General features: G+C 33.6%; 162 protein-coding genes and 2 tRNA genes. 81 read left to right on the forward strand and 83 right to left on the reverse strand.

Annotation, left to right across the window (positions count from 1 at the left end):
• Window positions 1–106: 106 nt before the first annotated feature.
• Both pheS and EV145_RS15480 read left to right on the forward strand, forming a co-directional pair.
• Window positions 107–1,126 (forward strand): phenylalanine--tRNA ligase subunit alpha, encoded by a 1,020-nt coding sequence (gene pheS, locus EV145_RS15475; RefSeq protein ID WP_133526106.1) that lies wholly within the window; start codon window positions 107–109, stop codon window positions 1,124–1,126.
• A gap of 99 nt (window positions 1,127–1,225) precedes the next feature.
• Window positions 1,226–1,633 (forward strand): hypothetical protein, encoded by a 408-nt coding sequence (locus EV145_RS15480; protein WP_133526107.1) that lies wholly within the window; start codon window positions 1,226–1,228, stop codon window positions 1,631–1,633.
• A gap of 138 nt (window positions 1,634–1,771) precedes the next feature.
• Here the strand turns inward: EV145_RS15480 and EV145_RS15485 are convergent, their stop codons facing one another.
• The 3 genes from EV145_RS15485 to EV145_RS15495 all read right to left on the reverse strand — a co-directional run bounded on the left by EV145_RS15485 (window position 1,772) and on the right by EV145_RS15495 (window position 5,240).
• On the reverse strand, window positions 1,772–2,767 hold the full coding sequence (locus EV145_RS15485; protein WP_133526108.1) for an NAD(P)H-dependent glycerol-3-phosphate dehydrogenase: 996 nt from the start codon (window positions 2,765–2,767) through the stop codon (window positions 1,772–1,774).
• Between the two features lie 367 nt (window positions 2,768–3,134).
• Entirely contained in the window at window positions 3,135–4,292 is a 1,158-nt protein-coding gene (locus tag EV145_RS15490) for an iron-containing alcohol dehydrogenase (RefSeq protein WP_133526109.1), read from the reverse strand.
• A gap of 186 nt (window positions 4,293–4,478) precedes the next feature.
• Window positions 4,479–5,240 (reverse strand): type 1 glutamine amidotransferase domain-containing protein, encoded by a 762-nt coding sequence (locus tag EV145_RS15495; RefSeq protein WP_166638470.1) that lies wholly within the window; start codon window positions 5,238–5,240, stop codon window positions 4,479–4,481.
• A gap of 85 nt (window positions 5,241–5,325) precedes the next feature.
• Between EV145_RS15495 and EV145_RS15500 the strand changes: the two genes are divergently transcribed.
• A complete protein-coding gene (locus tag EV145_RS15500; RefSeq protein WP_133526110.1) occupies window positions 5,326–6,231 on the forward strand; it encodes a LysR family transcriptional regulator in 906 nt (301 codons plus the stop codon).
• A 122-nt stretch (window positions 6,232–6,353) separates the two neighbouring features.
• A complete protein-coding gene (locus EV145_RS15505; protein ID WP_133526111.1) occupies window positions 6,354–6,725 on the forward strand; it encodes a PKD domain-containing protein in 372 nt (123 codons plus the stop codon).
• Between the two features lie 46 nt (window positions 6,726–6,771).
• Here EV145_RS15505 and nadD read toward each other — a convergent pair whose 3' ends face one another.
• The 5 genes from nadD to EV145_RS15530 form a co-directional block, all read right to left on the reverse strand.
• On the reverse strand, window positions 6,772–7,353 hold the full coding sequence (gene nadD, locus EV145_RS15510; protein WP_133526112.1) for a nicotinate (nicotinamide) nucleotide adenylyltransferase: 582 nt from the start codon (window positions 7,351–7,353) through the stop codon (window positions 6,772–6,774).
• A 32-nt stretch (window positions 7,354–7,385) separates the two neighbouring features.
• The gene (locus EV145_RS15515) at window positions 7,386–7,751 is read right to left on the reverse strand and encodes a four helix bundle protein (protein WP_133526113.1); all 366 of its coding nucleotides are present in this window, start codon (window positions 7,749–7,751) and stop codon (window positions 7,386–7,388) included.
• A 59-nt stretch (window positions 7,752–7,810) separates the two neighbouring features.
• Entirely contained in the window at window positions 7,811–8,383 is a 573-nt protein-coding gene (gene gmk / locus EV145_RS15520) for a guanylate kinase (protein WP_133526114.1), read from the reverse strand.
• Between the two features lie 132 nt (window positions 8,384–8,515).
• On the reverse strand, window positions 8,516–9,376 hold the full coding sequence (locus tag EV145_RS15525; RefSeq protein WP_133526115.1) for a YicC/YloC family endoribonuclease: 861 nt from the start codon (window positions 9,374–9,376) through the stop codon (window positions 8,516–8,518).
• A 294-nt stretch (window positions 9,377–9,670) separates the two neighbouring features.
• The gene (locus EV145_RS15530; protein ID WP_133526116.1) at window positions 9,671–10,018 is read right to left on the reverse strand and encodes an arsenate reductase family protein; all 348 of its coding nucleotides are present in this window, start codon (window positions 10,016–10,018) and stop codon (window positions 9,671–9,673) included.
• 79 nt (window positions 10,019–10,097) lie between these two features.
• On the opposite strand from EV145_RS15530, the gene EV145_RS15535 reads away from it, so the two are divergent.
• A complete protein-coding gene (locus EV145_RS15535) occupies window positions 10,098–10,553 on the forward strand; it encodes a DinB family protein (protein ID WP_133526117.1) in 456 nt (151 codons plus the stop codon).
• A gap of 30 nt (window positions 10,554–10,583) precedes the next feature.
• Here the strand turns inward: EV145_RS15535 and EV145_RS15540 are convergent, their stop codons facing one another.
• The 14 genes from EV145_RS15540 to uvrC all read right to left on the reverse strand — a co-directional run bounded on the left by EV145_RS15540 (window position 10,584) and on the right by uvrC (window position 28,605).
• Entirely contained in the window at window positions 10,584–11,069 is a 486-nt protein-coding gene (locus EV145_RS15540) for a septal ring lytic transglycosylase RlpA family protein (protein ID WP_133526118.1), read from the reverse strand.
• An 83-nt stretch (window positions 11,070–11,152) separates the two neighbouring features.
• Window positions 11,153–11,575 (reverse strand): hypothetical protein, encoded by a 423-nt coding sequence (locus EV145_RS15545; RefSeq protein WP_133526119.1) that lies wholly within the window; start codon window positions 11,573–11,575, stop codon window positions 11,153–11,155.
• A gap of 105 nt (window positions 11,576–11,680) precedes the next feature.
• Window positions 11,681–14,512 (reverse strand): TonB-dependent receptor, encoded by a 2,832-nt coding sequence (locus EV145_RS15550; protein WP_133526120.1) that lies wholly within the window; start codon window positions 14,510–14,512, stop codon window positions 11,681–11,683.
• 312 nt (window positions 14,513–14,824) lie between these two features.
• Window positions 14,825–16,468: a glucose-6-phosphate isomerase gene (pgi, locus tag EV145_RS15555; RefSeq protein WP_133526121.1), complete on the reverse strand. Its 1,644-nt coding sequence runs from the start codon at window positions 16,466–16,468 to the stop codon at window positions 14,825–14,827.
• Window positions 16,469–16,604: 136 nt separating this feature from the next.
• Complete coding sequence (locus EV145_RS15560) at window positions 16,605–17,267, reverse strand: hypothetical protein (protein ID WP_133526122.1); 663 nt, start codon at window positions 17,265–17,267, stop codon at window positions 16,605–16,607.
• Between the two features lie 50 nt (window positions 17,268–17,317).
• Complete coding sequence (locus EV145_RS15565; RefSeq protein ID WP_133526123.1) at window positions 17,318–17,938, reverse strand: hypothetical protein; 621 nt, start codon at window positions 17,936–17,938, stop codon at window positions 17,318–17,320.
• A 38-nt stretch (window positions 17,939–17,976) separates the two neighbouring features.
• A complete protein-coding gene (locus tag EV145_RS15570) occupies window positions 17,977–19,197 on the reverse strand; it encodes a M23 family metallopeptidase (protein ID WP_133526124.1) in 1,221 nt (406 codons plus the stop codon).
• Window positions 19,198–19,227: 30 nt separating this feature from the next.
• Window positions 19,228–20,160 carry a tryptophan 2,3-dioxygenase family protein gene (locus EV145_RS15575; RefSeq protein ID WP_133526125.1) on the reverse strand — a complete coding sequence of 311 codons (933 nt, stop codon included), beginning with the start codon at window positions 20,158–20,160 and terminating at the stop codon, window positions 19,228–19,230.
• Window positions 20,160–20,930, reverse strand: a complete 771-nt coding sequence (locus EV145_RS15580) for a DUF3108 domain-containing protein (RefSeq protein WP_133526126.1) — start codon at window positions 20,928–20,930, stop codon at window positions 20,160–20,162. Before EV145_RS15580 ends, EV145_RS15575 begins: the two co-directional genes overlap by 1 nt.
• A gap of 294 nt (window positions 20,931–21,224) precedes the next feature.
• The gene (gene hppD, locus EV145_RS15585) at window positions 21,225–22,385 is read right to left on the reverse strand and encodes a 4-hydroxyphenylpyruvate dioxygenase (RefSeq protein WP_133526127.1); all 1,161 of its coding nucleotides are present in this window, start codon (window positions 22,383–22,385) and stop codon (window positions 21,225–21,227) included.
• A gap of 81 nt (window positions 22,386–22,466) precedes the next feature.
• The gene (locus EV145_RS15590) at window positions 22,467–22,826 is read right to left on the reverse strand and encodes a four helix bundle protein (protein ID WP_133526128.1); all 360 of its coding nucleotides are present in this window, start codon (window positions 22,824–22,826) and stop codon (window positions 22,467–22,469) included.
• 220 nt (window positions 22,827–23,046) lie between these two features.
• Window positions 23,047–24,204: a homogentisate 1,2-dioxygenase gene (locus tag EV145_RS15595; protein WP_133526129.1), complete on the reverse strand. Its 1,158-nt coding sequence runs from the start codon at window positions 24,202–24,204 to the stop codon at window positions 23,047–23,049.
• Window positions 24,205–24,522: 318 nt separating this feature from the next.
• Entirely contained in the window at window positions 24,523–26,802 is a 2,280-nt protein-coding gene (locus EV145_RS15600) for a patatin-like phospholipase family protein (protein WP_133526130.1), read from the reverse strand.
• A gap of 6 nt (window positions 26,803–26,808) precedes the next feature.
• Window positions 26,809–28,605, reverse strand: coding sequence for an excinuclease ABC subunit UvrC (gene uvrC / locus EV145_RS15605; protein ID WP_133526131.1), 1,797 nt, complete (start codon window positions 28,603–28,605; stop codon window positions 26,809–26,811).
• A 137-nt stretch (window positions 28,606–28,742) separates the two neighbouring features.
• On the opposite strand from uvrC, the gene EV145_RS15610 reads away from it, so the two are divergent.
• From EV145_RS15610 to EV145_RS15620, 3 genes are all read left to right on the forward strand, one after another.
• On the forward strand, window positions 28,743–29,723 hold the full coding sequence (locus EV145_RS15610; protein WP_133526132.1) for a succinylglutamate desuccinylase/aspartoacylase family protein: 981 nt from the start codon (window positions 28,743–28,745) through the stop codon (window positions 29,721–29,723).
• Window positions 29,716–30,282 carry a 5-formyltetrahydrofolate cyclo-ligase gene (locus tag EV145_RS15615; RefSeq protein WP_133526133.1) on the forward strand — a complete coding sequence of 189 codons (567 nt, stop codon included), beginning with the start codon at window positions 29,716–29,718 and terminating at the stop codon, window positions 30,280–30,282. The genes EV145_RS15610 and EV145_RS15615 overlap by 8 nt, the downstream gene beginning before the upstream one ends.
• A gap of 480 nt (window positions 30,283–30,762) precedes the next feature.
• On the forward strand, window positions 30,763–32,316 hold the full coding sequence (locus EV145_RS15620) for a vWA domain-containing protein (RefSeq protein WP_133526134.1): 1,554 nt from the start codon (window positions 30,763–30,765) through the stop codon (window positions 32,314–32,316).
• Window positions 32,317–32,401: 85 nt separating this feature from the next.
• Here EV145_RS15620 and EV145_RS15625 read toward each other — a convergent pair whose 3' ends face one another.
• The 8 genes from EV145_RS15625 to EV145_RS15660 form a co-directional block, all read right to left on the reverse strand.
• Window positions 32,402–33,148, reverse strand: a complete 747-nt coding sequence (locus tag EV145_RS15625) for a tetratricopeptide repeat protein (RefSeq protein ID WP_133526135.1) — start codon at window positions 33,146–33,148, stop codon at window positions 32,402–32,404.
• A gap of 91 nt (window positions 33,149–33,239) precedes the next feature.
• Window positions 33,240–34,988: a BatD family protein gene (locus EV145_RS15630; protein WP_133526136.1), complete on the reverse strand. Its 1,749-nt coding sequence runs from the start codon at window positions 34,986–34,988 to the stop codon at window positions 33,240–33,242.
• A 133-nt stretch (window positions 34,989–35,121) separates the two neighbouring features.
• Window positions 35,122–35,889, reverse strand: coding sequence for a tetratricopeptide repeat protein (locus EV145_RS15635; RefSeq protein ID WP_133526137.1), 768 nt, complete (start codon window positions 35,887–35,889; stop codon window positions 35,122–35,124).
• Between the two features lie 43 nt (window positions 35,890–35,932).
• On the reverse strand, window positions 35,933–36,967 hold the full coding sequence (locus tag EV145_RS15640; protein WP_133526138.1) for a vWA domain-containing protein: 1,035 nt from the start codon (window positions 36,965–36,967) through the stop codon (window positions 35,933–35,935).
• 74 nt (window positions 36,968–37,041) lie between these two features.
• Window positions 37,042–38,043, reverse strand: a complete 1,002-nt coding sequence (locus EV145_RS15645) for a vWA domain-containing protein (protein ID WP_133526139.1) — start codon at window positions 38,041–38,043, stop codon at window positions 37,042–37,044.
• The gene (locus EV145_RS15650; protein ID WP_133526140.1) at window positions 38,043–39,674 is read right to left on the reverse strand and encodes a hypothetical protein; all 1,632 of its coding nucleotides are present in this window, start codon (window positions 39,672–39,674) and stop codon (window positions 38,043–38,045) included. Before EV145_RS15650 ends, EV145_RS15645 begins: the two co-directional genes overlap by 1 nt.
• A 141-nt stretch (window positions 39,675–39,815) precedes the next feature.
• The gene (locus tag EV145_RS15655; protein WP_133526141.1) at window positions 39,816–40,679 is read right to left on the reverse strand and encodes a DUF58 domain-containing protein; all 864 of its coding nucleotides are present in this window, start codon (window positions 40,677–40,679) and stop codon (window positions 39,816–39,818) included.
• Window positions 40,680–40,758: 79 nt separating this feature from the next.
• Entirely contained in the window at window positions 40,759–41,763 is a 1,005-nt protein-coding gene (locus tag EV145_RS15660; RefSeq protein ID WP_017497457.1) for an AAA family ATPase, read from the reverse strand.
• 224 nt (window positions 41,764–41,987) lie between these two features.
• On the opposite strand from EV145_RS15660, the gene EV145_RS15665 reads away from it, so the two are divergent.
• The 3 genes from EV145_RS15665 to EV145_RS15675 all read left to right on the forward strand — a co-directional run bounded on the left by EV145_RS15665 (window position 41,988) and on the right by EV145_RS15675 (window position 45,024).
• On the forward strand, window positions 41,988–42,863 hold the full coding sequence (locus EV145_RS15665; protein ID WP_133526142.1) for an aldo/keto reductase family oxidoreductase: 876 nt from the start codon (window positions 41,988–41,990) through the stop codon (window positions 42,861–42,863).
• Window positions 42,864–43,000: 137 nt separating this feature from the next.
• Window positions 43,001–43,756 carry an SDR family NAD(P)-dependent oxidoreductase gene (locus EV145_RS15670; RefSeq protein ID WP_133526143.1) on the forward strand — a complete coding sequence of 252 codons (756 nt, stop codon included), beginning with the start codon at window positions 43,001–43,003 and terminating at the stop codon, window positions 43,754–43,756.
• A gap of 110 nt (window positions 43,757–43,866) precedes the next feature.
• Window positions 43,867–45,024, forward strand: a complete 1,158-nt coding sequence (locus EV145_RS15675; protein ID WP_133526144.1) for an ATP-binding protein — start codon at window positions 43,867–43,869, stop codon at window positions 45,022–45,024.
• 81 nt (window positions 45,025–45,105) lie between these two features.
• Here EV145_RS15675 and EV145_RS15680 read toward each other — a convergent pair whose 3' ends face one another.
• Entirely contained in the window at window positions 45,106–45,849 is a 744-nt protein-coding gene (locus EV145_RS15680; protein WP_133526145.1) for a DUF3298 and DUF4163 domain-containing protein, read from the reverse strand.
• 201 nt (window positions 45,850–46,050) lie between these two features.
• On the opposite strand from EV145_RS15680, the gene EV145_RS15685 reads away from it, so the two are divergent.
• The gene (locus EV145_RS15685) at window positions 46,051–47,193 is read left to right on the forward strand and encodes a cystathionine gamma-synthase (protein ID WP_133526146.1); all 1,143 of its coding nucleotides are present in this window, start codon (window positions 46,051–46,053) and stop codon (window positions 47,191–47,193) included.
• An 89-nt stretch (window positions 47,194–47,282) separates the two neighbouring features.
• Here the strand turns inward: EV145_RS15685 and EV145_RS15690 are convergent, their stop codons facing one another.
• The gene (locus tag EV145_RS15690) at window positions 47,283–48,074 is read right to left on the reverse strand and encodes a THC0290_0291 family protein (RefSeq protein ID WP_133526147.1); all 792 of its coding nucleotides are present in this window, start codon (window positions 48,072–48,074) and stop codon (window positions 47,283–47,285) included.
• A 325-nt stretch (window positions 48,075–48,399) separates the two neighbouring features.
• Between EV145_RS15690 and gdhA the strand changes: the two genes are divergently transcribed.
• From gdhA to EV145_RS15750, 12 genes are all read left to right on the forward strand, one after another.
• Window positions 48,400–49,743 carry an NADP-specific glutamate dehydrogenase gene (gene gdhA / locus EV145_RS15695; protein ID WP_133526148.1) on the forward strand — a complete coding sequence of 448 codons (1,344 nt, stop codon included), beginning with the start codon at window positions 48,400–48,402 and terminating at the stop codon, window positions 49,741–49,743.
• Window positions 49,744–49,873: 130 nt separating this feature from the next.
• Complete coding sequence (locus EV145_RS15700; RefSeq protein WP_133526149.1) at window positions 49,874–52,156, forward strand: T9SS type A sorting domain-containing protein; 2,283 nt, start codon at window positions 49,874–49,876, stop codon at window positions 52,154–52,156.
• A gap of 105 nt (window positions 52,157–52,261) precedes the next feature.
• Window positions 52,262–52,975, forward strand: a complete 714-nt coding sequence (recO, locus tag EV145_RS15705; RefSeq protein WP_133526150.1) for a DNA repair protein RecO — start codon at window positions 52,262–52,264, stop codon at window positions 52,973–52,975.
• Between the two features lie 130 nt (window positions 52,976–53,105).
• Window positions 53,106–56,507, forward strand: a complete 3,402-nt coding sequence (ileS, locus tag EV145_RS15710) for an isoleucine--tRNA ligase (RefSeq protein ID WP_133526151.1) — start codon at window positions 53,106–53,108, stop codon at window positions 56,505–56,507.
• A gap of 11 nt (window positions 56,508–56,518) precedes the next feature.
• Window positions 56,519–56,899, forward strand: coding sequence for a TraR/DksA family transcriptional regulator (locus tag EV145_RS15715; RefSeq protein WP_026983623.1), 381 nt, complete (start codon window positions 56,519–56,521; stop codon window positions 56,897–56,899).
• A gap of 87 nt (window positions 56,900–56,986) precedes the next feature.
• On the forward strand, window positions 56,987–57,586 hold the full coding sequence (locus EV145_RS15720) for a lipoprotein signal peptidase (RefSeq protein WP_133526152.1): 600 nt from the start codon (window positions 56,987–56,989) through the stop codon (window positions 57,584–57,586).
• A gap of 140 nt (window positions 57,587–57,726) precedes the next feature.
• Window positions 57,727–60,885 (forward strand): UvrD-helicase domain-containing protein, encoded by a 3,159-nt coding sequence (locus EV145_RS15725; protein WP_133526153.1) that lies wholly within the window; start codon window positions 57,727–57,729, stop codon window positions 60,883–60,885.
• Window positions 60,886–60,966: 81 nt separating this feature from the next.
• Window positions 60,967–62,160: a glycine C-acetyltransferase gene (gene kbl, locus EV145_RS15730; RefSeq protein ID WP_133526154.1), complete on the forward strand. Its 1,194-nt coding sequence runs from the start codon at window positions 60,967–60,969 to the stop codon at window positions 62,158–62,160.
• A gap of 113 nt (window positions 62,161–62,273) precedes the next feature.
• Entirely contained in the window at window positions 62,274–63,737 is a 1,464-nt protein-coding gene (locus EV145_RS15735; protein ID WP_133526155.1) for an OmpA family protein, read from the forward strand.
• A gap of 63 nt (window positions 63,738–63,800) precedes the next feature.
• Window positions 63,801–66,566, forward strand: a complete 2,766-nt coding sequence (locus EV145_RS15740) for a PD-(D/E)XK nuclease family protein (RefSeq protein WP_133526156.1) — start codon at window positions 63,801–63,803, stop codon at window positions 66,564–66,566.
• 2 nt (window positions 66,567–66,568) lie between these two features.
• Window positions 66,569–66,862 (forward strand): hypothetical protein, encoded by a 294-nt coding sequence (locus EV145_RS15745; protein ID WP_133526157.1) that lies wholly within the window; start codon window positions 66,569–66,571, stop codon window positions 66,860–66,862.
• Window positions 66,859–67,530, forward strand: coding sequence for an ATP-binding cassette domain-containing protein (locus tag EV145_RS15750; RefSeq protein ID WP_133526158.1), 672 nt, complete (start codon window positions 66,859–66,861; stop codon window positions 67,528–67,530). Before EV145_RS15745 ends, EV145_RS15750 begins: the two co-directional genes overlap by 4 nt.
• A gap of 684 nt (window positions 67,531–68,214) precedes the next feature.
• Here EV145_RS15750 and EV145_RS15755 read toward each other — a convergent pair.
• From EV145_RS15755 to EV145_RS15765, 3 genes are all read right to left on the reverse strand, one after another.
• Window positions 68,215–68,991 carry an alpha/beta fold hydrolase gene (locus EV145_RS15755; RefSeq protein WP_133526159.1) on the reverse strand — a complete coding sequence of 259 codons (777 nt, stop codon included), beginning with the start codon at window positions 68,989–68,991 and terminating at the stop codon, window positions 68,215–68,217.
• A gap of 173 nt (window positions 68,992–69,164) precedes the next feature.
• The gene (locus EV145_RS15760) at window positions 69,165–70,079 is read right to left on the reverse strand and encodes an alpha/beta fold hydrolase (protein ID WP_133526160.1); all 915 of its coding nucleotides are present in this window, start codon (window positions 70,077–70,079) and stop codon (window positions 69,165–69,167) included.
• Window positions 70,072–71,364 carry an aminopeptidase P family protein gene (locus EV145_RS15765; protein ID WP_133526161.1) on the reverse strand — a complete coding sequence of 431 codons (1,293 nt, stop codon included), beginning with the start codon at window positions 71,362–71,364 and terminating at the stop codon, window positions 70,072–70,074. Before EV145_RS15765 ends, EV145_RS15760 begins: the two co-directional genes overlap by 8 nt.
• A gap of 498 nt (window positions 71,365–71,862) precedes the next feature.
• Here EV145_RS15765 and EV145_RS15770 point away from each other — a divergent pair, with 498 nt between their 5' ends.
• The 6 genes from EV145_RS15770 to EV145_RS15795 all read left to right on the forward strand — a co-directional run bounded on the left by EV145_RS15770 (window position 71,863) and on the right by EV145_RS15795 (window position 75,636).
• Window positions 71,863–72,402: a hypothetical protein gene (locus tag EV145_RS15770; RefSeq protein WP_133526162.1), complete on the forward strand. Its 540-nt coding sequence runs from the start codon at window positions 71,863–71,865 to the stop codon at window positions 72,400–72,402.
• Window positions 72,399–73,583 (forward strand): hypothetical protein, encoded by a 1,185-nt coding sequence (locus tag EV145_RS15775; protein ID WP_133526163.1) that lies wholly within the window; start codon window positions 72,399–72,401, stop codon window positions 73,581–73,583. The genes EV145_RS15770 and EV145_RS15775 overlap by 4 nt, the downstream gene beginning before the upstream one ends.
• Window positions 73,584–73,721: 138 nt before the next feature.
• Window positions 73,722–74,171, forward strand: a complete 450-nt coding sequence (locus EV145_RS15780; RefSeq protein ID WP_133526164.1) for a GNAT family N-acetyltransferase — start codon at window positions 73,722–73,724, stop codon at window positions 74,169–74,171.
• Window positions 74,172–74,185: 14 nt separating this feature from the next.
• Entirely contained in the window at window positions 74,186–74,926 is a 741-nt protein-coding gene (locus tag EV145_RS15785; protein WP_133526165.1) for a LytTR family DNA-binding domain-containing protein, read from the forward strand.
• Between the two features lie 17 nt (window positions 74,927–74,943).
• The gene (locus tag EV145_RS15790) at window positions 74,944–75,384 is read left to right on the forward strand and encodes a hypothetical protein (protein ID WP_133526166.1); all 441 of its coding nucleotides are present in this window, start codon (window positions 74,944–74,946) and stop codon (window positions 75,382–75,384) included.
• Window positions 75,385–75,456: 72 nt separating this feature from the next.
• Window positions 75,457–75,636 carry a hypothetical protein gene (locus EV145_RS15795; protein ID WP_133526167.1) on the forward strand — a complete coding sequence of 60 codons (180 nt, stop codon included), beginning with the start codon at window positions 75,457–75,459 and terminating at the stop codon, window positions 75,634–75,636.
• Between the two features lie 161 nt (window positions 75,637–75,797).
• On the opposite strand, the gene EV145_RS15800 is transcribed toward EV145_RS15795, so the two are convergent.
• A complete protein-coding gene (locus tag EV145_RS15800) occupies window positions 75,798–77,159 on the reverse strand; it encodes a hydroxymethylglutaryl-CoA synthase family protein (protein ID WP_133526168.1) in 1,362 nt (453 codons plus the stop codon).
• Window positions 77,160–77,494: 335 nt separating this feature from the next.
• On the opposite strand from EV145_RS15800, the gene EV145_RS15805 reads away from it, so the two are divergent.
• The 3 genes from EV145_RS15805 (at window position 77,495) to EV145_RS15815 (ending at window position 81,014) form a co-directional block, all read left to right on the forward strand.
• On the forward strand, window positions 77,495–78,160 hold the full coding sequence (locus EV145_RS15805; RefSeq protein WP_133526169.1) for a succinate dehydrogenase cytochrome b subunit: 666 nt from the start codon (window positions 77,495–77,497) through the stop codon (window positions 78,158–78,160).
• An 11-nt stretch (window positions 78,161–78,171) separates the two neighbouring features.
• A complete protein-coding gene (locus tag EV145_RS15810) occupies window positions 78,172–80,172 on the forward strand; it encodes a fumarate reductase/succinate dehydrogenase flavoprotein subunit (RefSeq protein WP_133526170.1) in 2,001 nt (666 codons plus the stop codon).
• A gap of 95 nt (window positions 80,173–80,267) precedes the next feature.
• Window positions 80,268–81,014: a succinate dehydrogenase/fumarate reductase iron-sulfur subunit gene (locus tag EV145_RS15815; RefSeq protein ID WP_133526171.1), complete on the forward strand. Its 747-nt coding sequence runs from the start codon at window positions 80,268–80,270 to the stop codon at window positions 81,012–81,014.
• Window positions 81,015–81,077: 63 nt separating this feature from the next.
• Here EV145_RS15815 and EV145_RS15820 read toward each other — a convergent pair whose 3' ends face one another.
• Window positions 81,078–83,375 carry a family 20 glycosylhydrolase gene (locus tag EV145_RS15820; protein WP_133526172.1) on the reverse strand — a complete coding sequence of 766 codons (2,298 nt, stop codon included), beginning with the start codon at window positions 83,373–83,375 and terminating at the stop codon, window positions 81,078–81,080.
• A 197-nt stretch (window positions 83,376–83,572) separates the two neighbouring features.
• On the opposite strand from EV145_RS15820, the gene EV145_RS15825 reads away from it, so the two are divergent.
• Window positions 83,573–84,349: a DeoR/GlpR family DNA-binding transcription regulator gene (locus EV145_RS15825; protein WP_133526173.1), complete on the forward strand. Its 777-nt coding sequence runs from the start codon at window positions 83,573–83,575 to the stop codon at window positions 84,347–84,349.
• Here the strand turns inward: EV145_RS15825 and EV145_RS15830 are convergent.
• From EV145_RS15830 to EV145_RS15865, 8 genes are all read right to left on the reverse strand, one after another.
• Window positions 84,346–85,416 carry a dipeptidase gene (locus EV145_RS15830; protein WP_133526174.1) on the reverse strand — a complete coding sequence of 357 codons (1,071 nt, stop codon included), beginning with the start codon at window positions 85,414–85,416 and terminating at the stop codon, window positions 84,346–84,348. The two genes, EV145_RS15825 and EV145_RS15830, sit on opposite strands and share 4 nt — an antisense overlap.
• Before the next feature lie 18 nt (window positions 85,417–85,434).
• On the reverse strand, window positions 85,435–86,550 hold the full coding sequence (locus EV145_RS15835; protein WP_133526175.1) for a D-TA family PLP-dependent enzyme: 1,116 nt from the start codon (window positions 86,548–86,550) through the stop codon (window positions 85,435–85,437).
• 3 nt (window positions 86,551–86,553) lie between these two features.
• Window positions 86,554–87,201, reverse strand: a complete 648-nt coding sequence (locus tag EV145_RS15840; protein ID WP_133526176.1) for an aldolase — start codon at window positions 87,199–87,201, stop codon at window positions 86,554–86,556.
• Window positions 87,202–87,217: 16 nt separating this feature from the next.
• Window positions 87,218–88,249, reverse strand: coding sequence for a sugar kinase (locus EV145_RS15845; protein WP_133526177.1), 1,032 nt, complete (start codon window positions 88,247–88,249; stop codon window positions 87,218–87,220).
• A gap of 193 nt (window positions 88,250–88,442) precedes the next feature.
• A complete protein-coding gene (locus EV145_RS15850) occupies window positions 88,443–88,910 on the reverse strand; it encodes a RidA family protein (RefSeq protein WP_035653162.1) in 468 nt (155 codons plus the stop codon).
• 4 nt (window positions 88,911–88,914) lie between these two features.
• On the reverse strand, window positions 88,915–90,234 hold the full coding sequence (locus tag EV145_RS15855; protein WP_133526178.1) for a GntP family permease: 1,320 nt from the start codon (window positions 90,232–90,234) through the stop codon (window positions 88,915–88,917).
• 14 nt (window positions 90,235–90,248) lie between these two features.
• Entirely contained in the window at window positions 90,249–91,778 is a 1,530-nt protein-coding gene (locus EV145_RS15860) for a SusD/RagB family nutrient-binding outer membrane lipoprotein (RefSeq protein ID WP_133526179.1), read from the reverse strand.
• An 11-nt stretch (window positions 91,779–91,789) separates the two neighbouring features.
• Complete coding sequence (locus tag EV145_RS15865; RefSeq protein WP_133526180.1) at window positions 91,790–94,945, reverse strand: SusC/RagA family TonB-linked outer membrane protein; 3,156 nt, start codon at window positions 94,943–94,945, stop codon at window positions 91,790–91,792.
• 233 nt (window positions 94,946–95,178) lie between these two features.
• Here EV145_RS15865 and EV145_RS15870 point away from each other — a divergent pair, with 233 nt between their 5' ends.
• Window positions 95,179–95,946: a nitrilase family protein gene (locus EV145_RS15870; RefSeq protein ID WP_133526181.1), complete on the forward strand. Its 768-nt coding sequence runs from the start codon at window positions 95,179–95,181 to the stop codon at window positions 95,944–95,946.
• On the opposite strand, the gene EV145_RS15875 is transcribed toward EV145_RS15870, so the two are convergent.
• Entirely contained in the window at window positions 95,943–97,631 is a 1,689-nt protein-coding gene (locus EV145_RS15875) for an Ig-like domain-containing protein (protein ID WP_133526182.1), read from the reverse strand. The genes EV145_RS15870 and EV145_RS15875 overlap by 4 nt on opposite strands.
• Before the next feature lie 282 nt (window positions 97,632–97,913).
• On the opposite strand from EV145_RS15875, the gene EV145_RS15880 reads away from it, so the two are divergent.
• The 4 genes from EV145_RS15880 (at window position 97,914) to EV145_RS15895 (ending at window position 101,741) form a co-directional block, all read left to right on the forward strand.
• Window positions 97,914–98,789, forward strand: coding sequence for a hypothetical protein (locus EV145_RS15880; RefSeq protein ID WP_243739274.1), 876 nt, complete (start codon window positions 97,914–97,916; stop codon window positions 98,787–98,789).
• The gene (locus EV145_RS15885) at window positions 98,749–101,106 is read left to right on the forward strand and encodes a hypothetical protein (protein ID WP_133526184.1); all 2,358 of its coding nucleotides are present in this window, start codon (window positions 98,749–98,751) and stop codon (window positions 101,104–101,106) included. The genes EV145_RS15880 and EV145_RS15885 overlap by 41 nt, the downstream gene beginning before the upstream one ends.
• Window positions 101,107–101,116: 10 nt before the next feature.
• Window positions 101,117–101,521 (forward strand): methylmalonyl-CoA epimerase, encoded by a 405-nt coding sequence (gene mce / locus EV145_RS15890; protein WP_133526185.1) that lies wholly within the window; start codon window positions 101,117–101,119, stop codon window positions 101,519–101,521.
• Window positions 101,522–101,667: 146 nt separating this feature from the next.
• Window positions 101,668–101,741: transfer RNA gene (locus EV145_RS15895), tRNA-Ile, on the forward strand.
• Between the two features lie 142 nt (window positions 101,742–101,883).
• On the opposite strand, the gene EV145_RS15900 is transcribed toward EV145_RS15895, so the two are convergent.
• The 3 genes from EV145_RS15900 to EV145_RS15910 form a co-directional block, all read right to left on the reverse strand.
• Window positions 101,884–103,857: an AAA family ATPase gene (locus EV145_RS15900; RefSeq protein WP_133526186.1), complete on the reverse strand. Its 1,974-nt coding sequence runs from the start codon at window positions 103,855–103,857 to the stop codon at window positions 101,884–101,886.
• Window positions 103,858–104,118: 261 nt separating this feature from the next.
• The gene (locus tag EV145_RS15905; RefSeq protein WP_133526187.1) at window positions 104,119–104,349 is read right to left on the reverse strand and encodes a hypothetical protein; all 231 of its coding nucleotides are present in this window, start codon (window positions 104,347–104,349) and stop codon (window positions 104,119–104,121) included.
• A gap of 166 nt (window positions 104,350–104,515) precedes the next feature.
• Window positions 104,516–104,788, reverse strand: a complete 273-nt coding sequence (locus EV145_RS15910; protein WP_133526188.1) for a hypothetical protein — start codon at window positions 104,786–104,788, stop codon at window positions 104,516–104,518.
• A 314-nt stretch (window positions 104,789–105,102) separates the two neighbouring features.
• Here EV145_RS15910 and EV145_RS15915 point away from each other — a divergent pair, with 314 nt between their 5' ends.
• Window positions 105,103–105,351, forward strand: a complete 249-nt coding sequence (locus tag EV145_RS15915) for a hypothetical protein (protein ID WP_133526189.1) — start codon at window positions 105,103–105,105, stop codon at window positions 105,349–105,351.
• 31 nt (window positions 105,352–105,382) lie between these two features.
• Here the strand turns inward: EV145_RS15915 and EV145_RS15920 are convergent, their stop codons facing one another.
• Window positions 105,383–105,973 carry a riboflavin synthase gene (locus tag EV145_RS15920; RefSeq protein WP_133526190.1) on the reverse strand — a complete coding sequence of 197 codons (591 nt, stop codon included), beginning with the start codon at window positions 105,971–105,973 and terminating at the stop codon, window positions 105,383–105,385.
• 57 nt (window positions 105,974–106,030) lie between these two features.
• Here EV145_RS15920 and pdxA point away from each other — a divergent pair, with 57 nt between their 5' ends.
• From pdxA to EV145_RS15985, 13 genes are all read left to right on the forward strand, one after another.
• On the forward strand, window positions 106,031–107,080 hold the full coding sequence (gene pdxA, locus EV145_RS15925) for a 4-hydroxythreonine-4-phosphate dehydrogenase PdxA (RefSeq protein WP_133526191.1): 1,050 nt from the start codon (window positions 106,031–106,033) through the stop codon (window positions 107,078–107,080).
• 105 nt (window positions 107,081–107,185) lie between these two features.
• Window positions 107,186–107,737 (forward strand): YceD family protein, encoded by a 552-nt coding sequence (locus EV145_RS15930; protein WP_133526192.1) that lies wholly within the window; start codon window positions 107,186–107,188, stop codon window positions 107,735–107,737.
• Between the two features lie 9 nt (window positions 107,738–107,746).
• Window positions 107,747–107,941, forward strand: coding sequence for a 50S ribosomal protein L32 (rpmF, locus tag EV145_RS15935; RefSeq protein WP_031455170.1), 195 nt, complete (start codon window positions 107,747–107,749; stop codon window positions 107,939–107,941).
• A gap of 173 nt (window positions 107,942–108,114) precedes the next feature.
• Entirely contained in the window at window positions 108,115–109,113 is a 999-nt protein-coding gene (locus tag EV145_RS15940; protein WP_133526193.1) for a beta-ketoacyl-ACP synthase III, read from the forward strand.
• A gap of 23 nt (window positions 109,114–109,136) precedes the next feature.
• Window positions 109,137–109,625 carry an acetyl-CoA carboxylase biotin carboxyl carrier protein gene (accB, locus tag EV145_RS15945; RefSeq protein WP_133526194.1) on the forward strand — a complete coding sequence of 163 codons (489 nt, stop codon included), beginning with the start codon at window positions 109,137–109,139 and terminating at the stop codon, window positions 109,623–109,625.
• Window positions 109,626–109,728: 103 nt separating this feature from the next.
• Window positions 109,729–111,075, forward strand: coding sequence for an acetyl-CoA carboxylase biotin carboxylase subunit (accC, locus tag EV145_RS15950; protein WP_133526195.1), 1,347 nt, complete (start codon window positions 109,729–109,731; stop codon window positions 111,073–111,075).
• 292 nt (window positions 111,076–111,367) lie between these two features.
• The gene (locus EV145_RS15955; protein ID WP_133526196.1) at window positions 111,368–111,664 is read left to right on the forward strand and encodes a hypothetical protein; all 297 of its coding nucleotides are present in this window, start codon (window positions 111,368–111,370) and stop codon (window positions 111,662–111,664) included.
• 74 nt (window positions 111,665–111,738) lie between these two features.
• Window positions 111,739–112,035 carry a hypothetical protein gene (locus EV145_RS15960; RefSeq protein WP_133526197.1) on the forward strand — a complete coding sequence of 99 codons (297 nt, stop codon included), beginning with the start codon at window positions 111,739–111,741 and terminating at the stop codon, window positions 112,033–112,035.
• A 51-nt stretch (window positions 112,036–112,086) separates the two neighbouring features.
• Window positions 112,087–112,383: a hypothetical protein gene (locus EV145_RS15965; protein WP_133526198.1), complete on the forward strand. Its 297-nt coding sequence runs from the start codon at window positions 112,087–112,089 to the stop codon at window positions 112,381–112,383.
• A gap of 25 nt (window positions 112,384–112,408) precedes the next feature.
• Entirely contained in the window at window positions 112,409–112,699 is a 291-nt protein-coding gene (locus tag EV145_RS15970) for a hypothetical protein (protein ID WP_133526199.1), read from the forward strand.
• Between the two features lie 18 nt (window positions 112,700–112,717).
• A complete protein-coding gene (locus tag EV145_RS15975) occupies window positions 112,718–113,014 on the forward strand; it encodes a hypothetical protein (RefSeq protein ID WP_133526200.1) in 297 nt (98 codons plus the stop codon).
• Between the two features lie 19 nt (window positions 113,015–113,033).
• Complete coding sequence (locus tag EV145_RS15980) at window positions 113,034–113,330, forward strand: hypothetical protein (RefSeq protein ID WP_133526201.1); 297 nt, start codon at window positions 113,034–113,036, stop codon at window positions 113,328–113,330.
• A 148-nt stretch (window positions 113,331–113,478) separates the two neighbouring features.
• Window positions 113,479–114,828 (forward strand): sigma-54-dependent transcriptional regulator, encoded by a 1,350-nt coding sequence (locus EV145_RS15985; protein ID WP_133526202.1) that lies wholly within the window; start codon window positions 113,479–113,481, stop codon window positions 114,826–114,828.
• Here EV145_RS15985 and EV145_RS15990 read toward each other — a convergent pair.
• Together EV145_RS15990 and EV145_RS15995 are read right to left on the reverse strand one after the other, a co-directional pair.
• Window positions 114,825–117,260: an ATP-binding protein gene (locus EV145_RS15990; RefSeq protein WP_133526203.1), complete on the reverse strand. Its 2,436-nt coding sequence runs from the start codon at window positions 117,258–117,260 to the stop codon at window positions 114,825–114,827. The genes EV145_RS15985 and EV145_RS15990 overlap by 4 nt on opposite strands.
• A gap of 181 nt (window positions 117,261–117,441) precedes the next feature.
• A complete protein-coding gene (locus EV145_RS15995; RefSeq protein WP_133526204.1) occupies window positions 117,442–119,343 on the reverse strand; it encodes an alpha/beta hydrolase family protein in 1,902 nt (633 codons plus the stop codon).
• Between the two features lie 260 nt (window positions 119,344–119,603).
• Here EV145_RS15995 and EV145_RS16000 point away from each other — a divergent pair, with 260 nt between their 5' ends.
• From EV145_RS16000 to EV145_RS22440, 4 genes are all read left to right on the forward strand, one after another.
• A complete protein-coding gene (locus EV145_RS16000; RefSeq protein WP_133526205.1) occupies window positions 119,604–120,716 on the forward strand; it encodes an NAD(P)/FAD-dependent oxidoreductase in 1,113 nt (370 codons plus the stop codon).
• On the forward strand, window positions 120,716–121,492 hold the full coding sequence (gene mtgA, locus EV145_RS16005; protein ID WP_133526206.1) for a monofunctional biosynthetic peptidoglycan transglycosylase: 777 nt from the start codon (window positions 120,716–120,718) through the stop codon (window positions 121,490–121,492). The genes EV145_RS16000 and mtgA overlap by 1 nt, the downstream gene beginning before the upstream one ends.
• A complete protein-coding gene (locus EV145_RS16010) occupies window positions 121,479–122,438 on the forward strand; it encodes a lipid A deacylase LpxR family protein (RefSeq protein ID WP_243739275.1) in 960 nt (319 codons plus the stop codon). Before mtgA ends, EV145_RS16010 begins: the two co-directional genes overlap by 14 nt.
• Window positions 122,439–123,769: 1,331 nt before the next feature.
• Complete coding sequence (locus EV145_RS22440; protein WP_166638471.1) at window positions 123,770–123,946, forward strand: hypothetical protein; 177 nt, start codon at window positions 123,770–123,772, stop codon at window positions 123,944–123,946.
• A 171-nt stretch (window positions 123,947–124,117) separates the two neighbouring features.
• On the opposite strand, the gene EV145_RS16015 is transcribed toward EV145_RS22440, so the two are convergent.
• A tRNA-Ala gene (locus EV145_RS16015) sits at window positions 124,118–124,191 on the reverse strand.
• A 104-nt stretch (window positions 124,192–124,295) separates the two neighbouring features.
• On the opposite strand from EV145_RS16015, the gene EV145_RS16020 reads away from it, so the two are divergent.
• The 4 genes from EV145_RS16020 to EV145_RS16030 all read left to right on the forward strand — a co-directional run bounded on the left by EV145_RS16020 (window position 124,296) and on the right by EV145_RS16030 (window position 126,700).
• Window positions 124,296–125,060, forward strand: a complete 765-nt coding sequence (locus EV145_RS16020) for an enoyl-CoA hydratase/isomerase family protein (protein WP_133526207.1) — start codon at window positions 124,296–124,298, stop codon at window positions 125,058–125,060.
• 101 nt (window positions 125,061–125,161) lie between these two features.
• Window positions 125,162–125,338: a hypothetical protein gene (locus EV145_RS22445; protein ID WP_166638472.1), complete on the forward strand. Its 177-nt coding sequence runs from the start codon at window positions 125,162–125,164 to the stop codon at window positions 125,336–125,338.
• Between the two features lie 33 nt (window positions 125,339–125,371).
• Entirely contained in the window at window positions 125,372–125,821 is a 450-nt protein-coding gene (locus tag EV145_RS16025; RefSeq protein WP_133526208.1) for a 6-pyruvoyl trahydropterin synthase family protein, read from the forward strand.
• Between the two features lie 135 nt (window positions 125,822–125,956).
• Complete coding sequence (locus tag EV145_RS16030; protein ID WP_133526209.1) at window positions 125,957–126,700, forward strand: UDP-2,3-diacylglucosamine diphosphatase; 744 nt, start codon at window positions 125,957–125,959, stop codon at window positions 126,698–126,700.
• A 68-nt stretch (window positions 126,701–126,768) separates the two neighbouring features.
• Here EV145_RS16030 and EV145_RS16035 read toward each other — a convergent pair whose 3' ends face one another.
• From EV145_RS16035 to EV145_RS16075, 9 genes are all read right to left on the reverse strand, one after another.
• On the reverse strand, window positions 126,769–127,980 hold the full coding sequence (locus EV145_RS16035; RefSeq protein WP_133526210.1) for a cytochrome c3 family protein: 1,212 nt from the start codon (window positions 127,978–127,980) through the stop codon (window positions 126,769–126,771).
• 83 nt (window positions 127,981–128,063) lie between these two features.
• Window positions 128,064–128,420 carry a hypothetical protein gene (locus tag EV145_RS16040; protein WP_133526211.1) on the reverse strand — a complete coding sequence of 119 codons (357 nt, stop codon included), beginning with the start codon at window positions 128,418–128,420 and terminating at the stop codon, window positions 128,064–128,066.
• 152 nt (window positions 128,421–128,572) lie between these two features.
• Window positions 128,573–128,929 carry a hypothetical protein gene (locus EV145_RS16045; protein WP_133526212.1) on the reverse strand — a complete coding sequence of 119 codons (357 nt, stop codon included), beginning with the start codon at window positions 128,927–128,929 and terminating at the stop codon, window positions 128,573–128,575.
• Window positions 128,930–129,102: 173 nt separating this feature from the next.
• Window positions 129,103–130,017 (reverse strand): alpha/beta fold hydrolase, encoded by a 915-nt coding sequence (locus EV145_RS16050; protein ID WP_133526213.1) that lies wholly within the window; start codon window positions 130,015–130,017, stop codon window positions 129,103–129,105.
• Window positions 130,017–131,297, reverse strand: coding sequence for an MFS transporter (locus EV145_RS16055; protein ID WP_133526214.1), 1,281 nt, complete (start codon window positions 131,295–131,297; stop codon window positions 130,017–130,019). Before EV145_RS16055 ends, EV145_RS16050 begins: the two co-directional genes overlap by 1 nt.
• A complete protein-coding gene (gene recJ, locus EV145_RS16060) occupies window positions 131,287–132,987 on the reverse strand; it encodes a single-stranded-DNA-specific exonuclease RecJ (protein WP_133526215.1) in 1,701 nt (566 codons plus the stop codon). The genes EV145_RS16055 and recJ overlap by 11 nt, the downstream gene beginning before the upstream one ends.
• Before the next feature lie 144 nt (window positions 132,988–133,131).
• Window positions 133,132–133,476, reverse strand: coding sequence for a HopJ type III effector protein (locus EV145_RS16065; protein WP_133526216.1), 345 nt, complete (start codon window positions 133,474–133,476; stop codon window positions 133,132–133,134).
• Between the two features lie 121 nt (window positions 133,477–133,597).
• The gene (rsmI, locus tag EV145_RS16070; RefSeq protein WP_133526217.1) at window positions 133,598–134,320 is read right to left on the reverse strand and encodes a 16S rRNA (cytidine(1402)-2'-O)-methyltransferase; all 723 of its coding nucleotides are present in this window, start codon (window positions 134,318–134,320) and stop codon (window positions 133,598–133,600) included.
• 101 nt (window positions 134,321–134,421) lie between these two features.
• Window positions 134,422–135,468, reverse strand: coding sequence for a hypothetical protein (locus EV145_RS16075; protein ID WP_133526218.1), 1,047 nt, complete (start codon window positions 135,466–135,468; stop codon window positions 134,422–134,424).
• Between the two features lie 238 nt (window positions 135,469–135,706).
• Here EV145_RS16075 and EV145_RS16080 point away from each other — a divergent pair, with 238 nt between their 5' ends.
• On the forward strand, window positions 135,707–136,297 hold the full coding sequence (locus EV145_RS16080; RefSeq protein WP_133526283.1) for a thymidine kinase: 591 nt from the start codon (window positions 135,707–135,709) through the stop codon (window positions 136,295–136,297).
• A 28-nt stretch (window positions 136,298–136,325) separates the two neighbouring features.
• A complete protein-coding gene (locus EV145_RS16085; protein ID WP_133526219.1) occupies window positions 136,326–136,772 on the forward strand; it encodes a hypothetical protein in 447 nt (148 codons plus the stop codon).
• A gap of 687 nt (window positions 136,773–137,459) precedes the next feature.
• On the opposite strand, the gene rpoN is transcribed toward EV145_RS16085, so the two are convergent.
• From rpoN to EV145_RS16100, 3 genes are all read right to left on the reverse strand, one after another.
• Entirely contained in the window at window positions 137,460–138,920 is a 1,461-nt protein-coding gene (gene rpoN, locus EV145_RS16090; protein WP_133526220.1) for an RNA polymerase factor sigma-54, read from the reverse strand.
• Between the two features lie 152 nt (window positions 138,921–139,072).
• Complete coding sequence (gene asnS, locus EV145_RS16095; RefSeq protein WP_133526221.1) at window positions 139,073–140,518, reverse strand: asparagine--tRNA ligase; 1,446 nt, start codon at window positions 140,516–140,518, stop codon at window positions 139,073–139,075.
• Window positions 140,519–140,912: 394 nt separating this feature from the next.
• Window positions 140,913–143,279 carry an efflux RND transporter permease subunit gene (locus tag EV145_RS16100; RefSeq protein WP_133526222.1) on the reverse strand — a complete coding sequence of 789 codons (2,367 nt, stop codon included), beginning with the start codon at window positions 143,277–143,279 and terminating at the stop codon, window positions 140,913–140,915.
• Window positions 143,280–143,460: 181 nt separating this feature from the next.
• On the opposite strand from EV145_RS16100, the gene EV145_RS16105 reads away from it, so the two are divergent.
• From EV145_RS16105 to EV145_RS16120, 4 genes are all read left to right on the forward strand, one after another.
• Window positions 143,461–143,790, forward strand: coding sequence for a DMT family transporter (locus tag EV145_RS16105; RefSeq protein WP_133526223.1), 330 nt, complete (start codon window positions 143,461–143,463; stop codon window positions 143,788–143,790).
• A 91-nt stretch (window positions 143,791–143,881) separates the two neighbouring features.
• The gene (locus EV145_RS16110; protein ID WP_133526224.1) at window positions 143,882–144,643 is read left to right on the forward strand and encodes a sensor histidine kinase; all 762 of its coding nucleotides are present in this window, start codon (window positions 143,882–143,884) and stop codon (window positions 144,641–144,643) included.
• Entirely contained in the window at window positions 144,606–145,325 is a 720-nt protein-coding gene (locus tag EV145_RS16115) for a LytR/AlgR family response regulator transcription factor (RefSeq protein ID WP_133526225.1), read from the forward strand. The genes EV145_RS16110 and EV145_RS16115 overlap by 38 nt, the downstream gene beginning before the upstream one ends.
• Before the next feature lie 112 nt (window positions 145,326–145,437).
• Window positions 145,438–147,708: a cation:proton antiporter gene (locus EV145_RS16120; RefSeq protein ID WP_133526226.1), complete on the forward strand. Its 2,271-nt coding sequence runs from the start codon at window positions 145,438–145,440 to the stop codon at window positions 147,706–147,708.
• Window positions 147,709–148,069: 361 nt separating this feature from the next.
• Here EV145_RS16120 and EV145_RS16125 read toward each other — a convergent pair whose 3' ends face one another.
• From EV145_RS16125 to pyrH, 3 genes are all read right to left on the reverse strand, one after another.
• Complete coding sequence (locus EV145_RS16125) at window positions 148,070–150,562, reverse strand: DUF5686 family protein (RefSeq protein WP_133526227.1); 2,493 nt, start codon at window positions 150,560–150,562, stop codon at window positions 148,070–148,072.
• 120 nt (window positions 150,563–150,682) lie between these two features.
• A complete protein-coding gene (gene frr, locus EV145_RS16130) occupies window positions 150,683–151,246 on the reverse strand; it encodes a ribosome recycling factor (protein ID WP_035653278.1) in 564 nt (187 codons plus the stop codon).
• A gap of 149 nt (window positions 151,247–151,395) precedes the next feature.
• Window positions 151,396–152,103 carry a UMP kinase gene (pyrH, locus tag EV145_RS16135; protein ID WP_133526228.1) on the reverse strand — a complete coding sequence of 236 codons (708 nt, stop codon included), beginning with the start codon at window positions 152,101–152,103 and terminating at the stop codon, window positions 151,396–151,398.
• A 189-nt stretch (window positions 152,104–152,292) separates the two neighbouring features.
• Between pyrH and EV145_RS16140 the strand changes: the two genes are divergently transcribed.
• Complete coding sequence (locus EV145_RS16140; RefSeq protein ID WP_133526229.1) at window positions 152,293–152,910, forward strand: thioredoxin family protein; 618 nt, start codon at window positions 152,293–152,295, stop codon at window positions 152,908–152,910.
• 373 nt (window positions 152,911–153,283) lie between these two features.
• Here the strand turns inward: EV145_RS16140 and truB are convergent, their stop codons facing one another.
• The 5 genes from truB to EV145_RS16165 form a co-directional block, all read right to left on the reverse strand.
• The gene (gene truB, locus EV145_RS16145) at window positions 153,284–153,979 is read right to left on the reverse strand and encodes a tRNA pseudouridine(55) synthase TruB (protein WP_133526230.1); all 696 of its coding nucleotides are present in this window, start codon (window positions 153,977–153,979) and stop codon (window positions 153,284–153,286) included.
• Window positions 153,979–154,776: an undecaprenyl-diphosphate phosphatase gene (locus EV145_RS16150; RefSeq protein WP_133526231.1), complete on the reverse strand. Its 798-nt coding sequence runs from the start codon at window positions 154,774–154,776 to the stop codon at window positions 153,979–153,981. Before EV145_RS16150 ends, truB begins: the two co-directional genes overlap by 1 nt.
• 100 nt (window positions 154,777–154,876) lie before the next feature.
• The gene (locus EV145_RS16155; RefSeq protein WP_133526232.1) at window positions 154,877–155,131 is read right to left on the reverse strand and encodes a DUF3098 domain-containing protein; all 255 of its coding nucleotides are present in this window, start codon (window positions 155,129–155,131) and stop codon (window positions 154,877–154,879) included.
• Between the two features lie 87 nt (window positions 155,132–155,218).
• Window positions 155,219–156,094, reverse strand: a complete 876-nt coding sequence (locus EV145_RS16160; RefSeq protein ID WP_133526233.1) for a cell division protein FtsX — start codon at window positions 156,092–156,094, stop codon at window positions 155,219–155,221.
• 160 nt (window positions 156,095–156,254) lie between these two features.
• Window positions 156,255–156,608: a winged helix-turn-helix domain-containing protein gene (locus tag EV145_RS16165; RefSeq protein WP_133526234.1), complete on the reverse strand. Its 354-nt coding sequence runs from the start codon at window positions 156,606–156,608 to the stop codon at window positions 156,255–156,257.
• Between the two features lie 318 nt (window positions 156,609–156,926).
• On the opposite strand from EV145_RS16165, the gene EV145_RS16170 reads away from it, so the two are divergent.
• From EV145_RS16170 to EV145_RS16190, 5 genes are all read left to right on the forward strand, one after another.
• Window positions 156,927–159,995 (forward strand): leucine--tRNA ligase, encoded by a 3,069-nt coding sequence (locus EV145_RS16170; protein WP_133526235.1) that lies wholly within the window; start codon window positions 156,927–156,929, stop codon window positions 159,993–159,995.
• Between the two features lie 323 nt (window positions 159,996–160,318).
• A complete protein-coding gene (locus tag EV145_RS16175) occupies window positions 160,319–161,167 on the forward strand; it encodes an alpha/beta fold hydrolase (RefSeq protein ID WP_133526236.1) in 849 nt (282 codons plus the stop codon).
• A gap of 2 nt (window positions 161,168–161,169) precedes the next feature.
• On the forward strand, window positions 161,170–161,643 hold the full coding sequence (locus EV145_RS16180; RefSeq protein ID WP_133526237.1) for an RNA polymerase sigma factor: 474 nt from the start codon (window positions 161,170–161,172) through the stop codon (window positions 161,641–161,643).
• Window positions 161,630–162,220, forward strand: a complete 591-nt coding sequence (locus EV145_RS16185) for a hypothetical protein (RefSeq protein WP_133526238.1) — start codon at window positions 161,630–161,632, stop codon at window positions 162,218–162,220. The genes EV145_RS16180 and EV145_RS16185 overlap by 14 nt, the downstream gene beginning before the upstream one ends.
• Before the next feature lie 154 nt (window positions 162,221–162,374).
• Window positions 162,375–163,061, forward strand: a complete 687-nt coding sequence (locus EV145_RS16190; RefSeq protein WP_133526239.1) for a zinc metallopeptidase — start codon at window positions 162,375–162,377, stop codon at window positions 163,059–163,061.
• Window positions 163,062–163,317: 256 nt separating this feature from the next.
• Here the strand turns inward: EV145_RS16190 and EV145_RS16195 are convergent, their stop codons facing one another.
• The 3 genes from EV145_RS16195 to EV145_RS16205 all read right to left on the reverse strand — a co-directional run bounded on the left by EV145_RS16195 (window position 163,318) and on the right by EV145_RS16205 (window position 165,489).
• The gene (locus EV145_RS16195) at window positions 163,318–163,788 is read right to left on the reverse strand and encodes an Lrp/AsnC family transcriptional regulator (RefSeq protein ID WP_035653302.1); all 471 of its coding nucleotides are present in this window, start codon (window positions 163,786–163,788) and stop codon (window positions 163,318–163,320) included.
• Between the two features lie 244 nt (window positions 163,789–164,032).
• Window positions 164,033–164,782 (reverse strand): uroporphyrinogen-III synthase, encoded by a 750-nt coding sequence (locus tag EV145_RS16200; RefSeq protein WP_133526240.1) that lies wholly within the window; start codon window positions 164,780–164,782, stop codon window positions 164,033–164,035.
• 14 nt (window positions 164,783–164,796) lie between these two features.
• On the reverse strand, window positions 164,797–165,489 hold the full coding sequence (locus EV145_RS16205) for a DUF4271 domain-containing protein (RefSeq protein WP_133526241.1): 693 nt from the start codon (window positions 165,487–165,489) through the stop codon (window positions 164,797–164,799).
• A 107-nt stretch (window positions 165,490–165,596) separates the two neighbouring features.
• Here EV145_RS16205 and EV145_RS16210 point away from each other — a divergent pair, with 107 nt between their 5' ends.
• Genes EV145_RS16210 through EV145_RS16220 form a run of 3 tightly spaced genes read left to right on the forward strand, consistent with a single transcriptional unit; the run spans window position 165,597 to window position 168,153 of the window.
• Window positions 165,597–166,322: a polyprenol monophosphomannose synthase gene (locus EV145_RS16210; protein WP_133526242.1), complete on the forward strand. Its 726-nt coding sequence runs from the start codon at window positions 165,597–165,599 to the stop codon at window positions 166,320–166,322.
• Window positions 166,323–166,332: 10 nt separating this feature from the next.
• Window positions 166,333–167,673: a dihydroorotase gene (locus EV145_RS16215; protein ID WP_133526243.1), complete on the forward strand. Its 1,341-nt coding sequence runs from the start codon at window positions 166,333–166,335 to the stop codon at window positions 167,671–167,673.
• Window positions 167,674–167,682: 9 nt separating this feature from the next.
• Complete coding sequence (locus EV145_RS16220) at window positions 167,683–168,153, forward strand: DUF4296 domain-containing protein (protein ID WP_133526244.1); 471 nt, start codon at window positions 167,683–167,685, stop codon at window positions 168,151–168,153.
• Here the strand turns inward: EV145_RS16220 and EV145_RS16225 are convergent, their stop codons facing one another.
• Window positions 168,154–169,155: an NAD-dependent epimerase/dehydratase family protein gene (locus tag EV145_RS16225; RefSeq protein WP_133526245.1), complete on the reverse strand. Its 1,002-nt coding sequence runs from the start codon at window positions 169,153–169,155 to the stop codon at window positions 168,154–168,156.
• Window positions 169,156–169,313: 158 nt separating this feature from the next.
• Window positions 169,314–170,549 (reverse strand): hypothetical protein, encoded by a 1,236-nt coding sequence (locus EV145_RS16230; protein WP_133526246.1) that lies wholly within the window; start codon window positions 170,547–170,549, stop codon window positions 169,314–169,316.
• Window positions 170,550–170,739: 190 nt separating this feature from the next.
• Here EV145_RS16230 and tyrS point away from each other — a divergent pair, with 190 nt between their 5' ends.
• Both tyrS and EV145_RS16240 read left to right on the forward strand, forming a co-directional pair.
• Window positions 170,740–172,035 (forward strand): tyrosine--tRNA ligase, encoded by a 1,296-nt coding sequence (tyrS, locus tag EV145_RS16235; protein ID WP_133526247.1) that lies wholly within the window; start codon window positions 170,740–170,742, stop codon window positions 172,033–172,035.
• 191 nt (window positions 172,036–172,226) lie between these two features.
• Window positions 172,227–172,580 carry a hypothetical protein gene (locus EV145_RS16240; protein WP_133526248.1) on the forward strand — a complete coding sequence of 118 codons (354 nt, stop codon included), beginning with the start codon at window positions 172,227–172,229 and terminating at the stop codon, window positions 172,578–172,580.
• 43 nt (window positions 172,581–172,623) lie between these two features.
• Here the strand turns inward: EV145_RS16240 and EV145_RS16245 are convergent, their stop codons facing one another.
• From EV145_RS16245 to EV145_RS16260, 4 genes are all read right to left on the reverse strand, one after another.
• The gene (locus tag EV145_RS16245; RefSeq protein WP_166638473.1) at window positions 172,624–173,604 is read right to left on the reverse strand and encodes an acyl transferase; all 981 of its coding nucleotides are present in this window, start codon (window positions 173,602–173,604) and stop codon (window positions 172,624–172,626) included.
• 169 nt (window positions 173,605–173,773) lie between these two features.
• A complete protein-coding gene (locus EV145_RS16250; RefSeq protein ID WP_133526250.1) occupies window positions 173,774–174,112 on the reverse strand; it encodes a T9SS type A sorting domain-containing protein in 339 nt (112 codons plus the stop codon).
• Between the two features lie 107 nt (window positions 174,113–174,219).
• Window positions 174,220–175,431 carry a hypothetical protein gene (locus EV145_RS16255; RefSeq protein WP_133526251.1) on the reverse strand — a complete coding sequence of 404 codons (1,212 nt, stop codon included), beginning with the start codon at window positions 175,429–175,431 and terminating at the stop codon, window positions 174,220–174,222.
• Window positions 175,432–175,563: 132 nt separating this feature from the next.
• Window positions 175,564–178,377 (reverse strand): TonB-dependent receptor, encoded by a 2,814-nt coding sequence (locus EV145_RS16260; RefSeq protein ID WP_133526252.1) that lies wholly within the window; start codon window positions 178,375–178,377, stop codon window positions 175,564–175,566.
• A gap of 233 nt (window positions 178,378–178,610) precedes the next feature.
• Between EV145_RS16260 and EV145_RS16265 the strand changes: the two genes are divergently transcribed.
• From EV145_RS16265 to EV145_RS16275, 3 genes are all read left to right on the forward strand, one after another.
• Entirely contained in the window at window positions 178,611–179,294 is a 684-nt protein-coding gene (locus EV145_RS16265; protein ID WP_133526253.1) for a response regulator transcription factor, read from the forward strand.
• A 245-nt stretch (window positions 179,295–179,539) separates the two neighbouring features.
• On the forward strand, window positions 179,540–180,619 hold the full coding sequence (locus EV145_RS16270) for a sensor histidine kinase (RefSeq protein WP_133526254.1): 1,080 nt from the start codon (window positions 179,540–179,542) through the stop codon (window positions 180,617–180,619).
• A 165-nt stretch (window positions 180,620–180,784) separates the two neighbouring features.
• Window positions 180,785–182,095 (forward strand): porin, encoded by a 1,311-nt coding sequence (locus tag EV145_RS16275; RefSeq protein ID WP_133526255.1) that lies wholly within the window; start codon window positions 180,785–180,787, stop codon window positions 182,093–182,095.
• Window positions 182,096–182,097: 2 nt separating this feature from the next.
• On the opposite strand, the gene EV145_RS16280 is transcribed toward EV145_RS16275, so the two are convergent.
• Window positions 182,098–183,168, reverse strand: a complete 1,071-nt coding sequence (locus tag EV145_RS16280; protein WP_133526256.1) for a glycosyltransferase — start codon at window positions 183,166–183,168, stop codon at window positions 182,098–182,100.
• Window positions 183,169–183,439: the final 271 nt, after the last annotated feature.

Here is a 183,439-nt window from a genome sequence, read left to right on the forward strand (position 1 = left end):
CAGCAGGGCTTTGCAAAATTATTGAGTTGAAAACTGAAAACTGTGACTGTGACCGCACACTTTAAACTAAAAACACTAAATTTGTATTCTCAAGAACCGAATGAAAATGATAGATAAGATTAAAGATTATATTGGGGAAGCCCAATCTTTTTCAACTGAAAACAAAGAAGAGCTAGAAGCATTCCGTATAAAATTCTTAGGAAAAAAGGGAGTTTTAAACGATTTTTTCGCGGAGTTTAAAAACGTGCCAAATGATCAGAAAAAAGAATTTGGTCAAGTTATAAATGCATTAAAAAATGCTGCTGAAGAAAAAGTAAAAACTATTGTTGAGACTTTAGAAAGCAAAGAAGAGACAAAAGGTATTTTTGGTGATTTGACTCGAGCTGCAGAACCAGTAATTGTTGGTTCTCGTCATCCGATTTCGATTGTTAAAAATCAGATTATAGATATTTTTGCCAATATCGGATTTAATGTTTCTGAAGGTCCAGAAATTGAAGATGACTGGCATAACTTTACAGCATTGAACTTGCCAGAATATCATCCGGCACGTGATATGCAGGATACGTTCTTCATTCAGACAAATCCAGATGTGCTTTTGCGTACGCATACATCATCGGTTCAGGTGCGTTATATGGAAAATCATAAACCGCCAATTCGTACTATTTCACCTGGACGCGTTTTTCGTAATGAAGCTATTTCGTCACGTTCACATTGTATTTTCCATCAAGTAGAAGGATTGTACATTGACAAAGATGTTTCTTTTGCCGATTTAAAGCAAACATTACTTTATTTTACCAAAGAAATGTTCGGAAAATCTAAAATCCGTCTTCGTCCGTCTTATTTCCCATTTACAGAGCCAAGTGCCGAAATTGATATTTACTGGGGTTTAAAAACGGAAACAGATTACAGAATCACAAAGGGAACTGGCTGGTTGGAGATTGGTGGATGCGGAATGGTGGATCCAAATGTTCTTAAAAACTGCGATATTAATCCAGATGAATATAACGGTTTTGCTTTTGGAATGGGAGTGGAGCGTATTGCGATGCTTTTATACCAAATTGGCGATATCCGTATGTTTTATGAAAACGATGTTCGTTTCTTGGAGCAATTCAAGGCAAATATATAATTTAAGTTAAAAAGTCATAAAGTCGAAAGTCAAAAGTCTCATAGTTATGGCTTTTGGCTTTCGACTTTATGACTTTCGACTTTTAAACTTTTGACTCATATGAAAAAAGATATTATAATTCCAGAAGTTGAAAATGTGTTTCTTGCTGCAGTGCAGGAATGGAGCGACGATTTTATGGAAAAAGTATGGTACGCTTACTTGGTTAACGACAGTGATTTTAACTTAGACAGCGTAATGGTTGTTTCTAAAGCATTTGGAACTATAGACGGCGAGATGAAAAAAACATCTGTTTTGCGTCATGCTTTTGTTGAGGTTCCTGCAGTTTCGGTAGTAAAAATCGAAATGATAGAGAAAAGCCTTTTGGTTATGAATAATGAATTTATGGTAACTTTCTTTATTGGAAATACTTTGTACGACAAGAAATTTATCTTCAAATCTAATTTAATCAACGAAAACGATACGGAAGAAGTGCCGATTCTGTTTGTTGAAGGGATTATGGTGAAGTAAGAAAATAGAGTGTAGAACATAGAGTATAGACTTTAGAATATACTTAAAATAAAAAAGAGTCAAGACAAAATTACATTCGTCTTGACTCTTTTCTATTCTTGCCAATTACAAGTCTATACTCTATATTCTAAATTCTTTTTAATCCAAAGACTCCGTCAATTTCTTAAACACAGACTTCGCATCTTTTCCTTCGTATAAAACAGCGTAAACAGCGTCTATAATAGGTGTTTTTGCACCGTAGCCTTGATTTAGTTTATAAGCACTTTTTGTAGCGTAATAACCTTCCGCAACCATGCTCATTTCCATCATGGCACTTTTTACTGTATATCCTTTTCCAATCATATTCCCGAACATTCTGTTTCTAGAGAAAACCGAATATCCTGTAACTAATAAGTCGCCCAAATAAGCCGAATCATTAATATTACGCTTCATCTTATGTACTTTTCTGATGAATTTTTTCATTTCACGAATTCCGTTGCTCATCATAACTGACTGGAAGTTGTCGCCATATCCTAAACCGTGTGCGATTCCGGCAGCAATTGCGTAAATGTTTTTTAGCATTGCAGCATATTCAGTACCAATAATATCATCTGAAATTTTGGCTTTGATGTAATTTCCTGAAAGTGATTTGGCAACATTGCAGGCTTTTTCAGGATCACCGCAGGCAATTGTCAAATAAGAAAGTCTTTCTAATGCAACTTCTTCTGCGTGACAAGGACCAGTTATTACACCAATATTGTAATAAGGAATATCATACTGAATATGAAAATGTTCCCCAACAATTAAACTTGTTTCTGGAACAATACCTTTTATAGCCGAGAATATAATTTTATCCGCAAGCGAAACAGTCATGTTTTTCAATTCGGCATCTAAAAAAGCTGATGGAATAGCGAAGATTAAATAGTCTGCGTATTCAATTGCTTCGTTGATATTGTTAGTTAATTTAAGTTTTTTGGTATCAAATTCTACTGAACTTAAATAATTTGGATTGTGTTTGTATTTTTGAATGTGCTCGATTGCAGCGTCATTACGCATATACCATGCAATTTCGGATTGATTAACGCATAACATTTTTGCAATTGCCGTAGCCCAGCTTCCTCCTCCAATTACTGCAAATTTTAAATTTTCGCTCATTATTTTAATAATTTAAAACAAAAGTACTTAATAATGTAGTAATAATACAAAATCTGATTTAAGAAATTTGTGAAAAGCCTTTAAAAATCCCGCTTTTTTAAAAGGTTATTAAAAAAATAAAAAAATATTTTGCATTCTACACAATAAAGTAATAACCCTTACGTTGTAAGTGATTATAAATTAGAATTTTAATGAGTTTAATAAAAATTGAGTTAGTTAGTTTTGTTTTAGTATTTTAAAAAGGCGCTCTTAAACTAGTTAAGAACGCCTTTTTTTAGTTTACAGTTTACGGTCACAGTTTTAAGTGTAGATCGCGACTGGATTCTAGTTTACAGTTTTTACTGAGACTGAATACTGCAACTGAAAACTAATAACTAAGTTCAACAATAGATTTTACTTTATCTAAAGTTACTAATTGATTTTCTCCTAAACCTTTCCAGCCTCTTTCGTCAAAACGATTTACAATAAAATCGGCTGTTTTTGAGTAATCATCAGTGTATTGCGAAAGTTTTGTGTCCATTCCCATTGTGTGGAAAAATTGAACTGTTTTATTGATTGCTTCTTTTGCTACTTCATCATCTGATCCGGAAAGATTAAAAATGCGTCTTCCGTATTGAGCTAGTTTGCCTTTTTTTGTTTCAAACATTACTTTGTATAAACTTGGGCCAATAATCGCTAACGTTCTGGCATGATCAATTCCATAAAGCGCTGTTAATTCATGACCGATCATATGTGTTGCCCAATCTTGTGGAACACCTTTTTGTATCAATCCGTTTAATGCCATTGTACAGCTCCACATAAAATTCGAAGCCAAAGTATAATCTGTAGGGTTCTCAACAACACCTGGGCCAACTTGAATTAAAGTCTGCAAAATTCCTTCGGCAATTCTGTCCTGAAGAAATCCTTCGTGTGGATACGTCAAATATTGCTCCATTACATGTGTGTAAGCATCTACCACACCATTTTGAATTTGTCTTTTCGGCAAAGATGCGATTACAGTTGGATCACAAATTGAAAATTTAGGGAATAATGCGCTTCCGCCAAAAGCCAATTTTTCCTGAGTTGCATCAATGGTAACGACTGATCCTGAATTCATTTCACTTCCCGTTGCCGGCAATGTCAAAACAGTTCCAAATGGGATTGCATTTTCCTTAATCAAAATTCTTTTTTGAAGAATATCAATTGGGTTTCCTTCAAAATTTACTGCAGCCGAAATGAATTTGACGCCGTCAATTACCGATCCTCCGCCAACAGCTAGAATAAAATCAATTTTTTCTGCTTTGATGACTTCAACGGCTTTCATTAAAGTTTCGAATCTCGGATTGGGTTCAATTCCGCTAAATTCTACTATTTCAAAACCTTTTAAGTTTGCGATTACTTGATCGTAAACACCATTTTTAAAAATACTTCCGCCACCGTATGCCAATAAAATTTTAGCACCTTTTGGAACTAAAGTCGAAAGTTTTTCAATTTGTCCTTTTCCGAAAATCAAATTTGTCGGGTTGTATAATTCAAAGTTTAGCATGATTTTTTTAAGGTTCTAAGATGCTAAGGTTCTGAGGTTCTAAGTTTTTTTCTTTGAACTTATTCAGCAAATTTAGCATCGTTAATTATTTGATTTTTTATTAATTCGAGAGAATAAGGGAATGATTCTTTAAGTTGCTAAGAGAAAAACTTAGAACCTTAGCAACTCAGTCCCTTAGTCCCTTTTTTAGTTCAATTTCTGTAATAATTTGCCAGCTACTAGTTTAGATGATGCTGGGTTTTGGCCTGTAATTAAAAGTCCATCTTCAACAGCATATGGTTGCCAGTTTGGTCCTTTTGAAAAAATCCCCCCATTTGATGCTAAGGCATCTTCCAATAAAAACGGAACAACCTTTGTCAAACCGACTGCTTCTTCTTCTTCATTAGTAAAACCGGTTACTTTTTTGCCTTTTACTAAATAAGCGCCATTAATTTTTACATTTTTTAAAACAGCAGGTGCGTGACAAACAAAAGCAACTGGTTTGTTATGTGTATAAAAAGATTCAATCAAAGCAATTGAACTTTTGTCTTCGACTAAATCCCAAAGCGGACCATGCCCTCCTGGATAAAAAACAGCATCGTAGTCTTTTTGATTTATTGTCGAAAGTTTTAAAGTGTGTTTTAATTTTTCTTGTAAAACCTTATCGGCATCAAAACGTTTTGTGTCTTCGGTAGCCGAACTTGGATCAGCACTTTTAGGATCAATTGGTGGTTGGCCTCCAAGTGGCGACGCAATTGTGATTTCGACTCCTTGATCTAATAATTCGTAATATGGCGCAGCTAATTCTTCTGACCAAAATCCTGTTTTTTCTCCTGTATTGCCCAGTTTATCATTGCTGGTTACAACAAATAATACTTTTTTCATACTTTTTTTCTTTGATTTTTGCGCTAAAGCAGTTGTACTGATAGCTGTAAATGCGATTATTGCTAGTAATGCTATTTTCTTCATAATATTAAATTTTCAACAAATTTACGTGTAAAGTGATATCAGTAAAAATAAAATAAACTATGTTTGTTATAAATATATTTATATCATGGTAAATCTAGAATGGTACAGAACATTTAAAGCGGTTTATAAAAATGGGAATTTTTCGATAGCCGCAAAAGAGTTATTTATGAGCCAGCCTGCGGTAAGTCAGCAGATTTCAATGTTAGAAGCTCATGTTGGAAATAAATTATTTAATCGAAAGTCAAAGGGCGTAGAACCAACGGAATATGCTAAGTTACTGAATAATTTGATTATAGATGCCCTTGACCGACTTGAAAGTGTTGAAAGCAGTTTTAGAACAAAAGCGGAAGATGCAAATCGATTAATTTCGGTTGGGATTTCTAGGCATCTTTTTGATTGTGTGGGAGCTCTTTTAATTTCAAAATTTGATTTGATAGATTTTACTTTTGCAGAAAATGACGAGCTTTTTGATTTAGTGAATTCTAAAAAACTTGATTTTGCAATTACAACAAAAAGATTTGACACATTTGATACTCTTTATGAAATTGTAGGCAAAATAAAATTGATATTGGTTGCGCCGTCAAGTTTAGATATAACTGAATTTCGCCAAAGATTAAAAACAGACAATTTTACCGAAATTGAACAATGGCTCAATGCCCAGAAATGGTATAGTCATGATGCTCGCATTCCACATATAAAACTATTTTGGCTACATGCTTTTAATAAAAAGAGACCGTCAATGATTCCTAATTATATTATTCCTTCAGAATCTGAAATGCTTAGGCTTTTAGCTAAAAATGAAGGTATAGCGGCAACATGGAATTGCAATGCGAGAAATTATATTAAAGAAAATAAATTACAGCTGGTTTGGAACAGTTTTCATGTTCCAGAAGAATTTGTGTATTTGTTAGCGCCAAAGAATAACAATTTAAAATCGTTTTTTGATATTATTGAGAAAGAATTGAAATTGTTTTTTGGGAATAGATTGTAGTTTAATATTGTTTGATTTTTAGGTGCTTAGCGACTTTAAAGTATGAAAATTCTTTAATTTAACTTTGAATTTGGTTAATAAATGAATAATTTTGATAGGTAAACCACTAAAAATGTCCAATTATGAAAAAGATTACAACAATTTTGATGCTTAGTTTGGTATTCTTTATGAATAACTCTTGCAGCAAACATGATGATGAAGCAATAATTGATTGTTTTGGTGACTCAATTCTAACCGAATTAAAACATGCGGCAGATGCGGGAAATTCAAAAATAATTAATTACTCCATACAATATAGCGGAAGCAATACAGTAAGTGCTGTAAAATGGAATTTTGGTGACGGAACACCTGTTCAAACCATAAGTAGTGCAACCGGAGCTGTGTCGCATACTTATACTGCTACAGGAACATTTGAAGTAAGAGCTGATGTTGTTCTTTCAAAAAGTGGAGGAAGTTGTACTGTGAGCCCGAAGAAAAGTGTTACAGTAAATTAAAAAAATAGAAAAGCCTGATTCTTTAAAATTTCAGTCAGGCTTTTTTTTACTTCTTATAAAAATTATTGTGATCAATATACTCCCAAACTTTTGGAGGCAATAAAGGCTGAATATTTTTTCCCTCTTTAATGCTTTTTCGAATAAAAGTCGATGAAATTTCTACAATTGGCGCGTCTATAACATGAACTTTTGGATGCGATTTTAATTCGATGTTTTCCTCTTCTTCAGAAATGCGTGGATATACATAAATGTCGTAATGATCTAGAATTACTTCGTAGTTTTTCCATTTATGAAGCGTTTTCAGATTGTCTTCCCCCATAATCAATGAGAAATCATGATTTGGATATTTCTCCTGTAAATGAACTAAAGTATTCACGGTATAGTTCGGTTGAGGCAATTTAAATTCAATGTCCGAAGGTTTGATTTTTGGATAATCTTCAGTAGCTAAATAGACCATTTGGAACCGTTGATGATCATCAAGCAAAGTAGCCTTCTTTTTTAACGGATTATGAGGTGTAACAACCATCCAAACCTGATCTAAATCGGCAAACTCAGCCATGTGATTGGCAATGATCAAATGACCAACATGAATGGGATTATACGTTCCGAAATAAAGGCCTACTTTCATTTTTAGAGTTCTTAGTTCTTAGTCTTTAGTTCCTAGTCTTTAAGATTTTTAGAAAAAGCACTTATCATTTTACTTTCTTCTTCAATCAAAAACATAATCTCATTAAATAGATTATCGTCAGAAATAAATTCTAATTCTTTTGCAATAATTAATTGTGTTTCTATTTCATTCAGCGAACCTCTGGAAATATTCAAAAAGTGGTTAAATGACTTGTCAGTTTGGCGTCCAAAACCTTCTGCAATATTTGAAGGAATGGATACGCTAGCTCTTTTTAATTGACTTGTTAACGCATATATTTCTTCTTTAGGAAAGCTCTTTGTTAGTTTGTAAACGAGAACAACTATTTTTATTCCTTTTTGCCAAATAAATAATTCTTTGTACGATTTAATACCACTCATTCAAATCTTATAATTTAATTTCTTCCAAAACTAAGGACTAGGGACTAATAGACTAATGACTACTTAGAAACAAAATCCTTTACTAACTGATAAGCTTCTTCTTTAGCAGTATCTAAATCGTAGTTTTTAATGATGGTATCAAATTGAGGAGCAGTAGCTAATTCTACCGATGCTTTTGCAATTCGCATGTTTATTTTGTCGTCACTTTCAGTCGAACGTTGTTTTAATCTTCTTTTAAGTTCGTCGACACTTGGCGGTTTTACGAAAACAGCTAAAGTTTGTTCCGGGAATTTATGTTTAATACGTAATCCTCCGGCAACATCAATATCAAAAATCACATTTTTTCCTAAAGCCCAGATTCTTTCAATTTCCGCCTTTAAAGTTCCGTAGAAATTGTCACGGTACACTTCTTCCCATTCCAGGAAATCTTCAGCTTTAATGTGTTTTTTGAATTGGTCAAGCGAAATAAAATAATAATCTTTTCCGTGTTCTTCTTCTCCGCGAGGGTCGCGTGAAGCCGCTGAGATAGAAAATTCTAAATTTAAATCTTCTTTCCCAAGTAAATGCCTTACTATAGTTGTTTTTCCTGATCCAGACGGTGCTGAAAAAACAATTAATTTTCCTTTGTTCATTCTTTTATGCTTTAGGCTTTAAGCAATATGCTTTAAGCTTTAATTTATGCTTTAAGCTTTAGGCTGTACGCTTTAAGCTTTAATTTTGCTGTGTTTTTTGCTTACGGCCTATAGCTTAAAGCTTACAGCTTTTTAAAGTACATTTAAAACCTGTTCTTTAATCTTCTCTAACTCATCTTTCATCATCACCACTAATTTCTGCATTTGAGCATGATTCGATTTAGATCCCATAGTATTAATTTCACGACCCATTTCCTGAGTAATAAAACCTAATTTACGGCCATTAGCTTCCGTTCCTTTGATTGTTTCTAAGAAATAGTCTAAATGGTTTGTCAAACGTACTTTTTCTTCTGTAATATCAAGTTTCTCTAAATAGTAAATCAATTCCTGTTCGAAACGATTTTCATCAACATTTACTTTCAATTCAGAAATAGCAGTTTGCAAACGATCTTTTATTGCTTGAACACGTTCTGGATCTAAAGCCAAAGCATCGTCCATATATTGACGGATATTTGCAATTCTAAGGTTGAATTCTTTCTCAAGTGATTCACCTTCGTCTTTTCTAAAATTTAAGATGTTTTGTAAAGCGTCGTCAACGATAACTTTAATTTGATCCCAGTCGTTTTCGTCGATTTCCTCGCGTTCTGTTTTTAAAGTATCTGGCATACGAACGGCCATTTTCATTAATTCAGTTACATCGGCGTCTGGATATACTTGTTTAAGTTGTTCAATGTAGTTTTTTACGACAGGAACGTTTACTTTAGTCGAAGTTTGTTCAGCGGTGCTTTCGATATAGATTCCGAAATCAATTTTTCCTCTTTCTAGTTTTGTAGAGATTAAAGTTCTTAAACCTAATTCCATTTCGCGGTAAAGCGACGGCATTCTTACGTTTAAATCTAAACCTTTACTATTTAAGGATTTTACTTCAACGGTAATTTTTTTTGTAGGCAATTGCAAAGAAGCTTTGCCAAACCCTGTCATAGATTGTATCATATAATTGAGTATAAAGGCGCAAAGATAATTAAAAGTTTGCTCTGTTTATGACGTAAAATACTATTCTATGCTATAGAAAAGCGGTTTAACGATTTTTTTTAACAAATTTCTCTATTATGACAGAAGTTACTTGGTTGTAAAAGATAATTTGGGCGTGACCACATCCCGATAAGAGGGCAATTTTACTTCGCGATTATTCGCCCTCTTATCGGGATGCGGTCGGGCTATCCGCGCTACTTCGGTAGCCAGCTCCTATCCCTCACGCAAACAACACAATGAAACAAATTCTGTAGTTTAACTTAAAACTTTAATAACTTCTGCTATATTTTTTTGGCCATTGCCAATGTAGATTTTCCCATCAATAATAAAAACCGGACGACTTAAAAAAGTATAATGTTCTAAAATGTACTTTTTAAAATCTGCCTCAGTCAGTGATTTGTTTTTTAAATCCATCGATTTGTACAATTGCGCCTTTTTGCTAAACAACGCTTCGTAGCTTCCAGAAAGTTTATACATTTCCTCAAGTTCCGCTTCTGTAATCGGATTTTGTCTGATGTCTTGAAAAACTAAATTGTTTTCAGGCAGACTTTTAATGATTTTTCGACAAGTGTCACAAGATGCTAAATAATATATTTTGTTCATTTTTTGTAAATTTTGTTAGACATGCAAAGAAAATTCATTTAAAACTTAAAAATACCTAATTTTAAAAAAAAATATAACTATGAAATCTGTTTTTGAAGTTCAAAAAACCATTAGAGAAGTTCTTTTGAAGATTTTAGATAATCATTCACTAGAGCAATTAAACAAAATTCCAGAAGGATTCAGCAACAATTTGATTTGGAATATTGCGCATTGTGTAGCATCGCAACAAGTTTTGATTTACAAATTATCAGGTTTGCCAGCGCAAATTTCTGAGGAATTTATCTTGAAATATAAAAAAGGCACAAAACCAGAAGGCGATGTTTCGCAAACCGAAGTTGACGAAATCAGAAACTTACTTTCAGCAACTTTAGAGCAGACAATTAAAGACTTCGAAGAAAATATTTTTGTTAATTACAATGAATATACGACTAGTTTAGGTTATGTACTAAAAGATATTCACGGTGCGCTTGATTTCAATAATTATCATGAAGGAATTCATACCGGAATTGCAATGAGCATTAGAAAGTTTGTTTAAAAAAAAATCCTGCTTCAAGCAGGATTTTTTTTATTCTATAATAGTTTCAATCGTTACTTTCATAGCGCCGGCGCCTTTGCTTTTTGTGATTTCCATAAAAGCTCGTTTTGAAAGATCTATTTCGCGGGTTTTAACAAATGGGCCACGATCAGTAATTTTTACAATGACAAATTTTCCATTAGCTTCATTTGTTACTTTAACACGAGTTCCAAAAGGGAGTTTTTTGTGGGCTGCAGTGTACTTACTGTTGCTGAAACGGCTTCCATCTGCTGTTTTCTTTCCATTAAAACGATCTGCATAGTAGGAGGCATGAGCGTTTTTTTTGTAAGTTTTTAATTTTAATCCTTTATCAGTAAAGACAGAGTCTGTTGGCAAAGCGATTATATTAGGTCTTGTTGTAAGCGTATCTTGAGTTTTTGGTTCAATAACAGGCTTGGTTTGGCTTATAACGTAGGTAAAGCAACTTATAAAAGTTACTATAAGCGATGTGAGTATAAAATTTTTATTGTTTCTCATGGGTTATTTTTTTCAGACTTGGGGAGTTTGTACAAATAATATGCCATTATAAAAAAAGTCCTACAAAATTAGGACTTTTTGTTTTAGAACCAAAGGTTCCAAGGTATTCTGCTTAAAATAAGCAATAATCCTAAACCGTAAAAGATTGCAAATGTTTTAAATTTTGCTTCACTATTTATTAGTTTTTTATGTTTAGACCATCCAATAGTAATTAAAATGATGGCAATAATGTTGATAAGAGGGTGTTCAAGTGAAGTAAGTCGCAGCTCGGCATTAGACATTTGTCCGAAAGCAGCTTTTCCAAGCGGAGATACAAAATAAAGAATTAGACCAATCAAAAGTTGTGTATGAGTTCCAATTAAGGCAAATAACGAAATTTTGCGGTCTTTGGCAGTAAATTCTTTTTTAGAATTTAATCCAATTAGTGCGTTTACTACTGCAACTAATAGGAGCAGTAATGCCAAGTAAGCCCAGCCCGAGTGAAATTTTTGTAGAAAATGATACATAAATTATGTTTTTTGTTTAAAACAAATATAGAAAAAAAGGCCATAAAAAAAACGGCATTAAACTAAAAGTCAATGCCGTTTTATTATTTATTAAGATTCTAAATTTTAGAAATCGTAACGTAATGTAAAGTTCCAAGTTCTTCCGAATCCAAAGAATACCTGGTTAGCAGTAGCTACACCATTGTAAAGTAATCCTTTTGAAGCATAAGTACCGTTTGCACCAGCTGGTTGTCCAGCAGCAACTGGAAGGTTGTCATCTGCAAAGATATTAGTTCTTGATTCAGCGATATAAATTTTATCGAAAACGTTGTTAACGTTTAATCTGAAGTTTACTGATTTGTCTTTGTTTTTACCAGTTAACATTTTGTATGAGAAACCAGCATCAAATAATCCGTAAGAAGGTAATTCTAATGAACCTTTGTTTACAGGGTTTGTGAAGCTATTAGGGCTGATTCCAGCGTATACATTGTCATTATAGTTGTAGTTAGCATCTAAAAACACTCTTGTTAAAACTTCGTAAGAAGCTCCTAAAGAAGCTGTTAATTGTGCAGCATCACCAACTTTTACTCCATCCATGTAGATAGTTGCAGCAGTGTATCCAGGAACTGGAGTGTTGTCTACTTGCCAGTAAGCATTTAATGTAGCATTTCCTTTGTATTCCCAGATTCCGTAAGAAGCCATACCATAAACTCTTAATTTGTCTGTGATGTTAGAGCTTCCTTCAAACTCAATTCCAGAGTGAACTTCGTTAAGACCTGTGTATTCAGTATATGTTGTACCTGCTGGAATAGTTGCAGAAGTTGGTAAAGCGTTACCTTTTAAGTATCTGTCATCCCAGTTAGTGTTGTACACGTTAACAGATCCATTGAAGAATCTTGAACGGAAAGAATAACCAGCTTCGAAACCTAAGATTTTCTCATTTGTTAGGTTAGGGTTTACTGTAGATCTGTTGTTAGGATATACAGAGTTGAAGAATGGTTGTCTTGAGTAGTATCCTGCATTAGCAAAAACATTGCTTTTTTCATTAATGTTGTAGTTAACTCCACCTTTAATATTTCCACCTAAGATGTTTTTGTAATCTGTTGATGATAATGGATCAGTTGGCAAGTAAACGAAATCATCTTCTCTTTTGAATCCTTGTTGAGAAACAGCTCCTTGAACGAAAGCAGTTAAATTATCTTTAGAGTATTCTAATTGAGTAAACACACCATACCATCTAACTTTTCCAGTACTGTTGAAAGAGATTTTTTCATACTCTTTTTTGTCAAAAACATTCCATTGAACGTCTGTTGGGTAAGTAGTTGTAACGTGTTTTGTTGGATTACTTTTTTGTGAAGTGTCGTAAAACTCATCAGCACCAAATAAGTCATTTAATACAGTAAAGTGGTATCCTGTGTATGTTCTTCCGTCAAAACCAAAGTCTAAAGTCAAAGTTTCAGACAGTTTTTTGTTTAAGTTGATTACAGCTCCATACCAGTCATGTGAGTTGATAGAAGATGTTTGAGAGATCCCTGAAGTACCAGTACTTGCACCATTTGCAGCACTAGAACCAGAAGAGAATGTATTTTGGTAAAGACCACCTACTTTAGCTCTTGTTTGTAATCCTGTAAAACCATTGATGTTAACAGGCTGTCCTGAGTTGTATGCTACAATTTTATCGTAATCGATTAAACCGTCAGCAGTTCTGAAAGCTACAAGGTCATTGTAAACTTTTCCTCTAATTCCACCAGCAGCACTAGCTCCAGCTCCACGACCTAAAGATGCGTAAAGTACAGAAGAAAGTTTTGTAGTTTCATTGATTTTGTAATCCCAGTTGAAAGAAGCAATTGGTTTGTGGTAGTAGTTCTTTCTGATATTGTATTCTTCACCATTACGGTATCCCGTATCAGCGTTGTATTTGTAATTTGGTTTGTCAAGACTACCATATTGTTGGTAAGTAGCAATTGTAGATACAGTAGATCTTTGGTTGTGCCATTGTGGAGCACCAGTTACTGTTAATTGGAAATCATGCGTTCCGCTTTTGTTTCCATATCCTAAAGCTACAAAGTAGTTAGAACCTTCAAACGCTGTTCCAGGGATGTAACCATCTCCCATTGTTTGAGATAATAAGATAGAAGCAGAAAGACCATTGCTTAATTTTCCAGTACTGTATGAACCTTGAATTTTAAAGTTTCTTCCGTTACCGAACATAGAAGCGAAAGATCCGCCTTCTTTTCTGTCAGAAGTTTTAGTAAGGATGTTGATTGTTCCTCCTACAGAAGGAGATACCAATTTAGAAGAACCTAAACCTCTTTGAACTTGAATAACAGAAGCTACATCTGAAAGACCAGCCCAGTTACTCCAGTAAACAGAACCATTTTCCATGTCGTTAACTGGCATACCATTGATCATTACTGCAATGTTATTTTGGTTAAAACCACGTAATGTAATTCTTGAATCTCCAAAACCACCACCTGATTTAGTAGCATAAACTGAAGGAGTGTTTTTTAAGATTTCTGGAAACTCTTGAGTTCCTAATTTTTGCTGAATTTCAGCTGCTTTAATTGTAGACACAGCAACCGGAGTTTTTCTGTCTTTAGCAACGTCAATTACACTGCTTTTTACTACAATCTCGCTTAATTCATTTGAGTTAGATGCTAAAACAATCTCACCTAAGTTTGTAGTTGAGCCATTTGATACTGTAAATTTTACAGTTTTGTTGTCATAACCTAAGAAAGAGACAACAATCTCTCCTGAACCCGTTGTTGAATTGAGGGTAAATTTACCATCAAAATCTGTTGAAGTAGCTGTAGATGATCCTTTGATCGCTACGTTTGCTCCTGGTAATGAACCGCCTGTTCCGTCGGTAATTGTACCAGTCACTTTTCCTTGAGAAAATACGGTTGAAACTATCATAAAAAATAGTCCAGTAAGTAACCAATTTTTCATTTTCTTCATTTGTTATTTAGTTTATTGTTTTTGGCAAAATTATAACATTAAAATCAGATAATGTTATCAAAATGTTAAGAAAAATTAGTTTTACGTTTTCTGCTGCGCATTAAAATGATTTTTTCTTTTTTAGTTAAATTAAATAACACTTTTTTGAATTTAAAGCCTTGTTTTTTGTTAAAATGATAATGATTTGAACAGTCGTGTAGCCGTAAACCTGCAAAAAGATATATTTTAAGGCTTTTAGGTGGTTGTTTTATACGAAAAAACGCCTTAATTTTTATTAAATTAAGGCGTTTCAGTTTGTTATAAAATTGTGATTTATTTGTTTTTCAAAAAGTGATTTAATAAAAAGGTTGTAGAACTGTCATGAGCCTTAACAGTTTTAGAATTTATTTCGTCTAAAATAGAATTTGCCAACTGTTTTCCTAATTCAACACCCCACTGGTCAAAACTGAAAATGTTCCAGATAATGCCTTGAACAAAAATTTTGTGTTCGTATAATGCAATCAACGAACCTAAGCTTTTTGGCGTCAATTTTTCAATCAAAATTGTATTTGTTGGTTTGTTTCCGGTAAATACTTTGAAAGGCAATAAATAAGAAGCTTTTTCTGCAGAAAGTCCTTGTTTGTCAAATTCTGCCTGAACTTGAGCTTCTGTTTTTCCGTTCATTAACGCTTCAGTCTGAGCGAAAAAGTTTGACATTAATTTGTCGTGATGATCTTCGTTTCCGTAAAGTGGTTTTATGAACCCGATAAAATCGGTTGGGATTCTTTTAGTTCCTTGGTGAATTAATTGGAAGAAAGCATGTTGAGAATTTGTTCCTGGTTCTCCCCAAATAATAGTTCCAGTTTGATAGTTTACCGGTTTTCCGTCACGGCCAACACTTTTTCCGTTGCTTTCCATAGTTGCTTGTTGCAAGTACGGAGCTAGTTTTGCTAGATATTGTGTGTACGGAATCAAAGCTTCGCTTTCGGCTCCATAAAAATTATTGTACCAAACACTTAATAAAGCCAAAATTACCGGAATATTTTCATCAAATTCTGCCGATTTAAAATGCTCGTCCATTTCATTTGCACCAACTAATAATTGGTTGTAGTTATCAAAACCAACTGCCAGAGCAATGCTTAAACCAACAGCACTCCAAAGAGAAAATCTTCCTCCAACCCAATCCCACATAGGGAAAACATTGTCTGGATTAATTCCGAATTGTGTTACTTTTTGAATATTTGTAGAAACGGCAACGAAGTGTTTTGCAATATCTTCCTGAGAAGCCGATTTCAAAAACCACTCTTTAATAGTTTCAGAATTTGAAAGTGTTTCCTGAGTTGTAAAAGTTTTAGAAACAATTAAAAATAAAGTCGTTTCTGGATTTAACTTTTTAATTACTTCATTTACGTGATCGCCGTCAACATTAGAAACGAAATGTAAGTTTAAGTGATTTTTGTAAAATTGTAAAGCTTCAACTGCCATTACCGGACCAAGATCTGAACCTCCAATTCCAATATTTACGACATCTGTAAATGTTTTTCCTGTAAAACCTTTTCTTTCGCCAGAAATAACTTCGTTCGTAAAGTTTTTGATTTTATTTTTTACTTCATAAACTTCAGGAATTACATTCTCTCCGTCAACTTTAATTACTGCCGATTGCGGGGCACGCAAGGCAGTATGTAAAACGGCACGGTTTTCTGTTTGATTAATTAATTCTCCTCCAAAATAATCAGAAATTGCATTTTTTAATCCAATTGAATTTGCCAGTTCTAGTAAAAGAGAAATTGTTTCCTGACTTATATTGTTTTTAGAATAATCAACTAAAAAATCATTCCATTGTAAATTGAATTTTTCAGCGCGGGCATTATCCTGTTGAAATAATTCTTGTATCGTTGTTTCGTGAATTGCATTATAGTGGTTTTGCAGATTTTTCCACGCCTCAGTCCCAGTTGGGTTTGTTGTGTTTAAAGCCATTTGTATTTTATTATGTGGTTTGTTTTTTCAGAAACACAAAAATACTGAAATTACTTTTAAAAGCTTAACGGTTCACGATTATATAACAATTAGTTACGAAAACGTTTTATGAATGTGATTTGAAAATAATCAGTTCTTAAAATTTATCAACACTAAGAATTTTGATTAAAAGTGCTAAAGGAAAAATTATTGAACCGAGAATAAAAATGGTTTTACCATGATTTCGGTCGGCATCATTATAGGAATAAATGCGTTGACCGTTTGGTAAAGTTTTTTTAGAAGTCCAAAGCGAATAACCAATAACAATTCCAATTCCGCCACCCAAAAGTGAAAATATATATCCAGCAATTATCCAAGGTTTTTGATTTTCTTCTGGCTTTGCTAAAATTTTCAGACGTTCTTTTTTTAAAGAAGAAAGCATGTCAAGATCAATATTTTTGCCTCGCTCTTTCAGAAGTTTTTGTGCTAATTTGTAATCAAAAACATTCCATTCGTCCGATTTTAAAAGAACATCGTATAATTCTTCATCCGAAAAGCTTAAAAGATAGTAATCTTTGTCAACTTGATTTAGAAGGTTTTCGGTGTCTTTTTCCAGAATATCTTCCGCCTTAGCGAAATCAGCAGGATCAATCTTTATCTCATATTGATTTTGTAAAGTACTTCCTGAAAAAGTAATGTCAACAGGTGCAATATTATCAGCTAAAACTGTTTTGATATTGTTTTTGTTTAGTAATATTTCAATCTCTTTGGCTTGAATTCTAGTTGGGAAATTCTTAAAAGCGATAAAATTTTCAGTCATTATTTGGGGTTGGTTTTAATGTTTTATTCTCTTTTTAAAAGTTTAATTTATTACCAAATCTTCCACCAAGGTTTTTTATTTACTTCGATAGTTTTCTTTTCGGGATCAATTTCTATTCTTTTTGAAGGTTCTATTTTAATTTTTGAATCATCAAAAAACATTTCGCCATTATCATTCATTCCAATTGGAAGTTTGGTTTTTTCTTTCCAATCTTCGGTTTGTAATTCAGGAATTAGTGCCAAATTGACTTTGGCGCTGAATTTTTTTCTTGCTTTTTCTATAATTTCTTCTTCTAGATTTGAAGAAGAATTTTTAAAAAGCGTCAACGAATTGTCAGGAATGTTTAATAGAAAAACCTGAGTTTTGTCTCCAATTTTATAAATATCCAAAACTTTAAAATAAGCAATTGTATCTAGAAGAAAGTGCCCAATTTTTGCAGAATCAGGATTGAATTTTGATAAATCTTTGGGATGAGAACTAGCAATCAAATATCTAAAATTTCCAGAAAGTCCACCGCCAATAGAAGTCATATCAGTAAATCCTTTTTCCTGAATTATCTGTCCGATTTTGTAATTCGAAATTAAATTCTCTGATAAATTCGTGTCTCTGTAAAATAGTTTTAAACCAGAAAAAGTTTCACTGTAAATTGCTTTAAGCCGAGCATTTTTCATGTTTTGCTATTTTTTGAATTGAGTTTTCAATAAAAAAATTAAAGATTCCCTATACTGTCCAATTCTCTTTTCAACGGTTCGATTTGTTTAGTGAAGCGAGTTTTGTCATTTCCCGTTAAAGATTCTCCGGTTGGTAAATTTAAACGAAGTGCATCTACTTGAACGCCATTCTTCCAGAAACGATAACAAACGTGTGGTCCAGAAGCTAAACCCGTACTTCCAACTAAGCCAATAGTCTGTCCTTGTGTAACGCGCTGTCCGCGACGAACCAAGATTTTTGACATATGCAAATATTGAGTAGAGTAGGTTCCGTTGTGTTTTACTTTAACAAAGTTTCCGTTTCCTGCTGTATATCCCGTTGCTTCAACAACTCCAGAGGCAGTTGTAGAAATAGGAGTTCCTCGCGGCGCTGCATAATCTGTTCCTTTGTGTGCTTTCCAGGTATGCTGAACCGGATGAAATCTATTCATTGTAAATCGAGAAGTGATTCGGCTGAATTTAATCGGCGTTTTTAGGAAGAAATTTTTAAGTGTTCTTCCTTGGTCATCATAATATTCTATCTTTCCTGAAAGCGTATCTTTTTCAAACGGAAAAGCATAAACGATTTTTCCTTTATATTCAAAAAAAGCAGCTTCAAGCTCTTCAACACCGTCGTACGTTTTTCCGTTGATGAATCTTTCAGTGAAAATTAATCCATAGCGATCGCCTTTTTTAAGTTTGAAAAAGTCAATTGACCAAGAAAATACTTTTGTAATTCTGCTGGCAAGTGCAGTTTCGACACTTTCATTTCCTAAAGTTTCAGAAAGAGAGCTTTTTAAAACGCCACCAATAATTTTGCGTTTTAAAGTAACCGGTTTTATTTTTTTGTAAGCTTTTGCAATACTGTCTCTCAAATCAATGACATAATAGGTCAGAGCGTCAGGTTGATAGATAAAAACTTGAAGGTTGTTAGTTTTGTTTTTTGAACGAAGCAAAGTATAAGGTTTGTTGTAACGAATTGATCTAACATTAAAAGAATCTTTTACCTGTTCGACAATATCGTGTACTTTTTTGTCACCAATATTTTGACTTTGAAAAATAGATCCGAACGAATCTCCTTTTGAAATGGTGTCGTTTACAACATTAAAGTCTGCGTAATTAAAACCAAACTCTACTTTTTTAGTTTTTGGTTTTGCGATTTTAGTTTCAACTTTTTCATCCGTTTTATTGCATGAAAACACTGAGAATAAAAGGATTATAATTACAACTGCTTTTTTCAAACTTATACTTTTTTTAGGAAACTAAAGTGGTTATTCATTTCCCCAATTGGACAATTCTTCTTCGGTCCACAATTTAGGAAAAAAGATGCGTCTTTGGTATTTTGGATGCATATATTTTTGCCAGTCACTTCCTCCGGTCGCTTCTCCATTGCCTTTACCGCTTTCCAAAATGTATTTTCTGGCAGTATTAAGATGTTGCATTACCCACGTAATATTTACGGTTTTGTCATAATGGCGCATTGCGTCAATTAGTTCTTTATTTTGTTGATCCTCAATAGGAAGCTGTGTGAATTTTTGCCAAATATTTTTCGTTTTAAACGATGACATTTGTCTTAAAAACTGTTCTTTGTATTTTTTCTCAAACTCGTTAAGCAAGTATGATTTTTCTCCAGTTTGATAATCTTTTCCAGCCGCTTGCCAATAAAGATGTTCGAAACTGGTTTCTAAATCTGTATTTTCGTCAAAGTTTGCTTTGTATCTTCTGTCGGTTAAATTGATCACATCTGTAGATGCAAATTCAATCATTCTATATTGTGCACTTTGAAATCCGCTTGCTGGCGTTAAAGTATTTCTGAATTTCATGTATTGATCCACTTCCATTCCGTTTTCCATAATGCTGAAAGAATTGGTCAGCATGTCAAAATAACGGGTAATTCTTGAAAGTCTTTCGCTGAAAAAATCTACCTGAATGTTTTCTGTTTCAGCGATTTGATCGATTTCCCACAAAATCATTTTAAAAATTAATTCATTTACCTGATGGTACATAATAAAAACCATTTCATCAGGAAGTGTTGTGCGTTGTATTTGTAAATTTAAAAGGGCATCGGTTTGAATATAATCCCAATATGTAATTGGTTTAGACCAAAGCAATCCTTCTAACTGAACATCAGTTTTTTGATTTATAGCTTGGAATTTTTGATCAATTTCTTTTAAAATTGATTCTGAATGATCAGTAAGGTTCATTATTTTTTAACTTTAAATGGATTTTTTAATCCTTTATATTCATCAAGATCTGCTTTAAGAGATCCTACAGCAAGATCGGCTTTAATTCTAATAGGGACTTTGTTGTCGTCGTCTGTTATCCAGAGTGTTAAGCTTTCTTTCTCTTTAAAGACTCTGCCGGTTTGAACAAGTGGTTTGAAAACCATTGTAGAAACGGTTCCAAATTTAGTCGTAATATCTTGACGGCCTACATATTTTAACTTAAATTTTGTGATTTCGTCATCAAAAAACATGTCAATTGTAATGGCTTCGCCTGATTTTAATTTATCAATATTCGGATGGTTTCTTAAGTAATAAAATGAAGATACAATATCTTGCACATTATCAGTGATTACAATCGTTTTTTCAGATTTTCGTTTGTAATCTTTTACCAAAACTCTGTTTTCTGATTGATTAAAAAAACCTTCTTGATTTTTAGTGTAACCGCCTTCGTCAATTTTTCTCACATAGCGGTATGGGCTTCCGGATTCTTTATCAAAATAACTTTCGTATAAATCTTCTACTTTAAAGAAAAATTTTGACATGCCGGTTGTGTAACCTTTACCCACTGCATGGTATACTTTTTTATTGTTGACAGTTGCGTCTTTAACTTCAAGTGTAGCGTATCCGGCGTTTACAATTCCGTAATGAATTCTGAATTTAAAAAACTCTCCCGTTCCGAAAGCGTCTTCTTTTTGTGTATCAAAACTAAAGGCAGTGAGGATGAATATGGCGAGGATTAATTTTTTCATAGTACTGTTTTACAAATATTTATAAGGATAAATGCAAATTCTATTCCAAATGTACCAAAACAAAAAAACTCAGTCAAGTAATGACTGAGTTTTTATGCTATTAACTAACCAAAAAACTATAAATTATGAAATTTATATCAATTCAGAAGGAAACCACCCCTTCTTGATTTGCGAGTGCAAAGATAGATAGAAAGTTCAAAAAATAAATAGCAAAAGTCAAGTTTAACATATCATTTGCATAAAAACCATCGTTTTACAGAGAATTTTTCTACATAATGTAAAAATATTGCGTTTTTATAGCGTTCCTCTCAATTCCTGCTCTCTCTCAATTGATTCAAAAAGAGCCTTAAAGTTCCCTGCACCGAATCCTTTTGCACCCATTCTCTGAATAATTTCGAAGAAAAGTGTAGGTCGGTCCTGAACGGGCTTCGTAAATATCTGTAAAAGGTAACCATCTTCATCGGCATCAACCATAATAGCTAATTTTTCAATTTCATTAATATCTTCTTTCATCATATCCATGTGAACGCCCAATCTTTCTGGAATTGCTTGATAATAGGTATGTGGAGGAGCCGATAAAAATTCGACACCGCGAGATCTTAGTTGTGATACTGTTTTAATAATGTCATCTGTAGCAATGGCAATATGCTGAATTCCAGGTCCGCCATAAAAATCTAAATATTCTTCAATTTGCGATTTTTTCTTTCCTTCGGCTGGTTCGTTGATTGGAAATTTTATTCTTCCGTTTCCATTTGACATTACTTTACTCATCAAAGCCGAATATTCGGTCGTGATTTGTTTGTCATCAAAAGATAAGAAATTCACAAATCCCATTACGTCTTCGTAGAATTTTACCCAAGTATTCATTTCATTCCACCCCACATTTCCTACCATGTGATCAATATATTTTAATCCCGTTGGTTCTGGGTTATAGTCCGATTTCCATTCTTTATAACCTGGCAAGAAAATACCATTGTAGTTTTTTCTTTCTACGAAAATATGCACGGTTTCCCCGTAAGTATAAATTCCTGAACGGATCACTTGTCCAAATTCATCTTCTTCAACAGTTGGCTCCATAAAAGAACGTGCACCGCGTTTCATAGTTTCTTCGTAAGATTTTGTAGCATCTTCAACCCAAAGTGCTGCAACTTTTACTCCGTCTCCATGTTTTTTCAAATGTTCGTTTATTGGAGAATCTGCCGTTAAAGGCGTTGTCAAAACAATTCTGATTTTATCTTGTTTTAAAACATACGATGCTCTGTCTTTTACTCCTGTTTCTAATCCGGCGTAAGCCAAAGATTGATATCCAAAAGCTGTCTTATAATAATGTGCAGATTGTTTTGCATTTCCTACGTAGAATTCTACATAATCTGTTCCTAATAGTGGAAGGAAATCTTGTGCTCCTTCAAAGATTTTTTCTAATCCGTATTCTACTGATTTTACTTGTTTCATAATTAGATAATTTGATAATGAGAAAATGAGATAATTTTTGAAATGCTTTGGGTCAATTTTCTAATTGACACATTTTCTAATTTTCTAATTCCTCTTAGATGTTGATATTATTTTATTTAAAATTTTTAAAATTTCTGATAGATCATTTAATAAGCGTTTGCAACTTGGATATTCTTTGTGCGCATCACACAAGAACAACCAATATTCAGTTTCATCAGCTTCCTTGATTGCTATTTTTAGTTTATGTATAAAGTCAGCTTTACTTTCTGCATTTTGTGATTCTTTCGAATTTGCTCCGATTGATGTTCCACTTTTTAATAGTTGATTAGCGATTACAAATTTCTTCTGTTCTTGAAGTTCGTTTGTGTAGTCAATTATATTTAGAGCAAAATTGAACGTTTTTATTAAAAGAGCGTTGTCCTTATATTTTTTGTTGAAAGTCATTTTTTAATTAGTTAATTAGAAAATTTGATAATGAGATAATTTTTAATGTAAGTTTAAATTTACAAACTAAATCACTTTTATAATTATCTAATTGTCAAATTGGCACATTTACTAATTCTATAAAGTTTCAAAAACATTATCTAATTATCTAATTGCCACATTTTCTAATTTATGCGGTTTCAAAAGCATTATCTAATTTTCTAATTGACACATTGCCACATTATTCACACCAAGACTTGTAATACTGACCGTCATCAAGACCCATCGCTTCTTCAGTTACCATCAAAGGTCTGAAAGTATCAACCATAACGGCCAATTCTTGGGTTTCTTTGTGACCAATACTACGCTCCATCGCGCCTGGTGCGGGACCGTGCGGAATTCCTTTTGGGTGTAAAGTGATATGACCTTGCTCGATATTGTTACGGCTCATAAAATCGCCATCAACATAATATAGCACTTCGTCAGAATCTATATTGCTGTGATTGTATGGCGCCGGAATTGCTTTCGGATGATAATCGTAAAGTCTCGGGCAGAAAGAGCAAACGACAAAAGTGGCCGTTTCAAAAGTTTGGTGTACCGGTGGCGGTTGGTGGACACGCCCGGTTATAGGTTCGAAATTGTGAATTGAAAATCCGTATGGGAAATTGTAACCGTCCCAACCGACAACGTCAAAAGGATGCGTTGCATAAACCACTTCGTGAATCATGCCTTCTTTTTTGATTTTAATTAAAAAATCACCTTTTTCATCGTGTGTTTCTAATTCACTTGGCAGAATAAAATCACGCTCACAAAATGGAGAATGTTCTAAATGCTGTCCCGATTGATTTTTATATCGTTTTGGAGTGTAAAATGGAGCAAAAGATTCTACATAAAATAATCTGTTTTCTTCCGTTTCAAATTCTATTTGGTAAATTATGCCTCTTGGAATAATAAGGTAATCACCATATTCAAAAGGAATATTCCCAAGCATGGTTCTTAATTTTCCTTTTCCTTTATGGATGAAAAGCATTTCATCAGCATCGGCATTTTTGTAGAAATAATTTCGAAGCGATTCCTTCGGCGCAGCTAAACCAATAATACAGTCTTTGTTGACTAACATGGCTTTTCGGCTGTCAAGAAAATCATTTTCAGGTTTTAATTCAAAACCTTTAAAAAGCAATGATTTTATATTTTTCCCAATAGCAATTTTTGGTTCAACCGAATAAGAATTTAAAATTTCTTTAACCTGTGTAGGTCTGTGAACATGATAAGATAATGACGAATGTCCGTGAAAACCTTCGGTTCCAAATAATTGTTCATAGTAAAAACCTCCGTTTGGCTTTTCGAATTGGGTGTGTCTTTTTTGAGGAAAATCTCCAAGTTTATGATATAATGGCATGGCTTTTCAATTAGATAATTTTTAAATTAATTAGATAATTCGAAAATTTGAATTGTGTGAACAGATAATCAAGTCAATTTTAGTATTGACTAATTATCTCAATTCGATAGCTTCATTCAGGATTTCTCTTGATGAGGAATTGAAGATATTCTAATAAACCTGTCCAATTTGTTTTCATTATAACAAATGTCGTAAATTTTTGCGAGTAAAAATAGAAATTATATTATTTATAACTAAAAGATATTTTAATTTTTTTGAGATAATTTTTTGATAGCAAAAAAATAGTACAATTTTATTGCACTATTCTCGATTAAAACTCTAAAACAAGAAACCAATACTAAACCAAGTAAAACTTTTAGACATTTCTGGCGACCATGATTGTTTGATTTCGATTGGACCAATAATGGTTTCTAAACCATAACCTACGGCATAACCAGAATATTTTGGCATTGAAATCCAATCGACAGTGCTGAAAATATCATCCCCCAGATTGGCAAAATTTGCTGAAAAATTGATGTGATTTTTTTTGATGATTTCGTAATCAAGTGTAATATCGGTTTTTATATAACTATTTCCAGCAATGCTAAGGAAATCGTAACCATAGAAATAGTTGAAATTATTGATTTTGCTATAGCCATAACCTCCAAGAATATAATCGAAATAAGGAACACTGTCACTGCCAATGTTAAATCCGGCGTCTGTACCAATTTTAATAGTTGCTCTTCTAAACAATGTTTTAGCAAATGCAATTTCTGCTTTTGCCATTGAGAAAGGCTTGAAATTGTTGTTGAAATCCGAAGAAGCTAAATACGTCTGAATATCACTAGAGAAATATAATCCAGAGCGCGGAAAAGTCTTTTTGTCTAACGAATCATATTTTAAGTACCCAAAAACACTGAAATAATTACTTTTATCAATTGTGTTGCCATTATTTGAAAGTGTAGGCGAATCAATTTTTAAATATTTGTATTCCAAACCTCCACCCATTAAGAATTTCTGAACAAAAATGGTCTGAAAATAGGCCTGATTGGTAAGGTCAAGAAAGTCAACATTTATTAGGTTTACATTTGGATTTGATACTTGTAGCTGGCTTATGCTTGTGGTGACATTTCGATTAAATTGATTCAGTCTTGAACGAAACCCAAAACTGATATTAAATCCGTTTTCGATATAATAGTTAAAATCATATCTGAAATTATCACCTAAAATAATGTCGAATGAAGTAACGTCATTTTTTAGAAATGTTTTTTTATGAGTCAGGTTTAATAAAATGGCACTTTTATATAATCCGTCATAATGCAATCCGAGTTTTAAATACGTTTGTGTTGGATTTTCTTTAAGTACAAGATCTAAATCATCATCGTTGCCATTTGGTTGCAGACAATACGAAATCGTACTAAAGTTTTCGGTGGCATTTAAATTATTAATTCCGGTTTTTAAATCATGATAGGTAATGGTGCTTTCCGGTTTGAAGCGAAGTTTTCCGTTGATGTATTCTTTAGTATAATTGTCTAATTTATCAACATTTATTTTTTTTATTTCTAAAGTATCTGAACTGATTTTTAGTTTCGGCTTTTTATAAAAAGTTTCCTCATTTACTAATGATTTAATTTTTTCATAAACAGCAAAAGTGGCTTCTTCGCCTTTTCTAACTATTTCTTCGCCTTTGTCAAATGAAATCACACCAAAATCACGAATATCTGGTTTAATGTAAATATCAGTGTCTTTTACTTTGCTTTTCATTTTTTCAATCGACTGAAGATTCGTGATTTGAACTAATATTCTTGTTGCGTTTTTCAATTTTTTACGATTCATCAAATCGTCCTGAACATCAGCTCCAATAATAATATCGGCACCAAGATTTCTAACTTCTTTTATAGGATAATTGTTTACAACGCCACCATCAACAATCAAATTGCCGTCAATTTCAACGGGAGTAAATAACGACGGAAAAGCGGCACTTGCCATCATTGCCTGCACGAGATTGCCTTTGTTGAGCAAAACTTCTTCGCCGGTTTCAATATTTGTTCCAATACATAAAAATGGAGTAGGGAGTTTATTGAAATCGCGTACATGACGCACATTTCTGGTCAAACTGCTTAAAAGATTATAATTGTACATTCCTTTTGAAAGTGCTTCAGGAATTCCGATTCTGAAATTACTAAAAGGCAAAGTAATGGCGTACAATTCGTCATTTTTTTTGCCATAGAAATTTTTAGAGGAACGAGGAATATAATCGTTTATCAGTTCGTCAAAATTTGTTTTTTTAAAAATAGAATCAATTTGCGATGCATTATAACCAGAAGCATAAAGTCCGCCAATTACGGCTCCCATACTGGTTCCGCCAATATAATCGATTTTTATTCCAGCTTCTTCTAAAACTTTTAAAACGCCAATATGCGCAAAACCTTTTGCCCCGCCACCGCTTAAAACCAAACCAATTTTTGGTCTTTTTATACTGTCTTGTTTTTGTTCTTGCGAAAATGTTTTTTGAGGAAAGAATAAAAATATCAAAAGTACAATTGTTGCGCCCCAAATGGAATTTGAGAAAAATCCTTTTGACTTATCATTTGCAATAGAAAGCTCTTTTAGGCGCATAAAGATTTATGGGTTTGTTTTGTAAAAGTCGACAATTTTTTTGGCTTTTGAAACTCCTATTACGTCAGAAATTTCTTTTTCTGATGCTAACTTTAATCTTTTAACACTTTTAAAATGCTGAATTAAAGCAAGCATTGTTTTTTCGCCAATGCCGGGTATGCTTTCAACCGATGAATTGAGTGCCGCTTTGCTTCGTTTATCACGGTGAAATGTAATACCAAATCGGTGGGCTTCATTACGCAATTGCTGAATCACTTTTAACGTTTCTGATTTTTTGTCAAGATATAACGGAACTGAATCGCCGGGGTAAAAAAGTTCTTCAAGACGTTTTGCAATTCCAATAATGGCAATTTTTCCACGAAGACCTAATTCATCAATACTTTTTAATGCGGCAGATAATTGTCCCTTTCCACCGTCAATTATAATTAATTGTGGCAAAGGTTCATTTTCATCTAATAATCTTTTGTAGCGGCGATATACTATTTCGGTCATCGAAGCAAAATCGTCTGGGCCTTCAACCGTTTTTACATTAAAATGGCGGTAATCCTTTTTGCTTGCTTTTCCGTCTTTAAAAACTACACAGGCCGCAACAGGATTTGTTCCCTGAATGTTTGAATTATCAAAACACTCAATATGGCGAGGTTCAACAGGCAATCGCAAATCTTTTTGCATCTGTGCCATGATTCTATTAACATGACGATCTGGATCTACAATTTGTAATTGTTTTAATTGTTCGATTCGGTAGAATTTTGCATTTCGAATAGATAAATCCAGAATCTGTTTTTTATCACCAAGCTGCGGAACAGTTGTTTTGATGTTTTCGCCCAAATCTATTTCAAACGGTACAATAATTTCTTTTGATAATAATTGAAAACGTTCGCGAAGTTCGACGATGGCCAATTCAAGTAATTCTTCATCAGTTTCATCAAGCTTTTTCTTCATTTCCAAAGTATGCGAACGAATGATGGAGCCGTGAGAAATCTGTAAGAAGTTGACATAAGCGGCACTTTCGTCAGATACAATAGAGAAAACATCAATATTGGTAATCTTCGGATTTACAATCGTTGATCTTGATTGGTAATTTTCAAGAACTTCTATTTTTTCTTTGATTTTCTGCGCTTCTTCAAAATGTAAATCTTCGGCATATTTTATCATCAAGCGCTTGAAATCTTTCATGCTTTCTTTAAAATTACCTTTCAGAATTTCGCGGATCGCATCGACTTGTCTTTGATATTCTTCTAAAGGTTCCAAACCTTCGCAGGGACCTTTGCAATTGCCAATATGATATTCTAAGCAAACTTTAAATTTTCCAGAATCAATATTCGATTTACTTAAATCAAAATTGCAGGTTCGTAATGGATACAATTCCTTGATTAATTCCAAAATTGTATGTACCGTTTTGAAACTTGTATACGGACCAAAATATTCAGAACCATCTTTGACCATTCTTCTTGTTGAAAATATTCTCGAAAAAGGTTCTTTTTTGATACAAATCCAAGGATAACTTTTGTCATCACGAAGCAGTACATTATATCTTGGCTGCAGTGTTTTGATTAAATTATTTTCTAATAAAAGCGCGTCGGTTTCAGTAGGAACAACGATGTGTTTTATTGTGACAATTTTTTTGACTAGAACATTCGTTTTAGCCGTATCATGAATTTTATTGAAATAGGAGGAAACCCTTTTTTTTAAGTTTTTGGCTTTTCCAACATATAAAATCTTCCCGTCTTTATCGTAATACTGATACACGCCAGGATTATCTGGTAAGGTTAGAATTTGAAGGTCTAAGGACGATTTTTGCATTCTTTTTTGTTTCTGAAGAGAGAGGATGAGCATTTTCAAAAATCATTCCGATTTCTCGAAAAAAGCGCTTCATCGATTTAGTTTCAAATTTACAAAATCAAAAGAATAATTTCTATATTTAGCTTTTATAATTCTACATGAAAAATAGTAAACCTTTGGTTATCTTCGATGAAACAATTTTGCCTGGAGAAAGCAGAACAATTAATGTCGAAATCGCAAGATTGCATACCACTACAAAATTGAACATTCCGGTAATTGTGCGCCGTTCAAAGATTGAAGGTCCTGTTGTTTTATTTTCGGCAGGAATTCATGGCGATGAAATAAATGGCGTTGAAATTGTACGGCAGCTTATCAGCAAAAAAATAAATAAACCCGCCCGCGGCACCATTATTTGTATTCCAATTATCAATATGTATGGTTTTGTAAATAAGTCGCGCGAGTTTCCTGACGGGCGCGATTTAAACCGAGTTTTTCCGGGAAGCAAAAAAGGTTCTTTGGCTAGCCGATTTGCCTATCACATTGTAGAAGAAATTTTGCCAATTTTGGATTATGCAGTAGATTTTCATGCCGGCGGTGCGAGCCGATTTAACGCGCCGCAAATTCGAATTACCGAAAATAATCCTGAACTGAAAGTTTTGGCCGATGTCTTTAACGCACCTTTTACTTTGTACTCAAAAAATATTGGCGGTTCGTTTAGGAATACTTCTGAAAAAGCAAATGTAAAAATGCTTCTTTTTGAAGGAGGAAAATCTTTGGATATCAATAACGATATTGCCAACGAAGGTGTTCTGGGAGTAAAACGATTATTGAATTATCTTGGAATGCTCGACTCAAAACAGCTTGTTGAAGCCGCGCCAATACCGTCTATTTATATAAAATATTCTTTTTGGCTAAGAGCGAAATGTTCCGGTCTGTTGCATGATTTCAATTTGGTTGGAAAGTTTGTTACCAAAGGAACTATCTTAGCTATTATTACCGACCCGTTTGGCAAGTTTGAACAAAAAGTAAAAGCGCCTCATGACGGATTTGTAATCAACGCCAATCATTCACCAATTGTTTATGAAGGTGATGCGATTTATCATTTATCTAAAAATAGTCCCATAAATTTCGATGAATAAAAAAGAACTAAGAGTACATTATAAAAACCTGCGGGCAACTTTCTCTGAAGAGGAAATTGAAGAAAAAAGTTTGGCTATTGCCAATAATTTAATTCAGCTGCCAATTTGGGATAAAACCTATTTTCATGTTTTTCTTCCAATTGTGGAACACAAAGAAGTCGATACAGAGTTTGTATTGCATTTGCTTTCTGGAAAAGACAAAGAAATTGTGATTTCAAAAAGCGATTTTGAAACGCGCTCCATGACTCATTTTCTGTTGACTGATAATACCAAAATCAAAAAAAACGAGTATAATATTCCAGAACCAATAAACGGACTTCAAGTTGCGAGTTCAAATATTGATGTTGTTTTTGTACCGCTTTTAGCGTTTGATATTCATGGAAATCGTGTCGGTTACGGAAAAGGATTTTACGATAAATTTTTATCAGAATGCCGACCAGAAACCATAAAAATTGGACTTTCTTTTTTTGAAGCTGTAAATCAAATTGACGATGTTTTTGAATTGGATATAAAATTAGATTTTTGTGTGACGCCTGAGAAGGTTTACGATTTTCAATAAATTCCCCTAACGTTTGTCGATATGCTGGACGTAGACGCACTGCTGTGCGCCTCTACGATATGTGTTGGTGAAACAATTTAAATATTTCATTTTTGAATCTGATGTAAAATTAGATTAGTGCGCAACATCGGAGAAGGTTTATAATTTACAATTAATTTTATCGAACAATATATTCCCGTAATCAAAATCGTAGAGGCGCACAGCAGTGCGTCTACGCAACGTTTGTCGATATGCTGGATGTAGACGTACTGCTGTGCGTCTCTACAATCTTTAAGGAAAAATTAAAAAAAATATTTTTACACCAGATGCCTTTTAAAATAAGGGTTTCTGATTTTATTTTCACGTAAGAAAAATATTTGTAAAGTTTTTGGCATCGAATTTGAATGCTCGGAAATTGCAAATAATCGCCTCTAGTACATCCGGAATGCTAGTCCTTATTTGAAACAAAATCTATTTACTAATTTTTTAAAAATTCACTTTATGAGAAATCTTAATTTCTTTATGATGGCATTCCTTGTACTTACTATTTTTGGCTGTAAGAAAGCTGATTACGCTGCCGAAGAGAATGCAGATTCGACCGAGATTGCAGTTACAACCACCGATTTGGTTGAAGAAGAAAATTACATTCCTGATACTAATACAGAAAGTTATGCAGGATTAGAAGAAAATCCATTTGAATCACCGCTTAAAGAACCACTTTCTACTTTTTCTATAGATGTTGATAATGCATCATATACTAATATTAGACGATTTATAAACGAAGGACAGAAAGTTCCTAAAGATGCTGTTCGAGTTGAAGAAATGATTAATTTTTTCAAATATAAATATCCACAGCCAGACGGTCAGCATCCGTTTGCGATAAATACAGAATACAGCGATTGTCCGTGGAATAAAAACAGCCGATTATTAAAAATTGGTTTGCAGGGAAAAGACGTTCCAATGGCAAATTTGCCAGCTACAAATCTTGTTTTTTTAGTGGACGTTTCCGGATCTATGGATGAGCCAAATAAACTGCCATTGCTGAAAGAATCGATGAAGATTTTGGTAAAGGAACTTCGCAGTACCGACCGAGTTTCGATTGTAGTTTATGCAGGTTCGGCAGGTGTCGTTTTAGAACCAACTTCTGGAGAAGATAAAGATGATATCATGGACGCTTTTGATGATTTGCATGCAGGAGGAAGTACTGCGGGAGGAGAAGGAATCGAATTAGCTTATAAATTGGCACAGGAAAATTTCATCAAAGGTGGAAACAACAGAGTAGTGATAGCTACTGATGGTGATTTTAATGTTGGCGCTTCAACTGATGATGATATGTTTAAATTGATTGAACAGAAAAGAGAATCTGGCGTTTTCTTAACCGTTTTAGGTTTTGGTATGGGTAATTATAAAGATAGCAAAATGGAAATTCTTGCCGATAAAGGAAATGGGAATTACGCTTATATCGATAATATTCAGGAAGCAAATCGTTTTCTAGGAAAAGAATTTAAAGGTTCAATGTTTGCTATCGCGAAAGATGTAAAAATTCAAATTGAGTTCAATCCAAAACATGTTCAGGCGTATCGATTGATTGGTTATGAAAATCGAAAACTAAAAGCCGAAGATTTTAAAAATGACAAAATTGATGCCGGCGAATTAGGCAGCGGACACTCGGTTACGGCTTTGTATGAAATTATTCCAGCGGGTGTAGAAAGCGATTATGTTCCGTCTGATTTGAAATATACTAAAACACAAAAAACGGAAGGAAATTACAGTGATGAACTGGCAACTGTGAAATTTAGATATAAAAAACCTGATAGCAACAATAGTATTGAAATAATAAATACAATAGCAGATAAGAAAGTAAATCTAGAAAATAGTTCTCCCGATTTTAAATTTTCAACTGCAGTTTCTTGGTTCGGATTAAAACTTCGTGAGTCAAAATACATAGCGAACAGTTCAAGTTCTGATATTAAAAAACTTGCTAAATCTGGATTGCAAAATGATGAAGATGGTTACAGATCCGAGTTTGTAAGATTGGTAGATGCAGTGAATTAATTTCAAATTCCAAAATAAAAAAATTCCAAATCCCAATATTAGAAAATTGGAATTTGGAATTTTTTTATTTGATTTTTTGAAAATTTTATTTGACTTCTTTAATGGTTGAACCATCAATCCAGCCTTCAGTTCCATCTGTTAATTCGATTTTTTTCCATTGGCCTAAAACTTCGGTTACATATACTTTTGCACCTTCGTGTAATAAGAAAATTGCAGCGCCACCTTTTTGAGGCTCGCTTCGAACTTCGCTTAATTCGGCAAAAACAATTGCAGGGCGATCATTATCAAAATGGTTTTTTTCAGACATTCCAGCTGAAACGGTTAATGCTAGCGCCACTAAAAGAACAAACATTCCAATAAAGTAAATTCTTTTTGAAAGAGTAAGCTGTGAAAAATAATAGCCAATAAAACTCAGCAAGAAAAGAAATGCTATTCCGACTGAAATTTTTGCCCAAGTATTGTAATTAAAAATACCAGTAAAGTTCTGAATCAATTTCGCAAAACCTACTTTCGGAACTTCTTTAATTTCGTCGATGGTCAGCTTTTTGGCAAATTTTAAATTGTTCAGCGTTTCCGGATCATGAGGTTTTAAAACTAAAGCTTTCTCATAATTGTATATCGCTGGAGCCACTTTATTCAGCTTATAATAACTATTAGCCAAATTAAAATACAATTCAGCCGATTCTTGTTTGTTTTCTTTTATAACGCCTTCATAAGCCAGAACAGCTTCCTGATAATTGCCTCTTTGGTACATCGCGTTTCCTTTTTCAAAGCTGCTCTGAGCAAAGAAAACCTGTGTGATTAATAAAAAGAGATATACTATATTTTTCATTTTCTAGATTTGTAATACGATTTTCAACTTTGCGAACTTAAAACTGCGCAATCTAAATCAAATTTCTTAGCGCACTTTGCGGTTAAAAAAATTAAACAATCTGTTTTTCTAATTCTGAAATAATTAAAACAGCTTTATCAAAATCCTGCTGAATCGAAGCGCTCGATGCCGGAGCATATCGTGCAAATTCGCAGTTTTCAGTCAAATTAATAAAACTCTGAACCGATTCTGGATTTGCTTTTCTTGATAATAGCAATTCACGAATATTGTCTTTGCTCATTTCTGAGGTTTCAATATGCAGTTTTGCTTTCAGGAAATTATGCATCGCTTTTTCTAATGCAATATAAAATGCTTCTTTATTGTTCAGTTGTTTTTTAGCTTCAGATAAATATTTCTTAGCTAGTTTATTGTTCATTTTAATGCGGTTTCCAGCCACATCGCCATCAATTGCTTCTTTTTTCTTCTTAGCAATAATGATAATTGGCAAAATGATGAAAGGAGCAAAAAGTAAAGCATAGTATAAATCAGAACCATAAAAATCATCTTTTTCAATCGAAACTAATGTAGTTCTTGATTTAATATACTTAAACTGATCTGTTTTCGAAATTACATTTTTAGCAGCGCTTGCTGTACTGTTTGCTTCAGCTTGCATTGGACCATCTAAAACATCAATTGCAATTTCTTGCGATGTAATTGTTTTATAGGAACCAGTACTTAAGTCAAAATAAGAAAACTGCATTGGTTTAATAATGTATTTTCCTTTATACTGAGGAACAATAGTATACTTGTCAGATATTCTTCCAGACATTCCTGCTAATGAAGTTGTAACTTTTTCGTCATGAACGGGGTCGTACATTTCTAGCGCATTTGGCACAACTGGTTTTGGCAAAGTAAACAGTTTCATATTTCCGGTTCCATTTGCACTTACAATTAAGTCAAGACCTTCGCCACTTTTCACACTTGTTTTTGAAGGCGTAACCACAAAATTAAACTTACCAACCGCACCACTGAAACCTTCTGGTTTTCCAGTTTCAGGTAGAGGTCTCACATTAATTGTTTTGGCTCCAGCCGAAACTACTTTATTGTCATCAGTAATAATCATTTGGCCAAACATATCACGGCGATTTGTAGGCAATTGTACACCAATGTCTAATGAAAGCGGTTCGATAGTTAATTTACCTGATTTTTGAGGATATAGAATGGTTTTTTTCAAGATTACAAAATAGCATCTCTGACCTTGAAAACTTCCTTCTTCAATCGCTAGTTGTTTGATGTCGATATTTTGATTCCAGAAATCATTATACTTTGGTTTTGCCAATTCTTTAAAACCAGTTACCCCAATATTATTGAAATACAGTTTGTAAACAACCGTAATTGGTTCGTTTACGTACGGATTTGTTTTCGAAATTTCGGCAACAAGATTAAGTGTTTCGCTTCCTTGTCCTTGTGGTCTGTCATTTGGATCTCTTTCCTGAGCAACAGCATTTGTGACAACAATTTTTATGGGTGAAGTTTTGTAAACCTGTCCGTTAAATTCAATTGCTGCTTGGCGTATAGTTGCATTTCCTTTTCTATCTGGTTGTAAGATATAGGAGTATATTTTTTGAAAAGAACTTCGCCCATTTACCCAAGATTGACTGATTTGCTGGCTTGGCCCTGCTACAATTTTAAATCCGTCAAAATTTGGCTGTTCAAAGTTGTCTCCATCAACATTCATGATAAAGTCGATTCGGAGCCTTTCATTAAGTCCAAGCGTGTTTTTACTAACTCTGGCCTCAAATTGAACCTGAGCCAAAAGTCCTTGAAAAGTGAATAGAAATAAAATTAAAAATCTTTTCATTTATTCGTTTAATCGTTTTTGCTGTTTAATCGTTTATTCGCTTAATCGTTTAACTGTTTAATCGTTTAATCGGTTTTTTGTCTAGAGAATAGTTCATATAAACAAATTAACAATTAAACGATTAAACTTTTATTTACCAGTCTTTTTCTGTTTTTCTAGGATTTCCTTTTACTTTTTGAGCGTTTACTTTATCCTGAATTTTCTTTTCTTCGTTGTTTACGGCATCTAATAAATTCTGTACACGTTCTTTAGATATTCCTCCAGGCTGTGGTTTTGGCTGTCCGTTATTGTCTGATTTGTCATCTTTCTTCGGATCATTTTTGCCGTCTTTTTTATCCTTGTCTTTATCGCCTTTATCGTCTTTTTTATCTTTATCCTTGTCCTTGTTTTTATCTTTGTCCTTGTCTTTATCTTTATTTTTATCCTTGTCTTTGTCCTTATCTTTATTCTTGTCTTTGTTGTCGTTTTTAGGCGGATTTTCTTTTAGCTTTTGTTTGGCTAAAGCATAATTATAACGCGTTTCGTCATCTGTTGGGTCATTTCGAAGCGCTTCTTTATATGCTTCAACAGCTTGCGTATAATCTTTCTCTTTCATGAAAACATTTCCTAAGTTATGATAAGCTTTATGTTTTTCAGGACGCGTTTTGGCATTTTTTATCGCTTTCGCAAAAGCATATTTAGCTTCCGAAATCTGATTTTGTTTGTAAATCGTATTTCCTAAATTGTATGAAGCAGCGGCTTTTTTTGGAAATTTTGACTGCGAAATTCTGTAATTCGCTTCGGCATCAACAAATTTATTCTGTTTATATTCTTCGTTCCCGTCTGGCAATGTCTTGTCTTTTTCCTGAGCAGCAACTGCTAAAGAAAACGTTAGTAAAATATAAAGAAGTAAATTTTTCATTCTAAATTTTTTGTTTTTTTGTTCCGAGATTTTAGCAGAACAATTATTTCTTTTCATTAAATAAATTCAACTCTTTTATCCAATTTGTTTTTCTTTCTAAAAGGAAAATATCTAAGAATAATAAAAGAAAAGCAAAGCCAATGAACCATTGAAACTGCGATTGAAATTCAGCCATCTGTGTCGCTTCAAACTCTGTTTTCTGAATATTGTTCAATGCGTTTTTGACATAGTCCAAAACTTCTTTGGTGCTTCCGCCGTAAACATAACCACCTTTTGTTGCTTTTGCAATCGTTTTTAAACCTTCCTGATTTAATTTAGTGATTACAATTTGTCCGTTCTGGTCTTTTTGATGATTTCTTACAACGCCGTTTTCTTTTAACGGAATTGTGCCTCCTTTTTCAGTTCCAACGCCAATTGTGATGATTTTCATTCCCAATTTGTTAGCTTCTTCAGCAGCAGTAGTAGCTCCTTCAGAATGATCTTCACCATCAGAAATTAATATAAGCAGTTTGCTTGTTTTGCTTTTTTCATCAAAATAAGTTGATGATAATCTGATAGCTTCATCAAGCGAAGTTCCCTGAGATGAAACCATATCTGGACTCATGCTTTGCAAGAACATTTTTGCAACGCTATAATCTGTTGTAATTGGCAAAACCGGAAAAGCACTTCCTGCATAAGCCACAATTCCAATTCGGTCGCTTCCTAACTGATTGATAATTTGAGAAACAATCTGTTTGCTTTTCTCTAAACGGCTCGGTGCAACATCTTCAGCAAGCATACTTTTAGAAACGTCAACGGCAAAAACAATATCAATACCTTCACGTTTTACGGTTTCCATTTTAGTCCCAATTTTCGGGTTTACTAAACCAATAATTAAACAGGCAAGTGCTAAAAGTATAATCGATAATTTTAATACTGGTTTGAAAACAGAACTTTCAGGGCTCAGTTTTTTGACCATTTCTACATCACCAAATTCGCGTTGTTTTTTTCGTTTCCAATATACATTGAAAAGAAAAATACACACCACAATTGGGAGTAAGAATAAAAGGTATAAATATTTTTTTTCGTCTAATTCCATTTTTTAATTCTCGTTTTCAGTTTTCAGTTACAGTTTTCAGTTGTAAACTGAGAACCGCGACTGCGACTAAAATATTAAATAAAGCTTCTGTAAACTGTATTTCTTAAACCAACTTCAAGCAATAATAAAAGAACCGCGAAAGAAACAAAAAATCGGTATTTTTCGTCATAATCGTAGAATTTTAATTCTTGTATTTCAGTTGTTTCTAATTTGTTGATAGCGTTATAAATTTGAGCAAGTCTGTCGTTGCTTGTTGCTCTAAAATACGTTCCATCCGTTTTACGGGCAATGCTTTTCATTAACTGCTCGTCAATTTCCACTTTTTGCATTTTGAACAGGAATCCGCCATTTGGTCCATACGCGTACGGAGATTCAGCCATTCCATTTGTTCCTAATCCAATCGTATAAACTTTTATTCCGTATTGTTTTGCAATATCTGCCGCAGTTTCCGGCTCAATAAATCCGGCATTATTAACACCATCTGTCAATAAAATAATAACACGGCTTTTTGCTTTGCTGTCTTTTAAACGGTTAACTGCTGTTGCAAGTCCCATTCCAATTCCGGTTCCGTCCTGCAATGCATTGTCGTACTTAATTTCTTTTATTGCTTCTAAAATAATGGCCTTGTCACTTGTAACAGGTGTTTTTGTATAAGCTTCAGAAGCATACAAAACCAATCCGATTCTATCGTTTGGTCTTTCTCCAACAAAGTCTGCTGCAACTCTTTTTAAAGCTTCCATACGGTTTGGCTTTAAATCTTTTGCCAACATACTTCCAGAAACGTCAATTGCCATTACAATATCAATTCCTTTAGTTGTCTTTGTCTGATTGCTTACATCAACTGTTCGCGGTCTTGCCAGAGCAATAATCAAAGAACATAATGCAAGAATTCTGAAAACATATAAACAAGGTTTTAGTTTTGTCAGCAGTGATTCGCTGTTTTTAAAACCTGTTGTTGAACTCATTTTTAAAGTTGCAGACTGCTGATTGCGTTTCCAGAAGTACCAAGCAATCACAATCGGAATCAAAAGAAACAGCCAAAAGAATTCTGGATTTAAAAAAGTGATCTTTCCCATTAGTTGCTAGCTTTTTTAAGTTCAACAGAATTTAAAATTCGGTCAGTAATTGTGTTTCCGTAGCTGTCACCTTCTTCGTGCGAAATAATAATCTGCTGCAATCCTTGTTCTTGTTTGAAAAGAAGAATTTCATAATACACTTTTGTACTGCTTTTGGTTAACGGATTTATTACAGTCATTGTACCGTATCCTTTTAAGCCCTGCACGCCTTCGTTTGTTTGATAATCTTCTTGCTTTACAATAATATTTTGTCCGCCTTGAGCTTCAATAATTTTTAATGAACCTTCTAGGGTTTTTGCCAAATCGATTTCTGTTGGAGTTTTAAATTTACTTGTTGAAACCGCAATATAAAAATTGTCAGTCATTCCTCCGTAAACAAAAAGTTGCATTTCCTTAATCAAAGCCATTGCATCTTTCGGAAGAACTTTTAGCGGATCCATTCGTTTTAAGACCTGTGGAGTTTCAACTAAAACTCCTGGATTTCCGTATTCGCTTTTTACCCATTCGCTTTCCAAAAGGCGTTTAGTTGGGTTCATTAAAACGGTATCTTTTACATTAGTGAAACCTTTTACAGCAATCCAAACGGCTGTCGTTACAATCAATAAACCAATAACAGATGCTACAGCAATAGTAATACGTTTGTTTCTTTGTTTCTTTAATTGAAGTTTTATCTGCTTTTGTCTTTGTGCTTCGTTCAGTATTTCATCTTCTTCAGAAGGAATTTCAGAAGGAATTGCATTATCCAGTGTTAAAATTACTTTCTGAATTTTGTTTCGGTCATCCGTAATTTCAAAATCTAATGGTTTAGATTTTGCAAATTTTACTAAATCTGCCTGACGTAGAACACGCTCTAAATTTTCAACCGTTTCAGGCGTTAAAGTCATTTTCTTTTTAGTCGAAGCATTTCTGATTGCCTGAATTAATTCCGAAGTTGTGCTTTCCATTGCTGGAATGTGAATTGCTTCTTCAATATAATTTCTCGCAATATCAGTCAGTTCACTATAATATTCTTTGATTTCGCCTTTTTGAACTAATTCTTTTGATTCCAGATTGTTTAATAGGCTTGTTGCTTTTTCGATTGGAGTTTTGTAAACTTCTTCTTCAATTTTCTTTTGCTGACGTTTTTTTACATACCAATAAACAAAAGCACCGATTCCAAGAATAATTACTAATGCCAAAACATATTTCCACCAACTGCCAAGACCTTCATCAGAACTGCTGATGTCTTTAATGTCGTACATTTTTTGCTGCAGTGTATCAACTTTTACGCTGGCAACTTCAACCTTGATAGAATCAGAGAAATAAGGTTTTTTGTCGATTAAAATCTGAACGGGCGGAATAGTATATTTTCCTGAATCAAATTGAGTTAGACCATATTTTTTGATCAATTCGTAAGTGTCATTTTTCTTTACGGTATCAACTGGATACGACTGAATAACTTCTAATGGCCCAAAGGTTTTTTGTTTAGGAAAAACAACTTTCGATTTTGAACTTACAACCGTTTTCAGCGTTAGCTTGAACTCGGCTCCAATTTTATTTTTTGTCGTATCAATGCTTGTTTCAACTTGTTTTTGCTGAGCAAAACCTGCCGAAGTAAGTAAAAATAAAAATATGTAAAATTTTAATTTCATTTGATTTTTGATTTCAGATTTTAGTCTAAAACGAATGCTTAAAAATGGAACACGGATGACACAGATTTAAGCGGATTATATTTTTTATAATTGAAAAACGATATTTTAAAATCTAATATTCTAACTATCTAAGAAGTCTAATTATCTAGACTTGAAATAACCCAATAATTTAGTTACATAATTTTCGTCGACTCTGGAGTTTACCACACCAGCACCAGATTTACTAAACGTTTCCTTGAAATAATTCACTCTTTCTTGATAATGTTTTTCGTAATTCATTCGAACCGTTTTTGAGCCTGTATCAACCAGAATTGTTTTCCCGGTTTCGGCATCCAGCATATTTACCATTCCTAAATTTGGAATTTTTTCTTCGCGAATGTCATACACACGAACTCCTGTAAGATCATGTTTTTTTGAAGCAATTTTTAATGTCTGCTCGTAGTTTTCAGACATAAAATCTGAAATCATAAAAACAATCGCTTTCTTTTTCTGAGTTCCAGATAAAAATTTCAAAGCTTCAGAAATATCCGTTTTGTGGCTTTTTGGTTCAAATTCGATTAGTTCACGAATGATTCTCAAAACGTGCGAACGGCCTTTTTTTGGTGGAATATATAATTCGACATTATCAGAAAATAAGATTAATCCAATCTTGTCATTGTTTTGTGTAGCTGAAAAAGCCATCGTTGCCGCAATTTCGGTGACGATGTCTTTTTTGAATTGACTTTTTGAACCAAAACTTTCTGAACCCGAAATATCAACCATTAAAACCATGGTCAATTCGCGTTCTTCTTCAAAAACTTTTACGTGGGCTTCGTTATAGCGTGCGGTTACATTCCAATCGATGTTACGAATATCATCGCCATATTGGTATTGACGCACCTCGCTAAAAGTCATCCCGCGCCCTTTAAATGAAGAATGGTACTCTCCCGAAAAGATATGATTGCTCAGCCTTTTGGTTTTGATTTCTATTTTCCGTACTTTTTTTAAAAGCTCTTTTGTATCCATTTGTGATTTGGTTTATGGTTTATGGTTGTTGGTTGATGGCGTATGTACCATCAACAAAAAACTATCAACCATCAACTTTTTAAGGTACTTCAATCTCGTTTACGATTTTGTTGATAATGTCTACAGAAGTAATGTTTTCGGCTTCAGCCTCATACGTTATTCCAACTCTGTGACGTAAAACATCATGTACAACTGCACGAACGTCTTCTGGAATTACATAACCACGACGTTTGATGAAAGCGTAACATTTTGCCGCATTGGCTAAATTGATACTTCCACGTGGCGATGCTCCAAAACTAATAAGAGGTTTTAAGTCGGCTAATTTGTACTTCTCTGGATAACGAGTAGCAAAGATGATATCTAAGATGTATTTTTCGATTTTTTCGTCCATGTAAACTTCACGAACTGCTTCTTGCGCACGCAAAATTTGTTCTACAGAAACTACTGGATTTACTTTTTCGTAACTTCCTTTTAAGTTTTGACGAATTACAAAACGTTCTTCATCAATTTTTGGATAATCAATTACGGTTTTAAGCATGAAACGGTCAACTTGAGCTTCAGGAAGTTGGTACGTTCCTTCTTGCTCAACAGGGTTTTGAGTTGCCAATACTAAAAACGGACGATCCAATTTGAAAGTCGTGTCGCCAATAGTAACTTGTTTTTCCTGCATCGCCTCTAAAAGTGCTGACTGAACTTTTGCAGGAGCACGGTTGATCTCATCGGCAAGTACGAAATTGGCAAAAATTGGCCCTTTTTTAATTGAGAATTCGTTTGCCTTGATATTGTAAATCATTGTTCCAATAACATCGGCAGGCAATAAATCCGGAGTAAACTGGATACGGCTGAAAGAACCTTGAACTGCTTGAGAAAGTGTGTTAATTGCTAAAGTCTTTGCTAAACCCGGAACACCTTCTAATAAAATGTGCCCTTGTCCTAAAAGACCAATTAATAAACGTTCGACCATGTGTTTCTGGCCCACAATAACTTTGTTCATTTCCATTGTAAGAAGGTCTATAAAAGCACTTTCTCTTTCAATTTTTTCATTTATCGCTCTAATGTCTAAAGTCGTTGTATTTTCTTCCATATAAATATTTTTAAAAGCCTTTTTGAACCTTTGATTTTTACGCCTTGTTTTTGAGAGTGCAAATTGAATATTTTTTGAGAAGTAAGATGTTAAAGAATGGTTAAAACTTCGACCAAAGACCTAATTTTAAGGACGAATTGTGAATCTATTTTTATATTTTTAAGAACTTTGATGGATATGTTTTTAAAAAGCATATTTATTACCAAAAATAACGCAATATAACCATGAGCAAAACAACATTATCGCCTATTATTTCAGGCACTATGAATTGGGGAATATGGGACAAAAACCTTTCAACTAAAGAAATGGAAAATTTGATACAAATTAGTATCGAAAACAAAATTACCACTTTTGATCACGCCGACATTTATGGCGATTATACCACCGAAGCTGATTTTGGAAAAGCTTTTAAAGCAAGTAAAATTTCCCGCGAAAAATTACAATTAATTACCAAGTGCGGTATTCAGATGATTGCTGAAAAACGCCCAGAAAACAAAATCAAACATTATGATTATTCTAAAGATTATATAATCTGGTCTGTAGAAGAATCGCTTAAGAAACTAAAAACAGATTACATTGATGTTTTTTTATTGCATAGGCCAAGTCCGTTAATGCAGGCTGATGAAATTGCAGAAGCAGTGGAGAAATTAAAATCGGAAGGAAAAATTATTGATTTCGGACTTTCGAATTTTACTAATTCTCAAACGGAATTAATTCGCCAGAAAACAGAAGTAAGCTACAATCAAGTGCAATTTTCAGCAACGCATTTTGAAGCAATGGTTGACGGAAGTTTGGATTATATGCAAACACACGGAATTCGTCCGTTGTCATGGAATCCGCTCGGAACTGTTTTTAGAGAAGACACCAAAAAAACACGCCGATTGAAAAAGCTGTTTTCAGTGCTATTGGAAAAATATCATTTGGGTGCAGATACACTTTTATTGGCTTGGATTTTAAAACATCCAGCAGGAGTTATCCCAATTGCAGGAACTGTGAATGTTGCCAGAATTCAATCCTTATTAAAAGCAGTTGAATTAGATATGGATAAAGAAGATTGGTTTGCAATTTGGACAGAAAGTATGGGCGACGATGTGCCTTAATTTTTAGTGTTCAGTTTACAGTTTTTAGTGTTCAGCTAAAATAGTATTAAAAAAAATATTTGCTACAGATTAAAGGATTTTTACAGATTTATAAATTGTTTTTAATCCTTTAATCTGTGGTAATAAAATAAAAAAGAATGAAAAAAACAGCCCTAATAACTGGAGCAACAAGCGGAATTGGAAAAGCAACCGCACAAATATTGGCAAAAAACAATTATAAAGTTATTCTTTGTGGCAGACGCAAAGATCGTTTAGAAGAATTAGAAAAAGAACTTTCGGCTTTTACCGAAGTACATTCTTTATCATTTGATGTTCGTGATAAAGAAGCTGTTTTTGCAGCAATTGGTGCACTGCCAACAGATTTTTCGACTATTGATGTCTTAATTAATAATGCCGGAAATGCACATGGTTTAGATCCGATTCAAAATGGAGATATCGACGATTGGGATGCCATGATCGATATTAACGTAAAAGGACTTTTGTATGTTTCTAAAGCAATTATCCCGCAAATGATTGAGAGAAAGGCAGGACATATTATCAATATCGGTTCTATTGCCGGTAAAGAAGTGTATCCAAACGGGAATGTATATTGTGCTTCAAAACATGCTGTGGACGCTATTAACAACGGAATGCGAATGGACTTGAATCCATACGGAATTAGAGTAGGGGCAATTCATCCGGGAATGGTTGAAACCGAATTTAGCGAAGTACGTTTTAAAGGCGATGTCGACCGAGCTTCAAATGTTTATAAAGGTTTAGACGCTTTACAAGCAGAAGATATTGCAGATATTATTCATTTTGTTGTTTCAAGAAAATATCATGTAAATATTGCTGATTTAATTGTTTTTCCGACGGCTCAGGCTTCGGCGACAATTGTCAAGAAAAATATTTAAAATAAGATCGTTAGACTTCTTAGAAAATTAGATCTTTAGATTATCTTAGGAATCTGAAAATCATGATCTAAGAAGTCTAAAAATCTAAGAAGTCTCATAATCTAAAGTAAATGATTAATAAACGCCTTTTAATAAAAAACCTGCTCGCTCATAATGATGAGAGCAGTTTTTATGATAAAAAAAGGCAGTTGAATTTGCATTCTCGTGAAGGCAAAGGCAAATTTCTGAAGCACATTTGTGCACTTTCAAATTCAAACCCAACAAATAATTCTTATATCGTTGTTGGAGTTGAAGATCAGGACAATGAAATTGTCGGCGACGATTTTTTTGATGACAGCCGAATTCAGAATCTTGTGAATGCTTTCCTTGAAAATCCACCAAAAATTCAATACGAAAATGTACCCTTCCCCAATCTTCCAAAAGATAAAGTTATAGGATTGGTTACAATTAAACCCAAAAACAAAATCTCTTACTTCAAAAAAGGAATTCATACCATTCTTGCAAATAGCATTTTTATAAGGCGCGGAAGCAATTCGATTCCTTTAGAAATTGGCGAAGAAGTTGAGAAAAACTATCAAAATACAGAAACGGTAATTGGAATCGAAAACAGTTCTCGAAATAGCATACAATATACTTTAGATGGTGTTTTTGATTTTATGAATTTCAGGCATAAAGATATGTCACCGAAGTATAATGTTTTTAAGGAATTATTTGTGATTTGCTGGGCAGGAGTTCCTAAAAAATCTCGAGACAAAACTTTTCTTTCACGTGTTGATATAGAGTTGATTAACGAGCAAATCAAACTTTTTTATTCGGCGCAAGATGTGGTAACTATTGTTTTTGATGATGATAGTTTTACAATAACCGAATATGTTCCGTTAGGATTAAATGACAAGACAAGTTACTATCCGTTAGAAGAACAAACCATTCGTTTCTTTGATAACGGTTATTATAAAATTGATCGAAAAATGCTCTTTCAGCCACCAGAATTCAATCGAAAAATGCTGTATCATATTTATAATTCAAATATAGCATTGCTTCAAAAACTTCAAAAAGGATTCGTTTTGTCTGAACGGGAATTGGTTGATCTTGAAAATCTTCCTTCTACTTTTATGATTTGTTATTTGAATGGTTTTGATGAGGCAAAACAAAAATTGATCGATTCAAAACTGCTGTTAAAACCTTTTTCTCAAGTGTATTTATCGTTTAAAGAAGCACTCAGAATTCTGAGAAAAATGAAATATGATTTTCAGGAAGGTGCAAAGTAACAAAGGTTCAAAGCGACAAAGTTTTTCGTAGAGGCGTACTGCAGTGCGTCTAACCCATTGTAAATTCTTCTTGTAAATAATTTATTGGAATTTTAAATATTTATTGACTTCTTCATAAGGAAACAGAATGTCTTTTGGCCCATCAGCATAGGAAGCAGCTTCATATGAATTGTAGTATAAGAGAAGACCTTCATCTGTATAAAAAATATTCAGTGGCAATTGGAATTTATCGTCTTCAAACATTAATCCTGTTGCGTTGATATTTGCTTTAGAAGGAATTTTATATTTCGCTCTGAATTTTTTTTCGGCGAAAGCCAGAAATTCTTGTTTGTTCTTAAATAATTGATCTGTAAAAATAGTTTTGCCAGTTTTAGGATCAAACAATAAGGATCGGAAACCTTGATATCCGTGAGCACCGCCTGTAAAAGTATAATGATCTATTTTGATGTTTAAAATTGTTTCCGAATGAAATTCAATATTTCCAACGATTTTTCCTTCCCAGCCAAAAGTTTCAGTTGGAAATTTTTTATGCATTTCTTCATAGGAAGCGATAAAGGATTTTGCCAAAGTATTGTAGTCATTAACTTTTGTAGGGTCTTCTCCAAAATAAACAATTTCTTTTATGACGGTAAAGACTTTTTTATTGATGCTGTCAGCAGGAATTCCTTTGTTTTTTGCAATCGGAATGTCAATGGTGATTTTTGGACAATCATTTTGGCATGGAAGCAAGGATTTTTCTTCAAATGTTTCATTTTCAAATGAAAGCTCTTTGTTACAACTTGTGAATATCAAAAACAAAAAGACTAAAAAAGTATAATGTTTCATATATGTAAAAGTTATTTGTTAGCAGAGATAAAAGATAATACTTTTTTTTGAAATGAAATTTTGCTTTTGCAAAAGTCTGGCGGGCAATGATTTTTAATCAAAAAATGTTAATTATATACAAAGGTAAGAACTTGTGTCAGGATTAGAATAAATTAAACGGTAAATTTGTACAATATTTAAGCATTAAAAATTTGTAACTATATGAAATTCAATACTAAAGTAATACATGGAGGTCAACACCATGATCCAAGTACGGGAGCAGTAATGCCTCCGGTTTATCAAACTTCAACTTTTATTCAGACAAGTCCGGGAAAACCTTTGGCAGATTATGAATACAGCAGGGCATCTAACCCAACTCGTACTGCTTTAGAAAATGCGTTGGCAAGTATTGAAAACGGTACACGCGGACTTGCTTTCTCGTCTGGTTTAGCAGCAACGGACTGTATTTTAAGAGGATTGAAAGCAGGTGATGAAGTCATTGCAATGGATGATTTGTACGGTGGAACGTATAGAATGTTTTCTAGAATTTATAAAGATTCTGGTATTAAGTTTCATTTTGTTGATATGACCGATCTTGAGAAATTAAAATCGTTGATCAATGAAAATACAAAATTAGTTTGGGTTGAAACACCTACAAACCCTTTAATGAAATTAGCAGATATTGAAGAAGTGGCTAAAATTACAAAAGCAAATAATGTTTTATTTGCAGTTGATAATACGTTCGCAACTCCCTATTTGCAAAAACCTCTTGATTTAGGAGCAGATATTGTAATGCACTCGGCAACAAAATATTTAGGAGGACATTCTGATGTAATTGCTGGCGCTTTAATTGTAAAAGATGAAGCTTTAGGAGAGCAATTACATTTTCAACAATTTGCTACTGGAGCAACGTTAGGGCCAATGGACAGTTTTTTGGTTTTAAGAGGAATTAAAACACTTTCTTTAAGAGTTCAAAGACATTGTGAAAACGGAGAAAAAATAGTGGAGTTTTTGAGTAATCATCCAAAAATTAAAACAGTTTATTATCCAGGATTAAAAAATCATCCGTTTCATGAAATTGCAAAAAAGCAAATGAAGGCTTTTGGTGGCATGGTTTCATTTACTTTTAAATCGGGTAAAAAAGAAGATTCTATCGACTTTTTGGAAAAACTGAAAGTATTTACGCTTGCAGAATCTTTGGGTGGCGTTGAATCATTAGCAAATCATCCCGCTTTAATGACACATGCATCAATTCCTGCAGATAAAAGAGCTGAGGTTGGTATTACTGATGATTTAGTTAGATTAAGTGTTGGTATCGAAGATGCAGAAGATTTAATTGCCGATTTAGAACAGGCATTAGCATAAAAAAAATAATTTTGAATATAAAAAATCCCAAACTCCAATCTTAATAAATTGGAATTTGGGATTTTTTTATTTTGGGATTTAAAATATTTCTAGAATTCTAAGTAATAGATATATCCAAAGTTAAACCATACCTGCCAGTCATTTGACTTGTTTTCTTTATAAATATCTTTATTTGGATTCAAACCATCAATCCAGTCGCTACTGTACATTTGAAAACGAGTTTCAAACATCAAGTCACTCATTGTTGTTAATTTATAATGAACACCAACGCCTCCTGTTGCGGATACTACAACTCCAGTTTCTGTAGAAAATCCGTGAGGTCTTCCGTCAGATGGGGTTAAATATTTTCCTATGGTAACATTTGGAAGTGTCAGGTCGCCTAAACGTGAACCTACTTTTGTAGAATAATAGTTTACTTGAAATCCAGCACTTAAATACGGACTGAAGCTACCAACTGTGTTTTCGAAATCATGAATTTTGATAAAAGAAAATTCTAACTGAGATCCTAATCCTACTGTTGTTGTGCTTGCATGCATATTTTGAAGCATAATAACAGCTAGAGTTGGTGGTTTTTTCTCTACCCATTTTCCAAAGTGCTTTAACTCTGTATGGCTAAATGACAATTCAGATCGAACTTTAAAGTGTTCAGTAAAAAAACTTTCACGGTTATTAGCAGCCGAAAAGTTGATGAAGTGCATAAGTCCGATGCCATATCCACTATTTCCAACGTTAGTGTCAAGATTGTGTCTTTGTCCAAAATCTGACTGCAGCGTGACAGGTCCTGCGAATATTCCTATTTCTTGTGCCAAATCTGATTGCGCATTTGCTGCGCTACTGATTCCAAGAATGGCAAAAAGCGTGATAATTACGGGTTTGAGCATAGTTTTAGGGCTTTCTAATCTTGGCAAATATATAAAAAAGCTTGTGCAAACAAAACATTATATACTTCTATTAAAAAATTAGTAACAAAACACTTAATTTTCTGACTTTAAGTATGATGATTTGTTCTAATTTCAGACGTGTAAAATTGTATTTTTCCTTTTGTTTAGAAATTACACAATTCTTCTCTAAAAACGAAAAAAAATAACAATTCATGATTGTTTTGCCTTATCTTTGCATGTTGTTGCGAAAACGTTTTCTATGGCGTATTTTCGTATTATAATTAGATTTAAGCTAAAAACTATTATTTGAATAATTGATTTAAAAATGGAACAAAAAATAAATGAATTTATGGCTCTAGTGGAGTCAAAAAATCCAAATGAACCAGAATTTCTTCAAGCCGTTAGAGAATTTGCAGAAACAGTAATTCCGTTCATTGCTGAACGTAAAAAATATGATGGTAAAAATTTACTTCTTAGAATAGCTGAGCCAGAAAGATCGATAATTTTTAGGGTTCCTTGGGTAGATGATAAAGGGGAAATTATTGTAAACAGAGGATTTAGAATCCAGATGAATTCAGCAATCGGGCCTTATAAAGGGGGAATTCGTTTTCATCATACAGTAAACTTATCAGTTTTAAAATTCTTGGCTTTCGAACAAGTTTTTAAAAACAGTTTAACAACTCTTCCGATGGGTGGAGGAAAAGGAGGTTCTGATTTTGATCCAGAAGGAAAATCTGATGGTGAAATTATGCGTTTCTGCCAATCATTCATGACAGAATTATGTCGTCATATTGGTCCAGATCTTGATGTTCCTGCGGGAGATATTGGTGTTGGCGCTAGAGAAATTGGTTATTTGTTTGGTCAATATAAAAGAATCAGAAATGAATTTACTGGAGTTTTAACTGGAAAAGGTTTGGCTTATGGAGGTTCATTAATCAGACCAGAAGCTACAGGTTATGGTGTTGTATATTTTACAGATCAAATGCTTCGTACTATTGGACATGATATTAAAGGTAAAAGAGTAGCAATTTCAGGTTTTGGAAACGTAGCTTGGGGAGTGGCGCTAAAAATAAATGAACTTGGAGGAAAAGTAGTTACTATTTCTGGTCCTGATGGTTATATTTATGATGAAGACGGAATTTCTGGAGAAAAAATCGACCATATGGTTGAAATGAGAGCAACAGGAGATAACAGAGCTGAAAGATATTTGGAGAAATATCCAAATGCTATTTTCCATAAAGGGAAAAGTCCTTGGGAAGTAAAAGTTGATATTGCGATTCCATGTGCGACTCAAAATGAGCTAACAGGAGAAGATGCTAAAAAACTTATTGATAACGGAGTTTTATGTGTAACTGAAGCGGCTAATATGCCTTCTACTTTAGATGCAATTAAACTTTTCTTAGATAATAAAGTGCTTTTTGCTCCTGGAAAAGCGGCTAATGCTGGTGGAGTTGCAGCTTCTGGATTAGAAATGACGCAAAACTCTATTCGTCTAAACTGGACAAGTGAAGAAGTAGATTTGAGATTAAAAGATATTATGGTTGGAATCCACAACCAATGTAAAAAATATGGTGCCGAAGAAGATGGTTATGTGAACTACGTAAAAGGAGCAAACATTGCCGGATTTGTTAAAGTTGCCGATGCTATGCTCGCACAAGGTGTAGTATAATTTTAGTTATAGTTTTTTGAAATGTCTTCATTTGTCTCTGGACAATTGAAGGCATTTTTTATTTATAAAAAAGAACAAAAAGCAAATACTTTCGTTTGTAGTATATTTGTCTATCTGAATGCCTAAAATAATGAAGAAAAGTTTTCTGTATATTTTGTTTTTATTCTTGTTTCAATTTGCTTTTTCGCAGAATAAATTGTCATGGCAGGGTTATTTTTCATTTAATGAAATAAAGGATATATCAGAGTCTTCAGCAGCTGTTTATGCGGCTTCAGAAAATGCCTTGTTTGTTAAAAATGCTACTGCAAATACTAGCAAAACCATAACAACTGTTGATGGACTTTCGGGTCAAACAATTTCGGCAGTTTATTATAGTGAAGCTTTCAAAAAAACAATTGTAGGTTACGAAAATGGTTTGATGATTGTAATTAATGAAACAGACGGCACTATGCTGAAAGTTGTAGATATTATAAACAAGCAATTAGCACCAAATATCAAAAAAATCAATCATTTCATGGAGCATAACGGATTGGTGTATGTTTCCTGCGATTTTGGAATTGTGCAGTTTAATTTGACCACATCGCAATTTGGTGATACTTATTTTATTGGCGATAATGGTGCCGAAATTAGTGTAAGACAAACGACATTTTTTAACGGATCTATTTATGCAGCAACTTCAAGTGGCATCAGACGCGCCGATATTGCAAATCCAAACTTAAATGATTTTAAGCAGTGGTCTGTTGTGAATACTGGAGATTGGTCAAGTGTTGAAACTATAGACACAGAACTTATTGCGATTAATTCGACGGGTTATATTCATCGATTTAATTCAAGTAATTTTGTTGGTTTTTCGCAATTGCCTCAGGCTGCCGTTGATATGAGGGCAAAAAATCATAATTTATTTATTACGATTCACAATGCTGTTTATGTATATAATAATCAAATGGTTTTAATTCGCCAGATTAATAATTCTCAAGTTTTAGATACTACTTTGAATTTTACATGCGCGACGGCTGTAGGTGATATGATTTTCATTGGAACAAAAGAAAAAGGTTTGTTCTCTTCGTCACTTTCAAGCAACGGCACTTTTACTAATAATACGCCTGCCGGGCCAGCGCGAAATAATATTTTCTCAATGGACGTTACTGCAAATGTTCTTTGGGCGGTTTACGGTGATTATGATACGTATTACAATCCATATGATTTAGATAGTTATGGCGTCAGTAAATATAGTACTTCTGGCTGGTTGAATATTCCGTATTCTGATGTTTATAATGCAAAATCGATGACAAGAATTATTGTTAATCCGAAAAACGAGAAACAAGTTTATGCAAGTTCTTTTTTTTCTGGATTACTCCAAATAGAAAATGATGTTCCCAATTTTTTGTATAATGAAAAGAACAGCGGTTTAGAGTCAATTACTACCGAAGGGCCAAATTATATTGATGTTCGTATAAACGCAACAGCTTTTGATAAAAATGGAAATTTGTGGATAACGAACAGCCGAATTAAAAACGGACTGAAAGTATTGAAATCGAATAATCAATGGGGAAGTTATGCGATGACTTCCATTTTAGACGATGCCGAAGCCGGCAGTTATGCAAGTATTCTTGTTGACAGAAACAGTGTAAAATGGATTGCAACAAATCGTGACGGTGTTGTTGGTTTTAATGAAACGACGAACACGTTCAAAAAAATGACATTTGGTGCCGATGCCGGAAATTTACCAATTGCAGATGTTAGAGCATTGGCAATTGATACTAAAAATCAGCTTTGGATTGGAACAACAAAAGGATTGCGCGTTTTGTCAAATGTTGGGAATTTTCAAAATGAGAGTCAGCTAAAAGCAAATCCAATTATTATTTCAGAAGATAATCTGGCTCAAGAACTGCTTTATGAGCAGTTCATAACTTCAATTGCGGTTGACGGCGCAAATAATAAATGGATTGGTACAAGTGATTCTGGGGTTTTTATGGTTTCGCCAAACGGACAGGAAACGAAATATCATTTTACAATCAGCAATTCGCCATTGCCGAGCAATGCTATAAATGAGATTAAAATAAATAGCGCAACAGGTGAAGTTTTTATTGCAACTAATAAAGGATTGATTTCTTTTAATGGAATTGCAACGGATGCAAATGAAGATTTGAATAGCGTGTATGTGTATCCAAACCCAGTTCGTCCAACTTACAGCGGAACTGTAAAAGTAGCCGGATTATTAGATAAAGCCAATGTGAAAATCACAGATATCGAAGGTAATTTAGTTTACGAAACTACCTCAGAAGGTGGAACAATAGAGTGGGATACAACCGCTTTTGGAAGATATAAAGTTTCTTCAGGAGTTTATATGATTTTTATTTCTGCTCAGGATGGAGGAGAAACTAAAGTTAAAAAAGTAATGATAATTAGATAATGTGGCAATTGAGATAATTAGATAATTGTTTGGACTAAATAATCTAATTAATGGCTACAACCAAAAGTCTAATATCTAAGAAGTCTAATAATCTAAAATCTCAACTTGTTAGTCAAAACCAAAGCCATAGTAATTTCATCTTTAAAATTTCAGGAAAAAAGTTTGATTGTAAAATGTTTTACGCTTTCAAATGGACTGAAGTCTTACTTTGTGCGCGATGCTTTTTCGAGTCGGAAAGCGAGCCAGAAGATTGCTTATTTTCAGCCATTATCTATTTTAGAAATTGAAGCTGTTCATAAGAATAAAGGCACTTTAGAAAATTTTAAAGAGTTAAAAACAGCTGTTCCTTTTCAGACTATTCATACTGATATTTTTAAAAGTACAATGGTAATGTTTTTGTCTGAAGTACTTCATTATTCCATTCAGGAAGAAGAAAAAAACGAATCTCTTTTCTTGTTTTTGGAAACGGCGCTGACTTGGCTGGATCATCATGACGAAATTTCTAATTTTCATTTGATTTTGCTTTTAGAAATAACAAAATATTTGGGTTTTTACCCTGATGTTTCTGAAATCGATTTGCCTTATTTTGAAATGATCGAAGGTGTTTTTACGCTTTTTAGTGGCGTAAATTCTTTAACAGAACACGAAACAAATCTTCTAAAAAAACTAATCGATCTACGATTTGATAACGATCAAAAAGTTTTTCATGTTGTAGAAAGACAGATACTGTTGAAAATTCTGATAGATTATTATAGTTTTCATTTGGATGGATTCAAAAAACCTAAATCTTTGGAGGTTTTAAAGGAGGTTTTCTCTTAAATATTCAAAAAGAGTAATTTTTTTTGCGGAATATACCTGAAATTTCCTTTCAGTACTCTTTTTTCTGTCATCTTTTATCTATTTTCCTCAAAATTCCTTACTTTCGCACCTCGTTTAAGAAAAGGATAAAATGAGCACAAAATTTACTGAATACAAAGGACTTGACTTACCAACAGTAGCGTCAGAAGTTCTTGATTTTTGGAAGAAAGAAAATATATTTGAAAAGAGTGTAACTACTCGCGAAGGTGCAGAGCCTTACGTATTTTTTGAAGGTCCGCCTTCAGCAAACGGATTACCGGGAATTCACCACGTGATGGCGCGTGCGATTAAAGATATTTTTTGCAGATATAAAACTCAAAAAGGTTTTCAGGTAAAAAGAAAAGCCGGATGGGATACGCACGGATTGCCTGTAGAATTAGGTACCGAGAAAGAACTTGGAATCACAAAAGAAGATATTGGTAAAACAATTTCTATCGAAGAATATAACGAAGCGTGTAAAAAAACCGTAATGCGTTATACTGACGTATGGAATGATTTGACTGAAAAAATGGGATATTGGGTAGATATGGAAGATCCATACGTGACTTATAAACCAAAATATATGGAGTCTGTTTGGTGGCTTTTGAAACAAATTTACGATAAAGGTTTGTTGTACAAAGGATACACGATTCAGCCATACTCTCCAAAGGCAGGAACTGGATTGTCTTCTCACGAAGTAAATCAGCCTGGAGCTTATAGAGATGTTACAGATACTACGATTGTAGCGCAATTTAAAACTTTACCAGAAACACTTCCAAGCTTTTTACAAGGTTTTGGAGATATTCACATCTTAGCCTGGACGACAACTCCTTGGACATTGCCATCGAATACAGCTTTGACAGTTGGTCCAAAAATCGATTATGTTTTAGTAAAAACATTCAATCAATATACTTTTGAGCCAATCAATGTTGTTTTAGCTAAAAATTTAGTTGGAAAACAATTCGGAAAAGGATTTTTTGCAAGTGAAGACGATGCTGATTTCGATAAAGTAAAAAATGGTGATAAACAACTTCCGTATAAAATCTTAGCAGAAGCAAAAGGTGCGGATTTAGTTGAAATTCGTTACGAACAATTACTGCCATACGTATTGCCTTATCAAAATGCTGAAAATGCATTTAGAGTAATTGCCGGAGATTTTGTTACTACAGAAGATGGAACCGGAGTTGTACATACCGCTCCGACTTTTGGTGCTGATGATGCTAAAGTAGCAAAAGAAGCTAAGCCGGAAGTACCGCCAATGTTGGTTTTAGACGAAAACGGAACAGCAGTTCCTTTGGTAGATTTACAAGGAAAATTCACTTCTCATTTAGGAGATTTGGCTGGTAAATATGTGAAAAACGAATATTATGATGCGGGTCAGGCGCCAGAGCGTTCTGTAGATGTTGAAATTGCTATTCGATTAAAAGAAGAAAATAAAGCCTTTAAGGTTGAAAAATACGTACATAGTTATCCACACAGTTGGAGAACTGATGAGCCGTTATTATATTATCCACTAGACTCTTGGTTCATTAAAGTAACCGATGTAAAAGATAGAATGTTCGACCTGAACGAGACTATCAATTGGAAGCCTAAGTCTACTGGTGAAGGACGTTTTGGAAATTGGTTGAAAAATGCCAACGACTGGAACTTATCTCGTTCTAGATATTGGGGTATTCCGTTGCCAATTTGGAGAACAGAAGACAAAAAAGAAGAAGTTCTTATTGGTTCTGTTGAAGAATTGTACAATGCGATCGAAAAATCTATCGAAGCTGGTTTTCAAAAAGAAAACCCGTTCAAAGGTTTTGAAATCGGAAATATGTCTGAAACAAATTATGATTTAATCGATTTACATAAAAATGTTGTCGATAAAATTACTTTAGTTTCGGCTTCGGGCCAGCCAATGAAACGTGAGAGCGATTTAATTGATGTTTGGTTTGATTCGGGAGCAATGCCTTACGCCCAGTGGCATTATCCTTTTGAGAATAAAGATAAAATTGACGAGAATAAAGATTTCCCTGCGAATTTCATCGCTGAAGGTGTAGATCAGACTCGTGGATGGTTCTACACGTTACATGCTATCGGAACTTTGGTTTTTGATAAAGTAGCGTATAAAAATGTAGTTTCAAATGGTTTGGTTTTGGATAAAAACGGACAAAAAATGTCGAAACGTTTAGGGAACGCGACAGATCCTTTTGAAACAATTGCAGAATATGGTCCTGATGCCACACGTTGGTACATGATTTCAAATGCAAATCCGTGGGACAACTTAAAATTTGATATTGAAGGAATTGCTGAGGTTCGTCGTAAATTCTTCGGAACTTTATACAACACTTATTCGTTCTTTTCGTTATATGCTAACATCGACGGATTTAAATATGCTGAAGCAGAAATTCCGTTAAATGAAAGACCAGAAATCGATCAGTGGATTATTTCAGAACTGAATACTTTAGTAAAGTTTGTTGACGAATGTTACGAAGATTATGAGCCAACAAAAGCTACAAGAGCTATTTCTGAATTCGTTCAGGAAAACTTAAGTAACTGGTACGTTCGCTTATGCCGTCGTCGTTTCTGGAAAGGGGAATATGCAAAAGATAAAATTGCAGCTTACCAAACGCTTTATACTTGTTTATTAACGATAAGCAAATTAAGCGCTCCGGTCGCTCCTTTTTTCATGGATAAATTGTACCGAGATTTAACCGCTTCGACGGGAACCGAGGATTTTGCTAGTGTTCACTTGGCTGAATTCCCAAAATTTGTCGAAAACTTTGTTAATAAAACGTTAGAGAGCAAAATGCAGAAGGCGCAAACTATCTCTTCTTTGGTTTTATCACTTCGTAAAAAGGAAATGATCAAAGTACGTCAGCCATTGCAAAAGGTAATGATTCCGGTACTTGACGAGAATCAGAGAGCTGAAATTGAAGCGATTTCTGACTTGGTAAAAGCTGAAGTAAATGTGAAAGAAATTGAACTTTTGGATGATGCTTCTGGTATTTTGGTTAAACAAATCAAGCCTAATTTTAAGGCTCTTGGACCACGTTTCGGAAAGGATATGGGTCTGATTTCCAAGGAAATACAAGCTTTTTCAGCGGATCAGATTAATCAGTTGGACAAGCAGGGGACGCTAGATATTGTTATTTCTGGAAATAATGTAACTTTATCATTAGAAGACGTCGAAATAACATCTCAGGATATTGAAGGTTGGCTGGTTGCAAATTCAAACGGAATTACAGTTGCGCTTGACATTACAATTTCTGAGGAATTAAAAAATGAAGGTATCGCGAGAGAATTGGTGAACAGAATTCAGAATATCCGTAAAGATTCTGGATTTGAAGTAACAGATAAGATTAAGGTACAGATTAAAAGAGATGGTATTTTAGAAGATGCTGTTTCAAAAAATGAAGACTATATTAAGTCTGAGACATTAACAGATGATTTGGTTTTTGTGGATGCTTTAGAAAACGGCACAGAAATTGAGTTTGATGATATTAAAACTGTGATATTAATTTCAAAATAATATAAAATACCATGATAGATGAAATTACAAGATACTCTGATGCTGACTTAGCAGAGTTCAAAGAAATAATTCAAAATAAAATACAAAAAGCACAAGCCGATCTGGATTTAATTAAAAGTGCTTACATGAACGATTTGAATAACGGAACAGATGATACTTCTCCAACTTTTAAAGCATTTGAAGAAGGAAGCGAAACAATGTCTAAAGAAGCGAACTCACAGTTGGCTATCAGACAGGAAAAGTTTATACGCGATCTAAAAAACGCATTATTCCGTGTTGAAAATAAAACATACGGTATCTGTAAAGTAACAGGTAAATTAATCAGCAAAGAAAGGCTTAAAATCGTTCCTCATGCTACAATGAGTATCGAAGCTAAAAACTTGCAACGATAATATTTGCAAACTGCAAAAGAATTAACGCTCCTTTAGGAGCGTTTTTTTTGATTAAATTGTTACTTTTGCGCATCAAAAATTCATAAAATGTCATTACGAAAAGCGTATTTCCTTATATTTTTAGTTTTAATTGTAGATCAGCTGTCAAAAATTTATGTAAAAACAAACTTTATGCTTGGCGAAGAGTTTCCTGTTTTTGATTGGTTTAATATTCATTTTATTGAAAACGAAGGTATGGCTTGGGGAACTAAAATTCCTGGAGAATATGGAAAACTAATTTTAACTGTTTTTAGAATCTTCGCAGTGTTCGGAATCGGGTGGTGGCTTTCTGATGCTATTAAGAAACGTCATTCTACTTATTTAGTTGTGGCAATTGCTTTGATTTTTGCTGGTGCGGCCGGTAATATTATTGATTCTGTTTTTTACGGAGTTATTTTTGACGGTAGCGAGCATAACATTGCAACACTTTTTTCTCCTAATCCTTACGGAACTTGGTTTCATGGTTTAGTGGTTGATATGTTTTATTTTCCTATTTGGGAAGGAAATTTGCCAACATGGCTTCCAATTTTCGGAGGCAAACATTTTGCTTTTTTTAATGCAATTTTCAATGTTGCCGATGTTGCAATTTCTACAGGAGTTGGTATTTTATTAGTTTTTAATAAAAGAGCTTTCCCAAAACACGCATAAATTATTTTAAAATTCAAAAAATAAATTCCAAATTCTAATATTTGAAAGTGTTCATTGCACGCAGATATTGGAATTTGGAATTTTTCATTATTGGCATCTAATATTATTGTGTTATTTTTACAATACAAAAAAATCAAATTATGCAAAGTCCGTCTTTCTCTATTTATGATGCTTCTGCCGGCTCAGGAAAGACGTACACATTGGTTAAAGAATATCTGAAAATTATTCTTTCTTCGCCTAAAAATGATGCTTACCGAAATATTCTAGCAATAACGTTCACCAATAAAGCGGTTCATGAAATGAAAAGCCGAATTGTTGGGAGTCTTTCTGAATTTGCCAAAGAAGAACCTTCAGCAAAAGCAATTGCTTTAATGGAGGATTTGTCCCAAGAAACTGGGCTTTCGATTATTAAAATCAAAATTAAATCGCAAAGCATCATTAAGCACTTAATTCATAATTATGCGGCTTTTGATATTTCGACAATCGATAAATTTACTCATAAAGTAATCAGAGCTTTTGCGCATGATTTAAATCTTCCGATGACTTTTGAAGTCACTCTTGATACCGAAAATTTATTGATCGAGGCAGTTGATGCCATCATTGCGCAAGCTGGTCAAGATGAAACTTTGACCAATTTGTTGATTGATTTTACGATGGAAAAAACCGATGATGATAAAAGTTGGGACGTTTCTCGTGAAATTTTAGAGACAGGAAGATTGGTTTTGAATGAAAATAATCGAAACGAGATTTTGCATTTTCATGATAAATCAATTGAAGAATTTATTGAGATTAAGAAAAAAATGCTTGTGCTCTGCAAAGATTTGGAATCTGAAAATGGAGCTTGGGCATCTGAAGCACTGTTGTTGATTGATAAAAACGGAATTGATTTAAAATCATTTTCGCGTGGCACTTTCCCGAATCATTTAGAAAGTATTCGCGACGGAAAATTCAATCCCAGAAATAAAACTTTTCATGAATTTGATGATATTGCAATTAATAAAACAGCCAAAGACAAGACTTTAATTGAAAATATTATTCCAGAATTGCTTCAGGTTTTAGATAAGATTTATAAAAATTTCGAAAAAAGAGATTTTTATAAAGCCTTTCTTAAAAATATAACACCGCTTTCATTGTTGAATACGGTAAGTAATGAATTGGCGAAAATTCAGTCAGAACAAAATATTCTTTCTATTTCCGAATTCAATGCTATTATTCATCGCGAAATTCAAAATCAGCCTGCGCCCTTTATATATGAGCGTTTAGGGGAACGTTACCGCCATTTTTTTATTGATGAATTTCAGGATACTTCAGAAATGCAGTGGCAAAATCTAATTCCGTTAATTGATAATTCGCTTTCTGGTTTAGATGATCTAGGGAATAAAGGTACTTTGATGATTGTGGGCGATCCAAAACAATCCATTTATCGCTGGCGCGGAGGAAAAGCGGAGCAATTTATTGAGTTGAGCAAAGAAGATGTCCCTTTTTTTCATCACGAAAAAAATGTCAAACATTTAGATACCAATTATAGAAGTTATAGTGAGGTTATTGATTTTAATAATTCTTTTTTCAAATTAATTTCTTCAGAATTTTCAAATGAAGATTATAAAGATTTGTATCAAAATCATAGTTTTCAAAATGCAAATTCAAAGAAAGGCGGTTATGTGAATATTTCATTTCTTCCGATTGTTGAAAAGAATGATTTTGCTGATGAAGAAGAAGTTGTTGAAAAATCAGATTTGTATGTTTTAGCGACTTTAAATACTATTTTGAAAGTTCTTAAAGAAGGTTTTCAGTATAAAGACATTGTGATTTTGACCCGGAAAAGAGGTCAGGGAATTGCAATTGCAAATTATTTAACAGAGCAGAGTATTCCGCTTTTGTCTTCAGAAACTTTGATGATACAAAATGCAACAGAAGTTCGTTTGATTATTCATCTTCTGAAATACTTAAATAATAGCGCGGATTTAGAATCGAAAGCTAATTTTCTTCATTTTTTGGCTGAAAACATAGATTCTCAAATGGAAATTCATGATTTTATTGCTGAGGGAATGTCGAAGAAAATAGAAACCGATTTTGAGAAATGGCTTTTATCTTTTGATGTTTCATTGTCTTTTGAAGATGTGAGAAAAAAATCATTATATGAAGCTGTAGAAATTATAATTGCCAAGTTTATTCTTCCTTCCGAAGGCAATGCATATGTGCAGTTTTTCTTGGATATTGTACTTGAAAGAGATGTGAGAAATCAGGCAGGAATTGCTGATTTTTTGAATTATTGGGATAAAAATGCTGAAAAGTTCAGTATACCCTCTCCAGAAGGAAACAATGCGGTTATGGTTATGACGATTCATAAGTCCAAAGGTTTAGAGTTTCCGGTGGTAATTATGCCTTTTGCTGAGGAAGACTATAATAGGAAGCCAAAAGATAAATTATGGCTCGACACAACAGATTCTGATTTAGATATTCCAAAAGCCTTAATTGATAACAGTAGTGCTGTTGAAGGTTTTGGGGAAAATGCTTCAGCAGTTTTTAATCTGAAAAAGCAAGAGGAGCTTTTGGATAATATTAATGTTCTGTATGTCGCATTAACGCGTGCAGAGGAGCAGTTGTACATTATTTCGCAATCTTTAAAAGAGCGAAAAGATGGTGAGTTCCCTAGTAATATGGCTTCTTTTTTTATTAAATACTTGATTCATCAAGGTGTTTATGATTTCGAAAAATTAGAATATGAATTTGGAAGCCGAGTTAAATTGTCTCCGTCATTTGAAGTAGTTAATTCGGTAAAAGAAATTCCGGTTGTAAAAGAAGTTCTAAATCCTAAAAGTATAAAAATTGCCCAAAGAGAAGCATTGATGTGGGGTACGCATCAGCAGGAAGCAATATCTTACGGAAATGTTGTTCATGAGATTTTGGCATTTGTGAAAGATAAATCAGATGTTGATTTGGCGATTATAAAAGCGATGGAAGAGGGACTGATTAAGTCTGATCAGGCAGATCAGGTTTTGAAAACACTTCAGGATATTGTTGGGCATCCAGAGATCAGCATTTGTTTTGAAGGTAAAAATAAAATTTTGAATGAGCAGACAATAGTTCAAAAAGAAGGAAAAATCCTTAAACCAGACAGAATTGTTTTGACGGAAGATAAAAAAGCTTATTTACTTGATTATAAAACTGGAGCAATAAATTCAAAATACAAACAGCAAATTCAGGAATATCAAGATGCTATTGAGGATTTAGGATATAAAGTGTTAAAAAAGGCTTTGGTATATATAGGAACCGAAATCGATGTAGTAAATTTGTGAAAAAATTAATCAGATGTTAAAGAAAAAAGGGCTTGTTTTTAATGTAAGCTGTTAATTTTTTAACGTTTTAAATATAAGGAAATGTACGGTAAAATTAAAGAACATCTGCAAACGGAATTGCAGACAATTGAAGAAAACGGAATTTTTAAGAAGGAACGTATTATAACTTCAGCTCAGGGTGCTGAAATTCAAATTTCAACAGGTGAGACTGTTTTGAATTTTTGTGCAAATAACTATTTAGGTCTTTCTTCGCATCCAGAAGTAGTGCAGGCGGCAAAAGATGCAATGGATACACATGGTTTTGGAATGTCATCTGTCCGTTTTATTTGTGGAACCCAGGATATTCACAAAACATTAGAAAAAAAGATCGCAGATTTTTACGGAACTGAAGATACTATATTGTATGCTGCGGCTTTTGATGCTAATGGTGGTGTTTTCGAACCTTTGCTAGGAGAAAATGATGCTATTATTTCAGATAGTTTGAACCATGCTTCTATTATTGATGGAGTTCGTTTGTGTAAAGCGGCTCGTTATCGCTATGAAAATAGTAATATGGAAGACTTGGAGCAACAATTAATCAAGGCAAATGAGGCTGGAGCTCGTTTTAAATTAATTGTTACCGATGGTGTTTTTTCTATGGATGGTTTGGTTGCTCCCCTAGATAAAATTTGTGACTTAGCCGACAAATATGATGCAATGGTTATGGTTGATGAATGCCATGCAGCAGGGTTTATTGGTGCTACAGGAAAAGGAACTCTTGAAGCTAAAGGTGTAATGGGACGAGTTGATATTATAACTGGTACTTTAGGTAAGGCTTTGGGAGGTGCTATGGGTGGTTATACAACTGCGAAGAAGGAAATTATTGAGATATTGCGTCAGCGTTCAAGACCTTACTTGTTTTCTAATTCATTAGCTCCTGCAATTGTTGGTGCTTCAATTAAGGTTTTTGAGTTATTAGAAAAAGATACTTCGTTAAGAGATCAATTAGAGTGGAATACTAATTACTTTAAAGAAGGTATGAAAAAAGCCGGCTTTGATATTATTGATGGTGATTCGGCAATCGTACCGGTTATGTTGTATGATGCAAAATTATCACAAACTATGGCAAATGAGTTATTAAAAGAAGGAATTTATGTTATTGGATTCTTTTTTCCTGTAGTTCCAAAAGATAAGGCGAGAATACGTGTACAGCTTTCTGCTGCTCACACTAAAGAACATTTAGATAAGGCGATCGCAGCCTTTACATTAACAGGTAAAATGTTAAAAGTTATATAATTACCACATTCTGTAAATTTTTGTAGGTTTTTTTTAACATTTCATTTTGTATTTAAAAAATTTGGTGTTACTTTTGCTTGTAATTAACTAAATTGTAATTAAAAAAATTAAGTATGAAACATCTTAACAAACTTTTAGTTGCTGTGATGATGGTGATGGGTTTAAGTTCTCACGCACAAGACAGTAACAATCCATGGGCTATCTCATTTGGAGTTAATGCCGTTGATACTAGAACAAGTTCTGGTTCAGGAAGTGGTTTCTTTGATCAACACTTCTCTCAGCCATTTGCTGTTAAAGACAACTGGAATATTCTTCCTTCTTTATCTTACATTGGTGTAAGTAGATACGTAGGTAGCGGTTTCTCTGTTGGTTTACAAGGATCTGTAAACAAAATTGATAAATATGTTACTTTTAATCCAGCTGCTCCAGGACATGATTCTAGAGGGAACGTTGTAACTAATCCTGGTGACTTAATGTACTACGGAATTGATGCTACTATCAAATACAGTTTCCAAGAGTTAATCAAATCTAAAGTGATTGATCCTTCGTTATCTGTTGGTGGTGGTTACACTTTCTTCGGAGATAGCAGCTACGGAACTGTTAATCCAGGTGCTGGTTTAACTTTCTGGTTTACTGATGCTATTGGTCTTGAATTAGCTACAAGATACAAATGGGCTGTAAGCGGAGAGAGAGAAGATGCTTCTGGAACTCCAGATGCTGTTTCTCACTTTCAACACACTGCAGGTCTTATTTTCAAATTCGGAGGTAAAGATACTGACGGAGACGGAATCTACGACAAAGACGATGCTTGTCCAGATGTTGCTGGTTTAAAACAATTCAACGGATGTCCTGATACTGACGGTGACGGAATCGTTGATGCTTCTGACGCTTGTCCAGATGTATTTGGTTTAGCTGCATTAAACGGATGTCCTGATACAGACGGAGACGGAATTGCTGATAAAGATGATGCTTGTCCAGATGTTGCTGGTTTAGCTGCTTTAAAAGGTTGTCCTGATACTGACGGAGACGGAATCGCTGATAAAGATGATAAATGTCCTACAGTTGCTGGTCCAAAAGAAAACGGTGGTTGTCCTTTCTTAGACGCTGACAAAGATGGTGTTGCTGATAAAGATGACGATTGTCCTACAGTATACGGTCCTGCTAGTAACAGAGGTTGTCCAGAAGTAACTTCTGAGGCTTTAGAAGATCTTAAAGTTCAAGCAAGAGCGGTTTACTTCAACTCAGGTAAAGCTACTTTCAAAACAGGAGACAAAGAAACTCCAGCTAGATTAGATGCAATTAAAGAAATCCTTAAAAACTATCCAAACGCGAAATTCTCTATTGAAGGACACACAGATAGTACAGGTTCTGCTAAAATCAACCAAAAACTTTCTGAGGACAGAGCTAAAGCTGTATTAGATGCATTAGTTCAAAGAGGTGTTAATCCAGAAAACTTAGAGTCTAAAGGATTTGGAGCTTCTCAGCCAGTTGCAAGCAATAAAACTGCTGCAGGTAAAGCACAAAACAGAAGAACTGAAATTAGACATATTGGTTCTAAATACCAAGGTAAACTATAATTTACTTTGTAAATAATACTAAAAAGCCATTCTTAATTGAATGGCTTTTTTTATTTTTATGAAATGATAAATAACTCTTTTTTAGATAAAATCGCTGCCATAGTTATTCAGAATTATGGAACAAAACTTGCGGAAACTACTATTATCCTTCCTAATAAAAGAGCTAAAGTATTTTTAATAGAAGCTTTAAAAAAAGAAACTCAAAAAACTATTCTGTCACCAGAAATAATTAGTATTGAAGACTTTGTTCAAGATGTTGCTTCAATTCGTTCAGTAGATTCAATTGAGCTTTTGTTCGAGTTTTATGAAGTTTATTTGTCTGTTACTGAAAAACAGCATCAGCAGTCATTTGAATTATTTGCTAATTGGGCAAAAACACTTTTGCAGGATTTTAATGAAATTGATAGATATCTTTTAGACCCTCTTCATGTTCTTTCTTATTTGAAAGATATTGAGGATATAAAAAAATGGGGTATTGAAGTCGAAAATAAAACAAAGCTTTTAGAAAAGTATATTGATTTCTGGAAACTACTTCCTTTGTATTACGATTCATTGTATAATCACTTGTTGAATAAAGGAATTGGTTATCAAGGTTTGATTTATCGGGAAGCTGTAAATAATCTTAATCATTTTTCAAATACAGTTTCAAATCGGTCTTTTATTTTTGCAGGTTTTAATGCTTTAAATGCGGCTGAAGAAAAAATAGTGCAACATTTATTGGCTCTGGATCAGGCTAAAATTTATTGGGATTCAGACCAGACTTTTTTAAATGACCCTTATCATGATGCAGGTCTTTTTGTGAGAAGATTTAAAGAAAGCTGGAAGCATTACAAATCACATCCATTTGAGTGGATTGTAGATGATTTTTCACAGTCAAAAAATATTCAAGTCATTGGTTCGCCAAAAACCATTGGCCAAGCAAAAATAGCGGGAAGTATTATTGAAAAAATAATTTCTGAAAATCCTGCTGGAGCATTAGATAAAGTGGCTGTTGTTTTAGGCGAAGAAAACTTGCTTATTCCTGTTTTGTACTCATTGCCTTCTTCTGTTGGTGCTCTGAATATAACAATGGGATATTCTGGAAAAAACAATCCGTCGCAAATATTGATTGCTAAATTGTTTAAAATGCATACAAATGCGCTTTCTCGAAAGGGCGAAAGCTATGTGTTTTATTATAAAGATGTTCTGGATGTTTTGACGCATCCGCTCGTTGCTCCGTACGCGAATGCAAGTCATTTGGTCAAAATTATTAAAGAGAATAATTACACATTTATTTCGCAAAATAGAATCATCGAATTAAATACTAATACTTCGCCTTTATTTGATTTACTGTTTAAAAAATGGGAAAATAACTCACTAGCTGTTCTTGAAATTATTTCGTCACTTTTGCTTTTGATCAAAGAAAATTTTGATAAAGATAACGAAGAAGAAAAAATTGCGAAATCTTTTGTTTATGCAGTTTTCAAAGTAATAAATAAGTTAATTAATTATTATACCAGTCATCATCAGATTGACAATATCGATACGCTTCATGCAATTTACAAACAAATTATCGATGTTGCTGAAGTTTCGTTTGAAGGGGAACCTTTGCGGGGACTACAAATAATGGGTGTTTTAGAAAGCCGTGTTCTGGATTTTGACACAGTAATTATAACTTCAATGAATGAAGGAAAATTTCCAGCTGGAAAATCTCAAAATTCGTTTATTCCGTATGATGTTAAACGGGAGCTGGGTTTGCCTACTTTTAAAGAAAAGGATGCTATTTATACCTATCATTTTTATCATCTGCTACAAAGGGCAAAAAATATTTATCTTATTTATAATACCGAAAATGATGGGTTAGATGCTGGTGAAAGAAGCAGGTTTATTACACAATTAGAAGTTGAGAGACAGCCAAAACACAATCTGACTTTTGATATTTACAATCCGGTTTTGCCTGCCACTGCTAACAAGCCAATGATAATTCCAAAATCAGAGGCGGTTATGGAGCGTTTAAAAGAAATTGCTCAAACGGGTTTTTCGCCTTCGGCATTGACCAGTTATATTCGGAATCCGATTGATTTTTATTTTCAAAAAATCCTTAGAATTCGAGAAGTGGAAGAAGTTGAGGAAAATATTGCTCTTAATACTCTTGGAACAATTATTCATGAAACTTTAAAAGGACTTTACGAACCTTTTATTGGCAGGTTTATTTCGGAAGAAGATATTGCAAATTGTTTTAAACTTCTGGATGAAGAGGTTTTAAAACAATTTAAACTCGTTTATAAAGAAGGTGAAATTAAGAAAGGACGAAATCTTTTAGCTTTTGAAGTTGCAAAACGAAATGTTTTTAATTTTCTTAAAATGGAATTGGAAGCAATTAAGAATGGAGACGCAATTAAAATCATCGCTTTAGAACAAACTTACGAACGTGAACTGATGCATTCGAGTTTGCCATTTCCTGTTCTTATAAAAGGAAATGTTGACCGTATTGAACAGCGAAACGGAAAAATAAGAATTATCGATTATAAGACTGGAAAAGTTGAAAAAGGAAATGTTATACTGAAAACTTGGAACGGATTGACCAGAGAGCTTAAAAACGATAAAATTATTCAAGTTCTTGCTTATGCGTTTATGTTTGAAAAGCAGGCTGGAAGTCTGCCTATTGAAGTTGGAATTATTTCTTTTAAGAATTTAAAATCTGGATTTCTGCCTTTTGGATTTAAAGAAGAAAAAGACTTGGATATGGTGGTCTCTAAAGAAATTCTGGATTTTTATTTGGAGGAAATTGTTTTGCTTTTAAGTGAAATTTTTGATGTTAAAATTCCTTTTGAAGAAAAAACAGACTAACAATGAGAAAGATATTAAACATATTTGAGTTTTATAAAACTACATTGCCTTTTAATTTGATGTTTTGTGCAATTGCCGTTTTCTTAGGAGGTCCTGATTGTTTCTTTATTTTTTTCCTGAGCTTTGGTTTTTTGGCTAGTATAAGTTATAAAGAATTTTACCGTAAAAATGATTATTTATTTTATGTGAATAACGGAGTTTCTAAAATCCAGCTTTTGGTTTTTAGTTATTTTATGACATTTTGCACTGCAGTTTTATTTGGTTTTATGATTTTTTTAAAAAATAAATTATTTTGAAGAGCCACACTTTAGAAATAAGCGGTATTCAAAAAAGATTTGGGGAGAAGACAATTCTTTCGGATGTTTTTTTGAAATGTGAAACATCAGAAATTATTGGATTGCTCGGGCGAAATGGCTCTGGAAAATCCACTTTATTGAAAATTATTGCTGGACTTGAATCTGTTCCTGATCGATGTATTCGTATCAATTCAGTTTCTTTGAATACTAAAAATGTATTGATGAATGAAGTCAGTTATTTGGATCAAGATCGATTTATTCCAAATCATTTGTCTGTACGAAAAGCAATTTCCTTGTCAATCGATAAAGTAGAAAGAGCTAATTTTTGCAATGATGAATTTATTGAAAAAATTTTAAAGAAAAAGATCAAACATTTATCGAGCGGGGAATTGCGTTACCTTGAAATAAAAATGGTGCTTAATAATTCTTCTTTGTTTGTTTTACTCGATGAGCCTTATAATGGACTTTCTCCACTGATGATTGAAATTATTAACGAAATGCTCAGAGCAAGCTTAAACAAAAAAGGAATTATCATTACGGACCACAACTATCAGAATGTAATAAAAATCGCAAATAGACTCGTTTTGATAAAAGATGGAAAGACACATCAAATAAAAGAAAGAAAAGAACTTATTGAAAAGGGATATCTTAGTAATTTAGCTTTTTAAAAAGCATGTTTTAATGGAGTTGTTTTTTATAATTTGCTTGTTTTTAGTGCGTTGTGTGGCGGTGTTATTTGTTTTTCTGTTTCAAATTATAAAAATATAAACTTTTTCAATTTTGCATTTTGACTAAAAATTACTTCTCAATTTGTTTTTGTTTTTGTGTTTTTTCTGCAAAAAGATGAAAAAACTTTCTCTAGTAGAAAGTTCGTGCTTAAGCTTAAAATCAGAAATGAATTTTATGAAAGAAATTGTTATGTTTTTAAGAAAATCTATTTTTTCTGTTGTTTTTTATTGCGCATCTTCTTTTTATAAAAGCTAATAAGTATGTGATAAATAAAAGTGATTCAAAAGGTTAGGCTTGGAGTTTTTTTTAACAAGTGTTTATCGAGCAATTATGTTAATTGAAATATCTTTGGTGCTTCTTAAAGGAAATACAAGTCTGTATAATTTAAGAGAAATGATAGGGAACACAGGTGCAAATTTTTTGATGTACTTGAAAATGTGGGTAATGGGAATCTCCAACAAAGAATAATTAAAAAATAATTTTGGATTAACTAGAGCGACTTTGTCTAAATTAAGTAAAGACATTATTGCCATATTATAATTTTTTGCCCCCACAAAAGGAAGAAAAGGCTGTTTCGATGTTTATTCGAAATGGCCTTTTCTGATTTTTAAAACATTTATCTTTTAATTGAAAAAATCGGCTAAAATTGCTTTCAGTTCTTCTTTGTTTTCAATGTGGCTCATGTGTCCATCTTCAAAAGAAATCAATTCTGCTGTTGTGTCTTCAATTTGGGCAAGGCTTTCTTCGTAGTTTAAAACAGGATCTTTTTTGCCTAAAATCAATAAAACCGGGAACCGATTTTCATGTAAAAGCCATTCTCTGTCTTTTCGTATTTTCATTCCTTCAAGAGAAGCTACAATTCCTTGCAAAGGTGTTTTTAAAGCTTGCTCTTTTACTTTTTCAATTTCTTCTGCGAGACGAATTCTATTGTTTTCACTAAATAAATTCGCAATAGCCAAACTTATGAAGCCAATATAATTTTGTTTTACGGCTTTTATGGCGCGGGTTCGGTTTAGTTTTTTCTCGGCGCTGTCTTCTTTAGATGTTGAATTCAATAAAACTAATTTTTGCATTTTCTGCGGATACAATTCGGCGAAAGCCAAACTAACATACCCCCCCATAGAATGTCCCAAAACAGTAGCTTTTTCAATTTTCAAATGTTCCAAAACTTCGTTTACAGCATTGGCATTTTCCTCCATTTCATGCACATACCCCAAAGAATCAGATTCTCCGTGGCCTAATAAATCGATTGTGATTACACGGTATTTTTCTGAGAAAAGGTCAACATACTCTTTCCACATTTTTTTGTTTTCTAAAAAGCCGTGAAGCAATACAATTGCATTTCCTTTTCCTGAATCTGTAAATGATATTTTGGTGTTTTTATATAGAATGTTTTTCAAAACGGTATTTTTAAATTGTAAAGTACAAAGATAGAAAAGGTAAAACCATATGAGAAATATAAGTTCATTTCAGTTAAAAATTTACCTAATCGAGCTCAAATTAAATGAACTTTATATTTTTTATATGGTTTTAAAAAAAAAACGGCTTCCATTTCTGAAAGCCATTTTTTAATTTAAGATTTTAAAAAAGAATTAATATCGCTAAAATACTTTTCTCTCGCATCGAGCCATCCATAATGTTTAGAATGTTCCAGAAGGATTAGTTTCGAATTTGGAAAAGTCTTTTGTGCCAATTCTCCAATTTCATTACTTATAATATCTTCTTTTCCCTGAATAATTAAAACTGGGTTTTTAAAGCTTTTCAATGTGGCTTTACAATCAAAATTCATTTGCTGCATATCTGCCCATAACAAACCGTTTATTGTCGAATTACCCTGAGTCAATCTTTCTGCAATAATCGGAATATATTTTCGATCGTAAACATAGGCCGGAGCCATTGCCCTTCCTCGAGCTAAACGAGCGCTGTGTGAAGTATCGCCTTTTTCGATTTTATCATTCCAGTAATCCATAGAATCTTTTTCGACTTTGCTTAAATTACGTTCAATCAGATTCGGGCCTTTCAGTAAAGTTAAATCTAAGCCACCAGAAGATGATAAAATCAGTTTGTCAATACTATTTGGATAAACAGTTGCGTAATACGAACCCAGCATGCCACCAAAAGAATGCCCAAGAATGTTCCATTTTTTAATTTTAAGATGGTTTCGCAAAGATTCAATATCGTCTGCCATCATTTTCATCGAAATGGTTTTAGAATCTATTTTTGAAAGTTTTGATTTCCCGGTTCCTCTTTGGTCGTAAATAATGGTTTGTTGTGTTTCGGCCAAAACTTTAGCCATGTCCTCAAATCCATTGCTATTCATTCCTGGACCGCCGTTAATAATTAAAAGCGGTTCGCCTTTCCCGAATGTTTTGTAATAGGTTTTGCTTCCGTCATTATTTACGGCATAACCTTCGGTTTGAGCGAAAGTGTTTGCAGTAATAATTAGAAAAAGGAATAGAAAAATCTTTTTCATCACGAAATTATTCATTCATCAAAGTTTCGATCTCGTCAACTTCAACCGGAATGTTTCTCATTAAGTTAAATGGTGCACCTTTTTCCTGAACTACAACATTGTCCTCTAAACGAATTCCGAATTTCTCGTTAGGAATATAAATTCCAGGCTCAACCGTAAATACCATATTTGCCTTCATTGGTTCGTGAAGCAATCCGTAATCATGCGTGTCAAGTCCCATATGATGAGAAGTTCCGTGCATGAAATATTTTTTGTAAGCTGGCCATTCCGGGTTTTCATTTTGAACATCGGCTTTGTCTAATAAACCTAAACCAAGCAATTCAGAAGTCATAATTTTGCCCACTTCAATATGATATTGTTTCCAAAGCGTTCCTGGAGTCAACATTGTTGTAGCTTCATTCTTAACCTTCAAAACTGCATTATAAACCGCTTTTTGACGATCAGAAAAACGTCCCGAAACCGGAATTGTTCTTGTCATGTCGCTTGAATAATTGGCGTATTCGGCTGCAACATCTAATAAAATTAAATCTCCAGCTTTACATTGCTGATTATTTTCAATATAATGCAAAACATTCGCATTATTTCCCGAAGCAATAATTGGTGTGTAAGCAAAACCTTTCGAACGGTTACGAATGAACTCGTGTGCCAATTCAGCTTCGATTTCATATTCCGTAACATTTGGTTTTACAAACGATAACAATCTGCGGAAACCTTTCTCTGTAATATCGCAAGCGTGTTGAATCAAATCGATTTCTTCGCTTTCTTTTATAGAACGAATGCGCTGCAAAATTGGGTTGCTTTTCGCAACATTGTGTGCAGGGTAGCGCTCTTTCCACCATTTTACAAAACGAGCTTCGCGAGTTTCAGTTTCAACTGTTGCGCGGTAATGTTCGTTTGTATTGATATACATGGTGTCAGCATACGTCATCATTTCGTTCAAAATTTTATGAAAATCCTGCAACCAATAAACCGTTCTGATTCCCGAAACCTGAAAAGCACGTTCTTTGCTTAGTTTTTCACCTTCCCAAACTGCGATATGATCGTTAGTTTCTTTTAGGAAAAGAATTTCTTTTTGGTGCTCATAAGGCGCATCCGGAAACAAAAGTAAAACACTTTCTTCCTGATCTACACCGCTCAGATAAAAAATGTCGCGGTGTTGTGCAAACGGCAAAGTACTGTCGGCACTAATTGGATAAATGTCATTTGAGTTGAAAACGGCAACCGAATTAGGTTTCATTTCTGCCGTGAATTTTCTGCGATTTTTTACAAAAAGAGCGCTGTTTATTTGATGATATTTCATAATAACTTAATTTTTGAACTTCGAATTTCAAAATTAGTGATTTTTGAATAAGTGGCGCACAGTTGATTTCTTAAAGTTTTATTATTTGTTTGCACACCATTTTTGTCATTCCGAGGAACGAGGAATCCCCGCAAGTAGCTCGACAAAAATGAGGAAATGCATTGCGGAGCTACTTGCGGGGATTTCTCCTCCGTCGAAATGAAAATATTGAGAAAATCTCAGCAGCTTAGCAACTCAGAATCTTAGAAGCTTAATAAGGGCGTGCCCCTCCGGGTCGGGCTTTCGGCTATATCTTTTATTTCGCTCCGCTTCATAAAAGGATACCGCCTCTATCCCTCACGCGAATCTTGGATTTAAAAGAAATTTTTTGTCGCATAAGAGAATAATTTTTCAATTGTAGATTTTGTATATTGTCTCGCAGATTTTGAAATCATATGTACTATAAATAGTAAAAGATATTTTAACCTAACCTTATAAATAAATCACACAGCGAATAGAATGGCAGCAATTTTTGAAAAATTAAAACTGAGAGAACAATTTGAGTATCAGTTAGAAATTGATAAAGATGTTTTTTTTGATAACCTTAAACAAATTGTAGACAAAGGTAATTCTAGTGATCTTTTTTCGAGGCAGTTTGATAAATACATTGATGGTGATAATGATTATATTGGATCTGTTTATAAGGATAATTTCAGAATAAGAAAACGCTATGAACTTTTTAATAATAATAGTTCGATTGCAATTGGAAAAATTAATATTAAGAACAATACTGTTTCAATAAGTACTTCAGTAACTGCTTTTAACCATAGCAATGTTTATGCGCCAATAGTGTTTCTGGTTCTTTATGTTGGATTTTCAATTTTTGGGCATTCTCATTTTCCAGAATCATTTTTGATTTTCTTTAGAAGTATAACCATTCTTTATATTTCACTAATTGTCTTACTTTTTGTTTTAATGAGAAAAGCTGTCGCGAATTTGAGTAGTGAATTAGAAGCGGATTTCGATTTTATTCAAATAAAAAATAAAAAGATTCAATGAAATTAAAAGTATTTTTACTGCTATTAATAAATACAGTTGTTTACTCACAGTATACTTTAATTCCTGATGCCAATTTTGAGAGGGCTCTAATTGCAAAAGGTCACGATTCTGGTGATGTTGATGGAAAAGTACTTACAGAATCGATCAATAAAATAAAAGAACTTGAAATCTATACTTCAAAAATTTCAGATTTAACTGGAATTCAGGATTTTACTGCGTTAGAGGATTTTAACTGTTCTGAAAATGAACTATCGAGCTTAGATGTTTCTAAGAATTTGAATTTGTGGAGATTGACATGTGTTAGAAATAAAATAACTAGTTTAAAAGTGTCTGAAAATTTGAAGTTAAGATATTTAGAATGCTACGATAACAAATTAACAATTTTGGATATTTCTAAGAATTTAAATCTTTCACATTTAGATTGTTACAAAAATAAAATAATGAGTTTGGATCTTTCTAATAATTTAGAAATGTGGTATTTGGATTGTTCTTCCAATCAAGTTCAGTTTTTGGATCTTTCGAAGAATAAGGATTTAAATAAGTTGTTTTGTAGAGACAATAAATTAAAAAGTTTGGATGTTTCGAAAAATGTCAATTTAACTATTTTAAACTGCTTTGTCAATCAAATAGCAGTTTTGGATGTTTCTAAAAATTTAGAATTAGAGTTTTTAAGCTGCGCAGGAAATCAATTAAACAGTTTTGATGTTTCGAAAAATTTGAAGCTAAAATTATTGGATTGCAGTAAAAATAAAATAAAGAATTTCGATACTTCAAAAAATGTAATCTTGTCGCAGTTATATTTAAATACTAATGAATTAAAGAAGATTGATGTTTCCAAAAATTTGAAACTTAATTTTCTAGGCTGCTCTGAAAATAAACTCTATGAATTGGATATTTCTAGAAATTTAGAGTTGTTCAATTTAGATTGCAGGGCAAATAAATTGCAACGTGTAGATATCTCTAAAAACTTAAAAATAGCATATCTCGATTGCTCTTCAAATAATCTTGTAAGTCTGAATTTAAAAAATGGTAATTACGCTAATTTTGGTACAGTGTTGATAGATTTTAAAAACAATAAGAACCTTTCGTGTATTATTGTAGATAATGTTGATTATGCAAATTCTAAATGGAGCTACTTTAAAGATCCAAATGTAAGTTATAGTTTGAATTGTAAAAGATAATAAATTTACGATTTATAAGTAATCACAATGTATATCCACATGATTTGTCATTTCTCTTTACGTCGAAATGACAAGATTGCATTAAAAAGACTTTGTTAAAGTTTCAGTCGATTTTAATTTCACACATTTTTCAAACCAATGATAATTCAAAAAGCCAACATACTCGACAACGAAATCCTCACAGCAATAACCAAAAAGTCAAAAGCATATTGGGGATATTCAGCAGAACAAATTCAAAAATGGGATCAAAATTTGACCATTTCTCAGGATTATATTAGAAACAATAATACATTCAAATTGATAGATAACGATTTAATTATAGGTTATTATTCCTATCTTTTTGAAAATGAAAAGACTGTAAAACTTGATAATTTATTTATCTTGCCGGAATATATTGGAAAAGGATTTGGAAAATATTTGCTTCTTGATTTTGTAGCCCGAATAAAAGAGGAAAAAATAGAAAAAATCATACTCGATTCAGAACCAAATGCTGCGGAATTTTACTCCAAAATGGGATTTGTAAAAATTGGAGAATTTGAAACTTCCATAAAAAACCGTTTCATGCCCATTATGGAAATGAAACTTTAAAATTGAATCAAAAAGTGAAACAGCTCAACATCTCCATAAAGCATAATCTTGTAATCGGTTTACTGATTGGTTTATGGCTTTTCATTTTTGCCTTCATCATAAAACCTTTTGATGATGGAACTATAAATTTTCAAGCTTGGTTTTTAATTAGTTCTGGTTTTAGTGCAGTGGCTTTTTTATGTTATGGACTTTTAGCTTTTATTCAAAAAAGCCTTTATGAAAGAATTGGAAAGTGGAATGTTAGTTTAGAAATAACAGCCATTTTTTTATTTCATTTAATGTACCTGATTGGGATTTTTGCTTTTTACAAAAGCCCAATTTTAAAAGGCGGATATAAATTTTCAGAATTCTTTTTGATCATATTTATTAAAGTAGCTTTAATTTTGACTCCCGTAATTATTTTGGCAAGAAGATATTTAATCAAACTAATTCCCGTAAAAGATGATATTTTAATATTTAAGGGAGAAAATAAATTAGATATTCTAAAAATAAATAAAGCAGATTTGGTTTGCATTTCAAATGCACAAAATTATGTTGAAATTTTTTATACAGAGAACGGAAAGCTAACTTCAAAACTATTACGGACTTCACTCAAAAATGTACAGAAAGATTTTGGTTTTTTAATGCAAATTCATCGTTCACATTTAATAAATCCAATACATTTTAAATCCTGGAGAAATGCAAACACAATTATTTTGACCCAAATAGAACTTCCTGTGTCAAAAAATTATAAAGAAACTTTATTGGCATTGTGATTTCGTGCCTAAAATAAATGAAGCTAAATTGTGGCTATTGTTTTAATTCGTATTTTCGTTCTACTGACAGACTCAAACAAAACAAATTGAATAAAAATCTAAAATACTTTCTTTCGCTCTTTCTAGTCTTTGCTATGATTGCGACGGATTGTACAATAGATTCTCAGTCAAAATCAGTAGAATATTATCAGGTTTCGCAAGTTGCTTTTGGAAAAGAATTTGAGATTAGAAATTCTCGTTTATATAAATTTGATCAGGTTGTATCTTTTGGTAAAACAAGATTTTCAATTGTTTTAAATTTTCTTAAAACCGAATATGTCTTTACTTTTCAAATTAATAAATTGCTAAAACTTCAGGATTTACTTCGTCAAAAACTAACTTCATTTATAAATCAATCTGTTTTTATAAATGAAATAATCACTTCAAACAATTTATATAAAAGTTTATACAGCGCTTAGTTTTTTCTGCGCATTTATGCGCTTCAACGCATAAGATGATAAAATAATGTCTAATCATTTATCATTTTTAAAATGTATAAACACAAAAATAAAACACGTTTAGAGCAATCTAGGCGACCACTTCATTGGATAAAAAGAAAACTGCTTTTAATAATAACAGCCTTTATGCTCGGAATGTCAAACGGAATGCACGTGCATGACGAAGCTCTTAAAGGAAATCAAACTTATACAGAACAACATAAGAAGGACTAGTGAAACAGTTGCAATGTCATTGCGAGGAACGAAGCAATCTCATCCGGTATATAACATCATGTATCATTGCTAGTACGGTTGCTTCGTTCCTCGCAATGACAAACTTTACGCATAAAAAAAACCGAAGCAATTTTGCTTCGGTTTCTGTGTTTCTTGGAACTTTAGTCAATCCATTTATAATATCTCGCCCCAATCAAAACTGGAATTTCTTTTTCAATTCGGTCAAGAATCCATTCATTTTTAGGAGTTCTAACACTTTGTTTTTGTTCTTTTTTATGAAGGCTTTCGTAAGTGTTGAAATCTATTTCTACGCTTTCACCTAAATTTTCAAAAAGCTTCACGTTTTCTAAAGCCAATTTCCATTCGGGCTGAATCGTTCCTTCAAAAACTTTCGATTTCGATCCGCTTCCATAAGCTAAAAAACCGAATTTAGTTCCGGAAACTTCTTTGTTTGTATCATAAAAATGAGCCAAAGTAGATAATAATCCCATGAAAATAGAACCGGTGTAAAGGTTTCCAATTAATGAAGAAGCCAATTCTGCAGGTTGTAATTTCTCTGTTACAAAGCTTTTGTAATCTTCAGATTTTGCTACTTCTTTAATTTTTGTTTGATAATCTGCAGGAGCAATATCGTCGGCAATAATTTTTTCGGCATTATCTAAAGCGTAAATTTCAGATAACATTCTGCGACCTTGGAAAGAATAGGGCAAGTGCATTACAATACTGTGCCAACTGTTGTATAAAGTTTCAGTAGCGTTTTTTGATTTTTTGAATGAAAAATAAGCATTTCGCGTACGATCCATATAACATTGATTGGAATATTGTCCGTCAAAAACCGGCTGGTCTTTATGGATTTCGATTTCGGCTTCTAAATTGTCAAACCACGAATCGTTGTTATTGTTTTTTGTAATTTCTTCTTTAGCGATAGTTCTGTATGGTTTAAAGAAATCAAAAACACCTTTTGTACTTGTTGCCCAATTGTCATCAAAAGCAATGATTTTTGGGTTTGCAGTTACCAACATCGCAACAGCTCCGGCACCTTGCGTATATTCTCCGCCTGAATTTAAATCGTATTTTGCAAAATCAGTTGCAACAACGATAGCTTTTTTAGTCGGATTCAATTTTACAAAATCAAGGCAGTTTTGCAAAGCGTCAACACCCCCAATACAAGCAAAAGTAAAATCTACAACGTCGCATTCTACTAATGAATCTTCGCCAAACTTTTGCTCCATTAAATTAATTAAATAAGAAGCAATTGGTTTAGAGCTGTCGATGCCGCTTTCGGTACCAACATAGATTCGGCTTATTTCATTAAGATTGATTTTATTGTCAAGGATTAGTTTGGTTAAAGCATTCGCTCCAAAAACAACAGCATCCTGATGAACATCCGGAAAAGTCATTTTTAGTAATCCAAGACCTTTCTCTAATTTTTCTGGTTCAATATTTCTGGCAACAGCCAAGGTTTTTATGGGTAAATGTATGTTTGCTACATCAAAAGAGATAGCATCAATTCCTGTTTTCATTCTTATTTTTTTGAGCCGCTAAAGGTAAAACTATGTTATGGAATGACAATTTTTTGCTTAGATAAAATTAAGTACAGCCGGCACTTTTGAAGAAAACAAATCAAAACTTTGAATAAAATAACAATATGATAAATTTTTAGTAATCTGAATACGTATTAAAATTAGGAGAAAGTGACTGTAAAGCAATTTTTTAGATTGGCTATACTAAATTTATACGTAAAAATACGTATATGCATTCTATTTTAAAATGATTATAAATAACAACGAAATGGTTGTAGTTCTTTTGTATTTGAGTTATTTTTGTGTAATTTTTTAAAACAAACTACTTAACACTTATGGCACAATCTGCACAGTTGAATGCTTCCATCTTAAAGAAAGTCGCTATGGCACTTTCGGGAATATTCTTAATCACGTTTTTAGCGCTGCATGTTTCCTTAAATTTCATTTCTATTATTAGTGAAGATGTTTTTAACGAAGCTTCTCACTTTATGGGATACAATCCGCTGATCCAATATGTAATGCAGCCAGTTTTGGCATTTGGAGTAATTTTCCACTTTGTAATGGGATTTGTTCTAACAGCTCAAAACAGCGCAGCAAGACCAATTGCATATGCAAAATACAATGGAGCGGCAAACGCTTCTTGGAGTTCTAGAAATATGATTATTTCTGGATTGGTTATTTTGGCTTTCTTAGGATTGCATTTTTATGATTTCTGGTTTCCTGAAGTTGCCTATAAATATATTGCAGGTACGGCACCAGATGCTACAAGGTATTATGGAGAGTTAGTTCATAAATTCCACGATCCAATTCGTACAGGATTATATTGTGTGGCTTTTGTGCTTTTAGGATTCCACTTATGGCACGGGTTTGCATCTTCTCTTCAATCAATGGGAATGCACAACAAATATTCAAGATTTTTAAGTAAAGTAGGCTATGGTTTTGCAGTTGTAGTGCCGGCTCTTTTCATAATTATCGCATTATTTCATCATTTCAATAATTAATATCAATTATAATGGCATTAGATTCAAAAATTCCAAATGGTCCTATAGCGGACAAGTGGACAAATTATAAAGATCATATTAATTTAGTAAACCCTGCTAACAAACGTAATTTAGATATTATCGTTGTTGGTACAGGTTTGGCTGGAGGTTCTGCGGCAGCTACTTTGGCTGAGTTAGGATATAACGTAAAAGCATTTTGTTTCCAAGATTCTCCACGTCGTGCGCACTCAATCGCGGCACAAGGGGGTATCAATGCAGCAAAAAATTATAAAGGTGATGGTGACTCGGTTTACAGATTGTTTTACGATACTGTAAAAGGTGGTGACTACCGTGCACGTGAGGCAAACGTTCACCGTTTGGCTGAAGTTTCGGCAAATATTATTGACCAGTGTGTGGCTCAAGGGGTGCCATTGGCTCGTGAATATGGCGGACTTTTAGATAACCGTTCTTTTGGAGGAACTTTGGTTTCTCGTACATTCTACGCACAAGGACAAACTGGACAGCAATTATTGTTAGGAGCTTATTCTGCAATGAACCGTCAAATTGGCCGTGGAAAAATTAAAATGTACAACCGTCACGAAATGCTTGACATTGTAATCGTGAACGGAAAAGCGAGAGGTATTATCGCTCGTAACTTAATCACTGGAGAAATAGAAAGACATTCTGCTCATGCGGTAGTAGTTGGTTCTGGAGGATACGGAAACGTATTTTTCCTTTCAACAAATGCTATGGGAAGTAACGCAACAGCAGCTTGGAAAATTCATAAAAAAGGAGCATTTTTCGCAAATCCTTGTTATACACAAATTCACCCAACATGTATTCCGGTTTCAGGAGATCACCAGTCAAAATTGACTTTGATGTCTGAGTCGTTACGTAATGATGGTCGTATTTGGGTTCCTGCAAAATTAGAAGATGCTCAGGCAATTCGTGAAGGAAAGAAAAAAGCAACAGATTTATCTGAAGCAGAAAGAGATTATTTCTTAGAAAGAAGATACCCAGCGTTTGGTAACTTAGTACCTCGTGACGTTGCGTCTCGTGCAGCTAAAGAAAGATGTGATGCTGGTTTTGGAGTTAACAAAACAGGTGAAGCAGTTTACTTAGATTTCGCAGCAGCAATTAAACGTTACGGAACTGAAGATGCTTATGTAAAAGGTTTAGATGATAAAGATACTGCTTTGGTAACTAAACTAGGAGCTGCAATCGTGAAAAGTAAATACGGAAACTTATTCCAGATGTATTACAAAATCGTTGACGAAGATCCTTATACAACACCAATGATGATTTACCCTGCAGTTCACTACACAATGGGTGGAACTTGGGTTGATTATAACTTGATGACTACAATTCCTGGATGTTTCTCAATTGGAGAATCTAACTTCTCTGATCACGGAGCAAACAGACTTGGAGCTTCTGCTTTAATGCAAGGTTTAGCTGATGGATATTTTGTGCTTCCTTATACTATTGGAGATTATCTTGCTCCAGATATTAAAATGGGAGAAATTTCTACAGATTTACCAGAATTTGTTGAAGCTGAAAAAGCGGTAAAAGATCAAATCGAGAAATTTATCAATAATAACGGGACACATTCTGTAGATTATTTCCATAAAAAATTAGGGAAAATCATGTGGGATAAAGTAGGTATGGCTCGTAATGCTAAAGGATTAACTGAAGCTATCGAAGAAATTGCTGCTTTACGTGAAGAGTTTTATAGAGATGTAAAAGTTCCTGGAAGCGCTAACGAATTTAATCAGGAGTTAGAAAAAGCAACTCGTGTTGCCGATTTCTTAGAATTAGGAGAATTGTTCGCGAAAGATGCTTTGCACCGTAACGAATCTTGTGGTGGTCACTTCCGTGAGGAATACCAAACAGAAGAAGGAGAAGCACTTCGTGATGACGATAATTTTGCATATGTTGCAGCTTGGGAATATAAAGGAAAACCAAGTGATGCAGTATTGCACAAAGAACCTCTTAATTACGAAAACATTAAATTAGTACAGCGTAGCTATAAATAAGAATTTGGTCGAAAGTCCAAAGTCTTAAAGTCAAAAGACAAAATATGTCAAGCGACTTTCGACTTTCGGCTTTATGACTTTCAAACTAAAAAGGTATGAAACTTACATTAAAAATATGGCGTCAAAAAAACGCTCAAGATAAAGGAGGGATTGTAGAATATCCTATTGATGGAATTGAACCAGATATGTCTTTCCTTGAAATGCTTGATGTTCTTAACGAACAATTAATCAATAAAGGAGAAGAGCCAGTTGCATTTGACCACGATTGTCGTGAGGGAATCTGCGGAATGTGTTCTTTATTCATCAACGGTGAAGCGCACGGACCAGACAGAGGTGTTACAACTTGTCAGTTGCACATGCGTATGTTTAAAGATGGTGATACGATTTTTATCGAGCCATTTAGAGCAAAAGCTTTCCCTGTAATTAAAGATTTAGTTGTTGACAGAAGTTCTTTCGATAGAATTCAGCATGCGGGAGGATTTATCTCTGTAAATACTTCAGGAAATACAATTGATGCCAATACAATTCCAATTAACAAAGACGACGCAGACAAATCATTTGATGCTGCAGCTTGTATTGGTTGTGGAGCTTGTGTTGCAACTTGTAAAAACTCTTCAGCAATGTTGTTCGTTTCTGCAAAAGTTTCTCAATATGCATTATTGCCTCAAGGTAAAGTTGAAGCAGTTGACCGTGTATTAAACATGGTGCACCAAATGGATTTAGAAGGTTTTGGAAACTGTACAAATACTGGAGCTTGCGAAGTAGAATGTCCTAAAGGAATTTCTCTTGAAAATATTGCACGTATGAACCGTGAGTATTTAGCAGCAAGTTTAAAAGGATAATATATCTTTTTATATAAATAAAAAAGCATCCGTCAATGGCGGATGCTTTTTTTTGATTTGTTTCTATTCGTAATATAATTGCGATGCGCTTATTTCCTGTTTTTCTTTCCCTTCTTGTTGGATAAAACAGTTTAAGGTTGTTCCGCCAATTTGATCAAAATAAGTGATGTTGATTTTGTGAAATCCTTTCTCCAATTTTACTGCTCCATAAGCTTCATTTAGCCAATGAATACCATCATTATTTACAATAAGTTCATTGTCTATAAAAAGCTTTGATCCGTCATCTGAAAGCGTTGAAATGGTGTAATTAGCAGTTTCCGGAATAAAGATATATCCGTCGAATTTTAATCCGATATAACGCTCCGTTTTAGTTTTCCATTTTTCACTGCTGACTGTTCCTTCAAAAATGCCGGAATTAACAGGTTTGGTAAAATCTAAATCTTGAACCTGCTGAAATGTTCCGGTATAATAATCATATTTCAATCCGTTTTTAGTTGGTTTTATAGCTAATGCCGATTTTAAATCGGGATTTCGGACCAATATTTTGCTGATAGAACTTCTTCGTCCGCTTGGATTGATTTGGACTGTCTTAATAATTCTATACTCACCTTTCGGGATATTTATGGTTGTCGGTTTGGTGTATGGTTCGGCGGTTTCATCTGGATTGTAGCCGTCAATTGTATAGAAAATCTGTCCTCTTTTGATTGTTGGTTTTAAATCTAAAATATATTTTGATGCAATTATGGCTGTTTCATTAGATCCAAAAGGCGTTGGCACTTTGTAAAGTCTTTTTTGCTGTTCTAATTTTTCTAAATGATATGGCATCTGGTTCAAAATAAAATGATTGTAGTTTTTATTTTGAGGTTGGGTCCACGCAATTTCTGCCAAAGCAAATAATCGAGGGTAAAGCATATAATTTAGTTTGGTAGGACTTGTCAAATATTCTGACCAAAGATTAGACTGCACGCCCATAATGTACTTTTGTTCTTCAACAGTCAAGCTGTCAACAGGAGTTGGATTGTAGTTGTAAATTTTTTCAACTGTTGTTAATCGCCCAATTGTTAAAGGTTCTTGCGGAGAATAGCCTTGGTTGTAATCCAGATAAAGAACTTGCTCCGGATTCATAATGACATTATGTTTTTGTTTCGCAGCACTTATGCCACCTGATTCGCCTCGCCAAGACATTACGGCTGCATTTGGTGCTAAACCGCCTTCAAGCATTTCATCCCAGCCAAGAATCTGTCTGCCATTTGCGTTTAGAAACTTTTCGATTCGAGTTGTTAAATAACTTTGTAACTCATGTTCGTTTTTCAAACCTAAATCTTTGATTCTTTTTTGGCAATTCGGACATTCTTTCCATCTTGCTTTTGGACATTCGTCGCCACCAATATGAATGTATTTACTCGGAAATAAAGCCATGACTTCGGTTAAGACGTCTTCTAAAAAAGTGAAAGTTTCCTCTTTTCCGGCGCAAAAAATATCTTCAAAAACGCCCCATGTTTCTACAACTTTATAAGTTCTGTCTGGAAAGCATGATAAATTTGGGTAAGCCGTTACCGCTGCAGTTGCATGACCCGGCATTTCGATTTCGGGAATAATATTTACATAATGAGCTTCGGCAAATTTTACAACGTCTTTAATTTCTTCCTGCGTGTAAAATCCGCCATATGGATTTCCGTCAAAAAAAAGCGGTGATCTTTCAAATTTATTTCCAACTAAAGTCTGTGCTCTCTTAGAACCCACTTCAGTTAATTTTGGATACTTTTTTATTTCAATTCTCCATCCCTGATCATCAGTTAAGTGCCAATGGAAATTATTTAATTTATAACTAGACATTTGTGCGATAAAATCTTTTATAACATCGATTGAGAAAAAGTGACGGCAAACATCTAAGTGTAAACCTCGGTAAGCGTATCGCGGCGCGTCTTCAATGGTTGTGCAAGGCAATTTTATTTCTTTTTTGTCCGATGGTTTATTTGGTAAAAGTTGTAATAAACTTTGGACAGCATAAAATAATCCTTCTTCAGAACCTGTAACAATTATTTTTTTGGAAGAAATCGAAATTTTATAGGATTCTTTGCTTGTCGAAGGACTTTTGGTAATAAACAAAACTTCAATAGAACTCTTTTTTGCTAGAACATTTGCGTTTATAGCATCTTCAAAAATTTGTCCTGTTTTAAGTTCTTTAGCGCTGTATTTATTGTTCTCAAAAACAACTTTTATTTTTCCATTCAAACTTATACTGTCGCCAGTCGCTTTATATGAATTTGGTGCAGGAATAATCGTAGTGTTTTGAGAAGCGTTTTGAGCTTTTCCGATAAAACAGCAAAATAGTATAAAGAGAAATATGTTTTTTTTCATGGCTGGTTACGCTTCAGTTATTGAGATTACTGGCAAATTTGTATTTTAAAATTTATTTCTGCAAAAAATATGCAAAGCAATTTAGTGTATAAATGTCTTTAAAATTGGTTAGTTAACTTTTTTATTACATTGTGTTGTAATTTGTTTCGCAATAATATTGCATTATTTGTTTACATTTGTTTAAAAAATATATTGGCATGAATAATGAAAATGAAGTGGTAAATTACACTAAGGAAGAACGAAAAAATCTTATTTTAAAAGAGATTAACCTGCACACTCGTGTAAGTTTTGAAACACTTTCTGCCAAATTATTTGTTTCAGAAGATACTGTCAGACGCGATATTAATGAACTTGAAGCAGACTCTTTGTTGATTAAGGTGAAAGGTGGCGCGATGACAAAAGCGTACCATCATTCTTCATCAAATCAGACATATGCTGGCGAATCAAAACAGATTATTGCGCAAAAAACGTTAGGACTTCTTCGTGACGGAATGGTTCTGCTAATTGGAGGTGGAACTACAATCAGAGAGTTTATTCGTTTAATTCCGAATGATTTAAATCTTACCATTTTTACAGTCACAGTTTTATCTGCTGTTGAACTTTTGGATAAACCAAATGTCAAAATTATTATGATTGGCGGCAGTATTTCATCTTACAGCCAAATGTGCGTGAGCGGCGATGTCTATAATCAGTTGGCCAATATTAAAGTCGATTTGTTAATATTAGGAACTAACGCCTTAGATATCGAAGGCGGTTTCTCAGATTCTGACTGGGAAACAGTTCAAGTTAAAAAAGCAATGATTCAGGCTTCTGAAAAAACCGCAATTTTGACTATTTCTGAAAAATTAGACACCGTTTTAAAAATGAAAATTGCCAACTTATCCGAAGTTGATTATGTAGTTACCGAAGTTGATCCGAGTGACGAGAAATTAAAATCGTATAAGAAGGCTGTTCCAAGCTTAGTTTTTATTTAATCCCAGTTTTTCATTAAAAAATTAATCCAGTTCTGGTGAAAGATTTTATCTAAATCTTCATCAGAATAACCATTATTTTTAAATATCGGAACCAATTTTTGCAAATCAGCAATGGTGTTTAAATCATACGGTGACTGTTCTGTGCCAAAAGCGCCGTCAAGATCAGAACCAATTCCGATATGATCTGCATTTCCTGCCAATTGACAAATGTGATCCATATGTTTAAAAACCGTTTCTAAATTGCAGTTTGTCCCTTTTGGAGTAGAAACGCCTCTTTCCCAATTTGGAACAAGCATCCAAGCGTCTAAAGCACCGCCAATAACAGCTCCTCTCGAAATTAATGCCTTTATCATTTCATCGCTGTATTGACGATTATGGTCCACCAGACTTCTGCAATTATTATGACTTGCCCAAACTGGTCCATTATAGTGATCTAAGGCTTGCCAAAAAGCATCATCACATAAATGTGTTGCATCCAAAATGATATTTAAACGCTCCATTTCTTTTAATAAATCAAGACCATTTTGATTCATTTTTCCCGTCGCATCAGTTCCATTTGCATAACGTCCAGGGCCATAATGCGCGGGACCAATGGCTCGTAATCCGTAATTGTGCGCTTTTTCTAAATACGAAATATCAATAATAGAATCGGCGCCTTCTAAACTCAGAATGTAGCCAATTGGTTTTTTATCATTTGGCGTTCCGTCATTCCATAAGTCAATTTGCTTTTGAAGCGTTTTTTTATCTGTAATCTGAATCATTTCTCCAGCTTCTTCCATGGCTTTGTACCATGTAATTTGCCCTTGCGTTTGTGCCCAAGCTTGCTCAGGAGAATTCCAACCCGGAATAATACTGTCTGGTTTTACAAATCGTGCAATTTGAGTAGCCACAACAATCCCAATATTGCCACGTCGCAAATCAGGAAATGAAACCGTCGCGCGCTCACGATCTGGTTTGTCTGTCATTCCTTTTTCTAAATGACGCAAAGTTGCAACATCATTTCGTAAATCTCTATTCCATTCCATCGCATTCATGCTCAGGTCTAAATGGGCGTCTAGTATAAACATATTCGTTTGAACTTAATTTTATATATTAATTTTTCTGCTTCGGGCGGCAACTTTCCATTCATCACAAATTTCATGTGCCGAATTTATAACTTGAACCGAATCATAAAGTGCGCAAGTTGGGCAGACATGATACGGAATTGCGTAAATAATATCGCCGATAGCATATTGATTTTTTCCTTGGTTTTCTAATATTAAATGCTCTTCTGAATGCGCTGTTGGAATCAGATTTTCATCATTTAAAATTAGTAATCGTTGATCGATTGGATTTTCTGAAGAAACTGCTTTGTATCCAACATCAATACAAAAGGTTGATTTTGTTGGTTTTGAAATAATCGTTCCAACAATGACAAATGCAGGTTCGAATTTTTGTTCTGGAAGATGAATCGTATAATTGGAGTCCCAGAAAACAAAAGTTCCTGGACTGCATTCAACATTTTTTTCTGAAGCATAAAACGGAAATGTATTCGATCCACCTGCCACTATTTTTAGTTCATAATCCAGTTTTTCCTGAATCGCTTTTAGCTTTTCGCTGACGCTGAAAAAAGAATTTGATGCAACCGCTGTTCGATGTTCTAAAGTTCCTTTTAAATGGCCGTCATAAATGTGAATTCCGGCAAAATGAATGTTTTTTAACTTTAGAATTTCGTCGATTAGAGTGATCCAATTTTCAGAAATTGAAATTCCGGTTCTGTTCATTCCTGTATTTAAATCCAGAAAAACAGTCAGCGATAAATCATTATTTTGAGCAATTTCATTTAAGGCTTTCGCCGAATCTAAATTGTCTACTATTGTTGAAAAAGTGCTTTTTGAGTATTTCTGAATAAGAGAAATCCATCTTTCTTTTTTGTTTCCGACAAGCTGATAGGCCAGAAGAATATCCGAAATATTATGAATGGCTGCAAGTTCAGCTTCAGCAATTGTGGCGCATTTTATTTTATTGATGCCGTATGATTTGAACAAATTCAGAATTTCGCCAATTTTATGTGTTTTAATATGAGGCCTTAAATTTTGAACTTTACCATTTACAGATTCAATCAGACGCTCGATATTTTGCTGCATACGATTTTCATAAACAGCAATAAACGGAGTGTCAACACGTATTTCGGAATTTATTTTCCACCAATTTTCTTGCATAACTTAGTTTCTTGTTTTTTCTACAACTTCAATTAAATCCTGAAAAGCTTTTAATGACTGTTCGTAATTTAAATTTAAAAGCATTTCTTTTGAAAACAAATTAGAACCAATTCCAACGCATACAACACCAGATTTGAACCAAGATTTTAAATTGCTTTCTTCTAAAGTTACGCCTCCAGTTGGCATTATTTTTAAATTAGGAAATGGTGCTCTTATTGCCTTTACATATCCTGGTCCACCAATTTTATCAGCTGGAAAAAGTTTTACAACTTCAGCTCCTAATTTGTTGGCATGAAGTATTTCGTTTAAAGTAGCAGCGCCGGGAATCCAGTAAATGTTATTTTTAAAACAGTAGTTTCCAATTTCAGGATCAGTATGCGGGCAAACAATACAGTCAGCACCTAATTGCTGAAAAATTTCGGCATCTTCAACGCTTAAAATGGATCCAACGGCTAGTTTAACATCTAAATTATTGGCTTTTCTAAACGCAATCATTTGGCTAAACACATCTTTGGCGTCATCTGCACGAGCGGCAAATTCAATAATTTTTATTCCTGAATCAGCGGCTGCTTGCAAAATGATTTTTGCTGTTTCAATGTTGATTTGTGTTACTAGCGGAAGCACACCTTGAGCTTTTAAAATACTGTACATATTTTGGGGTAATTTATTATCTGTTAATTCTGTTACTTGAACCGTTTTGCATAAAATGATTTATTTCGGCAAGACTGGTTATGGCAAAATCGCCATGTATACTTTGTTTGATCACACCGCAGGCTGTTGCCCACTCAATGCATTCCTGACCCGATAATTTATTGGATAAACCATAAAGCAATCCGGCATTAAAAGCATCACCAGAACCAATCTGGTCTGTAACAGCGTGTATTTTGTGTTCTTTGGTTTCGTAAAAATTACCTTCATGCATTAATAAACCTTTGTATAAATGTGCCGGTCCGTCTGATTTTCTAAAACTCATTGCGAGTGTTTTTAGAAAAGGCATTTCTTTTTTTAGTAATTCAAACGTTTTTTGAAAACGATCTGCGTCTGATTCTTTTTTGTCGGTTTTTATTCCGAAGTAAATTTCGATTGCGTCCAAATCAGCGACAGTAATAGTACTATATTGAAGCAAATCGGGCATAATTTCAGAAGGTTTTTTTCCGTATTGCCATAATTTGGAACGATAATTAAAATCAGAAGAAATTGACAATCCTTTTTTGTGCGCTGCCAAAATCCCTTCTTTGCAGACAAGTCCAGCTTCATAAGAAACGCCTGGACTGATTCCGGACCAGTGAAAATGAGTTGCATCTTTTAAAGCTTCATCCCAATTAATCTGATCTTTTTGAATTGTTGCAAAAGAGGAATTGGTTCTGTCGTAAATAACCTGCGATTGTCTGATCTGATTTCCCGATTCAACAAAATAAAGTCCTAAACGTTCACCGCCATAAACACACTTTGAAGTGTTTACTTTGTATTTTTGAAGTTCGTTTATAGCTAATTGGGCCAAATCATTTTGCGGTAATCTTGTAATATAATCGGTTTGAATTCCGAGTTGGGAAAGTAAAACACAAACATTTGCTTCGGCACCACCAACATGTATTTTTATTTCATTGGCCTGGGTAAACCTATTTCCATCAGCAACACTCATCCGAAGTAATAATTCTCCGAAAGTTGCAATTCTTGTTTGTGACGTATTTGTATTCATGTTTATTGTTTTTTTGCCACAGATTACACAGATTAAAATGATTTATTAGTGTTGTGGTTAATTTTTCGCCACGAATTTCACGAATTTTCACTAATTGATTGCGTGAAAAATAATTCGTGTAAATTCGTGAAATTCGCGGCAAACCTGAACTTCTAATCTTTTTAAATCATTTAATCTGTGGCATAACTTTTCTTTAATATAATTCAAAAACGGCTTCGACTTCAACAGGAATATTATCTGGTAAAGAACCCATTCCAACTGCACTTCGAACTCCAATTCCGTTTTCCTGACCCCAAACTTCAGCAAATAATTCGCTGCAACCGTTTATCACGTAAGGATGTCGCAAGAATTCACCATTGCAGTTCACCATTCCAAGTACTTTAATAACTCTTTTGACTTTATTCAAGCTTCCAAAATTGGTTACTATTGTAGAAAGCATCGTTAATCCGACTTGTCTTGCTGCTAATTTTCCTTCTTCGATATCCATATCATCGCCAATTCTACCGATGATTAAGGATTTGTCATCACGAACCGGACCGTGACCAGACAGGTATAAATATTTACCATCAACTAAATAAGGTTTGTAAATGCCAAGAGGCTGTGGAGCTGGCGGTAATGACAAACCAAGTGTTTCAAATTTTTCTTGAGGTAATAAATTCATGATATTAATGTATTATAGAGTTTAAAATAAAAACGAAAATGATTCCTAAAACAGATACTAAAGATTCCATAACGGTCCAGGATTTAAAAGTGTCTTTTAGGCTGATATTAAAATATTCTTTGAACATCCAAAAGCTTGGGTCGTTTACATGCGAACACATAAGACTTCCGGCTCCAACTGCCAATACTAATAAGTTGGGGTCCAGACCGTTCAATTGTAACAAAGGTAATAAAACGCTGGCAGTCATTAATCCGGCTGCGGTGGCTGAGCCAACACAAACACGAATAATTGCCGCCATTAGCCAAGCGAGTAAATAGGGATGAATATTTGTTTGAGTTAAAGCCGTAACAATTGTTTCGTTTACACCGCTTACAATCATAACTTCTTTTAGACTTCCTGCTCCACCAACAATTAAAACAATCAAGGCAACATCTTTTATGGCAAGGGCGTAGTCATCCATCACAGAAGCTAGACTTCGATTCATTCTTGTTCCTAATGTATAAGTACAAAGAAGAAGGGAAATCAGCATAATCATACTAGGTTCTCCAATTGTTTTACAAAGATTATTTACTGCTTCATTTGTTGTAATTAATGGCAGTAAAGAAGTTATAGTCAAACCAAAAACAGGAAATAAAGCCGAGAATAAACTGATCGAAAAACTCGGCAGTTTGCCGTCATTTACAACTTCTTCAACGTTTATTATTTCATGATCTGATTCGGTTTTAATGTTTTTTAGCAAATTCGAAAACAACAATCCTGCTATAAAAATGGTTGGAATCGCAATTATGATTCCGTAAACTAAAACAAGGCCAATATCAGCTTTTAAAATACTGCTCAAAGCCATTGGAGAAGGATGTGGTGGCAAAAAACCGTGTGCTACTGAAAGCGAGGCCAGCATTGGGATTCCGAGATATACTTTTGAAAGCTTAAATTGATGGGCTACTGAGAAGATTAAGGGTACTAACAAAACAAAACCAACACTATAAAATAGAGGTATCCCAACAATAAATCCGGTAATCATTAATCCTAGGCGAACGTGTTTTTTGCCTGTCCATCCCATAACTGTTTTAGCAATGACATTTGCCGCGCCCGAGGAGACAGCAAGTTTGCCAATGCAGGTTCCAAAAACAATAATTAATGTAATTGAACCCAACATTTCGCCCAAACCCTTTTGAACTGTTTGCGACAAAGTGTTTATTGGCAGACCTAAAAATAGGCCTGCCAGCAAAGCTGTAATGATAAAGGCAATAAACGGATTGATTTTAAACCAAGCAATTTGAAGGATTAAAAATGCAATACATGCCGTAAGAATTATAATGCTCATTATCTAATTTTTTATTATTTATCCCACCAGATTCTAGTTGTGAAATTATCTTCGCCCTGACGCTTAACGGCTTCTGCTAAGTTAACTGAATTAACAGAATATTCACTGGTTGGATATTTGAATCGTCTTGGAATTGTGCCATTTGTAACATTTCCAGGGAAATTTACCGGAACCAAAACAGGATATCCAGTTCTTCTCCAATTTGAATATACTTCTTGTTCATCTACAAAAAGCGCCACATAAATCTGTGTATGAATTTGATTCATTTTTGCATCAAATGAACCTGCAACATTAAAAGGATTTGCCGTTAAATAAGGCGTTGCATCCGTTATGGCATAACCAGCGCCATAAATTGCCATGTTTAAGAACGAAGCTTTTACTCCTTTTTCGTATAAATCTTTATCAGTTTCATTAGTGTACCAGCCTCTTGCGGCAGCTTCGGCTAGTAATAAATTGGTTTCAGCATTGCTTATTATCATAAGCGGTGCATCATATTTGAAAACCGTACTTTGGTTTGGTTCAGAATAAGTGCCTTGTTCAACTGGAGTGGGAGCAGTTTTAGTTCCGTTAGGGAAACCTTTTTGTACAGCAAGAGAAGTATTTTGAGTTGTTCCCTGCCAAACTCCGGCATAAACGCTGATTCTAGGATCGGCAGTTGATTTTAATAAATCGATAAATGTTTTAGCTAATTTTCCGCCTTCTACATTTTTTTGGCCGTATGATCCTGCTGTAAAATCTTGTCTTCTTGAATCAAATCCAACAGGGTTTCTGTTAATGTCATTTGGTCCGTCAGTATATTTAATTACAGCATTATCAGTTCCGTTTAGGATGACACCTCCTGCAATAGCTTTTGTCACCCAAGTTTTAGCCAAAGCTGGATCAACTTTAGTTAACCTCATTCCCAAACGAAGCATTAAAGAATAGGAGAATTTTTTCCATTTTGCGATATCGCCGTCATATAAAAAGTCTGCTTTTCCAAAACTTGTTTTTGATGCATCCAAAGCCGTTGCTGCTTCATCAAGTTCTTTTAGCAAATCTTTATAAATTGATTCTTGAGAATCGTATTTAGGAAGAAAAATGGCAGAACTGTTTGCTTTTGCGGCCTGAGAATATGGAATATCTCCATACAAATCGGTTAGCCTGTGATACAAATAAGCTTTCCAGATTCTGGCAATATTGAGTTTGTTGCTGTCGTTAGGGGTGTTTTTTAAGGCATCAATAACAATTTCAGTTTCGTTTATTCCTGTTGGATACGCCTGATTAAAATAAGCGGAGTAATAAACCTCGTTGCTTAAATATTTGTCTCCGGCGCCAGAAGCTTCTTTGTATGTTGCGTAATGCTGTAAAATGCCACCACATTCCAAAATATTTGTTGCAAAATAATTGTTGTTTAATCCGTCCAGCTGCGCTTTGCTGAAAATGTAATTTGGATTTGGTTTTTCAACAACATTCGGATTGGTATTGATTTCTTCAAAATCTTCGGTGCAGGATGTCATACTTGCTAAAAGTATTCCTGCCATATATAAAAAGGTTAGCTTTTTCATTTCTCTTCAAATTAAAATTTAACATTTAAGCTTAAACCAAAGCTTCTTGTTTTAGGCAATCCAAATTGCTCTACACCTTGCGCATTTCCTGCACTAAATACAGATTCTGGATCAACATTTGGTGTTTTCTTATAAAGGATGAATAAATTTCTGGCAACAAAAGAAACAGAAAGACTCTGAAGTTTTGCCAATGCTTTTATTCTTTCAATTGGTAATTGATAACCAACAATTACTTGTCTCAATTTGATAAAGCTTGCATCATAAATGAAAGTCGAAGAAATGTTTCGTAAACCGTCATAATAAGTTCTTAAGTTTTCTGGAGCAATTACCATGTTTACAGGGTTTCCGTTAGTGTCAACTCCCGAAATTGGCAATCCGGTTTCACGGCCTTCTAAAGTCAGTTTAGTTAATCCCATACGAGTTCCATATAAATCTGTTCCAGAATATAAGCTTCCGCCAAATTTCCCATCAATTAAAAAGCTGAATGATATTGCTTTGTATTTAAATTCATTGCTGATTCCAGCTCCCCAAGGATGAACTCCTTGTCCTAATTCTTCTAGCGGGCCTCGTGCAATGCTTGCAGATCCTCCGCTCACATTATAAACTGTATTTCCATTAGCATCTTTTAATGGTTTGTAACCTTTTATAATGCTGTAAGGACGTCCAACATCACTTGTAATAGTAACATATCCATTTACAGAAGTAGCCATCGTAATAGAATTCAAATCATCTGTAAGTGCTTGAACGGTATTTTTGTTGTACGATCCGTTGAAAGTGGCATCCCATGAAAAATCTTGATTGCTGATGATTTTTCCTGTAAGTAAGAGTTCAACACCTGTATTTTTCATTTTTCCAAGATTCAGTAGAGCCGTATTTGCTCCTGAACTTGTTGAAATCGTTGTTTCAACAATATCATTTGTAGTGGCGCGGTTGTACCATGCAAAATCAACATTTAATCGGTTATTGAAAAAACCTAAATCGGTACCAATTTCAAATGTTGTAGAAGTCAGTGGACTTAAAGTTGAATTTGGAACTCTGCTGCTTGTTGGTCCTTGTAACTGTTGTCCGTTATGTCCTCCCTGAACCATTGAATACGATTGATTTAAAGCATAAGGATCTGGAGTTGCTCCTCCAACTTGAGCCCAAGAACTTCTTAGTTTTGCAAACGAAACCCATTCAGGCATTTTTAATAAATCGGAAACAATTATACTTGTTCCTACTGAAGGATAAAATACCGTATTGTTTTCTGCAGAAAGCGTAGAGAACCAATCTTGACGTCCAGTGAAATTTAAAAATATGACGTTTTTATAATCGAAGTCTGCAGCGCCATAAACAGAATTTGTTTTTGTTTTTCCGTACGGATAGGAATACGTAAGCGTTGTTAAATTGCTTAAAGCATAAAAATCATCTAATACATATCCAGATCCTTCAACTTTAGTTTCGTCTCTCAATGTAGTTCGGGAGTTTACACCAACTAAGGCATTTAAAGAGAAATCTTTGTAGAAGTTCTTTTTAGTATAATTTAAAATTGCTTCGGTATTTAAATTTGAAAGTTTCATTCTAGAACCTTGTGCATATCCAACAGGATTATTTAATGTAGTTTTCGGAATATATCCAAAGAACTCATAATCGGTATAATCTTGTCCGATTCGGCCTTGAAGAAAAAGATCTGGTGTAAAATTCAGTTTTACATTCAGCATCCCAATAAAACGATTTTTGGTATCGCTGTTTTTAATTTTATTGACAACAAAATAAGGATTTGTTGCAACGGCAACGGGATTCCAAGCCTCTTCAATTCCGTTTTCATCATAACCTGGAGCCAGATTTCTAATGTCAACTGTGTTTGCAATCATATAAGTTCCCCAGTTTGCATTTGCCTCAGCATCAGAAACTGTAGGTCGGTTTGCTGATTTTTCTAAATTGTATTGTGTTACCACGTCAAATTTCAACCAATCAGTCAGGTTTACATTACTTGCCAAGTTGAATGTTTTACGGCTAAAGCCAGAATTTGGCAAAATGCTTTCGTTTTCTAGGTTTGAAAATGAAAGGCGTCCAGTTGCTTTTTCAGTTCCTCCAGATAAAGCAATCGAATTAATAAAAGTAGTTCCGGTTTCGTAGAAGTTTTTGATGTTGTTTTTTTGTGCTACATAAGGTCGGGCAACACCATCGAACTGAACAACATTTGTTCCGTCCATTTTTGCTCCCCACGACCAGCGCCCGTCAGCAATGGCTTCAGCTTGATTAGCTGGTTTTTGTCCGTTGTGGCCAGAACCATACTCGTACTGCCAATCTGGAAAAATAGATGGAGTTTCAAAAGTGAATGAGCTATTATATTCAATTCCAATGCCTTTTTGGGCAGTTCCTCGTTTGGTTTGAATTAAAATAACCCCGTTCGCAGCGTTGGCGCCATACAATGCCGCAGCTGTTCCTCCTTTTAAAACGGTGATAGATTTGATGTCATCAGGATTGATTACCGCTGTTCCGTCACCTCGATCTACATTGATTCTGGTAGATCCTGGGCCGTTTCCAATACCAGGCAAGTTAAGCTGTGTATTGTCGATTGGCAAATCGTTTACCACGTACATTGGCTGATTATTTCCGTTTAAAGATCCGTTTCCACGAATTACAACACGGCTTGAACCATTAGGACCGGTTGCAGTACTGCTTACGTTAACTCCGGCAATTTTTCCAACTAATGCATTGGTAATATTGGCTTCTTTTGCTTTAGTAAATTCAGTCCCTTTTAATTCAGTAACAGCATATGAAACTGCTTTTCCGCTTTTTTTAACTCCCAGAGCGGTTACTAAAACCTGATCCAGAACATTTTCTGCAGGTTTTAATTTTATTACTAAATCTTTTGTATTGTCTAATTTGAATTCTAAAGTTCCATAACCCATATAAGAAATCACAATATGGGTTTCGTTTTCAGGTACGTTTAGTTTAAAATTTCCATTTTCATCTGTTATGGCAGCAATTTTAGGATTGTTCTTTGCGTAAATTGTTGCTCCAGCAATTGGCATTCCGTCGTCTTGACCTAGAACTTGGCCCGAAATTTCAGTTTGATTGCTTTTCTGTTCAAAGAGATGCTTTTTTATTGCAGTCTCTTTTGCATTTGCAGAGAAAATTATTCCTCCAACAAGTACTAATGAAATTAGCTTTGTTTTCATAATTCTTTGGTTTTCATGTTTTTTTTGGTTTTTATTGGCAGTCAAATATAAATATTAATTTTTCACATTTGCATTTTTTTTGCACAAAATGCATTTTTTTTGCAAAATAAAAGTTTGAAATGTTTTTTATTTCCTTATGAAATATTGATTTTAGACGTATTTTGAGAAAATTTTGCAGAAAATGCTTTTTGGAGAAAAAATTAGATTTAGCTGAAAATTCGTATTTTTGAAATATGAAAATCGCACTTATACAATCAGATCTGCATTGGGAAAACGCTTTGGAAAACAGAAAAAGCTTCGAATCGAAAATAAATCAAATCGATTCTAAGGTGAATTTGATTGTTTTGCCTGAAATGTTTTCGACAGGATTTACAATGAACCCTTCTGCTGTTGCCGAAACAATGGATGGCGAAACGGTTCTATGGATGAAAGAGGTAGCAAAACAAAAAAGCGCTGCAGTTACAGGAAGTTTGGTTATTTCTGAAAAGGGAAAATTTTATAACCGAATGTTTTTTGTTTTTCCTTCGGGAGAAATTCAATATTACAATAAACGCCATTTATTTACATTGGCAGGAGAAGATCAATTTTATACTGCCGGAACAGAAAAAGTTATTGTCGAATATTTAGATTGGAAAATTTGCCTGCAAGTTTGTTATGATTTGCGATTTCCTGTTTTTGCCCGAAATACTGAAAATTATGATCTGCTTTTATATGTTGCCAATTGGCCAAAAGTGCGCACCAATGCATGGGACGCTTTGCTGAAAGCACGCGCCATTGAGAACTTAAGTTATGCTGTTGGTGTAAATAGAATTGGTTTTGACGCTAATAATTACGAGCATATAGGACACTCTCAGGCAGTTGATTTTTTAGGAAATTATATTCTTGAACCACAAGAAACTGAAGGTGTTTTTGTGGTTGATTTAGATAAAAATAAAATGTTGGAAACTAGAAAAAAACTTGATTTTTTAAGTGATCAGGATGTTTTTGAAATTAAGTTTTAGAAAGCTTTTCGTTTCTTTTCGGCTTCTTTCTTTTTCTTTTCGTCTGTTTTTTTCTCGACTTCTGGACTAAAAGGAATACTTAAATCGATAGGCTGATCAACATCCCAATTTGCTCGCACATCAACTTCTTTCTGGAAATAGAAAACTTCTTCAGAATAAGTTTTGCTCAGGAAATTTCCAGTATCATAAACTTTGTTTTTGTTGTCGTCATAAATTACACGCACCGAAAAGGCTTCGGGTTCAACTAAATTGAACTCGATTTTAGTCTGACTTTCAGAATATTCAGTTGCAAGAACTTTGTCTCCTCTTTTATTAATGATTTGAACAATAATTGGGAAACGCTTCACATTTTGCAGATTAAGAACTAAATTTCCATAGTCTTCTAATTCCTTAGTGGTTAATTTATACGACAAAGTATCGTTTGATTTATCATAAAAATCAGTCAAGGCACCCGGCATTAATGTAAAACGATATTTTTCTAAAGGTTCTTTTTTGAAATCAAAATATAATTTTTGCTCAAACTCATCATATTCTGTGGTAAATTTTACAGCAACAGAATCTTTGTTGACTAATGAAATTTTTGAATTATCAAATTTCACCAAAGGTGTTTCCGATTCTAGTGTGAAGCGTTCTCTAAAATTAAGTACGCCATTTTGAACCGCTTTGATATTCAGTGTGTCTTTTTTCAGCTCTTTAATTTTAAAACCGAATTTCTTGTTGTATTTATCGGCATTAACTTCCAGAGACAGCGAATCGGTTTTTATTGGTTTATACCAAATTTGCAGGGAATCTTTTTTAGGGAACTCTGTAACAATAGTTTCCAAAACATCATTGTGGTTTTTAAGCGTAATTTTAGGTTTGGTAACTTTGAAATCCATATTCCCCTCATACGGAAGATATAATCTGTTTCCAGATGCCTGAATTGGTTTTAAAGTTTTTAAAGGCAATTTTTCTTTGAATAATTCCAATTCAAAAATAGTATCGTTTGGAACCGTAATTGGATGTTTTATAAATGCAATCTTGTCATCTTTTGGATTGAATTTATTGTTGCTTGATTTGTCTTTCATGGCAACTAAAAGATATTTTCCGGCCTTTAAATTTTCTAATTTAAAAGTTCGCAAACTATCCAGAGTGTTGGTAACATATCTCGGGAATTCTTTATAAACAGCCGAATCTTTGTATTTGTCATTTACTTCGTAAAGCATAACAGAGACAAAATTATCGACATATTTTTCATAAGAATCTTTGATGATTCCTTTTATAGAAAGTGAATCAATGTAAGATCCAGTCGAAAAAACATACTTAAATTGATTAATCGAATTTCCTTCGTTATTGTCTGCCATACTTTCGCCAAAATTCAAACTGTAAGTGGTGTTTGGCTGTAAAGTGTCTTTTAGTTTTATAGTGATAACTTTGCTTGCGTTTGTTGGCAATACAAGCGGTTCATACTTCATTGGAGGGGAAATGATCAGCTGTTTGTTCAGGTTTTTCAGCTTTACATATTCATCAAATGTCAAAATGATTTCATTGGCTTTAAAGTCAGTGCTGAAATTTTCAGGCGAGCTTGATCGTAAAACAGGAGCAAGCGTGTCTTTTAATCCGCCTGTAATACTGCCTCTTTTAGCACAGCTCATCATTAAAAATACCAATAAAAGTGAAATGTATTTGAGAGTGTTTTTCAACATAATCGTTTTTGAATTTGATTGCACAAAATAACGATTATATTTGCTTTAATCGAAATTTTTTATCTATTTATTAGGATTTGCAATTTTTGGTTTTTACTCTTTTTTACCGTAATATTTTCTTACTTTTGATTCAAAATGTAATACTATTTAGTTTTGTTAAAACGATTTTTTTGGATCTCACTCTTTCTTTTGCTCACCGCGTGCAGTAAAAACGACAAGCCCATAATTGCGTTTTATTATTGGAAAACCAATTTAAAATTTTCAGAAACAGAAAAAGAAGTTTTGAGAGACAACAATGTCAGAAAACTTTATATCAGATACTTTGATATTGGACTTCATCCAAAAACGCAAAATCCATTTCCTATAAGTCCAATTCATTTTCAGGAAAATATTCAAAGCTTTGAAATTGTTCCTGTGATTTTTATTCAGAACAAAGTAATGCTTGAGCAAAAAATTGATGTTAAAGATTTGGCAGAAAAAACAATTCATTTGATTGCAGAAATCAATCAGAAAAATAAAATTAATTGCGCCGAAATTCAAATTGACTGCGACTGGTCTTTAAAAAGCAAAGACAATTATCTTAAATTTATTGAGCAGATTAAAAAGCTTTCGCATAAAAAGCTCTCGGCTACAATCAGACTTCATCAGGTCAAGTATTTTAAGAAAACGAAAATCCCAAATGTTGATTCGGGTGTTTTGATGTTTTACAATATGGGAAGCATTTCGCCAGACTCTCTGAATTCGATTTATAGCAGAGAAATTTCAGAGCGATATCTTAAAAGTTTGAAGAAATATCCATTGCGTCTTAATTATGCACTGCCTATTTATTCGTGGGCAATTCACATTCGGGATCAAAAGGTTTTAGGACTTCGGTCAAAAATGAATTTTGTGGCGCTCAAAAATGATAAAAACTTCGAACAGATTAATCCGATATTCTTTAAAGTAAAACAATCAAATTATAAAAATGGGGTTTATTATGAAGAAAACGATTTGCTGAAAATAGAAAGTATTTCGGCAGAAAATTTAAAAGAAATGGCTGAAGATTTAAACCAAAATACCACACAGCCACCAAGAGAAATTATATTTTACGATTTAGATGAATTCAATTTAAAAAATTATGAAAAGAATATTTTCAAGCAAACTGTTTCTTGTTTTTAGTATTGGCCTGCTTTCGGTTTACGGAGTGATTTATGCCTGCGCCGGCGGTGACGACTGGGATTTTTTTGGATATAATTCGAATTTTACACCAGAAACTTTCGCAGACAAATCATATTCACCGCTGTTTTTGTCCAATTCAATTTTTTACGGAATTGGATTTGATACCGAACACAATTCCCGATTCAATAAAAATATAAAAGAGGATTGGGCTTCTTATTTAAAAGGGAAAGCCGACACTACTTCTGTCAATTATTTTTTAATTGGAAATGAAACAACAAGATATTATTCGGATGATAAAAACGTAATCAAGAATAAAGAAGAGATTGCAGATTTACATGCTTTTTATAAGAATAAAAAAGAGAATAAAACTTCTCAAAAATGGGGCAAAAAACTCAATTTGAAAGAAGAGAAAATTAAAAATTTTGTTGAGTTTTTGTATTTGGCACAAAAAATAGAAACCGTTTCAATTGGTGAAGAAAACTGGAGTTACGAGCCGGTTGTGGCAAAAACGTTCAATGACGCAAAAATGATTCAGTCAATCGAAAATGTGTATAATACTTTATCAGATCCATTTTTGAAGAACCGTTATTGGTTTCTTACGATGAAAGCTCGTTTTTACAGTAATGACAAACAAAAAGCGATTGATTTTTTTAATAAAACAGAAAGTTCGGTTCCTAAAAACACTTTGTATTATAGAGCACTTTCCTATGTTGCGGGGATTAATTACAAACAAAAGAAATATGCAACTTCGAATTATTTATATGCGAAAGTTTTTGATAAATGTCCGGAATTAAGAGTTGTAACGGCTTACAGTTTTCGTCCAAAAAACGATTCAGACTGGAACAAGGCGCTTTTAATGGCAAAAACCAATGATGAAAAAGCAGCGCTTTGGGCAATTCACGGTTATTATAAAGATGAAAAACAGGCGATTGAAAAAATATATGAATTAAACCCAAAAAGCGAGCATTTAAATTATTTGGCGACCAGATTAGTTAATGGGCTTGAACAATCTATAAACAATTCTTTTCAGCAGGATTCAGGAGATAATCAGCCAAGAAAAAAATTGACTGTAGCAGAAAGCAAAACGGAAAATCAAGCCAAAGTAGATAAAAAAGCACTGGATTTAATTGCTAAAATTTCGGCAGCTGGAAATACAGACAGACCTTATCTTTGGGATTTATCGCTAGGGTATTTACAGACCTTAAAAGGTGATTATGCAAATGCAGATAAGAATTTAGACAAAGCTGTAAAAACACTTCCTAAAACAGAGTTGGCGGGAATGCAGCTTCGATTATTGCATTTTGTAAATAACCTGAGTAAAATTGATAAATTGACAGACAAAAACGAGAAAACAATTCTAGCCGATTTGAATTGGTTGTATTATGAACTTCCAAAAACGTATAAAGGGCAGGAATTTCGTTATCAAAATGCTTCTTCATGGAGCAGAAGTTATTTGTCAACGCTTTATCGAGAAAAAGGAGATTTGGTAATGACTGAAATTTTTGGTGAATCACGTTATAGTTATTGGAACGACGGAAATTCGTTTTATGACAATGAAAAGGTTTTGTTGGAAATGAAAGTTTTTCTGGAGAAACCAAATAAAACCGAAATTGAGAAAATTGGTGCGGGAATTTATAGTTTGAAATTAAAAGACATCAATAATTTTCAGGCGGTTCAGGCAACTTTCAAAAATAAAATTCCGGAAGCTATTGAATTTATGAAGCAGACAGATTCGGTTCAGTATTATAAATTTTTAGGAAATCCGTTTAATGGAAATATAAAAGATTGCCATGATTGCGAGCATGCTGCATATCAGAAAAAGAAATATTCGCAAATGGATTTCTTGACTACCATTAAAGATATGCAGGATAAATTGGCAAAAAAAGAAGATGTTTATACAAATAGTTTGTTGCTGGGAAATGCGTTTTATAATATTTCGCATTTCGGAAACGGAAGAACTTTTTATGAAATCAGCATTGTAGGTTACGGCTCAAGTCCATACTCGTTTAGAAACTCGATGAAAGAAATGATTACGAATAATTCGGTTTCTAAAATGTATTATCAAAAAGCTTTCGAGGCGGCTTCAAACAAAGAACAAAAAGCCAAATGTTTGTATTTGATTTCAAAATGTGAGCGAAACGATTATTACAATAAAAAATACAATGACATCAATAATTACTGGGAAATTCGAGATGATAAAGTTAATTTTATTGCATGGAATTCATTCAAAGCTTTAAGAAAAGATTATTCGGATACAAAATATTATCAGGATGTTATTGCAGAATGCGGTTACTTTAATACATATGTGAACCAATAAACTCGAAACAATGGTAAATAAAATTGAACATATAGGAATTGCGGTAAAAAATATGGACGATGCCAATGCGTTGTTCGAAAAAATGCTGGGAGTTCCGTCTTATAAAATGGAAGAAGTAAAAAGCGAAGGTGTATTAACTTCTTTTTTTCAAACTGGAAACAATAAAATTGAACTTTTAGTGGCCACAAATCCAGAAAGCCCGATTGCGAAATTTTTAGAAAAAAAAGGAGAAGGAATTCATCATATTGCTTTTGATGTTACAGATATTTATGCCGAAATCGAACGTTTAAAAAACGAAGGTTTTGTGCTAATAAACGAAGTACCGAAGAAAGGTGCCGACAATAAACTGATCGTTTTTCTGCATCCAAAGAATACAAATGGTGTTTTGGTAGAGCTTTGTCAGGAAATTAAATAAAAAAATAACATTTTTGTTTTTAAATAAGGTATTGAAAATCAATCTGCTTTTTTGGAACCACCACTTCAAAACAGAATTAAATACAAATGATGTCTTAAAATATTTGGAGTGAATGAAAAATAGTAGTAATATTGCATCCTCAAACCGGTCCTATAGCTCAGCTGGTTAGAGCACCTGACTCATAATCAGGTGGTCCCTGGTTCGAGCCCAGGTGGGACCACAATTTAAGTTTAAAAAGCCTTATAAACATTGCGTTTGTAAGGCTTTTTTGTTTCTAGGGGACGAATTTTTTTATTTATAAATTATTCAATAAAAAAACCTCTAGTAAGAGGTTTTATTGACTTTTGGAAAGATTAGTTGGATTATTTTTGTTTCTTTAAAAAATCTATTGCAAGTTGACTATTTACATATGAATTTGCTTTTAGAGCATACATTCTGCCCAAACTTAAATTTTTGGTATTTTGCTCTCTGTATTTTATTATTTCTTTTAATGAATTCGATTTAAGTTTTTCTAAGGTTGATATTAGGATTTTTTTATCAATCGAGTTAATATCATTTGTAGAAATTATTCCACAAATTATTCTGTCTTTGTATTTGTCTATTGATGGATTGATAAATTTGATTTCATTTCCCAAGAGAGTTTTTAATTCTTCTTTTCCTAATAATAGAAAGCCAAGTTCATTTGGTAATTCTCCTATCGGTAATTGAAGATCTTCAATTATCGCTAAAAATCCTTCAGGCTTTAATGCTTTTTTTAATGTATTTAGAGTTTCTTGCCATGCCTCTATGTGGATTTCGTGCAGTACATTCACAATTATAATTATGTCATATTTGTTGTCTTCAATATTTTCAATTTCATTAATGATTAAATGAGCACCTTTTGAAAGTATTAAATCATTATTGTTTATGTCAATGTCAAAGCAATCGTATTTTTGAATTCGGTTCCATGTGTTTTCTGATTCCTTAATTCGGTCTAATAATCGCCCTTTACCACAGCCATAATCCAAAATATTAAGTTGCTCATTTTCTAATATCAATTTTTTAAATATTTCTAATTGTGGGTCATTTTTATTTGCAGTGTCAAACACTTCAGGGTCTTCAAAACATTGTGCCATAAAATTGGTCATTGCCCAACTAGGTGTTGAGACTAGAAATTCAACTATTTTATTGTAATGTTCTTCAAAGCCCATTAAATCATCAACTGCATTGAATGGTACCGATGAAGATGGAGAATGCAATGTGTCATCTCTAACTAAAAAAATTGAGCTATAATCTAGATTTGCTGTTATAGAAAGGGAGTGAGTTGCAATAATTAACTGTCCCTCATCTTTAATTAAGTTTTCAAGTGTTTGAATTAGTTTTATTTGAGCTTTCGGATGAAGGTTTAATTCTGGTTCATCTATAATGATTATTGATTCTTTGAACTTTATTTTGGGATTTGTATTTAAAAGAAATAATAGTATTGCATATGTAAATAAAACTTTTTCCCCAGACGAAAAATCTTCGTAATTAAATTCTCTTTTATTAATAGTCCAATATCCGGTTCCAGAAATATTAAAACTGTCATCTTGCTCAACTATATTTGTCGATCTTGATTCCCACTCAAGAGTTTTTCCTAAAAATTCATGAATAAGTGAACTTAATAATTCAAATCTTTTATAAGCCACCCTGCTTTTGAATTTTTTTTCGTCACCTCTAGTCTCAATGTCATCAATAACTAATCTATGAGGTAATCTCTGCAGATATGTTAATGCACTTTCTGTAATCATGCTAAATTCTTCTATCTCGATATTTTCTAAAGTAGAATCCACAATACTTTGGAAGCTGACTTTTGTCTGGTCTTTGGAGTCAAAACTTTGTTGAAGAGCTCTTAGGTCTTCGGGTTTTATAATTTTTAATCTGTTGTTTATTTCTGATGAAATATTTTTATTTATAATTTTGAATGAATCGACATTTACAGGGTTTTTGGTATGCTCTCGATTAAGCTTTGCTTGAGATGTTCTTATTTTTGCATCAATATCTACAGACTTTGGATTGATTGTTTTTTCCACTAATAAATCTTGAAGTTCTTTGTGAGCAGAATACACTTCTCGATATTTTATATTTTGGCTAAAAATGTTTAATAAAGGATTTGATATGAAATCAAATTCTTCACTTATTGTAGAGTTTAAGTCAATACTTCTAATTTTATTCTCAATAGCCTTTAGATATCTAGATTTTCCTGAGCCATTTTTGCCAATTAACGCAATAGTTGTATTGAATTTTGTGGAATAAAAGCTTTTTAAACCAAGAGGTTCAACATCGCTTTCGTTTAGTTCTAGTCGTTTTATTCTCATCTTTCGGTTTTAATTAATTAACTGTTTTTTTTGTTTATAGGCTCCGTATTTATTCAGGATTTTTTTTACAAATTCAAATATATCCAAAAAAATAACATATTATTTAATATTGCTTTTTTGTTAATTTATTGAATGTAATAATAATTATAAAAAGATTTTAGAGGCTAGATTAAAATTTATATAAATTAAAAAAAAGCCTACTTAAAAAATTGACTTGCACCATCATTATGATTTATTAAATGAATATATTCAGGATTAAGATTAATAAAATCCAATACTATGTTGATTATAATGTTTTTTACTTCTCTTTCTTTTTTTATTCTCAATTTCATTAGCGGATTCTAGAAGTTGGTTAAATGAAGTTCCGTTATAAATTAAAATTGCTATTAGGTATTCTCCAAGAATCATGTCTTCGTTGTCTGAATTAAAGGTTGCAAATTTTGTGTCTTTTGGCAGTTCTTTTAGTTTGGTGTTGTTAGTTTTAGTTGTCATAATTTTTTGTTTTAGTTAGTTATTGCTTTGTTTTTATCGTCCAATCTTTTGTAGAGTGGTAGTATCTGTCTATTCAAGTTTATCATTTTTAAGTTTATAATTAATCTATTGCTGTGGTCTTTTACTTCAAATTCTTTCAATACAGCATCTAATTTTTTAAATTCATCTACATAGCTAGAATCTGTATGGAAATCAGTGTAGAGTTCTGAAACTTGCCTGAACAGTTCCATACTTGGCATTTGAATTTGTCATTATTCTTTGTGACATATTTTGTGACGTAAGAAGCAATTGATCTAATGTTATTTGAGTTTAATTCCCGAACATCAAAGGCGGAAGACGGTTTGTAATTTTCATCTCTCGGAATTATTCCATTTTTCTTCTGCAAGTCAAGCCAGTAATTCCACCATTTTTCGATTTTCCAATATTTGTTGGTAATCATGTGAAAGTGAATATTCCCTTTGAACAGGTCGTTTTTTGTTTGTCTTTCGGCTACCCACAGATATTGAAAATTTACGCTTCGCTTTTTTACGTTGTCTATAAACTTGCGTAAAAATGTTTAATGCTTGTTTGTTTAGGAATAATAAAAAAGCTTCATAAATTTTTATGAAGCTTTTTTTTGTTTTTAAGTTGTATTTTTGCAAAAATCTTCTACATTTGTCCAGTGAAGCTCTTTAATAACAAGGGTTTGTACGAAATTTCATAAAAGACCCCAAGTCTAATTTAATATCGCTTGTCCTTGACAAGTTTAAACTTATGAAGATTAAAAAAACTATTTTTTGTTCCTATTTCGTCTTACTGACGGTTTCAAATGCGATAGCAAAACCAGCTCCTCCTAAGCCTGAGGCTCGAATGAGTACTACTGCTCAAGCTAGTGCTGCTGGGCCAGATTTGCCTCCCGGAGCACCTATCGATCAAAATTTATTTGTTTTAACCGGATGCGCAGTATTATTTGGTATCTATGCAATTCGCAGATATGATTTCATAAAAAAAGATTCAATTTAAATTGAATCTTTTTTTATTTAAGGGTATTTCTTTATTTGTTTATGGCATATAATCGCGAGATATATTTGCCAACAACATCAAACTCTAAATTTATTTTTGTTCCAACTTTGAAATCTTTAAAGTTGGTGTTCTCGAAAGTGTAAGGTATTATCGAGACGCTAAATTCATTTGTTTTTGAATTGACAACCGTAAGGCTTACTCCATTTACAGTTATAGAACCTTTTTCGATAGTAATATTGCTGAGGTTTTTGTCATATTCAAAAGTATAGTTCCAGCTTCCATGTGCTTCTTCAATTTTTACGCATGTTCCAGTTTGGTCTACGTGACCTTGAACAATATGGCCATCAAGACGGTCGCCAAGTTTCATGCCGCGCTCTAAATTTACAATGTCGCCTTCGCTCCAGTCTCCAATATTAGTTTTTAAAATAGTTTCGTCAATGGCTGTTACGGTATAAAAAGAATCTTTAATAGCGACAACAGTAAGGCAGATGCCGTTATGAGAAACACTCTGGTCAATTTTTAATTCGTTTGTAATCGATGAATCGATTGTAAGATGAAGATTGTTTTGGTCTTTCTCTATTTTATGAACCCTTCCTAGGGTTTCTATAATTCCTGTGAACATTGTTGTTTTATTTTACTAAATTTGCACATCAAAATTAGTAATAAATAAGCTGAGCTCATGAATAAAAAAGCAGAAAATATAATTGTTGGAATTTCAGTAGGAGATTTAAACGGTATTGGAAGCGAGGTTATATTAAAGACATTCGAGGATTCTCGTATGCTTGAGATGTGTACGCCGGTTATTTTTGCAAATGCTAAGATATTGTCTTTTGTTAAAAAGAGTTTTACATCTTCGGTTCAGTTTCATGGCGTAGATAAATTAGAGCAGGTTTTGCCAGGAAAAGTTAATGTTTTCAATCTTTGGAAAGAAGGTGTTGATATAACTTTGGGAAAAAATGATGAGAAAATAGGAGAATATGCTATTAAATCTTTTGTAGCGGCGACTAAAGCTTTGAAAGACGGTTTGATAGATGTTTTAGTAACTGCTCCAATTAACAAATATAATATTCAGTCAGAGGATTTTAAATTTCCTGGACATACGGATTATTTAGATAAAGAATTAGAGGGTGATGCATTGATGATGATGGTGCAGGATAATTTAAGAGTAGGTTTGTTGACTGATCACGTGCCTATAAATGAAGTCTCTTCGCATTTAACAGAAGAATTAATTACAAGAAAAATTGAAACAATCAGAAAATCACTAATTCAGGATTTTAGTATTGTAAAGCCAAAAATTGCTGTATTAGGATTGAATCCACATGCAGGTGACGGTGGCGTTATTGGAAAAGAAGATGATTTGGTTTTAAAGCCAACTTTGAAGAAAATTTTTGAAGGAGGAACAATGGTTTTTGGGCCATTTCCTGCAGATGGTTTTTTTGGAAGCGGTCAATATGAGAAATATGATGCTATTGTGGCAACCTATCATGATCAAGGATTAATTCCTTTTAAAACATTGTCTTTTGGTAAAGGAGTGAATTATACAGCAGGTTTAAATAAGGTTAGAACTTCTCCAGATCATGGCACTGCGTATGATATTGCAGGAAAAGATATGGCCGATTTCAATTCGTTTAAAGAAGCAGTTTATCTTGCAATCGATATTTTTCGCTCGCGTAATCAGTATGAGGAGATTAGCCAAAAACCTCTAAAAATAAAAGAAAAACAGTTATAAACAAAAAAAGGTGAATAAGATTATTAGATTTGTAATAATTTTATATCTTTGCACCCCAATTCAGATATCTGTTTACAGATGCGAATTGTTCAAATTGATGTTGAAATGAGCAAAACAAAAGAATTTTTAATTCCTTTCGTAGGATTAAAACTAGGAAAACACCATTTTGAGTATCAGGTAAATAATGAGTTCTTTGAGAGCTTTGAGTATAACGAATTTCAAAGTTCGGATATCAAAGTAAGTTTGGTTTTAGATAAAAAAAGCAGCATGCTTGAGTTAGATTTTAAACACAAAGGAACTGTAAATGTGCCTTGTGATCTTACAGGCGAAGAGTTTGATCTTCCTATAAAAGGGAAAATGAAATTAATTGTTCGTTTTGGAGAAGAATTTAATGACGAGAATGAAGAGTTGCTGATTTTACCGCACGGAGAGTTTGAAATAAATGTAGCACAATATATTTATGAAATGATAGCTCTTTCGGTACCTCTAAAACGAGTTCATCCAGGAGTAAAAGACGGTAGCTTAGAAAGTGAGGCTTTGAAAAAACTAAATGAACTGAAAGTAAAAACAGTCAAAGAAAAAAAGGAAGAGAGTAAACAAGAAGAAGATATTGACCCACGTTGGGAAAAATTAAAGAAACTATTAACGGATAAATAATATAGTAAAATGGCACATCCTAAGAGAAAAATCTCGAAAACAAGAAGAGATAAGAGAAGAACACATTATAAAGCTACTGTAGCTCAAATCGCTACATGTCCTATTACAGGTGAAGCGCATTTATACCACAGAGCTTACTGGCATGAAGGTAAAATGTATTACAGAGGACAAGTTGTTATCGATAAATCTGAAGCGGTTGCTTAATACGTTTTTGTAAATTATACTAGAACTCTCACATAGTGAGAGTTTTTTTTGTTGGTTATAATTTTCTTTTTTTAGGAAATTATATACAAAATAATTTCGTTTTTTTTTGTAATTTTCAAGTCTTTTAAAAATTTTTCAAATACACTGTATTTGGGAGGAAATAATAGAATATAATGAGTACAATCACAGCCGCAATTACCGCTGTTGGAGCTTATGTTCCAGATTTTGTTCTTTCGAACAAAGTACTGGAAACTATGGTAGATACCAATGACGAATGGATTACCACTCGTACCGGAATTAAAGAAAGAAGAATTCTTAAAGATGCTGATAAAGGAACATCGTTTCTTGCTATAAAAGCAGCACAGGATTTAATTGCGAAAGCAAATATTGATCCTTTAGAGATTGATATGGTTATAATGGCAACAGCTACTGCAGATATGCCGGTAGCCTCTACAGGAGTTTATGTTGCAACAGAAATTGGAGCTACAAACGCATTTGCATACGATTTGCAGGCGGCATGTTCAAGTTTCTTATACGGAATGTCAACTGCTGCAGCTTATGTTCAGTCAGGACGTTACAAAAAAGTTTTATTAATTGGAGCTGATAAAATGTCTTCAATTGTAGATTACACAGACAGATCTACTTGTATTATTTTTGGAGATGGAGCAGGTGCTGTTTTATTCGAACCAAATTATGAAGGTTTAGGCTTGCAAGATGAATATCTAAGAAGTGATGGTGTAGGACGTGATTTTCTTAAAATTTCTGCCGGAGGTTCTCTAATCCCGACTACAGAAGAGACCGTTAAAAACAGACAGCACAACATTATTCAAGATGGAAAAACTGTTTTTAAATATGCAGTTACTAACATGGCTGACGCTAGCGAATTGATCGTAAAAAGAAACAATTTGACTAATGAAGATGTAGATTGGTTAGTGCCACATCAAGCAAATAAACGTATTATTGATGCTACTGCGAGCAGAATGAACCTTGAAGATTCAAAAGTATTGATGAATATTGAAAAATATGGCAATACAACTTCAGCAACTTTGCCATTAGTATTAAGCGATTTTGAACGCCAATTCAAAAAAGGAGATAATATTATTTTAGCCGCTTTTGGTGGTGGATTCACTTGGGGATCTATTTACTTGAAATGGGCTTACGATACAAAATAAATTAAAACTAAAAACGAATCATTATGGATTTAAAAGAAATTCAAAACCTAATCAAATTTGTAGCAAATTCGGGAGTTGCAGAAGTAAAGTTAGAAATGGATGATGTAAAAATCACTATTAGAACAACTTTAGAAGGGAATGTAACAGAAACTACTTATGTACAGCAATTGCCAGCTCAGGCTGCATTGCCACAAGCTGCTGTTCCTCAAGTGGCTGCTCCAGTTGTTGTAAATGTAAATAGTGAAGCAGCAGCTCCAGCTGAAAATTCTAAATTCATTACTATAAAATCTCCAATTATTGGAACATTCTATAGAAAACCATCTCCAGACAAACCAGTTTTTACTGAAGTAGGAAGTACTATCGCAAAAGGTGATGTTCTTTGTGTAATTGAAGCAATGAAATTATTCAACGAAATCGAATCAGAAGTTTCAGGTAAAATTGTAAAAATTCTTGTTGACGATATGTCTCCAGTAGAATTTGATCAACCTTTATTCTTAGTAGATCCATCATAAATAAATTTAGATTTTAGATTTTAGATTTTAGAAGGATTCAAATTTTTTAAATCATCTAAAATTATCTAATTATCAAATTGTCTAATTATCTAATTAAAATAAGATGTTTAAAAAAATATTAATTGCGAATAGAGGAGAAATTGCACTTCGTGTAATTCGTACATGTAAGGAAATGGGAATTAAAACTGTTGCAGTTTATTCTACAGCCGATGCAGAAAGCTTACATGTAAAGTTTGCTGATGAAGCGGTTTGTATTGGTCCCCCTCCAAGTAACTTATCGTACTTAAAAATGTCAAATATTATTGCCGCTGCAGAAATTACAAATGCAGATGCAATACACCCAGGTTACGGTTTCCTTTCTGAAAATGCTAAATTCTCAAAAATTTGTCAAGAGCACGGAATCAAATTTATTGGTGCGGCTCCAGAAATGATCGACAGAATGGGAGATAAAGCTTCTGCAAAAGCTACAATGAAAGCGGCAGGAGTTCCATGTGTACCAGGTTCAGATGGATTATTAGAATCTTATGAACATGCACTAAAAATAGCTAAAGAAATTGGTTATCCAGTTATGATGAAAGCGACTGCTGGTGGTGGTGGAAAAGGAATGCGTGCGATCTGGAAAGAAGAAGAGCTTTTAAAAGCTTGGGAAAGTGCACGTCAAGAAGCTGCTGCAGCATTTGGAAATGACGGAATGTACATGGAGAAACTTATCGAAGAGCCACGTCATATCGAAATTCAAGTTGTTGGAGATTCTTATGGAAAAGCATGTCACCTTTCTGAAAGAGATTGTTCTGTACAACGTCGTCACCAAAAATTGACTGAAGAAACTCCTTCGCCTTTCATGACTGACGAATTACGTACTGCAATGGGAGAAGCTGCTGTAAAAGCTGCTGAATTCATTAAATACGAAGGAGCTGGAACGGTAGAGTTTCTTGTAGACAAACACAGAAATTTCTACTTCATGGAAATGAATACTCGTATTCAGGTAGAGCATCCAATTACAGAACAAGTTATTGATTATGATTTGATCCGTGAGCAAATTATGGTTGCTGCCGGAATTCCGATTTCGGGAAAAAACTATTTGCCACAATTACACGCTATTGAATGTCGTATTAATGCTGAAGATCCTTATAATGATTTTCGTCCTTCACCAGGAAAAATTACTACGCTTCATATGCCAGGAGGACACGGAGTTCGTTTAGATACTCACGTTTACTCAGGTTATAGTATTCCGCCAAATTACGATTCGATGATTGCTAAGTTAATTACAACTGCACAATCTCGTGAAGAAGCTATCAGCAAAATGCGAAGAGCTTTGGATGAATTCGTAATCGAAGGTGTGAAAACTACAATACCTTTCCACAGACAATTAATGGATGATCCAAAATATATTGCAGGTGACTACACAACTGCATTTATGGATACTTTCAAAATGAATAGTCCAGAATAATTTTTTAAGGCTGTCGGTTTCGGCAGCCTTTTTTATTTCTACTACAAACCCGATGAGTTTTGAACTTATCGGGTTTTGTTGTTTTATCGGTTAGGAAACACTAAAAGTGTATAATTTTTACACACTCGCTTAAGGAATTACACACTTTTTGCAATGGAAAATTTTTGGCATGTTATTCAAGATCTCTTTAAAAACAAGGGATTAGGTACATTGGAGGTGGGTTTTTGTTTTACGGCATAATAATTTCATTATCTAAAGCGTAAACAACTACAAACAAACAAAAATTTACATTATGAAAAAGATATTCTTATCAGCCGCTATTGTTTTGGGAAGTTTAACTTCATTCGCAGCAAATTCTTCAATTGAAGATTCTATTATAAAAACAGTTTCAATTCAAGATGAATATACTGAAATAAAAGTAGAAGAATTACCAGTTGCAGTTACAGAGGCTTTAAAAAAATCATTTCCAAATGCAGTGGTTTCTAAAGCATACAAAAATGAAAAAGCACAATATAAACTAGATGTAACAGTTGGAGGCAAAGAAGGAAATCTTTTTGCTAACGCCGACGGAACTTGGATTCAAAAATAATCTAAAGACGTGTTCTGTGTATTTTCAAATAAAAAATACTAAAATTAAATTAACTATCTTAAAATACTATTATCATGAAAAATTTATTTCTATCAGCCGCAATCGTTTTGGGAGGTTTAACATCATTTGCTTCGACTTCTCCAATATCAAATTCAATCGTAAAAACAATTTCAATTCAAGACGAGTACACTGAAATTAAATTAGAAGAAGTTCCATCTGCAGTAACAGACGCACTTAAAAAAGCGTATCCAGATGCAGTACTTTCAAAAGCATACAAAAATGCTGCATCGCAATATAAACTTGACGTTACTGTAGGTGATAAAGTAGGTTCTGTTTATGCTAACGCAGACGGAACTTGGGTTAAAAAATAAGCCCTTTTTGTTCCAATCAAATTAACTATTTACTATTAATATACACACATTATGAAAAATTTATTTTTATCAGCCGCAATCATTTTGGGAAGTTTAACATCATTTGCTTCAACTTCTCCAATTAAAAACACAATCGTAAAAACAATTTCAATTCAAGACGAATATACTGAGATTAAAGTAGAAGAAGTTCCTTCTGCAGTTACAAACGCGCTTAAAAAAGCATATCCAGATGCAATCCTTTCTAAAGCATACAAAAATGCAACTTCTCAATACAAATTAGAAGTTACAGTGGGTGACAAAGTAGGGGCTCTATATGCAAACGCCGATGGATCTTGGGTAAAAAAATAATTCGTTAACTAAAAAAACTATCATTATGAAAAAGATAATCTTATCGGCAGCAATTCTATTAGGAGGACTGTCAGTACAAGCCACACCAATTGTTGCTATTAATCCAGCGACAGAATCAGTAAAGTTCCAAGATGAGTATAAAGAAGTTGATGCTGTTCCGGCAGCTATCAAAACAGCTTTAGATAATGCTTATCCTGGTGTAAAACTTGAAAAAGCATACGTAAACGATAAAAAAGAATACAAAATCGACATTATTGTTCGTGATGTAAAATCTACTGTTTATACAGACGAAAAAGGAAACATTCTTAAAAAGTAACTATAAACTATCCCCACTATGAAAAAGTTAATCTTATCGGCAGCTATCGTTTTTGGAAGTTTGTCAATCAATGCTGCAACTGTTGTTGCAAAAAACGAAATGGTTCAATCAGTAAGCATTCAAGATGAATATACTGAAGTTTCTGTAGATGCTGTTCCAGACGCAGTAAAATCGACTATCGAAAAATCTTTTGCAGGTACAAAACTTGAAAAAGCATACAAAAACGCGAAGAACGAATATAAACTTGTCATAGCGAGCGGAGAGAAAAAGTATACTTTTTTTACAGATGCTTCTGGAAATATTATTAAAAAATAATTCTTTAAAAAAGAGCAATATGAAAAAGTTAGCCATCACAGGGGCCGTTATTCTGGCAAGTTTGTCTATTCCAGCAAATTCGAAGACGATTCAAAATAAAATAAATGCGTCCGTTTTTGTTCAAACAGAATATACAGAAGTTACTGCAGATGCTGTTCCGGCTGCGGTAAAAACTGCTCTGCAGACTGCTTATCCAAATGCAAAATTGGAAAAAGCATATGTAAACGAGAAAAAAGAATACAAATTAGAAATATCAGTTAAGGACCAAAAGGCTACTGTTTACTCAGATGTCAATGGCAATTGGCTGAAAATATAATAGATATATTATAAATATAATTAGGTGAATTAGATTTATGTTTTTGGTGAAAAAGAGATTGCTTATAGCAGTCTCTTTTTTTTTGCATAATTTTGTGAGAATACAACTTTAATAGTATTATTTTAGCAAAAAAAGTCCTTAAAAACAGATGTCAAAGATATTATTGATAGAAGATGATATTTCGTTTTGTAAATTATTAGAGAAGTTTCTAATAAAAAAAGCATACGATGTAACTATAGCTTTCTCTGCAGCAGAAGCAAGAGCAGCAATCAAAAGCGAATCGTTTGATTTGATTTTGACAGATCTTCGTTTGCCAGATTCTGATGGTATTGGATTAATGACTGAAATTAAAAATTCTCATCCGCATATTCCTGTTGTTATGATGACAGGCTATTCAGATGTGAATACGGCTGTAAAAGCAATAAAAAATGGTGCTGCCGATTATATTTCAAAACCCTTTAATCCAGATGAGGTTTTGTTAGTAATTACAAATGCTTTGCAAAATAATGAAGCCGAAGAAATTTCATCGCAAGAAAAGAAACCCACAAAAAAGCAAGTTACTGCAGAAAATGAATTTGTAAGAGGAATTTCTGTTGCGTCAAGAAAATTATTAGATCATATTCAGTTGGTAAGCCCAACAGATATGTCTGTTTTGATTATTGGAGAAAGCGGCACAGGAAAAGAAATTATCGCAAAAAGCATTCACCAGCAAAGTACTCGAAAAAACAATAATTTTATCGCGGTTGACTGCGGAGCAATTCCGAAAGAATTAGCCGCAAGTGAATTTTTCGGACATTTAAAAGGTTCTTTTACCGGTGCAATCAGCGACAAAATGGGTTATTTTGAAGCGGCAAATGGAGGGACTCTTTTTTTAGATGAAATTGGAAACCTTTCTTATGAAAACCAAATTCAATTATTAAGAGCACTTCAGGAAAGAAAAATAAAACCTGTTGGAAGCAATAAAGAAATAAACGTTGATATAAGGATCATTACGGCTACAAATGAAGATTTGCGTGAAGCGGTAAAAAACGGCGATTTTAGAGAAGATTTATACCATAGAATCAATGAATTCTCTATTCTGTCGCCTTCGTTAAAAGATAGGGAAGAGGATTTAATGGTTTTTGCTGATTATTTTCTTGAAAAAGCCAATCAGCAGTTAAATAAAGATATTATTGGGTTTTCTCCAGAAGTGGTTGCTATTTTTCAAAAATACAATTGGCCAGGGAATTTACGCGAACTGCAAAATTGTGTAAAACGTGCGACACTTTTAACGCGTGGTGATTTTATTGAAAGCGAAGTTTTACCGGCTGAATTTTTTCAGATTCAAAAACAAAATTCTTCAGATAATTCGGTTAGTTTTTCTTTATCAGAAAATGAAAAAGAAACAATTATTCATGCGTTATCTAAAACGCAGAACAATAAATCTGAAGCGGCAAAACTGCTTAAAATTACCAGAAAGACACTTTACAATAAATTGAAGCAATACAACATCGATTAAGCAATTTCTTTGTTTAAGATGGTGAAAAGCGAAACGATTTTGGCTTTTAGCCCTTTGTAAATTTCTCTTACCTCTGTAATTTCAAATTCATTTTTTTCTAAAACTGTTAGCGTTTTGGCAATTTCATTTGCTTCAATTTGTTTAAACATTGGAGCGATGCGATGAGCGATTGCATTTATTTCGACAGTATTTTCTAGTGAGATAGCATTTTCAAGTAAGGCTAAATTTTCATTTGTGCTTTCAATAAATGATTTCAAAACTTCATTTAAAGCGTTTTTGTCGTTAGCTAAAAATTCTTTCAGCGTTACTAGAGAATATAATTTTGCAGATGATTTTTCTTCTGTTTCAGTCGTATCGACTTTTGGAAGAGGATCATCTTCTAAAATAATTCTAATCGTATCTAAAAGTATTCGTGGCGAATAAGGTTTTTTTACAACAGTCGTAAAGCCAGCATCAGCATATACAGAAGCATCTAGATCTGTTCTTCCCGTCAAGGCAATTATAGGCTGATTTTTATAAACCGACGTATTTTTAAGCTTTTGCAAAAACGCAAATCCATCCATTTCTGGCATTTGAATATCAGTGATAACAAAATCAAAATTTGTTTTCTGAATAGCTTCTAATGCTTTTCCGGCACTGTTAAAAGATAAAACCTGATGTTTTTCCTGTCGTAAAATACCGCATGTTAAATTCAAAAGATTAATGTCGTCATCAATAACAACAAAAGTTTGTGATTTAGTTTCCTGTGAAGGTGCTTTCTTAATTTCATCGGTTGAATTTGAACTTGTATCAAATAACAGCGGAAGCTGAATTTCAAAAGTGCTTCCTTGTCCAAAAATGCTCTCAAGTTTTAATGAACCGCCTAAAATCGAAATTATTTTCTGGCAGATTGATAAGCCTAAACCTGTTCCGCCGTATTTTTTTTCAATCCCTTCATTTGCCTGAGCGAATTCTTCAAAAACAAATTTCTGATTTCCTTTTTCAATTCCAATTCCCGTATCTTCTATTGTAATGGCAAAAAAATCATTGTTTTCTGCTAGGTAAGCGCTAATTTTTATATAACCTTCTTCTGTAAATTTGTAAGCATTTCCAATAATATTGCTCAAAATTTGTTTGAGTCGAAAAGGGTCTCCAACAATTTTTGAATTTAGCTTTTCATCAATATTAATTATCAAATCAATATTTTTTTGCTTGTAAACAGTCTGAATGCTTTTAGCTACTTCATCAATAATTTGAGGTAGTGAAAACGGCACTTTTTCAATCGTAATTTTTCCTGCTTCTATTTGAGAAAAATCAAGCAAATCCTGAACTAACTGCGTAATATATTCAGATGAATTTTTAATATTAGTAATGAAATAAGACTGTTTTGTATTAATGTCAGAATTACTTAAAAGTTCCGAATATCCTACAATCGTGCTTAAAGGTGTTTTTAGATCATGACTAACCGTCGAAATCAATTGTTCACGGCTTTTAAGCAGATTTTTAGTTTTGAAATTTGCGATTTCAAGCTGTTTTTTATAGACCTGCGATTTAGAATAATCGCTCACAATTAAAACAGAGAAAAACAGGGTCAAAATTAATCCTGCAATTGCTGAGGCTGTAACAATTTCGTTGACTTTTTTAAGTGATTTTTCTTTGAGTGAATTGTTTTTTATGGAGTTGATGATAATTTCACGCTCAATAATTCGAAGTACTTTTCGGAGCTGATCTGAAATTGCTATTTCATTCTTCAGTAATTTGTTTTCCTCAAAATTTAAAGATTCTTTTTTCTTTTCGGCTCTTAATTTTACGGAGCTCAAAAGTTTTTTTGAATTGGCTAATATCGAATCCGAAGCTTTTTTACTAAGCGTATTGGTGCTGTCATCCGGAATATTCTGATTAAGATAATCGACATATTTTTGAAGGACATTTTTTTGATAAGATCCAAGCTGATTTGGATTTTTAGTAAAATCCTGAAGTTCCAGTTTACGGAGTTTAAACTCCATTTTGGTAATTTCATCAATAGCCGAGTTTACCGAAACTTCATCGTCGGCCTTGTTTTTTATTGTTTTTAACTGCTGAATATTTTTGGTTTTTTCGGCCAGTAAATAAGTAACACTGTCTAAGAGCACTTTTTGATAATCTGTCGTTACAATTTGCTTTAAAGTGTCGATTCTTGCGCGCAGGGAATCGCTTTCAATTAAGTAGCTTTGAAAATCTTTTTCAGAATTGGTCTGGATTGTTTTTCGGGCTAAACTTTCCGTTTTATACACATTTGAAAATAATTTGCTGACTCTCAAAATCTTATTTTTTTCGAGTGCGATTTTATCTTCTAATTTGTTATAAACGACATTTTCAGAATATAAAAACCATCCAACAGTAACAACTAACGCTAATAGTGCAACATAGCTAAAGAGCACTTTAATGGCGGTGTAACTTTTTTTGCTCTCCATAGATTGTTATTGTTGAGATTGGGAAGTTTTTTAAATTCGAATTCACTGCAATTTATTTAAAAAAATTTGTTTTAAAAAGAGAAATCACGGCTAAAGTGTTACATAATTCAAAGGTTTGGAAAATAAAATAGCCACAGATTATATAACAATCTGTGGCTATTAAAGCTTTAAAAAAAATATATTATAATGTTTCGTTCAGCCATTTAAAGAATTCACCTTGCCAAACCTGTGCATTTTGCGGATGTAAAACCCAGTGGTTTTCATCAGGGAAATAAACAAATCGGCTTTTGATTCCTCTTAATTGAGCTGCCTGAAAAGCTTCCTGGCCTTGCCCAATTGGCACACGGAAATCTTTTCCTCCTTGGAAAATCAAAATTGGACGATTCCAGTTTTGCACCAAAGTTGCAGGATTAAAAGTGGTGTATGATTTTTGAGCTACAGCATTATCTTTTTCCCAATATGCGCCGCCAAAATCCCAGTTATTAAAGAAAACTTCTTCAGTTGTTCCTAACATACTAACTGTATTGAAAACACCATCGTGAGCAATAAAAGTCTTGAAACGGTTATTGTGAATTCCCGCTAAATAAAATACGGAATAGCCTCCATAGCTTGCACCAACGCAACCTAAACGGCTTTTGTCAACATAGCTTTCTTTTGCAACATCATCAATTGCCGAAAGATAATCGTCCATAACTTGTCCGCCCCAGTCTTTACTGATTTTCTCATTCCATTCAACACCATGTCCAGGCATTCCGCGACGGTTTGGCGCCACTACTACATAACCTTTTGCAGCCATTAAAGAAAAATTCCAACGGAAAGAATAAGATTGCGTCAATGGACTTTGTGGTCCGCCTTGGCAGAATAATAAAGTTGGGTATTTTTTTGAAGCATCAAAATTAGGAGGCAAAATTACCCAAACCAGCATTTTTTTTCCGTCAGTTGTAGTAACGTAACGTTTTTCCGTTTTGCTTAATGCTAAAGTTTTGTATGTATCTGTATTTACATTCGAAATTTGTTTCCAAGTATTTTTCTTCAAATTATAAGAAAAAATCTCAGCTGCATGATTCATGTCTGTTCTTGTAACAATGATGTCATCGCCTGCAAAACCTACTAAATCATTTACATCAAAATCACCATTTGTAATTTGGCGAACATTAATTGCCATTTTAGTCAAACCTGGAAAATTAACTGTAAAAAGTTGTTTTGTTCCATCAACAGCAGCAACAAAAAATACGTTTTTACCATCTTTGCTCCAGATAAAATGATCTACAGTTCCGTCCCAGTTTGCTGTTAAGTTGGTTTTGATACCTTTAAATTCAACAATAATGTCGTTTTTATCAGCTTCATAACCGTCGCGTTTCATTTGCAGCCATGTTAAATTTCCTGTTGGAGAAAATTGTGGAGCAGTATCATAACCAAGATTATCTTCGGTTCTGTTAATCGTTTTTTGAGTCTCTAAATTGTACTCGTAAATGTTTGTGTTTGTAGAAATTGCATAATCAGTACCAGCTTTTTTCTTGCACACGTATAAGATGCTTTTTCCGTCTGGAGACCAGATATAATCTTCGTCACCGCCAAAAGGTTTTTGAGGAGAATCAAAAGTTTCACCTTTTAAAATATCAATTCCTTTAGCGCCGTCTTTGTTTTCTTTATAAAAAACGTGGTTGAATTTTCCCTCGTTCCAAGTATCCCAATGACGGTAATCTAAACCGTTATAAATTTGAGCATCAGATTTAGTAAGATTTGGATAAAAATCTTTTCCTAAAACTTTGTCGATTTTCACTTCTTCATTATAAACTAAAAATTTTCCGTCTGGCGAAACATTTTTGTCTTTTAAAATCTCTTTTGTGTCTTTGATTTCGATTGCTGTTCCACCATTTACAGGAATGGTGTAAAGTTTAGAACTTGATTTGTTTTCTTCTACAGAAGGCGTTGAAACCTTGAAAACAACATTTTTTTCATCTTTCGAAAGTCCGAGTGGTGTTACTCTTCCTAATTTCCATAACAATTCCGGTGACATTACATTCTGTCCGATAGCGTTTAAACTCATCATTATTAAGGTTGTTACTACTACTTTTTTCATAATAAAAATTCTATTTTTTTGTGCGCTAAAAATACAACATTTAAATTCCAATCGGTTAAATTCTAAATTCCAATTTATTGTTAAAGTTTTACGTTATTTATACTTGATTGTCACCCTGAGCGAAGTCGAAGGGCGCACAGTGAAGGGGCTTCGACTTCGCTCAGCCCGACATCGGTACATAACTTGAGGCTATTTTTTTAAATCAACTTATATTACTTCTATGGTTAAAAAAAATCATTATTTTTATAAAAATTTGATCGATGGAATTAAGTTATTGGGAAATAAAAAACTGGTTCACAAATGTAGATTATGCCATTGTTGGCAGTGGTATAGTTGGCCTTCATGCTGCATTGCGCTTGCGCGAAAGATTTCCTGTGGCTAAAATTCTGGTTATAGAACGCGGTATGTTGCCGCAAGGTGCAAGTACTAAAAATGCTGGTTTTGCCTGTTTTGGAAGTCTTTCTGAAATTATGGATGATTTAAAAACGCATTCAGAAGATGATGTTGCAGCACTTATCGAGAAACGTTGGAAAGGCTTGCAATTGCTCCGAAAAAGATTGGGAGATTCGGCAATTGATTTTAAGCCTCACGGTGGTTATGAATTATTTCTGAAAGAAGATGAACTTGGATTTAGCGAATGCATTTCGAAAATTCCATTTATAAATGAAGTTTTAAAGCCACTTTTTAAAGCCGATGTTTTTTCGAAAGAAGTGGATCGTTTTGGTTTTGAAAACATTCAGGAATATTTGATTTTTAATCCGTTTGAAGCGCAGATCGACACCGGAAATATGATGCAAGAACTGCTAAAGCAAGCAATTTCAGCAGATATTTTAATTTTAAATCAACAGACTGTAACATCTTATTTAGATTCAGGAAATGATGTTGAAGTTGTTTTAAATGATTTTAGTTTTAAAACAAAAAAACTGCTTTTTGCGACAAACGGTTTCGCCGGATCGTTGACAAATGGTGCAGTTAAACCGGCTAGAGCTCAGGTTTTAATTACCGAGCCAATTCACAATTTAGATATAAAAGGAACGTTTCATTTAGATCGCGGCTATTATTATTTCAGAAATATTGGCGATCGAATTTTACTTGGCGGAGGCCGAAATCTTGATTTTGAAGGAGAAACGACAACCGAATTTGGCCAAACGAAAATTATTCAAAATAAATTGGAAGATTTGCTGAAAAATGTAATTTTACCAAATCAGGATTTCCAGATTGCACACCGTTGGACTGGCATCATGGGAGTTGGGAACAGTAAGAATCCTGTTGTGATGCAACTTTCTGAAAATGTGTGCTGTGGTGTACGTTTAGGAGGAATGGGAGTGGCAATAGGAAGTTTAATAGGAACAGAATTAGCAGATTTAATATAATGGCAGTAACCAAAAAACCAGCACCAAAAAAACCAGCTGCAGGCAAAGCTAAACCGACAGCAAAAAAGAAAACGAACAGAACCTTTGGCGAAAAAGTCAAATGGTTTTTTATTAAAGCAATGTTGTGGTTTTTTGGATTGTCAATCGGTTCAGTAGTCTTTTTTAAGTTCGTTCCAGTACCGTTTACACCCTTAATGCTCATTCGTGCCATTGAAAACAAAATGGCAGGAAAGGAAGTTTATTTTGATCATGACTGGGAACCAATTGATAAAATTTCGATGAATCTTCAAAAAGCAGTAATCGCCAGTGAAGACGGAACTTTTTTAACGCATAACGGGTTTGATTTTAAAGCGCTTCAAAAAGCCTACAAAAGCAACGAACGCGGCCGCCGAATTCGTGGTGGTAGTACTATTTCACAACAGACAGCAAAAAATGTTTTTTTATGGCAGGGAAAAAGTTACCTGCGTAAAGGTCTTGAAGCATACTTTACCATTTTAATTGAAATTATTTGGGGTAAAGAAAGAATTATGGAGGTGTATTTGAACAGTATTGAAATGGGCGACGGCGTTTATGGCGCTTATGCAGCGACAGAACATTGGTACCGACGCGACGCTTCGAGCTTAACACCAATGCAGGCCGCCGGAATAGCGGCAATTCTTCCAAATCCTAGAAAATTTAAAGCAACAGGATCGTCTAGTTATATCAATAGAAGAAAAGAAAGAATTGTTCGCGAGATGCGTTACATTGGGAAAAAAGTAAATTATGATGCGAAATAAAAACGTCTTTTTTGCTTTTTTTCTGCTGGCATCAACTTTGGTTTTTGGGCAGGGGAATACAAAAGAATTTGGATTTATTTCAGATAATGATTTATATACATCGTCTAAAAATGACATGTATTATACGAATGGTTTAGAACTTTTTTACCGTTATTTATCAAAGAATGAAAACGAGAAAATCAATAAAAAAATAACCGAATTTCGACTTGGACAATATATTTATAATCCGAGGTATATTAATGAAACGGCTACAGATGTTAATGACCGTCCGTTTACGGGTTATCTTTTTGCTGAAGCTGGACGCAGTTTTTTTTACCAAAGCGAATCGGTTTTAAAAACGGATTTTCAATTGGGTTATATGGGGCCAAATGCTTTTGGACGCGAAACTCAAGAAAGTTTTCATCATCTTATTGGCTATAAAAAGGTTTTTGGTTGGGAAAATCAGCTGCATAATGCTTTTGCCGTTCAGGCGCATGTTATGTATTCGAAGAAATTATTTCCAAGCAAACACAATGATTTTATAGATCTTCACTTTCAGTCCGAAGCTAATTTGGGAACTATTTTTACCGGAGTTTCGACAGGATTTCTCACCCGAATTGGATTCAAAAAATTACTTCCTATTTATGATTCCAATTTGCATGATGCTTCTGTAAGTTCAGAACCCCAGTATGATATCCGCGAATTCTATTTTTACGCCATGCCGAGTGTGAATTATCAGTTTTATGATGCTACGATTCAGGGAAGCATGTTCAGTAATACGAGCCCGATAACTTTCGATTTGGAACCGCTGCGTTTCAATGCCGAATTTGGTTTGAAATACCGTCATAACAAATTCAATATTTCGTATTCTTTTCTTTACCGAGGCCGAGAATTGAAAGACCCTGGAATTGATACAAATTCTGGATATTTTTATGGGTCTATACGAGTTGGTTTTTTGATTAAATAATGACATTTTGCTACGAAGGCGCCAAGAGACAAAGTTTTTTTTATTAACTAGAATTGTAGATTTGCTTTGCTGAACTAAGCTTATTGTCAAGAATTAAAGTCTTGGTAAAAAAATAAAATTTAAAATAGATATGTGGAATTATTTTTTCTTGTTCGTCTTTTTTGTCGTCTATGCTTTTATGAGCTATAAATGGGGTGCATTTTTGATTTCAAATTTTGTTGTGGGATTTATTTTATTACTATTCTTGACCTATTTTTATTATCAGTATAATGATAGGGGATTGATTCTGATTTTTATGGCTAATCTGTTTTTTTATATCCTTTTATTTTTTTCGTCGATATTCATTTATTTTGATAGAGAAAACGAAAAAAGATTTTACTATATATTTCCTGTTCTTGCATGTATTTTATTAATGATCGTAGAAAAAGAAACAGTGAATTATCACGAAGCTTTTAAGGGTATTTATATGCCAGTTGCAGGTGCATTTTTTCCTTTGTATTTTTTGAAGTATTATTTAAAATATATTAAAGAAGACGTTTAATGCCCGCCCGTTATCGCGGATTTGCAATCCGTGCCCGTACAGTAATTCTGCAATTCAAATAAAAAATGGTTTACTAAAAACAAAAATATCAAGTCTAGTCCCGATGGAAACGGCATCCTTTTTCCTGCTTCTTTAGAAGGAAAAAAGATCGAGTGCGGGCTATCAGGTTGGATTTTTTATTGAAGTAGATTTTTTAATAAAAAAAGCCATAACTTTTGTTATGGCTTTTTTTGGTATTTATCTATAATATGAATTTTCTATCTTAATAATTTCGGGGTACTAATTCAGAAATATTTAAAAATGATACTTAATTCAAAAACAGATACTTATTGTTTTCTTAAAAATTTGAGTCCGCTTTAGTCTTCTTTAGACTCATATTGCATTCAAATATTTTGCAAAAGTACAAACAACATGTTGATTAATTCTCAATTTAAGGTTAAATTTTTGTTTTTTATTTAAAATAGGATTCTTAAATAGTGTCAAAATTGATGAATAATTAATTTTGAAGCAAAAAAGCGTTCGAATTAGGTAATGCTGATTTGTAATCCGTTCCCGTAAAGTAATTCTACAATCCAAATAAAAAGGTCTACTAAAAACAAAAACATCTAGTCTAGCCCCGATGGAAACGGCATCCTTTTATGGTGGGGTTCACCATAAAAGATAGAGTGGACAGCGGGACAAAAGGTGTTTTGAAAACGAAATGTCTGCTTCTAATTTTTAAAAAGAACACTTAACATTCTGATAATATGTGTTATAGTTTAAATGCTTATACTTAATTAAAATTTAAATTATGGATGTTAATTGGAACATAATAGGTATTGTGGCAATCTTGGTAGTTGTTTTGGTTGTGCTTACAATCAGAAAAAACTTGAAGGAAAAAAAGAAATTGGAAAATTTGCTGAATAACGATTTTAAGAAAGCAGAAAAAAAGAGAGTTGATGCTGATGATGCGGCTAATGAGAAATAATTGTCAATCCTAAAATCTATTAAGAATAAAAATATTAATTGTTGTAAGTCAACATAGCCAACGGTTTCAACCGTTGGGACGCAACGTATATAACAATCTGTCTCCAGTGGCTGAAACCGCGGGCTGTATTAAAAAAAAACCGTACTACAATGAAGTAATACGGTTTTTTTGTGGAGAATATCGGATTCGAACCGACCACCTCTTGCCTGCCAGGCAAGCGCTCTAGCCAAATGAGCTAATCCCCCAAAGCGTTAACAAATAAAGTCAAATAAATTTCAAAAAACAAATTTCGATGAGTTTCTGGAGTATTATTTTTCAAAAGCGTAACTTTACTTTTAAATCTGTTTTTATGAATTTAGAAAATGCAAACGCAAGCTTAGAAACTTCTTTTCAAAATACAATTGCAACTGTCCAGTTTGGTCATCCTGCGAGTAATTCTTTTCCGCGTCAATTGCTGGACCGCCTTACCGCCGAAATTAATTTGTTGAGCCGAAATGAAAACGTTTCGGTTATTATTTTAAAAAGCGAAGGAAATAGGGTTTTTTGTTCCGGTGCTTCGTTTGATGAGCTTTTGCAGGTTGAAAATGAAGAGCAAGGAACGGAATTTTTCTCTGGTTTTGCTCATTTGCTCAACGCAATGCGCAATTGCAATAAATTGATTATTGGTCGCGTTCAAGGAAAAGCAGTTGGGGGAGGTGTCGGAATTATTTCGGCTTGCGATTATGTTTTTGCAACATTGTTAAGTGATGTGAAATTGTCCGAACTTGCTATCGGAATTGGGCCTTTTGTAATCGAACCAGCTGTTTCTCGAAAAATTGGCAAAACAGCTATGGCCGAAATGACATTGGCACCTGATCAGTGGAAAAGTGCCAAATGGGCTTTTGAGAAAGGGCTCTATTCTGTTTTGTGCGATGCTGCTAATCTTGATTTAGAGGTCAATGATTTTGCTCAAAAATTGAGTTCGTATAATCCAGAAGCTTTGTTTGAAATGAAAAAAATCATTTGGGAAGGAACGGAGCAATGGGAATCAATATTAATTGAACGTGCTAAAATTACCGGAAAACTGGTTTTGTCTGATTTCGCGAGAAAGGCTTTGATACAATTTAAGAAATAAGTTTTTTGCCACAGATTACACAGATTAATCTTTTTTAATCCTTTAATCTGTGACAACTTTTTTTAAATTTTTGAGGCTTTTTTACTATATATGTATTGAATATGAAAATGATCTTTTTAGTTCTTCAGGTTGACGTTGCAGAGAAAATTAAAAACGCGCCAGATAGTGGTTATCAGATTGGTGTCGTGATTGGATCTTTTATTCCGTTCCTGATTTTAGGCGGAATTGCCTTGTGGATGTATAAGCGTGCTAAAAAAAGAGACGAAAACGGTTATTAATTTGTAAATTTGCAAGCTTAAAATTAAACATCGATGAGTAATATCAGAATTACAAAACAATTTAGTTTCGAAACCGGCCACGCTTTGTACGGTTACGACGGAAAATGCAAGAACGTTCACGGACACAGTTATAAATTGTCGGTAACCGTTATTGGTTCGCCAATTACGGATCGATCGAATGTGAAATTCGGAATGGTAATTGACTTTTCGGATCTAAAGAAAATTGTAAAAGAAGAGATCGTCGATCAGTTTGATCATGCAACAGTTTTTAATCAGACAACGCCTCATATTGAATTGGCAAACGAATTGAAAAACCGAGGACACCACGTAATTTTAGTAGATTATCAGCCAACAAGTGAAAATATGGTGGTTGATTTTGCTGAAAGAATTGTGGCAAGACTTCCAAAAGGAATTTCTCTTTTCTCTTTAAAACTTCAAGAAACAGAATCGTCGTTTGCAGAATGGTATGCTTCTGATAATTAGTCAAAAGTCGAAAGTCAAAAGTCGAAAGTTCTACAATCCAGAAATCTAAGAAATCTAAGAAATCTAAGAAGTCTAACAATCTAAGAAATCTAAGAAGTCTAACAATCTAAAAAGTCTAAAATTCCAACAATCTAAATGAAAAAAATATATTTTGCTTCAGATCAGCATTTTGGTGCGCCAACTCCTGAATTGAGTTTGCCACGCGAAAAGAAATTTGTGGCTTGGTTAGATGAGGTTAAAGAAGATGCTGAAGCGATTTTTTTGCTGGGTGATTTATTTGATTTTTGGTTCGAATATAAAACGGTTGTGCCAAAAGGTTTTGTACGCATTTTAGGTAAATTGGCTGAAATTCGTGACAGCGGGATTCCAATTTATTTTTTTGTGGGAAATCATGATCTTTGGATGAATGATTATTTTGAAACCGAATTGAATATTCCGGTTTATCATGATAATAAAGAGTTCACTTTTAACGGAAAAACCTTTTTAATTGGCCACGGCGACGGAAAAGGGCCCGGTGATAAAGGGTATAAACGAATGAAAAAGGTATTTACCAATCCATTTTCAAAATGGCTTTTCCGCTGGCTTCATCCCGATGTTGGTGTAAGTCTTGCACAATATTTATCGGTTAAAAACAAACTGATTTCGGGCGATGAAGATGTGAAATTTCTTGGTGAAGAAAATGAATGGTTGGTTTTATACGCCAAACGAAAACTCGAAACGAAACATTATAATTATTTCATTTTCGGACATCGTCATTTGCCAATGATTATCTCGGTTGGAGAGGATTCTAATTATGTGAATTTAGGTGACTGGATTGGTTACTTTACTTACGGTGTTTTTGACGGTGAAAATTTTGAACTTAAGAAATTCGAAAAGTAAGTAAGTCTAAAGCCCAAAGTCTAAAGTCGAAAGTCGAAAGTTAAAAAAGACTTTATTGTGATTATCGTTTATTTTGTGCTTACTGGATAAATTCCGATTTTATGTGTTCTCAAGATGTAATTTCCTAATTGCTTACTATTTGAGAGCTGAAATTTAATTGCTCCTGATGCTTTTTTAGGCATGTGACATTCTACGCAATTTTCGGCTAATAAACTTCCTGACATTGTTTTTAAAGTTTTATCAGTATGTTTTAAATCCTGATGACAGCTCATACAGATTTTAGAGTATGATGTCATTTTTTTAGAAGCATTTTCATGTGGATTATGACACGTAATGCAATCCATTTTTTCGCTGTTGATAAAGCATTTGCTTTGTGCCATCAAACGAAACTGGTTTCCGTGAACATCAAATTGTGCAGTGTCTGTAACGCTTCTAGTTGCTCTGTAGTAATCAGTTAAATTATCTCCGGGTTTAAAATCAAAACGCGATTTCAATTTCATCCCGTCATTTCCGGCATGACAAAGCGCGCAGGCATCCAGTCTTTGCTGTCTGTTTAAATTTTTAAAACTTGTAATGCTGTTGGCGACTTTTACATTTGGATTTTTTAAATGAAATTCAACATGTTTTTTTGCCGGACCATGACATTTTTCGCAGTCTATTCCGTAAACAATAGTTTCTTTTTTGATGATATCTTCAACATCCATAGACATCATGTTTTTTTCTGCAGAACTTTGATTCACGCTTCGGCTGCTCGCATTTGAGGCGTGGCACGAATAACAGTCTTTTACAACCATTCGGTCGAAATACGGTTTGTCTGCTGGGAAACCTGGACTCGTAGCCCAATTGTTTATAGCATTATAGTAAGAAAGTGGAAGTTCGTACGTATTATTATTTCGCCAAAAAACCGAAGTTTGAGCATGTTTAATTCCAAAAACAATATCAAAACGGTGTGCTTCAACTTTTTTGCCATTTTTATACAAAACTTGAAAAAGACTGTCGCCGTGTTTTTCCATTACCAATTTGGTGTTTTTGTCATAAATAAAAGTATGATCGCCCTTATCAAATTCTCCTAAAACATTTCCTGAAATTGCTGGTGCGGTAGCCTTAAAGTGCGAACTTTTTAAAGCCATATCATATTGTGTCTGATGGCATTGTATACAGCTTTCAGAACCTGCATAATCAGTGCCTCGTGGGTCAATATAATCATCAGATGAATCTTTGCAGCTGGTAAAATATACAGCCACAAGCAGAAGGGCAAAAAGAATGCGGATTTTTTTCATTGCCGTAAATATACTTTTTTTTGAAGAAAATCAAAATATATTTCAATAATGAAAAAATGCTGTTAAAATATTTAGAATGCTTCTTAATTTAAGCCAGATCCGTAAACATATTCATCTAGTTCAATTCGGAAAAGAGAACCTTCAACCAAATCTTTTATAGATTTTAATTCGGTAAGTGACACAGCTAAATCTATTGCAGAACAAGGCGTTTTTAATAAAAATTTATGACAGGAATATTTTAATTCACAGGCTTCACAACACGCATTTTCAATCATACTGTCTTCGATCAAATCGCAAAACTGATTCATTTCTGCAATTGTAAAATAAAAGCCTGTTTCCTTGAAAACCAGTTGTATTTTGTCAACTATGGTTTCGTTATTTTGTTTCCAATAAAAAGCTATCCCAAAATTGTTATGATATATCTGTTCTATTTCTCTCATCGTAAATCCTTTTATTAAGACAAATATAAATATTATTTATATTAATTCTAAATAAAAAGGTCGTAAAAGTTTGAAAAATGTTTTCATCCAGTTTACAAAATCTTGATGTCGAAAAAAGTTTGGATTAGTTGGGTAAGAGAGGTCGAAATCCTTTAGTTCATTCCAGAACCGTAAATATATTCATTGAGATTAAGTCGAAATAATGAACCTTCAACTAAGTCTTTGATGGAATTTAATTCAATAGGTGATATTTCTAAATCTATTGCAACGTAAGGTGTTTTCAATAAAAATTTATCAATGGCGCGCTTTACACCACGCGTATCATAATCATTATGGTCTGTCACACAGTCTTCAATTAAATCGTGAAATTCATTTAATTCTTGAACTGAAAAATAAAATCCCATTTGTTTAAAAAGCAACTGGATTTTATCTGATATAATTTCGTTGCCTTCTTTCCAATAAAATGAAATTCCAAAATTGTTGCGGTATATCTGTTCGATGTCCTTCATGGAAATTTTTTTACGCCGCAAAGGTACATACTATTTGTACTAATATTTAATTAAGAAAAGCATAAAAAAAAGTCAAAAAACAGTATTAATAATTTGGTTTTTAATTGTTTGTGCTTGTTTTTTAGAAGTTCGCTTTTTAATAAACTGATATTTTTTAATGCGATTTAATAAAATTAGTTCAGCCAATATTTTAAGTTGGAAAGAAATTCTTTCTGTTGGTCTACAAATAAATAATGCGAACAATTGTCGAGAAATGCGAAGTGATTTTTACCAACTAAATTTTTAATTGAAGTAATTTGTGCCAATGAAAAAATGCCATCTTCTTTTCCATAAATGGCAAAAATTGGAACTCCCGAAGCTTTAATTTTTTTTAAGAAAGGTCTGCTGTCTATGTTGTTTTGCTTTTCATTTTGATAAAAAAGTAATGGCGCATTTTTGTTCCTAATATTGGTTTTGAAAAATTCACTTGCTTCATAATCGGCATATAATTTTTTAGAATCAGGAGTTGGATTTGGCATTTTAAAGAATCCCTTTTCACTTGCAAGATCAAAACATCCTTTTCTGTATTCGGCAGAATTTTTATTTAGATTTTCTACGGTATTTATTTTCTTTAATTGTTCAGAATCATTACTGTATTTAGTCTTCTGCGTATTTAAAATATGATCATAAGTTTCCTGCTGAGAAAATAATGCTCCGGCTAAAATTAAGGCACTCACATTTTTCGGATATTTATTTGCATAAAGCGTCGCAACCAAGCCTCCAAAACTATGACTAAGTAAAACTGCTTTTTTCAAGTGGTATTTTACATAAATAGAATTTAGATCCTGAAAAGCTTCTTCATAAGTGAATTTTGCGTTGGAATCTGAAGATCTTCCTTCGCCTCTTCGGTCATATGCAATTACAAAAAAGCCTAAGTTAGCGAGATTTTGAGCTGTTGTTCCTTCAAATAAAGTTGCGTTGCCACTTGGGCCTCCGTGAATGAAAATTATAGCTTTATTATTCTCGTTTCCATAGGTTTTGATATAAAGATTTTGTCCATTTAGGAAAATGGATGTAATCAAAGCGACGATCAGTAATAATTGTTTCATTATTCCTGATTATGATGCTCTTCCATATCTTTTTTAAGATCTAAATTTCTAAAAGTAGGAGATATAAAACCAAAGCCTAAAACGGTTAAAAGCGTAATACTTCCTCCAAAAACAACAGACGTTACAGTGCCCATTAATTTTGCAGTGGCTCCACTTTCAAAAGCACCTAATTCATTAGACGATCCAACGAAAATTGAATTTACTGCTCCAACACGTCCACGCATATGATCGGGAGTTTTAAGCTGTAAAATCGTTTGGCGAATTACTACCGAAATTCCGTCGGCAAGTCCGCTCAAAAATAAAGCAAAAACAGAAAGCCAGAAATAGGTAGATATTCCAAATAAGATGATCGATAATCCGAAAACAAATATGGCAACTAAAAGCTTCTTTCCTGCATTTTTATATAATGGTACATAAGCAGAAACGAGCATTGTAATAAAAGAACCAACGGCAGGAGCCGCTCTTAATATTCCAAATCCTTCAGAACCAACTTTTAAAATGTCTTGAGCGAAAATTGGTAATAACGCCACTGCACCTCCAAAAAGTACAGCAATCATGTCAAGAGATAAGGCACCTAAAACGATTTGGTTTTTAAATACAAAAGTTAAACCTTCTGTCAGACTGTCTTTTATCGATTCTCCAATCTTCGGATTTACGATTGGTTTTGTACTGATTTGTGATAAGGCAATTAACGAAAGAAGAGAGAATCCAAAAACCAGGCACATTGACCAGTGAACGCCAATCCAGTTAATTGAGAATCCAGCCACAGCCGGTCCCATTACGGCTCCGATTTGCCAAACTGAGCTACTCCAGGTTGCAGCATTTGGATACGCTTTTTTAGGAATAATCAGTGATAGAAGTGAGAAAATAGTTGGGCCAAGAAAGGCTCTAACTAATCCGCCCAAAAAGACTAAAGTATAAATTGAATATAAAATAACGGTCGGAGATAAATCACCGACAACTTTTGGCCAAGTCACTAAAAACAATCCGAAGCTGATTACCGAAAATCCCAGAATACATTTTACCAATAATCCTTTCTTTTCTTTTTGGTCAACAATATGTCCAGCAAATAATGCCATACAAATTGCTGGAATAACTTCCATTAAACCAATAATTCCTAGCGAAAGCGGGTTTTTAGTTAAACTGTAAACTTGCCATTCGATTACGATAAACTGCATTGCCCAAGCAAAAACCATGCAGAAACGCAGTAATAAAAACACGTTGAATTCTCTATAGCGAAGTGCCTGATACGGATCTGGCTTGTTTGGTTTATCTTTCATTTGTTCTGATATCTTTCAGCATAAGCTGTGTTGAAATGTTTCCGTTCCATTCATTCTCAGCTATTGAGTAAGCAAGCTGAAATGTATTTTGATTTTTTGTTAAATCTATTTTTTTTCCGAGTCCAAAACCAATTGCGGCGATTCCGTCTGAATTAATTTGTTTGGCAAAAAGTCTTACGTGTTCGTCTTCAGAGCCTAAAGTTTTTGCATAACCGGTATCTTTTACATCCGAAGTCATAAAAACAGGCGTCATGTTCTGAGGTCCAAAAGGCTCAAATTGTTTTAAAATTCGAATGAGTTTTGGTGTAATATCTGTGAAATTGATTTCGGCATCAATTTCGATTTCAGGAGTTCTCATTTCTGGTTGAATCGTTGCTGAAACCTGTTTTTCAAAAGCGTCTTTAAAAGTCTGATAATTTTCGGCTTTCAGAGTCATTCCGGCAGCGTACATATGCCCTCCAAATTGTTCCAAATATTCTGCGCAGGCATCGAGTGCGTTATAAACATCAAATCCTTTTACAGATCTTGCAGAAGCAGCATATTTGTCGCCGCTTTTTGTAAAAACCAAAGTAGGGCGATAATACGTTTCAATTAATCGCGAAGCTACAATTCCGATAACGCCTTTGTGCCAGTCTTCCTGAAAAACAACGGTTGAAAAACGTTCTTCTTCCTGATTTTCTAAAATTTGCTGAAACGCTTCTTTAGTAATTTTTTTATCTAAATCTTTTCGATCAGCATTGTATTGTTCAATTTCTGAGGCGAATTGCTGCGCTTGATCAAAATCAAATTCGGTCAGTAATTCAACTGCATGATTTCCGTGTTTGATTCTTCCTGCAGCATTTATTCTCGGCGAAATAATAAAAACAACATCAGTAATGTCTAAAACTTTCTTTTTTACCTGATGAACAAGTGCTTTGATTCCTGGTCTTGGTTCGCTATTAATTACCTGTAATCCGAAATAAGCTAAAACCCGGTTTTCTCCTGTTATCGGAACAATATCGGCCGCAATTGCAGTGGCGACTAAATCAAGATACGGAACTAAATCTTCAATAGTTTCATTTCGATTTTGACCTAAAGCCTGAATCAATTTAAAACCAACACCACAACCGCATAATTCATCATAAGGATAAGAGCAGTCTTCTCTTTTTGGGTCGAGAATCGCAACGGCATCTGGAAGAAATTCTCCAGGGCGGTGGTGATCGCAAATAATAAAATCGATATTTTTTTCTTTCGCGTAGGCGATATGATCAATGGATTTTATTCCACAGTCCAATGCAATAATTAAGGAGAAACCGTTATCGTCGGCGAAGTCAATTCCTTTAAAGGAAATTCCGTAACCTTCGTCGTAACGATCCGGAATATAAGTGGCAATGTTTGGATAATGTGATTTCAAATATGATGAAACCAACGAAACTGCCGTTGTTCCGTCAACATCATAATCGCCAAAAACCAAAATGTTTTCCTGATTTTCAATAGCCAATTCGATTCGGGAAACGGCTTTTTCCATATCCTTCATCAAATAGGGATCGTGAAGATGTTCTAATGAAGGACGAAAGAAATTTTTGGCATCTTCAAAAGTTTCAATGCCACGCTGAATCAAAAGGGTTGCTACAAAATCTTCTACATTCAAGGCATGCGCCAAATGTTTGATTTTATCTTCAGAAGGTTTTGGTTTTAATGTCCAACGCATGGTTGATTTTAGATTTTAGAGTGTTGATTTTAGATTTCTGAAATCAACAATATTGTTTGTCAAATCGAGCGGAGTCGAGATTCTTATTTAGTATAAAAGGGCTTCGACTCCGCTCAGCCTGACAGATGGATAATTAGAAATATTTTATTTTGCTTCTAATGCATTTCCTTCAAACTGGATTCCGTCCCAGCCTAAGTTGATGAAATTTCTAATATTTTGGTGATTTGTTCCGTTTGGATCTCCTAAAACTTCTTCGAAATAAAAGGCACCAAAACAAGCTAAAGTTCCTTCTTTACTTAAGTTTTGCAATTTTGCGAAAGAAAATAATTTACAAGAACCAGAATTTTCTCCGGCAGCGTTATGCTGTGTTCCGTTTTGAAAAGCGGTTGGAGTAAAATTGTAGTTTTCCTCGATTACTGCGATAGTTTCAGGGAATGTTATTTCGTTTGGAGTTTGTTTTACTTTTTCTAAAAAGGCTTGAATGCTCATAATGTTGGTATTTTTTTGCCACGAATTTCACGAATTTCCACTAATTTAAATTCGTGATAATTGGTGAAATTCGTGGCAAACATTTTTTTAATTTATTTAATTTGTGAATTCGTGGCGAAAATTATTCTTCATCATCATCCTTAGAATACTTACTTTTCTTAGCTTCTTTTTCTATTGTTTTTCCAGCAACAACAACGACGATTTCGCCTCGTGGTGCGGTTTTTTCAAAGTGTGCTAAAACTTCTTTTGCGGTTCCGCGTACATTTTCTTCGTGCATTTTTGATAATTCACGCGAAACGCAAACCTGTCTGTCTTCTCCAAAATACTGAATAAACTCTGCTAAAGTCTTAACGAGTTTATGCGGAGAAACGTATAAAATCATTGTTCGGGTTTCTTCGGCTAAAGCCAAAAATCGAGTTTGACGCCCTTTTTTATCAGGCAGAAAACCTTCAAAAACAAATTTATCATTTGGTAGTCCGCTGTTTACAAGCGCGGGAACAAAAGCAGTTGCACCTGGAAGACATTCTACTTCAATTTTATTTTCGACACAAGCACGCGTCAATAAAAATCCTGGATCCGAAATCGCCGGAGTTCCTGCATCTGAGATTAAAGCGATGGTTTCGCCGGCTTTCAAACGCGCAATTAAGTTTTCGGTTGTCTTATGTTCATTGTGCATATGATGGCTGTGCATGTGCGTGCCAATTTCAAAATGCTTCAACAATTTACCGCTTGTTCGAGTGTCTTCAGCCAAAATCAAATCGACTTCTTTCAAAACCCGAATGGCTCTGAAAGTCATGTCTTCAAGATTGCCAATTGGCGTTGGAACGATATATAATTTTGACATAATTTAGTTTAATATTTAACACAGATTGCAAAAATTAACACGAATAATTAAAGTGCTAAATTTCACGAATATAAATTAGTGTAAATCTGTGAAATTCGTGTTTATGAAAATTTCTTCTCAATAATTCCAAGAAAACGCTCTGCGTAATCATCTTTTCCTTCCCAATTATTATAATCTGGTTTTACCATGTTTTCGATAAATTCCTGTGCTTCGCCATACGTGTCAAAAGTCAGTAATTGATTTAAAACACGGCTATAATCTTCAGTGCTGTTTCCAAAAAGATTTTTAGTGAATGCTATTCTGTCATTCAAATCAACGTGGAAACCTTTTGCCAGTTTTTCATTCAAAGTAACGGCTTTTGGTTCCGCTGGAGTTTCTAAAACGGCTGTTTCAACTTTCTTCTCAAATTCAAATGTTGGAGTCGGAGTTGGAGAAACGGCTTCAAAACTGTCTACTTTAACAAATTGCGCATCGGCATAATTGATTCCGAAATCTTCAAATGCAATCGGAATTGGAGTAGACTTTGATGAATTTTCAATTTTCGGTTCTTCTTTTTCAGCTGGTTGCTCTAATTCAAAAGCGGGCTTAAAATCAGGAATTGGATTTAAATCGCTGATTGTTTTAAACGAAAGATCTCTATTTGCCTCAATTGTTTTTTTAGCTTCAGAAACAGCTTCTTCGATTTTTTGAATAATTGGATCTTTAACAATTTCAGCAGGTTCAGTTTCTTTGACCGCTTCAGTTTCTTCCAATTTTTCAATAATAGGTTCTTCAATTGATTCCTGAACTTCTTCTTCGATTGGTTCCGGTGTTGTCTCTTCTGGAATTTCGGCAATTATTTCTTCAACAATTGCTGGTTCTGGAGTTTCTTCAATTGGAGTTTCTGCAACTGCAACGGAAGGTTCAACTTTTACTTCTGCTGGAGCTTCTTCTTCTTTTTCGAAAATAGTTTCGATTTGAGAATTAATTTCGCTGTGACTGATTGTTGGTTTTGCTTCGTCGAAATTTTCATCGACAAATTTTAAAATCGCTAATTTCTCATATAATTTCTGCGTTTCAAGATACAATTGATTGATATCGGATTTGTTTTTAAGTTTTAAAATTCGATGTGCAATGCTGATTAAATCGGCTTCCAATTTTTTTTTCATAGCTGTTGAAATTATAGTGAATAGGGGTATTTTAATATATTTTGTAATTGAATGTCTTTTGTACGGAAGGAAATCAACACGATATCTTTATTATTTCTGTTAATAAGCATTTACCAATCTCCGATTTGATAAAAATTTTCTACTTTTGAAAAAACGTAAAACAGCGATTTTTTGCGTCAATTTATTACCAGTACAAAGTAATAAAAACTATTCATTTTTAAAGGTAGAAAAATACAAAATGTTTCTCGAAAATACAGTAAATCACAAAGAACAATTTGGTTGGATTGAAGTTATTTGTGGATCAATGTTTTCGGGTAAGACCGAGGAGTTAATCCGCAGATTAAAACGCGCCCAATTTGCCAAACAAAGAGTCGAAATCTTTAAACCCGCTATTGATACCCGTTATCATGACGAAATGGTGGTATCTCACGATGCCAATGAAATTCGTTCAACGCCAGTTCCAGCTGCAGCTAATATTGCGATTCTGGCGCAAGGCTGTGACGTTATAGGAATTGATGAAGCTCAGTTTTTTGATGATGAAATTATTACGGTTTGTAATGATCTTGCTAATCAGGGAATTCGTGTAATTGTTGCCGGTCTTGATATGGATTTTAAAGGAAATCCTTTCGGGCCAATGCCAGGACTTATGGCGACGGCAGAATATGTTACCAAAGTTCACGCCGTTTGTACCAGAACCGGAAATCTTGCTAATTATAGTTTTCGTAAAACCGATAACGATAAATTAGTGATGCTTGGAGAAACTGAAGAATATGAGCCATTAAGTCGCGCTGCCTATTATAATGCAATGAAAAAGAATCAGGAGAAATAGATTTTAATTCCATTTAAGCCGTAACACAATGCAGGACAAGAAAACTAAAAGAAAACAAAATATATTATTATTAGCTGTTATTGGAATTGCTGTAGTTTTAGCGGTGTATTTTCAGTTTTTTCTTTCTGAAAACAAAGGAGAAGTAAAAGTTGAAATAACAGAATTGGTTGCAAAATACAATAAAAATTGTCCATTGAAAATTCAGGAGGGTATTCGATTAGATAGTGTCAGTTTGCCAAATGTAACTGATGAAAAAGATGTTCAATATAATTTAACATTAATGAATGTGGAAAAAGAAACCGCAGAGATTGATGTAATACAGGCCGAAATAGAAAAAAGTTTGATAAGCACTGCTAAAGCAAATCCAGGGCTTCAGGTTTTTAGGGATAATGATTATACTTTGATTTACAGTTACAAAGACAAAAAGAAAGCTTTTTTGTTTGATGTGAAAATATTACCGGATCAATATAAATAATTTAGAGATTTAGATATAAAATAAAACCCGACAGATTTTGAATCTGTCGGGTTTGTTATTTTTTCCATATATCGTGTATAAACTGGACTGAAGTCCAGCTCTACAACATAAAATGTTCCTCGGGAACTAAAGAAGAGCCTTCGGCTCGAATTATATTGTAGGGCTGGACTTCAGTCCAATTTATTTAGTGAAATTGATTTTTAAAATCTTCCGAATGATATAAATAATTATACAAATTCTTGTAAATAACAAACCCGACAAATTCAAAAAATTGTCGGGTTTTGTTTTTGTATGAAAATGATATTGCTTGGTAAACTGGACTGAAGTCCAGCTCTACAACATAAAATGTTCCTCCGGAACTAAAGAAGAGCCTTCGGCTCGAATTATATTGTAGAGCTGGACTTCAGTCCAGTTCATTTAGTGAAATTGATTTTTAAAATCTTCCGAATGATATAAATAATTATACAAATTCTTGTAAATAACAAACCCGACAGATTCAAAAAATTGTCGGGTTTTGTTTTTGTATGAAAATGATATTGCTTGGTAAACTGGACTGAAGTCCAGCTCTACAACATAAAATGTTCCTCCGGAACTAAAGAAGAGCCTTCGGCTCGAATTATATTGTAGGGCTGGACTTCAGTCCAGTTTAATATAGATTACGGTAATTATATTTAAATTTTCAGAAACCTAAATCTTCTTTCTCATTCTTGCAACCGGAATATCTAATTGTTCACGGTATTTTGCAATCGTTCTTCTCGCGATCGGATAACCTTTTTCTTTCAAGATTTCTGCCAATTGATCGTCTGGAAGCGGTTTCTTTTTATCTTCTTCTTCAATTGTATTCTTAAGAATCTTTTTGATTTCCAAAGTCGAAACATCTTCTCCCTGATCATTTTTCATCGCTTCAGAGAAAAACTCTTTAATCAGTTTTGTTCCGTATGGCGTTTCTACATATTTACTGTTGGCAACACGTGAAATTGTAGAAATATCTAAACCAACCATATCGGCAATGTCTTTTAAGATCATGGGTTTTAGCTTGGTTTCGTCGCCATCCAAGAAAAATTCTTCCTGATAATGCATAATCGCATTCATCGTTACAAAAAGTGTTTCCTGACGTTGTCTGATCGCATCGATAAACCATTTAGCCGAATCCAGTTTTTGTTTAATAAACTGAACCGCGTCTTTCTGTGCTGTCGATTTATCACGAGAATCTTTATAAGTCTGCATCATTTCCTGATAATCTTTAGAAACGTGCAACGACGGAGCATTTCGGCCGTTTAAAGTAAGTTCTAATTCGCCGTCCACAATTCTGATTGCGAAATCTGGGACAACATTTTCGGTCACTTTGTTATTTCCGGTAAAAGAACCACCCGGTTTTGGGTTTAGTCTTTCAATTTCATGAATCGCTTTTTTAAGCTGTTCATTCGAAACACTGTATTTTTGTAATAATTTGTCGTAATGTTTCTTCGTAAAAGCGTCAAACTGGTTTTCGATAATGTCAATCGCTAAATCAACATATTCGGTTGGCGTTTTATGTTTCAATTGCAACAATAAACATTCCTGCAAATCACGCGCGCCAACTCCCGAAGGTTCAAGTTCATGAATAACAGTCAGCATTTTTTCGACCATTGCTTCATCAGTATAAATTCCCTGAGTAAAAGCCATATCGTCTACAATATCTGAAACGCTTCTGCGGATGTAACCCATGTCGTCAATACTTCCAACAAGGAATTCGGCAATTTCGCGTTCTTCATCATTTAAAATAAAAGTATTCAGCTGATTGATTAAATCCTGATGAAAACTAATTGGCGAAGCAAATGGCGTTTCGCGCTCTTCATCATCACTATAATTATTAACCTGAGTTTTGTAATCAGGCGTGTCGTCGTCGCTTAGATATTCGTCTATATTAATGTCATCTGCTTCAATTCTGTCTGATTCTGCATCATCATAATCGTCGTAGTCTTCATTGGCGAATTCATCCGCTTCGTATTCGTCTTCTTTACCAGCTTCCAAAGCCGGATTTTCGTTCATTTCTTCTAATAAACGTTGCTCAAAAGCTTGCGTAGGCAATTGAATTAACTTCATCAGCTGAATTTGCTGTGGAGATAATTTTTGTGATAATTTTAAATTTAAAAATTGCTTTAGCATAAAAAAAGTTGCTAAGATACTAAGGTACTAAGGTCCTGAGTATCTTATATTGGCGAATAAAATTCGCGGTTGAATTATTTTTATTTATATTTTAAAAACTTAGAATCTTAGCACCTTAGTACCTTAGTACCTTAGTACCTCAGAACCTTAGATTAAAATTCCGCACTTCCAGGAGTTCTTGGGAAAGGAATTACGTCTCTGATGTTTGTCATTCCAGTAACAAACAATACCAAGCGCTCAAATCCTAAACCGAAACCTGCGTGAGTTGCCGATCCAAATCTTCTTGTATCCAAATACCAGTATAACTCTTCTTCGTCGATTTCCAGAGCTTTCATTTTTTCAACCAAAACATCGTAACGCTCTTCTCTTTCAGAACCACCAACGATTTCTCCAATTCCAGGGAAAAGAATATCCATTGCACGAACCGTTTCTCTTCCTGGTTCAGTGTTGTCGTTCAAACGCATGTAAAACGCTTTGATGTTTGCTGGGTAATCAAATAAAATTACCGGACATTTAAAGTGTTTCTCTACCAAATAACGCTCGTGTTCTGATTGTAAATCAGCTCCCCATTCGTTGATGATATATTGGAATTTCTTCTTTTTATTTGGAGTTGAATCTCTCAAAATGTCAATTGCTTCTGTATAAGAAACACGTTTGAAGTTGTTCTCCAAAACGAAATTCAATTTCTCCAACAAAGCCATTTCGCTTCTTTCCGCCTGAGGTTTTGATTTTTCTTCTTCTAAAAGTCTTCCTTCCAAGAATTTCAAATCATCCTGACAATTGTCTAAAGCATATTTAATTACATACTGAATAAAATCTTCAGCCAAATCCATGTTGTCGTCAAGGTCGTTGAAAGCAACTTCCGGCTCGATCATCCAAAACTCTGCCAAGTGACGAGAAGTGTTTGAATTCTCTGCTCTAAACGTTGGTCCAAAAGTATAAATCTGACCCAAAGCCATTGCGAAAGTTTCGCCTTCTAACTGTCCAGAAACCGTTAAGTTTGTATGTTTTCCGAAGAAATCTTTTTTGAAATCAATGTTTCCTTCTTCTGTTTTTGGAAGATTGTCAAGTGGCAATGAAGTTACCTGAAACATTTCTCCCGCACCTTCAGCATCAGCTCCAGTGATGATTGGCGTATTTACATACACAAATCCTTTTTCCTGAAAATATTTATGAACCGCAAATGACAATACCGAACGTACACGCATAATCGCACCAAAAGCATTTGTACGTACACGCAAGTGAGCGTTTTCACGTAAAAACTCCAAAGAATGTTTTTTAGGTTGCATCGGGAATTTCTCTGCATCAGAATCTCCAAGAATTTCCAATTTTGAAACCTGAATTTCGTATTTCTGACCTGCGCCTTTACTTTCAACCAAAGTTCCAATTACAGAAACCGCAGCTCCAGTCGTGATTCTTTTTAAAGTTTCTTCCGGTGTATTTTCAAAATCAACAACACATTGTATATTATTAATTGTAGAACCGTCATTAAGCGCGATGAACTGATTATTTCTAAAAGTTCTCACCCATCCTTTTGCATTCACTTCCTGTAGCGTCGTCGTACTGTTTAATAAGTCTTTAACCTTTGTGTGTTTCATTTTAATTTTAGATTTTAGATTTCTGATTTTAGATTTCTGATTTTAGATTAATATAAGATCAGTGTTTTTATATCGAATTGCAAATATAAACGATAATAATTAATTTTTGAAGCTATTTCCCGCTCTCCGCTATATCTTTTCCTTGCTAAAGAAGCAAGAAAAAGGATGCCGCTTCGATCGGGGCTAGGGCACTCGTTTTCAAAAGAACCATTATGCTCTTTAATGTCATTGCGAGGAACGAAGTAACCACGCTAAAAAAGTATTGAGTGATTTAGCAAATGAGATTGCTTCGTTCCTCGCAAAGACTATGCATGTGTCTAAATCTTTGTCAAGGTGCAAACCTTTGACAAAGATTAGTAATATTTAATCCGTGCTAATTCGTGAAATTAGTGTTTTACTTCTCCAATCCTTCCAATTCCTCTTTCTTGGTTTTTTTCTTCTCAAAAGTCAAAACCAGCGAAGGCAACACAACTAAGTTCGCAAACATCGCAAAAGCCAAAGTACAAGAAATTAATCCGCCAAGTGCAATAGTTCCGCTAAAGCTTGATAATGTGAAAGTCGCAAAACCTAAAATCAAAACTACTGACGTATAAAAAGTACTAATTCCCGTTTCTCTCAACGCACTGAAAACCGATTTTTTTACTTTTCCGTTGCTTTGAATTAAATCGTGTTTGTATTTTGCCATAAACTGAATCGCATTATCTACCGAGATTCCAAACGCAATACTGAATACTAAAATGGTTGAAGGTTTTAACGGAATTCCGAAATAACCCATTAATCCTGATGTAATACAAAGCGGTAAAATATTTGTAATTACAGATGCCATTACCATTTTGAAAGAGCGGAATAAATACAGCATCAATATGGCGATAACTGCAATAGCAAAAATTAATGATTCAATTAAGTTGTCAACCAAATACGATGTTCCTTTTTGAAAAACCAACGCTTTTCCGGTAACGGTAACTTCAAAACGATCTTTCGGGAAAATTTCAGCAATTTTGTTGTTTAATTTTTTCTCGACTTTTGCCATTTCATCTGTTCCAATATCTTTCATGAAAGTAGTGATTCGGGCATATTGTCCAGTTGAATCAACATAAGCTTTCATTAAATTTTCTTTACTGTTTTTGGTTGCGTTTTTAGCATAACCCAAAATAAAAGTCTGTTCTTGCGATGTTGGCAATTGGTAATATTCAGGATTTCCATTATAAAAAGCCTGTTTAGAATATTTAACCAAATTCACAATCGAAACTGGTTTTGCCAATTCAGGCATTTCTTCAATTGTATTTTGCAGTTCATCCATTTTTCGAATTGTTGAAGCCTTCATAACACCTTTTTTCTTTTTGGTGTCAATCATGATTTCCAAAGGCATAACGCCGTTGAATTCTTTTTCGTAAAACAAAATATCTTTAAAGAAAGAAGCGCTTTTTGGCATTTCGCCAATCAAACTTCCTGAAACTTTCATCTGTGAAACTCCAATTACACTGAAAACCAAAAACAATCCGTAAACAATATAAACGTATCTGCGTTTTGTTTTAACTAAATCTTCCACAACATTTAATAAAGTCGAAATGTAAGTTTTCGTTAAATGATATAAATGTTTTTCTTTTGGCAATGGCATAAAACTGTAGACAATTGGCACAATTAAAAGTGTCAATAAGTAAACAGAAATTACGTTGATAGAAGTCACCAAACCAAATTCAAAAAGCAAATCATTTCCTGTAATCATAAAGGTTGCAAAACCTATTGCAGTGGTTAAATTTGTCATTAAAGTCGAAACTCCAATTTTGGAAATAACGCGTTGTAACGCTTTTGCCTGATTGTTATGCAATTTGATTTCCTGCTGGTATTTATTAATCAGGAAAATACAATTCGTGATTCCGATTACGATAATTAGTGGCGGAATAATAGCAGTTAAAATCGTGATTTTGTAATGAAATAATCCCAACGTTCCAAATGACCAGATAACGCCAACAATCAAAATACAAATCGAAATAAATGTGGCGCGGAACGAACGGAAAAAGAAAAAGAAGATCAGCGAAACTGTAAATAAAGCGGCGCCAATAAATAATCCAATTTCACCTTTCATATCATCAGCATTAATTGTTCTGATATATGGCATTCCTGAAACCTTCAAATCAATTCCAGTTGTTTTTTCGAATTTTGTGATTTTCGGAACCAGATTTTCAAGAATAAATACTTTTCTTTCCGGCGTATTTACAAGCGCTTTGTTAATATAAATTGCCGAACGGATACTCCCGCTTTCTTTATTAAACAATAAACCTTCATAAAAAGGCAGATTGTGAAATAAATCATATTGAATCTTTTTTAGATATTCAGGATCAAGTGCCTTTTTTTGGTCGATAAAAGGCGAAAGAACAAACTTTTCGTTTACCGTATCTTTTTCAAGTTTCTTTAAATCATTTAGAGAAACAACCAAATCAACTTCTTTGGAGTTTTTTAGACCGGTCATCAATTCATTCCAGGCGGCATAGTTTTTTGGCGTAAAAAATTTTGGATCTTGAAAACCAATTACAACTAGATTCCCTTCTTCGCCAAATTTGTCTAAGAATTTTTCATAGTTCTTATTAGCGATATGATTTTTAGGAAGCAAGTTAGCTTCAGTGTACGTCATAGACAGGTTTTTCCATTGGTAACCAAGGAAAATTGTTAAGGCGGCAACTAAAACTAAAATTGTAATTCTGTTTTTAAGTATGATTCGGGCTAATTTTTCCCAAAAGCCAACTTGAATAGCGTTTTTCATAAAATCTTTAAAAATGGTTGCAAATGTAGTGAAAATGCCTCAAAATCATAAACAATCGATTGTATTTTACGCAATGTTAACACAATTTTGCAATTCTTTCGATTGTGATAATTTTCTTATTTTTCAAGGTTTAGTCGTCAGCTTTTCTCATATTTGCAGTTAATTTAAAAGGGAAAAGAAAATGAATTGGATTTTATTGATTATTGCAGGACTTTTTGAAGTAGGATTTGCGTCATGTCTTGGAAAAGCAAAAGAAACAACAGGAATTGTATCAACTTATTGGATGATTGGTTTTTTTGTATGTCTTTCAATCAGTATGATTTTATTGTATAAAGCAACACAAACTTTACCAATTGGAACGGCTTATGCAGTTTGGACAGGAATTGGTGCCGTTGGAACTGTTTTAGTGGGGATTTTTATTTTTAAAGAGCCCGCAGCTTTCTGGAGAATATTTTTCCTGACAACTTTGATTGCTTCAATTATTGGATTGAAATTCGTTTCTAGTCACTAAAAAAAATAAGCCACAGATTACAATGATTTAGAGGATTTTTTAAAATAATTATTTTAATCTCTGCAATCTGTGGCAAAAAAATAAATTATAAATGCAGCAAAACAATACCACAACTTTTATTTTTTTAGCGATTCTTTTATTGCTTGTCATCATCATTTGCTTTATGATTTACCAATTAATGCAGGCAAAAAAAGCAAAAGATGATGCCGAAAAAAGTTTTTATGCGCTCGAGGTAAAAGTAAATGATTTGCAGCTTGAAACTTTAGAGTCAAAACTGAATCCCCATTTGTTTAAGAATATTTTAAACTCGATTCAATCGCACGCTTATCAGACTTATTTCGCTTTAGATAAATTAGCCAATGTTTTGGATTATATTTTATACGAAAGCAAAAAGAAATTCGTCACTGCGAAAGAAGAAATTGATTTTGCGCTGAATTTAATCGAAATCAACAAGATCAAGATAAGTCCGCTTTTTGAATTAAAAATCAAAACTAATATCAATAAAGAAGATAAATTGTATGATCAGCCATTGTTGGCGCCACTAATTTCGATTGATTTAATCGAAAATGCCTTTAAACATGCTGATTTGCAAAGTGCCGATGCTTTTATTTCGGTTGTTTTTGAGTTTAAAGACAATGCTTTCTTTATGACCGTTTCAAATAAAATTTCGGATAAAAAAGTATTAAAAAAGGAACGAAGCGGTTTTGGCCACGCAACCTTAGAGCATCGCTTGCGAATTATTTACAAGAATAATTTCAAGCTTGATAAGTTTGTGGAAAACGATGTTTATATTGCTCATCTAAAAATTGATTTACTTGGATACAAAACTGAAATGCTTGCTTCTGGACGATGAGCTTCCTGGATTAACGTACCTAAAAATGCTTTGCGAACAGATTCCGGAAGTTGAAATTGTAAAAACATTTAACAATCCAGAGAAACTTTTGGCTGATGCTCCTAATCTTGATTTTGATTTACTGATTTCAGATATTGAAATGCCAGGAATTGACGGGCTTCATTTGGCCGAAATGCTCCAAAACAAACTTGTTATTTTTTGTACGGCTTATAAAGAATATGCTGCCGAAGCTTTTAATATTGATGCAGTAGATTATATTACAAAACCAGTAAAATTAGAACGCTTGCAAAAAGCGGTTTCTAAAGCTGCTGAACGCTTTGCAAAACCTAATGCTGGGAAAAAATTCATTCAGCTAAATACTGACAAAGGAAAAATACTGCTTTATTTTAATCAGATTCAGTATATAAAAACGGCAAATAGTGACAGCCGTGACAAAACAGTTTTATTGATGGATGGCAGTTTTCTGAATTTAAAAAACATAAAATTCGATACACTTTTAAAAGAATTGCCTGAAGCTGATTTTTGCCGAATTAATAAAAAAGAAATTGTTGCCGTAAAAGCAATAAAATTCTTTAATCACAACGAAATTGTACTCCATCATCTGGAAGAAAACCATAAAAATGCAAGCTTGATTTTAAGCGAAACTTACCGTTCTGACTTTTTGAAAAAGGTGAAATTATAACTTATTACAAAGTTTTACAGACTTATTACATAGATTTAAAATTAGCCACAGAATTGCTTTTTCACGTAAAATTGACTTCTGATATTTGTTCCATAATTTTAAAAAATGGCTTATGAATAACTTTAAAAACTCCTTATTTTACATTACAGTTATTGGCGGTTTTACTACTTTGATTTATTGGATAATTTCACAAGGTTCATCTCTTGAAGCGGGCCGAAATGTGTTAGCTAAAAATGTTGAAAGTAATCATTGGAATGATTTTCTGCATTCAATGGTCGAAAACCTTCAACATCCCCTTGCTATATTATTAGCGCAGATTGTAACCATTATTTTAGTGGCACGTTTGTTCGGGTGGTTTTTTAGAAAAATCGGACAGCCATCTGTAATTGGTGAAATGATTGCCGGGATTGTTTTAGGGCCTTCTTTGGTAGGAATGTATTTTCCGGAGTTTTCAGCAGCTTTATTTCCAAAAGAATCTTTAGGAAATCTTCAGTTTTTAAGCCAGATTGGTTTGATCCTTTTCATGTTTGTTATCGGAATGGAATTAGATTTAAAAGTCTTGAAGAATAAAGCGCACGATGCAGTGGTGATTAGTCACGCAAGTATTGTTATTCCGTTTGCTTTAGGATTGACTCTCGCTTATTTTATTTATGGAACTTTTGCTCCTCAAGGAGTTGCGTTTTCTTCGTTCGGATTATTTATGGGAATTGCTATGAGTATTACAGCGTTTCCGGTTTTGGCGAGAATAGTGCAGGAGCGAGGTCTTCAAAAAACTAAATTAGGAACGATTGCTATTACTTGTGCTGCTGCAGACGATATTACAGCTTGGTGTATTTTGGCAGTTGTTATTGCTATTGTGAAAGCAGGTTCATTAACAAGTTCTCTTTATGTAATTGGTCTGGCAATTTTATATGTGATTATCATGCTGAAAATTGTTCGCCCTTTCTTAAAGCGTGTTGGTGATTTAAATTCAACTCGCGAAAGTTTGAATAAACCAGTTGTTGCTATTTTCTTTTTGACGCTTTTATTTTCTGCATATGTTGCCGAATTAATTGGAATTCATGCTTTATTCGGTGCTTTTTTAGCTGGAGCGATTATGCCCGAAAACAATAAATTCAGAAATATTTTTATTGAAAAAGTGGAAGATGTTTCGATAATTGTTCTTCTTCCGTTGTTTTTTGTATTTACTGGTTTGCGTACGCAAATTGGATTATTGAACGATCCAGCTTTATGGCAAATTACTGGTATTATTATCGTAGTAGCAGTTGTTGGTAAATTTTTCGGAAGTGCTTTGGCAGCAAAATTCGTTGGGCAAAACTGGAAGGATAGCTTGGCAATTGGAGCTTTGATGAATACCCGCGGCTTAATGGAATTGGTCGTTTTAAATATTGGTTATGATTTAGGAGTGTTGTCTACAGAAATTTTCACAATGATGGTAATCATGGCTCTCGTTACAACTTTTATGACCGGGCCGGCTTTAGATTTTATAAATTTTGTTTTTAAAGATAAAGCGACAGCAGTTCCAGAAGAAATTGGAACCAAAAGCAAATACAAGATTCTGCTTTCGTTTGCAACTCCTGAAAGAGGGAAAAAATTACTGAAGATCGCAAACAGTTTAGTGAAAAAACAAGGAGATAACTCGATTGTAACGGCAATGCATTTGTCATTAAGTACAGAAATACATTCCTTTGATGTTAAAGATCACGAGCGCAAAATGTTAGCGCCTATTGTCGAAGAGTCAAAACAGCTCAATCAAAATATGTTGAGTATTTTTAAAGTAACAAATGATATTGATTCAGATATTATAGATACTGCAAATCAAGGTGAATATGATTTATTGCTGGTAGGATTAGGCCAGTCTATTTTTGACGGAACGCTACTTGGAAAAATTCTTGGTTTTACAACCCGAATTGTAAATCCAGATCGTTTGATTGATAAGTTTACAGGAAAAGAAGGTTTGTTTGAAAATTCTCCTTTTGATGAAAGAACGCGTCATATTATTGCTAAAAGTAAAATGCCGGTCGGGATTTTTATCGACAAAGATTTAGAAGAAGTAGATCAGGTTTTTATGCCGGTTTTCAGTAAAGAAGATGCTTATTTAATTGAATATGCTAAAAAACTGATTAACAATAACGGTTCTCAAATTACAGTTTTAGACGCGAGTGGCGAAGTAAAAAATACCCGCGATATTCAAGAAACGATTCGTTCTATCGAACAGATTGCGCCAAATCATATTATGATTATGCATGACAGAACCATTAAGAAAGAGTTTTTGGAAACTCAAAACTTAATGATTATAAGTTTAGACAGCTGGAAAAAATTGATCGAATCTCAAAGCACTTGGCTGAATAATACGCCGTCTGTTTTGATTTTGAAGCCATAAGAAAATAAATTTCAATTTTTAAAATCCCAAATTTCAAACATACAATTGAGATTTGGGATTTTGTTTTTCTCTTTTTACTATAATTATAAATTGTTTTGTCATTCCGAACGAGGAATCCCCGCAAGAGGCCCGACAAAGATTGGCGATTTTGATTGTAGAGTTTCTTGCGGGGATTCCTCGTTCCTCCGAATGACAAACTGAACGTTTTATCGTAATTTGTAATTTAAATAATGTGATTTTTTTATAATGATCTTTTGAAAATGAGTGCCCTAGCCCTGATGGAAGCGGCATCCTTTTGTGCCGGGGTTCGGCATAAAAGATACAGCGGACAGCAGGAAATAGCTTCTAAAAATATCCTTAATTATAACCCCAAATCCAGAACATAAGAGATCTTAACCGCAATATTATCTTCAAATTTCAGCAATTGATTAGGTCCGTAGCGATAAAATCCGCCTAAACCAAAACCTTTAAAAATACGGTTTAGTTCAATTCCTGATTCAAAAAAGCCTTTGTCTAAAGTTTTATAAGCCGGCCCAACGTGCTGTTCTGGTTTTTCCATATTTCCCCAAGCCATTCTCGTTACTAAAACTAAGGAAGGACGAACTTTTTTCATGATTTTAATTCGGTCAAAACCATGTTTCACTTGAAAGAAAACATATTGACTGGAGAAAAATTCATTAAAATACATGGTTTCAAAACTGTTTCTTCCGGCAAAAGTAATACGTTGAATAATCGTTTCTTTTGTCAAGTTGTTAGGCATGGTGTTGTACAAATGCGTAATTGGCACATCGCCCATTGCATAACCGCCCTGCAACAGTAAACTTGTTTTTTGTCCGTTTAAATACTTCTTTTCGTACTCTGTTTTGAAATCTATTTTGCTGAATGTAAAATCATTTTCCAGAACATTTGGCAAAGATTGTGTGAATTGAAATGTAAATCTAGGAAATTGCTTGTCTGATTCTGTTCTTCCAGTTGGTGTTTGCATAAAATTGCTAAATGGCGCCCAAACAATTGATGCCATTGCAGTCGTCATTATATAACTCGAATATAATTGCCCGTTTAGATTATATAGATAATCAAATTTTGGTTCTACATACGTTCTCGCTAATTCAAAAACCGCTTCTGTTTTCGGAATAATTTTGGTTTGAACATTCGCTTTCCAAGCAATGTATTTGTAAAAAGTACTAATGTTGATTGGTCTTGGATCATAGATTTTAAAAACACGTTTGTCTACAGCAAAAACCGTACTTGCAATCTCTCGGACATCATCTGTATAAGATCCATTTAGCCAAGTATTAGTGCTTTTATCTAATAAAACTCCAGATCCAATACTGTATTTAAAAACTCCGTCTTTTGTTCCATACGCGCCATAGCCTTCAATTCTAAAAAGTTTAGAGAATCTATCATTGGTTACGCCGCCAAGGCCCAAGCGAAAACCTTCATAATTATTATAACTGATTACCTTTTTTAAATCCAAATCAATTGGTCCAATAGGAAGGTAGCCATTTATGATTTTTCGGCCTAGACCCAAACGTTTTTCAATTCTTTTGCTCAGCGACAAACTGTCTATTAATTGATATGTTTTTTGGCCTTTTAAATCTAAGCTTTCCTTTCTGTATTGATTCCAGAATTCTTCTGGTTTTTTGTTGGCATCGTCTTTAATTTCAATATAAAGCGATGGGTTTTTTATAGCAGGATTTGTGTTGTAGTGAATGTCAAAATTTTTGCTTTCAGAAATTAAATAGGTAAAATCAGAAGCTACTTTTTTTCTGCGTTCAAAATTGTCTTCAACATCGCCGTCAAATTGAATTGTGCCTCCTAAAATTTTGATGTCGTCATCATTCTTTCCTTTTACAATTTTGAAAGTAGTGTTGCTTTGAAACCAAATTTTTTCCTCTGGTACATATTCAAATTCATGTATACCGCTAATATCTAAAACGGCTTTTATACGCATTACAGCTTTTGCGACAGCAAAATTTTCTTCATCAATATATAAAACGCCTTCTAAAGCATTTGTTTTTCTTTTCTTGTTTTTAAAGTAGATCATAAAGGTATTTCGGCCTTTAATAGGTACTGTGTCTAAAAGCTTGTAATTGTAATCAGAAAATGCGTTTTCAGCAATTGGGCTTTGATGTTTGGTTTCGAATAATTCATACTTTGAATCATAAATCGAAATAGACTGTAGATTGAAAGCAATAATTTCATAAACAGGCTGTTTAAAACCCGCCATTTTTGTTCCGAGGATAGTTTCCTTTAATTTATTGTTTCCAAATTGGTACTGCGAAACTTTCTCAGTTTGAAACAAATGCTGTTTGCTGATTATTTCTTTGAATTTATAATCAGAAGAATCAACATTGATTACTTTTTTATTGAAATCTTTATAAGCGGCAGACGAATCGATTCGGCCATCAATAGAATCTGGATTTGCCGTAACAATCAGTTTATTATAGGTTTTGTATTCAAAACTGCTTAGCTTTTTCTGCGGATTGTTTTTGTTTTTGTTTGCAATAACTTTTTTAATGATTGTCAAAGCCGGATTTTCATTTGAAATAACAACTTCTTTTAAATCATCTGTTTTTTGCGAAAGCGAAACTGAATAGAATTTTTTTTTGCTTGTTACTGCAATTATTTTGGTTTGAAACCCAATGTACGAAACCGCAAAAGTAGTTGTTTTTGAATTGATTTTAAACTCAAATTTTCCGTCAACATCTGTGATTGTATTATTGTTGTCGGCCGTTGTTATGGTTGCAAACGGAAGGGGTTTGTTGTTTGAATCTGTAACAATTCCGTTTATTTGAAATTGCGCCTGAATAGTAAGCGTAAAAAACAAAGTCAATAAACAAAATAGCTTCATACAGAATGGTATAGTTTCAAAAACGAAAAGAATCTTAATTTGGTATGCAAAAATAAGAATAAAAAAATCCGTTTGGCAAAATTACACCAAACGGATTTTTTTATTTTGTGTTATATCGAATTACACTTTCATGATTTCGGCTTCTTTTGCAGCCAATAACTCATCAATTTTTTTAGTGAAAGCATTTGTTAAGTTTTGAACCTCTTCTTCAGCAGATTTGCAGATGTCTTCAGAAGTTCCTTCTTTCTCTAATTTTTTGATGTCAGTGTTAGCATCTTTGCGAGAATTACGGATACCAATTTTAGCATCTTCAGCCTCAGATTTTGCTTGTTTTGCTAAATCACGACGGCGTTCTTCTGTTAAAGGCGGAACGCTGATGATAATTACATCACCATTATTCATTGGGTTAAAACCAATATTAGCAATCATAATTGCTTTTTCAATTGCTTGCAACATGTTTTTTTCAAAAGGTTGCAAAGTAATTGTTCTCGCATCAGGAACACTGATTTTTGATACTTGCGAAAGTGGTGTTGCAGCACCATAGTAATCAACAAAAACACCTCCAAGCATTGCTGGAGAAGCTTTTCCTGCGCGAATATTTAGAAATTCTTTTTCTAAGTGCGCAATCGAACCATTCATTGACTCTTCAGTACTTTCTAATATGAAATCTATTTCTTCACTCATTTTTTTAGATTTTTAGATTTTTAGACGATCAGATTTTTAGATTCTAAAAATAAATTCGGCTAATTTGCTAACTGATATAATTTTATTTTTTTTTGATTGCCAAAATTTTAGAGAGTGTAATAATCTAAAATTCTAACAATCTAAGTAGTCTAAATATTTACGACAGTTCCGATGTTTTCGCCTGCGCAGATTTTCAAAAGGTTTCCAATTTTGTTCATATCAAAAACAACGATTGGCAATTTGTTTTCCTGGCTTAGGGTAAACGCAGTCGTATCCATTACATTTAATCCTTTTTTAAGAACATCATCAAAAGAGATGAAGTCAAATTTTACCGCCGAAGCATTTTTCTCTGGATCAGAATCATAAACTCCGTCAACTCGTGTTCCTTTCAGGATAACATCAGCATTGATTTCGATTCCTCTTAAAACTGCAGCAGTATCGGTTGTAAAATATGGATTTCCGGTTCCTGCACCAAAAATTACAATTCTTCCTTTTTCAAGATGACGGTCAGCTCTTCTTTTAATATATGGTTCTGCAATAGATTCCATTTTTAAAGCAGTCTGTAAACGCGTTTTCATTCCTTTGTCTTCAAGTGCGCCTTGCAAAGCCATTCCGTTAATAACAGTAGCAAGCATTCCCATATAATCACCTTGCACTCTGTCCATTCCAGCGCTGGCACCAGCAACGCCTCTAAAAATATTTCCTCCTCCAATTACAATAGCGATTTCTACACCCTTACTGTGGATTTGCTTAATTTCATCTGCATACTCGGCTAATCTTTTTGGGTCAATACCGTATTGTAAATCACCCATTAAGGCCTCGCCGCTAAGTTTAAGAAGAATTCTTTTATATTTCATGTTTGTGTTGCGTTAATTTGTGCAAATATAGACATATTCTGATTTTTAAAAATAATGTTTACAAAAAAATAATTGTGCTTTGAATTTAAATTTATGAAGAATTTTTGCGGTTTTTTATCTCAAAAGTGATAAAAGTCAGTTATCAATCTTCAGAAATCCGTAAATTTATGCTAAGCAAAATAAATATTTATGAAAAGTATCGTAGCTAAAGCATTATTTAACAGTCATTCTTACGCTGAATATCGAAAATTAGTAACCGATTTATTATCAGAAGGGAAGTCAACCGGAAATGAGCAGTCTGATAGTTTGACTAATTATACGAAATTGAATGAGGCAAGAATGAACAGGCTGGAAAAGACAATTCAGGTTTCTGAAAATTTAGTTTCAAAACTGCGGGATTTGAATAACCATTATATCTGGCTGGTAATTTCGGAAGGCTGGTGTGGAGATGCTGCGCAAATTTTGCCAATTTTAAATAAAATGGCTCACGAATCTGATAAAAAAATTGATCTCCGAATTGTGTTTCGCGATGAAAACGACGAATTAATGAGTCATTATTTAACAAATGGTGGAAGAGCAATTCCAAAAGTAATCGTAATTTGTAAAGAAGCCGGAATTGTCCGCACACATTGGGGACCAAGACCAAAAGGTGCTACGGAATTAATGGAAAAGCACAAAAAAGAAGTTGGGCCAATTAATGAAAAAATAAAAACGGATCTTCAATTGTGGTATCTAGCAGATAAAGGGATTTCAGTACAGGAGGAACTGGTTGAAATCATGGAAAACATTAAATACAACCGTTTATAATAACTGCTTTTTTGAGAAAGTAATCTATAAAATAATTGTTGATAACGTGTTGATAATAAACCAAATAAGATGTTAAATAATGCGTCTTAAATTTTTATTTCATTTAAAATTTTGTAACTTAGTAATGTTGTCCCACTTCTATTATTAATTTTCTGACTTACTCTTTTTATTGGTGTTTATTTAATGTCTAACAATTAAAAATGCACTATCATGATGAAGTTATTCGACAAATTTTACGATTTTATTTCAGGTTTATTGTTTGGAGGGAAAAATATGACGCACTATTAATCTCAAAAAACAAATAGGGAAAACAAAATTATTCTAGAAGTTGGCACATTACTATCGCCTCATTCCGTAATGTGCTATTTTATTTTTATTCCAATTTGAGGCTTTCTTCAAACAAAGTAATGTCAATTGCATCTTTTACATCGTAATCACCAATTTTAGTTCGGCGTAAAACGGTTAAATGTGAACCTGAATTCATTGCTTTTCCAAAATCAAAAGCGAGGGAACGAATATATGTTCCTTTAGAGCAAACCACTCTAAAATCAACTTCAGGCAAAGCAATGCGAGTAATTTCAAATTCGTGTATTGTTGTTTTTCTGCTGGCAATTTCTACCGTTTCTCCAGCGCGTGCGTGCTCATATAAGCGAACTCCGTCTTTTTTAATAGCTGAAAAAATAGGCGGTTTTTGGTCTATTTCGCCTAAAAATTGTTTTACGGTTTCATGAATCAAAGCTTCGTCAATATGTGACGTTGAAAAAGTCTGATCGATTTCTGTCTCTAAATCATATGATGGAGTAGTAGCTCCAATATAAAATGTTCCCGTATATTCTTTTGCCTGACCCTGAAGTTCAGAAATTCTTTTGGTAAATTTTCCGGTACAGATTAATAGTAAACCTGTCGCTAAAGGGTCTAAAGTTCCAGCGTGGCCGATTTTAAACTTTTTTGGAAGCCCAACTTTATTAATTAAAAGATATTTTAATTTATTGACAGCTTGAAACGAACTCCATTTTAAAGGTTTGTCTATCAGTAAAACTTGTCCGTTTAAATATTCTTCAGGTGTCATTATATAATGGTAAGCGGGTGAATGAAAAAGTGAATCAGCAATAAAGCAATTCCAGCAATGATTCGATAATAACCAAAAACTTTAAAACCATTTTTAGTCAAAAATCCAATGAAAGTTTTAATCGCTAAAAGTGCTACAATAAAAGCAACAACGTTTCCAATAACTAGTATTGTGGTTTGATCTTGCGATAATTCGAAACCAGCTTTGTAATAATCGTAACATTTTTTTACGGTTGCTCCAAGCATTGTTGGAACAGCTAAGAAGAATGAAAATTCAGCGGCTGTTGTTCTGCTTAATTTTTGAGACATTCCACCAACGATGCTGGCACCGCTTCGAGAAACTCCAGGAATCATAGCAATACATTGGAATAAACCAATTTTTAAAGCCTGTAAATAAGTAATCTCTTGTGAAGTTTCAGGAGTATTTGGGTTGTTGAACCATTCGTCAACTTTTAATAAAATCAATCCGCCAATCAAAAGAGAAATGGCCACTGTAACAGGATTTTCTAATAAACCATCAATAAAATCGCTTAATAATAATCCTAAAACTACGGCAGGAATAAATGCAACTAAAAGTTTAAAGTAAAAGTCAAGCGTTTGAAAAAATCGTTTAAAATATAAAACGACTACTGACAGAATAGCGCCAAGCTGAATAACGATCGTAAAAAGTTTGGTAAAATCTTCGTGTGCAATTCCGAAAAAAGAAGAGGCAATAATCATGTGTCCAGTTGAAGAAACAGGTAAAAATTCTGTGATTCCTTCAATAATGGCAAGAACGATAGCTTGTAATGTATTCATGTATTAGATTGTTAGATTTTTAGATTTTGTTAGATTTTTACTAAAGATTAATCTAATAATCTAAAGATCTAAGAAGTCTAAGAAAGTCTGAAAAAAAAGTCTATTTAGATTTTTTGAAAATAGAATAAATCGTGATTCCAAAACCAATTAAAACGGTTGTGGGTGCTAAACGAATACGTCTAAAGCTAAAAACATCTTCATTAAAAACATTCGGGTCGGTGCTTCCTCCACCAGACATTAAAATAAATCCTAGTGCGATAACAGCAATTCCTATCAATAAAATTTTGTAGTTGATGCCGTCAAAAAGAAATTCCTGTTTTTGAACTTGTTGTTCTTCTTTATTATTGTTTTTCATTTTGTCATTGCGAGGAATGAAGCAATCTCATCCTCTGTTTTATGAGTTTATTTTTAAATCTAATATCTAAAATCCTGCAATCTAAAATTAATAAAGATCGTCAGTTCTTAAATTTAAGAAACGTTGTGTTGCAAAATGTGTACTTACCCAAGTAATTAAAACTCCTAATCCGAAAACTGCTAATAAAACCAATCCAATTAAGGCTTTGTCTTCTAAAATTCCTAAACCTGGGAAATTAGTTTCTACATAAATCAAAAGTCCAATTAATGCAACGATGGCCAAAGCAGCGCCAAGCATTCCTAATTTTACACTTCTTGTTACAAAAGGCTTGCGGATAAATGATTTAGTTGCGCCAACCATTTGCATTGTTTTAATAATAAAACGATTTGAATGTATCGATAAACGAAGTGAACTGTTGATTAGTAAAACAGCAATTACAGTTAAGAAACCGCTGATAATCAAAATCCACATACTTACTTTTTTGATATTGTCATTTACCAGATTTACTAATTGTTTGTCGTAAACAATATCTTCAATCATAGTATTTTTGCGCAGACCGCTTTCAATTTTCAGGATGCTGTCTCTTTCAACATAGTCTGCTTTTAAGTGAATGTCGTATGAATTCAACAATGGATTTTCTCCTAAAAAGGTAAGGAAATCTTCTCCAATAATATCCGTATGTTCTTTAGCCGCTTTTTCTTTGGTTACATAAACAAAAGATTTAGCAAAAGGAGCTCTTTTTAATTCGGTATTAAACGCTTTGATAACGCTGTCATTTGCTTCATTTTTAAAGAAAACGGTCATGGCGATTTTTTCTTTAAAATCATCTGCCAGTTTTTTAGAATTAATGATGAATAATCCTAGTACTCCCAAAAGGAATAAAACCAAGAATACACTTAATACAACCGAAAAATAAGAGGAAATTAACCTGCGCTTTTGAAATTTATCAAAGTTAGAACTCATAGTATGCTTAAATTATGTGGTAAAAATAATAAAGTATTTCTTTATTTGAAGTTAATAACGTTCAAAGTTTTAACTTTCGTACCATAAATATACGATTCAAACATGAATAAATCAATATAAAAGTCTAAGCAACTTAGTTCCGGGGTTTCTGAATGGCAACTTAGAGGTTTAATTTTAGATTTTGAGTTTCTTTTTCAGCAAATTCTTTAATGCGTTTTTCAATTTCATAAAAAACAGTAATTGCTTTTTCGCCGGCTTCGGTCAGTTTTGCGCCGCCGCCGCCTTTTCCTCCCAGAAGTTTTTCTACTAAAGGAATTTCCGCGCGCTGATTCATTTCTTCAACTAATTGCCAAGCTTGTCTGTATGCCATTTTCATTTCTTTGGCAGCGTTGGTTATAGAACCTGTTTTCTGAATATTTTCAAGCAACCATATTTTTCCAATTCCTAAAAAGGCTCCTTCGGTTTCTTCAATCCAAACCCGAACTTCAACTTTATATTTTTTGTTGTCAGCCATTTTAATTTTTTTTATGCTATTCAAAAATAGACATTATTATTCTTTATTCTAAACTGGACTGAAGTCCAGCTCTACAATATAGGTCGTTCCTCTGGAACTTATTGCGTTGCAATTGTTTGGAAAAAATTATATTTTTCTACGTATTAAAATATAAATATACGTATTTGTACTTAATTTAAAATACGTATTTTGTTATTTTATTTGTTTGTCAACGAAATAGCTTTGGTACAATGTACAATAAATGTAAATTTGCGCCTAATAATTAATTTAGTGAAAAGCCTTAGAACCTTAGTAACTTAGAATCTTAGTCACTTAGAAATGAAGTACAATCCAAACGAAATTGACGCCAAATGGCAAAAATATTGGGCAGAAAATCAAACTTTTGCAGCAAAAAATAACTCTGAAAAACCTAAACATTATGTTCTCGATATGTTTCCTTATCCATCTGGAGCAGGATTGCACGTTGGGCATCCACTGGGTTATATAGCTTCAGATGTGTATTCTCGTTTCAAAAGACATCAAGGTTTCAATGTTTTGCACCCAATGGGTTACGACAGTTTTGGATTGCCGGCAGAACAATATGCGATTCAGACAGGGCAACGTCCAGAAGATACAACGCGCGTAAATATTGACGGTGGAGTTGATAAAGAAGGAAAACAAATTGCAGGATACAGAAAACAATTAGATAAAATTGGTTTCTCTTTTGACTGGGCGCGTGAAGTGCGTACCTCAAATCCTGATTATTACAAACATACACAATGGATTTTTATTCAATTGTTCAACTCTTGGTATTGCAGAAAACAAGGAAAAGCTTTTGACATTTCGGAGCTTGTAAAAGTTTTTGAAGAAGAAGGAAATAACTTGGTTGAAGCAGTTTGCGATGATAACGTAGCGATTTTTAATGCTGACGAATGGAACTCTTATTCTGAAGATCAAAAAGAAAAAATCCTTTTGCAATATAGAATGACTTATTTGGCAGAAACCGAAGTAAACTGGTGTCCTGGTTTAGGAACTGTTTTGGCAAATGACGAAATTGTAAACGGAGTTTCTGAGCGTGGAGGCTTTCCTGTTATAAGAAAAAAAATGACACAATGGAGTATGCGAATTTCTGCTTATGCCGAACGCTTGCTTCAAGGTCTAAATGATATTGACTGGAGTGAATCTATCAAAGAATCACAAAGAAACTGGATCGGGAAATCGGTTGGAGCTTTGGTGACTTTTAATGTGAAAAATCATGATGAAGTAATCGAAGTTTTTACTACAAGACCTGATACTATTTTTGGAGTGACTTTTATGACTTTAGCTCCGGAACACGATTTGGTAGCAAAAATTACGACTCCAGAACAAAAAGAAGCAGTTGAAGCGTATATCGAAAAAACAGCAAAACGTTCTGAGCGTGAGCGTATGGCCGATGTAAAAACTATTTCTGGAGTATTTACTGGAGCTTATGCTGAACATCCATTTACAAAAGAACCAATTCCGGTTTGGATTGGAGATTATGTTTTGGCAGGTTACGGAACTGGTGCTGTAATGGCGGTTCCTTGTGGAGACGAGAGAGATTATGCTTTTGCTAATTTCTTTAAAGGCCAAAACGGAATGCAGGAAATCAAGAATATCTTCGCAAATGTTGATATTTCTGAAGCCGCTTACGGATCAAAAGACAATGTTGAAATCGCAAATTCTGATTTCTTAAACGGATTAAATTATAAAAATGCAACGCATGCCGTTATTAGCGAATTGCAAAAAATAGGTCAAGGTATTGGTAAAACAAATTACCGTTTGCGTGATGCTGTTTTTTCTCGCCAGCGTTATTGGGGAGAACCTTTCCCAGTTTATTATGTAAATGGATTGCCTAAAATGATTGATGCGCAGCACTTGCCAATTATTTTGCCAGAAGTAGAAAAATATTTACCAACAGAAGACGGTTTGCCTCCTTTAGGAAATGCAGCGGTTTGGGCTTGGGACAGTGTTAAGTGTTCAGTTGTTAGTACTCAGCTGATTGACAATGTGACGATTTTTCCTCTTGAATTGAATACAATGCCAGGATGGGCGGGAAGTTCATGGTATTGGATGCGTTATATGGATGCACACAACGAAAATGAATTTGCTAGCAAAGAAGCTTTGGCTTACTGGGAAAGTGTCGATTTATATATTGGAGGAAGCGAACACGCTACGGGACACTTATTGTATTCTCGTTTTTGGAACAAATTCTTAAAAGATAAAGGTTTTGCTCCAACTGAAGAACCATTCAAAAAACTGATTAATCAGGGAATGATTTTGGGAACTAGTGCATTTGTTTATAGAGTGATTTTTTCATCATCATTTAGTCAAGCTAAAAATGATGATGAAACATTGTCTGACAAAAGTGAAAAGAGTGAGATAATTAAGAATTCTTTACCAAATTTATTTATTTCAAAAAAGATTTTCGATAGTGGATCAACTGAAGAAATATTAGAAACTTTAAAAAAGAATCATTCAAATTTATTCGATAATTATAATGAGGTTGTAAATAAATTGAAATCAAAAGGAGTTGATGTTCTTAATCTTAAAATACTTAGTATTAATCCAACTCATGTTGATGTTTCAATGGTTAATTCTTCTGATGAATTAGACGTTGAAAAATTCAAAACCTGGAGAGAGGATTATGCTGATGCTGAATTTATTACAGATGATAACGGAAAATACATTGTTGGTCGTGAAGTCGAAAAAATGTCGAAATCAAAATACAATGTCGTAACTCCAGATGATATTTGTGATGAATATGGTGCTGATACATTACGTTTGTACGAAATGTTTTTAGGTCCGTTAGAGCAGGCAAAACCTTGGAATACTGCTGGTATTTCTGGAGTTTTTGGTTTCTTGAAAAAATTATGGAGATTGTATTTTGATGACAATGGTTTAATCGTAAACAACGACGAACCGACAAAAGACAACTTAAAATCTTTGCATAAAACCATTAAAAAAGTAGCCGAAGATATCGAGAATTTCTCTTTCAATACTTCAGTTTCTCAATTTATGATTTGTGTAAACGAATTGTCTTCTCAAAATTGTCATTCAAGAGCAATTCTAGAGCCATTGGCTATTTTGGTTTCACCATATGCACCGCACATTGCTGAAGAATTATGGTCGCAGTTAGGACATACAACTTCAATTTCTGAAGTAGCGTTCCCGATTTTTGAGGCAAGTCATTTAGTTGAAACAAATAAAGAATATCCAGTTTCTTTCAACGGAAAAATGCGTTTCACAATCGAATTACCTTTGGATTTAACTAAAGAACAAATCGAAGAAATCGTTATGAAAGATGAAAGAACGTTACGTCAATTAGATGGAAGAACTCCAAATAAAGTGATTATCGTTCCTGGAAAAATTATCAACCTTGTAGGGTAGTAAAAACTCCAATATTTTAAAAATCCCAAATTCCAATCTTAAAATTGGAATTTGGGTTTTTTTTGTTTTTAGGCCTAGTTTGTCATTTCTCCTTCCTTGAAATGACAAGATTGTAGAAAAAAACTTTGCGACTTAGCGTCTTTGCGAGCAAAATAACTCGCGTACTTTGCGTAAACCTTTGCGTGCATTGCGGTTAAAATTCCTCCATAAACATTGGGATTTGTAATTTTTTTATTGAAATTTTCATTTTAGTTGTAACATTTTAAATCTTCTCGTATCCAAAGGGCGGATCCGATTAATTTAACAACTTAAAACTATTAAAAATGAAAAAGTATATCATCTTAATTATCGCATTCTTATTCTCAGCAGTATGTCTAAATGTTTTTGCACAAACAAAATCATATCCTTTCGAAGTTCTTAAAACTGGAAAAGGAAAACAAGCAATAATTTTTATTCCCGGATTTGCTTCTTCTGGAGATGTTTGGAACGAAACCAAAACAGCATTCGAAAAAGATTTCACTTGTTATACACTTACAATGGCCGGATTTGCTGGAGTAAAACCACAGCCAAATCCTTCATTTGAAAATTGGAAAACAGAAATTGCTAATTTTATCAAAGAAAATAAAATCGTGAAACCAATTCTTGTTGGTCACAGTATGGGCGGGGGACTAGCACTAGCCATTGCAGCTGATTATCCAGAGCTAATTGAGAAAATTGTAGTTGTTGATGCGCTTCCGTGTATGACTGCGTTAATGGATCCGTCTTTCAAGTCAAAAGAAAATAATGATTGTACATCAATGGTGAATCAGATGACTGGCATGACTGATGCTCAGTTTTTTGATATGCAGAAAAAAACAATGCCACGACTTTTGGCTGATGCTTCAAAAATGGATATGGTGGTTGATTGGAGTGTGAAATCAGATAGAAAAACATTCGGACAAATGTATTGTGATTTTTCAAATACCGATTTAAGAATGAAAATCGCACAGATAAAATGCCCAGCATTAATTTTGTTAGAATCTTATTTTATAAATTTAAAACCAGCTATTGAAGATCAGTATAAAAACTTGAAAACAGCCAATTTTCAATATGCGAGCAAAGGTCTGCATTTTATTATGTATGATGATAAAGAATGGTATTTGGCACAATTAAACACTTTTATAAAACAATAAGAATGGAATTTGAACAAATCTATAAGATATATTGGGATCGAATATTCAGGCTTTGTATGGGTTTTGTTAATGATTATGACATTGCACAGGATCTGGCTCAGGAAACATTTATAATTGTCTGGCAAAAGCTGGATACTTTTAGAAACGAATCGGCTATTGGAACCTGGATTTTTAGAATTGCTTCTAATAACTGTCTGCGGCAAATTGAAAGAGAAAAGCGTTTCCCAAAATCAGATTTGCCCATTCATCTTTCTGAAGAAAAACAACAGTCAATGGAGCCACAGATTCAGTTTTTGTATAAATGCATTGCCGAATTGCCAGAAACCGACCGTATTATTATTTCATTGGAATTAGAAGAAGTTAAGCAGGCTGAAATCGCTAAGATTGTTGGACTTTCGGAAGCAAATGTAAGGGTGAAAATTCACAGAATTAAAGAAAAATTGACTCAAAAATTTAAAGAAAATGGAAAACAATAATATAGACTTCAATGATTTGTGGAAAAAACAAACCGTAAGTCAACCCGATATTCAGGATTTGCTTTCCAGAGTGAGCAAATTTAAAAAAGCATCTTTACGCAGTTTATGGACGACAAATTGTATGCTTTTTGCCACAAGTGCGTTTATAATTTTCATTTGGATATATTATCAGCCAAAGTTTATTTCGACTAAAATCGGAATTGTTTTAACGATTCTTGCAATGGTACTTTATCTGTTTGTTTCGAATAAATTATTTAGCAATTATAAAGACATCGATGCAACGCAGACGAATCAGGAATATCTTCAAAAATTAATTCTGATTAAAAAGAAACAGCAGTTTTTGCAGACTTATATGATGCGTCTCTATTTTTTGCTTTTAACAACGGGGATTTGCTTGTATATGTATGAATATGCGAGCAGAATGACTGCTCTAGGCGCAAGTCTTACTTATGGAATAACTTTGCTGTGGATTTTGTTTAACTGGTTCTATATTCGTCCCAAACAAATTAAAAAACAGCAGACAAAAATAAATGCGCTGATTGAAAAATTTGAAGAAGTAAACAGTCAATTGGCATAAATTCTAATCAAAAAGTCCAAATTCCAAAATTGCCGGAATTTGGATTTTTTTATTTGAAATTTTGCATAATAATGCCAAAATGTCATTTTGTTAAAATGGTTCATAAATTGCGATTGGTTTTGTAACTTTAAATTTCAATCAAAAAAATAAAAATATGGGAGGTGCATACATAATTCTTGCCGGAGCTATTATGTTATTTAGCTGGCTGGTAAGTTCAAAACTAAAAAGTAAATTCGAATTATATTCTAAACTGCAGTTGCAAAACGGAATGAGCGGTAAAGAAATTGCTGAAAAAATGTTAGCTGATAACGGAATTACAGATGTTCGTGTTATTTCGACTCCAGGTCAATTAACAGATCACTATAATCCGTCAGATAAAACCGTGAATTTGAGTGAGGCAGTATATAATCACCGAAATGCGACAGCTGCGGCTGTTGCGGCACATGAATGTGGTCATGCGGTACAACATTCTATTGGCTATGAATGGCTGACAATGCGTTCTAAATTAGTGCCAATTGTAAGCATTGCGTCTAACTATGTGCAATGGATTTTAATCGCTGGAATTTTAATGATTAAAGTTTTTCCACAGTTGTTGTTAGTTGGAATTATCATTTTTGCAGCAACTACTTTGTTTTCAATTATTACGCTTCCAGTTGAATATGACGCAAGTAATCGTGCATTGGCTTGGCTTGAAAATAAACATATGCTGACACAGCAGGAACAAGCCGGAGCAAAAGACGCTTTAAAATGGGCGGCGAGAACTTATGTTGTGGCTGCGATAGGTTCTATTGCAACATTGTTATATTACATTTCGATTTATTCTGGAAGTAGGAGGAATTAATTAGGTAATTGAGATAATTAGTCAATTAGATAATTTATTAGCAAACCCGACAGATTTAAAAATCTGTCGGGTTTGCTTTTTGCATATCTGTACAAATTAAATCAGATTGAAATCCGATCCTACACTATAAATAGAGCCAAAAGCTCCTATAGAAGTTCCGAAGGAACAAATTATATTGTAGAGCTGGACTTCAGTCCAGTTTAGAATAATATGTTTTTAAAATTATCTAATTATCAAATTGGCACATTTTCTAATTCTAAAGTTGAATCTGTCTATCAATTTGCTGATCCAGTGAAATAAAAGTTTCAGTTCTTGAAACTCCTTCAATAGCTTGGATTTTATTATTTAAGAGAGACATTAAATGTTCGTTGTCACGGCAAATAATTTTAATCAAAACCGACCAGTTTCCGGTGGTATAATGACATTCTAGAACTTCTGGAATTTTTCGTAATTCTTTTACAGCTTCAGAGTTTCGGGAAGCTTTATCGAGATAAACACCAATGAAGGCCATTGTGTTGTATCCTAGTACTTTTGGATTTACCGTAAATTTTGATCCTGAAATAACGCCCGACTGTTCGAGTTTTTTTAACCGCTGATGAATGGCAGCGCCTGAAATGCCAATTTTGTTGGCAATTTGTAATATTGGTTTTCGGGCATCGTCCATTAAATAACGAAGAATCTCTTTGTCGATACCGTCAATTTCAATTATTAGAGAATTAATTTTCATAACTTAAAATTTGAAACTATTTTTAGTGATTTGGGTTTGGAATAGAAATCAAATGTAGTTAAAATGCTCTGGAAATAAAATGGCAATTTTTTAAAATCTCAGATTTCAAAAAATTATAGTCCACAGCTTCAACTTCGGGAAATGAAATAATGAACAAGAATTGTTGTAAAAACAAAAAATCCAAATCCCAAGTGATTAAGTTGGAATTTGGATTGTAAAAAATTGTATATTTTTATTCTTAGGTTTATTTTCCTTTGTTTGCTTCGGCGATGTATTTTTCTAAAGCCATTGTCATAGAAGGAGTTTCAGGAGTTGGAGCAAGAATGTCAATTCTTAAACCATGATCTAAAGCTTCTTTTTGAGTTGTGCTTCCAAATACAGCGATTCGAGTATTGTTTTGTTTAAAGTCTGGGAAGTTTTTAAACAAAGATTTAATTCCTGTTGGGCTAAAAAATGCTAAAACATCGTAATAAACATCAGCCAAATCAGAAAGATCGCTCATTACAGTTTTGTAAAAAATAGCCTGTGCCCAATCAACTTTTAAGTTGTTCAGTGTTATTGGTGCATCTGCATTTAATTGGTCAGATGCAGGAAGTAAAAACTTCTCGTCTTTGTACTTTTTGATAAGCGGAGATAAGTCTGCAAAATCTTTTGCTCCAACGTAAATTTTACGTTTTCTGTACACAACATACTTTTGAAGATAAAATGCTACAGCTTCAGATTGACAGAAATACTTCAATCCTTCAGGAACTTTGTAACGCATTTCATCAGCCACTCTAAAAAAATGATCTACAGCATTTCGACTTGTTAAAATGATCGCAGTGTAATGATTAAGATCGATTTTTTGTAATCGAATCTCTTTTGCGCTAACCCCTTCCACATGAATAAATGGTCTGAAATCAATTTTTATTTTGTGTTTTTGTTGGAGCTCAAAGTAAGGAGAATTCTCCACTTTAGGTTCAGGCTGTGACACCAAAATTGTTTTCACTTTCATATTATAAACATTTTCTAAGCACTCCCTTTTGTTAACCAATAATAAAGAAAATAATAAGGGGCTATTTCAAGAGCGCAAAGATATAAAATAAAATAAAATAACTTGCTGATTATTGCATTTTGATACGTTTTAATTGAAATAAAATAGGAGTATAGGCTTATACACAGCGAAATGCCTATGAATGCTAACGGTACAATGGTTGGAATATTGTCATAATAAAACAAAACGGCGTTGATTGGCAGTAGTAAGACGCCTATGTAAGTTCGATAAGTAACTTTTTGAAGGTTAAAAAGATCTACGAATTCTTCAATATTAAATGAAGTTGCGACAATTTTCTCTACTAAATATTTCGCAAGAATGAAATAAAGAAGAAATGTTGCAATCTGAATAAATAAAATCCAGTCGGTTTTTAATATAATGTCTGCTGCGTTTTTTGAGTTTTGCGAAAAAATATGCATCGTCAGCTGAATAAAAAAGGCAAACGAAATAATTTGTACAAAAAATAGTCCTACGGTGAAACTGCTTTTCATGTGGCTGTTGTCACGGTAGATTTTGGCATATTTATCTGAAAAAATTAGTTTGCTGAATTCAGAGAATCGGCTTTCGTAAGCTGATTTTGTAATTGCAACAACGGCAAAGGTCAGGACGAACAAAGCAGTTGCCCAATCTTTGTTTTCAATAATTCGTGGATGAAGGTGTTCAATCATAGTGTCACAAAATTAGTAATTTTTTATTTCAATAGTTTTATTATGTATTTATTATGAAGCAAATGCTATAAAAAGTTTACTTTTGCGGTGAAATTACCGAGAAAAAAATGAGTGATAGTATTGTCATAATTCCTACTTACAACGAAATTGAAAACATTGAAAGTATAGTGAGAGCTGTTCTTTCGCAGCACAAATCTTTTCATCTTTTAATTATTGATGATAATTCCCCAGATCATACCGCAAATAAAGTGATTGCCTTGCAGGAAGAATATCCTGGAAAATTGTTTTTGGAAAAAAGAGCAAAAAAATCAGGTTTAGGAACCGCTTATGTTCATGGATTTAAATGGGCTTTGGAGCGCCCGTATGATTTTATTTTTGAAATGGATGCTGACTTTTCGCACAATCCTAATGATCTTGAAAAATTATATGACGCCTGCCATTTTGGAGGTGCTGATTTAGCTATTGGATCTCGCTATGTAAAAGGAGTAAATGTGGTAAACTGGCCTTTAAGCCGTGTTTTGATGTCTTATTTTGCATCCGTTTACGTTAAGTTTATTACAGGAATGAAAATTCACGATGCGACAGCGGGTTTTGTTTGTTATAAAAGAGAGGTTTTGGAAAAAATAAACCTGAACAAAATTAAATTTGTTGGTTATGCTTTTCAAATTGAAATGAAATATCGAACTTATTGTGGTAAATTTGAGATAACAGAAGTTCCTATTATTTTTACTGACAGAACTAAAGGAGTTTCAAAAATGAGCAATGCTATTATTAAAGAAGCTATTCTTGGTGTGATTTCTCTTCGATTAAAAAAATTATTCAATACATTATAAAAGAAAAGCAATGAACAGGATTTTAATTAAAAATGCTAAAATTGTAAACGAAGGATCAATTTTTGAAGGTGATGTCTTGATTGAAAATGACTTAATTGTTGAAGTATCAGACAGCATCAGCCTAAAAACGTCTGACTGTAAAGTGATCGATGCCGAAGGGAGTTATTTAATTCCAGGTGCGATTGATGATCAAGTGCACTTTAGAGAACCGGGATTAACGCACAAAGGCGACATTGAATCAGAATCTAGAGCGGCTGTTGCGGGAGGAATTACCTCTTTTATTGAACAGCCAAATACGGTTCCAAATGCGGTTACTCAAGAAATATTAGAAGATAAATACGTGATTGCTTCCGAAAAATCATTTGCGAATTATTCGTTTATGATGGGAGCAACAAATGATAATTTAGAAGAAGTTCTAAAAACAAATCCAAAGAATGTTGCCGGAATTAAAATCTTTCTAGGTTCTTCAACCGGAAATATGCTGGTTGATAACGAAGCGACTTTGGAGAGAATCTTTTCAAGTACACCAATGCTGATTGCTGTTCACTGCGAAGATGAAACAACAATCCAGAACAATCTTGCCAGATTTAAAGAAGAATATGGGGAAGATGTGCCAATTACAGCGCATCATTTAATTCGTAGTGCAGAAGCGTGTTATATTTCATCTTCAAAAGCTGTTGCATTAGCGAAAAAAACGGGTGCAAGACTTCATATTTTTCACCTTTCAACGGCAAAAGAAATGGAATTGTTTACCAATAAAATTCCGTTAGAAGATAAAAAAATTACGGCTGAGGTATGTGTGCATCATCTTTGGTTTACCGATGAAGATTATAAAACAAAAGGAAATTTCATAAAATGGAATCCGGCTGTTAAAACGGCTGAAGATCGTGCTGAACTTTGGAAAGCATTAAATGACGGTCGAATCGATGTTATTGCAACAGATCACGCACCACATACTAAAGAAGAAAAACAACAGTCGTATTTGAAAGCGCCTTCTGGAGGTCCGCTTGTGCAACATGCAGTTGTGGCAATGTTTGAAGCGCATCATCAAGGAAAAATCAGCGTGGAGAAAATTGTCGAGAAAATGTGCCATAATCCAGCTAAAATTTTTAAAATTGAAAAAAGAGGTTTTATTAAAGAAGGCTATTATGCCGATTTAGTAATTGTAAATCCAAGTTTGCCTTGGAGTGTAAACTCGGATAATATTTTATATAAATGTGGTTGGTCTCCTTTTGAAAATATGGCTTTCAAATCAAGAATTACGCATACTTTTGTGAACGGAGAAATGGTTTACAACAATTTCAAAGTTAAAGATATACGCGCCGGAAAAAGATTATTGTTTGACAGATAAAAAGCTGAAATGAAGAATTTTGTATTTATAATATTGGTTTTGTTTCTTTCTGTAAGCTGTAAAAAAGAGCTTGTAAAAGAGCCAAAAGGACTTATCGAAAGAGGAAAAATGATTGATATTATGTATGATCTTTCTATTTTGGAAGCAATGAAATATCAAAATCCGCTGTCTTTAGATTCGGTTGAATCAGATCCGAAGAAGTTTATCTATAAAAAATATAAAGTAGACAGCCTTCAATTTGCACAAAGCAACATTTATTATGCATCCGATTATGAAAAGTATAAAGAAATGTTTGATGAATTGGGCAAAAGATTGGCGGTGCAGCAGAGAGCTACAGATTCACTGGTTAAGATAGATGATAAAAAGGCGGCAAAAGCTGCTAAAAAGAAAGCAAGCGAAAAACCAAAAGATTCTATAAAAAGTCCGTCGAGTCCAGCAAACACTAATGTGAGAAGCAGAGAAAAACTTTTAGACCAATAATTAAAGTTTTGAAATATTTATAATGTACTCATGTACATCTGAAAAAACCGTTCCTAGAGCGGTTTTTATTTTTTCATTAGAATAGAGATCTTTTGAATATGAAGATTTTGCAGTTGCTTTAGTCAAGCGTCTTTTTTGAAAGAATAGCGTTGAAAAAACGCCATCAGCCATCCAAAGAAAGTTCATTAAAAACGGTTTTGCATGAATGCTTGGTTTTTTTACTTTTAAGACTGTTGCGATGGTGTCGAGAATGTCTTTAAAAACTACATTTTCTGCAATTAAAGTAAAGCGTTCATTTTTGATATCGCTTTTTATTAACTCAAATGCAATTTTTACAACATCATTAACGGTAACGAAACCTGTACTTCCTAAAGTATAAAACGGAAGACCGTTGGCCACTTTTACATATAATTCGGCGCTTCCTTGTTGTGCATTTTTTGTTTTCGGGATAGGTCCCAGAATCACACCTGGATTTATGATTACAATATCCAAGCCTTCCTGAACCGCACGCCAGACTTCCATTTCGGCGCCATATTTAGAAATGGCGTAATCACTGTGTGGTTTTTCAGGATTCCAGTCTGTTTCTTCGGTAATAATGTTTTCGTGCGGCGCTAAATCTCCTAGTGCAGCAATGGAACTTACAAAACAGAATTTTTTTATTTCGCGCGCGATTGAAAAATTGACCATATTGGCTGTTCCTTCAATATTGGTTTTTCGGAGCGCATCTTCATCCTTTGGATCAAATGAAATTAATGCTGCACAGTGATAAACGTATTCAATATTGTTGAAAGCAATTTCGAGTGAAGGAACATCTAAAATATCGGCCTCAAGCCATTCTATTTTATGAAATAAATCGCCTTTTTGATAAAGTTCAAAAACCGATTTTGTTTTTTGAATATTGCTTTGAATGCGGTAAATTGCCCGAACATTTTCTCCATTTTCAATTAAATGAAGCAATAAATGCGAGCCTACTAAACCTGTTCCTCCAGTTACTAATACCATTTTGTAAATATAAGTTTTTTGGTTTAAAGGTGCAAAGAGGCAAAGATTCAAAGTTGCCGAGGTTTTTTGATTTTGTTTGAAACCTGAACAGAATAAAAAAAGCTGCCAGATTATTGTTTTAAATATTCTGACAGCATTTTTTGATATAATAAAATTGTTTAGAAAACGGTATATGATACTAGTAAATCTAAATTGCTGAAATTTGTAGAATAAGGCATATAGTTGTTTAATAAATTTTTGGATGTATTGTATCTGATTTCGGTACTGATTTTGTTTTTAAAATTGTAACCAAGACCTAAGGCAAAGTTACCTTGAGCTTTTCCATCTAGATTTATATGTTGAGATTCATAAGTAAATTTTCCACCAAGAGTCGCGACATAAGCTACATTTACAAATATTTTTGATTTTTGATTTAAAAAGAAATAGTGGCGCACGCCTATAGGAAGGTTAAATCCTGAATATTTTACCTTAGACGGGTGTTCAACATGTTGGCTGTTATTTATGCTGTACAGCACACCATATTCTTGGCTGTCTTCATATTTTTGATAAAATAATCCCAAAAATACGCTCCATTTATTTTTGTTGAAAGGAAAAATATATTCTCCTTCCAGACCTGCGGTTGGCTGGATTTTGTTATCGTATTTAGCATTTTGGAATCCAGCACTTTCTGCTCCGTCTACTGTTAGAGAAGTCAAACTTGCACCAGCAGATACTTTTAAATGAAAAACGCCTTTGTTTTTATTATTTGTTGTTTTTTCAATTGTCGCTGCATCAGCGTTGTTGTACTTTAAAAAATATTTAATCAATGGTTCTGTTTTGTATGTCAGCCTTTTGATTTCATTTTCGCTGGTATTTTCATTCATTACATTATTAAATAACTGTTGCTTGAAATAATTATTTTCTTCTGTCGTTCTGGCTCCAGTTTTATCATCTACTGAAAGATATTCTTTAAAAACTAGCTGTTCTGTTGGGACGCTCGTAGTTTCATAAAAGAATCTTGTCATATCTTTAGTGAGATAATAGTATAATGTTGCATTTCCTTGTACCAATAGTTTTAAAAACACAGTTTCTTCTTTCCATTCAGGATTTTTTGTAGTTGAGATGTTTTCTAATCGATTGTCTGACATGTCAATTTTTACGGTTGCTCTTTTGAATGTTGCGCCGTTTTCAACGCCAAATTCTTTTGCAGTTGCAATAGTCTCTGTTTTAATATCATTGTCATCTGCAGAAATTTTATACTTGAAGTCGACAGGGTTGTTATACCAGTCAATATTTTTTATGAAACATGCTGTTTTTGTTCCATTATTTGAAATGAAATAGCCTTTTTCAAAAGAAATTTGGGCGTTAATTGAAGAGAAGTAAAGAAATAATGTTAAGAGTAAGAGTTTTTTCATGTTAATGATTTTGGTTTCCGAAAGTATTAAAAATAGATTGTACTTTTTTACGGGTTTCCTCATTTTTAGTTTTTTTGAAGTTGAAAGTTTTTATAGGTTCAAGTTTTCTTTGCTTTTATTGTATTTGATTTAGTATTGCTTTTTGATATTGCCATTGTCATTGATTATATTTGCGCAAAATATTTTAAAAATGAAGAATCTAGTTGAAGAATTAAAGTGGCGCGGTTTGTACCATGATAGCATGCCAGGAACGGAAGAACAATTGCTAAAAGAGGTGACATCGGCTTATATTGGTTTTGATCCAACGGCAGATTCACTGCATATTGGCAGTATGGTTCAGATTATTTTATTGGTTCATTTAAAGAATTTTGGTCATCAGCCAATTGCTCTTGTGGGCGGCGCAACCGGAATGATTGGTGATCCTTCTGGAAAATCTGACGAAAGAAATCTGTTGAATGAAGAAACTTTAGCTAAAAATGTTGCCGGAATCAAAAGTGTTCTGTCTCGTTTCTTAGACTTTAATTCAAAAGAAGCAAATTCTCCAATTATGGTAAACAACTATGACTGGATGAAAGAGTTTTCGTTTATTGATTTTGCACGTGAAGTTGGAAAACGAATCACGGTAAATTATATGATGGCGAAAGACTCTGTTAAGAAAAGATTGAGTGGAGAAGGTGAAGGAATGTCTTTTACTGAATTCACTTATCAATTAATTCAGGGATACGATTTTTATCATTTATATAAAAATAACAATTGCCTTTTGCAAATGGGAGGTTCTGACCAGTGGGGAAATATTACTACAGGTACAGAATTAGTTCGCAGAATGGGTGGAGAAAATGCAAAAGCTTTTGCTTTGACTACGCCATTGATCACAAAAGCGGACGGATCTAAATTTGGAAAATCTGAAGGTGGAAATGTTTGGCTGGATGCTGATAAAACTTCTGTTTACAAATTTTACCAGTTTTGGGTAAATGCTACAGATGTTGATGCTGAAAAATATATCAAAATCTTTACTTTTTTAGACAAAGAAACAATTGACGGCTTAATTGCAGAACACCAAGCAGCGCCACATTTAAGAATTCTTCAAAAGAAATTAGCTGAAGAAATTACTGTTTTTGTTCACAGTAAAGAAGAATTAGAAAAAGCAATCCAAGCTTCTAATATTTTATTTGGAAACTCAACTTCTGAAGATTTGAAACAATTAGACGAAGCGACTTTTTTAGAGGTTTTTGACGGCGTTCCACAAGCTGAAATCGCAAAAGCAGATTTAGAAAATGGATTGGATATCATTTCTGTTTTAAACGAAAAAACGGGTTTCTTTAAATCAAACGGAGAAGCGAGAAGAGCTTTAACGGCAAATTCAATTTCTGTAAATAGAGAAAAAATTAAAGATGATTTTGTTTTGACAGCGAATGATTTGATCAACAATCAGTTCGTTTTAGTTCAAAGCGGAAGAAGAAATTATTATATGATCAGAATTGTTTAACTGTTTAGTCGGTTAATTGTTTAATCGAGTTTGAAGCCGATTAAACGATGTCGACAAATCAACGATTAAACAATACTATAGCAAAACGTCCCAATAGCTCTAAAGAGTTGTTGGGATTTTTTTTATTTTGAATGATAATGAAATCGAATGTTTTTTTTAGTAAGTTTATTCCCTAACTAAGACAAAAAACTATGCTTGGAATTTTATTTATTTATTGGATTTGGAAAGCCTTTGCAGATTTGGCCGAAGATAATGGCAAGAACAAATGGCTCTATTTTTTTATTGGGATTGTGTCTTATTATGGAGGAACAATTATATCTGGATTTATTTTAGGAATTGTCTTGGCTATTCTTGGTGATGTGAGTGCTGTAGAAGAAGATTCTATGAATCCAGGCTGGAATTTGCTTTTTGTGCTTTGTGGCGGTTTAGCTTGCTATGGAATTTACAAGCTTTTAGAATATAGAGGTGAAAAAGAAAGAGAATTGCTTAAAGAAGACAGCATAGATAACATCGGAATAAACAATGAGAATCAAGGCGATTTATAATTTATTTTTTTGGTTAAGCGAAAAACAAATCAACGATTAGACATTATAAAACCATCAGGTTACATCCACGGATATCAGAATTATCAAAACGTCCCAATACCTCGAAAGAGTTGTTGGGATATTTTTTGCCTAAATCTTGGGTTGCGATAAAAGAGCAAGAATTTATATTGGCTAAATCAATAACATTGATCCCTCCAGTTTTTCCATCACTTACGTAAGTAAGTGCATCTTCGGGATCGCGCACTAAAATGTTCATCCATGACGGACATTCAAAAACACCATCTCCAAGTGAATAGGCTTGCGCCAAAAGTTCTGTCATTCCATATTCTGAATGAATTGACGTAACGCCAAAACCTTTACAAAGTAATTCGTGTAGTTCTTCACGAATCATTTCTTTTCGTTTTCCTTTCATGCCTCCAGTTTCCATTATAATGGTGTTTTGAAGCTGAAATTGGTGTTTTTCAATCAAATCTAATAAGGCATAAGTAACACCAATTAAAATTACATTTTGACCAGATTCATCAAGTTCAGTAAGTTTCTTAATTAAGTCGTCATGATTGTGTAAATAAAACCCGCTTTCAGGCTGATTTGAGAGCTTTATCAAATCTTCGACCATATAAATTAACGAAGAGCCGTCACGCTCTAAATAAGACGGCAAAAGGGCTAAAACAACGTAATCTTCGATATTGCCATAAAATTGCGAAAATCCTTGACGGTAGCTTTCTTCGTAAAGCGAAACATCAGTAACTAAATGTCGGCTAGTAATCATTCCGGTTGTACCGCTGCTGGTAAAAGTAACCTGAGGGAAATCAGTATTAGAGACAACTTCGTGAGATTTGAAAAATTGAATAGGTAAAAAAGGTATTTGCGTCAGTGACTTTACCTGTTGTGGGTTTACTTTCAGAAAATCACAGAAATCACGATACACTTTATTGTTTTCGTGTTGAAAACGAAACACTTTTAATGCTATTTTTTCAAATTGTTTCTGACTCGAAATGGTAAATATATCGCTGGCTGTGATCAAAACTTTTTTTTGCAAAGATATTTATTTTTTAGTGTTCAGAGTGCAGTTTTCAGTCACAGTTTTCAGTTGCGTTTCTCATTTGCAGTTTTCAGCAAAGTATGTAAACTGAAAACTGACACTGTGACTAAAAACTAAAAAAAAGCTCCCAAGAAGGAGCTTTTTTCTATATTTATCTGATGATCAGTTTTCGTGTTGCTGATGCATTTTCTTCACTTATTTTAATGATATAAACGCCGGGAACTAAATCTGAAACGCTTAGTTCTTTTGTGGTTATATGCGTTTGGAGTACTTTTTTTCCTAGAAGATCGAAAATGATAATTTCCTTCTCTAAATCATTTTTAGATGAGATGTATACTTTTCCGTTAGTCACAGGGTTAGGGTACAAGCTTAAACCCTCGATAGAGGTTGACTCTTGAGTTTTTGGTAATTGTTTACTGTCTTGTGCTGAGACACTTACAGTAAAGAAAAAAGCCAATAAGAATGTAATATAAAAGTAGTTTTTTGCCATCGCATTTATTTGATACGTAAATATACAAAAAAAATTACAAAAATTACGCCAAAAAAAAACATCCTAATTATTTAGGATGTTTTTAACATTTTATATTGATAGAAAAATTATAGTTTTTCTAAAAGGTTTAAACCATCAACAGTAGCCCATGCACCACCAGTTAAAGCAGCTCCTGTAGCAGTAGTGCTAGTTGTCCAGTTAGCTGCAGGTACAAAACTACCAGCAGTTACTGTGAATGAAGCAGGAACTCCAGAAATGAAAGTAAGAGGAGTGTTAGTGATTTTCACATTGTTTAATTTGATTTTTCCTCCAGCAACTTGGTGATCATATGTAGCTTTGTCTAAGATCTGAATTGCACCACCATTGTAAGCAGTTGGAGTAGTTTGGCTAGCATAACCATCAATTATGATGTTGCTGTAATCACCATTTCCTTCTTTTTTGAATTGGATAGCATCTAATTGAATTTCGCTTTGTGCTTCTGTAGTTGTACCAGCAGCTCTTCTAAGAGTAATGTTAGTAACTTTTGGCCAGAATGCATTGTCAACACTTTTAGATTCTACTTCAAGACCGTAGTTAGCAACACCTGTTTGGTATGCATACCAGTTTGTATTTTCTTGACCTCTCCATCCATCTTGCCAGTCAAAAGAATCATCGCTATTAGCGTAAGAGATCGAGTTAGTTAAACTTGCTGTTCCTCCGTAAAATTCAAAACCGTCATCATTACCTTTGTAAGCAACTAAGTGATCTAATACAGTTCCTGTTCCAACAGAGTAGAATGAGAATCCGTTATTTTCTTTACTGTTAGTTGTAATTACTTGTCCAGCGTACTCAACTCTTACATATTTTAATGAACCTCCATTATGAGCTGCATTTGAACCTCCGTAAGTTAAGTTTAAACCATCTTCTGAAACTGCTGTTTGTGGAGCAGGTGCAGTTGCTGAGTTTACGATTGGAGCATCTCCATACATGATGATACCAGCCCATGAACCTCCTACTTTTGATTTTTCAGTAAAAACGATTGGAGAATCTGCTGTACCGTTAGCAATTAATTTTCCTCCGTTTAATATAATAAGACCATTTTCTCCTGTAGATTTATCACAAGTAATTTTACAACCAGGCTCGAAAGTAACAGTTACACCACTGCTAACTTTGATCATTCCTTTTAAGGTATAGTTACCGTAAGCATAAGTTGTATTTGCTGTGATATTCGAAGATATTTCTCCTGTTACTGGTTGTTTTACCGGCGTGTCATCATCACTACTAGAACATCCTGTAAAGATACTTCCTAAAACTGCTAAGCAGAATACTAATTTTTTCATAAGTTTTGTGTTTGTTTTATTTATTTCAATCTTGAGCAAAGTTAATCTGAGTCTCCTTTAATCTATTTAAGGGAATGTTATCAAATTATTACTCGTTATTTAAGCTTGTGTTTTGTAATTGTTAAGTGCTTCTTAAAATGTATAAGATACATTCATAGAGAAACCAACTCCTTTTTTGTATTCTCTTACTGTTAAATCGCTTTCTGTTATTGGAATTCTGCTTTTATCACCCATTTCTATTTTATAAGCTGGGTTTAATAGGTTGTCTACAGAAAGTTTAACATCAAATTTGTCTGAAATTTTGTTTTGCCAGATAAAATCAAGTTTGCCAAATGGCATTTCATAATAGTTATCTAATCCATTTGTACCTACAGCATAGATTCGTTTGCTATAAACGTTGTAAACCATAGTCATCGAGCTTTTCCATTTTTCACTAAACTCAGAATCGTATCGAAGATCAGCATTTAAGATCCAAGGAGAAGCTCCTTGTAGTTTTCTTGTTGGATTGCTGTCAACTGCTATAGTTTCAGGATTGTTAACTCCATTTTCAAAAACTTTTTCAATAGTTACTTTTGTATCCATTAATGCTGCATTAGCACCAAATGAGAAATTAGATAATGATTTTGAAATTCTCTCTAATTGGAATAAGAATTCGAATTCAGCACCATACAATACCGCTTTGTTAGAATTACCGTATGTTATAATTTGTCCGCCGCTTCCTGCTGAGTTTGTAAATAATCTTTCGATAGGGTTATCGATCATTTTAGTAAAAATTGTAGCAGAAACTAATTCTTTATTAGTTGGGAACAATTCGTATTTCAAATCAAAGTTGTAATTTGAACTATTAGTCAAGAATTCGTTACCTCTTTCTATTGTACCATCAGGATTTACAAACTCAAGAGGATAAGATTCCATAATTACAGGTCTTGTAATTGTTTTTGACGCTGCAAATCTTAAGTTTGATTTCTCGTTGATAATATATTTTGTGTTTATAGACGGTAAAATATCTGTTTTATCAGTAGTTATTTTTTGATATGGATCTTCAAAACTTCCTGTTGACTTGTATTTTGTTTGTCTATGAGTCTGTTCAGCTCTTGCGCCTACATTTAATTCATATTTATCAGAAAATTTTAAAGCTAAATCTACGTATCCAGCATTAATAAACTCTTCTAACATTGCTTTGTAAGTTGAGTTAGTTCCTTCTCTATAAGTGAAATTGTTGTTTAAAATTTCGTTCTTTAAAGTAGCATCAGGAGTATTAGTTGGGAAAGTAGCACTATTTGAGTTTAGATTTTGTGATACCAAGAATCTAAATTCAGATCCCATTTTGTTCATATAACCACTGTATCCTGCTGTAAACTTGTTAGATTTGCTTAGATCTTCATTTCCAAATTTCCAGTTGTATTCTAATAAACCTGAGATGTGTTCATCACCTTTAAAATCAAGATATTGTCTGGTTATACTATTACCAGTATAGGATATTGAAGTTGTGTTTTCATCCATTTTGATACCCTTGAAAGATTTTCTATCAGGAAGTTCGTATTGTGTTGTCGAGTATGAAACACCTCCTTTTACAGTATGTCTTTCATCCTCAGTTAATTTATAATTACCAAACAATTGTGTGTTAAATAAGGTAGACTCTGACAACTGATTCATTCTAATAAAACCATTTGTTTGAGCGGCATTAGAATTTGTATAACCCACCTGATCTTGGATCATATTTTCAGTCGATTTTAGATAAATCGTATTTGATGTAAGAGAAAGTCTGTTTGTTTTATAAGTTAGACTTGCTAACACAGATGAGTTTGTGATAAATTTATACTGAGTTGTAACTAAATCATTGTCATAGTTTCCTTGTGCAGTATTGAAAATTCTATCAGCTCCGCTTCTAATTTGATATTTATTATCGTAGTTAAGTGATAACAGATATTGAAATACATTTTGTTTTTTTCCTACGTTGAATTTTTCTGAATGCGTAATTCCAAAACTTGTATTCAAAGGCGCTTTGTCACTTTTAACGTCAAATCCTGAGCCAAATCCGTTTGCAGCTTGATCAGCAGTTAATGTTTGGTTACTAGGAGTTTTAGTCAATGCAGATGGTAAATCTCTTTCGTTACCTGAAAATCCGAAAAAATCAGCTGTTGAAGTTGCGTCTTGAGAAATAAGGAATTTTTTTAAGTTATTGTTGATCGTATAACCTGCTCCAAAATTAATTTTTGTTTGACTTTTTCCAGTTGCTGCTGTTACGATATTAAAAGTAGCTCCAGCAAAATCACCGTATAAATTAGTGTTGAAAGTTTTGTATGTTTCTAAAACACTTACAATATCAGTTGGGAAAATATCTAAAGGAATGATTTTTTTAAATGGATTGTTTGATGGAACAGCCAAGTCGTTAAGCAGAAGACTGTTGTAACGATCCTCTAAACCTCTTACGAATAAACCTCTTCCGTCTACTTTGGTAATTCCCGTAATTTTAGTTAGACCTTCCTCGACATCGCTGACACCTTTTCTAGACATTTCCTGTGCACCAATACTTTGTTTGATTACAACAGCATTTTTTTGATCTAATAATAAGGCAGTTTCTTTTTCTTTGCTTGCTGTCGATTTTACAACAACATCTTTAAGCGTATAGCTTCCTGATGAAAGTACTTGGTTAACAGTGATTGTTTCGCCTGCTTTTACAGTTACTGGTTTTTCTACAGATTCATATCCTACGAAACTAAAAATAATAGTATAAGTTCCCGGATTTACACTTAACGAATATTTTCCGTCAATGTCAGTGTTGGCACTAATGTTTGTTCCTTTTATTAAAACATTTGCAAAAGGAAGTACTTCATTATTAGTTTCTTTGTCGGTTAATACACCAGAAATCGTACCTTTGTTTTGCGCGATCGAAATCGAACAGATAAATAATGTGATTAATAGAAATTTTAAATTGAATTTCATTTCAGTGTTGTGTTTAATTTATTTTTGTGCAAAGAAAGAACCGCATTGTAAAGTTCATGTTAGGGACTTGTTATGTTTTTGTGTTGTCAAGATTATCAAATTGTTACCAAATTAAATTACCGTTAACCGCAATTTTTAACGGTTGTTTTATTACTATATTTACGCTGTGAAATAAAAAACATCGAATATATATTAAAGAGAATTTGATGTAAAAATCTCAATTTTTGCTATTTATGAAAAAAACACAAACCAAGATTTTATTAGTTGACGATGAACCAGATATCTTAGAAATCGTTGGCTATAACCTTGCTCAAGAAGGCTATCAAATTGTTACAGCTTCTAATGGAAAAGAAGCTATAGCAAAGGCTCAAAAAGAATTGCCTGAATTAATCATTATGGATGTAATGATGGCCGAAATGGACGGGATGGAAGCTTGTGAACACATCAGAAAAATTCCAGAATTAAATAATGTTATCATAACATTCTTAACCGCAAGAAGCGAGGACTATTCGCAAGTAGCTGGTTTTGATGCAGGTGCTGATGACTATATTACCAAACCAATAAAACCAAAATTATTGGTAAGCAAAGTAAAGGCTTTGTTAAGGAGGTTAAAAGAACAAGAAGTCGTTACAGATACTTTAAATGTTGGTGGAATCGAGATCAACCGTGAAGAATACAAAATCATAAAAGGAAACGTTGAAATCGCTTTGCCAAGAAAAGAATTCGAATTGTTTTACTTATTGGCTTCTAAACCAGGAAAAGTTTTTAAAAGAGATGAAATCCTTGATAAAGTCTGGGGAAATGAAGTTGTAGTTGGCGGAAGAACAATTGATGTTCACATTAGAAAACTTAGAGAAAAAATAGGCGAAGACCTTTTTAAAACCATAAAAGGTGTTGGTTATAAATTTGAAGTTTAGTTTTTAAGATACTAAGTTGCTAAGATACTAAGGTTCTAAGTGATTTTTAGATTTAAAACTTATTCAAATTCTTTAATGTATTAAATAAAAAAAACCATATAAGAAGTTAAAGATCGTCGGAGCTTTAATTTCTTATATGGTTTTTGAGTTAGCTTTGTTTGGAGTTGAATGTAACTTTGAAAAAAATGCGTTAACTCAAATAGAAAACGAAATTTACCTTAATTCTTAATGGTTAAATAATATCAATGAAAATCAATTTTAAAAAAACATACAAATTTGCGATTAAGTCGGCGTTGTATATCAGTCTGTTTTCAACAGGATTTGTACTGATGCTGATGTCTTTATTTTATAAAAACCAATTAAATCACCAAATTGCTTTTGGAATCGTTTTCTTAATTTCAATTTATATTTTCTCTTTTTTGGTACTTCAATACCGCGTTGAAAGATTCATTTACAGAAGGGTAAAAAAGATTTATGATGAGGTTTCGCTTTTAGAATCGACACCACTTATCAATCAGCCAATAACAACTGATATGGAAACGCTTTCACGCGAGGTGAAAAAGTTTGCTACAGATAAAAAGCTTGAAATTGAAATGCTCGAAATTCGTGAACAATATAGAAGAGAGTTTCTTGGGAATGTTTCACACGAACTTAAAACGCCTTTGTTTACCGTTCAAGGTTATGTTTCGACTTTGTTAGATGGTGCAATGGACGACAAAAATATTCGAAAAAAGTATTTAAAACGTGCCGAAAAAGGTGTGGAACGTTTGATTTATATCGTCGAAGATCTAGATATGATTACCAAATTAGAATCTGGTGATTTAGACCTAAATATGACTGATTTTGATATTGTTGAATTGATTCAGAATGTTTTTGATCTTTTGGAAATGAAAGCCGATAAAAAGAAAATCAAATTGGCTTTTGAAAGTAAAAATGTGCAGTCAGTTATCATTCGCGGTGATCAGGACAGAATTCAGCAAGTTCTGGAAAATCTGATTGTGAATTCTATTAAATACGGAAAAGAAGGTGGCTTGACTGAAGTTGGAGTTGTAAATCTTACCAAGAAAAAAGTCTTAATCCGAATCAGTGATAATGGGGAAGGTGTTGAAAAACAGAATATTTCAAGACTTTTTGAACGTTTTTACCGAGTTGACAAAAGCGGAACGCGTTCTGAAGGAGGTTCTGGTTTAGGATTAGCCATTGTAAAACATATTATTGAGGCTCATAAAGAGAAAGTTTATGTAGAAAGTGAATTCGGAATTGGTTCAGAATTCTCTTTTACACTCGAAAAAGCCAATAAAGGAATAAAAGCTGAGGTTAAATAATTGTAAGTTAGGTTTTGCTAAAAGCCGTAAAACAAGACTTTTAACAATAAATCAACATTAAGCCTCACGGCATAACATTAAATTTTTATTATAGTAACATCTGGTTAATGATTTGTTAACATAGGTGCGTCATCTTTGCATCCTGAAACTAAGGGTAAAAGAAAAATGATAAAAAAAATAGTTCTTGTGATGACAATGTTGCTTACAATTGCGATAAATGCACAAGATGTAAATCAGCAGAATGTAAATAAACAAGAAGTAAAAAACGAAGTACTTCGTATTTTAGATTCTATCAATAAAGCAAAACTTCCAGACACTAAATCTGGAGGAGGTATCGAAGAGCATTGGTATGACAAAATCTCTTTAAGAGGTTACGCCCAAATAAGGTACAATGGTTTGTTTTCGACAAACGATAAAGTTGCCTGCGACCAATGTGACAGATCTTGGGGTACAACTTCAACTGCTCCTGACGCAAAAGCCAACAACGGACTCTTTATTCGTCGTGCTCGTTTAGTCTTTTCAGGACAAGTTCATCCAAATGTGTTTTTCTATTTCCAACCTGATTTTGCTAGTTCACCAGTAACTGGAATCCAAAATTTCGTCCAAATTCGTGATTTATATTTTGATCTTTCTTTTGATAAGAAAAGGGAATACCGTGTACGTGTAGGACAAAGTAAAATTCCATATGGTTTCATAAACATGCAGTCTAGTTCGCAACGTTTGACATTAGATCGTGCCGATGCTATAAACAGTTCAATAGCAAATGAACGTGATTTAGGACTAATTTTTTATTGGGCGCCAGCCGAAATCAGAAAGCGTTTTGAAATGCTAGTAAAAGATGGTTATAAAGGTTCAGGCGATTTTGGTGTGTTTGCATTTGGAGTTTATAATGGACAAATTGCTAATAAAATTGATGCCAACAGAGATTTGAATGTAGTAGCCAGAGTATCTTATCCTTTTGTAATTGGTAGCCAGATTATTGAACCGGGAATTCAGGCTTATGATGGAAAGTGGGCTTTTACAGATGAAATTTCTACTGGCGTTATTGTTAATGATCCTAAATATGTGAAGGACGAAAGAATAGGTGCAACTTTTGTTTTGTACCCAAAACCTTTCGGAATCCAAACCGAATATAATATTGGTAAAGGACCTCGTTATAACACTACAACAAAAACAGTTGATGTATCTAGTTTGAATGGAGGTTATGTTTTACTAAATTATAAATGGGATATCAAAAAACAGCATATTTATCCTTACGCCCAATTTCAATATTATGACGGAGGAAAAAAATATGAAAAAGATGCTAGAAGTTACGTCGTGAGAGATTACCAATTTGGTATCGAATGGCAGCCAATCAAAGCATTTGAATTAACTGCAGAATATGTTATCGCCGACAGAACTTTTGAAGACAGCGCCCGCCCGATTAATAGACAAGAAGGTAATTTGCTACGATTACAGGCGCAGTTTAACTTCTAATATTATTCTTCAAAAACTGAAAATAATTTATCCCAGTCAATATCATTTTTAAATTGGGACAATCCTTTAAACGACTTTACTTTTGAAAGATCTTCAATGGTAAAGTCGTTTTGCATTGCATACGGTACCAAATTTTCTTCCTGAAGTTTTATCGCTAAATACTCCTGTTCATATTGCCCCGGAGTTGGAATAAAAAAGGCTTTTTTGCCCAATTTTGCCAAATCCATAACGGTCGTATATCCAGAACGGCAAAGAACAAATTCACTTTCGTTAAAAGTTTGTTCAAGCTGTTTTGAATTCATAAAATTATAATAGGTAACATTTCCAGCTTGCCATTTGCTTTGTACTTTCTCTACAATACCTTGTATAAAAACAACTTTTCCCTTAAAATTAGCCGCTTCTTTTTGAAGTTTTTCGTCCAAATACGTTCGTTGCGGTTCAGGGCCAGACAAAATAATCATTAAATCATATTGTTTTGGCGTTTCTTTTTGACGCATTCTGCTCAAAGGCCCAATATATTTTAAGTTAAGTTCATTGGTTTTTAAATGACCTAATTCGCCTGTAAGATTCGTTTCTCCATTTGTATCAGGAACCCAGCATTCTGTATATTTTTTAATGAAATATTGATGACATTTACTGGTAAACCAAGTTGTGTTTCCTGTCATAACATTCAATTGATGCGTCATAAAAACAGACGGAATTTTTCTGCTGAAAACACCTAAACGATTGTCAGAAATGATGCCGTCAATGCCGTGTTTTTTAATCCAGCTGTTCACGATTTTTTTCTCGTCTAGAATGGCTGTGATCATTTTAGGAAGATTCTTAATCAGTTTCCATTTAAAATTTTTGCCATTTTTAGCATATTCAATATGGTAAGAAGGCAGTTCTAAAGTTTGTATATACGGAAATTCTTTTCGCAATAAAGCAAGCGCAACACCATCAGAAGCAATAATCGGAATAAAATTATTCTCTTGAAGCGCTTTGATAATTGGGATACATCTAGTGGCATGGCCTAATCCCCAGTTTAATGGAGCAACTAAAATTGTTTTGTTCGCAGAATAGTCAATGCTCATAGTTTAACGCTTTTTGAAAACGAAGATAAAGAAATATGTTTTTGATGATATTTCGGACATATTACTAAATTATTAACTGAATATTTTTTTTGAGATGCTGAGGTTCTAAGTTGCTAAAGATTCTAAGCTTTTCGTTCTCTGCAAATAAAAAAGCCGAACGTAAGTTCGGCTTTTAATCTCAGTATCTCAGTATCTCAGTATCTCAGTATCTCAGTATCTCAGTATCTCAGTATCTCAGTATCTCAGTATCTCAGTATCTCAGTATCTCAGT

This window comes from Flavobacterium sp. 245 (assembly GCF_004362055.1).
In the GTDB taxonomy this organism is placed as follows: domain Bacteria; phylum Bacteroidota; class Bacteroidia; order Flavobacteriales; family Flavobacteriaceae; genus Flavobacterium.

Coding starts and splice junctions, on each gene's coding strand:
- EV145_RS16050 (WP_133526213.1), bottom strand. CDS start 130,017: ATGAAACAATTATTACTGATCGTCGCTTTGATTACATCCATTTTCCTA.
- EV145_RS22445 (WP_166638472.1), top strand. CDS start 125,162: ATGAAAATGATCTTTTTAGTTCTTCAGGTTGACGTTGCAGAGAAAATT.
- EV145_RS15530 (WP_133526116.1), bottom strand. CDS start 10,018: ATGAACAAAATATATTATTTAGCATCTTGTGACACTTGTCGAAAAATC.
- EV145_RS15810 (WP_133526170.1), top strand. CDS start 78,172: ATGGCATTAGATTCAAAAATTCCAAATGGTCCTATAGCGGACAAGTGG.
- EV145_RS15590 (WP_133526128.1), bottom strand. CDS start 22,826: ATGACTTTCAACAAAAAATATAAGGACAACGCTCTTTTAATAAAAACG.
- EV145_RS16195 (WP_035653302.1), bottom strand. CDS start 163,788: ATGAAAATTAATTCTCTAATAATTGAAATTGACGGTATCGACAAAGAG.
- rpoN (WP_133526220.1), bottom strand. CDS start 138,920: ATGCTAAAGCAATTTTTAAATTTAAAATTATCACAAAAATTATCTCCA.
- EV145_RS16190 (WP_133526239.1), top strand. CDS start 162,375: ATGGGAGGTGCATACATAATTCTTGCCGGAGCTATTATGTTATTTAGC.
- pdxA (WP_133526191.1), top strand. CDS start 106,031: ATGAATAAAAAAGCAGAAAATATAATTGTTGGAATTTCAGTAGGAGAT.
- EV145_RS16065 (WP_133526216.1), bottom strand. CDS start 133,476: ATGAGCATTCAAGCCTTTTTAGAAAAAGTAAAACAAACTCCAAACGAA.
- EV145_RS16085 (WP_133526219.1), top strand. CDS start 136,326: ATGCAGGACAAGAAAACTAAAAGAAAACAAAATATATTATTATTAGCT.
- EV145_RS16055 (WP_133526214.1), bottom strand. CDS start 131,297: ATGAAAGATAAACCAAACAAGCCAGATCCGTATCAGGCACTTCGCTAT.
- accC (WP_133526195.1), top strand. CDS start 109,729: ATGTTTAAAAAAATATTAATTGCGAATAGAGGAGAAATTGCACTTCGT.
- EV145_RS15960 (WP_133526197.1), top strand. CDS start 111,739: ATGAAAAATTTATTTCTATCAGCCGCAATCGTTTTGGGAGGTTTAACA.
- EV145_RS16035 (WP_133526210.1), bottom strand. CDS start 127,980: ATGAAAAAAATCCGCATTCTTTTTGCCCTTCTGCTTGTGGCTGTATAT.
- uvrC (WP_133526131.1), bottom strand. CDS start 28,605: ATGCAAAAATCGTCCTTAGACCTTCAAATTCTAACCTTACCAGATAAT.
- truB (WP_133526230.1), bottom strand. CDS start 153,979: ATGACACCTGAAGAATATTTAAACGGACAAGTTTTACTGATAGACAAA.
- gmk (WP_133526114.1), bottom strand. CDS start 8,383: ATGAACAAAGGAAAATTAATTGTTTTTTCAGCACCGTCTGGATCAGGA.
- mce (WP_133526185.1), top strand. CDS start 101,117: ATGGTAAATAAAATTGAACATATAGGAATTGCGGTAAAAAATATGGAC.
- EV145_RS15835 (WP_133526175.1), bottom strand. CDS start 86,550: ATGCAAGAAAATTGGTGGAAAATAAATTCCGAAATACGTGTTGACACT.
- EV145_RS15725 (WP_133526153.1), top strand. CDS start 57,727: ATGCAAAGTCCGTCTTTCTCTATTTATGATGCTTCTGCCGGCTCAGGA.
- EV145_RS16280 (WP_133526256.1), bottom strand. CDS start 183,168: ATGAGCATTGACTATTCTGCGAACAAAACAATTTTAGTTGCTCCATTA.
- EV145_RS15700 (WP_133526149.1), top strand. CDS start 49,874: ATGAAGAAAAGTTTTCTGTATATTTTGTTTTTATTCTTGTTTCAATTT.
- EV145_RS15515 (WP_133526113.1), bottom strand. CDS start 7,751: ATGAGTGGTATTAAATCGTACAAAGAATTATTTATTTGGCAAAAAGGA.
- EV145_RS15845 (WP_133526177.1), bottom strand. CDS start 88,249: ATGAATACAAATACGTCACAAACAAGAATTGCAACTTTCGGAGAATTA.
- EV145_RS15670 (WP_133526143.1), top strand. CDS start 43,001: ATGAAAAAAACAGCCCTAATAACTGGAGCAACAAGCGGAATTGGAAAA.
- mtgA (WP_133526206.1), top strand. CDS start 120,716: ATGGCAGTAACCAAAAAACCAGCACCAAAAAAACCAGCTGCAGGCAAA.
- EV145_RS15825 (WP_133526173.1), top strand. CDS start 83,573: ATGAATAATGAAAATGAAGTGGTAAATTACACTAAGGAAGAACGAAAA.
- EV145_RS16025 (WP_133526208.1), top strand. CDS start 125,372: ATGAGTAATATCAGAATTACAAAACAATTTAGTTTCGAAACCGGCCAC.
- EV145_RS16220 (WP_133526244.1), top strand. CDS start 167,683: ATGAAGAATTTTGTATTTATAATATTGGTTTTGTTTCTTTCTGTAAGC.
- EV145_RS15985 (WP_133526202.1), top strand. CDS start 113,479: ATGTCAAAGATATTATTGATAGAAGATGATATTTCGTTTTGTAAATTA.
- EV145_RS15790 (WP_133526166.1), top strand. CDS start 74,944: ATGAAGCTAAATTGTGGCTATTGTTTTAATTCGTATTTTCGTTCTACT.
- EV145_RS15500 (WP_133526110.1), top strand. CDS start 5,326: ATGGTAAATCTAGAATGGTACAGAACATTTAAAGCGGTTTATAAAAAT.
- EV145_RS15535 (WP_133526117.1), top strand. CDS start 10,098: ATGAAATCTGTTTTTGAAGTTCAAAAAACCATTAGAGAAGTTCTTTTG.
- EV145_RS15480 (WP_133526107.1), top strand. CDS start 1,226: ATGAAAAAAGATATTATAATTCCAGAAGTTGAAAATGTGTTTCTTGCT.
- EV145_RS15635 (WP_133526137.1), bottom strand. CDS start 35,889: ATGAAAAATTTACTTCTTTATATTTTACTAACGTTTTCTTTAGCAGTT.
- EV145_RS16160 (WP_133526233.1), bottom strand. CDS start 156,094: ATGAGTTCTAACTTTGATAAATTTCAAAAGCGCAGGTTAATTTCCTCT.
- EV145_RS16225 (WP_133526245.1), bottom strand. CDS start 169,155: ATGGTATTAGTAACTGGAGGAACAGGTTTAGTAGGCTCGCATTTATTG.
- EV145_RS16105 (WP_133526223.1), top strand. CDS start 143,461: ATGAATTGGATTTTATTGATTATTGCAGGACTTTTTGAAGTAGGATTT.
- EV145_RS15630 (WP_133526136.1), bottom strand. CDS start 34,988: ATGAAAAGATTTTTAATTTTATTTCTATTCACTTTTCAAGGACTTTTG.
- EV145_RS15865 (WP_133526180.1), bottom strand. CDS start 94,945: ATGAAAACAAAGCTAATTTCATTAGTACTTGTTGGAGGAATAATTTTC.
- EV145_RS16255 (WP_133526251.1), bottom strand. CDS start 175,431: ATGAAAAAATTAGTATTCTGCTTAGCAGTTTTAGGAAGTATCTTTACA.
- ileS (WP_133526151.1), top strand. CDS start 53,106: ATGAGCACAAAATTTACTGAATACAAAGGACTTGACTTACCAACAGTA.
- EV145_RS15855 (WP_133526178.1), bottom strand. CDS start 90,234: ATGAGCATTATAATTCTTACGGCATGTATTGCATTTTTAATCCTTCAA.
- EV145_RS15795 (WP_133526167.1), top strand. CDS start 75,457: ATGTATAAACACAAAAATAAAACACGTTTAGAGCAATCTAGGCGACCA.
- EV145_RS15690 (WP_133526147.1), bottom strand. CDS start 48,074: ATGCTCAAACCCGTAATTATCACGCTTTTTGCCATTCTTGGAATCAGT.
- EV145_RS15910 (WP_133526188.1), bottom strand. CDS start 104,788: ATGATTACCAACAAATATTGGAAAATCGAAAAATGGTGGAATTACTGG.
- EV145_RS16000 (WP_133526205.1), top strand. CDS start 119,604: ATGGAATTAAGTTATTGGGAAATAAAAAACTGGTTCACAAATGTAGAT.
- EV145_RS16250 (WP_133526250.1), bottom strand. CDS start 174,112: ATGGCAAAAAACTACTTTTATATTACATTCTTATTGGCTTTTTTCTTT.
- EV145_RS15875 (WP_133526182.1), bottom strand. CDS start 97,631: ATGTTGAAAAACACTCTCAAATACATTTCACTTTTATTGGTATTTTTA.
- EV145_RS16275 (WP_133526255.1), top strand. CDS start 180,785: ATGATAAAAAAAATAGTTCTTGTGATGACAATGTTGCTTACAATTGCG.
- EV145_RS15545 (WP_133526119.1), bottom strand. CDS start 11,575: ATGTATCATTTTCTACAAAAATTTCACTCGGGCTGGGCTTACTTGGCA.
- EV145_RS16205 (WP_133526241.1), bottom strand. CDS start 165,489: ATGATTGAACACCTTCATCCACGAATTATTGAAAACAAAGATTGGGCA.
- EV145_RS16075 (WP_133526218.1), bottom strand. CDS start 135,468: ATGAAAAAAAAATTGGAAGCCGATTTAATCAGCATTGCACATCGAATT.
- EV145_RS15830 (WP_133526174.1), bottom strand. CDS start 85,416: ATGTTTATACTAGACGCCCATTTAGACCTGAGCATGAATGCGATGGAA.
- tyrS (WP_133526247.1), top strand. CDS start 170,740: ATGAAGAATCTAGTTGAAGAATTAAAGTGGCGCGGTTTGTACCATGAT.
- EV145_RS15640 (WP_133526138.1), bottom strand. CDS start 36,967: ATGGAATTAGACGAAAAAAAATATTTATACCTTTTATTCTTACTCCCA.
- EV145_RS15660 (WP_017497457.1), bottom strand. CDS start 41,763: ATGGAAGAAAATACAACGACTTTAGACATTAGAGCGATAAATGAAAAA.
- EV145_RS15870 (WP_133526181.1), top strand. CDS start 95,179: ATGAAAATCGCACTTATACAATCAGATCTGCATTGGGAAAACGCTTTG.
- kbl (WP_133526154.1), top strand. CDS start 60,967: ATGTACGGTAAAATTAAAGAACATCTGCAAACGGAATTGCAGACAATT.
- EV145_RS15780 (WP_133526164.1), top strand. CDS start 73,722: ATGATAATTCAAAAAGCCAACATACTCGACAACGAAATCCTCACAGCA.
- EV145_RS15885 (WP_133526184.1), top strand. CDS start 98,749: ATGAAAAGAATATTTTCAAGCAAACTGTTTCTTGTTTTTAGTATTGGC.
- EV145_RS15525 (WP_133526115.1), bottom strand. CDS start 9,376: ATGATACAATCTATGACAGGGTTTGGCAAAGCTTCTTTGCAATTGCCT.
- nadD (WP_133526112.1), bottom strand. CDS start 7,353: ATGAAAGTAGGCCTTTATTTCGGAACGTATAATCCCATTCATGTTGGT.
- EV145_RS15805 (WP_133526169.1), top strand. CDS start 77,495: ATGGCACAATCTGCACAGTTGAATGCTTCCATCTTAAAGAAAGTCGCT.
- EV145_RS15760 (WP_133526160.1), bottom strand. CDS start 70,079: ATGAATAATTTCGTGATGAAAAAGATTTTTCTATTCCTTTTTCTAATT.
- EV145_RS16100 (WP_133526222.1), bottom strand. CDS start 143,279: ATGAAAAACGCTATTCAAGTTGGCTTTTGGGAAAAATTAGCCCGAATC.
- EV145_RS15850 (WP_035653162.1), bottom strand. CDS start 88,910: ATGAATTTATTACCTCAAGAAAAATTTGAAACACTTGGTTTGTCATTA.
- EV145_RS15915 (WP_133526189.1), top strand. CDS start 105,103: ATGAAGATTAAAAAAACTATTTTTTGTTCCTATTTCGTCTTACTGACG.
- EV145_RS15980 (WP_133526201.1), top strand. CDS start 113,034: ATGAAAAAGTTAGCCATCACAGGGGCCGTTATTCTGGCAAGTTTGTCT.
- EV145_RS15955 (WP_133526196.1), top strand. CDS start 111,368: ATGAAAAAGATATTCTTATCAGCCGCTATTGTTTTGGGAAGTTTAACT.
- rsmI (WP_133526217.1), bottom strand. CDS start 134,320: ATGTCAAAATTATATATCGTTCCAACGCCAATTGGCAATCTTGAAGAC.
- EV145_RS15900 (WP_133526186.1), bottom strand. CDS start 103,857: ATGAGAATAAAACGACTAGAACTAAACGAAAGCGATGTTGAACCTCTT.
- EV145_RS15800 (WP_133526168.1), bottom strand. CDS start 77,159: ATGAAAACAGGAATTGATGCTATCTCTTTTGATGTAGCAAACATACAT.
- EV145_RS15540 (WP_133526118.1), bottom strand. CDS start 11,069: ATGAGAAACAATAAAAATTTTATACTCACATCGCTTATAGTAACTTTT.
- EV145_RS15615 (WP_133526133.1), top strand. CDS start 29,716: ATGAATAAAAAAGAACTAAGAGTACATTATAAAAACCTGCGGGCAACT.
- EV145_RS15580 (WP_133526126.1), bottom strand. CDS start 20,930: ATGAAAAAATTAATCCTCGCCATATTCATCCTCACTGCCTTTAGTTTT.
- EV145_RS15650 (WP_133526140.1), bottom strand. CDS start 39,674: ATGAAATTAAAATTTTACATATTTTTATTTTTACTTACTTCGGCAGGT.
- EV145_RS15990 (WP_133526203.1), bottom strand. CDS start 117,260: ATGGAGAGCAAAAAAAGTTACACCGCCATTAAAGTGCTCTTTAGCTAT.
- EV145_RS16150 (WP_133526231.1), bottom strand. CDS start 154,776: ATGAATACATTACAAGCTATCGTTCTTGCCATTATTGAAGGAATCACA.
- EV145_RS16185 (WP_133526238.1), top strand. CDS start 161,630: ATGGAAAACAATAATATAGACTTCAATGATTTGTGGAAAAAACAAACC.
- EV145_RS16260 (WP_133526252.1), bottom strand. CDS start 178,377: ATGAAATTCAATTTAAAATTTCTATTAATCACATTATTTATCTGTTCG.
- EV145_RS16040 (WP_133526211.1), bottom strand. CDS start 128,420: ATGAGAGAAATAGAACAGATATATCATAACAATTTTGGGATAGCTTTT.
- frr (WP_035653278.1), bottom strand. CDS start 151,246: ATGAGTGAAGAAATAGATTTCATATTAGAAAGTACTGAAGAGTCAATG.
- EV145_RS15745 (WP_133526157.1), top strand. CDS start 66,569: ATGAGAAAGATATTAAACATATTTGAGTTTTATAAAACTACATTGCCT.
- EV145_RS15975 (WP_133526200.1), top strand. CDS start 112,718: ATGAAAAAGTTAATCTTATCGGCAGCTATCGTTTTTGGAAGTTTGTCA.
- EV145_RS16240 (WP_133526248.1), top strand. CDS start 172,227: ATGCTTGGAATTTTATTTATTTATTGGATTTGGAAAGCCTTTGCAGAT.
- EV145_RS16010 (WP_243739275.1), top strand. CDS start 121,479: ATGATGCGAAATAAAAACGTCTTTTTTGCTTTTTTTCTGCTGGCATCA.
- EV145_RS15815 (WP_133526171.1), top strand. CDS start 80,268: ATGAAACTTACATTAAAAATATGGCGTCAAAAAAACGCTCAAGATAAA.
- EV145_RS16155 (WP_133526232.1), bottom strand. CDS start 155,131: ATGAAAAACAATAATAAAGAAGAACAACAAGTTCAAAAACAGGAATTT.
- EV145_RS15770 (WP_133526162.1), top strand. CDS start 71,863: ATGGCAGCAATTTTTGAAAAATTAAAACTGAGAGAACAATTTGAGTAT.
- EV145_RS15905 (WP_133526187.1), bottom strand. CDS start 104,349: ATGACAACTAAAACTAACAACACCAAACTAAAAGAACTGCCAAAAGAC.
- EV145_RS15965 (WP_133526198.1), top strand. CDS start 112,087: ATGAAAAATTTATTTTTATCAGCCGCAATCATTTTGGGAAGTTTAACA.
- EV145_RS15485 (WP_133526108.1), bottom strand. CDS start 2,767: ATGAGCGAAAATTTAAAATTTGCAGTAATTGGAGGAGGAAGCTGGGCT.
- EV145_RS15610 (WP_133526132.1), top strand. CDS start 28,743: ATGAAAAATAGTAAACCTTTGGTTATCTTCGATGAAACAATTTTGCCT.
- EV145_RS16020 (WP_133526207.1), top strand. CDS start 124,296: ATGAATTTAGAAAATGCAAACGCAAGCTTAGAAACTTCTTTTCAAAAT.
- pheS (WP_133526106.1), top strand. CDS start 107: ATGATAGATAAGATTAAAGATTATATTGGGGAAGCCCAATCTTTTTCA.
- EV145_RS15655 (WP_133526141.1), bottom strand. CDS start 40,679: ATGGATACAAAAGAGCTTTTAAAAAAAGTACGGAAAATAGAAATCAAA.
- EV145_RS15600 (WP_133526130.1), bottom strand. CDS start 26,802: ATGCGCCTAAAAGAGCTTTCTATTGCAAATGATAAGTCAAAAGGATTT.
- EV145_RS15645 (WP_133526139.1), bottom strand. CDS start 38,043: ATGGGAAAGATCACTTTTTTAAATCCAGAATTCTTTTGGCTGTTTCTT.
- EV145_RS16210 (WP_133526242.1), top strand. CDS start 165,597: ATGAGTGATAGTATTGTCATAATTCCTACTTACAACGAAATTGAAAAC.
- EV145_RS16180 (WP_133526237.1), top strand. CDS start 161,170: ATGGAATTTGAACAAATCTATAAGATATATTGGGATCGAATATTCAGG.
- EV145_RS16170 (WP_133526235.1), top strand. CDS start 156,927: ATGAAGTACAATCCAAACGAAATTGACGCCAAATGGCAAAAATATTGG.
- EV145_RS15575 (WP_133526125.1), bottom strand. CDS start 20,160: ATGAACCTTACTGATCATTCAGAATCAATTTTAAAAGAAATTGATCAA.
- EV145_RS15930 (WP_133526192.1), top strand. CDS start 107,186: ATGAGCAAAACAAAAGAATTTTTAATTCCTTTCGTAGGATTAAAACTA.
- EV145_RS15595 (WP_133526129.1), bottom strand. CDS start 24,204: ATGCCATTATATCATAAACTTGGAGATTTTCCTCAAAAAAGACACACC.
- EV145_RS16080 (WP_133526283.1), top strand. CDS start 135,707: ATGTTTCTCGAAAATACAGTAAATCACAAAGAACAATTTGGTTGGATT.
- EV145_RS15675 (WP_133526144.1), top strand. CDS start 43,867: ATGATTAATAAACGCCTTTTAATAAAAAACCTGCTCGCTCATAATGAT.
- EV145_RS15560 (WP_133526122.1), bottom strand. CDS start 17,267: ATGACTGAAAATTTTATCGCTTTTAAGAATTTCCCAACTAGAATTCAA.
- EV145_RS15995 (WP_133526204.1), bottom strand. CDS start 119,343: ATGAAAAAAGTAGTAGTAACAACCTTAATAATGATGAGTTTAAACGCT.
- EV145_RS16165 (WP_133526234.1), bottom strand. CDS start 156,608: ATGGCTGACAACAAAAAATATAAAGTTGAAGTTCGGGTTTGGATTGAA.
- EV145_RS16270 (WP_133526254.1), top strand. CDS start 179,540: ATGAAAATCAATTTTAAAAAAACATACAAATTTGCGATTAAGTCGGCG.
- EV145_RS15685 (WP_133526146.1), top strand. CDS start 46,051: ATGAAATTCAATACTAAAGTAATACATGGAGGTCAACACCATGATCCA.
- EV145_RS15665 (WP_133526142.1), top strand. CDS start 41,988: ATGAGCAAAACAACATTATCGCCTATTATTTCAGGCACTATGAATTGG.
- accB (WP_133526194.1), top strand. CDS start 109,137: ATGGATTTAAAAGAAATTCAAAACCTAATCAAATTTGTAGCAAATTCG.
- asnS (WP_133526221.1), bottom strand. CDS start 140,518: ATGAAACACACAAAGGTTAAAGACTTATTAAACAGTACGACGACGCTA.
- EV145_RS15860 (WP_133526179.1), bottom strand. CDS start 91,778: ATGAAAAAGCTAACCTTTTTATATATGGCAGGAATACTTTTAGCAAGT.
- EV145_RS16175 (WP_133526236.1), top strand. CDS start 160,319: ATGAAAAAGTATATCATCTTAATTATCGCATTCTTATTCTCAGCAGTA.
- EV145_RS16215 (WP_133526243.1), top strand. CDS start 166,333: ATGAACAGGATTTTAATTAAAAATGCTAAAATTGTAAACGAAGGATCA.
- EV145_RS15765 (WP_133526161.1), bottom strand. CDS start 71,364: ATGAAATATCATCAAATAAACAGCGCTCTTTTTGTAAAAAATCGCAGA.
- EV145_RS15715 (WP_026983623.1), top strand. CDS start 56,519: ATGATAGATGAAATTACAAGATACTCTGATGCTGACTTAGCAGAGTTC.
- recJ (WP_133526215.1), bottom strand. CDS start 132,987: ATGCGTTGGACATTAAAACCAAAACCTTCTGAAGATAAAATCAAACAT.
- EV145_RS16120 (WP_133526226.1), top strand. CDS start 145,438: ATGAATAACTTTAAAAACTCCTTATTTTACATTACAGTTATTGGCGGT.
- EV145_RS15920 (WP_133526190.1), bottom strand. CDS start 105,973: ATGTTCACAGGAATTATAGAAACCCTAGGAAGGGTTCATAAAATAGAG.
- EV145_RS15740 (WP_133526156.1), top strand. CDS start 63,801: ATGATAAATAACTCTTTTTTAGATAAAATCGCTGCCATAGTTATTCAG.
- EV145_RS16045 (WP_133526212.1), bottom strand. CDS start 128,929: ATGAAGGACATCGAACAGATATACCGCAACAATTTTGGAATTTCATTT.
- EV145_RS15720 (WP_133526152.1), top strand. CDS start 56,987: ATGTCATTACGAAAAGCGTATTTCCTTATATTTTTAGTTTTAATTGTA.
- EV145_RS15550 (WP_133526120.1), bottom strand. CDS start 14,512: ATGAAGAAAATGAAAAATTGGTTACTTACTGGACTATTTTTTATGATA.
- EV145_RS15970 (WP_133526199.1), top strand. CDS start 112,409: ATGAAAAAGATAATCTTATCGGCAGCAATTCTATTAGGAGGACTGTCA.
- EV145_RS16265 (WP_133526253.1), top strand. CDS start 178,611: ATGAAAAAAACACAAACCAAGATTTTATTAGTTGACGATGAACCAGAT.
- rpmF (WP_031455170.1), top strand. CDS start 107,747: ATGGCACATCCTAAGAGAAAAATCTCGAAAACAAGAAGAGATAAGAGA.
- EV145_RS16200 (WP_133526240.1), bottom strand. CDS start 164,782: ATGAAAGTGAAAACAATTTTGGTGTCACAGCCTGAACCTAAAGTGGAG.
- EV145_RS15490 (WP_133526109.1), bottom strand. CDS start 4,292: ATGCTAAACTTTGAATTATACAACCCGACAAATTTGATTTTCGGAAAA.
- EV145_RS15820 (WP_133526172.1), bottom strand. CDS start 83,375: ATGAAAAAAAACATATTTCTCTTTATACTATTTTGCTGTTTTATCGGA.
- EV145_RS16030 (WP_133526209.1), top strand. CDS start 125,957: ATGAAAAAAATATATTTTGCTTCAGATCAGCATTTTGGTGCGCCAACT.
- EV145_RS15775 (WP_133526163.1), top strand. CDS start 72,399: ATGAAATTAAAAGTATTTTTACTGCTATTAATAAATACAGTTGTTTAC.
- EV145_RS15495 (WP_166638470.1), bottom strand. CDS start 5,240: ATGAAGAAAATAGCATTACTAGCAATAATCGCATTTACAGCTATCAGT.
- EV145_RS15620 (WP_133526134.1), top strand. CDS start 30,763: ATGAGAAATCTTAATTTCTTTATGATGGCATTCCTTGTACTTACTATT.
- EV145_RS15735 (WP_133526155.1), top strand. CDS start 62,274: ATGAAACATCTTAACAAACTTTTAGTTGCTGTGATGATGGTGATGGGT.
- EV145_RS15565 (WP_133526123.1), bottom strand. CDS start 17,938: ATGAAAAATGCTCGGCTTAAAGCAATTTACAGTGAAACTTTTTCTGGT.
- pyrH (WP_133526228.1), bottom strand. CDS start 152,103: ATGAAATATAAAAGAATTCTTCTTAAACTTAGCGGCGAGGCCTTAATG.
- EV145_RS15680 (WP_133526145.1), bottom strand. CDS start 45,849: ATGAAACATTATACTTTTTTAGTCTTTTTGTTTTTGATATTCACAAGT.
- gdhA (WP_133526148.1), top strand. CDS start 48,400: ATGGAACAAAAAATAAATGAATTTATGGCTCTAGTGGAGTCAAAAAAT.
- EV145_RS16230 (WP_133526246.1), bottom strand. CDS start 170,549: ATGAAAAAACTCTTACTCTTAACATTATTTCTTTACTTCTCTTCAATT.
- EV145_RS22440 (WP_166638471.1), top strand. CDS start 123,770: ATGGATGTTAATTGGAACATAATAGGTATTGTGGCAATCTTGGTAGTT.
- EV145_RS16110 (WP_133526224.1), top strand. CDS start 143,882: ATGCAGCAAAACAATACCACAACTTTTATTTTTTTAGCGATTCTTTTA.
- EV145_RS15940 (WP_133526193.1), top strand. CDS start 108,115: ATGAGTACAATCACAGCCGCAATTACCGCTGTTGGAGCTTATGTTCCA.
- EV145_RS16125 (WP_133526227.1), bottom strand. CDS start 150,562: ATGAAGCTATTTTGTTTATTGACTTTGTTTTTTACGCTTACTATTCAG.
- EV145_RS15840 (WP_133526176.1), bottom strand. CDS start 87,201: ATGTACAGTATTTTAAAAGCTCAAGGTGTGCTTCCGCTAGTAACACAA.
- EV145_RS15505 (WP_133526111.1), top strand. CDS start 6,354: ATGAAAAAGATTACAACAATTTTGATGCTTAGTTTGGTATTCTTTATG.
- pgi (WP_133526121.1), bottom strand. CDS start 16,468: ATGGCTTTAAACACAACAAACCCAACTGGGACTGAGGCGTGGAAAAAT.
- EV145_RS16140 (WP_133526229.1), top strand. CDS start 152,293: ATGAAAAGTATCGTAGCTAAAGCATTATTTAACAGTCATTCTTACGCT.
- EV145_RS15625 (WP_133526135.1), bottom strand. CDS start 33,148: ATGAAAAATATAGTATATCTCTTTTTATTAATCACACAGGTTTTCTTT.